Genomic DNA, 224,635 nt, shown 5'->3' with positions numbered 1-224,635 from the left:
TGGTCTTCGCTGGTGTTGTAGCGCAGCTGCAGCGCCAGTGGGTTGTCCGGGCCATAGCCGGCCTCTTCCATCAGGGCCTTGGCCCGCTCCAGGCGCGCGTCCTGGCTCATGTCGGCGAAGTCGGCCCTGGGCGCCTCGTAGTGGGCGACGTCCGGCGGCACGAAGCTGTAGGCGGGCTCCTCGCCGGTGCCGAGGATCTGGTCGGTGATCACCTCCCGGCGTACCGCCAGGCTCAGCGCTTCGCGGACCCGCTCGTCGGCGGTGGCATGGCCGTCGCGGACATTGAGCGCGTAGTAGTAGATGCCGAGATAGGGCGCTACCTGCACGGCGTCCGGGAGATTCTCCTGCAGCCAGTCGTACTGCTGGGTGGGGAATTCCCGGGCGATGTCGATCTCGCCGGCGCGGAAACGGTTGAGGGCGGTGTTGCGCTCCTCGATGGGGAAGTACACCACCTCGTCGAGGGCCACGTTCTCGGCGTCGTGGAAGTGCGGGTTGCGCGTGGCCTCGATGCGCGTCTGGGACTGCCAGTCCTGCAGGGCGAAGGCGCCGTTGGAGACCATGTGCTCGGGCTTGGACCAGTCGTCGCCGTATTCCTCCACCACGTGTTGCGGCACCGGGTAGGCGGTGTAGTGGGCCAGCTGGTCGAGGAAGTAGGGGGTGGAGCGTTCCAGGGTGATGCGCAGGGTGCGTTCGTCCAGGGCCTCGATGCCCAGCGCGCTGGGTTCGGCCTCGCCGTCGTAGACCGCCTCGGCGTTCTTCACCGGATACAGCAGGTAGGCATAGCTGGCAGCGGTGGCCGGGTCGAGGATGCGGCGGAAGGCGAACACGAAGTCGCCGGCGGTCACCGGGGAGCCGTCGGACCACTCGGCGTCCTCGCGCAGCGCGAAGGTGTAGGTGGTGCCGTCCTCGGACACCTCCCAGGACTCGGCGACGCCGGGGATGCGCTCCCCATCGGCGGCCTCGGTGACCAGCCCCTCGAAGAGGTCGCCGACCACGTCGTTCTCCCAGGTGCCGCTGATCTTGTGGGGGTCGAGGGAGGCGGGCTCGCCCATGATGGCGAGGCGCAGGGTGTCGGCCTGGAGGGGAGAGGCGGCCAGGCCGGAGGCCAGCAGCAGGCTGCCGGCGAAAAGGCGCGTCTTGCGCATGAGTCACTCCTTGGCTTGTGGTTGTTGGAGTCGTTCGAGTGCTAAACGGCTGTTCCTCACCTTCGCCGAGACCCCGAACGGGGTCCATTTGAAATTGCGCATGGGCTTATCCACGAATTCGATACCCCCGCGGTGGTGCCCGCGGCGGGATGGTCGGAGGCGGTGCATTTCGCTACAATGTGCGTCTTTTCTCCGCCGCCGACGCCATGCCGTCGGCGCGCGCCTCATCTCTCTTGGATTCAGGCGAACCCCATGCTGGAAACCAATCCGATCAACCACCTCATCAAGGACCTGTCTGAGCGGACAGATGTCCTGAGGGGGTATCTTTGACTATGCCGAGAAGAAGGATCGGCTAGAGGAAGTCACCCGCGAGCTCGAGGATCCCAACGTCTGGAGCGACCCGGACTATGCCCAGAAGCTGGGCAAGGAGCGGGCGACCCTCGAGGCGATCGTGTCCACCATCGACGAGCTGGACCAGGGCCTGGCCGACAGCGCCGACCTGCTGGAGCTGGCCGAGATGGAGGAGGACGAGGGCACCGTCGAGGAGGTCCAGCGCGAGCTTTCCGGGCTGCAGGCCAGCCTCGAGAAGCTCGAGTTCCGGCGCATGTTCTCCGGCGAGATGGACGAGAACAACGCCTATCTCGACATCCAGGCGGGCTCCGGCGGCACCGAGGCCCAGGACTGGGCCAACATGCTGCTGCGCATGTACCTGCGCTGGGCCGAGCATCACGGTTTCAAGGCCGAGATCACCGAGCTCTCCGCCGGCGAGGTGGCGGGCATCAAGTCGGCCTCGGTGCATGTTCAGGGCGAGTACGCCTTCGGCTGGCTGCGTACCGAGACCGGCGTCCACCGCCTGGTGCGCAAGAGCCCGTTCGACTCCGGCGGCCGTCGCCACACCTCGTTTGCCTCGGTGTTCCTGTCGCCGGAGGTGGACGACAGCTTCGAGATCGAGATCAATCCGGCGGACCTGCGCACCGATACCTATCGCTCCAGCGGCGCCGGCGGTCAGCACGTCAACACCACCGACTCGGCGGTGCGGATCACCCACGAGCCGACCGGCATCGTGGTGGCCTGCCAGAGCCAGCGCAGCCAGCACGCCAACCGCGACTTCGCCATGAAACAGCTCAAGGCGAAGCTGTGGGAGCACGAGATGGAGAAGCGCAACGCGGCCAAGCAGGCCGCCGAGGACTCCAAGGCCGACATCGGCTGGGGCAGCCAGATCCGCTCCTACGTGCTGGACGACCAGCGCATCAAGGATCTGCGCACCGGCGTGCAGTCCAGCAGCTGCGACAAGGTGCTGGATGGTGATCTGGACCAGTTCATCGAGGCGAGCCTCAAACAAGGCCTATAGCCCTTAGCGTCGGGTGACGGGTCGCGAGCGGCGGGCAACCAGCTTTCATCGCTCGCGGCCCGTTGCTCGTGGCCCGTAGCCCATTCTTCACAGGTAGCGACATGGCTAACCAGGACACTTCCCAGGACGAGAACCACCTGATCGCGGAGCGCCGCGGCAAGCTGGCCGAGCGCCGCGAGCGCGCCGCCACCGACGGCGGCAGTGCCTTCCCCAACGACTTCCGTCGTGACAGCACCGCCGCCGAACTGGCCGCCGAGCTGGGCGACAAGGACAAGCCCGAGCTCGAGGCGCTGGCGCGCCCCGCGGCCGTGGCCGGGCGCATCATGCGCAAGCGCGGGCCGTTCATCGTCATCCAGGACGCCAGCGGCCAGATCCAGCTCTACGTCGACAAGAAAGGCCTGCCGGCGGACGTGCTCGAGGACATCAAGGGCTGGGACATCGGCGATATCGTCGCCGGGCGTGGGCCGGTGCACAAGTCGGGCAAGGGCGATCTCTACGTGATGATGGAAGAGGCGCAGCTGCTGACCAAGAGCCTGCGCCCGCTGCCCGACAAGTTCCACGGCCTGACCGACATGGAAGCCCGCTATCGCCAGCGCTACGTGGACCTGATCATGAACCCCGATTCCCGCGAGGTCTTCCAGGCCCGCGCCGGGGTCATCAGCGCCATGCGCCGCTTCTTCGAGGACCAGGGCTTCATGGAGGTCGAGACGCCGATGCTCCAGCCGATCCCCGGCGGCGCCACGGCTCGGCCCTTCATCACCCACCACAATGCGCTGGACATCGACATGTACCTGCGCATCGCCCCCGAGCTCTATCTCAAGCGCCTGGTGGTGGGCGGCTTCGAGCGGGTCTTCGAGATCAACCGCAACTTCCGCAACGAGGGGCTGTCGACCCGGCACAACCCCGAGTTCACCATGATCGAGTTCTACCAGGCCTATGCCGACTACCAGGACCTGATGGATCTCACCGAGGCCATGCTGCGCGAGGTCACCCAGCGAGTGTTGGGCACCACCGTGGTCACCAACACCGTGCGTGACGCCGAGGGCGAGGTGCTGGAGACCTACGAATACGACTTCGGCCAGCCGCTGCGCCGGCTCAGCGTGTTCGACGCCATCCTCGAGTTCAATCCGGACATCCACGCCGAGTCGCTGGCCGACGAGAGCGCCGCGCGCCAGATCGCCGAGCGCCTGGACATCGACGTCAAGGATGGCTGGGGCCTGGGTAAGGTGCAGATCGAGATCTTCGAGAAGACCGTCGAGCATCGCCTCCAGCAGCCGACCTTCATCACCGACTACCCGACCGAGGTCAGCCCCTTGGCGCGTCGCAAGGACAGCGACCCCTTCGTTACCGAGCGCTTCGAGTTCTTCGTCGGCGGCCGCGAGATCGCCAACGGCTTCTCGGAGCTCAACGACGCGGAGGACCAGGCCGAGCGCTTCGCCGCCCAGGTGGCCGAGAAGGAGGCCGGCGACGACGAGGCCATGTACTACGACGCCGACTACGTGCGCGCCCTGGAATACGGCCTGCCGCCCACCGCCGGGGAGGGCATCGGCATCGACCGGCTGGTGATGCTGCTGACCGACAGCGCCTCGATCCGGGACGTGTTGCTGTTCCCGGCCATGCGCCCGCAGGTGGACTGAAGCAGCCTGAAGCGCTAAGGCTGGCGGAGGGATAAGCGAACCTCATTCTTCAGGGATGAAGAATGGAGCGCCCAGGGAAGGGTTCACAGCGTGTTCGCGTAGCCCTTCGCCAGTCGCTGCCGCCAGCCTGGTCCAGACAGAGGTCGCGCCACCATCGGTGCGAGTTAGTGTTGGTAACGAGCGCCCCTGGCGCCCATAATGGCAGCGTTTCGACGTCGAGGAGACCGCGATGAAACTGCTCAACCGTTCCGCCCTGAGCGTCAGGCCGACCCAGCACTTCGTCGACTGGATCAATGGCCTGGAGCCCACCCAGGGTGACGATGACCTCTCGCTCGGCGACGTCGAAAGGGAAAGCACCGTCTACCTGATCCCGGAGATGGATACCCCCGAGGCCCTCGAGGCCTTCGTCCGCGAGCGCTATCTCGAGATTCTCGAGACCGAGCTGCGCGCCTGGGAGGAGGACGAGCGCCAGTGGCCGGAGAGCCTCGACTGGGCACTCTTCCAGCGCTTCCTGCATTTCGAGTACAGCTACCTGGCCGTCGACCTCGACGACGAGGCGGCCCTCGAGGTGGCCGAGGTAGACGATAACCTGCTGCTGGAGACCGACCAGGACTGATGTTCCGCTCCTGGAAGGTTCCGAGAAACCGGCTGCGGCCGGTTTTCTTTTGACCGACGATCGACTATGAGCCGACTCTTCTCGACCCGCCCCGGCGACGATGGCCTGCCGGGGCCCGAACGCCGCCTGGCCGTGCTGGCGCTGATCCTCGGCACCACCATGGCGGTGGTGGACACCTCCATGGTCAACCTGGCCCTGCCGGCCATCGCCGCCGATCTCGGCGTGGCGCCGGCCGAGGCGGTGTGGGTGACCAACCTCTTCCAGGTGGCCTGCGCCGCCTTCCTGCTGGTGTTCGCCGCCCTCAGCGAGCTGTTCAGCCGCCGCCGCATCTATGTGGCCGGGCTGGTGCTGTTCGCGGTCGCGGCCCTGGGCAGCGCCCTGTCGCGCAGCCTGGAAGCGCTGCTGGTGTTCCGCGCCCTGCAGGGCGTGGGGGCGGCGGCGACGCTGTCGATCGGCCCCTCACTGTATCGCGCCATCTTCCCCTCGCGGCTGCTGGGCAGCGCGTTGGGCCTGAGCTCGCTGGTGGTGGCCGTGGGCTATGCTGCCGGGCCGGCCCTGGGCGGGGCGATCCTCTCGCTTGCCAGCTGGCCCTGGCTGTTCGCGCTGCCGGCGATCCCCGCCCTGGGCGCCGTCGGCCTGGCCTGGCGGGCGCTGCCCCGGGAGGCGGGGCGACCCGGTGGCTTCGACGGTTGGGGGGCGCTGCTCGCCATGGCCATGCTGGCCGGCTTCTTCGTCGCCCTGGACGGCGGCGGGACAATGCTCGCCACCCTCGGCTGGCTGGCCGTCAGCCTGGTCGCCGGCGCCGCCTTCGTGGCCCGCCAGCGTCGCGCTCCCTATCCGCTGCTGCCGCTGTCGCTGTTTCACGAGCGGCGCTTCAGCCTGGCCATCTCGGCCCAGGGGCTGGCCTTCGTCGGTCAGGGGCTGACCTTCGTGGCGCTGTCGTTCCTCTATCAGCAGGAGATGGGCTTCACGCCGCTGGAGACCGCCTGGCTGTTCACCCCCTGGCCGCTGACCATCATGGTGGCGGGGCCGCTGGCCGGGCGGCTGGCCGATCGCCTCAACCCCAGCCTGCTGAGCTCGGCGGGCCTGGTGCTGCTGATGGTCGGGCTTGCCAGCCTGGCGCTGATCGAGGCCGACGACGGGGTGGTCGACTGCCTGTGGCGCACCGCCCTGTGCGGCCTCGGCTTCGGTTTCTTCCAGCCGCCCAACAACCGCGAGCTGATGGCCAGCGTGCCCGCCGAGCGCAGCGCCAACGCCTCCGGGGTGATGAGCACCACGCGCACCGTGGGGCAGTCGCTGGGCGTGGCCCTGGTCGGCGCCTGCCTGGCCGCCGGTGCCCCGGTGCAGGCGACGCTGTGGGCGGGAATGGCCTCCACCGGGCTGTCGCTGCTGGCCAGCCTGGCCCGGGTCTCGCTGGCGGGCGAGGCGCTGCGTGCCCGTCGTCGAGCCGCCGCCGAACGCGTACAATGAACCTCGACACTCACCAGCGGAACGCCGAGATGAGCATCCAGTCGACCATCGAGCACAAGCTCCAGGCCCTCGAGCCCACCGCCCTCACGGTGGAGAACGAGAGCCACAAGCACAATGTGCCCGCCAATTCAGAGACCCACTTCAAGGTGACCCTGGTGTCGCCGCGCTTCGCCGGCATGATGCCGGTGAAGCGCCACCAGCAGATCTATGCCCTGCTGGCCGACGAGCTGGCCGGCCCCGTGCATGCCCTGGCCCTGCACCCCTATACCCCCGAGGAGTGGCAGGCCCGCGGCGAGGCCCGGCCGGATTCCCCGGACTGCCGGGGCGGCGGACACTCGTGACCACCGAGCCCCAGCGGCTGCAATACCTCGAGGCCATGGGCCTGACGGCCTGGACGGCCCGCTATCGGCTACCCAACGCCCGGCCCACCGAGGCCTGCGAGTGGGAGATGCCGGAGCCGGAGGCCGCGGCGCGCCAGGCGCCCGCCGAGCGCCTCCAGGCGCTGCTCGAGACGCCGGCGGAGCCCTCGCCGGTGCCCGCCGCCCCCCAGGCCGAGCCCCGCGACCGGCCCGTCGGGCCGCGCAAGGCGCGCGCGCTGCTCGGCGGTCTGGCACCCGAGGCGGTGCCGGGCGACGAGGCGCCGGAAGCGGTGCCCGGGCCCGAGACGGCCGAGGAGGCGCCGCCCCAGGAGGCGCTGCGTTTCACCCTTCAAGTCGCCTGCCTGGACGGCCGCTGGCTGGTGGTGCTGCCGGGCGAGGCGGCGCCGTCGCCGGTGGCCGCGCGGCTGCTGGTCAACCTGCTGCGCGCCGCCGGCGTCACCCCGGAGCGGTCGCCGGCCTTCGAGTCCTTCCACTGGCCGCAGATCGAGGGGCTGTCCGTTCAGGCACCGCTGGACGAGGCGCGCCAGGGGCTCGCGGCCTTCCTGGCCGGACGGGCGCGTCGTGGCTGGGCCCCGGAGCGGCTGCTGGTGTTCGGCGAAGATGCCACCCTGGCCCGGGTGCTGGCCATCGAGGAAGAGCGCTCGACGGCGCTGGAGCTGCCGGTCTGGCAGGCGCCGGCCCTCGGGGCCCTGGCGGCGAGCGCCGAGGCCAAGCGCGCGCTCTGGCCGCGGCTCGCCGGGTGGTGCGCCGCCTGGCAGGGCGACCGGGAGGAAGCGACCAGCAGTGAGGCCAGGGACGATGCCTGAGCCGCGCCTTCGCGAGCTCGGCCTCGCCGATCTGGCCGCGCTGGTCGAGCTGGAGGCCGGCGGCCAGGTGCATCCCTGGCCGGCATCGCGACTCGAGGCGGCACTGACGGCGGAGGGCATCGCCGTGCTGGGCCTGGAAGATGCGACCGGACTGATCGGCCATGCGGTGGTGGCGCGCCAGCCCTTCGATGCCGAACTCGAGGCCATGCTGGTGGCGCCGTCGCGACGCGGCGAGGGGCTGGCGGCAGGGCTGCTGGGCGCCGTGCTCCAGCGCGCCCGCGACTGGGGTGCCGAGCGGCTGCTGCTGGAGGTCAGGGCGGGCAATGCCCCGGCGATCGCCCTGTACCGGCGAGCGGGGCTCCAGGAGGATGGCCGCCGGCGGGGCTACTATCCGCCGCTGACCGGCAGCGGGCGGGAGGATGCGCTGCTGATGTCACGCCCGCTAGTCGGGGCGTAAGGGGCGTCAGCCGGCCTGCTGTTCGGCGGGGCTGTCGGTCTCGACGTCGTCGAACTTGCCCAGCAGCGCGGACAGGCGGCGCTCCCATTCCTCGCGCTCCTGCTTGAGGCGGGCGTTCTCCTCGCGCAGCTCCTCGGCTTCCATCTTCATCAATTCCAGGGCCTCCACGGCGCTGGCGACCTTCTGTTCGAGCTGATTGAAGAGTTCGATGCTCATCCGTTTCTCCTGACGATGTCCTTGGGGGCCCGTATTTGGCGTCCTGCAGCGGCAGACTAACGCCGTGGACGGGGCTCAGCAAGCGTCGCCATCGGGCGACTCCCCGGCCTCGCCGGAGCGATGATAGAGCCGTCCGGTGCTGTCGCCGGCGCGCACCTCGCGATGCAGCCGCCAGCCGGCCGGCACCTCGGGGACGAGTTCCGATTCCGTCTCCAGGTAGATCCAGGCGTCCGGCGCCAGCCAGCCGGCCTCGAGCGCCGCGCAGCAGGGGGCGGCCAGGCCCTGGCGGAAGGGCGGATCCAGGAACGCCAGCGAGAAGGGGGCTGACGACGTGCCGGGGCCGGCCTCGAGGTAGCCGAGGGCATCGGCGATGGCCACGTCGGCGCGGTCCATGCCGAGGGTCGCCAGGTTGTCGGTCAGCGCCCGGGCCACACGCGGGTCGCGTTCCACCAGCAATGCCTCGGCGGCGCCGCGAGACAGCGCCTCGAGGCCCAGCGCGCCGGTGCCGGCGAACAGGTCCAGTACCCGGGCGCCGGGCGTGGCCGGGCCGAGCCAGTTGAACAGCGTCTCGCGGACCCGGTCCGGGGTGGGGCGCAGCCCGGGACTGTCCAGCACCGGTAGCCGTCGGCGGCGGTGTTCGCCGCCGATGATGCGCAACTGCCCGGCAGGGCGGGCGGCCGCTGGCCTGCCGCGGCCGCGGGTCGGTGTCGAGGCGCGTTTCGAGGAGCGGGGGGAGGGGCGTCGTCGGCTCATGGCGCCGATTGTAGCGGGCGCCTTGTCCACAGTCATGGTGCGCGATGGTAGGATGTGGCGATTCGTTCATCCGCGAGGCTGAATCCCTACATGTTCGGTTTTCTCAAGCGCAAGAAGAAGCAGGAAGAGCAGCAGCAGGCCCCCGAGGCCACGCCGGAGGACTCCGGCGAGGCCGAGTCCGGGGAGGCGGCGCCCGATGCCGCGACGGCGGAGTCGCCGTGCGAGCCGGAGCCCGCCTCGGCGCCGGCGAGCGAGTCACGGCCCGCCCCCGAGGGCGATGAGGCGCCCGCCGCCGGGAGTGATGCCGAGCCCGTCACGGGCGCGGCGACCGCACCCGCCGACGAGCCCGAGCCGGAAGCGGAGGCGTCGGCATCAGATGCCGAGCCTGTCGCCGGGGCCGAGGCGGCGTCCGCGGTCGAGCCCGAACCCGAGCGGCCCGCCGCCGTGGAGCCTGAGCCGGCCGCCGAGCCCGCCCCGGTGGCGGCACAACCGCCCAAGGCCGAGCCTCGCGAGAAGCCAAAGAGCGAGAAGAAGGGCTGGCTCGCCCGCATGCGCGAGGGGCTGGGCAAGACCCGCTCCAATCTCACCGAGGGCCTCGCCGGCCTGTTCCTGGGCCGCAAGCAGATCGACGACGACCTGATGGAGGAGCTCGAGACCCAGCTGCTGATGGCGGACGTGGGCATCGAGGCCACCACCCAGATCATCGACCGGCTCACCGAGCGGGTCTCGCGCAAGGAGCTCAAGGACCCCGAGGCGCTCTACCGGGCCCTGCAGGACGAGCTCGCCACCCTGCTCGAGGGCGTCACCGCGCCCCTGGCCCTGCCGCCCAATGGCCAGGGGCCCTTCGTGATCCTGGTGGTCGGCGTCAATGGCGTCGGCAAGACCACCACCATCGGCAAGCTCACCCAGCGCTTCCAGCGCGAGGGCAAGAGCGTGATGCTGGCCGCCGGCGATACCTTCCGCGCTGCCGCCGTCGAGCAGCTCAAGGTCTGGGGCGAGCGCAACGACGTGCCGGTGGTGGCCCAGCACACCGGCGCCGACAGCGCCTCGGTGGTCTATGATGCCCTGGCGGCGGCCCGTGCCCGCGGGGTCGACGTGCTTATCGCCGACACCGCCGGCCGGTTGCACAACAAGGCGCACCTGATGGAAGAGCTCAAGAAGGTGCGCCGGGTGATGGGCAAGCTCGACGCCGAGGCGCCCCACGAGGTGATGCTGGTGCTCGACGCCGGCACCGGCCAGAACGCGCTCTCCCAGGCCGCCACCTTCAACGAGGCGGTGCCGGTCTCCGGCATCACCCTGACCAAGCTCGACGGCACCGCCAAGGGCGGCGTCATCTTCGCCCTGGCCCAGCAACTGGGCACGCCGATCCGCTTCATCGGCGTCGGCGAGACCCTGGATGACCTGCGGCCCTTCGACGCCCGGGAGTTCGTCGACGCCCTGTTCGACCGCGACGACGCCTCGGCATGATCGCCTTCGAGCACGTCGGCAAGCGCTACGGCGGGCGCTTCGATGCGCTCGCCCACCTCGATTTCCGCGTGCGCCGCGGCGAGATGGTGTTCCTCACCGGCCACTCCGGGGCGGGCAAGAGCTCGTTGCTGCGGCTGCTGATGCGCCTGGAGCGGCCCAGTCGCGGGCGCATCCTGGTGGCCGGCCACGACATCGATCGCCTGCACGCCAGCCAGGTGCCGTTCTACCGGCGCCAGATCGGCGTGGTCTTCCAGGATCACCAGCTATTGTTCGATCGCTCGATCTACCACAACGTGGCGCTGCCGCTGGAGATCCAGGGTGCCGAGCCCCGCGAGGCGGCGCGCCGGGTGCGCGCGGCGCTGGACAAGGTGGGGCTCTTGCATCGCGAGAAGGCCTTGCCCATCGAGCTGTCCGGGGGCGAGCAGCAGCGGGTGGGCATCGCCCGGGCGGTGGTCAACAAGCCGGCGCTGCTGCTCGCCGACGAGCCCACCGGCAACCTGGACCCCCAGCTCTCGGCGGACATCATGGCGCTGTTCGAGGATTTCCATCGCATCGGCACCACGGTGATGGTGGCCAGTCACGACCTGGCGCTGATCGCCCGCCTGCGCCACCGTACCCTGCGCCTCCAGGAGGGGCGCCTGGTGGCCGACGAGGAGGTCGCATGAGCCCTGAGCCCCCCGCTCGTCGTGGCGCGCGCACCCAGCGCGCCACCGCCGGCGGCCGCTGGCGCAGCTGGCTGCGCCACCACCGTGCCATGGCGCTGGACAGCGGCCGCCGTCTGCTGTGCTACCCCGTCGGCAGCCTGCTGACCATGCTGGCCATCGCCATCGCCCTGGTGCTGCCCGCCGGGCTGTGGCTGACCCTGGACGGCGCCCGCCTGCTCGATGCCGAGCTCGGCGAGAGCGCGACCCTCACCGCCTACCTGGAAGCCGAGGTCGGAGACGACGAGGCCGGGCGCATCGAGCAGGCGCTGGCGGCTCGGGAGGGCGTGGCCGGTACGCGGCTGGTCACCGCCGAGGCGGGCATGGCCGAGTTCCAGCAGGCCCTGGGGCTGGAGGATGCCCTGGCGCGGCTGCCGGGCAACCCGCTGCCGGCCAGCATCGTGATTCGTCCGCGGGATCCCTCGCCGGCGGCGGTGCAGGGGCTGGCGGATGGCCTGCAGGCGGTGGCCGGGGTCGAGGAGGTGCGCCTGGACCTGGCCTGGCTGGAACGCCTGCGCCACCTGGCGGAGCTGGGGCGCCGGGTCGGCCTGGGGCTCGCGGTGCTGTTTGGCCTGGGGGTGCTGCTGGTGGTGGGCAACACCATTCGCCTGGCGGTGGAGAACCGCCGCCAGGAGATCGAGGTAGTGACCCTGATCGGTGCCACCCATGCCTTCGTGCGACGCCCCTTCCTGTACAGCGGTGCCTGGTACGGGCTCGGCGGCGGCCTGCTGGCCTGGGGCCTGCTGACGCTCGGCGGCGACTGGCTGGCCACGCCGATCGCCGCGCTGGCGGCCAGCTACGGCGCCGGCTTCGCGCTGCCCGGCCTGGGATTCGCGGGCTCGGCAACCCTGCTCGGTTGTAGTACACTGTTGGGCTGGCTGGGGGCGTGGATCGCCGTGAGTCGACATCTGGCACAGATCCGCCCCCGCTAGCGAAGCGGTTTCGAACTCGGGAGACCGCCGGAACCAAATCGATAAACCGCTATCCAAAGCGGCGACTCAGGTTTCCGAGCGAAGGTTTTCACGCGAGGGATTCCACACACGGGCTTCAACGGAGACATTCTGCACATGAGCACCAGTCTTCTGCCGGTGGGCCACCTTTCCCCGGGCCACGACCTCAACGGCTATATCCAGGCGGTGAACGGCATCCCCATGCTGACCGTCGAGGAAGAGCGTGAGCTGGCCTATCGTCTGCACGACGAGGGCGACCTCGAGGCGGCACGCCGCCTGGTGCTGTCGCATCTGCGCTTCGTGGTGCACATCGCGCGCAGCTACGCCGGCTATGGCCTGGCCCAGGCCGACCTGATCCAGGAAGGCAACGTCGGCCTGATGAAGGCCGTCAAGCGCTTCGACCCCAACCAGGGGGTGCGCCTGGTGTCCTTCGCCGTGCACTGGATCAAGGCCGAGATCCACGAGTTCGTGCTGCGCAACTGGCGGATCGTCAAGATCGCCACCACCAAGGCTCAGCGCAAGCTGTTCTTCAACCTGCGCAGCGCCAAGAAGCGCCTGGCCTGGTTGAACACCGACGAGGTCGAGGCGATCGCCAAGGACCTCGACGTCAAGCCCGAGGTGGTGCGCGAGATGGAGGGGCGTCTCTCGGCCCATGACGCCGGCTACGACGCCTCACCGGGCGAGGACGAGGAGACCGCCTACCAGGCCCCGGTCCACTACCTCGACGACGCCAGCCAGGACCCCGCCGCCCAGCTCGAGGACAGCGACTGGGAGGCCGATGCCACCCGCCGCCTGCAGGTGGCCCTCGAAGGGCTGGACGAGCGTTCCCGTGACATCCTCCAGCAGCGCTGGCTGAGCGACGACAAGTCGACCCTGCACGAGCTGGCCGACGTCTACGGCGTGTCCGCCGAGCGCATCCGTCAGCTCGAGAAGAACGCCATGAAGAAGATCAAGCAGCAGCTCGGCGATACCCTGGCCGCCTGATACCCCGGGCGCCGGTGCCGCACGAAGAAAACCCCGAGGGCCAAGGCCTTCGGGGTTTTCTTTTGCTCGGCAGGCTCTAGCGTTGGTGGCTTCGAGCTTCGAGCTTCGAGCTTCGAGCTTCGAGCTTCGAGCTTCGAGCTTCGAGCTTCGAGCTTCGAGCTTCGAGCTTCGAGCTAGGCCGTCTGCACCGCCTCGCGCATCAACCTCGCCGATAACACGGGCCACTGGTCGTCCCAGTGCTCGGTGGGCAGGCGGCGGAAGTCGCTGCGCACGTACTGGGCGATGCGCCCCTCGGCCTGGGCGATCAGCAGGTTGGCGGCGGCCGGAATCGGCAGGGTGGGGCGCAGCCCCTCGCGCAGCTCGGCCTCGCGCAGCACCTGCTTGAGCTGGGTCTCCAGCCGCTCGAAGAGCTGGTGGATGCGTTGGCGCAGCCGGGCCGTCTCGCCGGTCAGGACGTCGCCGCCGAGCAGCCGCGACAGGCCCGGGTTCTTTTCGGCGAAGGCCAGCACTAGGGTCAGGATCTGACCGCAGCGGGGCACCGCCTCGGGGGTCTCCTCGAGGATGCGGGCGATGCGTTCGAACAGCGTCTGCTCGATGAACTCGATGAGCCCCTCGAACATGCGTGCCTTGCTGGGGAAGTGGCGGTAGAGGGCGGCCTCGGACACGCCGACCTGGCGGGCCAGGGCGGCGATGGTGATGCGCTTGCCGCTGTCTTCCTCCAGCATCAGGGCCAGCCCCTGGAGGATCTGCTCCCGGCGGCTGGGGGTGGGGGTTGCCTGCGTCATAGCGTTCTTTTCTTGTCGGTCCTTGAAGAGGGGCCGGTCTGGGCCGGCCTCGGCGTCAGCGTGTCGCGTTGGTGATCAGCGTGCCTACCCCGGCGTTGGTGAAGATTTCCAGCAGGGTGGCGTGGGGCACCCGGCCGTCGACAATGTGGGCGCTCGCCACGCCACCCTTGACGGCGTCCAGGGCGCAGCGGATCTTCGGCAGCATGCCGCCATGGATGGTGCCGTCGGCGATCAGGGCGTCGACCTGGGCGGTGGTCAGCCCGGTGAGCACCTCGCCCTCGGCATTCATCAGCCCGGCGACGTTGGTCAGCAGCATCAGCTTCTCGGCGTCCAGGGCCTCGGCCACCTTGCCCGCCACCAGGTCGGCGTTGATGTTGTAGCTGCGGCCGGCCTCGTCGACGCCGATCGGGGCGATCACCGGAATGAAGTCGCGCTCGGCGAGCATCTCGATCAGGTCGGTGGAGATGTGCTCCACCTCGCCGACGTGGCCGATGTCGATGATCTCGGAGGCGGCCATGTCCGGCGTCTGGTGCTCGACCTGGAGCTGGCGGGCGCGGATCTGGCCGCCGTCCTTGCCGGTCAGGCCGATCGCCTTGCCGCCGCTCTGGTTGATCAGGTTGACGATGCCCTTGTTGACCAGTCCGCCCAGCACCATCTCGACCACGTCCATGGTCTCGGCGTCGGTGACGCGCATGCCGTTGACGAAGCGCGACTCGATCTTGAGCTTGTCGAGCAGGTCGCCGATCTGCGGGCCGCCGCCGTGAACCACCACCGGATTGATGCCGACTTCCTTCATCAGCACCATATCGCGGGCGAAGGAGTCGATCAGGGTGTCCTCGGTCATGGCGTTGCCGCCGTACTTGACCACCACGGTCTTGCCGGAGAAGCGCTGGATATAGGGCAGGGCCTCGGAGAGCACCTCCACCACCTGGCGGGGGTCGCGTGTCTGTTCGGTCATCTCATTTGTCCTGATGGTGTCTGGTGGGGCGGCTCACAGTGCGATCTCGAGGTCCGGCGCCGCCTGGGCGAGGGCGGCGGCGAAGCGGTCACGGATGCGCGCCAGCGCCGCCTCGCTCTTGCCCTCGAAGCGCAGCACCAGCATCGGCGTGGTGTTGGAGGCGCGGCACAGCCCCCAGCCGTCCGGGTAGTCGACGCGAATGCCGTCCAGGGTGGTCTTGATGCCATCCTCGCCGAAGTCGCCCTCCCGGGCCAGTCGATCCACCAGCGCGAACTTGGTCTCGTCGGTGACGCCGACGTTGATCTCCGGGGTACCGATGTCCTGGGGATAGCGGGCGAAGAAGGCGTCGGCGTCCTTCGCCTGGCGCGACAGCACCTCCAGCAGCCGGGCGGCGGCGTAGAGGCCGTCGTCGAAGCCGTACCAGCGCTCCTTGAAGAAGATGTGCCCGCTCATCTCGCCGGCCAGCTGGGCGCCGGTCTCCTTCATGCGGGCCTTGATCAGCGAGTGACCGGTGCGCCACATCTCCGGGGTGCCGCCGGCCTCGTCGATGACGCGGGCCAGGTTGCCGGTGCACTTGACGTCGAAGATCACCCGGGCGCCGGGCTGGCGCGCGAGCATGTCCTCGGCGAAGGCCATCATCAGGTGGTCGGGGTAGATCAGCTCGCCCTGGGGCGTGATCACGCCCAGCCGGTCGCCGTCGCCGTCGAAGGCCAGGCCGATGTCGGCGTCGTGCTCGCGCACGGCGCGGATCAGGTCCTGGAGGTTCTCTGGCTTGCCCGGGTCCGGGTGGTGGTTGGGGAAGGTGCCGTCGATCTCGGCGAACAGCGGGACGGTCTCGGCGCCCAGGCGCTCGACCAGCCGCGGGCCGAGCTCGCCGGCCACGCCGTTGCCGCAGTCCACCACCGCCTTGAGCGGCCGGGCCAGGGTCACGTCGCCGAGGATGCGCTCGAGGTAGGCCTCACGCACGTCGTGTTCGGTCACGCGACCCTCGCCTTCGGCCAGGTCGCCCTCGATGATCCGGCGGTGCAGGTCGGTGATCGCCTCGCCGGCCAGGGTCTCGCCGCCGAGCACGATCTTGAAGCCGTTGTAGTCCGGCGGGTTGTGGCTGCCGGTGACCATCACCCCGGAGGCGGTGCCGTCCAGCTCATGGGCGGCGAAGTAGAGCACCGGCGTGGGCACCATGCCGATATCGATCACGTCGCAGCCGCTGGCGGTCAGGCCGCGGGTCAGGGCGTCCTTGAGCCGCGGGCCGGAGAGCCGTCCGTCGCGGGCGACCACCACCCGGGATTCGCCGCGGGCGCGGGCGGCGCTGCCGATGGCCCGGCCGATGCCCTCGACGCCGGGCTCGGTGAGGGTGTCATCGACGATGCCGCGGATATCGTAGGCGCGGAAGATGGAGGCGGGGGCGGGGCTGTCGCTGTCTCGATGCATGTCGTCGTCCTTGTCGCTGGGGCGGTGGGCGTCAGTGGCGCCCCGAGCTGCCGAAGCCGCCGTCGCCGCGGGCGCTGGCGTCGAAGTCGTCGACCAGTTCGAGGTCGGCCTGCACCACCGGCACCAGCACGTACTGGGCCAGCCGCTCGAAGGGCTCGAGGGTGAACGTGGTGCCGCCGCGATTCCACACCGAGACCATCAGCTCGCCCTGGTAGTCGGAGTCGATCAGCCCGACCAGGTTGCCGAGCACGATGCCGTGCTTGTGGCCGAGCCCGGAGCGGGGCAGGATCATGCCGGCCAGGCCCGGGTCGGCGATATGGATGGCCAGGCCGGTGCGCACCAGCTGGCAGTCGCCGGGTTCGAGCACCAGCGGCGCGTCGAGCAGGGCGCGCAGGTCCATGCCGGCGGAGCCGTGGGTGGCGTAGTGGGGCAGGTGGTCGCGCATCCGCTCGTCGAGCAGCTTGACGGCGAGGCGAGGACGGTCGGGAAAGGTCGGCATCGGGTGTCTTCCAGGAGTCGGTGGCGGCGAAATTCAGGGGCGGTCGGTCGCACCCAGGCGGCTCAGCGCCCGGCGCATCACGGCCTCGGCCAGCTCGGCCTTGGGCTGGGGCGGTAGGTCATCCTGGCCGGTGGCGTCGCCGTCGCGCCACAGCAGCAGGGCGGCGTTGTCGTCGGCGCCGAAGCCCAGTCCGGCGCGAGAGACGTCGTTGGCCACCACCATGTCGAGGCCCTTGCGCGCGAGCTTGTCCCGGGCGTAGGTCGCCAGGTCCCGGGTCTCGGCGGCGAAGCCCACCACATAGGGGCGGTCGGGGCGCGCGGCGACGGCGGCGATGATGTCGGGATTCTTGACCAGGCGCAGGGTGAGGGTGTCTTCGCCCTCGCGCTTCTTGAGCTTGTGCTCGGCCGGGGCCTCGGCGCGGTAGTCGGCCACCGCGGCGCAGCCGATGAACAGATCGCACTCGCCGGCCAGGCGCTGGGCGGCGTCATGCATCTCCCGGGCGCTCTCCACGTCGAGGCGCTCCACGCCGGCCGGGGTGGGCAGTGCCACCGGGCCGCTGATCAGTTGTACTTTGGCGCCGAGGGCGGCCGCGGCGGCGGCCAGGGCGAAGCCCATCTTGCCGGAGCTGTGGTTGGAGAGATAGCGCACCGGGTCCAGCGGCTCGCGGGTGGGACCGGCGGTGATCACCACGCTGAGCCCCTCGGCGGGGCGATCGGCGGGCGCCGTCAGGGCGGTCAGGATGGCCTCGGGCTCCAGCATGCGGCCGGGGCCCACGTCGCCGCAGGCCTGGTCGCCGCTGTCCGGGCCCAGCAGCCGCCAGCCGTCGTCGGCCAGTCGGCGGGCGTTGCGGGCGGTGGCCGGCTGGCGCCACATGGCCTGGTTCATGGCCGGCGCCATGACCTTCTCGGCGTCGCTGGCCAGGCACAGGGTGGTGAGCAGGTCGTCGGCATGGCCGTGGGCGAGCCGCGCCATCACATCGGCGGTGGCCGGGGCGATCAGGATCAGGTCGGCCCAGCGGGCCAGCTCGATGTGGCCCATGCCGGCCTCGGCCTCCGGGTCGAGCAGCGAGGTGCGCACCGGCTCGCCGGTCAAGGCCTGTAGCGTCAGGGGCGTGATGAAGGCCTGGGCGCCGTCGGTCATCACCACCCGCACCTCGCAGCCCGCCTGCTTGAGCAGCCGGGCGAGCTGGGCGCTCTTGTAGGCGGCGATGCCGGCGCTGATGCCGAGCAGGACGCGTCGCGGGGCGGTGTGTGTCGACATGGCGATATCCGAGGTGAATCCGACCGCCTACCTTACCACTCGGCCGCCACCTTGCGTAGCCGCGCCCCGGCGGGGGTGAGGCTACACTGGTGTCAGGGCGGAAGCATGGGCAAGGAGGCCGGGATGTCGATTCGGGACTGGCCGGAGGGCGAGCGCCCCCGGGAGAAGCTGCTGGCGCTGGGGGCCGAGGCGCTCTCCGACGCCGAGCTGCTGGCGATCTTCCTGCGCGTCGGCGTGACCGGACGCTCGGCGGTGGACCTGGCCCGCGACCTGCTCTCGGCGTTCGGCGGCCTGAGGCCCCTGCTCGAGGCCGATCGCACGCGTTTCTGCGCCGAGCGTGGCCTGGGCGAGGCCAAGTTCGTGCAGCTGCAGGCCACGCTGGAGCTGTCCCGGCGTCACCTGGCCTGCCGGCTGGAACGCGAGGGGGCGCTGACCTCGCCGTCCCTGGTGCGCGCCTATCTCTCGTCGCGGCTGCGCCATCTCGGCCATGAGGAGTTCGCGGCGCTGTTCCTCGACAGCCAGCACCGGGTGATCCGCTTCGAGTCGCTGTTCCGGGGCACCCTCGACAGTGCCTCCGTGTACCCGCGGGAGGTGGCGCGGCGCGCCCTGGCGCTGGGGGCCGGGGCGATCATCTTCGCCCACAACCATCCCTCCGGGGTGGCCGAGCCCAGCGATGCCGACCGGCGCATCACCGAGCGTCTCAAGGCGGCGCTTTCGCTGTTCGAGATCCGGGTGCTGGATCATTTCGTGGTCGGCGACGGCGAGGTGGTGTCCTTTGCCGAGCGTGGGCTGCTATAATCCGCCGCGATCAAAATCAGCAGACGCAGTCGCGCTCGCCCGAGACTGGCCCCGAGGCCACGTCGGCCGGCGATGCCACTGCATATGTCTGCACGTCGCTTGTCTGGCAGCCTTGACTCTGGTATAAAGTGCAGCCTTTGAATTCCCTTGGGTCAAATGACAGCGGGGTCGTCCCGGTTTTGCCCGACAGGTTTTGAACAATCAGGTATTCGTACCTGGCCAAGCGGTTGGAGGCTCTCATGTCCAAAGTATGTCAGGTTACCGGCAAGCGCCCGGTGACTGGTAACAACGTTTCACACTCCCAGCGCAAGACGCGTCGTCGTTTCGTGCCGAACCTGCACAGCCACCGTTTCTGGGTGGAGTCCGAGAAGCGCTTCGTCAAGCTGCGCGTCTCCTCCAAGGGCATGCGCATCATCGACAAGAAGGGCATCGAAGCGGTGCTCGGCGACATTCGCAAGCGCGGCGAAACCGTCTAAGCGTTTCCATCAGGGAGAAGACTCATGCGTGACAAGATTCGTCTGGTGTCCAGCGCCGGTACCGGCCACTTCTACACCACCGACAAGAACAAGCGGAACACTCCGGACAAGATGGAGATGAAGAAATTCGATCCGGTTGTTCGCAAGCACGTGATGTACAAGGAAGCCAAGATCAAGTAAGTCGGGATCCCCGCGGTTCCCGAGATCGCTTCCGCCGCAGGCCTCGGCCTGTCCTCAAGAACCCGGCCCGATGGTCGGGTTCTTGCGTGCTGATCGCCGACAGAAGGTCGCCCCATGCCCGAGTTGCCCGAAGTCGAGACCACCCGGCGCGGCATCGCCCCGCACGTGGAGGGCCGCGAGATCACCGAGGTGATCGTGCGCCACTCCCGCCTGCGCGTGCCGGTGCCGGAGGACCTGGTCGACCGCCTGGTGGGGGCCCGCATCGGCCCGCTGGAGCGTCGCGCCAAGTACCTGCTGGTTCCCCTCGAGGGGCGGGAGGCCACCCTGCTGTGGCACCTCGGCATGTCCGGCAGCCTGCGCATCGCCCGGCTCGGCGAGCTGCCCAAGAAACACGATCACCTCGACCTGGTGCTCGACGGCGGTGCGGTGCTGCGCTATCACGACCCGCGCCGCTTCGGTTTCGTCGACTGGCTGGCCGGAGACGCCGAGCAGGACAAGCGCCTCGCCCGGCTGGGCCCGGAGCCGCTCTCCGAGGCCTTCGACGGCGGGCGACTGTTCGAGATGTCGCGCCGGCGGCGCCTGGCCGTGAAGCCCTTCCTGATGGACAACGCCGTGGTCGTCGGCGTCGGCAACATCTACGCCGCCGAGGCGCTGTTCCTGGCCGGGATCGATCCCCGTCGCGCCGCCGGGCGCATCTCGCGCGAGCGCTACGATCGCCTGGCGGCCGCGGTCAGCGAGGTGCTGGCGGCCGCCATTACCCAGGGCGGCACCACCCTGCGCGACTTCGTCGGCGGCACCGGCGAGCCGGGCTACTTCGCCCAGCGGCTCAACGTCTACGGTCGCGACGGCGAGCCCTGCCGGCGCTGCGGCGCCGAGCTGCGCCTGGTGACCCTGGGCCAGCGGGCCAGTGTTTTCTGCGGCGAGTGCCAGACCTGAGCGCGCCGCCTCGATTCGATGCCCGGGTCCAGGGCCGGCATTCCCCGAACGTCCCCCACGACGCCCACGACTTCCATGATGAGAACCACGACATGACCGCCCTACGCCCCCTGCGCCTGAAGAAGAATGCCGATCGCCGCCTCAAGGCGGGGCATCTGTGGCTGTACTCCAACGAGATCGACACCCAGGCCACGCCGCTCAAGGCCTTCGCCCCCGGCGAGCAGGCTCGGGTCGAGGCCGCCAACGGCAAGGCGATGGGCGTGGCCTACGTCAACGCCCACTCGCTGATCTGCGCACGCCTGGTGTCCCGCGATCCTGAGATGCAGCTCGACCGCTCGCTGCTGGTGCATCGCCTGAACCAGGCCCTGGCCCTGCGCCAGCGCCTGTTCGACCGGCCCTTCTATCGCCTGGTGCACGGCGAGGGCGATCTGCTGCCGGGGCTGATCGTCGATCGTTACGGCGACGTGCTGGTAGTACAGATCAACACCGCCGGCATGGAGGCGCAGCTCGAGCCGCTGCTCGACGCCCTGGACAAGGTCGTCTCCCCGAGCGCCGTGGTGCTGCGCAACGACACCGCCGGGCGTCGCCTCGAGGGTCTCGAGAGCCAGATCGAGGTGGTCAAGGGCGAGCTGCCGGAGGCGGTGGAGCTCGAGGAGAACGGCGTGCGCTTCGTCGCCCCGGTGCTCGATGGCCAGAAGACCGGCTGGTTCTATGATCACCGCGTCAGCCGTGCCTGGCTCAACCAGCACGTGGCCGGCAAGCGCGTGCTCGACCTGTTCAGCTACGTCGGGGGCTGGGGCGTGCAGGCCGCCGCCAACGGCGCCAGCGAGGTGCTGTGCGTGGATGCCAGCGCGCCGGCCCTGGAGCGAGTCGCCGACAACGTCGCCCTCAATGGGCTTCACGAGCAGGTGGCGGTGGGCGAGGGCGATGCCTTCGAGGCCCTGGCCGCGCTCAAGGCCGACGGCGAGCAGTTCGACGTGGTGATCCTGGATCCGCCCGCCTTCATCAAGAAGCGCAAGGACACCGCCGCCGGCGAGCGCGCCTACGGCAAGCTCAACCGCGAGGCCATGCGCCTGCTGGGCCGTGACGGCCTGCTGCTGTCGGCCTCCTGCTCGATGCACCTGGCGCCGGAGCGCCTGGTGGACTGCGTGCGCGGTGCCGCCCGTCACCAGGATCGCCACGCCCAGATCCTGTTCCAGGGCCACCAGGGGCCGGATCACCCGGTGCATCCGGCGATCCCCGAGACGGCCTATCTCAAGGCGCTCGGCGTGCGCGTCTTCCGCGATTGAGCGCGGTGCTTTCCTCGCAGGGGCGCGCCGAGCGGCGGGCCCCGATAGGGTTCTCATGACTGATATTGCCTTCGTCCGCGTCTTCGCCCATTCGAACCCGCTGCTGGTCGGGCATGTGGCCAACCTGCTGGAGGTCGCCGGCATTCCCGTCGAGCGTCGCAACCTGACCCTGGGCGGCGGCGCCGGCGAGCTGCCGCCCGGGGAGTGCGAGCCGGAGGTGTGGGTGGCGCCCCACAACCGGACGCGGGCGGAGACGCTGATCCATGACGCCCTGTCCGACGGCGACGAGCGACCGGCCTGGACCTGTCCCGGCTGCGGCGAGCGCCTGGAGGGGGCGTTCGACGCCTGCTGGAACTGTGGCCGCAGCCGGCCCTGAGCGCCGCCGTGCGGGGTCGCGACGAGGAGTGCCTGCCATGCCCTGGGACCTGCCCGATCCCTTCGTGATCGATCTTGTGGTCGAGGCGTCGGCCATCGATGCCTTCGGCCACGCCAATAACGCCGAGTACCCGCGCTGGGTGGAGCAGGCGAGTTGGGCGCACTCGGCGTCCCTCGGCCTGACACTGGCGCGCTATCGCGAGCTCGACCGCGCCATGGCGGTACAGCGCCACGAGCTGGACTACCTGGCGCCGGCCTTCGAGGGGGATCGCCTGCAGCTGGCCACCTGGATCGTCGCCTGCGACGCTCGCCTGACCCTGACCCGGCGCTTCCAGCTCAAGCGCCCCACCGACGATCGGACCCTGCTGCGCGCACGCACGCGCTTCGCCTGCATCGCGCTGTCCAGCGGCCGCCCCCGCCGCCTGCCCGAGGCCTTCCTGGCCGGCTATGGGGGCGCGCTGGTGAAAGAGTGATCACTTCTGAAGCGATTTTCTGATATCTGTCTTGCTGTTGGGTATATGTTCTGAGCAAGGCCGGCTCTTCCTGGGTTTTTTGTCTTTTTCTTGCGTGATCTCTTCGTGATTGTCCTGCTGTGCTGTAATGAAGCGGTGAGTCACCCTCATCCAACAATATGTCGTTCAACGACTCGGCACCGGAGGACCTCCCATGCAGATCGCCGTCCCCAAGGAAATCAAGAACCATGAATATCGCGTCGCCCTGACCCCGAGCGGCGCCCGGGAACTGGTCGGCCGTGGCCACGCGGTGACCGTCCAGGCCGGTGCCGGCGAGGGCGCTGGCTTCCCCGACGCCGACTACGAGGCGGCCGGCGCGCGCCTGGAGGCCGACGTGGCCAAGGTCTGGGCCGAGGCCGAGCTGATCCTCAAGGTCAAGGAGCCCCAGTCCGAGGAGGTCGCGCGGCTATCACGCGGCCAGACCCTGTTCACCTACCTGCACCTGGCCGCCGAGGAGCCATTGACTCGCGGCCTGCTGGAGAGCGGCGCTACCTGCATCGCCTACGAGACCATCACCGCGCGGGAAGGCGGCCTGCCGCTGCTGGCGCCGATGAGCACCGTCGCCGGGCGCATGGCCGTGCAGGCGGGTGCCCACAGCCTCGAGAAGGCCCAGGGCGGCGCCGGCATCCTGCTGCCGGGCGTGCCGGGCGTGGCGCCGGCCAAGGTCACCGTGATCGGCGGTGGCGTGGTCGGCGAGAACGCCGCGCGCATGGCACTGGGGCTGGGCGCCGAGGTCACCGTGCTGGACAAGTCCATCCCGCGCCTGGAAACCCTGGACGACCGCTACCAGGGCCGCATGAAGACCGTCTTCTCCACCGCCGACAGCCTGGAAGAGGCGGTGCGCGAGTCCGACCTCATCATCGGTGCCGTGCTGGTGCCCGGCGCCGCCGCCCCCAAGCTGATCACCCGCGCGATGCTGGCCGACATGAAGCCGGGCAGCGTGCTGGTGGACGTGGCCATCGACCAGGGTGGCTGCTTCGAGACCAGCAGACCGACCACCCATGCCGAGCCGACCTACGTGGTCGACGGCGTGGTCCACTACTGCGTGGCCAACATGCCGGGCGCGGTGGCGCGGACCTCCACCCAGGCATTGACCAACGCCACCCTGCCGTACGTCGTCGCCCTGGCCGACAAGGGCTGGAAGCAGGCGCTGGCCGACGATGCCCACTTTGCCGAGGGCCTCAATGTCCACCAGGGCCAGCTGACCTACCGGGCCGTGGCCGAGGCCTTCGGCCTCGAGTATGTGGAGGCCGCGCGCCTGATCGGTTGATCGCTGAGAGGCGAGGGGAGTGAGGAGCGTAAGGCGTGAAGAGCCTGGGGTGAGGGGAAGACGTGTGAGGCGTAGGAGATGGCGAAGCATGAGCGATACTGTTCGCCTCGCCCCTCGCCCCTCGCCCCTCGCCCCTCGCCCCTCGCCCCTCGCCCCTCGCCCCTCGCCCACCTTCCTTGTGCCGGTCGCCTTGACCGAGGCGCCGCGTTACCATAGCGGGCATTCGAGAGTCAGCTGAGTCCCGCTTTCATGACCGCACCTTCCGACAAGACCCGTGTGCTGACGGGGATCACCACCACCGGCACCCCTCACCTCGGCAATTACATCGGGGCCATCAAGCCCGCCATCGCGGCGAGCCAGGACCCCAACGTCCAGTCCTACTACTTCCTTGCCGACCTGCATGCGCTGATCAAGTGCCAGGACCCCAAGCGGGTTCAGCAGTCTCGCCTGGAGATCGCCGCCACCTGGCTGGCGCTCGGCCTGGATACCGACAACGCCATCTTCTACCGGCAGTCGGACATTCCCGAGATTCCCGAACTGGCCTGGATGATGTCCTGCGTCTGTGCCAAGGGGCTGATGAACCGCGCCCACGCCTACAAGGCGGCGGTGGCCGACAACGAGGAGTCGGGCGTTCAGGATCCCGACCGCGGCATCACCATGGGGCTGTTCGGCTATCCGGTGCTGATGGCGGCGGACATCCTGATGTTCAACGCCAACAAGGTGCCGGTCGGCCGCGACCAGATCCAGCACATCGAGATGGCGCGCGACATGGGCGGGCGCTTCAACCACCTGTTCAAGGGCCAGTACTTCGCCCAGCCCGAGGCGGTGGTGGACGAGCGCGTCCAGGTGCTCAATGGCCTGGACGGCCGCAAGATGTCCAAGAGCTACGAGAACACCATCCCGCTGTTCGTCTCCGAGAAGAAGCTGCAGAAGCTGGTGCGCAAGATCAAGACCAACTCGCTGGAACCCGGCGAGCCCAAGGACCCGGATACCTGCACCCTGTTCCAGATCTACTCGGCCTTCGCCACCGCCGAGGAGAGCGCGGCCATGCGCACCGAGTACGAGAACGGCATCGGCTGGGGCGAGGCCAAGAACCGGGTCTTCGAGTACCTCAACGCCCACCTGCGTGAGCCGCGGGAGCGCTACCAGGCGCTGCTGGAGGATCCCGGCCATATCGAGGCGGTGCTGCGCCAGGGCGCCGAGCGCGCCCGCGCCGAGGCCGCGCCCTTCATGGACCGCCTGCGCCAGGCGGTCGGACTGGGCCGCTTCGTCTAGCCCGGCGTCGCCCTTTTTGCCGCGCCGGTGGCCTCGGTCCATGGCCGCGGCGCCGGCGTGATAGAGTAGCGAGCAAGACGCCGCAGCGTGGTGTTCGGAAAGTCGGCCAGCGCAGACACTTTCTCGGACATGGCCAGAGCGTCACGGCCCGCATTCCCGACACAGCATGAGACGAACTTGATGACCAGCGAAGCCAAGCGCCCCCTCTATGTGCCCTACGCCGGCCCGCCCTTGCTCGAGATGCCCCTGCTCAACAAGGGGAGTGCCTTCACCCGCGAGGAACGGTTCGAGTTCAACCTGATCGGGCTGCTGCCCCAGAACGTCGAGACCATCGAGGAGCAGGCCGAGCGCGCCTATCGTCAGTACCGCCAGTGCCAGACCAACCTGGACCGCCACATCTACCTGCGCGGCATCCAGGACGACAACGAGACCCTCTACTTCCGCCTGGTCTCCGAGCACCTCGAGGAGATGCTGCCGATCATCTATACGCCCACGGTGGGGCAGGCCTGCGAGGAATTCTCCAACATCTATCGCAACCACCGCGGGCTGTTCATCTCCTACCCCGACCGCGACCGCATGGACGACATCCTGCGCAGCGCCACCAAGGACAAGGTCAAGGTGATCGTGGTCACCGACGGCGAGCGCATCCTGGGGCTCGGCGACCAGGGCATCGGCGGCATGGGCATTCCCATCGGCAAGCTGTCGCTGTACACCGCCTGCGGCGGCATCAGCCCGGCCTACACCCTGCCGATCCAGCTCGACGTGGGCACCAACAACGAGGCGCTGCTGGCCGATCCCATGTACATGGGCTGGCGTCACCCGCGCATCGCCCAGGAGGACTACGACGCCTTCATGGCCGATTTCATCGCCGCCGTGAAGCGTCGCTGGCCGAACGTGCTGCTGCAGTTCGAGGACTTCGCCCAGACCAACGCCCTGCCGCTGCTCGAGCGCTATCGCGACGAACTGTGCTGCTTCAACGATGACATCCAGGGCACCGCCGCGGTCTGCGTGGGCACCCTGATGGCGGCCTGCCAGGCCCGCGATGAGGGCGTCGGCGATCAGCGGGTGGTGGTGGTCGGCGCCGGCTCGGCCGGCTGCGGCATCGCCGAGCAGGTGGTGGTGGCGATGCAGGCCGAGGGGCTCACCGAAGCCGAGGCGCGACGGCGCATCTTCATGGTCGACCGCGAGGGGCTGGTCACCGAGAACCAGGAATGGCTGCGCGGCTTCCAGCGTCGCCTGGCCCAGGATCCGGCGCTGGTCGCCGACTGGGACGGCCAGTCGCTGCTGGAGGTGGTCAAGCGGGTCAAGCCGACCGTGCTGCTCGGCGTCTGCGGCCAGCAGGGGCTGTTCACCGAGGAGGTGATTCGCACCATGCACGCCGGCTGCGCCTCGCCGCTGGTGATGCCGCTGTCCAACCCCACCTCGCGGGTCGAGGCGGTGCCCGAGGACGTGATCCGCTGGACCGACGGCCAGGCCATGGTGGCCACCGGCAGCCCCTTCCCGCCGGTGGAATACCAGGGCAAGCGCTATCCGATCGCCCAGTGCAACAACGCCTACATCTTCCCGGGCATCGGCCTCGGGGTGCTCGCCGCCAAGGCCGGCCGCATCACCGACGCCATGCTGATGTCGGCCTCCCGGGCCCTGGCCCGCGAGGCGCCGGTGGCCAAGACCGGGGAGGGCGCGGTGCTGCCGGCGCTCTCCGACATCCGCGAGCTGTCCAAGGCCATCGCCTTCGAGGTGGCGGCCCAGGCCCAGCACGAGGGCGTGGCGCTGCAGTCCGATGAACAGACCCTGCGCGACGCCATCGAGCGCAACTTCTGGACGCCGGCGTATCGTCGCTATCGTCGCCGCTCGTTCTGACGTCTGGCTGAGGGCTGCGAGTTAAGGGAGCTGCGGGCTAAGGGCCACGAGCTACGAGCGGTTGGTCGCCAGCCCGATGCGATGGAGACTGCCCGAGGCCCGAAGCCCGAGGCCCAAAACGAAACAGGCCCCGCCGGATAGCCGGCGGGGCCTGTCGCTTTCAGGGCACTGGGGGCCGTTCGATCAGGCCGACCCGATCATCTTGCGCAGCACATAGTGCAGGATGCCGCCGTGGCGGTAGTACTCCAGCTCGTTGGCGGTGTCGATGCGGCACAGCGCCTCGAGGCGCTGCTCGCCCTTGTCGCCCTCGATGGTCACCTCGACCTTGCCGCCCGGGGTCAGCTCGTCGAGCCCCTCGATGGAGACCCGCTCGTCGCCGGTCAGGCCCAGGGTCTGGCGGCTCTCGCCCTCGGGGAACTGCAGCGGCACCACGCCCATGCCGATCAGGTTGGAACGGTGGATGCGCTCGAAGGACTCGGCCAGCACCGCGCGCACGCCGAGCAGCCTCGTGCCCTTGGCGGCCCAGTCGCGGCTGGAGCCGGTGCCGTACTCCTTGCCGGCGATCACCACCAGCGGCGTGCCTTCCTGCTGGTAGCGCATGGCCGCATCGTAGATGGCCAGCTGTTCGCCGGACGGCACGTGGCGAGTCTCGCCGCCGACCACCCCGTCGAGCATCTCGTTTCGGATGCGTACGTTGGCGAAGGTGCCGCGCATCATGATCTCGTGGTTGCCGCGCCGCGAGCCGTAGGAGTTGAAGTCCACCGGCTTGACCCCGCGTTCCTGCAGGTAGCGGCCCGCCGGGCTGTCGGGCTTGATGGCGCCGGCCGGCGAGATATGGTCGGTGGTCACCGAGTCGCCGAGCAGGGCCAGCACGTGGGCGCGTTCGACGTCCTCGGTGGCGGCGGGCTCGCGGCCCATGCCGTCGAAGAACGGCGGGTGCTGGATGTAGGTCGAGGCCTCGTCCCACTGGTAGACCTGGCTCTCGGGCACGTCGATGGCCTGCCAGACTTCGTCGCCCTCGAAGACCTCGGCGTATTCCTTGCGGTACATCTCGGTGCGCACCTGCTCCACCGCCTCGGCGATCTCGGCCTGGGAGGGCCAGAGGTCCTTGAGGTAGACCGGCTTGCCGTGGGTGTCGACGCCGAGGGCGTCATTGACCAGGTCCATCTGGACGTTGCCGGCCAGGGCGTAGGCCACTACCAGGGGCGGCGAGGCCAGCCAGTTGGTCTTGACCAGCGGATGCACGCGGCCCTCGAAGTTGCGGTTGCCGGACAGCACCGAGGCCACCGCCAGGTCGCCGTCGGTGATCGCCTGCTCGATGGGCTCGGGCAGCGGGCCGGAGTTGCCGATGCAGGTGGTGCAGCCATAGCCCACCAGGTTGAAGCCCAGGGCGTCCAGGTCGTCCTGCACGCCGCCGGCGGCCAGGTAGTCGGTGACCACCTTGGAGCCGGGCGCCAGCGAGGTCTTGACCCAGGGCTTGGTGTCGAGCCCGCGCGCCCGGGCGTTGCGGGCCAGCAGGCCGGCGGCCATCATCACGCTGGGGTTGGAGGTGTTGGTACAGGAGGTGATGGCGGCGATCACCACCGCGCCGGGGTCGAGGCGGAAGGCCTCGCCGTCGAGGTCGACCTCCTGGCTGTCGTGGTGCTCGTAGCTTTTCTCGACGCCCACCGCGGTCTGGCCGCCTTCGGACATCAGCTTGCCGTTCTCGGTCGAGGACGCGGGCTGCTTGCCGTCGTCTTCCATGACCTTGGCGAAGGCGCGGGGCATGTTCTTGAGCTCGACCCGGTCCTGGGGCCGCTTGGGGCCAGCCAGGCTGGCCTCGACGTCGTTCATGTCCAGCGCCAGGGTGTCGCTGAAGATCGGCTCGGCGCCGGGCTCGCGCCACAGGCCCTGGGCCTTGCAGTAGGCCTCGACCAGGGCGACCTGTTCGTCGTCGCGGCCGGTCAGGCGCATGTAGTGCAGCGTCTCCTCGTCCACCGGGAAGAAGCCGCAGGTGGCGCCGTACTCGGGGGCCATGTTGGCGATGGTGGCGCGGTCGGCCAGCGGCAGGTCCTTGAGGCCGTCGCCGTAGAACTCGACGAACTTGCCCACCACGCCGCGCTCACGCAGCATCTGGGTCACCGTCAGCACCAGGTCGGTGGCGGTGATGCCCTCGCGCAGCTTGCCGGTGAGCTTGAAGCCGACCACCTCGGGAATCAGCATCGACACCGGCTGGCCGAGCATGGCGGCCTCGGCCTCGATGCCGCCGACGCCCCAGCCGAGCACGCCCAGGCCGTTGATCATGGTGGTGTGGGAGTCGGTGCCTACCAGGGTGTCGGGGTAGGCGAGCGTCTTGCCGTCTTCTTCCTTGGTCCACACCGTCTTGCCCAGGTACTCCAGGTTGACCTGGTGGCAGATGCCGGTGCCCGGCGGCACCACGCGGAAGTTGTCGAAGGCCTGCTGGCCCCAGCGCAGGAACTCGTAGCGCTCGCGGTTGCGCTCCATCTCGATGGCGACGTTGTCCTTGAAGGCGCTGGGATCGCCGAAGTGGTCGACCATCACCGAGTGGTCGATCACCAGATCCACCGGCGACAGCGGGTTGATGCGCGAGGGTTCCTCGCCGAGGGACTCGACCGCGGCGCGCATCGAGGCGAGATCCACCACGCCGGGCACGCCGGTGAAGTCCTGCATCAGCACCCGGGCCGGCCGATAGCCGATCTCGCGGTCGGACGAGGCGGTCTGCTGCCAGTCGACCAGCGCCTGCATGTCCTCGCGCTCGACGCCCTCCTGGTCGGCGAAGCGCAGCTGGTTCTCCAGCAGGATCTTCAGCGTCATCGGCAGGCGGCCGATGTCGCCCAGGGCCTCGGCGGCTTTCGGCAGGCTATGATAGTGATAGGTGGTGCCGGCGGCCTCGAGGGTCTGCAGGGTCTCCGATAGGGACGAGGTGCTCATGGTGTCCTCCAGTCACGGGGAAGTGATCGAACCATCCTGGTCCTTTCAGTATGACATGGTCATGATAGATGGCCTTTTCAAGCGCTGCGTCGAGGAGGGCCACCGGCCCTTGAAATGCCGACCCCGACCCCCATATACACGCCTGCGATACATGCCTGGGAGGTAATGTGCACGAGGACGCTCTCGATAGCCACGCCGTTCGCTGCCCCTACTGCGATACGGCCTTCGATCTGCAGGTCGACGCCTCCCAGGGCAGCCATGCGACCTGGGAAGACTGCCCGCGCTGCTGTGCGCCGATCCAGCTGCGCATCGAGGTCTCGCCGGTCAGCGGCGAGCTCGAATCCCTGACCCTGGGCCGCGACGACGACGTGCTGTGAGCTCGGGCGTCATGGCTGCGCGGGTCGCCGATGATATTCATAGCCGTTGGCTATCGGCGCCATTGATCTGACCTAATGGCGCCGCGAGCATGCCTGGCCTAGCGTAGGCATTCCGCTTTCACTCACCCCCGAGTGTCATTCACGACTGCAAGGAGTTTTGCATGAGCGTACTGGTTGGACGTCAAGCCCCCGAATTCGAAGCCGCGGCCGTGCTCGGCAATGGCGACATCGTCGAGAACTTCAAGCTGTCCGACAGCAACGGCAAGCTGCGCGTGCTGTTCTTCTGGCCGCTGGACTTCACCTTCGTGTGCCCGTCCGAGATCATCGCCCACGACAACCGCCTGGCCCAGTTCAAGGAGCTCGGCGTCGAGGTGATCGGCGTGTCCATCGATTCCCAGTTCACCCACCACGCCTGGCGCCTGACCGCGCCGGAGAAGGGCGGCATCGGTGAGGTCGGCTTCCCGATCGTGGCCGACGTCAAGCACGAGATCACCCAGGCCTACGGCATCGAGCATCCGGACGCCGGCGTCGCCATGCGCGGCTCCTTCCTGATCGACGAGGACGGTGTCGTCCAGCACCAGGTGGTCAACAACCTGCCGCTGGGCCGCAACGTCGACGAGATGCTGCGCATGGTCAAGGCCCTGCAGTTCCACCAGAAGAACGGCGAAGTCTGCCCGGCCGGCTGGGACGAAGGCCAGGAAGGCATGAAGGACACCGCCGAAGGTGTCGCGAGCTACCTGGGTAGCCACGCCGGCGCCCTCTAAGCCCGCGTGAGGTACTCTGGGGCGGCCTGCGGGCCGCCCCTTGCGTCCCCGACAGCGGCCTTGGCGATGCCGGCGGTTCGCCGCCATCGCCAAGCCCGTTGCTCCACCCCTTCGAGAATAGCGAGGTTCCCCCATGAGCGAAGCGCGCCACGAACGCCTGATCATCCTCGGGTCCGGCCCGGCCGGCTATACCGCCGCCGTCTACGCGGCCCGCGCCAACCTGAAGCCGCTGCTGATCACCGGCGTGCAGGCCGGCGGCCAGCTGACCACCACCACCGACGTGGACAACTGGCCGGGGGACGATACCGGCGTGCAGGGCCCCGAGCTGATGGAGCGCATGAAGCGCCACGCCGAGCGCTTCGACACCGAGGTGCTGTTCGACCATATCCATGAGGTCGAGCTGCGCGGCAAGCCCTATACCCTCAAGGGCGACAACGGTACCTACACCTGCGATGCGCTGATCATCGCCACCGGTGCCAGCGCCCGCTATCTGGGCCTGGAATCCGAACAGAAGTTCATGGGGCAGGGCGTGTCCGCCTGCGCGACCTGCGATGGCTTCTTCTACCGCAACCAGGAGGTCGTGGTGGTCGGCGGCGGCAACACCGCCGTGGAGGAAGCGCTGTATCTCTCCAACATCGCCTCCAAGGTGACCCTGGTGCATCGCCGCGACAGCCTGCGCGCCGAGAAGATCCTCCAGGACAAGTTGTTCGACAAGGCCGAGAACGGCAACGTCGAGCTGCTGTGGAACCACACCCTGGACGAGGTGCTGGGCGACAACACCGGGGTCACCGGGGCGCGGCTCAAGTCCACCGAGGACGGCAGCACCCGCGAGCTCGCGGCACCGGGCGTGTTCATCGCCATCGGCCACAGCCCCAACACCGGCATCTTCGAGGGTCAGCTGGACATGGCCGGCGGCTACATCAAGGTGCAGTCCGGCCTCGAGGGCAATGCCACCGCCACCAGCGTGCCCGGGGTGTTCGCCGCCGGCGACGTCATGGACCACGTCTACCGCCAGGCGGTGACCTCCGCCGGCACCGGCTGCATGGCGGCGCTGGACGCCGAGCGTTATCTGGACGAACTCTAAGCTTCGGGCTTCGGGCTTCGGGCTTCGGGCATAGACTGATAGCTCGTAGCTCGTAGCTCGTAGCTCGTAGCTCGTAGCTCGTAGCTCGTAGCTCGTAGCTAGTAATGCGGCGGCACCTCGTCTTCCGGGCGAGGTGTCGTCGTGTCGGCGTCCTGCAGGGCTCGCTGCTGGTCGCGGAGTTTCTGCTGCATCAGTGCGTTGAGGCGTTCCAGCTGCATCAGGCGTCGCTCCTGGGCGGCCACCGCCTGGTCCAGGGTGTCCAGCCAGTGCTCCTGGTGAGCCACCCGGCTCTCCAGGGCTTCGAGCCGCGCGTTGTGGTCCGAGGGCGCGTCTTCGTCGTGCATGATAGACTCCTTATGCCGTGTCAATGCTCGCCATGGCGCGGCTCGCCCTGGCCGTGATCGTGAAGGGTCGACGCCTGTCGACCCTTCGCCTCGCGCCGGGTGTCGCCGGGTCGGGGGCGGCCGGTTGGCCGTTCGGTGCCCCGACCCCATTATCACCGTTATCCACGATAAGAGAGCATCCGAGGTTTATGAATCGAAAGGTCATGTTTCGTTGCAGTATCGTCAGTCTGCTGCTGGCCGCGCCGGCGCCGCTGCTGATCGCCCTGTTCGTCCATCTCACCGGCGGCGAGCTGTCCCGCGAGCTGTTCGCCAGCCTCGAGGTCGGCGGCCTGGCGGTGGTCTATGTCGCCGCGGCCCTGGCGGTCCTGTTGCTGTTGCTGGTCGCCACCCTGGCGATCAACGCCCTGACGCCCCAGCTGTCCAATATCGCCGAGGTCGAGGACGACGGCCGAGAGGTCGGCGAGGTCAAGTGGTTCAACGTCAACAAGGGCTATGGCTTCATCACCCGCGACAGCGGCGAGGATGTCTTCGTCCACTTCCGGGCCATCCGCGGTCGCGGTCATCGCACCCTGGCCGAGGGCCAGAAGGTGAAGTATCACGTCTCGCGCAATGATCGGGGATTGCAGGCCGACGACGTCACCGTCATTACGTGAGAGGAAAGCGGCTGCGCTCGGCCATACGGCGTTAAAAATCGACTCAAAGTACTCATTTACTTCAGTAAACTCCGTCTTTTCGTCGTTTTTTGCCTTGTCTGGCCTTCGCTCGCCAGCTTTCTGATAGCTCTGTATCTCAGCACTTAACGACATCGCCCCGCATTCCTGCGGGGCGATGTCGTTTCGGGTCACTGCCCCGAGTCAGGCCAGTCGATGGTGGCCTCGGCGCCGTCCGGCAGCACCTGCAGGAAGCGGTCGGGGTCGTCGCCGGGCTGCCAGCCGCCCAGCGAGCAGCGTACCTCGCAGCCGAGCCGTGTGGCGGCCGCGCGGGCCAGCTCGGCGTCGGTGGGCCACGGCGACTCGGCGCTGTCGAGCCACAGGCTGGCGAAGCCGTCCGCCGCCTTCTCCACCAGCAGCACCGGGATCTCGGCTTGCCCGTGGCGACCCCGGGTGCGCCAGCGGTGCTTGCCGGCCGGCGTCAGCGGTGCGGCGTCGAGTGCCTCGCCGAGCCAGGCGTTCAGGGCCTCGGGTTCGACGCGGGCCAGGTAGATCTCGATGTCGGGATAGCGTTCCATGGCGTCCTCAGGAGCGTGACGTGCCGTCGACGAACAGTCGCGTCAGGATGGCTTCATAGACCCGGCTGAGGTCGTCCAGATCGGCGGCGCGCACCCGTTCGTTGACCTTGTGAATGGTGTCGTTGCGCGGACCGAGTTCGACCACCTGGCTGCCCAGGGTGGCGATGAAGCGGCCGTCGGAGGTGCCGCCGGCGGTGGACAGCTCGGGCCGGCTCCCGATGACGTCTTCGACCCCGGCGACCGCGGCGTCCACCAGTTCGCCCTCGGCGGTCAGGAAGGGCTCGCCGTTGAGGGTCCAGTCGATATGGAAGTCCAGGCCGTGATCCGCGAGGATCGCCTCGGTGCGCTGGCGTAGCGTCTCGTGGGTCAGGGCGGTGGAGTAGCGGAAGTTGAACACCACCTCCACGTCGCCGGGAATGACGTTGGTGGCGCCGGTGCCCGAGCGGATGTTGGAGATCTGGAAGCTGGTCGCCGGGAAGAACTCGCTGCCGCCGTCCCAGTGCTCGCGCACCAGGGCGTCCAGCGCCGGCGCCGCCTGGTGGATGGGGTTGCGCGCCAGGTGCGGGTAGGCCACATGGCCCTGCACGCCCTTGACGTGCAGCACGCCGCCCAGCGAGCCGCGACGGCCGTTCTTGATCACGTCACCGAGCCGTTCGGTGGAGGAGGGCTCGCCGACGATGCAGTAGTCGAGGCGGTCGTGGGCCTCGCGCAGGTGCTCGACCACCGCGCGGGTGCCGTCCACCGCCGGCCCCTCCTCGTCGGAGGTGATCAGGAAGGCCAGGCGCCCCGGATGATCGGGGTGGGCGGCCACGAAGCGTTCCACGGCGGTGATCATGGCGGCCAGGCTGCCCTTCATGTCGGCGGCACCGCGCCCGCACAGCATGCCGTCGTCATCGATGCGCGGCTCGAAAGGCGGATACTCCCAGTGCACGTCCGGGCCGCTGGGCACCACGTCGGTATGGCCGGCGAAGGCCAGCACCGGGCCGTGATGGCCGCGCACCGCCCAGAAGTTCTCGACGTCGCCGAACGGCAGGCGCTCGATGGCGAAGCCCAGGCGTTCCAGGCGTTCGATCATCATGTCCTGGCAGCCCAGGTCGTCGGGGGTCACGGAGGGGCGCCGCATCAGCGCCATGGCGAGTTCGAGGGTCGGGGAGAGCGAGGAGTCGGAGCTGGTCGAGGTCATTCAGGGTTCCGGCGGGCCGGGCCCCGGCGCCCGCGGGCGCCGGGGCGAGGCTCAGTTGTGGGCGTGCAGGGCTTCATTGAGGGCGATGGCGCTCTTGTTGGTCAGGCACTCGATGCGGCCGTTCTGGGAGTTGCGGCGCAGCAGCAGGTCGTCCTGGCCGGCCAGCTCGCGGGCCGCCACGATCTCGGCCTCCTGGCCTTGGTCGTCGAGCACGGCGACCTTGGCGCCGGCGGTGATGTAGAGGCCGGCCTCCACGGTGCAACGGTCGCCCAGCGGAATGCCGATGCCGGCGTTGGCGCCGATCAAACAGCCCTCGCCGACCTTGATCACGATGTTGCCGCCGCCGGACAGGGTGCCCATGGTGGAGCAGCCGCCGCCCAGGTCGGAGCCCTTGCCGACCACCACGCCGGCGGAGATGCGGCCCTCGATCATGCCCGGGCCCTCGGCGCCGGCGTTGAAGTTGACGAAGCCCTCGTGCATCACCGTGGTGCCCTCGCCGAGGTAGGCGCCCAGGCGCACCCGGGCGGTGTCGCCGATGCGCACGCCGGCGGGTACCACGTAGTCGGTCATCTTGGGGAACTTGTCGACGCAGTCCACCGAGAGGGTGCGGCCCTCCAGGCGGGCCTTGAGGCGGCGGGCCGGGAGCTCCTCGATGTCGATCGGGCCCTCGCTGGACCAGGCGATGTTGCGCAGCAGGCCGAACATGCCGGTGAGGTCGACGCCGTGGGGCTTGACCAGGCGGTGCGATAGCAGGTGCAGCTTGAGGTAGACCTCCGGCGCGCTCTGCGGCGGCAGATCCTCGGCGATGAAGGTCGCCACCAGCGGGCGCTGGCTGGCCGCCAGGGCCTCGGCGAGCTCGGCCTGGTCGGCGTGGCCGGCGGCCTTGAGCGCCGCGGCGAGCTCGGCGCACTGCTCCGGCAGGAAGCTGACGGCGGCGTTGCCGGCGGGGGCGTCGAGCGTCTTGGCGGCGGCCTCGACCAGGGCGGCGTCCGGATTCAGCAGCGGGGCCGGATAGTAGATCTCCAGCCAGTCGCCCTGGGTGTTCTGGGAGCCGATTCCGAGTGCAAAGCTGAGCATGGGGTGTCCTCGCGTCGTCGTAGGGGGCGGGTCGTGGCCCGTCTATAGGTCGTCGTAATCGCCGTCGCGGAAGCCGACGCGGATGTCGTCGCCGGTATCCAGCAGCGGGCGCTTGAGCAGGGTGGGGTGGGCCAGCATCAGTTCGCGGGCCTTGTTGGCGTCGATCTCCGCCTTGTCCTCGTCGGGCAGCTGTCGCCAGGTGGTGCTGCGCTTGTTGAGCAGGGTCAGCACCGGCACCTGCTCGAGAATGTGCTCAAGCAGGGCGGCGGACAGGCCGTCATCGCGCAGGTCGTGGAACTGGAAGGGTTGTCCCTTGCCGTCCAGGGCCTTGCGTGCCTTGCGGCAGGTGTCGCAGTTCTTGATGCCGAACAGCGTCATCATGGTGTCGATCTCCTGGGTCAGGCGTGGCGTTCGACGTGGCGGTACAGCCGGCGGGCGGCCTCGGCGGTGGCCTCCAGCTCGTCCACCAGCGCCAGGCGGATTCGCCCCGTACCGGGGTTCACGCCGTCGTCTCCCGGCCGGCCCATGTAGCTGCCGGGCAGTACGCTGACGTGCTGCTCGGCGAACAGTGAGCGGGCGAAGGCCTCGTCGTCGCCGCCGGGCACCGCCGGCCACAGGTAGAAACTGGCCTCGGGCGCGGGGAAATCCATCGCCGGGGCGAGGATCTCGGTCACCGTGGCGAACTTCTCGCGATAGGCGTCGCGGTTGTCGCGCACGTGGGCCTCGTCGTTCCAGGCGGCGATCGAGGCGTGCTGCAGGGGCAGCGACATGGCGCAGCCGTGGTAGGTGCGATAGCGGCGGAAGGCCGCGATCAGTTCGGCGTCGCCGGCCACGAAGCCCGAGCGCAGCCCCGGCAGGTTGGAACGCTTGGACAGCGAGTGGAACACCAGGCAGCGTCGATAGTCGTGGCGGCCGAGCTCGGTGCAGGCCTGAAGCAGCCCCGCCGGCGGCGCCGACTCGTCCAGATAGAGCTCGGAGTAGCACTCGTCGGCGGCGACGATGAAGTCGAATTCGTCGGCCAGGGCGATCAGCTTCTTGAGCTCGTCGAGCGGCGTCACCGCGCCGGTGGGGTTGCCCGGCGAGCAGGTGAAGACGATCTGCACGTCGCGCCAGGTCTCGGCGGGCACCGCGTCGAGGTCGGGGCGGAAGCCGTGCTCGGCGCGGCAGTCCAGATACAGCGGCGAGCCCCCGGCCAGCAGGGCGGCGCCCTCGTAGATCTGGTAGAAGGGATTCGGGACCGCGACCCGGGCCGGCCGGGTGCGGTCCAGGGCCGCCTGGACGAAGGCGAAGATTGCCTCCCGGGTGCCGTTGACCGGCAGTACCTGGCGCTCGGCGTCCAGGCCCGCCAGGCTGAAGCGCCGGCGTGCCCAATCGGCGATGGCGCCGCGCAGCTCGGGGATGCCGGCGGTGGCCGGGTAGCGGGCCAGGTCGCCGAGGTGGGCGCTCAGCGCCTCCAGGGCGCCGGAAAAGGGCGCGTGGCGCGGCTCCCCGATGGTCAGCGGGAGATGCGCTAGCCCCTCGGGCGGCGTCACGCCGGCCTTGAGCGCGGCGAGCTTCTCGAAGGGGTAGGGCTGCAGGGCGTCGAGATCGGGGTTCATGGGTGTCCAGTCGAGGCCGTGTCGGCGTCGTTGTGATGCGTCGAGCGCGGGGCAAGACGCCGATTATAGGGAACCCCCGGTGGGGCCTCAAACGCCAGACACTGCGCAGACTGATCCGTCGACAAGTCTTCGAGCGGGGCCGGCCCGCCGGGGCGCCATGAACCCGTCCCTGGGCGCTTCTTTGGCCCTGCTTCGCTCTCGCACCCTGCTCCGCTTGCAGAGCCGGCGCCTGGCGCCGTTCAGCCGCTGACGTCGAGCACCTCGATCAGCCGTTCGCGCAGGCGCTGCTGGCGTTCGGGGTCGAGGATCGGTTCTCCGCTCTTGTCGGTGATGAAGAACACGTCCTCGACCCGCTCGCCGAGGGTGGCGATCTTGGCCGCCGAGAGGGCGATGTCCTGCTCCATGAAGATGCGCCCGACCCGGGCCAGCAGGCCGGGGCGGTCCGGCGCGGTGAGCTCCAGCAGGGTGCGTCCGCCCGCTTCGTCCTGCTCGATGGCGACCTCGGTGGGCACCCGGAAGTGCTTGAGCTGGCGCGGGGTGTGGCGGGTGACGATCTGCGGGTAGTCGTCCGGGTCGTCGAGCTCCTCCACCAGGTGGTGACGGATCTCCTCCAGCCGCGCCGGCTCGCGGATGGCGCGATTGAGGTCGTCGAGGACGATGAAGGTGTTGAGGGTCCAGTCGTTGCCGGAGGTGGCGATGCGGGCATCGTGGATCGACAGCCCGAGCTGCTCCATGGCCGCCGAGGTGGCGGCGAACAGGTCGTCCACCGAGCGGGTATGGATGAACACCTTGGTGCCGCCCTCGGCCATGTCGTCGGTGGGGGCGCTGATCATCACCAGCGGCAGCTCGCTGCCCCGGTGGGCGAGAATGCCCTGGGTCTGCCAGGCGATCTCGCTGGGCGCGTACTGCAGGAAATACTCCTCGCCGAGCGATTCCCACAGGCGGTCGACGCGGGCCATGTCGGCGCCCACCGTGGCCAGCAGCGAGTGCGCCTCGTCGCGGGTCTCGCGGACCGAGTCGTCGCGCTCCAGCGGGTTCTCCAGGCCGCGACGCAGGGCGCGCTTGGTCTCGGCATGGAGCTGGCGCAGCAGCGAGGCGCGCCAGCCGTTCCACAGCGTGGGGTTGGTGGCGGTGATGTCGGCCACGGTCAGCACGTAGAGGTAGTCGAGGCGGGTCTCGTCGCCGACGCTGCGAGCGAAGTCGCTGATCACCTCCGGGTCGCTGATGTCGCGCTTCTGGGCGACCATCGACATCAGCAGGTGGTGTTCCACCAGCCAGGCCACCAGGCGGGTATCGCGGGTCGACAGGCCGTGGAGGTCGCCGAAGGCCTCGACGTCGCGGGCGCCGATCAGCGAGTGGTCGCCGCCGCGGCCCTTGCCGATGTCGTGGAACAGCCCGGCGATCCACAGCAGCTCCAGCTTGGGCAGCTGCTGCACGAGGTTGGCGGCCACCGGATAGGTCTCCCGGGCCTCGGCCTTGCGGAAGCCATGGATGCACTTCAGCAGCCGCAGGGTGTGGGCATCCACGGTGTAGATGTGGAAGAGGTCGTGCTGCATCAGCCCCACGGCCTGGCCGAAGGCCGGCAGGTACTTGCCCAGCACCCCGTAGCGGTTCATGCGCCTGAGCTGGCGGGCGACGTTGCCACTGGAGCGCAGCAGGGCCATGAACAGCCGCTGGTGGCGCGGGTCCTCGCGGTAGCGATCGTCGATCAGGTGGCGGTGGTCGCGGATCAGGCGGATGGTGTCGGCGCGCACGCCCTCGATCTCCGGGTGCTCGGCCATCAGCAGGAACAGCTCGAGCAGCGCCGAGGGCGAGTCGCGGAACACCGCCCGGGAGCGGGCCTGGATATAGCCGCCGGTGATCTCGAAGCGGGCGTTGAGCGGTACCGTCTCCAGGGTCTCGCTGGCGCGCAGGATGGCCTCGTCGAAGTGCTGCAGCAGCATGTCGTTGAGCCCGGCCAGGGCGGTGACGTGGCGGTAGTAGCGCTTCATGAACTGCTCGACGGCCAGGCGCTCGGGGGTGTCCTGGTAGCCGAACCGCTCGGCGATGGTGCGCTGGTGATCGAACAGCAGGCGATCCTCGGCCCGCCCGGTGAGCATGTGCAGCGCATAGCGTACCTGCCACAGGAAGGCCTGGCCCTGGCTGAGGATGCGCAGCTCGGCGTCGTTCATGAAGCCGATGTCGACGATGTCCTCGTAGCGCTGGGTGCCGAAGTGGCGCTTGGCCACCCAGCCGATCATCTGGATGTCGCGCAGCCCGCCCGGCGAGCTCTTGATGTTGGGCTCCAGGTGGTACTCGGAGTTGTTGAAGCGATAGTGGCGGGCGATCTGTTCCTGCCACTTGGCCTCGAAGAAATGCGCCGCCGGCCACAGCCGGTCGGTGGCGATGCGTGCCTGCATGGCCTCGCGCAGTCGCTCGGCGCCGGCCAGGGTGCGCGACTCGAGCAGATTGGTGATCACCGTGACGTCGGCGGCGGCCTCGCGCTCGCAGTCGCCGAGGGAGCGCACGCTGTGGCCGATCTCCAGGCCGATGTCCCACAGGAAGGTGATAAAGGCCGTGAGGGGCTCCCGGAACGGCTCGTCGTCCTCGTGCTCGAGCAGCAGCAGCAGGTCGATGTCCGAGTGGGGGTGCAGCTCGCCGCGGCCGTAGCCGCCCACGGCGAGCAGGGCGATGCCCTCTGGCCAGTCATGCTGCTCCCAGGCGAGTGCCAGCAGCCGGTCCAGGCACCAGGCGCGGCCGTGCACCAGGTCGCGAATGTCGCTGCCGGCATGGAAGCGCTCGTCCAGTCGCGCCTGGATCTCGGCCAGCGCCGCCTTGAAGGGGGCGATCGGCGAGCGGCTGCCGGTCAGCTCGGTGCGGAAGGCCTCGACGTCGAACAGGCTCTCGTCGGGGATGAAGGCATAATGGTGGAGCAGCATGGCGGCCGGCTCAGCGTGACAGGAAGGCGAGGTCTTCGTCGCGGCGCGCGGTGAGCACCTCCACCCCGTCGTCGGTGACCAGCAGGGTGTGCTCCCACTGGGCGCTGAGGCCCTTGTCCTTGGTCACCGCGGTCCAGCCGTCGCGCAGCACCTTGGTGCGATGGTCGCCGACGTTAATCATCGGTTCGATGGTGAAGCACATCCCGGCCTCGAGGGCGATGTCCGCCTCCGGGGCATAGCCGTCGTAGTGCAGCACCTGCGGGTCCTCGTGGAAGCCGGCGCCGATGCCGTGGCCGCAGAAGTCGCGTACCACCGCGTAGCCGCTGGCCTCGGCATGCTGCTGGATGGCGCGGGCCAGCTCGGACAGGCGAACGCCGGGGCGGACCAGGGCGATGCTCCTGTAGAGGCACTCCTGGGTGACGCGGCACAGGCGGCTGCCCTGGATGGTCTCGCCGACGATGAACATGACGCTGGAATCACCGTGATAGCCGTCGGCGGTCTTGACCGTGACGTCCAGGTTCATGATGTCGCCCTTCTTGAGCTTCTTGCCGTCGTCGGGGATGCCGTGACACACCACATGGTTGATCGAGGTGCACACCGACTTGGGAAAGCCGTGGTAGTTGAGCGGCGCGGGGGTGGAACCCAGCTCGTCGACGATGTAATCGTGGCAGCGCCGGTCGATCTCGCCGGTGGTGACGCCGGCCTCGACGTAGGGGGCGATCATCTCCAGCACGCTGGCGGCCTGGCGGCCCGCTTCGCGCATTTTCTCGATCTCGTCGGGCGTCTTGATGGGTACGTTCATGGAATCTCGGTATCAGGGGTGGTGTCGCCGGATCAACGGGGGGAGGAGCGTCGGGCGACTTCATCTCGAAGGTGATCCATGGTATAAAGCTGCGCGCCTTCCTGCAATCGCCGATCCTTGGTGCCGCTCGCGGTCCGTCGATGCCGTTGCCAGGACAGGTGCAATCAACGCAACGCCTTGAAAACACACATGCACCGGCACATGGTCCCGGGTGCCGTCGGCACGATCGACGGTCGGATCCATGGGGTGCATGGAGGCCTAACCCGATTTCCAGGAGTCATCCATGGCACACGTCAATATGCGTGACCTGCTGAAGGCAGGCGCTCACTTCGGTCACCAGACCCGTTACTGGAACCCGAAGATGAGCAAGTTCATCTTCGGTGCGCGTAACAAGATTCACATCATCAACCTCGAGCATACCCTCCCGGCCCTGAACGAGGCCATCGAGGTGGTCGAGAAGATGGCGGCCGCGAACAACAAGATCCTGTTCGTGGGCACCAAGCGCAGCGCCAGCAAGATCGTCAAGGAAGAGGCCAAGCGCGTCGGCCAGTCCTACGTGAACCACCGCTGGCTCGGCGGCATGCTGACCAACTTCAAGACGATCCGTCAGTCCATCAAGCGTCTGCGCGAACTCGAGACCATGCACGAGGATGGTACCTTCGAGAAGCTGACCAAGAAGGAAGTCCTGATGGCGACCCGCGAGCAGGACAAGCTCGAGCGGTCCATCGGTGGTATCAAGGACATGGGCGGCCTGCCGGACGCGCTGTTCGTGATCGACGTCGACCACGAGCGCATCGCCATCAACGAGGCGAACAAGCTGGGCATTCCGGTCATCGGCGTGGTGGATACCAACTCCAACCCGGACGGCATCGACTACGTGATCCCCGGCAACGATGACTCCATCCGCGCCATCCAGATCTACGTCAAGGCCATCGCCGACGCCTGCGCCCGCGCGAAGGAAGGTCGTCCCGACGAGTTCGTCGAGGTCACCGAAGAGAACGAAAGCGACGCCGCCGCCGAGTGATCGTCGGCCCGCCCGGAGGGTCCGCCTGCCGGCGGCCCTCTCCGGGGGCTGGTCCCTCGTGCAACCAGGGCGGGTAATGGACGCGCCGGGCCTAGGCCCGGCCTCTACATTCCAGTTCTAACCATTCAGAGGACACTACCATGGCAGCTATCAGCGCCTCCCAGGTCAAGGAACTGCGCGAGCGTACCGGGCTCGGCATGATGGAGTGCAAGAAGGCGCTCACCGAGGCCGGCGGTGACATCGAGACCGCCATCGAGAACCTGCGCAAGAACTCCGGGCTCAAGGCCGCCAAGAAGGCCGGCCGCACCGCCGCCGAGGGCGCCGTCGTGACTCGCATCGCCGAGGACGGCAGCTACGGCGTGATGGTCGAGATCAACTCCGAGACCGACTTCGTCGCCCGCGACGACAACTTCAAGGCCTTCGCCGACCAGGTCGCCGACGCCTTCTTCGCCGCCAAGAGCGAAGACGTCGCCGCCGTCATGGAAGGTGACCTGGAAGCCGCTCGCGAGCAGCTGGTGCAGAAGATCGGCGAGAACATCGGCGTGCGTCGTAGCGTCGTCGTCGAGGCGCCGGAAGGCGCTCGCGTGGGCGAATACGTCCACGGTGGTCGCATCGGCGTGCTGACCGTCATCCAGGGCGGCACCGCCGAGGCCGCCAAGGATGTCGCCATGCACGTGGCCGCCATCAACCCGGCCGTGGCCCTGCCGGAGAACATGCCGCAGGACAAGCTGGACGCCGAGAAGGCGATCATCCTGGCCCAGCCGGACATGGCCGGCAAGCCGGAGCAGATCGCCGAGAAGATGGTCCAGGGCCGCCTGAAGAAGTACCTGGCCGAGAACAGCCTGACCGAGCAGGCCTTCGTCAAGGACCCGAACCAGACCGTCGCCGAGTACGTCAAGGCCGCCGGCGGTGAGGTCCTGGGCTTCACCCGCTTCGAGGTCGGGGAAGGCATCGAGAAGGAAGAGGTCGACTTCGCCAAGGAAGTCATGGAACAGGCCGGCCGCAGCTAAGGCGGTGCCGGTTCCAGTGTGAAGATGGCGTGCGCGCGAGCGCACGCCTTCGCGTATCCGGCCGGTGGATCCGGCCATCCAGATTCCTCGAGTTCCCGGGAGACACGCCATGAGCAGTGCCGAGCACGCCCCTCTCAAGTCCGACAAGCCTCGCGCCGAGGTGTCGAAGTACAAGCGCATCCTGCTCAAGCTCTCCGGCGAGGCCCTGACCGGAGATGCCGAGTTCGGCATCGACCCCAAGGTGCTGGATCGCATGGCGCTGGAGATCGGGCAGCTGGTCGGCATCGGCGTCCAGGTCGGCATCGTGGTCGGCGGCGGCAACCTGTTTCGCGGCGCCGCCCTGCACGAGGCGGGCATGGAGCGGGTCACCGGTGACCACATGGGCATGCTGGCCACGGTGATGAACGCCCTGGCCATGCGCGATGCCCTGGAGCGTTCCAATATCCGCTCGCGGGTCATGTCGGCGATTCCGATGAGCGGCGTGGTCGAGCACTACGATCGCCGGACCGCGATTCGCTACCTGACCTCCGGCGACGTGGTGATCTTCTCCGCCGGTACCGGCAACCCCTTCTTTACCACCGATTCCGCGGCCTGCCTGCGCGGCATCGAGATCGACGCCGATGTGGTGGTCAAGGCCACCAAGGTGGACGGGGTCTACGACAAGGATCCGGTCAAGCACGCCGACGCGGTCAAGTACGAGCAGCTGTCCTATGACGACGCCCTCGACCAGAAGCTCGGGGTGATGGATTTGACCGCCATCTGCCTGGTGCGGGACCATGACATGCCGGTTAGGGTGTTCAACATGAACAAGCCGGGGGCGCTGCTGAACCTGGTGGTAGGCGGCCGGGAAGGCACGCTGATTGACAGAGGGTGACATCGTGATTGACGACATCAAGAAGGACGCAGAGAGTCGCATGAAGAAGAGCCTCGACGCTCTTCATCACAACTTCAACAAGATCCGTACCGGACGGGCGCACTCCAGCATCCTGGATGCGGTGACCGTCGACTATTACGGCGGCCAGGTGCCGATCAACCAGGTGGCCTCGGTCAACGTCGAGGACGCGCGCACCCTGACCGTGGTGCCCTGGGAGCAGCAGATGGTGCCCAAGGTCGAGAAGGCCATCATGACCGCCGAGCTGGGCCTCAACCCGGCCAGCGCCGGCAACGTCATCCGGGTGCCGATGCCGATGCTCACCGAGGAGACCCGCAAGGGCTACATCAAGCAGGCCCGCCAGGAGGCCGAGAACGCTCGGGTGGCGGTGCGTAACGTGCGGCGCGACGCCAACGGCGACATCAAGTCGCTGCTCAAGGACAAGGACATCAGCGAGGACGAGGCGCGTCAGGGTGAAGAGGCCATCCAGAAGCTCACCGACAAGATCGTCGGCGAGATCGACAAGATCCTGGAGTCCAAGGAGCACGACCTGATGCAGGTCTGAGGACGGACCGGCGGCACCGCCGGGTGCCGCCGTTCACGGAACGCCTCCGTCCCACCCGCCATGCGAGACACCATGACGTCACCCCAGTCTCACCAGCCCCGTGCCGACGGGGACGCCCTGCCGCGCCATGTGGCCATCATCATGGACGGCAACAATCGCTGGGCCAAGGCGCGCGGCATGTCCGGCGTCCGCGGCCACCATGCCGGCGTCGAGTCGGTGCGCGCCACCATTCGCCGCGCCGCCGAGCGTGGCGTCGAGACCCTGACGCTGTTCGCCTTCTCCAGCGAGAACTGGAAGCGGCCCGCCGTCGAGGTCAACGCCCTGATGGAGCTGTTCCTGATGGCGCTGAAGCGCGAGGTCAAGAAGCTCCACCAGCATGGCATCCGCCTCTCGGTGATCGGCGACCGCGATGGCTTCTCCGAGGCCATCCAGAAGCATATCGCCCAGGCCGAGGCACTGACCGCCGACAACCGGGGCCTGCACCTGGTGATCGCCGCCAACTACGGCGGCCAGTGGGACATCGCCCGGGCCGCCCGGCGGCTGGGCCAGCGGGTGGCCGACGGCGAGCTCGCCGCCGAGGAGGTCGACGAGGCGGCGCTCGAGGCGGAACTCTGCCTGCCCACCCCGGTGGACCTGTGCATCCGCACCAGCGGCGAGAAGCGCATCTCCAATTTCCTGCTCTGGCAGCTGGCCTATGCCGAGCTCTACTTCACGCCGGTGCTGTGGCCCGACTTCGGCGCCGAGGCCTTCGATGCGGCCCTGGACGACTTCGCCGGCCGCAAGCGGCGCTTCGGCATGACCGACGAGCAGGTCGAGGCCCAGGGTGCTTAAGCAGCGTATCGTCACCGCCGCCTGGCTCGCGCCGCTGGCGCTGGCCGGGCTGTTCGGCCTGTCCGGCGGCGCCTTCGCGGTCTTTACCGCGGCCATCGTGCTGCTGGCCGCCTGGGAGTGGGCCAACCTCGCGGGCCTGGAGGAGGGCGGCGCGCGCCTGGCGCCGGTGATCGGCCTGGGGGCGCTGATGGCGCTGTTCCACCTGGCCGACCTGCGCCTGGCCCACTGGCCGCTGTGGCTGGGAGCTCTGGGGTGGCTGGTCAACCTCACCTGGGTGGTCGGCTATCCGGATCGTCTCGCCCAGTGGCGCAGCACCGGCATGCGCCTGGCCATGGGGCTGTGGGTGTTGCTGCCCGCCTGGGTCGGCTTCAACGTGCTGCGCGAGGCCGGCGCGGCCTGGCTGCTGTTCGTGCTGCTGGTGGTGTGGGGCGCCGACATCGGCGCCTACTTCGTCGGCAAGTCCCTGGGGCGGCGCAAGCTGGCGCCCCGCGTCAGCCCGGGCAAGACCTGGGAGGGCGTGGCCGGCGGCATGGCGGTGACCGCACTGCTGGCACTGGGCTTCGCCGCCTGGCAGACGCTGTCGCTGGGCGCCACCCTGGGGCTGCTGGCCGCCACCGCGGTGATCACCCTGGCCTCGGTGGTCGGTGACCTGCTGGAGAGCATGCTCAAGCGCCATCGCGGCCTCAAGGACTCCAGCCAGCTGTTGCCTGGCCACGGCGGGGTGCTCGATCGTATCGACAGCCTCACCGCCGCCGTGCCGCTGTTCGCGCTCATCCAGGCGGGGAGCGCGTGGACATGAGTGCGCCCCAGGCCGTTACCGTGTTGGGCGCCACCGGCTCGATCGGCGCCAGCACCCTGGACGTGATCGCCCGTCACCCGGGGCGCTATCGGGTGCATGCGCTGACCGCGCATCGCTCCCGCGAGACGCTGCTGGCTCAGTGCCGTGTGCATGCCCCGGCGCTGGCGGTGCTCGAGCGCGAGGCGGATGCCGCCTGGCTGCGCGAGCGGCTCGACGAGGCGGGGCTTGCCACCGAGGTGCGGGCCGGGCGCGACGCCCTGGTGGAGGTCAGCGAGGCGCCCGAGGTCGCGGTCGTCATGGCGGCCATCGTCGGCGCCGCCGGCCTGCTGCCGACGCTGGCCGCGGTGCGCGCCGGCAAGCGCGTGCTGCTGGCCAACAAGGAGGCCCTGGTGATGTCCGGGGCGCTGTTCATGGAGGCCGTGGGCCGCAGCGGCGCCACCCTGCTACCCATCGACTCCGAACACAATGCCATCTACCAGTGTCTACCCGTCGAGCATCGTGGCGGCCTCTCGCGGGTCGGCGTGAGCCAGCTGCTGCTGACGGCCTCCGGCGGCCCCTTTCGGGGCTGGTCGCGGGAGGCCCTGGCCGGCGTCACGCCCGAGCAGGCCTGCGCCCACCCCAACTGGTCGATGGGCCGCAAGATCTCGGTGGACAGCGCCACCCTGATGAACAAGGGGCTCGAGCTGATCGAGGCCTGCTGGCTGTTCGACGCCGGCCCCGAACAGATCCAGGTGGTGGTGCACCCGCAGAGCGTGATCCACTCCATGGCCGCCTACCATGACGGCTCGGTGCTGGCGCAGCTGGGCAACCCCGACATGCGTACGCCGATCGCCTACGGCCTGGCCTGGCCCGAGCGCATCGAGGCCGGCGTGGAGCCCCTGGACCTGTTCCAGGTCGCCCGGCTCGACTTCGAGCCGGCGGACGAGGCCGCCTTCCCCTGCCTGCGCCTGGCCCGCGAGGCGATGGCCGATGGCGGCACGGCGCCGGCGGTGCTCAATGCTGCCAACGAGGTGGCGGTGTCGGCCTTCCTCGATGGTGCGCTGGGCTTCGCCGAGATCGGCGAGCTGGTGGCCCGGGTTCGCGAGGCCTGCCCGGTGGCGCCCGCCGATGAGCTGGCCGGCATTCTCGACGCCGATGAGCGGGCGAGGCGAGCGGCGCGGGCCTGGCTGACACGCCGCTAGCGGCCGCCACAGGGCCGTCGAATTGACGAGCGTGACATGAGGGCGTCGGGACCTTTCCCGGCGCCATTTGGTCGAGCGTCGGCAGGTGTCGGGCCGAGCCCGGTGCCGTCGTCGACCACCATCAGGAGACTGCCATGGGGCTGATCCAGAACGTGCTGGCCGTGATCGTGGTCCTCGGCCTGCTGATCACTTTCCACGAGTTCGGCCATTTCTGGGTCGCGCGTCGCTGTGGCGTCAAGGTGCTGCGCTTCTCGGTCGGCTTCGGCAAGCCGCTGTGGTCACGCGTCGATCGACATGGCACTGAGTTCGCCGTGGCGGCGATCCCGCTGGGCGGCTACGTCAAGATGCTCGACGAGCGCGAGGGGCCGGTGGCGGAGGAAGAGCGGCACCGGGCCTTCAACCGCAAGGGCGTCTGGTCCCGCATCGCCATCGTCGCCGCCGGCCCGTTGGCTAACTTCCTGCTGGCGCTGGTCGCCTACTGGTTGCTGTTCGTGGCCGGCACCACCACCGTGGTGCCGGTGATCGGCGAGGTCGCCCCTGATTCGCCCGCGGCCCGCGGCGGCCTGGTCGCCGGCCAGGAGATCACCGCCGTGCAGGGCGAGGCCGTGCACTCCTGGGAGGACATCAACCTCGAACTGGTGGCCGCCATCGGCGCCAGCGGCGAGCTGACGGTGGGCGCCCGCGGCGAGGGCGACGGCATGGCCCGCGAGCATCGCCTGCCGGTGCAGGACTGGCTGGTGCGCCAGGACCCGCCCCAGCCGCTGGCGAGCCTCGGCGTTACCCCGTGGCGCCCCAGGCTCCCGGCGGTGCTCGACCGGGTAGTCGACGGCGAGCCTGCGGCGGCAGCCGGGCTCGAGGCCGGCGACGAGATCCTGGCCGTGGACGGCGAGCCAGTGGCCGACTGGAATCGCTTCGTCGAACGGGTGCGGGGGCGCCCCGGGGAGACCCTCGCGCTGACGGTGCGGCGCGGCGACGCGCGGCTGTCGCTGTCGCTCACGCCCCGCCCCAACGTGCTCGAGAATGGCACCACCATCGGCTACGTGGGCGCCGGCGTCGCCTCCGTCGCCTGGCCCGATGAGTACCAGCGCGAGATTCGCTACGGGCCGCTGGCCGCGGTGGGCCAGGCCGTCTCGCGCACCGGCGAGATGACGGTGCTGACCCTCGATGCCATCCGCAAGATGCTGGTCGGGCTGATCTCGCCGTCCAATCTCTCCGGGCCGATCACCATCGCCCGCATCGCCGGCGATACGGCCCGCTCGGGGCTCGAGAGCTTCATCAGCTTCCTGGCCTACCTGTCGATCAGCTTGGGGGTGCTCAACCTGCTGCCGATCCCGGTGCTCGACGGCGGCCACCTGCTCTATTACCTGGTCGAGGTGGTGCGCGGCCGGCCGGTATCGGAACGGGTCCAGGCCGTGGGGCTGCGCATCGGGCTGGCGCTGGTCGGCACCCTGATGTTGATGGCGCTGTATTTCGACCTGATGCGGCTGTGATGGGCCGAGGCCTGGCTTGTCAGTTACCCATGCGAATGTATAAGGTGCCTGTCTGGACAGGTAGGCAGACCAACGCGAGCGAATCGACTGCATGAAGATCAAGACCATTGGACTGGCGGCGCTGCTGCTCGCCGGTGCCGCCAGCGGCACGGCACAAGCACAATCCTTCGACGTAACGGATATACGGGTGGAGGGCCTGCAGCGCGTCTCGGCGGCCTCCGTCTTCAATGCCTTCCCTGTCAATGCCCCCGACCGCGTCGATGAGCGCGAGCTGGCCGAGGCCGCCAAGGCGTTGTTTGCCACCGGCCTGTTCGAGGACGTACGCCTGGCCCGCGAGGGCGACGTGCTGATCATCGAGGTCGAGGAGCGGCCCACCATCACGCGCCTCAACCTCGAGGGCAACAGCCAGATTCCCGAGGAGGAACTGCGGCGCGGCTTGCGCGAGGCCGGCCTCGACGAGGGCCAGGTGCTGCAGCTCTCGACCCTGGAGGAGATCCAGCGCGAACTGTCAGGGGTCTATCAGGCCCAGGGCCGCTACAGCGCCAGCATCGACACCGAGGTCGAGCAGCTCGGCGAGGGCCGCGTCCAGGTCAACATCGACATCGATGAAGGCGCGGTGGCCAAGATCCGCCAGATCAACATCGTGGGCAACCAGGCCTTCGACGACGAGACCCTGCGCGACGTCTTCGAGCTGGAGGATCGCCCGAGCTGGTTCTTCGGCTGGTTCTCCAGCGACGAGTATTCCCGCCAGGCGCTGTCCGGCGACCTGGAACGGCTGCGCTCCTTCTACCTGGACCGCGGCTACGTCAACTTCACGATCGACTCTACCCAGGTCTCCATCGGCCCCGACAAGTCGAAGATCTTCGTCACCATCAACATCAACGAGGGCGAGCGCTATCGGGTTGGCGGCATCGGCTTCGCCGGCGACCTGCGGGTGCCCGAGCGCGAGGCTCGCGATCTGCTCGAGGTCGAGAGCGGTCAGATCTTCTCGCGCAGCGACGTCACCGCCTCGGCGGAAGCGCTGCGCTCGCGGCTCGGCGCCGAAGGCTTCGCCTTCGCCAACGTCGACGGCATCCCCGAGACCCGCGAGGACGGCACCGTCGACCTGACCTTCCGGGTCGAGCCGGGTCGCCGGGCCTATGTGCGGCGCATCGAGTTCGTCGGCAACACCACCACCCAGGACGAGGTGCTGCGCCGCGAGATGATCCAGATGGAGGGCGCGCCGGCCTCCACCGAGTCGATCAGCCAGTCGCGCCAGCGCCTGGAGCGGCTGGGCTTCTTCAAGCAGGTCGAGGTGCAGACCGAGCCGGTGGCCGGGGCCCAGGACCAGCTCGACGTCACCTACACCGTGGAAGAACAGCCGTCCGGCTCGATCTCGGCGAGCATCGGCTTCTCCCAGAGTGCCGGGATCATCTACGGCGCCTCGCTGTCCCAGAACAACTTCCTGGGCACCGGCAACCGGGTCAACATTGGCGCCCAGCGCAGCGATACCTACACCAACCTGAACTTCGGCTTCACCGATCCCTACTGGACCCTCGACGGCATCTCCCGGGGCTATAACCTCTTCTACCGGGAGACCGACTACGAGGACTCGGACATCTCGACCTACTCGACGGATGCCTACGGCGGCGGCATCAACTTCGGCTACCCGATCAACGAGTTGACCCGACTCAACTTCGGTGCCGACGTCGAGGACCTGACCATCGAGACCTACAGCGACACCGCCTCCGAGATCCAGCGCTACGTGCAGGAGCAGGGCGACAACGCCCAGACGCTGAAGTTGACCGCCAGCTGGACGCGCAACGATCTCAATCGCGGCATCATGCCCACCGCCGGCAACTACCAGCGCCTGTCGCTGGAGTCCACGGTGCCCGGCAGCGACGCCGAGTACTACAAGCTGCGCGCCCGGGCCCGGCACTTCTTCCCCTTCGACGAGGAGGAAACCTGGTCGCTCAAGCTGCGTGGCGAGGTCGGCTACGCCGACAGCATCGGTGACGACCCCTATCCGTTCTACGAGAACTTCTTCTCGGGTGGCCTCGGCTCGGTGCGCGGTTTCACCGGCAACACCCTGGGCCCGGCCACCACGCCGCCGTCGGGGGGCAATTCCGACGAGGACCGCACCTTGGGCGGCAACATCCTGGTCGAGGGCGGCCTCGAGTTGATCTTCCCGATGCCGTTCGTCGAGGACAAGCGCTCGGTGCAGCCGTCGCTGTTCGTCGATGCCGGTAATACCTTTCTCACCGACTGCTATGAGGTGCTCGAGGCGGATGCCGGCCAGGCCAGCTGCGAGTCCGGGGTCGACCTGGGCGAGCTGCGCTACAGCGCGGGTCTCGGGATCTCCTGGCTGACGCCGGTGGGGCCGCTGACCTTCAGCGTCGCCGAGCCGATCAACGCCAAGGACGGCGATGACACCCAGTTCTTCCAGTTCTCGCTGGGCCAGAGCTTCTGACCCGGTGTTAGACAGGGACATGTCGAACGGTCGCGCTGTCGCCGTGCCTGTGAGGCCCGGCGACCCGGCCGGCGAGGCGCCCGCGTGCCTCGCTTCGCTCGACCGAGCGAGCCCGGGCCCCTGCCGATGAGGGTCGATCACCGAACCGGGGTGGCGATCGATGGTCCATGGGGGGCCATGGGGGCGGATGGCCGCCCCCTATCGTACGTGGCGATCGCGGTCGGCCGGCAGGTCGGACGCCGTCATCGCAGAGTGATTACATAACCGATACCGGGTTCCCATGACTCAAGACTCTCCTTCCCTGATGCTGGCCGAGATCGCCACGCAGCTGGGGGCCGACCTCCGGGGCGACGGCGAACGCCGCGTGCGTGGCCTGGCCACGCTGCGGGATGCCGGGCCCGACCAGATCACCTTCCTGGCCAACCGCGCCTACCTCAAGGACCTGCCCGGCACCCGCGCCGCCGCGGTGCTGCTGCACCCCAGCCACGCCGCGGATTGCCCCGCCGCCTGCCTGACCCTGGAGAACCCCTACCTGGGCTATGCCCAGCTGTCGCGGCTGTTCGATCCCCTGGCGGGGCGCGATGCCCGCGGGGTCCACCCCTCGGCGGTGGTCGCCGAGGACGCGCGCCTCGGCGAGGGCGTCGCCGTCGGCCCCCAGGCGGTGATCGAGTCGGGCGTCGAGCTCGGCGAGGGGGTGGTCGTCGGGGCGGGCAGCGTGGTCGGCGCCGACAGCCGTATCGGGGCCCATTCGCGGCTGCATGCCAACGTGACCGTCTACCACGGGGTGACCATCGGCGCGCGGGCCATCCTGCACAGCGGCTGCGTGATCGGCGGCGACGGTTTCGGCTTCGCCCATGACGGTGCCGGCTGGCACAAGATCGCCCAGCTCGGCGGGGTGGTGCTGGGCGACGACGTCGAGGTGGGCAGCTGCTCGAGCATCGATCGCGGCGCCCTGGGCGACACCGTGATCGGCGAAGACGTCAAGATCGACAGTCAGGTCCAGATCGCCCACAACGTCCAGGTCGGGGCCCACAGCGCGCTGGCCGGTTGCGTGGGCATCGCCGGCTCCACCCGGGTCGGGCGGCATTGCATGCTGGGCGGTGGCGTGGGGCTTTCCGGCCACCTGACCATCTGCGATGGCGTGCAGGTCACCGGCATGAGCCTGGTCACCAACTCGATCCACGAGCCGGGGGTCTACTCCTCCGGCACCGGCGCCATGGAGAACGGCCAGTGGCGCCGCAGCGCGGTGCGCTTCAAGCAGCTCGACGACATCGCGCGTCGGCTGCAGCGCCTGGAAAAAGCCGAGCGCGACGCTTGAGGCCACCCCCCGGGGCGGTATAATCCCCCGCCCGTCGCCGCCTGGCGGCGACGGCCGTGCCCGCATCGCCGGGCGGGCATCCTGTCATTTCAGAGGTCGCTACGATGGTAATGGACATCAACGAGATTCGTGAATATCTGCCCCACCGCTATCCTTTCCTGCTGGTGGACAGGGTGACGGAACTCGCCCTTGGCGAATCCATCGTTGCCTACAAGAATGTCAGCATCAATGAGCCGTTCTTCAATGGCCACTTCCCGCACCATCCGATCATGCCCGGCGTGCTGGTCATCGAGGCGCTGGCCCAGGCCTGCGGCATCCTCGGCTTCAAGACCGTCAACAAGCTGCCCGCCGACGGCTATGTCTACTACCTGGTCGGCAGCGACAACGTGCGCTTCAAGCGCCCGGTGATGCCCGGCGACAAGCTGGAGCTGCGCGCCGACGTGGTCCGCGAGAAGCGCGGCATCTGGAAGTTCAGCTGCAAGGCCAGCGTGGCCGGCGAGGTGGCCTGCGAGGCCGAGATCATCTGTGCCGAGAGGAAGGTCGCTTGATTCATCCCACTGCCATCGTAGACCCCGCGGCGCGCCTGGCCGATGATGTCGAGGTCGGGCCCTTCAGCGTGATCGGGGCCGACGTCGAGATCGGCGCCGGCTCGCGGATCGGGCCGCACGTGGTGATCCAGGGCCCCACGGTGCTCGGCGCGCGCACGCGCATCTTCCAGTTCGCCTCGGTCGGCGAGGAGTGCCAGGACAAGAAGTACGCCGGCGAGCCCACCCGGCTGGTGATGGGCGACGACAACGTCGTCCGCGAGGGCGTGACCCTGCACCGCGGCACCGTCCAAGACCGCGGCGAGACCACCATCGGCTCGCGCAACCTGTTCATGGCCTACGTCCACGTCGGCCACGACTGCGTGATCGGCGACGACTGCATCCTGGCCAACCAGGTGACCCTGGCCGGCCACGTCACGCTGGGCGATTACGCCATCATCGGCGGCCTATCGGCCATCCATCAGTTCTGCCATTTCGGCGAGCATGCCATGGCCGGCGGCGGCTCGATCATCACCAAGGACACCCCGGCCTACGTGATGATCAACGGCAACCCCGTTCAGGCGCACGGTCTCAATCTGGTCGGCCTGCGGCGCCGCGGTTTCTCCAACGAGGCGATCCGCGCGCTCGGCGAGGCCTACAAGCTGGTCTATCGCCAGGGGCTGACCGTGGAGCAGGCGCTCACCGAGATCCGCGCCCGCTACGCGCTGCCCGAAACCGAGGCCTTTGCCGCGTCCATCGAGGTCTCGACCCGCGGCATCGTGCGCTGAACGGCATGGCGATCGCCCGCGTCTATCTGGTGGCCGGCGAGCTGTCCGGCGACATCCTCGGCGCCGGCCTGATGCGCGAGCTCAAGGCCCGCCACCCCGGCGTCGAGTTCCGCGGCATCGGCGGGCCGCGGATGCTCGAGCAGGGCATCGACAGCCGCTTCCCGCTGGAGACCCTCTCGGTCATGGGCCTGGTCGAGGTGCTCAAGCACCTTCCCGGTCTGGTGCGGGTGCGCCGCGCGCTGCGCCGCGACGCCCTGGCCTGGCAGCCCGACATCGTGATCGGCATCGATGCCCCGGACTTCAACCTGGGGCTCGAGCGTCAATTGCGCGAGGCCGGCCTGACCACCGCCCACTACGTCAGCCCCTCCGTATGGGCCTGGCGCCAGGGGCGGGTCAAGGGCATCGCCCGCTCGGTGGATGCCATGCTGACCTTCCTGCCCTTCGAGGCCGCCTTCTACGCCCGCCACCGGGTGCCGGTGGCCTTCGTCGGCCATCCGCTGGCCGACGAGCTGCCGCTGGTCAACGATCGCGTCGCCGCCCGCGAGGCACTGGGGCTGCCCGTCTCGGCAAGCGACGCTGAGGCGCCGCTGCTGGCGCTGCTGCCCGGCTCCCGGGCCAACGAGATCCGCTTTCTGGGCGCCACCTTCCTCGATGCCGCCGAGCGGCTGTGCCGAGAGCGCGAGGCGCTGCGGGTGGTGATTCCCGCCGCGACGCCGGCGCGGCGCGCCGAGCTCGAGACTCTGCTCGCGGACCGCGAGGCCCTGCGCGGGCGGGTGGTGCTGGTCGACGGCCAGTCCCGCGAGGCCATGGTGGCCGCCGACGCCGTGCTGCTGGCCTCCGGCACCGCGGCGCTGGAGGCCATGCTGTGCCATCGCGCCATGGTGGTGGCCTACCGCATGGCACCGATGACCCACTGGCTGGCCAGGCGGCTGGTCAAGACCGAATGGATCTCGCTGCCCAACCTGATCGCCCGGGAGCGCCTGGTGCCGGAGCTGATCCAGGACGACGCCAACCCTGAGGGCATCGCCGGGGAGCTCGCCGCGCTGCTCGACGACGCCGAGGCGCGCCGCGCCCTGGAGACACGCTTCGCGGCCATGCACGCTGGGCTGCAGCGCGACGCCAGCCGCCGGGCGGTGGATGCCGTCGAGGCGCTGGTGGCGCGCCGGGCGCTGCCGGCCTCGGTGGCCCCCGAGGCCGAGGAGGGCGCATGAGGGCCGAGGACTTCCCGCCGCTGGTCGTCGATTACCGCGGCACGCGGCTGGCCGGCGTCGACGAGGTGGGCCGCGGCCCGCTGGTGGGGCCGGTGGTGGCGGCGGCGGTGATCCTCGATCCGGCCGCGCCGATCGACGGACTCACCGACTCCAAGAAGCTGACCGCGAAGCGTCGCGAGGCGCTGGACGTCGAGATCCGCGCCCGGGCCCTGGCCTTCGCCGTGGCCGAGGCCGACCCCGACGAGATCGATGCCCTGAACATCTATCATGCGACCCATCTGGCCATGCGACGCGCCATCGATGCCCTGTCGCCGGCCGCGGAGTATCTGCTGGTGGACGGTAATCGCCTCCCCGGGCATCATGTGCCGGGGCAGGCGGTGGTCAAGGGCGATGCCCGCCACCCGGCGATCGCCGCGGCCTCGATACTGGCCAAGGTGGCCCGCGACGCCGGCATGCTGGCGCTGGATGCCCGCCATCCGGACTATGGCTTCGCCCGCCACAAGGGTTACCCGACGCCCGAGCACCTGGCCGCCCTGACGCGCCTCGGTGCGCTGCCGGAGCATCGACGCTCCTTCGGCCCGGTAAAACGCCAGTTGGCGCTGTTCTAGGCCGACGAGTCGCCCCTGATAGCGAGGGGCGCCGGGGATAGGCCGAAGGGGAGGTCCGATTCCAGGGGTGAGGCGGAAAAAGAAGAACATCCGGTGGATGTTCTTCCCGCCGAACGGGTTGGCCACGGATGGCCAACCCAGGCCCTGCAAGCGGCGCAGGATGCGAGAGCGCCGCAGGGAATCGGTAGCGTACATGGAGGTATTCACAGCGCCTCCCCGCAGGCCTATCGCCGGATCAGCCCCGAGCAGTGCAGGGCGCGGAGCCTAAGCCATTACGCCGTTCTTGTAGCCTGAATTCCGTACCGACCATTTACCGCCAAGCCCCGAGCCTTCTATGACCACGCCCTTCGTCCATCTCCGTGTGCACAGCGAATTCTCCCTGGTCGATGGCCTGGTGCGTCTCAAGCCGCTGATCAAGGCGGCGGGCAGCCAGGGGGTCCCGGCGGTGGCGCTCACCGACGAGGCCAACCTCTTCGCCCTGGTCAAGTTCTATACCGGCGCCCAGGGGGCCGGCCTAAAGCCGATCATCGGCGGCGACTTCTGGCTGGCCAATCCCCACGACGAGGCGCACCCCTACCGGTTGACGCTGCTGGCCATGAACGACGCCGGCTACCGCAACCTCACCGAGCTGATCTCACGGGGCTGGATGGAGGGTCAGCGGGATGGCCAGGCGCTGCTCGAGCGGCGCTGGGTGCTGGAGCAGAGCGAGGGGCTGATCGCCCTGTCCGGCGGCCGCGAGGGTGACGTCGGCCGCCATCTGGTCACCGAGCATCACGCCGAGGCGCGGACCCTGCTCGAGGAGTGGCAGGCCGCCTACCCGGGGCGCTACTACCTGGAGCTGACCCGCACCGGCCGGCCGCTGGAGGAGGAGTGCGTTCACCTCTCGGTGGACCTGGCGATGGAGACCGGTACCCCGGTGGTGGCCACCAACGACGTGCGCTTCCTCGAGCGCGAGGACTTCTGGGCCCACGAGACCCGCGTCTCGATCGGCGAGGGCAAGGCGCTGGACGACCCGCGCCGCGAGCGCCGCTACACCGAGGAGCAGTACCTCAAGAGCCCCGAGGAGATGGCCGAGCTGTTCGCGGACATTCCCGAGGCGCTCGAGAACAGCGTGATGATCGCCGCGCGCTGCAACGTCGACGTGCGCCTGGGCGAGATCTTCCTGCCGGAATACGGCATCCCCGAGGGCATGACCCAGGACGAGTTCTTCCGCAAGATCTCCCACGACGGCCTGACCGAGCGCCTGGACTTCCTCTACCCGGTCGAGCGCTATCCCCGCGACGGCGGCGAGTACGCCGAGATCGACGCCCGCTACCGCAAGCGGCTCGACTTCGAGCTCGACATCATCCTGCAGATGGGCTTCCCTGGCTACTTCCTGATCGTGATGGACTTCATCCAGTGGGCCAAGGACAACGATGTTCCCGTCGGCCCTGGCCGGGGCTCCGGCGCCGGCTCGCTGGTGGCCTATGCCCAGAAGATCACCGACCTGGACCCGCTCGAGTACGACCTGCTGTTCGAGCGCTTCCTCAACCCCGAGCGGGTCTCGATGCCCGACTTCGACGTCGACTTCTGCATGGAGAAGCGCGACCGGGTGATCGACTACGTGGCCGAGCGCTACGGTCGCGACGCCGTCTCGCAGATCGTCACCTTCGGCACCATGGCCGCCAAGGCGGTGGTGCGCGACGTGGCCCGCGCCCAGGGCAAGCCCTATTCGCTGGGCGACAAGCTCTCCAAGCTGATCCCCTTCGAGGTCGGCATGACGCTGGCCAAGGCCCTCGAGGACGAGCCCCAGCTCAAGGACTTCCTCGAGGCCGACGAGGAGGCCCAGGAGATCTGGGACATGGCGGTGAAGCTCGAGGGCATCACCCGCGGCACCGGCAAGCACGCCGGCGGCGTGGTGATCGCGCCGACCAAGCTCACCGACTTCTCGCCGCTGATCTGCGACGAGGACGGCAGCGGCCTGCGCGTGCAGTACGACAAGAACGACATCGAGGACGCCGGGCTGGTCAAGTTCGACTTCCTGGGGCTGCGTACCCTGACCATCATCGACTGGGCGCTGGAGATGGTCGACAAGGTGCGCGCCGCGGAGGGGCAGGGGCCGCTGAACATCGACGCCATCCCGCTGGACGATCGGCCGACCTTCGAGATGCTCAAGAAGGCCGAGACCACGGCGGTGTTCCAGCTCGAATCCCGCGGCATGAAGGAACTGATCAAGCGCCTGCTGCCGGACTCGCTGGAGGACATGATCGCCCTGGTGGCGCTGTTCCGCCCCGGGCCGCTGCAGTCGGGCATGGTCGACGACTTCATCAACCGCAAGCACGGCCGCGCCGAGATCTCCTACCCGCACCCGGACTATCAGCACGAGCTGCTCAAGCCGGTGCTCGAGCCCACCTACGGCATCATCCTCTACCAGGAGCAGGTGATGCAGATCGCCCAGGTGATGGCCGGCTACAGCCTGGGCCAGGCCGACATGCTGCGCCGCGCCATGGGCAAGAAGAAGCCCGAGGAGATGGCCAAGCAGCGGGTCGGCTTCATGGAAGGCTGTGCCGAGAACGGCATCGACAAGGACCTGGCGGGCAACATCTTCGACCTGGTGGAGAAGTTCGCCGGTTACGGCTTCAACAAGTCGCACTCGGCGGCCTATGGCCTGGTGTCGTATCAAACCGCCTGGCTGAAGGCGCACTATCCCGGGCCCTTTATGGCGGCGGTGATGTCCACCGAGATGGACAACCTCGACAAGGTGGTGCCGCTGATCGAGGAGTGTCGCCATCTCAAGCTCACGGTGACCCCGCCGGACGTCAACGTCGGCGGCTACAAGTTCACCGTCGACGTCGAGGGCCGCGTGGTCTACGGCCTGGGCGCCATCCGCGGGGTCGGCGAGGGCCCCATCGGCGCCATCGTCGAGGCCCGCGAGGAGGGTGGTGCCTTCCGCGACCTGTTCGACTTCTGCAAGCGGGTCGACCCCAAGCGCATGAACAAGCGCACCCTGGAGGCGCTGATCCGCTCCGGTGCGCTGGACAACCTGGGGCCGAGCCGCGCGGTGCTCACCGCGTCCCTGGATGCCGCCCTCAAGGCCGCGGCCCAGAACCAGACCAACCAGAACCTGGGCATGATGGACATGTTCGGCGAGGCCTTCGCCGCCTCGGACGAGGAGGACGACAGCGACGTCTACGCCGACTATCGCCGGGTGCGCGACTGGAGCGACAAGGAGCGCCTGGCCGGCGAGAAGGATACCCTCGGGCTCTACCTCACCGGCCACCCCATCGACGAGTACGAGAAGGAGCTCGAGCGCTTCGTCTCCACGCGCATCGCCGACTTGAAGCCCTCCCGGGAGCCCCAGCGGGTCGCCGGGCTGGTGGTGGGGCTGCGCACCATGAAGTCCAAGCGCGGCGATACCATGGCCTTCGTCACCCTGGACGACCGCACCGGACGCATCGAGGCCTCGCTGTTCGGTGAGCTGTTCGACGCGGTGCGCGGGCGGCTCGATACCGACCAGGTGCTGATCGTCGAGGGCGAGGTGCAGAGCGACGACTATTCCGGCGGGCTGCGACTGCGCGGCAAGGAGATCACGCCGATGGTCGATGCTCGCACCCGCTACGGCCAGGCGGTAGAGCTGGCCCTGGACGGCGCCAAGGTCAATGGCCGGCTGGTGGACAGCCTGCGTGACAGCCTCACGCCCTATCGCGACGGCGGCGGCCTGCCGGTGCGGCTGCGCTATCGCACCCCCGAGGCCAGCGGCTGGCTGGAGCTGGCCGAGGAGTGGCGGGTCGTGCCCTCCGACGAGCTGCTGATCGCCCTGCGCGAGGTCGAGGGCCAGGACGGCGTGCGGCTGCGCTACCGCTGAGCCGGCACGGACAATGTACACAACCCCTGGCCCGCCTTGCGTGGGCGTGTCAGGGTGCGATAATGCATGGCATTTGACGCTTCCCCCGGTCGCCTCTTCGGCCGACGAGACAAGGCTAGCCCATGAATCCCAACTACCTAGACTTCGAACAGCCCATCGCCGAGCTCCAGGCCAAGATCGAGGAGCTGCGCCTGGTCGGCAACGACAGCCAGGTCAACCTGAGTGACGAGATCGGCCGGCTCGAGGAGAAGAGTCGCAAGCTGACCGAGTCGATCTTCAAGGATCTGACCGCCTGGCAGGTGTCCCAGCTGTCGCGCCATCCCCAGCGCCCCTACACCCTGGACTACCTGGAGCACGTATTCACCGACTTCGACGAGCTGCACGGCGATCGCAACTTCGCCGACGACGCCGCCATCGTCGGCGGCGTGGCGCGGCTCGACGACAAGCCGGTGATGGTCATCGGCCACCAGAAGGGCCGCGACGTCAAGGAGAAGGTGCGCCGCAACTTCGGCATGCCGCGTCCCGAGGGCTACCGCAAGGCCTGCCGGCTGATGGAGATGGCCGAGCGCTTCAAGATGCCGGTGCTGACCTTCATCGACACCCCGGGCGCCTATCCGGGCATCGACGCCGAGGAGCGTGGCCAGAGCGAGGCCATCGCCTACAACCTGGCGGTGATGTCCCGGCTCAAGACGCCGATCGTCGCCACCGTGGTCGGCGAGGGCGGCTCCGGCGGGGCGCTGGCCATCGGCGTCTGCGACGAGCTGGCCATGCTGCAGTACTCCACCTACTCGGTGATCTCTCCCGAAGGCTGCGCCTCCATCCTGTGGAAGAGCGCCGAAAAGGCCTCCGACGCCGCCCAGGCCATGGGCATCACCGCCGAGCGGCTCAAGGAGCTGGGCTTCGTCGATACCCTGATCCCCGAGCCCCTGGGCGGCGCGCATCGCCAGCCGAGGGACACCGCCGAGCGCATCCGCACCGCGCTGACCGAGAGCCTCGACCGGCTGGGCGGCATGGACACCGATGAACTGCTCGAGCGGCGCTACCAGCGCCTCATGTCCTACGGCGCCCCCGTCTGATATCGGGCCTTTCTGCGCTCGATCTGGCGGTGTTGGAGAAGACCTCATCCTGCTCATTTAGCCGCAAGTAAACTCCGCGGCTTCGGTCTTCTCCGCCTAGCCAGATCGTCGCTCGAAGAGGCCTCTGGCTTGGGTGGTGACAGCGTTGCCATCGACATGCCTGAGATGGCTCTCTATTCATGACCCTCGAGCTTTCTTCCCTGCAAGCCGTGATCGACCGCGCCCTGGCACAGACCCCGCCGGGGCGTTGTGTCTGGGTGGCGTTGTCCGGCGGGCTCGATTCCGCGCTGCTGCTGACCCTGGCCGCCGAGGCCTGCCGGCGTCATCCGCGCCCGCTGCGGGCGCTGCACGTGCATCACGGCCTGCAGGCCGCCGGCGACGACTTCGAGCGTCACTGCCGGCGGCTGTGCTCGCGGTTCGGGGTGCCGCTCTTCGTGGAGCGTGCCGCGGTCGACGCCTCGGCGGGGCGGGGGCTCGAGGGCGAGGCGCGGGAGGCCCGCTACGGCGCCTTCGCCCGTCGCGTCGGCATCGATGAGACCCTGTGGCTGGCCCAGCATCGCGATGACCAGGCCGAGACCTTCCTGCTGGCGGCGCTGCGCGGTGCCGGCCCCCGTGGACTCGGCGCCATGCCGACGGTGCGCGATCTCGAGGGGTGTCGTCTCGTCCGTCCGCTGCTCGACGCGTCCCGCGCGGCGCTGGAGGCCGAGGCTACGAGGCTGGGGCTTTGCTGGGTCGAGGACCCGAGCAACGCCGACACCCGCCTGGATCGCAACTTCCTGCGCCATCGGGCGCTGCCGCTGCTGGCATCTCGCTGGCCGCAGTCTGGTGCGGCGCTGGCGCGCAGCGCGACACTCGCCGCCGAGGCCGACGGCCTGCTCGAGGAGTTTGCCGGGGAGGATCTGGCTCGGCTCTCCGGGAAGCCCGGCCGTCTCCCGGTCGAGGCGCTGCTGGCGCTCTCGCCGCCGCGTCGCCGGCTGTTGATCCGCCATTGCCTGGGGCGGCAGGGACTGCCGACGCCGCCCGCCGCTCGCCTGGGGGCGCTGCTCGAGCAGCTCGAGGCGCGTCGTGACGCCGAGGTGCGTGTGGCCTGGGCGGGCGCCGAGGCCCGTGTGTGGCGCGGCGCGCTGTATCTGCTGGCGCCGGTCGCGCCTCTGCCGGCCGACTGGCGTAGCGAGTGGGATGGGCGCACGTCGCTTCCCACGCCACTGGGAAGGCTCGTCTCCGGGCTGGTTCGCGAGGACGGGCGGCCGGCGGCGCTGGTGCTGGCGCCGCGCCTCGGCGGCGAGCGGCTGCGCCTGGCGGGCCGCGGACGCCGTGATCTCAAGCGGCTGCTGCAGGAATGGGGGCTGCCGCCCTGGGAGCGTGCCGGGCTGATCGTCGCCTGGCACGGCGGTGACATGGTCGCGGTGGGGCGGCCCTCGGGCTGGCTGGCCTGCGCCGAGGGCTGGCGCGCCGACTGAACTCAGTCGGCGGCGAGGGTCAGCGTCAGCTCCGCGGCTCGCTGGTAGGCGACCTCCTGCTCCAGGTCGGCGAGCAGCAGGCTCGGTTCCTCCTCGTCGAGGCACAGGCGCATGGCCTCGCCGTCGATGTGTAGCCGGGGCGGGTGGGGAGGCTGCTCGGGGCGGGAGTGGTTGAGCAGCACCGCCAGGCGCAGCAGCCGGGCCAGCCGCGCGTGGGGGCGCCGCTCGGCGCCGGGCAGGGCCTGCCACTCCTTGGTGGGGAACTTGCGCCGGTGGGCGCGCACCAGGAAGGCCAGCAGTCGTTGCTCCGGGCGCGAGAAGCCGGCCAGGTCGGAGTGTTCCAGCAGGTAGGCGCCGTGGCGGTGGAACTGGCTGTGGGAGATGGCCAGGCCGATCTCGTGGAGCCGGCTGGCCCACTCCAGGAAGCGCGCCTGGTCGTCGTCCAGTTGCCAGGCCTCGCGCGCCTGCTCGAGCAGTGCCAGGGCCGTGGCGGCGACGTTGTCGGCCTGGCGGACATCGACGCCGTAGATGCGCTCGAGGTTGGCCAGGGTCTTGAGCCGCGAGTCCTCGGGGCTGTTGCGTCCCACCATGTCGTAGAGCACGCCCTCGCGCAGGGCGCCGTCCGAATAGCGCATCGCCTCCAGCTCGAAGGCCTCGAAGATGGCGCCCAGGATGGCGATGCCGGCGGGGAAGACCCGGGCGCGGTCGGCCTTGAGGCCGTCCATCGAGACCTTGTCCAGGCGCTTGCACTTCAGCAGCCGCTTGCGCAGGTCCGCCAGGCCCGCGCGGGTGATCATGCCCTCGGGGGACTGGCCGGCGGCGGCGATCACCGCCGCGGCGGCCTTGATGGTCCCGCTGGAGCCCACCGGGTCGCTCCAGCCGAGCTTCTGGAAGGGGCGGCGGATATTGGCGAGCTCCGAGAGCGCGGCCAGCTCGGCGCGTCGCATGCGCTTCTCGGTGATCTCGCCGCCGTCGAAGAAGCGCCGGGTATAGGTCACGCAGCCCATGCTCAGGCTCTCCAGGGCCTGGGGCTCGAAGTCTTCGCCGATGATGAACTCGGTGGAACCGCCGCCGATGTCGACGATCAGCCGCCGACCCTCTTCGGCCACCGCCTGAGCGGCGCCCAGGTAGATCAGGCGGGCCTCCTCGCGGCCGGCGATGATCTCGATGCGGGTGCCCAGCAGCGCCTCGGCGCGGTCGATGAAGGCCTGGCTGTTGTCGGCATCGCGCAGGGCGTTGGTGCCCACCACCCGCGTGTCTCGAGAGGCGATGCCCTCCAGGAAGGGGGCAAAGCGGGCCAGGCAGTCCAGGGCGCGGGTCATGGCGTCTTCGCTGAGCTGGCCGTCCTCGTCGAGGCCGGCGGCCAGCTGGACCTTGTCGCCCTGGCGAGCGACCACCTGCAGGCGATCGTCCTGGTAGTTGGCGACCAGCAGGTGGAAGCTGTTGGAGCCGAGGTCGATGGCGGCGAGGCGGCGAGGGGCACTGTCAGGTGCGCCGGCGTCGGCGGCGAATCGGTCCTTGGGCGCTGTCATGGCGGGTCCTTCAGGGTGACTGGCCAAAGGTTGCGGGCGCCCATCGGGCTTGTCAATCGCCCCGGCGCCGGAAGCGAGGGGTATTGCGTTTCCCCTCGGCCTTGACTAGTATCGAGTCGTTCGCCTGTTCCGAATGCTTCCCGACCGCGCTTGGCGAACTCGCCCCGGTCATTTCCAAGTCGTCAGATAGCCCACTGCAATCAGCCCGTGACGTCGGCCTCAGGCCCGATGCGCTGATTCAGGCGAAAACGAATCTGCTCCCTCGCCTCCGAGACTGGCCCGGCTTCCCTTCGGTTGCCCGCCCGTGGCCATGCCCGCATTCGACGAGAAGCAGCCTGTCCGGGCTCTGAACGCATCCACGCGGCGTTAACGTCTCGCCTCTTTTCCCATACGGCGCACGACTGCCCGGCTTTCACGAGCAACTTCTGAACACACCGATGAATCTTACCGAACTCAAGCAAAAGCCCGTGCCGGAACTCCTGGAGATCGCCCGCGAGATGGGCATCGACAACCTGGCGCGTTCCCGCAAGCAGGACATCATCTTCGCCATCCTCAAGAAGCACGCCAAGAGCGGCGAGGCCATCTACGGCGACGGCGTGCTGGAGATCCTGCAGGACGGGTTCGGCTTCCTGCGCAGTGCCGACAGCTCCTACATGGCCGGCCCCGATGACATCTATGTGTCGCCCTCCCAGATCCGGCGCTTCAACCTGCGCAAGGGCGACTCCATCTCCGGCAAGATTCGTCCGCCCAAGGAAGGGGAGCGTTACTTCGCGCTGTTGAAGGTCAGCGAGATCAACCTCGACAAGCCGGAGAACGCCAAGCACAAGATCCTCTTCGAGAACCTCACGCCGCTGTTCCCCCAGGAACGGCTGCGCATGGAGATCGGCAACGGCTCCACCGAGGATCTCACGGCGCGGATCATCGATCTCACCGCGCCCATCGGCAAGGGCCAACGCGGCCTGCTCGTCTCGCCCCCCAAGGCGGGCAAGACGCTGATGCTGCAGAACATCGCCACCTCGATCACCCGTAACAATCCCGAGTGCCACCTGATCGTGCTGCTGATCGACGAGCGGCCCGAAGAGGTCACCGAGATGTCGCGGACGGTGCGTGGCGAGGTGGTGGCGTCCACCTTCGACGAGCCGCCGGCCCGCCACGTCCAGGTGGCCGAGATGGTGATCGAGAAGGCCAAGCGGCTGGTCGAGCACAAGAAGGACGTGGTGATCCTGCTCGATTCCATCACCCGCCTGGCGCGTGCCTACAACACCGTGGTGCCGTCCTCCGGCAAGGTGCTGACCGGCGGTGTCGATGCCCACGCCCTGGAGAAGCCCAAGCGCTTCTTCGGCGCGGCGCGCAACATCGAGGAAGGCGGCAGCCTGACCATCATCGCCACAGCGCTGGTCGATACCGGCTCCAAGATGGACGAGGTGATCTTCGAGGAGTTCAAGGGCACCGGCAACATGGAAGCCCACCTGGACCGCAAACTCGCCGAGAAGCGTGTCTACCCGGCCCTCAACATCCGCCGCTCCGGCACCCGCCGCGAGGATTTGATCGCCTCCGAGGACGAAATGCAGCGCATGTGGATCCTGCGCAAGCTGCTCAACCCGATGGACGATACCGCGGCCACCGAGTTCCTGATCGACCGCCTCAAGGATACCAAGACGAACCTCGAGTTCTTCGAGGCCATGAAGCGGCGTTGACCCTAAGGCGCCGCGCCCGGCGAGGTACGAGGATCGCCGCCGGCGCCACACCGAGCGAAACCCTGATGCCTCGCTCGCGGCCTGCGCGTCGCGGCACAACATAGTCCCTCACGAGTACCGCTCGCCCGCCATCCCTGGCGGGCGCCGCGCGCCGCTTCACTCTGTATCAGCGCTCGGCTAAGGGCTTGTGCGGCGGCCCTCGCCACGCTTCCTTATGTTCGAGTCGAGCGGTTCCTGGGGGATTTACCGGGCGCACCTGGAGTGGCCGAGTTAGGCGCAGCATCCCAAAGGGGCGGCATGGTATGCTGCCCCTTTTGCGTGAGTGTCGTTCGAGAAACGGGAAGGCCGCATGAAGTACAAGGATCTGCGCGAGTTCATCGCCGCGCTGGAGGCCCAGGGCGAGCTCAAGCGCGTCACCGCCGAGGTGGATCCCTACCTGGAAATCACCGAGATATGTGATCGTACCCTCCAGGCGGGGGGGCCGGCGCTGCTGTTCGAGAACGTCAAGGGCCATGACATGCCGCTGCTCGGCAACCTCTTCGGCACGCCGAAGCGGGTCGCCATGGGCATGGGCCAGGACTCGGTCGGCGCGCTGCGCGAGGTCGGCGAGCTGCTGGCCTTCCTCAAGGAGCCGGAGCCGCCCAAGGGCTTTCGCGATGCCCTGGACAAGTTGCCGGTCTACAAGCAGGTGATGAGCATGGGGCCCAAGCGGCTCAAGCGCGCCCCGGTTCAGGAGGTGGTGTTCGAGGGCGACGATGTCGACCTCGACCGGCTGCCCATCCAGCACTGCTGGCCCGGCGACGCCGCGCCGCTGGTCACCTGGCCGCTGGTGGTCACCAAGGGACCCCACAAGAAGCGCCAGAATCTGGGGATCTATCGCCAGCAGAAGCTGTCGCGCAATCGCCTGATCATGCGCTGGCTGTCCCATCGCGGCGGTGCCCTGGACTTCCAGGAGTGGTGCCAGGCGCATCCCGGCGAGCCCTTCCCGGTGGCGGTGGCGCTGGGCGCCGATCCGGCGACCATCCTCGGCGCGGTGACGCCGGTGCCGGACAGCCTCGCCGAGTACGCCTTCGCCGGGCTCTTGAGAGGCTCGCGCACCGAGCTGGTCCCGTGCGGCCACGCCGACCTGGAAGTGCCGGCCTCCGCCGAGATCATCCTCGAGGGCTTCCTGTACCCGGACGACACCGCCCCGGAGGGGCCTTACGGCGATCACACCGGCTACTACAACGAGGTGGAGACCTTCCCGGTGTTCACCGTGACGCGCATGACCATGCGCCGCGATGCCATCTATCACTCCACCTATACCGGCCGGCCGCCCGACGAGCCGGCGATCCTGGGCCTGGCGCTCAACGAGGTCTTCGTGCCCATCCTGCGCCGCCAGTTCCCCGAGATCACCGATTTCTATCTGCCCCCGGAGGGCTGCTCCTACCGCATGGCGGTGGTGACCATGAAGAAGCAGTATCCGGGCCACGCCAAGCGGGTGATGATGGGCGTGTGGAGCTTCCTCCGCCAGTTCATGTACACCAAGTTCGTGGTGGTGCTCGACGACGACGTCGACGCCCGCCGCTGGGAGGACGTGATCTGGGCCATCACCACCCGCATGGATCCCGCGCGGGACACGGTGATGGTGGAGAACACTCCCATCGACTATCTGGATTTCGCCTCCCCGGTGGCGGGGCTGGGCTCCAAGATGGGCCTGGACGCCACCGACAAGTGGCCCGGCGAGACCGATCGCGAGTGGGGCACGCCCATCGTCATGGACGCGGCCGTCAAGGCCCGCGTCAGCGAGCGCTGGGACGAGCTGGGCATCGATATCCCTGACAGCGACAAGAGGCATTCATGACGGCAAGGACCCTGACCTGCCAGGTCGTCGAGGTCGAGGACCTCACCCCCGACGTCTTCCGAGTGCACCTGGAAGGCCGTGCCGAGGCCATGGCCCATGCGCCCGGCCAGTACCTGGAGATGCAACTGGACCCCGAGACCTGGGTGCCGTTCTCCATCGCCAACGCCCACGGTGGCGACGGCCGCCTGGAGCTGCATATCCAGCATTGGCCCGAGCGTAGCAACTCGGCGCGGCTGCGCGAGCTGCTGGTGGAAGCCCAGCGCCTGACCCTGCGCCTGCCCGGCGGCGACTGCGTGCTCGACCCCGACAGCCGCCGCCCGCTGCTGCTGGTGGCCGCCGGCACCGGCTTCGCCCAGATGAAGGCCATCGTCGAGGCGGCACTGCACGCCGATCCCGAGCGCGAGATCGCCCTGTGGTGGGCGGCCAAGGAGCGCCGCGAGTTGTATCTGGAGAGCCTGGCCCGGGAGTGGGCCGCCGAGTACCCGAACCTGACCTTCCACGGCGTCAGCGAGCAGGGCATGGATTCGGCCTTCGCCGCCGAGCGCATCCAGGGTCATGTCGGCCGCATCGATGCCGCCCTGGGCGAGGCCCTCGACGACGTCGATGTCTCCGGCCATGACGTCTATCTCTCCGGCTCGCCCGGCATGGTCTACGCCTGCGTCGACGTCCTGGCGTCGCTGGGGCTCGAGCCGTCGCGGGTGTTCTCCGATGTCTTCGCCTATGCCCCGCGGGACCCGCTGGTACCCACCGTGGGCAGCCTGGTGCGGGAGCGCCGGGCATGAGCGCCTCGCCGATCTTGATCACCGGCGGCGCCCAGCGGCTGGGCCGCCACTGCGCCGAGCGGCTGCGTGACGAGGGGCACCCGGTGATCGTCAGCTATCGTCGCGAGCGCGAGGAACTCGAGGCGCTTCGCAGCCGAGGCATCGTCACCCTGCAGGCCGATTTCGCCAGCCAGGCCGGCATCGAGGACTTCCTGGAGCGACTGCGCGCCGAGACCACCTCGCTGCGCGCCATCGTCCACAACGCCAGCGACTGGGCGCCGGACGTCGAAGGGCCCGAGGCCGGCGACAACTTCGAACGCCTGTTCCGGGTGCACATGCTGGCGCCCTACCTGATCAACCTCGGCGCCCGGGAGCTGCTCGAGGCCTGCGCCGAGCCGATGCGCGACATCGTGCACATGACCGATTTCGTGGCGCAGAAAGGGTCGCGCAAGCATGCCGCCTACGCCGCCACCAAGGCCGGACTCGAGAACCTGACCCTGTCGTTCGCCGCCATGTACGCGCCGGCGATCCAGGTCAACGCCATCGCCCCGGCGATGATCATGCTCAACGAGGGCGATGACGAAGCCTACGCCGAGAAGGCCAGGGCCAAGTCGGCGATGGGGATGATCCCCGGGCCCGGCGTCATTCACCAGAGCCTGCGCTACCTGCTCGACAATCGCTACGTGACCGGAGTGACCCTGCCGGTCGATGGCGGGCGCCACCTTCGCTAGGCTGCGTCCGAAAAGTGCCTGCGCTCGGCCATACGGTGTTAAAAATCGGCTCGTGCGCGAGCCCGGTCAAAGTACTCATTTACAGCTTGTAAACTCGCACGCGAGCCCGGTCCGCCTTTTGACTCGCGACCTCCATGTCGCTCGTTCTTCGAGCAGCGGAGCTGCCCAAATCGGCATTCCCTGCCGATTTGTCGCCGATTTTTGCCGTGTCTGACCTTCGCTCGACGACTTTTCATACCGAACCTAGACTGCAAAAAAATTCCAACAGAGAGGAGCCTCCGATGACGACACACGACGAAAACTTCAAGGACGACAGCGGCCTGCTGGCCGTGGTTCTGGGCCTGGCGGTGCTGGTGGGCATGAGCTGCCTGCCGGCCACCATCGCCTGGGTTCAGCTCGCCACCGGCTGATAGCGCCCTTTAGGGCAATCGCAGTTGGACCAGGCAAGGGGCGCCGGGGACAGGTCGTCGAGGGGGTTTTTGGCCATGGGTGAGGCGATCTTCGCCGAACGCGCTGGCCATGGATGGCCAGCGCCGGCTCTGCAAGCGGAGCAGGATGCGAGAGCGAAGCAGGGCCAAAGTAGCGCCCAGGGAGGGGTTCATAGCGCCCCTCGACGACCTGTCGACGGATCAGCCCCAGACGAGGGGGATCTGCGATAGCCCAGTAGCGCCCTTGTCATCCCGTCCGCGAGAGGGCAGGATAAGACGAGTACACAGGAGAGACCGCCCATGACACCGAGCCCGCTCACCACCACGCGCCTTGCCTCGACCGCCGCTTCGGCGCCGATGGCCCGTGGTCACGAGAGCGTCTCCGGTGCCAGCTATTATTGGCCGGGCTACTGGTTTAGCGACGGCGTGCCGGCGGCCGGTTCCTGACAGCACAGGACGACGCTGCGAGGCACGCCCCGCCCAGGGTTGCCTCCGACATGCAGAACCCCCGGACGGCAACCCCGCCCGGGGGTTCTGCGTTTTCGACACCATCATTCCGAGGAGACGACCCATGACCGCATTCGACCGCCGCTACGCCGAGTTCCGCACCCAGGGCCGGGACTATTACGGCTATGGCTGGCGATTTATCGACATGCGGTCGGCTCAGTGCGCCACCTCCGACCGTGAGCCTGCCGGTGGCATGACCACACCCCGATGTTCCCGCTCACGGAGTTGATGCCCCTATGAACGCCCCCGTTTCCCTCGCTTCTCCCTCGGAGTCCGCTCCGACCTGCCGCGCCCACGCTGTTCTGCCCACGCCGGCGGAACTTCACCGGACCCTGCCGCTCGAGCCGGCGCTCGCCCGGCGCATCGCCGACCAGCGCCAGGCCATCCGCGACGTCCTCGCCGGCCACGACGACCGGCTGCTGGTGGTGGTCGGCCCCTGCTCGATCCATGACCCCGAGGCGGCCCTCGAGTACGCCCGCCGACTGGCCGCGCTGGCGCCTGCGGTCGAGGATCGGCTGCTGCCGGTGATGCGCGTCTACGTCGAGAAGCCGCGTACCACCGTCGGCTGGAAGGGACTGGCCTACGATCCGGACCTGGACGGCAGCGGCGACCTGTCCCGCGGCCTCGAGCTGTCGCGTTCGCTGATGCGCGAGATCGCTGGGCTTGGCCTGCCGGTGGCCACCGAGCTGCTGCAGCCGATGCTGGCCCCCTACCTCGACGACCTGCTGAGCTGGGTGGCGATCGGCGCCCGTACCACCGAATCCCAGCTGCATCGCGAGCTGGCCAGCGGCCTCGAGGCCGTGGTCGGCTTCAAGAACGCCACCAGCGGCGACCTGCAGGTGGCCGTGGATGCCATGCGCGCCGCGGCGCATCCCCACCAGCATTTCGCCATGGGGGCGGATGGCCGGCCGATGATGCGCGAGACCCCCGGCAACCCGCATACCCACGCGGTGCTGCGTGGCGGCCACGGCGAGCCCAACTTCCGGGCTCCTCAGGTAGCGGCGGCGCGTCGCACCCTGGAAGAGGCCGGCCAGTCGCCGCGACTGATGGTCGACTGCAGCCACGCCAACGCCCGCAAGGACCACCGCCGGCAGAGCGAGGTGATGCTCGACGTGCTGGGCCAACGGCTGGGGGGGGACGCCTCGCTGATGGGGCTGATGCTCGAGAGCCACCTCCACGAGGGCAAGCAGCCGCTGGCGCCCGGAAAGCTTCGCCACGGGGTCTCGGTCACCGATGCCTGCATCGGCTGGGAGACCACCGAGCACCTGCTGACGAGCGCCGCGGAGCGCCTGCGCCGGGGAATCTGATTCCCGATCGACGGGTCGTCATGCCCGTCGAACATGCTCGGTCACTCGACCGTCACCTTTCCTCGCTAATATTCGCGCCGGACGAGCGTGCGGTACCCCTCACCGCACGCGGTGTGACTAGCGAGGAAGATCATGAGCAAGGAAATCGAAGACCCGCGGATTCTCAATCGCAGCACCAACGAACCTTTCTCCTCGGTGCTCGAGCGCCATGTGTCCCGTCGGCGCGTCATGCAGGGCGGTCTCGGCATGGCCGCCATGACCCTGCTGGGCGGTTTCGGGCTCGCCGGCGGTCGCCTGGCGCATGCCGAGACGGCCGGTGCCGCCAGGACACCCCTTGCGCTGGCGTTCGAATCCATCGCCGGTTCGCGTCGCGATGCCATCGTGGTGCCCGAAGGCTATCGGGCCCAGGTGCTGCTGCCCTGGGGCACTCCGCTCAATGCCAAGGCACCGGCCTGGCGCGAGGACCTGGACCCCACCCCGGAGGGACAGGCCAACAGCGTCGGCATGCATCACGATGGCATGCATGCCTTCACCCTGGACGAGGCGAACGCCTCGCGCCGCTTCCTGCTGGCGATGAACAACGAGTACATCGACCAGGCCGCGCTGTGGGCCGCCCGCGGTGGCGCCACCAATGCCAGCGAGGGCGCGCGCCCGGCCGACGAGGCCCGCACCGAGATCAACGCCCATGGCGTGACCGTGGTGGAAGTCCGCAAGGACGAGCAGGGCCGCTGGTCCCACGTGGCCGACTCGCCCTACAACCGCCGCATCACCAGTGCCACCGAGATGGCACTGAGCGGCCCGGTGGCCGGCAGTGAATACGTCCGGACCCGATTCTCGCCGGACGGCACTCGCACCCGCGGCACCAACAACAACTGCGCCAACGGCTTCACGCCCTGGGGCACCTACCTGACCTGCGAGGAGAACTGGCCGGGCTACTTCATCAAGCGCGCCGATCGTCAGGTCGACGACGATCGCCTTGGCATCCCCGAGGAGCGCGGTCGCTATGGCTGGGAGACCGCCGCCGCAGACGGCGAGGCCGACGACGAGTTCTCCCGCTTCGACGCCACGCCGCGCGGCGATACGGCCGCTGACGACTATCGCAACGAGCCGCGAACCTTCGGCTACATCGTCGAAATCGATCCCTACAGCGGCGCGCGAGCGGTCAAGCGCACCGCCCTCGGTCGCTTCCGTCACGAGGGCTGCTGGCCCGGCAAGCTGGTCGCCGGCGAGCCGGTGGTGTTCTACTCCGGCCACGATTCGCGCAACGAGTACATCTACAAGTTCGTCTCCGATGCCCGCTGGGACCCGGCCGACGCCAACCGCCCCGGGCAGGAATACGATCGTCTGGCCCTGGGCGCCAAGTACATGGACCGGGGCACGCTCTACGTGGCGCGCTTCGATGCCGACGGGAGCGGCGAATGGCGGCCGCTGACCCCGGATGCCGTCATCGCCGATGGTCGCACCCTGGCCCAGGCGCTGGGCCTGGCCGCGGACGATCGGGCCGGCGTGATCATCCACACCTGCGACGCCGCCGACCTGCTGGGCGCCACCCCGATGGATCGGCCCGAGTGGGGCACCGTCGATCCGGCCTCCGGCGAGGTCTACATGACCCTGACCAACAATTCCCAGCGCACCGCGGACGGCACCGCGGCGACCTTTACTCACGACGGCTCGGGTATCGAACAGCGCGGCGTGGGCTATGCCACCGCGCCGACCAATGCGCCCAACCCGCGGGCCAACAATGAGGCCGGCCAGGTCATCCGCTGGCGCGAGGGCGAGGGCACCGCCTTCTCCTGGGAGGTGTTCGTGTTCGGGGCCGCCGCCGACGATGCCGGCAACCGCTCCGGCCTCACCGAGCGCAACCAGTTCGCCAGTCCCGACGGCCTGTGGTACGACGACCGCGGTGACGGGCAGGGCATCCTGTGGATCCAGACCGACAACGGCTACGCGGGGGTGGCCGAACACACCAACGACCAGCTGCTGGCGGTGGTGCCCCAGAGCGTTGCCTCCGGCGACGGCGAGGCCGCGGTGATCGGTGCGGCCAACCAGACCCAGCTCCGTCGCTTCGCCGTGGGCCCCAATGGCTGTGAGGTGACCGGGATCTTCGCCACTCCGGATCGCAGTGCGCTGTTCATCAATATCCAGCATCCCGGTAACTGGCCCGCCGCCGAGGACGCCACCGTCGCCGCCCAGGGCAGCGTTCGTCCCCGGGCCGCCACCGTGGTGATCGAGAAGGCCGACGGCGGCCCGGTCGGGGTCTAGGACCAACGGTCGCCGCAATGCCACGCCCCCTTCGCGGCCGTGCCTGGGAGGGGGCGTTTTCGTAACAGTGGGGTTACGCCCGGGCCGCGTAGGCGTAAAGCAGGGTTTCCTGGGCGCTGATCGGGGCGGCTTCGCCGGGTGCCTGCTTGACGTAGGTGCCGTCCGGGCGCAGCAGCCAGCTCTGGCAGTTGTCCACCAGATAGGTCTCCAGGTCCTTGCGTACCTGGGCCGCCAGCTTCTTGTCGAGCAGCGGGAAGCAGGTCTCGACCCGGTGGAACATGTTGCGGGCCATGAAGTCGGCGCTCGAGCCCCAGGTCTCCGACTTGCCGTCGTTGTGGAAGTGGAAGACCCGGGTGTGTTCCAGGAAGCGGCCGATGATCGAGCGCACCCGGATCGACTCGGAGATGCCGGGCAGGCCCGGGCGCAGGCAGCACATGCCGCGGATGATCAGGTCGCATTCCACGCCGGCCTGGGAGGCCCGGTACAGGGCCTGGATCAGCTTGGGCTCGGTGAGTGAGTTGCACTTGATGATCAGGTGGGCGCGCTTGCCCTTGCGGGCATGCTCGGCCTCGCGGTCGATCATCGCCACCAGTCGCTCGTGCAGGGTGAAGGGGGCGTGCAGCAGCTTCTCGATCCTGCGCGCCCGGCCCATGCCGGAGAGCTGCTGGAAGACCTTGTGCACGTCGGCGCACAGCACCGGGTCGGCGGTGAGCAGGCTGTAGTCGGTGTAGAGCTTGGCGGTCTTGGAGTGATAGTTGCCGGTGCCCAGGTGAGCGTAGTGGCGCAGCTGGCCCTTCTCGCGGCGCACGATGTGCATCATCTTGGCGTGGGTCTTGTAGGCCATCACCCCGTAGATGACGATGGCGCCGGCCTCCTGCAGCCGCGAGGCCAGGGCCAGGTTGTCGGCCTCGTCGAAGCGTGCCCTCAGCTCGATCACCACGGTGACTTCCTTGCCGTTGCCGGCGGCCTCCACCAACGCATTGACGATGGGCGAGTCGGCGCCGGTGCGGTAGAGGGTCTGCTTGATGGCGAGCACCTCGGGGTCGCGGGCGGCCTCGCGGAGCAGTTCCTCCACCGGCGAGAAGGCATGGAAGGGGTGATGGAGCAGGACATCGCCCTCGGCCATGGCCTGGAGCACGCTGTCGCGTTTCTTCAGGGCCTTGGGCAGGCCGGGCGTGAAGCCGCGATAGCAAAGCTCGGGGCGCTCCACGTCGCCCAGCACCGACATCATGCGGGTCAGGTTCACCGGGCCGTTGACCCGGTAGAGGTCGGACGCCTCGAGCTCGAACTGGCGGATCAGGAAGTCGGCCAGCTCGTCGGGGCAGTTGTCGGCCACCTCCAGGCGCACGCCGCTGCCGTAGCGGCGCGACAGCAGCTCGCCGCGCAGCGCCGAGGCCAGGTCGGAGACTTCCTCCGGGTCCACCGAGAGATCGGCGTTGCGGGTCAGGCGGAACTGGTAGCAGCCGCGCACCTTCATGCCCGGGAACACTTCCTCGGCATGGGCGTGGATCATCGACGACAGGAAGACGTATTCGGTGAAGCCGTCCTCGCAGAGCTCGCCGGGCAGGGCGATCACCCGCGGCAGCGAGCGCGGCGCCGGCAGGATCGCCAGGCCGCCCTCGCGGCCGAAGGCGTCCTTGCCCTCCAGCTCGACGATGAAGTTGAGGCTCTTGTTGACCAGCCGGGGGAAGGGGTGCGAGGGGTCGAGGCCGATGGGGCTGATCACCGGCATGATCTCGGTCTCGAAGTAGTCGCGCACCCAGGCGCGCTGGGCCTCGGTCCAGTCGCCGCGGCGACGGAAGCGCAGGCCCTGGGCCTCCAGGGCGGGAATCAGCGCCTCGTTGAGGATGCGGTACTGGCGTTCCACCTGCTCGTGGGCGATCTGGGCGATCTCGGCCAGCACCGAGCGTGGCGAACGGCCATCGGCCCCCGAGGTGGCGTCGCCGATCATGATCTGGTTCTTGAGGCCGGCCACGCGAATCTCGAAGAACTCGTCCATGTTCGACGAGAAGATCAGCAGGAACATCAGCCGGTTGAGCAGCGGGTGGGCCTCGTCCAGGGCCTGTTCCAGCACCCGCACATTGAACTGCAGGTGCGACAGCTCGCGGTTGAAGTAGAGCCCCGGGTCCGTGAGGTCGGCCTCGGGGTCCGGCAGCGCCTTGGGCTTGATGCCGGTACGGGTCTGGTTGAGGCGCGGGACCGGGATCTCGCTGGCGGCGTCGCCACCGAGCGGGGGCTCCACGGTGGCGGACGGGTCGGGGCGGCGTGAGTCGTCCATGGGGGTTCCCTGTCGTCGGCCGGAGGGGCGCCCCGTCCGGCGGTTACTCGGCGAGCAGCCGCGCCGCTCGCTTGGCGAAATAGGTCAGCACGCCGTCGGCGCCGGCGCGTTTGAAGCACATCAGCGATTCCAGCATCACGGCGTCGGCATCCAGCCAGCCGTTGTCGAAGGCGGCCATGTGCATGGCGTATTCGCCGCTCACCTGGTAGGCGAAGGTCGGGACCTTGAGCTCGTCCTTGACGCGTCTCACCACGTCCAGGTAGGGCATGCCCGGCTTGACCATCACCATGTCGGCGCCTTCGGCCAGGTCCAGGGCCACCTCGTGCAGCGCTTCCTCGCCGTTGGCCGGATCCATCTGATAGGTGGACTTGTCGGCGCGGCCGAGGTTCGTCGCCGAACCCACGGCGTCCCGGAAGGGGCCGTAGTAGCTCGAGGCGTACTTGGCGCTGTAGGCCATGATCCGGGTGTTGTGCAACTGTTCCTGCTCCAGCACCTGGCGGATGGCGCCGATGCGACCGTCCATCATGTCCGAGGGGGCGACGATGTCGGCGCCGGCCTCGGCATGGGAGAGCGCCTGCTTGAGCAGCGTCTCCACGGTGCGATCGTTCTGTACGTAGCCGCTATCGTCGAGGATGCCGTCCTGGCCGTGGCTGGTGTAGGGGTCCAGCGCCACGTCGGTCATGATGCCGAGCTCGGGCACGGCCTCCTTGAGGGCGCGCACGCTGCGCTGGATCAGCCCGTTGGCGCTGTAGGCCTCCTCGGCCAGCTCGCTCTTCAGTGCCGGATCCACCACCGGGAACAGCGCCAGTACCGGGATGCCCAGCGCGACGGCCTCCCGTGCCTCCTCGATCAGCAGGTCCAGCGACAGGCGCTCGACGCCCGGCATGGAGGGCACGGCCTCGCGACGATCCTCGCCGTCGAGCACGAACACCGGCCAGATCAGGTCGGCGGCGGTGAGGGTGTGCTCGCGCATCAGGCGGCGTGAAAAGTCGTCGCGGCGCATGCGACGCATGCGGGTCGCGGGGTATTGGCGTGCGGTCGTGAAGCTCAAGACATCCTCTCCGAAACGGTGACCGGGGCCGCCGGATCTCAGTCTGGCGGGCAGAGATGACGAAACGGTGACAGTCGCTCGAGTATATCAGGGTGAGTCGGCACCGACAGACGCGCCTTGTCGCACCCCCGACGACTCTCTAAAGTGATGGCTCCATGTTTATCGGCCCTGCCACCGTCCGGCAGGAGGCGCACGAGGAGACGCATATGAGCAAGCAGGTGGCGGTCATTCTGTCGGGATGCGGTGTCCAGGATGGCTCGGAGATCTACGAGACCACCCTGACGCTGTTGCGCCTGGACCAGCTGGGGATCGGCTACCGTTGCTTCGCCCCCGACATCGATCAGCACGACGTGGTCGACCACCGCAGCGGCGAGGTAGCTGGCGAGGAGCGGCGCAGCGTGCTGGCCGAGTCGGCGCGACTGGCCCGCGGCGAGATTGGGCCGCTGGACGAGCTGGAGGCCGACGACTTCGACGCCGTCATCCTGCCGGGCGGCTTCGGGGCGGCCAAGACCCTCTCCAACTTTGCCGAGGCCGGCGCCGACCTGGTGATCCACGACGGCCTGGTCGAGGCCATGACCGAGTTTCGCGAGGCGCGCAAGCCGATCGGCCTGATGTGCATCGCCCCGGTGATGGTGCCGCGCCTGCTGGGGCCGGGCATCGCCGTGACCATCGGGCACGACCCGGGCGTGGCCGGGGCGATCAGCAGCATGGGCGGCCTGCACCGTAGCTGCGGTGTGGAAGACATCGTGGTGGATTTCGAGAACCGCGTGGTCACCACCCCGGCCTACATGCTCGCCACCCGCATCGGCGAGGCGGCGACCGGGATCTTCAAGCTGGTGGATCGCATCGACGAGATGATGGACTTGTAAGCTGGAAGAGCGGCGCTTCGCGCCTGGAAGCTTGAAGCGGGAAGAAGAACGCCTCCATGGCCTTGCCATGGAGGCGTTCTGGTTCAGCTTGGCTTCGAGCTTCGAGCTTCGAGCTTCGAGCTTACGCCTCGCCGTCGGCGGCATCCTTCTCGCGCTTGCGGCGCACCAGCCGGCCGAACAGCAGGCCGACCTCGTAGAGCAGGTACATCGGCACCGCCAGCAGGCTCTGGGAGACCACGTCCGGCGGGGTCATCAGCATGCCCACCACGAAGCAGCCCAGTACCACGTAGGGGCGCTTCTTCGACAGGCTCTCCACCGTGGTGGCCCCGGTCAGGATCAGCAGGAAGGTGGCGATGGGTATCTCGAAGGCCACGCCGAAGGCGAAGAACAGTTTGAGGACGAAGTTGAGGTACTGGTTGATGTCGGTCATCACCGCCACGTCCTCCGGCCCGGTCTGGGTGAAGAACTGGAACAGCAGCGGGAAGACCACGTAATAGGCGAAGGCGGCCCCGGCGTAGAACAGCGCCACGCTGGAGGCCAGCAGCGGCAGCGCCAGGGCCTTCTCGTTGTCGTAGAGCCCCGGGGCGATGAACGCCCAGGCCTGGTGGAGCACGAAGGGCACGGCGATGAACACCGCCACCACCAAGGTCAGCTTGAAGGGCGCCAGGAACGGCGAGGCCACCTCGGTGGCGATCATCCGCGAGCCTTCCGGCAGCAGTGCCATCAGCGGCTGGGCGACGAAGGCATAGATGTCGTTGGCGAAGGCGTAGAGCCCGAGGAAGATCACGAGTATCGCGATCACCGCCCGCAACAGCCGCGAGCGCAGCTCGACCAGGTGCTCGATCAACGGGGCATGGGCCTGCCCGGGGTCGCGGGAATCGTCGGATTGGCTCATCGGGAAGAAGCGTCCTCGTGGGCGTCGGAGTCGGCGTCATCGGCCTGCCGGCGGGCCTGGCTCAGGGCGTCGTCGAGACGGGCCTCGGGCGAGGGCCGAGGGGAAGGGGCATCGCCAGTCCGCGCCGCATCCTTGCGATCCCGTGCCGTTCGCTCGGCGGCGGGCGCCTCGACCGAGTCCTCGACGCCGCGCTTGACCCGGTCGAGCCCCTCGTCGAGCTTCTTCTGCTGCTCGTCGAGTTTCTGGCGCAGCTCCTCGGCCTCGAGCTGGGCGTTGATCTCGCGCTGCATGCCGGAGACGGTACGCTTGATGCGGCCGACCCACAGTCCGGCGGTGCGGGCAGCCTTGGGCAGGCGTTCGGGGCCCAGCACCAGCAGGCCCACCACGCCGATGATCAGGAGTTCGAGAAAGCCGATGTCGAACATGGCGGCCTACTTGCGCTCTTCCCGTTCCTCGGCCTTGTGCTCGGCCCGGACGTCGTAGGTCTCGCCCTCGTCGTCGTGGCGCACCTGGGCCTGGGGCTTGTCGCTTTCCTCGGCCTGTTCCTTGTCATCTTCGTGCATGGCCTTCTTGAAGCCCTTGACCGCACCGCCCAGGTCGCCGCCGACGTTGCGCAGCTTCTTGGTGCCGAAGATCAGGATGATGATGCCGAGGACGATCAGGAGTTGCCAGATGCTGATGCCGCCTAACATAGGGTGTTCCTCAGGTTGTGGCGCCGGGAGCCCGGCGTCGGTGTCTAGGTTCTGTACGAAAACTGTCTGCGCTCGTCCATACGGTGTTAAAAATCGGCTCTAAGTACTCATTTACCGCGTAAACTCGCACGCGAGCCCGGTCCGTCTTCTCGTCGATTTTTGCCTTGTCTGGCCATCGCTCGCCGACTTTTCGTCCAAAACCTAACGTGGCCGCGAGGCCTTCTCGTCGTGGCCGGACAGGCCGAAGCGTCGGGACAGTTCGTCGAGCACCTCGCGATGGCTCAGCCCCAGGTGCGACAGCATCACCAGGCTGTGGAACCACAGGTCGGCCGTCTCGGCGACCAGCGCCCGACGCGAGGCCTCGTCATCCGGCTCGGCGTCCTTGGCCGCCAGCAGCGTCTCGGTGGCTTCCTCGCCGACTTTCTCGAGTATCTTGTTCAGGCCCTTGTGATGCAAGCTGGCCACATAGGAGTCCTGGGGGTCGGCCTGGCGGCGACTGGCCAGGACCTCGTCGAGGCGGTCGAGAATATCGCTCATATGAGACGTTTCCGTTGCAGTAAGTGAATCAGTTCCAGGCCAGCAGCAGGGCGCCGATGGCCGCCGCGCCGAGCACCGGCCAGGGCTGGCCATCTGCCCATTCGACCAGCGGTCGCCAGGCGAGTGCCGCGGCCACGATCAGAAGCCCCAGGCGAAGGCGCCGCTGGCGTCGTCCCTGGTGATCGAGCCGGCGGCGGATGGCGCCGATGGCCTCGCCCTGCCGGCGCTGCTGCTGGTGGCCGTGCTCGGCGCGGGCCAGGGCCTGGTGGGCCAGTACCGGCAGCTCGGGAAGCTGGCGCGAGAGCTCGGGGGCCTGGCGCTTCATGGAGTCCCAGAGCCCGCGGGGGCCGGCGCGCTCCTTCATCCACTGTTCCAGGAACGGCTTGGCGGTGGTCCAGAGATCGAGGTCCGGATACAGCTGGCGGCCCAGGCCCTCGACGTTGAGCAGCGTCTTCTGCAGCAGCACCAGCTGGGGCTGCACCTCCATGTTGAAGCGCCTGGCGGTCTGGAACAGCCCCAGCAGCACCTGGCCGAAGGAGATGTCCTTGAGCGGCTTCTCGAGGATCGGTTCGCACACGGTGCGCACCGCGGCGGCGAACTCGTTGGCCCGGGTGTCCTCGCCGACCCAGCCCGACTCGATGTGCAGCGCCGCCACCTCGTAGTAGTCCTGGTGGAAGAAAGCCAGCAGGTTGCGCGCCAGGTAGTCCTGGTCCTCGCGGGTCAGGCTGCCGACGATGCCGCAGTCGATGGCGATGTACTGGGGGTTCCAGGGCGCCTCCCGGGACACGAAGATGTTGCCCGGATGCATGTCCGCATGGAAGAAGTTGTCGCGGAACACCTGGGTGAAGAAGATCTCCACGCCGCGCTCGGCGAGTCTCCTGAGATCCGTGCCCTGGGCCTGGAGGGCGGCGGTGTCGGCCACCGGCACGCCGTGGATGCGCTCCTGGACCATCACTCGGTGGCGGGTCAGCCCCCAGTGGATGGCCGGCACGAACAGCAGCGGCGAGCCCTTGAAGTTGCGCTTGAGCTGGGAGGTGTTGGCGGCCTCCTTGGTCAGGTCGAGCTCGTCGAACAGCGTCGCTTCGTAGTCGCGCACCACCTCCACCGGGCGCAGCCGGCGCGCTTCCGGCACCCGGGCCAGCACGGCGGCCAGCCGATACATCAATGCCATGTCCTGGCGCATGACCCGCTCGATGCCCGGGCGGATGATCTTGACCACCACCTGGTCGCCGTCGGGTAGCCGGGCGGCGTGGACCTGGGCCACCGAGGCCGAGGCCAGCGGTTCCGTCGAGAACTCGGCGAAGGCCTCATCCAGCGACATGCCGAGCTCTTCCTCGACCAGCGCCTGGGCGAGATGGCCGGGGAAGGGTGGCACCTGGTCCTGGAGGCGCTTGAGCTCGTCGGCGATGTCCGGCGGGAAGAGGTCGCGGCGGGTCGACAGCACCTGGCCGAACTTGACGTAGATCGGCCCCAGGGTCTCCAGCGCCAGGCGCAGCCGCTCGCCTCGGGGGCGTGAGCCGACGGGCACCAGCCGCAGCGGCGACAGGGCGAGCAGGCCGCGTAGCCACCAGGGCAGTCGCTCCTGGGGGATCAGAGTGTCCAGGCGGTAGCGGGTCACCACCCAGGCGATGCGCGCCAGCCGCGGGATCATGGTGCCTGGCCCTCGGTCAGTCGGCGCCGCAGGCGCTCGAGGCGGGCCTCGAGGCGGTCGGTGGCGACCTCCAGCTCGGTGAGATGGTCGCGCAGGCCCTCGAACTGGTGGCGACCGGGCAACAGCCGGGCCTCCTCGAAGACATATTCCGAGACGTCGGCGCACAGTTCCTGGCGGGTGCGCAGCCCCCAGCGGCCGAGGCTGCGTACGCCCTCGGCCAGACTGTGGGCGGGTATGTCACCCAGCCAGCGGGCCAGCTCGCCTTCCCAGTCCAGATCCAGGTCGAGCAGCAGGTCGCGGGTCGCCTCGAGCAGCGGGATGCGGCCGCGCACGGCGAGCTTGCCCTGGAACATCAGCCGTTCCAGGGAGGCGCCGCCGAGCAGCTCGCCGAGGGTCTCGGCGTCGGCCTCGACGACCGCGTCGAAGGCCTCCTCGGGCTCGTCGTCGGGGCGCAGCAGGTCCAGTCCCCGGGGGTGGAAGGCCAGGGCCAGCGCCATCGGCGGCTGCTCCAGGCGCAGCAACAGGCGCTGACCCGCCAGGCGGGCCAGCCGGGCGGGCGCCGCGGGGTCCCGGGCGAGCAGGGCATTCAGGCTGCGTTCGAGGCCGCCCAGCAGCAGGGTCGGTGTCAGCGCCATCGGATTCTCACAGCTTGATGCCACGGTGCAGGGCCACGATGCCCCCGGTGAGGTTGGTGTACTCGACCCGCTCCAGGCCGGCATCCTCCATCATGCCCTTGAGGGTCTGCTGGTCCGGATGCATGCGGATCGACTCGGCCAGGTAGCGGTAGCTCTCGGCGTCGCCGGCCACCAGCTGGCCCATGCGCGGCAGCAGGTGGAAGGAGTAATCGTCGTAGGCGCGGGACAGCAGCGGATTGCCGGGCTTGGAGAATTCCAGCACCAGCAGCCGGCCGCCGGGCTTGAGCACCCGGGCCATGGAGCGCAGGGCGGCGTCCTTGTCGGTGACGTTGCGCAGGCCGAAGGCGATGGTGATGCAGTCGAAGCTGTTGTCCGGGAAGGGCAGGGTCTCGGCGTTGGCCTGGACGTACTCGACGTTGCCGCCGACGCCCTGGTCGAGCAGCTTGTCGCGCCCGACCCGCAGCATGGACGCATTGATGTCGGCCAGCACCACTCGCCCCCGGGGGCCGACCAGCCGCGAGAACTTCAGCGTCAGGTCGCCGGTGCCGCCGGCGATGTCGAGCACGCTGTGGCCCGGGCGGACCCCGGCGCGCTCGATGGTCAGGCGCTTCCACACGCGATGGATGCCGAACGACATCAGGTCGTTCATGACGTCGTAGCGGGTGGCCACCGAGTGGAAGACGTCGGCCACGCGGGAGGCCTTCTCGTCGACCGGGACTTCCTGATAGCCGAAGTGGGTGGTGCGCTTGTCGCTGGGGGTCATGCGAGGGAGGCTCCCGAGTCAGCTGCACAGGGTGAGGCGAGGCTCGGCGGCCCCGCACGATGGGCCGCATTGTAGCGCCCCCCGGGGGCGCTTGTCTTGACGCCCCCCTACAGCTGCTTGATCTCGATGCCCAATGGCTCCCGCGAGGCCCCGGCCTCTTCCAGGCGCCGCAGGTAGTCGGCCCAGTTGGCCTCCTGGTGCTCGATCAGCTCGTAGAGGTAGTCCCAGCTGTAGAGGCCGCTGTCGTGGCCGTCGTCGAAGTGCAGCTTGAGCGCGTAGCGGCCGGTCTGGGTGATGTTGGCCAGGCCGACGTGCTTCTTGCCGACCTGCAGGGTCTCCTGGCCCCGGCCGTGGCCGCGTACCTCGGCGGAGGGCGAGAACACCCGCAGATACTCCACCGACAGCCGGTGACGCTCGCCGCCTTGATAGGTCAGCTCCAGCTCGCGAGCCTGCTTGTGGTAGTGCACCTTGGTGGGAATCGGGGCGGGCATGGGCACCTCCGGTGAGCTTGAAGCTGGAAGAGCGCCGCTTCGCGGCTGGAAGCCGGAAGAAACGGCCCTGACTCAAGCCTTGGAAACGTTATGCTGATTTCGAGCTTCGAGCTTCGAGCTTCGAGCTTCGAGCTTCGAGCTTCGAGCTTCGAGCTTCGAGCTTCGAGCCGCTCGGGGCCCGAAGCCCGTCGCTCGTGGCTTACAGAATATACCGCGACAGATCCTCGTCCATCGCCAGCTCGCCGAGCTGGGAATCGACGTAGGCGGCGTCGATGGTCAGCGGCCCGCCCAGGTCGGAGCCCTGGTAGGAGGCCTCTTCGAGCAGGCGTTCCATCACCGTGTGCAGGCGGCGGGCGCCGATGTTCTCGGTGCCCTCGTTGACCTTCCAGGAGATCTCGGCGATGCGCGCGATGCCATCGTCGGTGAAGCTGATGTCCAGGCCTTCGGTGGCCATCAGCGCCTCGTACTGGCGAGTCAGCGACGCGGAGGGCTCGGTGAGGATGCGCTTGAAGTCGTCGGGGGTCAGGGCATTGAGCTCGACGCGGATCGGCAGGCGGCCCTGCAGCTCGGGGATCAGGTCCGAGGGGCGCGACAGGTGGAAGGCGCCGGAGGCGATGAACAGGATATGGTCGGTCTTCACCATGCCGTACTTGGTGGAGACGCTGGATCCCTCGATCAGCGGCAGCAGGTCGCGCTGCACGCCCTCGCGGGACACCTCGCCGCCGCTGGACTGGCCGCTGCCCTTGGCGACCTTGTCGAGCTCGTCGAGGAACACGATGCCGTGCTGCTCGACGGCCTCGATGGCGCGCTGCTTGATGTCATCCTCGTTGACCAGCTTGGCGGCCTCCTCGTCGCGCAGCAGCGCGAAGGCGTCCTTGACCGCCACCCGGCGGGTCTCGCTCTTCTGCTTGCCCATGCTGGAGAACAGGTTCTGCAGCTGGCTGGTCATCTCTTCCATGCCCGGCGGGGTCATGATGTCGACGCCCTGGCTCTGGGGCGTGACCTCGATGTCGATTTCCTTGTCATCGAGCTGACCCTCGCGCAGTTTCTTGCGGAACGACTGGCGGGTGGCGTTCTCGGTGCGCGGTTCGTTCTCCTGGCCGCGGGGTGGCGGCAGCAGGGCATCGAGGATGCGGTCCTCGGCGGCGTCCTCGGCGCGGTGGCCGACCTCTTCCTTGGCCTGTTCGCGGACCAGCTTGATGGCCGCCTCGGTGAGGTCGCGGATGATCGACTCGACGTCGCGACCCACGTAGCCCACCTCGGTGAACTTGGTCGCCTCGACCTTGATGAAGGGCGCGCGGGCCAGCTTGGCCAGGCGACGGGCGATCTCGGTCTTGCCGACGCCGGTGGGGCCGATCATCAGGATGTTCTTGGGGGTGACTTCCTGGCGCAGCTCCTCGTCGAGCTGCGTGCGGCGCCAGCGGTTGCGCAGTGCCACGGCCACGGCACGCTTGGCGTCCTGCTGGCCGACGATGTACTGGTCCAGGGCGTGGACGATCTCGCGGGGGGTCATCCGGGTCATGATCAGAGCTCTTCCAGCGTGACGTGGTGGTTGGTGAACACGCAGATGTCGCCGGCGATCTCCAGCGATTTCTCGGTGATCTCGCGGGCCGGCAGCTCGGTGTTCTCGAGCAGGGCGCGGGCCGCGGCCTCGGCGAAGTTGCCGCCGGAGCCGATGGCGAGGATGCCGCGCTCGGGCTCCACCACGTCGCCGTTGCCGGTGATGATCAGCGAGGTGTGTTTGTCGGCCACCGCCAGCAGTGCCTCGAGGCGGCGCAGGGCGCGGTCGGTGCGCCAGTCCTTGGCCAGCTCCACGGCGGCCTTGGCGAGGTGGCCCTGGTGCTTCTCTAGCTGGGCCTCGAAGCGCTCGAAGAGGGTGAAGGCGTCGGCGGTGCCGCCGGCGAAACCGGCCAGGACCTGGCCGCGATACAGGCGACGCACCTTGCTGGCGTTGCCCTTCATCACGGTGTTGCCCAGCGACACCTGGCCGTCGCCGGCCAGCGCCACCCGGTCGCCGCGACGCACGGAAACGATCGTGGTCATGGAGGGGACTCCTTGGGGGAGCGATGGGCTCCCGATGACTTTGGACCCTCGGCGCCACCTGTGCGGCGCCGTGCATAAGCTGGAAGGAGAGGTGTGGGCGGGGCGGCCGGAATTCAACCGGCCAGGCTCACTGCAGCTGGAGCAGCAGCGGCTCGATGCCCTGGGTCGCCATCAGGTCCTGGGCGCGGCTCAACTCGCGGCGATCTCGGTAGGGGCCGACCTGGACCCGGTGCCAGGTGGCGCCGTCGCCGGTCTGCACCTCGCTGATCTTGGCCAGCAGCCCGAAGTCCTGGAGCCGGCCGGCGAGTTGCCGGGCATCGCCGGACTCGCGGAAGGACGCGGCCTGCAGCATGTAGCGCTTGCCGTCCTCGGCGCGATTCGCCGAGGCTTCGACCGGCGCGCTGTTGGCGGCGATCACCTGGGCGATGGGGTCGTCGGCCGGTGGCTCGGCGGCGGTGTCCTGTTCGTCCTGCTCGGCGGGCCGCGGGGGCGGCGTCGCGGTGGAAGCCTGCTCCCCGGGGGCGATCACTTCGGACTCCGGCAGCAGGGTGTAGAACTCGAAGGTCGGCATCGGCGGCTCGTTCGACGCTGGCGCTTCGGCGGGCTCTCGACCGGCCGGGTCCGGCACCTCGCCGGCGGGCAGCGGCACCGCGGAGGGTGGGCCGTCCTGCCAGGGGGCGGTGCCGTGCTGGTGCTGGGAAAGCAGGAAGCCGGCCACCAGGCCGGTCAGGCCCCATAGCCAGCCCGGCACGCCGCGGCGCGGTGCGGCCTTGGCGGGGCGTCGCTTGCTGCTGGTGGCGCCCCGCTTGCGGTTGGCGGCGGGCTTGCGGCTGGCCATGGCTTACATCTCCTCGGGGGCACCGACGCCCATCAGGTCGAGGCCGTTGCGCAGTACCTGGCGCGCGGCCAGGAACAGCGCCATGCGGGCGTTGCGCAGGGCAGCGTCCTCGACCATCACCTTGACGGCGTTGTAGCAGGTATGGAACTCGGCGGCGAGGTCGAGCAGGTACTGGGCGATCTGCTGCGGTTCGCGGCTGGCGGCGGCGTGGGCGACGACTTCCGGGTAGCGGGCCAGGCGGTTCATCAGCGCCTTTTCCTGCTCGGCCTCGAGGCGCGACAGGTGCTCCATGGCCAGGCCATGGTCGAACGGCTGCTCCAGCGACTCGGCCTTGCGCAGCATGCTGCACACCCGGGCGTGGGCGTACTGCACGTAATAGACCGGGTTGTCGTTGGACTGGGAACGGGCCAGGTCGATGTCGAAGGTCAACTGGGAGTCGGCGCGGCGCGCGGCCAGGAAGAAGCGCGTGGCGTCGCGGCCGACCTCGTCGATCAGGTCGCGCACGGTGACGTAGCTCCCGGCGCGCTTGGAGAGCTTCACCTCGACGCCGGAGCGGGTGACCATCACCATCTGGTGCAGCACGTAGTCCGGGAAGCCCTGGGGAATGCCGGCCTCCAGGGCCTGCAGGCCGGCGCGGACGCGGGTCACGGTGGAGTGGTGGTCGGCGCCCTGCTCGTTGATCACGGTGGTGAAGCCGCGCTGCCACTTATCCAGGTGATAGGCGACGTCGGGCAGGAAGTAGGTGTAGTCGCCGTCGGACTTGCGCATCACCCTGTCCTTGTCGTCACCGAAGTCGGTGGTGCGCAGCCAGGTGGCGCCTTCGTGCTCGTAGGTGTGGCCCTTCTCGGCCAGCCGCTCGGCGGTGGCCTCGACCTTGCCGTCCTGATACAGCGAGGACTCGAGGAAGTAGACGTCGAACTCCACGCCGAAGGCGCGCAGGTCGAGGTCCTGCTCGCGGCGCAGGTAGGCCACGGCGAACTCGCGGATGGCGTCGAGGTCGCCCGGGTCGCCCGAGGCGGTCACGTGGCGGTCGTCGGCGTGGACCGTCTCGCCGGCCAGGTAGCTGTTGGCCACGTCGATGATGTAGCCGCCGCGATAGCCGTCGGCCGGCCAGCCGTCGTCCTCGGGGTCGATGCCCTTGACCCGGGCCTGGACCGAGAGCGCCAGGTTGCTGATCTGGGCGCCGGCATCGTTGTAGTAGAACTCGCGGGTGACGTCATAGCCCACGGCCTCGAGCAGCCGGCACAGGCAGTCGCCGATCGCCGCGCCGCGGCCGTGGCCGACGTGCAGGGGGCCGGTGGGGTTGGCGGAGACGAACTCCACCTGCACCTTCCGACCCTGGCCCTCGAGGCTGCGACCGAAGGTGTCGCCGGCGTCCAGCACCTGGCGCACGACCTGGGCCGCGGCGCCGGTGGCGGCGAAGAAATTGACGAAGCCGGGGCCGGCGATCTCGACCCGGGACACGGCGTCGCTTGCCGGCAGCGCCTCGACCAGTGCCTCGGCCAGCTCGCGGGGCTTCTTGCCGGCAGGCTTGGCGAGCATCAGCGCCAGATTGGTGGCGTAGTCGCCGTGGGCCTTGTCCTTGGTGGGGTCGACCTTGATGGTCGGGGCGACGTCGGCGGGCAGCACGCCCTGGCGCTTGAGTTCGACCAGGGCGCCTTCCAGCAGGGAAACGATGGTGTCTTTCATGGGGAGTCTGATGTCCTGTGGCACGGGCAGATGACACTCGCCCGTCGGCGGGCATTTGGTCGCACATTATCGACAATTGCGCGCGGGCTTTAAACCCTCGACGGGCTTCGGGCTTCGGGCTTCGGGCTTCGGGCTTCGGGGTTCGCAGCCCGCAGCCCGTGGCTCGCCGCTAAGCCAGCGTCTGCGGATCGATATCCAGTGACCAGCGCACCCGCCGCGCCGCCGGCTCGGCCTCCAGCCAGGCGACCAGCCAGGCGCCCGCCTCGTGGAGTCGGCTGCGTTTGTCGGCGCCGAGCATGACCTGCAGGTGGTAGCGGTTCTGGCGCCGTTCCATGGGCGCCGGTACGGGGCCCAGGCAGTCCACGTCCAGCTGGCGCGACTCGAGATGGGCACGCAGCGCCTCGGCGGCACGGCCGCCGAGGTCGGCGACGGCTCGCTCCTGGGGGCTCTCGAGACGCAGCAGGGCCAGGAAGCGGAAGGGGGGCAGGGCGGCGACGCGGCGCTCTTCCAGCAGCTGGGTGGCCAGGGCGTCGTAGCCTTGGGCGGCCAGCAGGCGCAGGTTGGGGTCGTCGACGTGCATGGTCTGGACCAGCACCCGGCCGGGATGGGCGGCGCGGCCGGCGCGCCCGGCCACCTGTTCCAGCAGCTGGGCGCTGTGTTCCAGGGCGCGGAAGTCGCTGGCGTAGAGCCCGGCGTCGGCGTTGACCACCACCACCAGGGTGACGTGGGGCAGGTGGTGGCCCTTGGCCAGCATCTGGGTGCCGACCAGCAGGCAGGGCTCGCCGCGGCGAACCTCGGCGAGGGTCTGTTCCAGGGCGTCGCGGCGCCGGGTGCTGTCGCGGTCGATGCGATGCACCGGGGTATCGGGGAAGTGTTCGGCCAGGGTCTCCTCGGTGCGCTCGGTGCCGCTGCCCAGCGGGCGCAGGTCGGCGCTGCCGCAGTCGGGGCAGGCATCGGGCAGGGCCTGGCGGTGGTCGCAGTGGTGGCAGGCCAGCAGTGGCGGCTGGCGGTGAAGGGTGAGTCGGGCGTCGCAGTGGGTGCACTCGGCGAGCCAGCCGCAGGCATGGCAGCTCAGGGTGGGCGCGAAGCCGCGGCGATTGATGAATACCAGCACCTGGTGGCCGGCGGCCAGCGTCGCCTCGATGGTCTCGAGCACCGGCGGGATCAGCCCGCCGCGCCGCGGGCGGCCGCGCAGGTCGACCAGCTCCAGGCGCGCCGGGGCGTGGCGGCTGGCGCGCTGGGTCAGGCGCAGGTGGCGATAGTCACCGTTCAGGCCGCGATGCAGGGTCTCCAGCGAGGGCGTGGCGCTGCCCAGCACCAGCGGAATGCCGTGGCGGTGGGCGCGGGCCACGGCCAGGTCCCGGGCGTGGTAGCGTAGCCCCTCCTGCTGCTTGAAGGAGCCGTCGTGCTCCTCGTCGACGATGATGGCCCCGGGGCGTGCCAGGGGCGTGAAGATCGCCGAGCGGGTGCCGATGACGATGGGCGCCCGGCCGCTGGCCGCGGCTTCCCAGGCGTCCAGGCGCTCGTGGTCGGTGAGCCCGGAGTGCAGCGCGACCACCGGCACCCGGAAGCGGCGCCGGAAGCGGGCCAGGGTCTGGGGGGTCAGGCCGATCTCGGGCACCAGCACCAGGGCCTGGCGCTCGCGGCTGACGACCGCCTCGATGAGCTGAAGGTAGACCTCGGTCTTGCCGCTGCCGGTCACGCCGTGCAGCAGGCAGGGGTGATAGGCGTCCAGCCGCTCGTGGAGCACGCCCAGGGCGGCGGCCTGTTCGCGGTTGAGCGGCAGCGCCGGCTCGGCCAGTAGCGGCCCGTCGGCCGCGGCGGCGGCGGTGCGTGGTTCCTCGCGTCGCGCGACCAGCCCCTTGTGCGCCAGGGCCTGCAGCTGTTCGCGGCCGAACGACTGGGCGAGGATGGCCTGGGTGACGAGCCCGTGAGGATGCTGGCGCAGCATGGCGAGCAGCTCGGCCTGGCGCGGGGCCCTGGCCAGCGAGGGGGGCGCATCGCCGCCGCCGGCCACGGTGACCTGCCAGCGCTCCCGGGTGCGGGCCTCCAGGGCGCGGCCCTGGCGCAGCAGCGCGGGCATGGCCTGGTGCAGGGTGTCCCCCGGGGCGTGCTGGTAATAGCGGGCGGTGAAACGGCACAGCCACAGCCAGTCCGCCGGCAGCGGCGTGGCGTCGAGGCAGGCGTCGATGGGCTTGAGCTTCTCCAGCGGCAGGTCGCTGGCGGCGCGACATTCCATGACCACGCCGACCACCTGGCGTCGTCCGAAGGGCACCTGCACCCTGATTCCCGGCCGCCAGCCGCCCGCCGGCGGCGAGCCGGCGGGGCGATAGTCGAACAGGCGGCGCAGCGGCGAGGGAATGGCGACGCCCAGCACCGAGGGCGGCGAAGGGGGAGCGGACAATTGGCCTCCGGGGACGGCTCTGCTAGAATGCTCGGCCGCCGCGTCACCCTGGGTGGGCGGCGCCCGGTTTGAACGTTCAGACAACCCGTATGCGGTGCCTGGCATGGGATCAGGTGGCGGCATACAGCGTAACGAGGCTCAAGATGAAACAAGGTATCCACCCGAATTACAAGACGGTCAGCGCAACCTGCTCCTGCGGCGCCACCTTCGAAGTGGGCTCCACTACCGACCAGGACCTGTACCTGGACGTCTGCTCCCAGTGCCACCCCTTCTACACCGGCAAGCAGAAGCAGGCGACCACCGGTGGCCGCGTCGAGCGCTTCAACAAGCGTTTCGGTGCCGCGCTCAAGCGCTGATGCGTTTGCCGGCGTCCCGCAACGCCGGCCGTCGACATCGTCGAAGAACCCGCCATCCGTGGCGGGTTCTTTTTTTGCGCTATTCTCAGGAGTGAACCGCCACGATAAGCAATCCTTTATGGCATGCGTCGAAAGTATAAGTTGTAGCAAATATCGTCGAACGTCTTCGAATGGGGTCGCTAGTTGGCGTAATTTTACTAAGTTGAGAAATGGAAGTTTTTTTTATATTCTCGTCGCCCACCACACCATCGAGACCGGATCCCGAGCATGACAGACGCGAAGAGACAGGCGGCACTGGACTATCACGCGAAGCCCATTCCCGGAAAGCTGTCGGTGGAGCTGACCAAGCCCACCGCTACCTCCCGGGACCTCTCCCTGGCCTACAGCCCGGGCGTGGCCGAGCCGGTTCGCGAGATCGCCCGTGACCCGGAGAATGCCTATCTCTACACCGGCAAGGGGAACCTGGTGGCCGTCATCTCCGACGGCAGCGCCATCCTCGGCCTCGGCAACCTGGGCGCCCTGGCCAGCAAACCGGTCATGGAGGGCAAGGGCGTGCTGTTCAAGCGCTTCGCCGGCATCAACTCCACCGACCTCGAGGTCAATGCCGAGAGTCCCCAGGCCTTCATCGATACCGTGGCCCGCATCGCCGACACCTGGGGCGGCATCAACCTCGAGGACATCAAGGCGCCGGAATGTTTCGAGATCGAGCGCGCCCTGGTCGAGCAGTGCAGCATCCCGGTGTTCCACGATGATCAGCACGGCACCGCCATCGTCACCGCGGCGGGCATGCTCAACGCCCTGGATATCGCCGGCAAGTCGCTGGAGAATGCCAAGATCGTCTGCCTGGGCGCCGGGGCGGCGGCCATCGCCTGCATGAAGCTGCTGGTCTCCTGCGGGGCCAAGGCCGAGAACCTGGTGATGCTGGACCGCAAGGGGGTGATCCACAGCGGTCGCGAGGACCTCAACCAGTACAAGGCGATGTTCGCGGTCGACACCGACAAGCGGACCCTGGACGACGCCATCGACGGTGCCGACGTGTTCGTGGGCCTCTCCGGCCCCGGCCTGATGACCGCCGACCACATCCGCAAGATGGCCGACAACCCGGTGGTCTTCGCCTGCACCAACCCGGACCCGGAGATCCAGCCGGACCTGGCCCGCGAGACCCGGCCCGACGTGATCATGGCCACCGGGCGCTCCGACTATCCCAACCAGGTCAACAACGTGCTGGGCTTCCCCTTCATCTTCCGTGGCGCCCTGGACGTGAGGGCGACCCGCATCAACGAGGAGATGAAGGTCGCGGCGGTCCACGCCCTGAAGGACCTGGCCCGGGAGCCGGTGCCCCAGGCGGTGCTGGATGCCTACGAGCGGGACAGCATGAGCTTCGGGCGCGACTACATCATTCCCACGCCGGTGGACGTGCGCCTGCTGGAGCGGGTGTCTTCGGCGGTGGCCCAGGCGGCGGTGGATTCCGGCGTGGCGCGCAAGCCCTATCCCTCCCACTACCCGCTGAAGACCGTGGACGACGTCTACGGCGGCTGACCGCCAGGCGCTCTTCGTCCTCGATAGCGACGCCGGCCCTCGGGCCGGCGTCGTCGTGTCGGGCCGATGCGCGTGGCGCTACCAGTCGTAGAGCAGCGAGACGCTGGTGATGTGGTCGGTGCGCGCCATGGCGGCGTCGGGCGGGTGGGAGTTGTGCTCGAGCTCGTAGGAGAGCTTGAGCGCCAGATGCGAGTTGAGGCGCGCGGTGAGGGTGGAAAGCGAGCGCGTGGTCAGGTTGGGGTCGGCGGCCTCCACCGACAGCTCCTGGCCGAGGCTGGCGGTATCGGAGAAGCGCCAGCGGTAGTCCAGGGCGCCGTACAGCACGGCGAGCTTCCGGTCGCGGCCGCGGGTCACCTTGTCGATGCGGTAGCCGGGGCCGGTCTCCAGCGACAGGAGGTGGCGTTCGTCGTCCACCAGCTGGCGGCCGTAGCCGCCGATCGCGGTGGCCTGGTAGTCGTAGCCGCCGAAGCGGTCCTTCTCCCAGCGGGCGAAGCCGAACAGGTAGTGGGGGCCCTCGATGTCGTAGCGCTCGCGGGCCGCCAGCAGATATTGCTCGGCGCTGGTCCGGTTGTCCTGGGTGACGTGGCGCACCTCGCCGCGCAGGCTGTGGGTCAGGTCGCCGGTCAGCCACATCAGCCGCCCCTTGGCGATCAGGGTCTGGCTGTTGGTGTTGCCCTGCAGGTGGGTGAAGCCGAGCTCGGCCTCGCCGCTCCAGGGCGGGGCGTCGGCCTGGGGCGGCGGCGGGGCGTAGAAGGGCGAGGCCTGGGCGGCGCCCGCCGTCGTCAGCAGGCCGACGCACAGGCCGAGGATCACCTTGAGACGCATGATGGCTTCTCGTGGTCGGTCCGGTGAATGGGCGCCGGCGAGGCGCTGTGGCGTCGCCGGCGGGTGTGGCGGGGAGCGCCGTGGCTAGAAGATGGCCTCGTAGGCGCCGGTGCCCTGGGAGCCGCTTTCCCGCTCCACCGCCTGGTCGACGCGACGCGGCTGGTAGCCGGGCAGGTGGTCGGCGCTGAACAGCTCCTCGATGCCGCCGGGCTGGTCGTCGTGCAGCAGGCGACCGGTATCGGGATCGATGCGGCGGGACACCACGCTTTCCGGGCGATCGGGCCAGTGCTCCGGGCGGTCCGCCAGGGCGGTATCCATGAAGTCGATCCAGATCGGCAGGGCGGCCTGGGAGCCGTATTCCGCGGTGGAGGTGTTGTCGTCCTTGCCGACCCAGACGGTGGTCGCCAGGTCGGTGTTGAAGCCGGCGAACCAGGCGTCGCGCTGCTCGTTGGTGGTGCCGGTCTTGCCGACGATGTCGCTGCGCTCCAGCGCCAGGGCGCGGCGCGCGGTGCCTTGCTCGACCACGTCGCGCAGCATGTCGCGCAGCAGGTAGACCGCCGCCGGGTCGGCCACCCGAGGGGCGACCCGGTAAGTCTGGCCGTCGCGCTCGACGGTCTCCTGGCCCTCGGCGCATTCCCGGCAGGCCACCATCGGATCGGCCTCGCCCACCACCGTCTGGCCTTCTCCGCGGGTCACCTTCTGGATCAGCCAGGGCTCGACGGCGAAGCCGCCGTTGGACAGCACGGCATAGCCGCGGGTCATCTCCAGTGGCGTCAGGCTGGTGGTGCCGAGCGCCAGCGACAGGCCGTGGGGCAGGCGCTCGGGGTCGAAGCCGAACGACTCGAGGAAGCCGATGGTGCGCTCCAGGCCCAGGGTCTGCATCAGGCGGATGGTGACCAGGTTGCGCGAGTGCGCCAGGCCCTCGCGCAGCCGGGTCGGGCCGCGGAAGTCGCCGCTGGAATTGTTGGGGCGCCACAGCTCGCTGCTGCCGTCCTGCATCACCACCGGCGCGTCGTTGATGACGGTGGCGGGGCTCACCTCGCCGCTGTCCAGGCCCGCCAGATAGACGAAGGGCTTGAAGATCGAGCCCGCCTGGCGGCGCGCCTGGAGGGCGCGGTTGAACTTGCTGGCATCGAAGTCGAAGCCGCCCTGCAGGGCCAGGATGGCCCCGGTCTGCGGGTCCATTACCACCAGCGACCCCTGGGCGTCGGGCTTCTGGGACAGTCGCCAGCTGCCGTCCTCGCGCTCGAGGATGCGCACCAGGTCGCCGGGGCTGGCGATCTCGGCGGCCGAGCTCGGCGCCGCGCCGCGATAGCGGGCGTTGCGGTAGGGCTGGGCCCAGTCGAGGCCGTTCCAGTCCAGGGTCCGGACCTCGCCGCCGCGGGCCAGGACGCGCATCTCGCGCCCCTCGCTCGCGACCACGATGGCCGGCTCCAGCGGGCCCAGCACCGGGGTGCGCTCGAGCACCTGGAGCCAGTTGCTGACATCGCCCTCGATGCCCTCGACCTCGGTCTGGCTGCGCTCGGCGGCGCGCCGTGCGGTGGCCATCACTTCGGGGGACTCGGCGAGCTCCTCCTCGAGCCCCTCCGGGTCGGTGCGCTCCTGGGCCTCCGCCAGGCTGCGCGGGATGTCGGACTGTTCGGCACCGCGCCAGCCGTGACGGGTGTCGTAGGCGATCAGGCCGTCGGCCAGGGCGCGCCGCGCCTCGGGCTGGAGCTCGCTGTCCAGGGTGGTGGTGATGTGGTAGCCGCCGGTGTAGGCGTCGTCGAAGTGGTCGACGGCGTACTGGCGCGCCATCTCGGCGACATAGTCGGCGGGGATCTCCGCCTTGGCCACGTGGCGGCTGGCGGTGATCGGCGCCTGGACCGCCTCGTCGTAGGCCGCCTGGTCGATGTAGCCCAGGTCGCGCATGCGGTACAGGATCCAGTTGCGGCGGATCAGGGCGCGCTCGGCGTTGGCCAGCGGATTGAAGGCCGACGGTGCCTTGGGCAGGCCGGCGATCATCGCCTGCTCGGCCAGGCTGAGCTCTGCCAGGGGGCGATCGTAGTAGACCTCGGCGGCGGCGGCGATGCCGTAGGCGCGGTGGCCGAGGAAGATCTTGTTGACGTAGAGCTCGAGGATCTGCTGCTTGCTGAGGATCTGCTCCATCTGCAGGGCCAGCAGGATCTCGCGAATCTTGCGGGTGAAGGTGCGGTCCAGGGTCAGCAGGTAGTTGCGGGCCACCTGCATGGTGATGGTGGAACCGCCGGACTGGATGTCGCCGCCGCTGGCGACCAGCTCGACGGCGGCCCGCAGCAGGCCCTTGGGATCGACGCCGTGGTGGTCGAAGTAGGCGGCGTCCTCGGCGGCCATCAGTGCCTGGATCATGCCCTCGGGGATCTCGTCGAACTCCACCGGCAGGCGGCGTTCCTCACCGAACTCGCCGATCAGCTTGCCGTCGCGGGTGAAGATGCGCAGCGGGGTCTGCAGCTCGAAATCCTGCAGCTGGCGGACGTCCGGCAGTCCCGGGGCGAAATAGAGCGCGGCTCCGACCACGGCCAGCACCGAAGCGGTACCGAGGGAGACCAGCAGCCAGAATGCCGAAAAGACCAGGATTCTGAAGAACTTCATGAAGTGGCGGTATCCATGCTGAAAACGGGAGCGAAGAGGCGGGGACGAACGGGTCCGGCGGCGCGACGGCCATTATAGGAACCCGCGGCCGCAACCACCAGCGTTGACGTCTGGCGACACCCCTTCTCGTGTGGGGTCAGTCAATATCATGTAACCTCGGTTTACGGGATTCGAATGACGTCGTCTGGTTCCTGAGCCTTAGATCCGGGGCAGATGGCGATGAGCGGTTCCATGCAGGATCAGTCGGGAGTATGGCCCAGATGCGACTAGGGGCATCCGGCAAGGGGTTGATCGGGGTCGATATCACCTCGGCCACCGTCAAGCTCCTCGAGCTCAAGCGGGCCGGTGGCGGCTTTCAGGTTGAGAGCTACGCCGTGCGACCGCTCCGCGAGGGCGCCGTGGTCGAGCGACGCATTCGCGACATGGGCGCGGTCGTCGATGCGCTCGGCCGCGCCGTCGAGCACGCCCGCCCCACCGGCCGGCGGGTATCGGTGGCGGTGCCAGCCAGTGCGGCGATCACCAAGACGCTGACGCTGCCGGCGACGCTTTCCGATGACGAGATCGAGACCCGCATTCAACTCGAGTCCGACAAGCATATTCCCTTTCCGTTCAGCGAGGTGGCGTTCGACTTCCAGCGCCTGGGGCTCAACGCGCGCTACGGCGACCAGCAGGACGTGCTGCTGGTCGCCTGTCGCCAGCAGGACGTCGGCCAGCTGACCGAGGCGGTGCGCCAGGCGGGGCTGACCCCGGCGATGGTGGACGTCGAGACCTTCGCCATGGAGCGTGCCTATACCGAGCTCGCCTCCCAGCTGCCGCCGCCGACCGCCCAGGGCGACGATGCGGCCCTGGTGGATATCGGCGCCACCATGAATGCCTTCCACGTGCTGCGCGACGGGCGCATCACCTTCAGCCGCGACACCGTGTTCGGCGGTCGCGCCCTGACCGACGAGATCCGCAGTCGCTACGGGCTGAGCCTCGAGGAGGCCGGCCTGGCCAAGAAGCGCGGCGGCCTGCCGGAAGACTACCGGCGCAGCGTCCTCGAGCCTTTCCTCGATACCCTGGTCCAGCAGGTCGGACGCTCGCTGCAGCTCTACTATACCGCGGGCCGCAAGCAGGAGGTGCGGCGCATGCTGCTGGCCGGCGGCACCAGCGTGCTGCCCGGCCTGGCGGACCGCCTCGCCGAGGAGAGCGGCATGGAGGTGGTGATCGCCAATCCCTTCCGCCGCATGAGGGTGAGCCCGCGGGTCGATGTCCAGACCCTGGCCGGTGACGCGCCGGCCATGCTCACCGCCTGCGGGCTGGCGATGAGGGGGCGCCCATGACCATCGAGATCAACCTGCTGCCCTGGCGCGAGGCGCAGCGCCAGCGGCGCAGCAAGCACTTCTACCTGGCCCTGGCGCTGGCCGCCCTGGTCGGCCTGGGCGGCGGCTATGCGGTGACCTGGCATCAGGAGCGACAGCTGGTCGTCCAGCAGCAGCGCCACGAGCTGATTCGCCAGCGTACCGCCCGGCTCGATCATGACATCCGCACGGTCAGCGAATACGAGGCCCGGGTCGAGGCACTCAACGGGCGCATCGGGGTCTTCCAGCGGCTGCAGGCCGAGCGGCCCCAGACCGTGCACGTCTTCAATGCCCTGGCGGCGAGCCTCGAGGAGGGCGTGCACTATGCGAGCCTGTCGCGACAGGGCGATCGGCTGCGCCTGGTCGGCATGGCCGAGGACAATCGCGACGTCTCCGACCAGCTGCGGGCGCTCGAGGCGTCCCCGGTGTTCGAGGTGCCGGTGCTCGCCGAGGTCGAGTCCGTCGACGGGCGACGGCGCTTCGATCTCAGCGTCGACCAGCGGATGCCCCATCGCGGAGCCAAGGAGGTGGCGCCGTGAGCCTGGCCGCCGAACTGCGCCGCCTGCGCGACCTGGACTGGGGCGAGCTGGACGTCAAGGAGGCCGGCAGCTGGCCCGTGTCGCTGCAGGGGTTCTGCTGTCTGCTGGTGCTGATGCTGAGCTTCGCCGGCCTGTACTGGTTTCTCGGTGCGCCCAGGGCGGAGGCCCTGGAGAGCGCTCGCCAGGAGGAGGCGCGACTGCTGCGTGACTATCGTGGCAAGGTGGCCCAGGTGGCCAATCTGCCCGGCCTGCGCGATCAGGTGACGGCCCTCGACACGCGCCTGGCGCGCCTGGTGACGATGCTGCCCAGCGGGCCCGAGATTCCGTCGCTGATCGACGACATCAGCGAGGCGGCGCGGGACAATCAGCTGGCCATCGAGACTATCCGTCTGGGCAGCCCCCTGGAGCGCGAGTTCTACGCGGAGCGCCCGTTCGATATCCGGGTGCGGGGCGACTATCACCGCATCGGTGCCTTCATCGCCGCTGTCGCCGATCTGCCACGCATCGTGACCCTGCACGATTTCGAGCTGACGCCCTCCGGCGAGGGCGAACTGGCGCTGGCGATGCTGGCGCGGACCTACAGCTATCGCTCGCCGACCGCCGCGGAGCGGGAGGAGGCGCCGTGAACCACCGGCGACGGCTGGCGGCCCTGCTGGCGCTGGTGCCGTGGCTCGGCGCCTGCGGCGAGGGGGATACCGGTGAGCTCGAGCGCCGGCTCGATGCGCTGCAGGCCAATCCGGGCGACGTGACCCTCGCGCCGCTGCCGCCGGTGCCGGTCTACCGCGCGGTGGACTATCGCTTCGCCGACCGGCGCAGCCCCTTCCAGGCCCGGCAGCCGGAGTCCCTGGAGTTGCCGGCGGGGGACGCCGACCTGGCGCCGGATGTGTCGCGGCCGCGGGAGCCGCTGGAGGCCTACGACCTCGAGCAGCTCGACCTGGTGGGCACCCTGACCGTGGGCGGACAGGCCTCGGCGCTGATCGAGGCGCCGGACGGCAACGTCCACCGGCTGCGTGTCGGGGATCGCCTGGGCACGGATCACGGTCGCATCATCGGCATCGGCGAGGCCGCCGTACAGCTGGTGGAGATCGTGCCCACTGGGCGGGGCGGTTGGATCGAGCGCAGCATCCGGCTGTCGCTGGATGGCTAGTGTCCTGTTTCGGAGGTTCGTTGAAGAGATGGCGAGCGCCGGCCCGTGTGGCGGCGCGTCGATGAGGGGCGCGCCTGCTCGAGCATCGCTTCCGCCGGCGCGCCGGGGCAACGCAGGGAGAGGAGCCAGCATGACATCGATGAGACAAACCCTCGCGGCCCTGGCCCTGCTGGTGGTGTCCAGCGTCGCCATGGCGGCCTCCACGCTGACCGATCTCGACGCTCGTCCCGGGCAGGGCGGGGCGCTGGAGGTCGATCTGGTCTTCGAGGGCGGGGTGCCCGAGGTGCGCGGATATCGCCTCGAGGCGCCGGCGCGCCTGGCCGTCGACCTGATGGAGACCCGCAGCGGGCTCGCGTGGCGGCGTCGGGCGCTGGGGATCGGCGGGGTCGAGCGCGTTACCGCCCTGGAGGCGGGATCCCGGACCCGGCTGGTGTTCGATCTCGCCGGACCGCTGCCCTACGATACCGTCCGGCAGGGCAATCGCCTGCGGCTGTCGATCGGCGGCAGTTCGTCGTCAATGCCGGGAGCCTCGACAGTCGCGACCGAGGCTCCGCCCGTCGATTCGTCGACGACAGGCGCCGGGCCGAGCGTCACCGATATCGATTTTCGCCGCGGCGACGAGGGCAGCGGCCGCCTGGTGGTGTCCTTCGACCGGCCCGGGGTCGAGGCGCGGGTCAGCGAGCGCGGACGCTCCGGCATCGTCGCCCGATTGGACGGCGTCAGCCTGCCGGCCTCGCTCGATCAGGTCTACGACGTCACCGACTTCGGCACCCCGCTCGAGCGCATCACGCCGCGGGTCGGGCCCGAGGGCGTCAGTCTCGAGATCCAGGGGCGCGGCGACTTCGCCATGCTCTCCACCCAGGCCGGACGCCAGTTGACCATCTCGGCCCAGCCGGTCGCCTCGCCGGAGCGCGAGGGGCAGGGCGAGCCGTTTGCCTATACCGGCGAGCGGATCACCCTCAACTTCCAGGACATCGAGGTGCGCTCGGTGCTGTCGGTCATCGCCGAGTTCACCGGACTGAACCTGGTGGCGAGCGACAGCGTCACCGGCCGGGTCACGCTCAATCTCGAGGACGTGCCCTGGGATCAGGCCCTCGACCTGGTGCTCAAGAGCCACGGCCTGGCCAGTCGCCAGGAGGGCAATGTCATCGTGGTGGCGCCTGCCTCCGAGCTGGCGGCCCGTGAGCAGCTCGAGCTGCAGGCTCGCGAACAGCTCGAGACCCTGGCCCCGCTGCAGACCGAATACATCCAGGTCAAGTACGCCAAGGCCGAGGACCTCGCCCTGTTGTTGCGCGGGGAGAGCGGCTTCGGGCTCTTGACCGAGCGGGGCCGCGTCGCCGTGGATCCACGCACCAATACCCTGCTGGTTCAGGATACCGGTGCCCAGATCGCCAGCATCCGGCGGACCCTCGATCGGCTCGACGTGGCCGTGCGCCAGGTGCAGATCGAGGCGCGGATCGTCATCGCCCGGGATAGCGCCACCCGGGAGCTGGGGGTCAACTGGGGGCTCTCGACCGATGGCGACGGACGGCTCGATCTGGGCGGCGCGTCCAGCGGTCAGGCGCTGAGTCAGGATGGGCAGCGCTATGCCGACGGCCAGTATACCGGCCGGTTCGAGGATCCCGGCGGCTCGGTGTTCGAGCGCGGCGGCCTGACGGTGGATCTGGGCAGCGAGAATCCCACCACCAGCTTTTCCTTCGGCTACCTGTCCGGGGACATCCTGCTCGATCTGGAGCTGCGGGCCCTGGAGAGCGAGGGCAAGAGCCAGACCATCTCCCAGCCGCGGGTGATCACGGCCAACCAGAGCACCGCGGTGATCAAGCAGGGCACCGAGATCCCCTACCAGGAATCGACCTCCAGCGGCGCGACCGATACCGAGTTCAAGGAGGCGGTGCTGTCGCTGGAGGTGACGCCGCAGATCACCCCCGACAATCGCATCATCATGGACCTGGCCATCAACAACGACACCGTGGGCGAACTGTTCAACGGGGTGCCCGCCATCGACACCAACGAGATCACCACCCAGGTGCTGGTGAACAACGGCGAGACCGTGGTGCTGGGCGGCATCCTGACCACCGAACAGGTGCGCAGCCTGTTCAAGACCCCTTGGCTTGGCGACCTGCCGGTGCTCGGAAACCTGTTCCGCTATACCGAGGACTCCAACGATAAGGTAGAGTTGCTGGTATTCATCACGCCCCGAATACTGGATGACAACCTGGCGATTCGCTGATGCCGGCATTACCCAACCTGATATTGATCGGTCCCATGGGGGCCGGAAAGAGCACCATCGGCCGCCTTCTGGCGGCCGAACTGTCGCGAGAATTCTTCGACAGCGACCACGAGATACAGGCGCGTTGCGGCGCCGACATCCCCTGGATCTTCGACGTCGAGGGCGAGGCGGGCTTCCGTGAGCGCGAGACCCAGATGATCCGCGAGCTGGCGGCCCGCGAGGGCGTCGTCATCGCCACCGGCGGCGGCGCGGTGCTGCGCGAGGAGAATCGCCGAGTGCTGCGCGATAGCGGCACGGTGATCTACCTCTATACCACCGTAGAGCAGCAGATTCGGCGCACCGCCAAGGATCGCAACCGCCCGCTATTGCAGCGTGGCGACCGCGAGCAGGTGCTCGAGGAGATGTTCCGGACCCGCGACCCCCTCTACCGGGCGACCGCCGACATGGTGGTGCGCACCGATCGCCGTGGGCCCCGGGCGGTGTCCAACGAGATCGTGCGTCGCGTCGAGAGGATGATCGACCCCCTTCACTGCAAGGCCTGAGCCATGACCGACCCCGTCGAGGCCCGGAGCACCCTGAGGGTGGCCCTGGGCGAACGTAGCTATCCCATCCACATCGGCCCCGGCCTGCTGGGGGATCCCCAGCGGTTGAGGCCCCACCTCGCCGGCCGCCAGGTGATGGTGGTGACCAACGAAAGCGTGGCGCCGCTCTATCTGGAGCGCCTCAAGGCCGGCCTGGGTGACGACCTGACGGTGCGCGAGCTGGTGCTGCCCGATGGCGAGGCCACCAAGACCCTGGCCAGCGTCGAGCGCATCTGGGATGCCCTGCTCGAGGCCGGTTTCAATCGCCGCTGCACCCTGGTGGCCCTCGGCGGCGGGGTGATCGGTGACATGGTCGGCTTCGCCGCCGCCTGCTACCAGCGCGGCGTGGCCTTCGTGCAGGTGCCCACCACCCTGCTGTCCCAGGTGGATTCCTCGGTGGGCGGCAAGACCGGCGTCAATCATCCCCGCGGCAAGAACATGATCGGCGCCTTCTGGCAGCCCCGGGCGGTGCTGATCGATACCGATACCCTGTCGACCCTGCCGGCGCGGGAACTGTCCGCCGGACTCGCCGAGGTGATCAAGTACGGCCTGATCCGCGATGCCGATTTCCTGGTCTGGCTGGAGGCCAACATGGCGGCGCTGCGCGACCTCGAGGCCGCCGCCCTGACCCGGGCCATCGAGCGCAGCTGCAGCCTCAAGGCCGAGGTCGTCGCCGAGGACGAGACCGAGCAGGGCGTGCGGGCGCTGCTCAATCTGGGGCATACCTTCGGTCATGCCATCGAGACCCATCAGGGCTACGGGCACTGGCTGCATGGCGAGGCGGTCGGCACCGGCATGTTGATGGCCGCCGAGCTGTCGCGGCGCCTGGGCTGGCTCGACGAGGCGGACGTGACGCGCACCCGGTCGATCCTGGCCGCCGCCGACCTGCCGCTGGCGGCGCCGGCCGAGATGGGCGTCGAGGACTTCCTGTCGATCATGCGTCTCGACAAGAAGAACCTCGACGACCGCCTGCGCCTGATCCTGCTCCGGCGCCCGGGCGAGGCCTGCGTCCACGACGAGACACCGCCCGAGGTCCTGGCCGCCCTGCTGGAAGCCTTCCCGAGACGCTGACGACGCGTTCTGGCTGTCGCTCTCTCGACGCCCGCTGCCCCTGGCAGCGGGCGTCGTCGTTCAGGGGGGGGGGCGATGGGCCTGTGGTCACCGCTCGGGGTGTCAAGAATTCTGGAATTCGCATGCCATATGCAGCATCGGTATGGGGTAAAAGCCAGTGGTTAGACTAAAGTCTAGTTCGCATGACGGGCGTGGAGGCGTTGTGGATTCGCTGCTGCAAGCCGTTGAGATGTGGTGGTTTTTTTCTTGAATGGTTAGCCAAGTTGCGGATTTGACAATGGTTTTTGGAAGGGTCGCGAAGGCGGGGCATTGCAGGGGCGAGGGGTGCTGGCTATGCTGTGAAACCTTTTGCCGCGCAGTTCCGATGCCTGAGATGGGGCGTCATATAAAAAGAAAAACATTAAACAATACCACAAAAAACTGCGAAGTAAACCCTTATCAACTCCTGAGGCACGCCCATGAACAGAGGTCTCCACCAACCCGGCGAGTTTCGTGACAACTGCGGGTTCGGCCTGATCGCCCACATGGAGGGCGAGGCCAGCCATGATCTGCTGCAGACCGCCATCGAATCGCTGACCTGCATGACCCACCGCGGCGGCATCGCCGCCGACGGCAAGACCGGCGACGGCTGTGGCCTGCTGCTGAAGATGCCCGAGGCCTTCATGCGCGAAGTGGCCCATGAGGCGCTGGGCGTGGCGCTCGGCGAGCGCTTCGCGGTGGGCTCCATCTTCCTGCCGGACGACGACGCCCGCGAGGCGCGGGGGCGCGAGACCCTCGAGCGCGAGCTCGAGGCCCGCGGCCTCAAGGTGCTGGGCTGGCGCGAGGTGCCGGTGGACCCCAGCGTCTGCGGCCCCATGGCGCTGGATTGCCTGCCGCGCATCCGTCAGCTGTTCGTCGAGCCCGGCGAGGCGGCCGCGGACGGCTTCGACGTCGAGCTGTTCATGGCCCGTCGCCGCGCCGAGCAGGCGATGCGCGACGACGAGGACTTCTACGTCAGCTCGCTGTCTCCCGAGGTCGTCTCCTACAAGGGGCTGGTGATGCCGGTGGACCTGCCGGCTTTCTACCGCGACCTCGGTGACGAGCGCCTCGAGACCGCGATCTGCGTCTTCCACCAGCGCTTCTCCACCAACACCGCGCCGCGCTGGCCGCTGGCCCAGCCGTTCCGCCTGCTGGCCCACAACGGCGAGATCAACACCATCCAGGCCAACCGCGGCTGGGCCAACTCGCGCAAGGAGAACTTCGCCAGCGAGCGCCTGCCCGACATCGCCGAGCTCGACGAGATCGTCAACACCACCGGCTCCGATTCCTCGAGCATGGACAACATGCTCGAGGTGCTGCTCACCGGCGGCATGGAACTGCATCGCGCGGTGCGCATGATGGTGCCGCCGGCCTGGCAGAACGTCGAGATCATGGATGGCGACCTGCGCGCCTTCTACGAATACAACTCCATGCACGTCGAGCCCTGGGACGGTCCCGCCGGGGTGGTGATGACCGACGGCCGCCAAGCGGTCTGCATGCTCGACCGCAACGGCCTGCGCCCGGCGCGCTGGGTGATCACCAAGAACGGCTACATCACCCTGGCCTCCGAGATCGGCACCTACGACTACAAGCCCGAGGACGTGGTGGCCAAGGGCCGCGTCGGTCCCGGCCAGATCCTGGCCGTGGACACCCAGACCGGCGAGGTGCTGCACACCGCCGACATCGATTCGCGCCTCAAGTCCGCCTATCCCTACAAGCGCTGGCTCAAGCAGGAGGCCAGCTACCTGGAGTCGGCGCTCACCGAGCTGGCGCGCTTCCAGAACATGGACGCCGATGCCCTGGCGGTGCAGCAGAAGATGTTCCAGGTCAGCTTCGAGGAGCGTGACCAGGTGCTGCGTCCGCTGGCCGAGAGCGGCCAGGAGGCGGTGGGCTCCATGGGCGACGATACGCCCATGGCGGTGCTGTCCGGCAAGCATCGCCTGCTGACCGACTACTTCCGCCAGAAGTTCGCCCAGGTCACCAACCCGGCCATCGACCCGCTGCGCGAAGCGATCGTGATGTCGCTGGAAAGCTGCATCGGCGCCGAGCGCAACGTCTTCGAGGCGACGCCGGAGCATGCCCACCGGCTGATCCTGACCACCCCGGTGCTGTCGCCGCGCAAGTTCACCGCCCTGGTCACCCACGAGGATCCGGCCTTCAACAGCCACACCCTGTCGCTGGCCTATGACCCCGAGACCACGGGCCTCCAGGGGGCGCTGCAGGCGCTTTGCCAGGAGGCCGAGCGGGCCGCTCGCGACGGCAAGGTGCTGCTGGTGCTCTCCGACGCCGAGCTCGAGCAGGGGCAGTTGCCGATCCATGCCGCCCTGGCGGTGGGCGCCGTGCATCATCACCTCGGTCGACTGGCGCTGCGCCCGCGGGTCAACCTGATCGTCGAGACCGGCTACGCCCGCGACGCCCACCAGATGGCGGTGCTGTTCGGCGTGGGGGCCACCGCGGTCTATCCCTGGCTGGCCTACCAGGTCATGGCCGACATGCATCGCACCGGCGAGCTGGTCGGCAACCCGGCCGACGCCCGGGAGAACTATCGCAAGGGCCTGCAGAAGGGGCTGTTCAAGATCCTCTCCAAGATGGGCATCTCGACCCTGGCCTCCTACCGCGGCTCCCAGCTGTTCGAGGCGGTGGGCCTGGCCTCCGAGGTCATGGAGCTGTGCTTCACCGGCATGGCCTCGCGCATCGAGGGCACCGGCTTCGCCGAGCTGCAGCTGCAGCAGGAACTGCTGGCCAAGGACGCCTGGAAGCCGCGCAAGGGCATCTCCCACGGCGGCCTGATGAAGTACGTGCACGGCCACGAGTACCACGCCTACAACCCGGACGTGGTCAAGGCCCTGCAGGAGGCGGTGCAGGAGGGCGACTACGCCAAGTGGAAGACCTTCGCGGCGCTGGTCAACGAGCGTGATCCGGCCACCATTCGTGACCTGCTCCGGCTCAAGCCGGCCGAGACGGCGCTTCCGCTGGAGGACGTCGAGCCGGTCGAGGACCTGCTGCCGCGCTTCGACAGCGCCGGCATGTCGCTGGGCGCACTCAGCCCGGAGGCCCACGAGGCCCTGGCCCAGGCCATGAACGAGGCCGGTGGTCGCTCCAATTCCGGCGAGGGCGGCGAGGATCCGGCCCGCTACGGCACCATTCGCTCCTCCAAGATCAAGCAGATCGCCTCGGGGCGCTTCGGCGTGACGCCGGCCTATCTGGCCAACGCCGAGGTGCTGCAGATCAAGGTGGCCCAGGGCGCCAAGCCCGGGGAGGGTGGCCAGCTGCCCGGCGGCAAGGTGAACGGCCTGATCGCCCGGCTGCGCTATGCGGTGCCCGGCGTGACGCTGATCTCGCCGCCGCCGCACCACGACATCTACTCCATCGAGGATCTGGCTCAGCTGATCTTCGACCTCAAGCAGGTCAATCCGAGCGCCCAGGTGTCGGTGAAGCTGGTCTCCGAGCCCGGCATCGGCACCATCGCCACCGGCGTGGCCAAGGCCTACGCCGATTTGATCACCGTCTCCGGCTATGACGGCGGCACCGCGGCGAGCCCGCTGACCTCGATCAAGCACGCCGGCAGCCCCTGGGAGCTGGGCCTGCCCGAGGTGCACCAGGCGCTGCGCATCAACGGCCTGCGCGACAAGATTCGCCTGCAGACCGACGGCGGCCTGAAGACCGGCCTCGACGTCATCAAGGCGGCGATCCTCGGCGCCGAGAGCTTCGGTTTCGGCACCGCGCCGATGGTCGCGCTGGGCTGCAAGTACCTGCGCATCTGCCATCTCAACAACTGTGCCACCGGGGTTGCCACCCAGCACCAGTATCTGCGCGACGAGCACTTCCGCGGCACCGTCGACATGGTCAAGCACTACTTCCGCTTCATCGCCGAGGAGGTGCGCGAGCTGATGGCGATGCTGGGCGTGGCCAAGCTCACCGACCTGATCGGCCGCACCGACCTGCTCGAGGCGATCGAGGGGGTGACCGACTCCCAGCGTCGCCTGGACCTGTCGCCGCTGATGACCAACGACTTCGTGCCCGCCGAGGCGCCGCAGTTCTGCCAGGTCAGCCGCAACGTGCCCCATGACCCGGGTGCCAAGAACCAGGAGATGCTCGAGGCGCTGAAGACGGCCATCGAGGACAAGTCCGGCGGCGAGTTCGAGTTCACGATCACCAACTGCGACCGCTCCGTCGGTGCCCTGGTCTCCGGCACCATCGCCAAGCGTCACGGCGAGGCGGGCCTCGAGGATGCCCCGGTGACCGCCCGCTTCACCGGCGTGGCCGGCCAGAGTTTCGGGGTGTGGAATGCTCGCGGCCTCAACCTCTACCTGGAAGGTGACGCCAACGACTATGTCGGCAAGGGCATGAACGGCGGCAAGGTGGTGATCGTGCCGCCGCGGGAGAGCCGCTTCGAGAGCCACAAGACGGCGATCATCGGCAACACCTGCCTGTACGGCGCCACCGGCGGCCTGCTGTACGCCGCGGGCACCGCCGGCGAGCGCTTCGGGGTGCGCAACTCCGGCGCCCACGCGGTGATCGAGGGCGCCGGCGACCACTGCTGCGAGTACATGACCGGCGGCCTGGTCGCGGTGCTCGGCGAGACCGGCGTCAACTTCGGCGCGGGGATGACCGGCGGCTTCGCCTACGTGCTCGACGAGGACCGCACCTTCGTCGACAAGTACAACCATGAACTGGTGGAGATCCACCGCGTCAACACCGAGGCCATGGAGGCCCATCGGCGACACCTGAGGGAAGTCATCGAGGCATTCGTCGCGGAAACCGGCTCGCAGCGCGGCCGTGACATCCTCGAGGACTTCAGCGACTTCATCCGCCACTTCTGGCTGGTGAAGCCCAAGGCGGCGAGCCTCGCCAGCCTGCTGGACGAATCCCGTCGGCGTCCCGAGTAAGCCTGCAGAGAGGAGAACACGACATGGCCAACCGTTTGAGCAACGACTTCCAGTTCATCGATGTGGGGCGTCAGGATCCGGAGAAGAAGCCGGCCACCACGCGGGCGAAGCAGTTCGCCGAGATCTACGAGCCCTTCAAGCCCCAGGATGCGGCGGCCCAGGCACATCGCTGCCTGCACTGCGGCAATCCCTACTGCGAATGGAAGTGCCCGGTCCACAACTATATTCCCAACTGGCTGCAGCTGGTCAGCGAGGGCAACATCCTGGAGGCCGCCGAGCTCTCCCACCGTACCAACTCGCTGCCCGAGGTGTGCGGTCGGGTCTGCCCTCAGGACCGCCTGTGCGAGGGTGACTGTACCCTCAACGACGGCTTCGGCGCGGTCACCATCGGCTCGGTGGAGAAGTACATCACCGATACCGCCTTCGCCATGGGCTGGCGACCGGACATGTCCCAAGTCACCTGGACCGACAAGAAGGTGGCCATCATCGGTGCCGGCCCGGCCGGGCTGGGCTGCGCCGACATCCTGGTGCGCAACGGCGTCAAGCCGGTGGTGTTCGACAAGTACCCCGAGATCGGCGGGCTGCTGACCTTCGGCATTCCCGAGTTCAAGCTCGAGAAGACCGTGATGGAGCGTCGCCGCGCCGTCTTCGAGGAGATGGGCGTCGAGTTCTGCCTGGGCGTCGAGATCGGCAAGGATATGCCTTTCGACCGCTTGCTCGAGGAGTACGATGCCGTCTTCCTGGGCATGGGCACCTACAAGTACATGGAGGGTGGCTTCCCCGGCGAGGACCTGCCCGGCGTGCACAAGGCGCTGGACTACCTGATCGCCAACGTGAATCACTGCCTGGGCTTCGAGAAGGACCCGGCGGACTACGTCTCCCTGGAAGGCCAGAAGGTCGTGGTCCTGGGTGGCGGCGATACCGCCATGGACTGCAACCGCACCGCCATCCGCCAGGGGGCCGAGGCGGTGACCTGCGCCTACCGCCGCGACGAGGACAACATGCCCGGGTCGCGCAAGGAGGTGGCCAACGCCCGCGAGGAGGGCGTGGAGTTCCTGTTCAACCGCCAGCCGGTGGCGGTGGTCGGTGAGGACAGGGTCGAGGGCGTCAAGGTGGTGCGCACCCGGCTCGGCGAGCCCGACGAAAACGGCCGCAGCCGCCCCGAGGTGGTGCCGGGCTCCGAGGAAGTGGTGCCGGCCGACGCCGTGGTTATCGCCTTCGGCTTCCAGCCGAGCCCGGCGCCCTGGTTCGAGACCGTGGGCATCGAGCTCGACGAGCGTGGCCGGGTCAAGGCCCCCGAGCACGGCGCCTACGCCTTCCAGACCACCAACGAGAAGATCTTCGCCGGCGGCGACATGGTGCGCGGGTCCGATCTGGTGGTCACCGCGGTGTTCGAAGGCCGTCAGGCCGGCGAGGGCATCCTCGACTACCTGGAGGTGTAAGGCGTGCGGCGGCTTCCCGGGCGATGCGTCGAGCCGGGAAGCCACCGTCTTCGCCCCGCCGAGCGAATTCCCGGGGCGTCGCTCGCGGCCTGCGTGTCGCGTGACAACATAGTCCCTCACGGGTCACGCTCGCTCGCCATCCATGGCGAGCGCCACGCGCCGCGTCGCTTCACCCCGGCGCTCGGCGAAGGGCGATGCGGCGGTTCCGGGCTCATGAGGCACTCAGCGGCGCCGGGCAGGCCGCGAGTCAGGGCCGGGCCAAATTGAGCCATTGGTCGTATTCTGCTACGCTGTCGTCCCATCCTGGCGCGGCTTCCTGCCGGGCCTACCGATCACGTTTCGACAGGTTCTCCATGACACGATATATCTTCGTGACCGGCGGCGTTGTGTCCTCTCTCGGCAAGGGCATCGCGTCGGCCTCGCTGGCGGCGATTCTCGAGGCACGGGGCCTCAAGGTCACCATGCTCAAGCTCGATCCCTATATCAACGTGGATCCGGGCACCATGAGCCCCTTCCAGCACGGCGAGGTGTTCGTCACCGAGGATGGGGCCGAGACCGACCTGGACCTCGGTCACTACGAGCGCTTCATCCGCACGAAGATGACCCAGGGCAACAACTTCACCACCGGGCGCGTCTACGAGCACGTGCTGCGCAAGGAGCGCCGCGGCGACTACCTGGGCGGCACCGTGCAGGTGATCCCGCACATCACCGACGAGATCAAGCGTCGGGTCTATGAGGGGGGCAAGGACGCCGACGTGGCGCTGGTCGAGATCGGCGGCACCGTGGGCGACATCGAGTCGCTGCCGTTCCTCGAGTCGATCCGCCAGATCCGAAGCGAGCTGGGCGCGAGCCGGGCGATCTTCATGCACCTGACCCTGGTGCCCTACATCAAGACCGCCGGCGAGACCAAGACCAAGCCGACCCAGCACAGCGTCAAGGAACTGCGCTCGATCGGTATCCAGCCGGATATCCTGATCTGCCGCAGCGAGGTCGAGCTGGAGGAAAGCGAGCGGCGCAAGATCGCGCTGTTCACCAACGTCGAGGAGCGGGCGGTCATCCCGCTGCAGGACGCCGACACCATCTATCGCATCCCGCTGATGCTCCACGAGCATGGCCTCGACGAGTTCGTCTGCGACAAGCTGCGCCTGGAGGCCGGCGAGGCCGACCTGACCGAGTGGATTCGCGTGCTCGACGCCAAGCTCAATCCGCTCAAGTCGATCAACATCGCCATGGTCGGCAAGTACATGGAGCTGCTCGATGCCTACAAGTCGCTCAACGAGGCGCTGGTGCATGCCGGCATCCAGAGCCGCGTGAAGGTCAACATCGACTACATCGACTCCGAGGATATCGAGCGTCATGGCCCGGAGCGCCTGGCCGGCAAGGACGCCATCCTGGTGCCCGGCGGCTTCGGCGAGCGCGGCGTGGAAGGCAAGATCGCCACCGCCCGCTTCGCCCGCGAGAACGACATCCCGTATCTCGGCATCTGCCTGGGCATGCAGGTGGCGGTCATCGAGTTCGCGCGCCACGTGGCGGGCTGGAAGGACGCCAACTCCACCGAGTTTACCCACGACACCCAGCACCCGGTGGTGGGCCTGATCACCGAATGGCTGAGCCCCGAGGGCCGGATCGAGCTGCGCGACGAGGCCTCCGACCTGGGCGGCACCATGCGCCTGGGCGGCCAGGTCTGTCGCCTGGCGGACGGCTCCCGCGCCCGCGAGGCCTACGGCAACGAGGAGATCGTCGAGCGCCATCGCCATCGCTACGAGGTCAACGACCAGTTCGTCGCCGACCTCGAGGAGGCCGGCCTGGTGGTGTCCGGCAGGAGCGTCGACAACTCCCTGGTGGAGATGGTCGAGCTGCCCGACCACCCCTGGTTCGTGGCCTGCCAGTTCCACCCGGAATTCACCTCCACGCCGCGTGACGGCCATCCGCTGTTCACCGGTTTCGTCAACGCGGCGCTGGAGCACAAGTCGGCCCGCATGCGCGCCCAGAGCGCCCCACAGGAGTGAGCGACATGTCCGTCCCGGAACGCCTGATCGACGTCGCCGGCCTCCGGGTCGGCAACCAGCGGCCGCTGACGCTGTTCGGCGGCATGAACGTGCTGGAGTCCCGCGAGCTGGCCCTCGAGGTGGCCGAGGCCTACGTCGAGGTCACCGGCCGGCTCGGCATGCCCTACGTGTTCAAGGCCAGCTTCGACAAGGCCAATCGCAGCTCTATCCACTCCTTCCGCGGCCCGGGTCTCGATCGGGGCCTGGCGATCCTCGCCGAGGTCAAGGAGCGCTTCGGGGTGCCGGTGATCACCGACGTGCATGAACCCTGGCAGGCGGCGCCCGCCGCCGAGGTGGCGGACGTCATCCAGCTGCCGGCCTTCCTGGCCCGCCAGACCGACCTGGTGGTGGCGATGGCCGAGACCGGGGCGGTGATCAACATCAAGAAGCCCCAGTTCCTGGCGCCCCACGAGATGCGCCACATCCTGCGCAAGTGCGAGGAGGCCGGCAACGATCGGCTGATCCTCTGCGAGCGCGGCACCAGCTTCGGCTACAACAACCTGGTGGTCGACATGCTGGGGTTCGGCGACATGAAGGACACCGGCTACCCGCTGCTGTTCGACGTGACCCATGCCCTGCAGCGCCCCGGTGGGCGCTCGGACAGCGCCGACGGGCGCCGCGCCCAGGTCGCCGAGCTGGCGCGGGCCGGCGTGGCCGTGGGGCTGGCCGGGGTGTTCCTGGAGTCCCACCCGGATCCGGACAATGCCAAGTGCGATGGCCCCTGCGCCCTGCCGCTCGACAAGCTCGAGCCCTTCCTCGCCCAGCTCAGGGCGCTGGACGACCTGGTCAAGGGCTTCGCGCCGCTCGAGATTGCCTGATTTTCCCTCAACGCTGACACGCTAAGGACGAGATAACATGACCAAGATCGTCGATATCCGCGCCCTCGAGGTGCTCGACTCCCGTGGCAACCCCACCGTTCAGGCCGAAGTGCGCCTGGAAAGCGGTGCCGTGGGCGTGGCCTGCGCCCCCAGCGGGGCCTCCACCGGCTCCCGTGAGGCCCTCGAGCTGCGCGACGGCGACAAGGCCCGCTATCTGGGCAAGGGCGTGCTGAAGGCCGTCGAGGCCGCCAACGGCGAGATCCGTGAGCGCCTGGTCGGCATGGATGCCCGCGACCAGCGTGGCCTGGACGAGGCCATGCTCGCCCTCGACGGCACCGACAACAAGGCCAAGCTCGGCGCCAACGCCATCCTCGCCGTGTCGCTGGCCGCCGCCAAGGCCGCCGCCAATGCCAAGGGCATGCCGCTCTACGCCCACATCGCCGAGCTCTATGGCCAGCCGAGCCAGTTCCGCATGCCGGTGCCGATGATGAACATCCTCAACGGCGGCGAACATGCCGACAACAACGTCGATATCCAGGAGTTCATGATCCAGCCGGTGGGCGCGCCGAACTTCCGCGAAGGGCTGCGCATGGGCGCCGAGATCTTCCACGCCCTGAAGAAGGTGCTCTCCGGCCGCGGCCTGTCCACCTCGGTGGGCGACGAGGGCGGCTTCGCGCCGAACCTGGCTTCCAACGCCGAGGCCCTGGCGGTGATCAAGCAGGCGGTGTCCGAGGCCGGCTACGAGCTGGGTCGCGACATCACCCTGGCGCTCGACTGCGCCTCCTCCGAGTTCTACAAGGACGGCGTCTACGATCTCGCCGGCGAGGGCAAGCAGTACGACGCCGCCGGCTTCGCCGACTACCTGGCCGAACTCTGCGACCAGTATCCGATCGTCTCCATCGAGGACGGCATGGACGAGTCCGACTGGGACGGCTGGAAGGCGCTGACCGACAAGATCGGCGACAAGGTCCAGCTGGTCGGCGACGACCTGTTCGTCACCAATACCCGGATCCTCAAGCGCGGCATCGACGAGTCGATCGGCAACTCCATCCTGATCAAGTTCAACCAGATCGGTTCGCTGTCCGAGACCCTGGACGCCATCAAGATGGCCCAGGATGCCGGCTTCACGGCGGTGATCTCCCATCGCTCCGGCGAGACCGAGGACACCACCATCGCCGATCTCGCCGTGGGCACCGCCGCCGGCCAGATCAAGACCGGCTCGCTGTGTCGCAGCGACCGCGTCGCCAAGTACAACCGCCTGCTGGTGATCGAGCAGGAGCTCGGCGAGCGTGTGGACTATCCGGGGCGTGGGGCCATCAAGGGGCAGTGATCGCCCCGGTCGCGATCGCCCTTTGTAGGAAATCACCTACACGGGGGCGGCGAGATTCGTGACTTTTCGCCTGCCCATACCGGCGCCACCCTGGCGCCGGTATTTTTTATAGCATTGATTTTAAAGGTTTTTCTTTCGAGTGGCTCGGACCGGCAGCGCTGTGAGTGCCGGGAGGGGCCGGTTGAGAAGTCGCGCAAGACTGCCAGAATGGGTAGCGGGACAAGGGAGAGAGGAGCTCTCCCGGCAGGATGCCACGGGATGCAGTCTCGAGCGGCCCGGTACCGCAGGACGCGGTTTCCGGGCAGGGAAATGCTCAAGGAGTTCGAGCGGAGGGAGCCGCTCAAGGACGGCTAGGAGCGGGCGGCCTGCGGGCCGCCTTCTTTGCCTCGGTGTTCTCCTTCATCGTAGCGTGAAACGACAACGCCGAATGTCGCGAGACATTCGGCGTTGTCGTGTGCGTGCGTGCTGCCCTGGGCTCAGCGCTCCAGCTGCTCCAGCTTGCCGGGCTTGCCGTCCCAGTCCTCGGCGTCGGCCGGCGGGTCCTTCTTCTCGGTGATGTTCGGCCACACCTCGGACAGCTCGGCGTTGATCTCGATGAATTGCTCCTGCCCGTCGGGCAATTCGTCCTCGGAGAAGATCGCTTCGGCCGGGCATTCGGGCTCGCACAGCGCGCAATCGATGCACTCGTCGGGATGAATCACCAGGAAGTTGGGGCCTTCGTAGAAGCAGTCCACCGGGCAGACCTCGACACAGTCGGTGTACTTGCACTTGATGCAGTTTTCGGTGACGACGAATGTCATGCCAGTCTCCCTTCCTCTGGCCGGGGCTCGCCGCGGCCGATAGGTCTTGAATGTCGAATTCGGTTATAAAAACTTTTGCTTTTATAATAAGTAGAACTTGATCGGACCATTCTAGTCGGCCCGCCACATGTCCCGCAAGCCGTGGGCGAGTCGCGGCGGGCAAACGCGCCTCGCGGGCCGCCCCGTGGCCATCGTCGTCAGCCTGTCTTACAGGCTTTCCTGCCAGTGATACAGCCACTCCAGCGCCTGGCGCGGCGACAGCTCGTCCAGCGACAGCCCCGAGAGGCTCTCCACGACCGGATGCGGCCCACTGGCGAAGAGGTCCGCCTGCTGGGGCGGCGGCGCCCCGTCGAGCGGCGCGGCGGCGGGGCGTTGCCCCTGGTCGACCTCCTGCTGTTCCAGGGTGGCGAGCTTCTCCCTGGCCCGCGCGATCACGCCCTGGGGCACGCCGGCGAGCTGGGCGACCTGGAGGCCGTAGCTCTGGCTGGCCGGGCCGTCCTCCACGCGGTGCATGAACACGATGCCGTCCCGGTGCTCGGCGGCGGTGAGGTGCACGTTGGCCACGCCGGCAGCCTGCTCGGCCAGCGCGGTCATCTCGAAGTAGTGGGTGGCGAACAGCGTGAAGGCGCGAGTCCGGGTCAGGTGCTCGGCACTGGCCCAGGCCAGCGACAGGCCGTCGAAGGTGCTGGTGCCGCGGCCGATCTCGTCCATCAGCACCAGGCTGTGGTCGGTGGCGTTGTGCAGGATGTTGGCGGTCTCGGTCATCTCCACCATGAAGGTGGAGCGCCCGCCCGCCAGGTCGTCCGAGGAGCCGATGCGGGTGAAGATGCGATCCACCGGGCCGATGCTCGCGGCATCGGCGGGCACGAAGCTGCCGGTGTGGGCGAGCAGGGTGATCAGCGCCGCCTGGCGCATGTAGGTGGACTTGCCGCCCATGTTGGGGCCCGTGATGACGAGCATCCGGCGCTCGTCGTCCATCACCAGGTCGTTGGGCACGAAGGGCGCCTCGCTGACCCGCTCGACTACGGGGTGCCGGCCGCCGCGGATGTCGACGCCCGGCGCCTCGGGCAGCGAGGGGCGCACGAAGTCCAGCGCCCGGGCGCGCTCGGCCAGGGTCGCCAGCACGTCCAGGGCGGCGAGCGACCGGCCGGTGGTCTGCAGCGGGGCGAGCTCGGCGTTGAGATCGTCGAGCAGGCTCTCGTAGAGTAGCTTCTCGCGGGCCAGGGCACGGGACTTGGCGGACAGCGCCTTGTCCTCGAATTCCTTGAGCTCGGGAATGATGAACCGCTCGGCGTTCTTCAGCGTCTGGCGGCGGATGTAGTCCGCCGGAGCGTCCCGGGCCTGGGCGCGGGGAATCTCGATGTAGTAGCCGTGGACCCGGTTGTAGCCGACCTTGAGGCCGGGCAGGCCGGTGCGCTCGCGCTCGCGGGCCTCCAGCTGCACCAGGTAGTCGCCGGCGTGCTCGGCCAGGCCGCGATGCTCGTCGAGCTCGGCATCGAAGCCCTCGGCGATCACCCCGCCATCGCGGATCACCACCGGCGGATTCTCCACCAACGCGCGGGCCAGCGTATCGGCGAGCTCGGGATAGGGGCGAATGTGACGCTTGAGTTCGTCCAGGGTGGTGCCGTCGTCGTAGTCGGCGAGCTCGGCCTCGAGTGCGGGCAGGGCGGCGAGGGCGTCGCGCAGCCGGGCCAGGTCGCGGGGGCGAGCACTGTAAAGCGCCACCCGGGCGAGGATGCGTTCCACGTCACCGATCGCCTTGAGGGTCTCGCCGAGCGGCACGAAGCCGTCGCGATCGAGCAGCGCGGCCACCGCCGCCTGGCGGGCGCCGACCCGGTCGCGATCGCGCAGCGGACGATTCAGCCAGCGCTTGAGCAGCCGCGAGCCCATGGCGGTGGCGGTGGTGTCGAGCACGCTGGCCAGGGTGTTGTCGGCGCCGCCGCCCAGGTTGATGTCGATCTCCAGGTTGCGGCGGCTGGCCGCGTCGATCACCACGGCGTCGTCGCGGCTCTCCACGCCGATGGCGGTGACGTGAGGCAGCCGCGAGCGCTGGGTGTCGCGGGCGTAGTCGGCCAGCACGCCGGCGGCGGTGAGGGCAGCCTCGAGGTGGGCACAGCCGAAGCCGCGCAGGTCCTGGACGGAAAACTGGTCGCACAGGGTGCGGGTGGCCGATTCCAGGTCGAAAAGCCAGTCGCTCTGGCGGCGCAGGCCGCGGCGATCCTCCAGCGCGGGGGGCAGGGCGAGGCTGTCGGCCACCAGCAGCTCGGCCGGGTCGAGGCGGGTCAGCTCGGCCAGCATCTCGGCCTCGCCCTCGACCTCGAGCACACTGAAACGCCCGCTGGAGAGCTCCAGCCAGGACAGCCCCCAGCGCTCGCCGGCCGGGTGGATCGCCACCACCAGGTTGTCGCGTCGGGCGTCGAGCAGGGCCTCGTCGTAGAGGGTGCCGGGGGTGACGATGCGTACCACCTGGCGCTCCACCGGGCCCTTGGCGGCGGCCGGGTCGCCCATCTGCTCGCAGATGGCCACCGATTCGCCGGCGGTGACCAGGCGCGCCAGGTAGCCCTCGGCGCTGTGATAAGGCACCCCGGCCATGGGGATCGGCTGGCCCGCCGACTGGCCGCGCTGGGTCAGGGTGATGTCGAGCAGGGCGGCGGCGCGCTTGGCATCCTCGAAGAACAGTTCGTAGAAGTCGCCCATGCGGTAGAAGAGCAGCACCTCGGGGTGTTCGCGCTTGATCTTCAGGTACTGTGCCATCATCGGCGTGTGCTGGGCGCTGACCTGTGACATGGGCTTCCTTGGACGTCCTGTGGTGTAGGTGGCGAATCGGGGGAGACCGGGCGTCGAGCACGCCATGCATGTCTCGGGCAAAGCCAGTATTCTACGCCCAAGGATGGCCGCCGTCAGGGTCATCGAGACGGTCCGGCGCCATCGTCGCTGGTGTTAGCGCGGGCTGATCCGTCGACGGGTCGTCACCTCACCTCTGCGACCTGTCCCCGGCGCCCGCGTATCGTGACCCGTGGCGACCGGCCGCATGCGAGAACCTGGAGGGAAGCCGATGTCCGTACCGCCCGAGACGCGCCGTCTCGCCGAACGCCTCGGCGCGCTGTGCCGATCGCGGGGGGTGAGCGTGACCACCGCCGAGTCCTGCACCGGCGGCGGAGTGGCCAGCGCCATCACCGAGATCGCCGGCAGCTCGGACTACTTCGAGACCGGCTACGTGACCTACGCCAACGGCGCCAAGACGCGCCTGCTGGGGGTGGCCGAGGCGCTGCTGGCTCGCCACGGTGCGGTCAGTCGCGAGGTGGTCGAGGCCATGGTGGCCGGGGCCTGCGAGGAGAGCGGGGCCGACCTGGCGGTGGCCGTCAGCGGCGTCGCCGGCCCCGGCGGCGGCAGCGCCGAGAAACCGGTCGGCACGGTGTGGCTGGCCTGGGGCGCGCCGGGTCGCATCCGCGCCGAGCGGCACCGCTTTCCCGGCGCGCGCGACACGGTGCGCGACTGGGCCGTGGAGGCCGCCCTTAAGGGGCTGATCGCCGAGCTGGAAAACGCCTAGCCCGGCATCGGCCGATCCGGTGAGATCGGGCTGGCCGAGCGCCAGGTTTTTCGTCATACTACTGTGCAGTCATACAGTGCTTTCGGCGGGCCCCGGGGTCCGCCGCCACGACCCACGTTTCGTCAGCGCCGTGCCCCACGGCGACCGTTTAGGAGACCCTCATGGCTCAGGACGACAATCGTTCCAAGGCGCTCGACGCCGCGCTTTCCCAGATCGATCGCCAGTTCGGCAAGGGCACCGTGATGCGCCTGGGCGATACCCCGCGCGTGGTGATGCCGTCGGTATCCACCGGCTCCCTGGGGCTGGACATCGCGCTGGGCATCGGCGGCCTGCCGCTGGGGCGCGTGGTCGAGATCTTCGGCCCGGAATCCTCGGGCAAGACCACCCTGACCCTGTCGGTGATCGCCCAGGCCCAGAAGCAGGGCAAGACCTGCGCCTTCATCGACGCCGAGCACGCCCTTGACCCGAGCTACGCCGAGAAGCTTGGCGTCAACCTCGACGACCTGCTGGTCTCCCAGCCGGACACCGGTGAGCAGGCCCTCGAGATCTGCGACATGCTGGTGCGCTCCGGCGGCGTCGACGTGATCATCATCGACTCGGTGGCGGCACTGACCCCGCGCGCCGAGATCGAGGGCGAGATGGGCGACTCCCACGTCGGCCTCCAGGCTCGCCTGATGTCCCAGGCGCTGCGCAAGATCACCGGCAACATCAAGAACGCCAACTGCATGGTGGTGTTCATCAACCAGATCCGCATGAAGATCGGGGTGATGTTCGGCAGCCCCGAGACCACCACCGGCGGCAACGCGCTCAAGTTCTATTCCAGCGTGCGCCTCGACATCCGCCGCACCGGTTCGGTCAAGCAGGGCGACGAGGTCACCGGCAACGAGACCCGGGTCAAGGTGGTCAAGAACAAGGTCTCGCCGCCGTTCCGTCAGGCCGAGTTCCAGATCCTCTACGGCAAGGGCATCTACCATGCCGGCGAGGTCATCGACCTGGGCGTGCAGTGCAAGCTGGTCGACAAGGCCGGCGCCTGGTACAGCTACCAGGGCAACAAGATCGGCCAGGGCAAGGCCAATGCCGCCCAGTTCCTCGAGGACAACCCGGCGATCATGGAAGAGATCGAGGGCGGGATTCGCGCCCAGCTGCTGGCCACGGCGGAGCCCAAGGAGGAAGAGGTCGCGGCCGAGGCGAGCCAGGACGAACGCGGCGACGAACTGCTGTAACCCATGCCCGGTCTTGCGCGTGAGTCCGACGCGACGCCCCGCGAGGATGCCATCCGGCTGCTGGCCCGGCGCGAGTATTCCCGGGCCGAGCTGGGCGACCGTCTCGCCGCCAAGGGCCATGACGCCGAGGCGGTCGAGGCCTGCCTGGTCGAGCTCGCCGAGCAAGGCCTGCAGTCCGATGAACGCTTCGCCGAGAGCTTCCTGCGTTCTCGCATCGCTCGTGGCCAGGGGCCGGTGCGCATCCGCGCCGAGCTCTCCCGGCGCGGCATCGACGAGGCCACCGTCAAGGCGGCCCTCCACGAGGCCGGCGGCGAGGTCGACTGGTTCGACCTCGCCGCCGAGGTCCTGTCTCGGCGCTTCTCCGGCCCCGGCGAGGGGCCTCGGGAGCGGGCCCGCCGCGAGCGTTTCCTGGCCGGCCGCGGCTTCGATTTCGACCAGCTCAGGCACGCCCTGGCGCATGCCTGGGACGACGCCTGATCCCCCTCACCCTTTAGTCGCTTGACGACTGCGCTATAATGGGTCCCTTTGCGAACGCCCCGGGTGGCAGTCCGACGACGGCTGCAACGACCGTCCTGCGGGCCACCACGCCTATCGCCACGGATATCCCATGAAAAGCGCAGACATCAGACAGGCCTTTCTGAGTTACTTCGAGGAGCAGGGGCATACCATCGTGCCGACCAGCTCCCTGGTGCCGGGCAACGACCCGACCCTGCTGTTCACCAACGCCGGGATGGTGCCGTTCAAGGACGTCTTCCTGGGCCGCGACCCGCGCCCCTACGTCCGTGCTACCTCGGCCCAGCGCTGCGTGCGTGCCGGCGGCAAGCACAACGACCTGGACAACGTCGGTTACACCGCCCGCCACCACACCTTCTTCGAGATGCTGGGCAACTTCAGCTTCGGCGACTACTTCAAGCGCGATGCCATCCGCTTCGCCTGGCGCTTCCTCACCGAGACGCTGGGCCTGCCGAAGGAGAAGCTGTGGGTCACCGTCCACGTTAGCGACGACGAGGCCGAGCGCATCTGGAAGGACGAGATCGGCGTCGACCCCGAGCGCTTCTCCAAGCTCGACGAGGACAACTTCTGGCAGATGGGCGACACCGGCCCCTGCGGGCCGAGCTCCGAGATCTTCTTCGACCACGGCCCCGAGGTCTGGGGCGGCCCTCCCGGCAGCCCCGAGGAGGACGGCGATCGCTACATCGAGATCTGGAACCTGGTGTTCATGCAGTTCGATCGCGACGCGGCCGGCGAGATGCATCCGCTGCCCAAGCCGTCCATCGACACCGGCATGGGCCTGGAGCGCATCGCCGCGGTGATGCAGGGCGTGCACTCCAACTACGAGATCGACCTGTTCCAGAACCTGCTCGAGGCGGCGGCCCGGGCCACCGGCCATGACGACACGTCCACGCCTTCGCTGCGGGTGATCGCCGACCACATCCGCTCCTGCGCCTTCCTGATCGCCGACGGCGTGCTGCCCTCCAACGAGGGTCGCGGCTACGTGCTGCGCCGGATCATCCGCCGCGCGGTGCGCCACGGCCACAAGCTGGGCGCCACCGGCCGCTTCTTCCATCAGCTGGTAGCGGCGCTGGACGCCGAGATGGGCGAGGCCTACCCGGAGCTGCGCGAGGCGCGTGCCCAGATCGAACGCGTGCTGCTCAAGGAGGAGGAGCAGTTCGCCCGCACCCTGGACCATGGCATGGGCCTGCTCGAGGAGGCCCTGGCCGGCCTCGAGGGCGATACGCTGCCCGGCGAAACGGTGTTCAAGCTCTACGACACCTACGGCTTCCCCTTCGACCTGACCGCCGACGTGTGCCGCGAGCGCGGCGTGAGCCTCGACGAGGCCGGCTTCGAGCGCGAGCTCGAGGCCCAGCGCGAGCGGGCCCGGGCGGCCAGCCAGTTCGGCGCCGACTACGCTGCGGCCCTGGAGCTCGAGGGCGAGACCGACTTCACCGGCTATGATCGCCTGGAGGATCGCGCCACTGTCACCGCCCTGGTCGATCGCGAGGGCAATGCCCTGGCCCGGCTCGCGCCGGAGCAGCGCGGCCTGGTGGTGCTCGACCGCACGCCCTTCTACGGCGAATCCGGCGGCCAGGTGGGCGACACCGGCTATCTGGCGTTCGACGGCGGGCGCTTCCTGGTCGAGGACACCCAGAAACAGGGCGGCCACCACCTGCACCACGGCGTGCTGCTCGAGGGCGAGCTGACGGTCGGCGCCGAGGTGATCCCGAGCGTCGATCCGGGCCTGCGTGCGGCCACCGTGCGCAACCACTCGGCCACCCACCTGCTGCACCAGGCGCTGCGCATGGTGCTCGGCGAGCACGTCGAGCAGAAGGGCTCGCTGGTGACCCCGGAGCGTCTGCGCTTCGACTTCAGCCACTTCGAGCCGATGAACGCCGAGCAACTGGCCGAGGTCGAGCGGCTGGTCAACCAGCAGGTGCTGGCCAACGCCGACACTCGCATCGAACACATGACCCTGGACCAGGCCAAGGAGAAGGGCGCCGCGGCGCTGTTCGAGGCCAAGTACGCCGACAGCGTGCGGGTGCTGACCATCGGCGCCGACGACTTTTCCGTCGAGCTGTGCGGCGGCACCCACGTGGCGCGCAGCGGCGACATCGGCTGCTGCCATATCGTCAGCGAGGCGGGGGTGGCCTCCGGCGTGCGCCGCATCGAGGCGATCACCGGCGAGGGCGCGCTGGCCTACTTCCGTGAGCAGGAAGCCCGGGTGGCGCGCATCGGCGAGCGCCTCAAGGCCAAGCCCGAGCAGGTCGAGGAGCGCGTCGAGTCGCTGGTCGAGCGTAACCGCGGCCTGGAGAAGGAGCTCGAGCGACTCAAGGCCAAGCTGGCCAGCGCCGCCGGCAACGACCTGCTCGACGAGGCGCGCGACGTCAAGGGCGTCAAGGTCCTGGCCAAGCGCCTGGAGGGCGTCTCCGGCAAGGAGCTGCGCGGCATGCTCGACCAGCTCAAGAACAAGCTGGGCTCCGGCATCGTGGTGCTCGGCGTGGGCGACGAATCGGCCGGGAAGGTCAGCCTGATCGCCGGGGTCACCGAGGACCTCACCGCCCGGGTCAAGGCCGGCGAACTGGTCAACCACGTGGCCGCCCAGGTCGGCGGCAAGGGCGGCGGCCGACCCGACATGGCCCAGGCCGGCGGCAGTGATGTCGCGGCCCTGCCGGCGGCGCTGGAGAGCGTCCCGGTCTGGGTCGAGGAGGCGCTCTAGTTCGTCATCAGGGGCCGAAGGCAGTGATGCCTTCGGCCCCTGGTCCATCCGGCTTCCATCACGCTTTTCTCAACTTCCAACGCTAACCGACACGAGGGACAACGACGCATGGCACTATACGTACAGAAGTTCGGCGGCACCTCGGTGGGCTCCGTGGAGCGCATCAAGGCCGTGGCCGAGAAGGTCAAGGGCTTCCGTGACGCCGGCCATCAGGTCGTGGTCGTGGTCTCCGCCATGAGCGGCGAGACCAACCGCCTGATCGGCCTGGCCAACGACATCAACGACGAGCCGACCCCGCGCGAAATGGACATGCTGGTCTCCACCGGCGAGCAGGTGACCATCTCGCTGCTGACCATGGCCCTGCACAAGCTCGGCGTGCCGGCCACCTCCTACACCGGCTCCCAGGTCGGCATCATGACCGACAGCGCCCACACCAAGGCGCGCATCCAGCGCATCGAGACCGACGACATGCGCCAGGACCTGGACGACGGCCAGGTGGCCGTGGTCGCCGGCTTCCAGGGCGTCGACGAGGAGGGCAACATCACCACCCTCGGTCGCGGCGGCTCCGACACCACCGGCGTGGCCCTGGCCGCGGCCCTGAACGCCGACGAGTGCCAGATCTACACCGACGTCGACGGCGTCTACACCACTGACCCCCGCGTCTGCTCCCGCGCCCAGCGCCTGGACTCCATCACCGTGGAGGAAATGCTGGAGCTGGCCAGCCTCGGCTCCAAGGTGCTGCAGATTCGCGCCGTCGAATTCGCCGGCAAGTACAACGTCCCGCTGCGCGTGCTGTCCAGTTTCCAGGACGGCCCCGGCACCCTGATCGTTGCAGACTCCGACAAAGACGAGGACTCCATGGAAGAACCGCTGATCTCCGGTATCGCCTTCACCGCCAACGAGGCCAAGCTGACCCTGCTCAACACCCCGGACGTGCCGGGCGTGGCCTCGAAGATCCTGGGCCCGATCGCCGATGCCAACATCGAGATCGACATGATCGTGCAGAACGTGGCGCCGGCCGGCGACTACACCGACTTCACCTTCACCGTCGCCAAAGGCGACTACAAGCAGACCCTGCGCATCCTCGAGGAGCAGGTGCTGCCCGCCCTGGGCGAGGGCGAGGTCAAGGGCGACGACAAGATCGCCAAGGTCTCCCTGGTGGGCGTCGGCATGCGTTCCCACGCCGGCGTGGCCTCCAAGATGTTCCGCGTGCTGTCCGAGGAAAACATTAACATTCGCATGGTCTCCACCTCCGAGATCAAGATCTCGGTGGTGGTCGACGAGAAGCACATGGAGCTCGCCGTGCGCGCTCTGCACCAGGCCTTCGGACTGGACAAGGACGACATCGAGAGCGAATAAGGCGTCGTAGACCGTCGTCAGCTTCTACGCTTGTAGGGAGTCCATGGCAGTCCCGTGCAACGGGCTTCCTTTCAACGAGCCCATGGAGTGTCATGGTCGACGCCAGCCGCCGGGGCCGGCGCAGACGAGCATCCCGCTGTCAGAAGTCTGAGAAGGAGATCAGTCATGCTAATTCTGACCCGCCGTGTCGGCGAGACCCTGATGATCGGTGACGACATCACCGTCACCGTGCTGGGCGTCAAGGGGAACCAGGTCCGTATCGGCGTCAACGCTCCCAAGGACGTTGCCGTGCATCGCGAGGAGATCTATCAGCGCATTCAGCGCGAGAAGACCGACGTGGATGCCGACGACGGCGAGACCGGAGCCTGAATCGCGATGTCCGTCGCCCGAGAAAAAATCCCGAAGGCGCTGGACATTGCCCTGCCAAATCGGTAGGATACGCACCTGTCGATGCGGGAGAGGTGGCCGAGTGGCTGAAGGCGCTCCCCTGCTAAGGGAGTAAGGGGTTTATAGCCTCTTCGAGGGTTCGAATCCCTCCCTCTCCGCCATCATCGACGCGCAAGAAGATCCGCGCCCGTAGCTCAGCTGGATAGAGTACCTGACTACGAATCAGGTGGTCGGAGGTTCGAATCCTCCCGGGCGCGCCATCTTCTCCGGACGGAGTCAGGCACGCTGCCATTAGACACGTCCTCACGGTGAATCGTCGCCGTCATCAGCGCCCGTAGCTCAGCTGGATAGAGTACCTGACTACGAATCAGGTGGTCGGAGGTTCGAATCCTCCCGGGCGCGCCAGATTTCGACCCGTCCTCCATGAGAGGGCGGGTCTTCTGTTTTCATTTCCCCTTTTCTCGCTAGCCGGAGCGGACGTGCCCACAGAGGGGCCCCGACTCCGCGATCGTTCGGGCGCCGTCGCATCGCGACGAGCGCCCTTTTTTTGTGTCGTCTCAGGCGGGCAGGACGATATCCCGGCGTTCGTCGGCGCACAGGCCGGCGAGGAAGGCGTCCAGCTCGGTGAGGCGGCGCAGGGCCTGGAAGCGCCGCGCCGCCTCGGCGTCTCGGCCGCGCATATGGTTCAACCATTGTTTAAGGAGCGAGACCACGATCTTGTCGGGAAGTATGCTACGCTGCATTGCAGCATAGTCGGCCAGCACCCGCGCTCTTGCGCCCCAGGTGGTGGCCGGCAGGCGCTCTCCGGTGGCCTGCCAGTGGCGGATCCGGGGCGCCAGGGCGGGGTCGGCGAGGGCGCCGCGGCCGAGCATGACGTCGCGGCAGCCCGAGAGGGTGCGGGCCTGCCAGTAATCCTCCAGGGTCCAGATGTCGCCGTTGGCGATCACCGGGATCGCCAGCCGGGCGCGGATGCGGCCGACCCATTCCCAGTGGGCCGGCGGCCGATAGCCCTCGTCGCGGGTGCGGGCGTGCACCACCAGCTGGCGGGCGCCGCCGTCTTCGGCGGCCTGGGCGCAGGCCAGTGCCAGCCTCCGGTCGGCGAAGCCCAGCCGCACCTTGGCGGTCACCGGGATGGCGTCGCCCACGGCGTCGTGCGCGGCGGCCACGGCGGCGCGCACCCGACGGGGATCGCGCAGCATGGAGGCGCCGCCGTCGTGGCGATTGACCAGCTTGGCCGGGCAGCCGAAGTTGAGGTCCAGGCTGGTGGCGCCGAGGCGCAGGGCCTGCCGGGCATTGGCCGCCAGCGCCGCCGGGTCCGAGCCCAGCAGCTGCAGGTGCACCGGCACCCCGGCAGGCGTGACGGGTCGCGCCTCGGCGAGTTCGGGGCAGTGCCGATGGAAGACCCGCGGCGGCAGCCGGGTGTCGACGACCCGCACGAACTCGGTGACCGTCCAGTCGAAGCCGGGCACGCGGGTCAGCAGGTCGCGGGTGATGGCGTCGATCACCCCTTCCATGGGGGCTAGGCCGATTCGCCCCGGATGTAGTAAATTAACAACGTCGACTTCCACCATGGCATCATCGCGATTCTTGGGAAGTGTGGCAGCTTATATCATCGTCATCGCGACGCAACTCGTCCGCAGGCGGACGAGACGTGAGGATGCCAGCGAGGAGAAAACCACATGCAGGATATGCAGCTGTTCAACGAGGGCTTCGCCCTGATGGGCCTCGGCATGGGGTTCGTGTTCGTCTTTCTGACCGTGCTGGTCATCGTCACCACCCTGATGTCGACGTTCATCGGCCGGGTCTTCCCCGAGCCCTCGGCCGACGCCGCCCCGTCGGCGCCTGCGCCCGCGCCGGCCTCCGCGGCTCGCGACGATGAGCTGATGGCCGTGCTCGGCGCGGCGATCCATCGCTATCGCCGCGAGCACCGCCGCTGAGTCGGCCGCCCCGCGCGCCAGCTTTCCCCCTGATCCCTGAATAACGATAAAGGACTCCCCATGAACGACACCGCCCGCCCGCTCGGCATCACCGACGTGGTGTTGCGCGACGCTCACCAGTCCCTGTTCGCCACCCGGCTGCGCCTGGACGACATGCTGCCGATCGCCGAGAAACTCGATCGGATCGGCTTCTGGTCCCTGGAATCCTGGGGCGGGGCCACCTTCGACGCCTGTATCCGCTACCTGGGCGAGGACCCCTGGGAGCGGATACGGGCGCTGAAGGCGGCCATGCCCAACACCCGCCAGCAGATGCTGCTGCGGGCCCAGAACCTGCTCGGCTATCGCCACTATGCCGACGACGTGGTCGACCGCTTCGTCGAGCGTGCCCGCACCAACGGCGTCGACGTCTTCCGCGTGTTCGACGCCATGAACGACCCGCGCAACCTGGAACGCGCCATCCAGGCGGTCAAGGCCAATGATGGCCATGCCCAGGGCACGCTCTCCTACACGGTGAGCCCGGTGCACACCCTGGACGGCTGGGTCGAACTCGGCCGCCGCATCGCCGACATGGGCGCCGACTCCCTGGCGATCAAGGACATGGCCGGCCTGCTCACCCCCTATACCGCCTATGAACTGGTCAGCCGGTTGAAGTCGACGCTGGATATGCGCATTCACCTGCATAGCCACGCCACCACCGGCCTGTCCACCGCCACCGCGCTGAAGGCCGCCGAGGCCGGCGTCGACAACGTCGACACCGCCATCTCCTCGATGTCGATGACCTACGGCCACAGCCCCACCGAATCCTTGGTGGCGATGCTCAAGGGCACCGAGCGCGACACCGGGCTCGACCTCGAGGCGCTCGAGGACATCGCCGCCTACTTCCGCGAGGTGCGCAAGAAGTACGCCGCCTTCGAGGGCTCTCTCAAGGGCATCGACTCGCGCATCCTGGTGGCCCAGGTGCCGGGCGGCATGCTCACCAACATGGAGAGCCAGCTCAAGGAGCAGGGCGCCGGCGACCGTCTCGACGAGGTGCTCGAGGAGATTCCGCGGGTACGCGAGGACCTCGGCTACATTCCGCTGGTCACGCCGACCTCGCAGATCGTCGGCACCCAGGCGGTGATGAACGTGATGATGGGCAGCCGATACAAGTCGATCTCCAAGGAGGTCCAGGCGCTGCTCAAGGGCGAGTACGGCGCCGCCCCGGCGTCCTACAACGCCGAGCTCCAGGCCCGGGTGCTGGAGGGGGGCGAGCCGATCACCTGCCGGCCCGCCGACAACCTCGCCCCGGAGATGGACCGGCTGTCCGACGAGCTCGGCGAGAAGGCCCGGGCCGAGGGCATTCGCCTGGCCGAGGGCGAGCGCGAGATCGACGATGTCCTGACCTATGCGCTGTTCCCGCAGATCGGGCTGAAGTTCCTCAAGCATCGCGACGACCCCGAGGCCTTCGAACCCGCCCCCCAGGCCCCCGACGCCCAGGTCGCCGCTCAGGGACCGGCCGCCGCGCCGGCCGGCGGTCCGGAGACCTATACCGTCACCGTCAACGGCAAGGCCTACGTGGTCGAGGTCGCCGAGGGCGGCGAGATCGAACGCGTCCAGGAGCAGGGCAGCGCCGCCGCCCCGGCGGCGCCGGCCGAGTCCTCCAGCGAAGCATCGCCCGGCGAGACCATCAGCGCGCCGCTCGCCGGTAACATCTTCAAGGTCTGCGTCAAGCCCGGTGACCGGGTGGTCGAGGGCGACGTGGTGATCATCCTCGAGGCCATGAAGATGGAGACCGAGGTGCGTGCGGCGAGCGCCGGCACCGTTTCCGCGGTCAAGGTCGGCGAAGGCGACAGCGTGGCCGTGGGCGACGCTCTGGTGGTGCTTTAAAGGACGGATGCATGATCGACAAGATTCTGACCCTGTGGACCGGCTCGGGGCTCTACAACCTGAGCCCGGGCCAGGCGGTGATGCTGGCGGTGGGCCTGCTGCTGCTGTGGCTGGCCATCGCCAAGAAGTTCGAGCCGCTGCTGCTGGTGCCGATCGGCTTCGGCGGCATCCTGGCCAACATTCCCGAGGCCGGGTTGGCGCTGTCGGCCGCCGAGCAGGCCGCTCACCTGGCCGGCGCGGAGCTGCTGCGCTCGCTGGCGGCCGCCCTGCAACTGGACCTGGCGCCCGGCGCCGGGGTCGAGGCCTGGCGCCATGCCGTCGGCGAGGCGCTGCACGGCGATACCGGCCCGGAGCTGATCCGCGCCGCCAATGACGTCGCCCTGGGGGCCGGCTTCGCCCACGGCATGCTGTACCAGTTCTACAGCGTGGCCATCGCCTCGGGCATCGCGCCGCTGGTGATCTTCATGGGCGTGGGGGCGATGACCGACTTCGGCCCGCTGCTGGCCAACCCGCGGACCCTGTTCCTGGGCGCCGCCGCCCAGTTCGGCATCTTCGCCACCCTGCTCGGGGCGGTGGGCATGACCACGCTGGGCTGGATGGACTTCTCGCTGAACCAGGCCGCCGCCATCGGCATCATCGGCGGCGCCGACGGCCCCACCTCGATCTACGTGTCGAGCATCCTGGCGCCGGAGCTGCTGGGGGCCATCGCCGTGGCGTCCTACTCGTACATGGCGCTGGTGCCGCTGATCCAGCCGCCGATCATGCGCGCCCTGACCACGCAGCGCGAGCGCGGCATCGCCATGACCCAGCTGCGCCCGGTGTCCAAGCGCGAGAAGATCGTCTTCCCGATCAGCCTGCTGGTGCTGGTGGTGCTGTTCCTGCCGGACGCCGCGCCGCTGCTGGGGATGTTCTGCTTCGGCAATCTGATGCGCGAGTGCGGGGTGGTGGAGCGGCTCTCCGACACCGCCCAGCACGCGCTGATCAACACCGTGACCATCTTCCTGGGGCTCTCGGTGGGCTCCAAGCTGATGGCCGACCGCTTCCTGGCCGTGGAGACCCTGGGGATCCTGGCGCTGGGCATGGTGGCCTTCGCCATCGGCACCGCCTGCGGGATCCTGATGGCCAAGCTGCTCAATGCCGTGAGCAAGATGCCGATCAACCCGCTGATCGGCTCCGCCGGGGTCTCGGCGGTGCCCATGGCGGCGCGGGTGTCGAACAAGGTGGGGCTGGAGTCCAATCCCCACAACTTCCTGCTGATGCACGCCATGGGGCCCAACGTGGCCGGGGTGATCGGCTCGGCGGTGGCCGCCGGGGTGATGATCAAGTACCTGGGCTGAGCCGGCCTCGTCGCGGCACGCGTAACGGCGCCCTTCGGGCGCCGTTCGTCCTTGCGGCCGCCATCTTCCTGTCACCTGCCGTCCCTAGCCTGAGCGCATCGGCGTCCCCGGGGCGTCTGGCCAGGAGGAGGCGGCATGATCGACATCGAGCGGGCCCTGCGCGACAAGGCCCCAAGGCTGGCGGTCCGGCCGCCCTGGCTGGTCGGGCCGCTGGTGGCGGGGCTGCGCCACCTGGTGCACGAGCGCGAGATCAACGACTTCCTGGAACGCCACGGCCGGCTCGGCTGGTGCGAGTTCATCGACCGGGTGTTCGAGCATCTCGACGTCGGCTATACCCTGTCGTCCCGTGATCGCGAGCAGATCCCCGAGACCGGGCGGATGGTGGTGGTCGCCAACCATCCGCTTGGGGCGCTGGACGGCCTGGCGCTGCTGCGCATGGTGGCCGAGGTGCGCCCGGACGTGAGTGTCCTGGCCAACGACCTGCTGCTGCAGCTGGCGCCGCTGTCGGACGTGATCGTGCCGGTGGATAACCTGTCGCGGCGCGGCCTGCGCCGCAGTCTCTCCCAGTTGGTCGAGGCCCTGGAGGCGGAGCGGGCGGTGATCGTCTTTCCGGCCGGCGAGGTGTCCCGTGCCGGCCTGCGCGGCGTGTGCGACGGCAGGTGGCGCTCCGGCTTCCTGCATGCCGCGCGGCGCACCGATGCGCCGCTGCTGCCGGTCCACGTCCGCGGGCGCAACTCCCCGCGCTTCTATGCCCTGACCTCGCTGCGCAGCGAGCTGGGGCCGCTGCTGTTGCCCGGCGAGATGTTTCGCCAGCGCGGCCGGCACATCGCGCTGCGGGTCGGCGGACCGATCCCGCTGGCGCGCTTCGACCGTGGCGACCTGGCCAATTCGGTCAAGCTCAAGCTGCTGCGCAAGCACGTCTACCGGCTGGGGCGCGGTCGCCGTGGCGTGTTCGTCGGCGAGACCGGCATCGCGCGGCCAGAGCCGCGCCAACGCCTGCGCGAGGAGCTGCGCGAGGCGGAGTCGCTGGGTGAAACCGCCGACGGCAAGCGTATCCTGCTGTTCGACAGCCGGCCTGACTCGGCGGTGATGCGCGAGATCGGCCGGCTGCGCGAGATCGCCTTCCGCCGGGTCGGCGAGGGCAGCGGGGGCAAGCGCGACCTGGACGCGTTCGATGACTACTATCGCCACCTGGTGCTGTGGGACGACCGCGACCTGGAAATCGCCGGCGCCTATCGCCTCGGCGAGGTGGGGCGCATCCTCGGCCGGCACGGCGTCGAAGGGCTCTATGGCGCCACGATCTTTCATCTCGAGAAGGCGCCCTGGGAAGACTGGCGCCACGGGCTCGAGCTCGGGCGCAGCTTCGTCCAGCCGCGCTACTGGGGGCGGCGCAGCCTGGATTACCTGTGGATCGGGCTCGGCGCCTACCTGCGCCGCCATCCCGACGTGCGTTGGCTGTTCGGGCCGGTCACGTTGCCCAATCACCTGCCGCCGCTGGCCAAGGAACTGCTGGTCAGCTATTACCGCCACTATCATGGCGATGCCGAGAGCCGCGTGCGCCCACGCACGCCCTGGCGGATCTCCCGGGCGGGCCAGCTGGAGGCGGAGCGGCTGTTTCGCGGCGACGATGCCCGGGAGGATTTCCGGCGCCTGCGCCATGGCCTGCAGGCGCTGGGGGCCAGCGTGCCGGCCCTCTACAAGCAGTACGTGGAGGTCACCGAACCCGGGGGCACCCGCTTCCTGGCCTTCGGCGTGGACACCGCCTTCGGCTACTGCACCGACGGCCTGGTGGCGGTGGACCTGGCGCGTCTCAGGCCGGAGAAACGGGCGCGCTATATCGGAGCGGCGTCAGGCGGCGTCGGGGTCGAGGGGCTCGAGGCGCCCCTTGAGCCGTGCGGTGAGCCCTGACAGGTCGCGGTCGAGATCCCGCGGCCAGCCCAGGGTCAGCACCACGCCGTCGGCGGCGTAGTCGGCGGCGGTCACGGGGATGTCGTGCTCGGCGGACCAGGCGCGGGCCTGGGCCTCGCCGGCGAAGTCGACCTTCAGCCGCAGCGGGTCTCGCTCGGTGACCTCGCGCCGCGGCAACGTCTCCAGCGCCTCGGCGACCGCCTGGCCATAGGCGCGGGCCAGGCCGCCGGTGCCGAGCTTGGTGCCGCCGAAGTAGCGGATCACCACGCAGCCGACCTGGCCGAGCCCCGCACCCTGCAGCACCTGGTACATCGGCCGCCCGGCGGTGCCGCCGGGCTCGCCGTCGTCGGAGAAGCCGATCGCCTGCTGCTCGCCGGGCGGGCCGGCGATGAAGGCGCTGCAATGGTGGCTGGCGCCGGGGTGGGCATGGCGTGCGGCGGCCAGCAGGGTCTCGAAGGCGGCGGCGTCCGGGGCATGGCAGACCCAGGCGAGGAAGCGGCTCTTCTCGACCTCGAGCTCGCTCTCCTGACGCTCGCCGGCGGGCAGGTCGGGCACCGGGTAGCGCATCAGGCGGCCAGGTCCGGCTGGCGCACCACGCCCATCACCAGGCCCAGCACCTGGATGTCGCTGTTCTTCAAGTAGATGGGCGGCATGGCCTCGTTGGCCGGCTGCAGGCGCACGCCGGACTTCTCGATGTAGAGCTTCTTCAGGGTGACCTCCTGGTCGTTGATCATCACCACGGCGGTCTCGCCGTTCTCGGCGCTCTCGCGTCGTTCGATGATGATCACATCCCCGTCGAAGATGTTGCAATCGATCATGGAGTCACCGCATACCCGCAGTGCATAGGTGTTGCGCTTGACCATCCGGCTCGGCACCTCGACGCTGCCGGCGTCGATGCAGGCATCGATGGGCATGCCCGCGGCGACGCTGCCGAGCAGCGGGACCTCGACCAGGTCGTCGGCATCGAGCGGCGCCCAGGCCTCGGCGATGGGCAGGTTGGGCTGGCGAAACAGGTACTGCGGGGCAAGGCGTGACATGGGGCGGCATTCCTCGTCGGCAATGACTGTCGATACATACAGTACATGGCCAGCATAGCAGGCAACGGGCATCTGGCAAGGGGCACGCACCCGAGGCGAGGGCGAAGGGCAAGCACCACGCGGCCTGCGGCCGCCCTCGACTGGCGATGAAAATCTTTTCCGTGTACAGTGCCGAGCCATATTCCCCATGCCCGGAGAGTGCCTTGAGCCTGCGCCTGCAAGCCCGACGGCTGGCCTGTGAGCGAGACGACCGCTGGCTGTTTCGGGATCTCGATCTGGAGATCCGGGCCGGCGAGATCCTGCGCGTCGAGGGCCCCAACGGCAGCGGCAAGACCACCCTGCTCAAGATACTCTCCGGCCAGTTGGCGGACTACGAGGGCGAGGTGCTGTGGAACGGCGCTTCGCTGCGCCGGGTGCGCCGCGATTTCCTCGCCAACCTTCTGTATCTGGGGCATGCCCCGGGAGTGAAGGCGGCGCTGACGCCGCTGGAGAATCTCGCCTGGTATCAGGCGCTGGCCGGCCAGCAGGGTGAGGGAAAGGGCGACGGCGAGGCCGCGCGACTGACGGCGCTCGAGGCGGCAGGCCTGGCCGGCTTCGAGGACCTGCCGGTGGCCCAGCTGTCCGCGGGGCAGCAGCGCCGCGTGGCCCTGGCCCGGCTGGAGCTGACGCCGCGCCCGCTGTGGGTGCTCGACGAGCCTTTCACGGCCATCGACCGCGACGGCGTCGCCGCCCTCGAGGCGCGCCTGGCGGCGCATGCCGAGCGTGGCGGCAGCGTGCTGGTGACCACCCATCACGCGCTGCGGGCCAGCGTGCCGCTGCGCCGCCTGCGGCTGGGCGAGGGAGGCCGCGATGTCGAGCGCTGATTCGCGGCCCGCCGCGGCGCCACTGCCCCTGGCCGGGGAACCGGAAGGCGGGCTCGCGGTCGCAGTTCGGGCGACCCTGCGCCGTGACCTGGTGCTGCGTCTGCGCGGGCGCGGCGAGGTGTGGAACCCGCTGGTGTTCTTCGCCCTGGTGATCACCCTGTTCCCGATCGGCATCTCCCCGGATCCGACGCTGCTGGCGACCATCGCGCCGGGTCTGCTGTGGGTGGCGGCATTGCTGGCGGCGCTGCTGTCCCTGGACGGGGTGTTCCGCGGCGATTTCGAGGATGGCAGCCTGGAACAGCTGCTGCTCTCGCCCCAGCCGCTGCCGGCGCTGGCGCTGGCCAAGGTGGCGGTGCACTGGCTGCTCACCGGCCTGCCGCTGGCGCTGATGGCGCCGGTACTGGGCGTCATGCTGTCGCTGCCGGCGGGCAGCTACGCGGTGCTGGCGCTGTCGCTGGCGCTGGGCAGCGCCAGCCTCAGCCTGATCGGCGCCATCGGCGCCGCGCTGACCGTGGGGCTGTCCCGGGGCGGGGTGCTGCTGTCGCTGCTGGTGCTGCCGCTCTATATTCCGGTGCTGATCTTCGGCGCCGGGGCCGTCCAGGCGGCGATCCAGGGCGGCGGCGTGGCGCCGCACCTGGCGATTCTCGGCGCCCTGCTGGCGGCGGCGCTGATCTTCGCGCCCCTCGCGATCGCGGCGGCGCTGCGCATCAGTCTCAACGGTTGAGGTGACGACACGGCATCATGTGGGCCTTCATTCACAATCTCGGTTCCCCCAAGGGGTTCTACGCCATCAGCGCGCGCTGGCTGCCGCCGTTCTGGGTGGCGGCGGTGGCGCTGATCCTGGTCGGCGGCGTCTGGGGGCTGGCCTTCGCCCCGGCCGACTACCAGCAGGGCAACAGCTTTCGCATCATCTACGTCCATGTGCCGGCGGCCTTCCTGGCCCAGTCGATCTTCGTCGCCATGGCCGCGGCCGCCCTGGTGTTCATGGTCTGGAAGATCAAGCTCGCCGACATGGCGGCGGCGATGATGGCCCCGCTGGGCGCCGGCATGACCTTCGTGGCGCTGCTCTCCGGGGCCGTGTGGGGCGTGCCCACCTGGGGCACCTGGTGGCAGTGGGATGCGCGCCTGACCTCGATGCTGATCCTGCTGTTCCTCTACCTCGGGGTGATCGCCCTGCGCGGCGCCTTCGCCAGCCGCGACGGCGGCGCCCGGGCGGCCTCGGTGCTGGCCATGGTGGGCGTGATCAACATTCCGATCATCAAGTACTCGGTGGAGTGGTGGTACACCCTCCATCAGCCGGCGAGCTTCTCGATCATCGAGAAGCCGGCCATGCCCGCGTCGATGTGGTGGCCGCTGCTGCTGATGGTGCTCGGCTTCTACTGCTTCTTCATCGCCGTGACCCTGATGCGCACGCGCAGCGAGATCCTGCGCCGCGAGTCGGCCAAGCGCTGGGTGCGCGAGCTGGTCGGGGAGGGCGGCTGATGGCCTTCGCGTCGCTGTCCGATTTCTTCGCCATGGGCGGCCACGCGCCCTACGTCTGGACCGCCTACGGCGCCACCGCCGCGCTGCTGCTGGGCGTGGGCTGGCATGCCCGGGCCGAGCGCCGGCGCGTGTTGCGCGACCTCCGCCGCCGGGTGCGCCGCGAACGGCGCCAGGCCGGCACCACCGGAGAGGAACATAACCGATGAGAGCCAAGCGCAAGCAGCGACTCTACGTGATCCTGGGGCTGGTGACCCTGGCGGCCATCGCCGTGGGGCTGACGCTCTACGCCCTGCGCAGCAACATCAACCTGTTCTTCAGCCCGGTGCAGATCGCCGAGGGCCAGGCCCCGCTGGAGCGCCAGATCCGCGCCGGCGGCATGGTCAAGGCGGGCAGCGTGGCCCGCGATCCGGACAGTCTCGACGTCGCCTTCATGGTCACCGACTACGTCGAAGAGCTCGAGGTGCGCTACAGCGGCATCCTGCCCGACCTGTTCCGCGAGGGGCAGGGCGTGGTGGTGGTGGGGCGGCTGCAGCCGGAGGGCTGGCTGCGCGCCGACCAGGTGCTGGCCAAGCACGACGAGAACTACATGCCCCCCGAGGTGGCCCAGGCCCTGGAAGACGCCGGCTACTCGCCGGAGGACTTCCAGGCCAAGGCCGCCGAGGTGGCCGAGCGGCTCGAGGCCGAGGACTGACCCGGAGGCACCATGCTGATCCCGCTGATCCCCGAAATCGGTCACTTCGCGCTGATCATCGCGCTGCTGATGGCGGTGGCGCAGGCGATCGTGCCGCTGGCCGGGGCGGCGACCCGGCGGCCGCTGTGGATGGCCTATGCGCGCCCCATGGCCGCCGGCCAGTTCCTGTTCCTGCTGGTCGCCTACGCCTGCCTGACCGCCAGCTACCTGCTGGACGACTTCAGCGTGGCCACCGTGGCCAACAACTCCAATTCGCTGCTGCCCTGGTACTACAAGGCCAGCGCGGTGTGGGGCAATCACGAGGGCTCGGTGCTGCTGTGGAGCCTGATTCTCGGCGCCTGGACCTTCGCCGTCAGCCGCTTCTCCCGGGAGCTGCCGCGGGACATGCTGGCCCGGGTGCTGGGGGTGATGGGCCTGGTGTCCGTCGGCTTCCTGGCCTTCGTGCTGGTGACCTCCAACCCCTTCGCACGGCTGCTGCCGAGCCCGCCCGCCGACGGCGCCGACCTCAATCCGCTGCTCCAGGACGTCGGCCTGATCATCCATCCGCCGATGCTCTACATGGGCTACGTCGGCTTCTCGGTGGTCTTCGCCTTCGCCATCGCCGCGCTGCTCGGCGGCCGGCTCGACGCCGCCTGGACCCGCTGGGCGCGGCCCTGGACCAACGTCGCCTGGGCCTTCCTCTCGGTGGGCATCGCCCTGGGCAGCTGGTGGGCCTACTACGAGCTGGGCTGGGGCGGCTGGTGGTTCTGGGACCCGGTCGAGAACGCCTCGCTGCTGCCCTGGCTGGCCGGCACTGCCCTGATCCACTCGCTGGCGGTGACCGAGAAGCGTGGCGCCTTCAAGAGCTGGACGGTGCTGCTGGCGATCTCGACCTTCTCGCTGTCGCTGATGGGCACCTTCCTGGTGCGCTCCGGGGTGCTGACCTCGGTGCACGCCTTCGCCAACGATCCCTCCCGGGGACTGTTCATCCTGGTGCTGCTGGGCATCACCGTGGGTGCCTCGCTGCTGCTGTTCGCCCTGCGCGCGCCCCGGGTCGGCCATCGGGTCGGCTTCACCTGGTCGTCCCGTGACGCCCTGCTGCTGGTCAACAATATCCTGCTGGTGATCATGACGGTCACCGTGCTGTTGGGCACCGTCTACCCGCTGCTGCTCGATGCCCTGGACCTGGGCAAGATCAGCGTCGGCCCGCCCTACTTCAATGCCCTGTTCGTGCCGCTGACGGTGATCCTGTGCGTATTCATGGGGCTCGGCCCGCTGGCCCACTGGAAGCGCACCCGCGCTCGGGAGCTGGCGCGACGGGTGTGGCTGGCCGGCGCCGCGGCCCTGGCCATCGGCCTGCTGGCGCCGCTGGTCTACGGCGGCGAGTGGAACCTCGCGGTCACTCTGGGCCTGGTGGCGGCGCTGTGGGTGGTGCTGCCGCTGGTCCGCGACCTGTGGGAGAAGAGCCGCGATGGTAAAGGGCGGCGCCTGGCCGGCCTGCGCCGTCTGTCGCTGGCCCACTGGGGCATGGTGCTCGGCCACCTGGGCCTGGCGGTGACCATCGTCGGCGTCACCGTGGTATCGAACTACGCCGTGGAGCGCAACGTGCGCATGGCGGTGGGCGACAGCGTCGAGGTGGCCGGCTACACCTTCTCCATGACCGAGTTGGGCAGCCGCCGCGGCCCCAACTATGTCGCCGACGCGGCGCGCATCGAGGTGCGCCGCGGCGAGGAGGCCCGCACCTTCGTGATGACCCCGGAGAAGCGCCTCTATCTCGCCCGCGGCATGCCGATGACCGACGTCGCCCTGCGTCCGGGCTTCCTGCGCGATCTCTACGTGGCCATGGGCGAGGACCTGGGCGACGGCAGCTGGGCGCTGCGCATCCAGTTCAAGCCGTTCGTGCGCTGGCTGTGGCTGGGCGGTCTGCTGATGGCCGCCGGCGGTATCCTGGCGGTGATCGATCGTCGCTACCGGCGAGCGGCCACCGCCCCGGACCCGGAGCGCACCCCGCGGGAGGTGGCCGCATGACGCGTCGCCTGTTGCTGCTGCTGCCGCTGGCCGGTTTCCTGGTGCTGGCGGTGTTCCTCTACCGCGGGCTATCGATCGATCCCGCCGAGCGCGACTCGGCGCTGATGGCCGAGCCCTTCCCGGCCTTCTCGCTGACGACCCTGGCCGACCCGTCGCGCACCCTCGACGAGACGCTGCTCCAGGGAGAGGTCACCCTGGTCAACGTCTGGGGCGAGTGGTGTCCGACCTGCAAGCAGGAGATGCCCCAGTTGCTGGCACTCGCCGATCGCGGCGTGCGCCTGGTGGGCGTCGACTACAAGGACACCCGCGAGAAGGGCCGCGCCTTCCTGGCAGAGTTCGGCAATCCCTTCGAGGTCAATCTGTTCGACCCCGAAGGCAGCCTGGGCTTCGATCTCGGCGTCTACGGCGCTCCGGAGACCTTCCTGGTCGACGCCGAGGGCGTGATCCGCTATCACCACACCGGTTACATCACGCCCCGGGACGTTCGCGAGGTGATCCTGCCGGAGGTGGAAAAATGGCGCGACTGATCCGCGTGTTGTTGATGCTGGCGTTGCTGGTGCCCTCGCTGGCCCAGGCCGCCATCGAGGTGCGCGAGTTCCACGACCCGGTGATGCGCGAGCGCTATGAATCGCTGACTGCCACCCTGCGTTGCCCCAAGTGCCAGAACCAGGCGATCGACGACTCCGACTCGCCGATCGCCGGCGACATGCGCGAGCGGGTCTACCAACTGCTCGAGGACGGCCGCTCGGACAAGGAGATCCTCGACTTCATGGTCAGCCGCTTCGGCGACTACGTGCTATACAACCCTCGCCTCGAGGGGCGCACCCTGCTGTTGTGGGGCCTGCCCGCGGCCCTGGTGCTGGGCGGTGCCCTGCTGGTGGTGCTGGTGGTGCGGGCGCGGCGCCGGGCCTCGTCCCGGCGGCTCTCCCCGGAGGAGCGTGCCCGCCTGGACGCCTTGATCGGCCGGGAGGACGAGCGATGACCGCGCTGTGGCTGGCCTTCGCCCTGCTGCTGGTGCCGGCGCTGTGGCTGCTGGTGCTGCCCCTGCGGCGCGCCGGCGCCGTGGCCCGCGCCCAGGCCGACTACGAGGCCCATGATCGCACCACCCGCCAGAACGTCGCCGTCTATCGGCGTCGCCTGGCCTCCCTGGAGGCCGCTCGCGAGCGCGGCGAGATCGACGCGGCGCGCTTCGCCGAGGATCGCCTCGAGCTCGAGCGCAGCCTGCTCGACGACACCGCCGCGTCGGCGCGCTCGCCGCTCAGGCCGGCCGCTGCGGGCAAGTGGCTGGTGCCGCTGACGATGGTCGCCCTGGTGGTGATCAGCGTGCTCTGGTATCGCGGCGAGGGCGCCGAGGGCGACCTGGCGCTGTACCGCATCCAGCAGCAGGCGATGACCGACCCCGAAGCCGCGTTGCCCCGGCTGATCGAGCGCCTGGAGGCCCAGGCCGAGCACCAGCCCGGCAATCCCAACGTCTGGCGCTCGCTGTTCCCGCTGTATCGCGACAGCGGGCGCATCGACGCGGCCGACCGGGCGCTGAACCGGCTGCTTGCGCTCGAGGGGCGAACCCCCTGGCTGCTCGCCGAGCTGGCCCAGCTGCGGTATTTTGCCGCCGGCCGCGAGCTGACCCCGAACGTCCAGGCGCTCGTCGACGAGACCCTGGCCGCCGACCCCGGCCAGCCCACGGTGCTCGGCCTGCTGGGCATCGAGGCCTTCGAGGGCGGCGACTACGAGGCCGCCATCGACCGCTGGCGCCGGGCCATCGCCGGGATGGACGATCCCCAGTCCGCCGAGGCCCTGCGCGAGGGCATCCGTGCCGCCCAGCGGCGCCTGGGCGAAGCGCCGGAGGCGGCCGCCGGCCCCGGCATCCGGGTGCGCCTGAGCCTGGCCCCCGAGCTGGCCGATCGCCTGGCGTCGGACACCGCGGTGTTCGTGGTGGCCCGTGACATGGCCGGCGAGCTGCCGCCGCTGGCGGTGGCACGCACCACCCTGGGCGCGCTGCCGACCACCCTGACCCTCGACGACGGCGACGCCATGGCCCCCGGGGCCCGACTGTCCGACGTCGAACAGGCGCGGCTGGTGGTGCGGGTCTCGTCCGACGGTCGGGCCGAACCCCGGCCCGGCGACCTGCTCGGGCGCCTCGAGGCGGTGGCGGTCGGGCCTCCCGACGGCGAGCCGGTGGAACTGATCATCGACAGGGTCGTGGAATAGCGCATGCGTCTAAAGTCGATTCGCCTGGTGGGCTTCAAGTCCTTCGTCGACCCCATCACCGTGCCCTTCGACGGCAACATGACCGCCATCGTCGGGCCCAACGGCTGCGGCAAGTCCAACATCATCGACGCGGTGCGCTGGGTCATGGGGGAGTCCTCCGCCAAGACCCTGCGCGGCGAGTCGATGACCGATGTCATCTTCAACGGCTCCACCGGGCGCAAGCCGGTGGGGCAGGCCTCCATCGAGCTGCTGTTCGACAACCGCGACGGCGCCATGGGCGGCCCCTATGCCCAGTACGCCGAGATCTCGGTCAAGCGCCTGGTCACCCGCGAGGCCCAGTCCAGCTACTTCTTCAACGGCCAGAAGTGCCGCCGCCGCGACATCTCGGACCTGTTCCTGGGCACCGGCCTGGGGCCGCGCTCCTACGCCATCATCGGCCAGGGCATGATCTCGCGGCTGATCGAATCGCGGCCCGAGGAGCTGCGCTCCACCCTCGAGGAGGCCGCCGGCATCTCCAAGTACAAGGAGCGCCGCCGCGAGACCGAGAACCGCATGCGCCGCACCCAGGAGAACCTGGAGCGCCTGGAGGACATCCGCGAGGAACTCGACAAGCAGCTCGAGCGCCTCAAGCGCCAGGCCGACGCCGCGCGTCGCTACCAGACCCTCAAGCAGGAGGAGTACCGGCTCAAGGGCGAACTGGCGCTGCTGCGCGGCCGCGCCCTGCGTGCCAGCCAGGGCGAGGAGGAAGGCCGGGTCCGCGAGCTCGAGACCTCGGTGGAGCGCGAGGTACTGGGGCTGCGCCAGTGCGAGACCCGCCTGGAGGAGGCCCGCGCCGAGCACGACCGGCTGGCCTCGGAACTCGAGGGCTACCAGACCCGCTTCCACGAGACCACCACCGCCATCGCCAGGCTCGAGCAGGACCTGGAACACACCCGCTCCCGGGACCAGCAGCTGGCCCGGGACCTGGAGGCCGCTCGCCAGGAGCTCGCCGACCTGGCGCGGCTCGGCGAGGACGACGGCGAGCGCCTGATGCGTCTCGACGAACGCCTCGAGACGCTGGGGCCCGAGCAGGAAGAGGTCGCCGAGCGTCTCGCCGAGCTGGAGGCGGCCCTGGAAGAGGCCGAACCCCAGGCCGAGGAGGCGGACGCCGACTGGGAGGCCTTCGGCGAGACCTGGCAGGCCGACAGCCGCGAGGCCGAGCGCGCCCAGGACCGGCTGCGCGAGCAGGAGGCGACCCTCGAACGCCTCGACGGCGATGCCCGCAAGCGTCGCCAGCAGCGCGAGGAGCTCCCCGACATCGCCGGCCTCGAGGCCCAGCGTGGCGAGGTGGCCGAGCGTCTCGCCGAACTGGAGGAGCGGCTGGCCGAGCGCGAGGCTCGGCGCGAGCAGGGCCAGGCCGACCGCGACGCCGCCCGGGAGGCGGTCCGCGCGGCCGAGGCGGCCCGCGAGGCCGACCGCCAGCGGCGCAGTACCCTGCAGGGCGAGCTGGCCTCGCTGGAGGCGCTGATCCAGGCCGCCCTGGCCGATCACGACGAGACCCTCGACGACCACCTGGCCGCCCAGGGCCTCGCCGAGGCGCCGCGCCTCGGCGAGCGCCTCACGGTGGAGTCCGGCTGGGAGGACGTGGTGTCCTGGGTGCTGGCGCCCTGGCTGCGGGCTCGCCTCGCCCCGTTGTCCGACGCTGCCAGCCTGCTTGCCCCGTCGCTGGCGCCGGAGCTGGGGCTGCTCGAGGCCGAGGAGCGCGAGGCCCCGGCCGGCAGCCTGGCCGCCCGGGTCAGCGGCGCCGGGGCGGCGGCCCAGTGGCTCGCCGGGGTGCGCTGCGCGGCGAGTCGCGAGCAGGCCTGGGCCGAGCGCGACGGCCTGGCGCCCGGCGAGAGCCTGATCACCGCCTGCGGCCTGTGGCTGGGCGACGGCTGGGCGCGCCACCGCGGCCAGGACGAGGGCCCCGATGCCCTGCTGGTCAGCCGCCGCCGCGAGGCCGAGGTCCGCGAGGAGCTCGCCGGGGTGGAGGAACGCCTCGAGGACCAGGAGCAGCGCCTGGCCGAAGCCACCGAGCGCGTCGAGCGGGCCGAGGAAGGGCTGGAGGCGCTACGCCTCGAGGAGCGCGACCTCGAGCAGCAGCGCCAGCAGCTGGCGGTCCAGGACAGCGGCCTGGCCAGCCGCCTCGAGCATCTCCAGGGTCGGGCCGGCGAGCTCGCCGATGAGCTCGAGGGCCTGGCCGAGTCCGCCGAGGAGACCCGGCTGGCCATCGAGGAGACCCGCGAGCACTGGCAGGCGGCCATGGCTCGCCTCGAGGAGGGCGCCGAGACCCGCGAACTCCTCGAGCGGGCCCGCCAGCAGGCGCGCGAGCGGCTGACCCAGCTGCGCAGCCAGCAGCGGCCGCTGGCCGAGCAGTCCCAGCGGCTGGCGTTGGAGCATCAGCGGTTGGCCACCGAGCGCGCCGGCCTGGCCGAGCAGCAGGGGCGGTCCGGCGAGGCGCGGGAGCGACTCGAACAGCGCTGCGCCGAGCTCGAGGAGGCCCGGGAGGGGCTCTTCGAGCCCGACGAGGAGCGCCGCGAGCGCCTGGAGGAGCTGCTGCACCGGCGCGAGCGTGAGGAGCGCGAGCTCAACGCGGCGCGTTCCCGGGCCGCCGGCCTGGTGGAACGGCTGCGCGAGGACGAACAGGCCCGCCAGGGGCATGAGCGCCAGCTCGAGGGCATTCGCGAGCGGCTGCAGGAATCACGCATGCAGGTCCAGGCGCTGGCCCTCAAGGCCGAGACCCAGGACGAACAGCTGCGCGAGCTCGATCACGACGCCGAGGCGCTGACCGAGGGGCTCGACCCCAATGCCACCGAGTCCGCCTGGCAGACCCGCCTCGAGGAGGTCGGCGAGCGCATCCGCCGGCTGGGGGCCATCAACCTGGCGGCCATCGAGGAGTACGACCAGCAGGCCGAGCGGCGCGACTACCTGGAGGCCCAGCACCGCGAGCTCAGCGAGGCGCTGGAGACCCTGGACCGGGCGATTCGTCGCATCGACCAGGAAACCCGCACCCGCTTCCGCGACACCTTCGAGCGGGTCAACGCCGGTCTGCAGACGCTTTTCCCCAAGGTCTTCGGTGGCGGGACCGCATGGTTGACCCTGACCGGCGAGGATTTGCTGGAGACCGGGGTGGCCATCATGGCGCGCCCCCCCGGCAAGAAGAACAGCACCATTCATTTGCTCTCGGGGGGAGAAAAGGCGCTCACCGCGTTGTCCATGGTATTCGCGATCTTCCAGCTCAATCCGGCGCCCTTCTGTATGCTCGATGAGGTGGATGCACCCCTCGATGATGCCAACGTGGGACGCTATGCCAAGCTGGTGAAGGAGATGTCGGACTCGGTCCAGTTCATCTATATCACCCACAACAAGATTGCGATGGAAGCCTCGGAAAGACTGATGGGGGTGACCATGCAGGAACCCGGGGTGTCGCGTCTGGTGGCGGTGGGCGTCGATGAGGCCGCGGCGCTGGCCGAGGCCTGATGGGCTTGAACGCTGGCGGCAAAAGGGTTAACAAGGAAGAAAGCGATGTTGCATTGCAGGTATACGAAGGGATTCTCGAAGGGCGATTGCGGAGGACCGGTGCGAGTTCCGTTAAAAAAAGGCGGACTTGACATCCAAAATAATTGGTCCTTTTTCGGGCAATCGCGCTATGCTGTTGACGGACAACCATCAGGCATGGCGCCTTAGCAAAAAGGCATGACGACCCATGGAACTAAGAGAGTGGCTGATCATTCTGGGGCTGGCACTGGTGACGTTGATCGTCATCGACGGCGTGCGTCGTCTGCAGCGCCAGCGCCGTGTCCCGCGTCTCGACCAGGCCGGACACGACGCCCTTGGCCCCGACGAAGACCCCGAAGCGGCGGCCCGCGAGGCCGAAATCAACTGGGAACTGCCCAATGGAGGGGCGCGAGTCGTCAGGCCCGCAGACGAGAGTGGCGTGCAACCCAAGCCCAAGCTCCAGCGCCAGGATCATCCTGGCCCGTCGCGCGTGCTGTCGGAGTTTCGTCGCCAGCAGGGCGAGCCGGCGCCGGCCGAGTCGACCCCGTCTCCCGCGGCCGAACCGTCGCCGAAGCATGATCGCGGGCGGCCGCTCGAGGCCGATACTCCTTCTTCTTCGCCCGCGCCTGCAAGCGCGGCGTCCGGTCGCGATGCGCTGAGCCCGTCGCCCGAGGCCGACCACGACGGCCCCGCGCCGGTGGCGGCCGAGCCGGAGCGTCGCGAGCCCGCCCTCGGCGATGCCGCCGAAGGCCGTGACGCCGAGGCGCCGGAGCCGCTGATGGCGGATCCGGCCGATCACGACGGCTACGACGAGGAACACTATCGGCTGGTCGACCTGGAAGGCATGGGCGACTCCCTGAAGAACGGCTCCAAGCGAGTCGGCTCCTCGGTGCAGCGCTTCGGTGCCACCCTGCAGAAGGGCCTCGCCGAGCGGCGCGACCAGAAGCGCGCCCGCCGAGAGCAGGAAAAGGCCGAGAAGGCGCGCCGCGAACAGGAGAAGGCGGAACAGGCGCGTCGCCAGCAGGCGGCGCGGGAGGCCGAGGAGGCCGCCCGGCGGCAGCGCGAGGACGAGGCCCGGGCGCTGGAGGCGGAGCGCCGACAGGCCGCGCCGCTCGAGGACGACGACCCGTTGTTCGCGCCGCGTCGCGCTGCGGCCCCCGAGCCGACGCCCGAGGCCGTCGCCGAGGCATCGGGCCTGCCGCCCCAGGAGGATGACGTGGTGCGCGCGCACCCGGTGCTCGAGAAGGCCCTGCGCCACGACGTCGAGGCCGATCACGCCCGGGACGCCCTGGGCGAGGCCGAGGAACTGATCGTGATCAGCGTCATGGCCCGCGGCGAGGAAGGCTTCTCCGGCACCGCGCTGCTCGACCTGATGCTGGCCTGCGGCCTGCGCTATGGTCGCGACATGGGCATCTTCCATCGTTTCGAGACCGAGGATCCGGGCAGCGCCCTGCAGTTCTCGATGGTCAACGTGGTCAAGCCGGGCACCTTCCCGATCGAGGCCATGGACGACTTCCGCACGCCGGGCATCACCCTGCTGATGCCGCTGCCGGGGGCCACCGATACCTCGGCGGCCTTCGAGGCGATGGTCGAGACCGCGATGGTCATCGTCCGCCACCTGGGCGGCGAGCTGAAGGACGAGAACATGAGCGTGATGACCGCCCAGACCGTCGAGTTCGCCCGCCAGCGCGTTCAGGAGTTCGAGCGCCGCCATCGTCTGCATCGCTATCAGGTAAACTAAAGCCGGAAGCGACAAGCCGTACAGTGGACGAGAAGAGCAACCCCCGTGAGGTCACCCCACGGGGGTTGCTGCTTTGGTAAGCTAGGCGACCATGCTGGCTTCGAGCTTCGAGCTTCGAGCTTCGAGCTTCGAGCTTCGAGCTTCGAGCTTCGAGCTTCGAGCTTCGAGCTTCGAGCTTCGAGCTTCGAGCTTCGAGGCTTTTGCTATTGATCGAGACACGGATGACATGACCCACCCCGACCCCACGATTGAGGACGAGGCGGCGCGCCTGCGCGCCGAGCTCGAGGACGCCAACTACCGCTACTACGTGCTCGACGAGCCGCGCATGACCGACGCCGACTACGACCGTCGGCTGCGCCGGCTGCAGGAGATCGAGGCCGAGCATCCCGCGCTGGAAACGCCCGATTCGCCCACCCAGCGGGTCGGTGCCGCGCCCGCGGAGGGCTTTCCCGAGATCCCGCACGCGGTGCCCATGCTGTCGTTGAACAATGCCTTCGACGAGGAGGAGCTGGCGGCCTTCGCCAAGCGGGTCGCCGACCGGCTGGAGACCGCCCCCGAAGGCCTGACCTTCTGCTGCGAACCGAAGCTCGACGGCGCCGCCGTGTCGCTGGTCTTCGAAAACGGCGAGCTGACCGCCGGCGTCACCCGGGGCGACGGGCGCACCGGCGAGGGCATCACCTCCAACCTCAAGACCCTGAAGTCGATCCCGCTGCGGTTGCGCGGCAAGGAATGGCCGGATCGGCTCGAGGTCCGCGGCGAGGTCACCATGCGCCACGCCGAGTTCGAGGCCATGAACGACAAGGCGCGCGCCGAGGACACCAAGGTGTTCGCCAACCCGCGCAACGCCGCCGCCGGCAGCCTGCGCCAGCTCGATCCGCGCATCACCGCCACCCGACCGCTGGAATTCACCGCCTACCAGCTGGTTCAAGACACGGCGAGCCTCGCCCATATCGATGCCTCGACACACAGCGAGCAGATGGCGCTGCTGCGGGAGTGGGGCCTTCGGGTCAATGCCGAGCTCGAAGTCGTCCACGGCGCCGAGGGCATCATCGACTACTGCCGCCGGCTCGGCGAGAAGCGCGACGGGCTCGGCTACGACATCGACGGCGCGGTGATCAAGATCGACGACCTGCGCCTGCAGCGCGAACTGGGCTTCGTGGCCCGGGCGCCGCGCTGGGCGATCGCCTTCAAATTTCCCGCCCAGGAGCAGGTCACGCGGCTCAACGATGTGGAGTTCCAGGTCGGTCGCACCGGTGCCATCACCCCGGTGGCGCGCCTCGAACCGGTCTCGGTGGCCGGCGTCACGGTCTCCAACGCCACCCTGCACAACGCCGACGAGATCGCGCGGCTCGGGGTGAGGATCGGCGATACCGTGGCCATTCGCCGGGCCGGCGACGTCATCCCCCAGGTGGTACGCGTCCAGCTCGACGAGCGCCCGGACGATGCCCGCGAGATCGTCTTCCCCGAGCGCTGCCCGGTCTGCGACTCGCAGATCGAACGCCTCGAGGACGAGGCCGTGGCCCGCTGCTCTGGCGGGCTCTATTGCGCCGCCCAGCGCAAGGAGGCGCTCAAGCATTTCGCCTCGCGCCGGGCGCTGGACATCGAGGGGCTGGGCGAGAAGCTGATCGACGGGCTCGTCGAGCGCGACTGGGTGAAGACGCCGGCGGACCTGTTCGCCCTCGAGGCCGAGCGCCTCGCCACCCTGCCGCGCATGGGCGAGAAGTCCTCCGAGAACCTGGTGGCGGCGCTGGACAAGGCCAGGGCGACCACGCTCTCGCGCTTCATCTATGCGCTCGGCATCCGCGAGGTGGGCGAGGCCACCGCCGCCAATCTGGCCCGCCACTTCGGCACGCTAGACGCATTGATGGAGGCCGATCGCGAGGCCCTGGAGGCGGTGGACGACGTGGGTCCCATCGTCGCCGCCCACGTGCATACCTTCTTCCAGCAGCCCCACAACCGCGAGACGATCCAGGCCCTGATCGACGCCGGGCTGCGCTGGGAGGAGGCCGAGGTCGAGGCCGGCCCCACGCCGCTGGACGGTCAGACCTGGGTGCTCACCGGCACCCTGGAGAGCATGACCCGCGACCAGGGCAAGACGCGGCTCCAGGCGCTGGGGGCCAAGGTCTCCGGCAGCGTATCGAAGAAGACCGCCTGCCTGGTGGCCGGGGAGGCCGCCGGCAGCAAGCTGACCAAGGCCGAGCAGCTCGGCGTCGAGGTGATCGACGAGGCGACCTTCATCGCGCGCCTGACGAGCTGGGAGAGCGGCCAGACGCCACAGGACACGCAGGAGGACGACGCATGAGTGGCGATCGCTTTATCGAGGTGCCCTACCGCATGCTGCCGGGGGAGACCCTGGACGGCCTGCTGGAGGCCTTCGTTACCCGGCAGGGCTACGACACCACCGACACCGGCGAGGGCATGGCCGGCTGGGTCGGCGAGCTCAAGCGCCAGCTGGAGCGCAGCGAGCTGATCATCGCCCACGACCTCGAGACAGAGACCACCGAGGTGATGACCCTGGCCCAGTGGCGGGCCTTCGGGCGCGACCTCGCCGACGACGAGGAAGAGGGGTGAAGCGCTCCCCTCGTTGATACGCCTCCCTGAGCCCCTGGCAGCCTGACGGCGCGCCGGGCCCGGGGCTCAGTGGCCCCGTATCAGCTCGCGAATCACCCGTCGCCCGGGATGCAGGTGATCGGCCAGCGGCGCCTCGAGCGGCAGCGGCTCGTCGCAGATCCGCGAGGCGATCAGCTCGGCGCACAGCGGCGCGCTGGCGAGCCCCCGGGAGCCGTGGGCGGCGCTTATCCACAGCCCCGCATGATGCCGACCGGGGCGGTCCGGCACTCGGGTGGCGTCCTTGGCCAGGGCGGCATAGTCCCGGTGCCAGGCCTCGGCGTCGGGCACCGGGCCGGCGTAGGGCGACTTGTCGGGGCTGGCGGCGCGCACCGCGGCGCGACCTTCCAGCGCCGCCGGCGAGAGGTCGGCGCCGGCCTCGGCCAGCGCGGCGGGATAGCCGGGCAGGGTGCGCTCCAGCTCCGCGAGGTTGGCGGCATGATCCGCCTCGCGCACAGTCGCGTCGGCGTCGTGGGGGGCGAAGCTGGCGCCGAAGGTCAGCTCGCCGTCCCGCGGGGGCATGGCGTAGCCGCCGGCGCAGATGACCCGCGCCGGCGCGGGGGCGCCGTCCGGCAGCGCGAGCCGTGAGATCTGGCCGCGCACTGGCTGCAGGGGCAGGGTGGCGGTCTGGGCGAAGCCGTTGGAGGCGGTGGCCGCGGCGATCACCACCTGATCGACCTCGAGCGTGCTCTCTGCGTGTTTCCCCCCGCCGCCGTCGCCGACCAGCGTCAGCCGCCAGCCCCCGTTCTCGTCTTCTCCCGCGATGGGCGAGAGCTGGCGCACCTCGCCCCGGTAAGCGCTCACTCCGTCGCTGGCCGCCAGGCGCTCGCAGAGGGCGGCCGGGCGCACCCAGCCGGCCAGGGGATAATCGAGCCCGCCGTAGGGAACGCCGAGCCCGCCGAGAGGCAGCGCGAGGCCGGCCAGCCGGCCGGCCTCGGCGGCGTCGACTGGGCGCACCACACCCGTCGGCAGCGGATGATTATCGACGAAGCGGGCCTGGCGGCGCGCCTCGCGCTCGGACGTGGCGAGCTGCAACACGCCGCAGGGCGACCACAGGGCCTGGTCGGGGTCGAGCGCCTCGAGCCAGCGCCGGGCGTGCAGCAGGCCGGCCAGGTAGCAGCGGCTCTGCGGGTTGGTCTCGGCGGCGAGCTTCACGTAGAGCGCGCCGAGGGCGTTGCCCGAGGCGCCGGCGCCGGGGCCCTCGCGGTCGATCAGCGTCACCGCCACGCCGCGGCGGGCCAGGGCGGCGGCCACGGTCGTGCCGGCGAGCCCGGCGCCGATCACCGCCACGCGGCGGGCTGCTTGCGGCGCGGGCGGTGAGAACCAGGGCGTGGACCGGCGGCGCATGGGATCGCCGAGAGCACGCGCCGGGGGCGTCTCGATCTCGCCGGCCAGCATCTCGCGCTTGCGGCCGAAGCCCGGCACCTTGCGCCAGGCGAAGCCGGCGGCCCTGAGGCCGCGCTTGACCACCCCGGCGCAGGTGAAGGTGGCGAAGGTGGCGCCCGGGCGCGAGCGCGCGGCCATGGCGGCGAACAGCGCCGGCTGCCACATCTCGGGGTTCTTCGAAGGTGCGAAGCCATCGAGGAACCAGGCGTCCACGGCGCCGTCGAGCAGCGCCAGGCGTTCGGTGGTGTCGCCGAAGTGCAGGTCCAGGGTCACCCGCTCGTCGAGCCACAGGCGGTGCACGCCGGCCACCGGTTCCGGCCATTGGGCGACCAGCGCGGCGGCGCGGTCGGCCAGGTCCGGCCAGGCGGCCAGCGCCCTGGCCAGGTCGTCGCGGGCCAGCGGAAACTTCTCGGTGGACACCAGGTGCAGCCGGGCGCCCGCCGGGGCGTGGGCGTCGAAGCAGGCCCAGGCGCAGAGCATGTTGAGCCCGGTGCCGAAGCCGGTCTCGCCGACCACGAAGGGGCGGGGCGCCTGCCAGCCCGCGAAGCGCTCGGGCAGGCGGTTGGCGGCCAGGAAGACGTGTTCGGTCTCGGCGCGACCGTCGTGGCGAGAGAAATAGACGTCGTCGAAGGCGCGGGAATGCGGGGCGCGCTCTCCGCTGGCGTCCTGGCGCCAGTCGAGTCGGGCGCATGCCAGGCCGGCCAGCGGCGGCAGGGGATCGGGGGCGGCGGTCAAGGTCGGCTCCGGGGTGGGGCGGCGGCTGGTCAAGGATTGATCGATCTCGCCGCGGCGCCTCCGTCACTGGGCTGGCGCAAGGGGTCCGCGGCGTTTTCACAATGTTATCCACAGAAGCTGTGGGAAAACCCGCTGTTGATAAGTTATCGACAGGGGCGGGTTGGCGACGCGAGAGGGGAGCGTCTCGAGGCGCCCGGCCACGAGAAACGGCCCGAGCCATCCGCTCGGGCCGGATCCGGCAGCGGCGGAGGCGTCCGTCAGGCCTTAGGCAGTGTCTGAAAACTGTCTGCGCTCGGCTATACCGCGTTAAAAATCAGCTCGTGCGCGAGCCCGGTCAAAGTCCTCATTTACACCCCGTAAACTCCGGCTTCTCGCTGATTTTTGCCTTGTCTAGCCTTCGCTCGCCGACTTTTCAGACAAAGCCTAGGGCAGCGCCTTCTTGAACGGCTTCACCGTCACCTCGGCATACACCCCGGCGATGATGTAGGGATCGGCATCGGCCCAGGCCTGGGCGCTTTCCAGGTCCTCGAACTCGGCGACCACCAGGCTGCCGCTGAAGCCGGCCTCGCCGGGGTCCTCGCTGTCGATGGCCGGGTGGGGGCCGGCCAGCACCAGGCGGCCCTCGTCGCGCAGTTGCTCGAGGCGGGCCAGGTGATCGGGGCGGGCGGCCAGGCGCCGTTCCAGGCTGTCGTTCACATCTTCGCTGATGATGGCGTAGAGCATCTCGGGATGTCCTCGGCTAAGCGGCTCGCGCCGCGTGGGCGAGTGGCTCGGTTGACCGGGGTGGGTCGGGCGAGCACCATGGCAGACATTCTCTCAGAGTCACCTGCCGCCGTCATGCCAATGCCTGCACTTCCCGTGCGCTTCGAGGGTCACGACCCTCTCACCGTCGACCTGCACATGCATTCCACCGCCTCGGATGGCGCCCTGTCGCCGACCGACCTGGTCGCGCTGTGCGCCGAGCGGGGCCTGACCCATATCGCCCTCACCGACCATGACACCGTGGACGGCGTGGCGGAGGCCCAGCGGGCCGGCGAGGCCGCGGGGGTACGCGTGCTGGCGGCCACCGAGCTTTCCACCCAGTGGCGAGGGGTCAACCTGCACGTGGTGGGGCTGTTGCCCGAGGGCGCCCGAGGGGCCCTGGCCGAGGGCCTGGTGGCCCAGGCCGAGGCTCGCGAGCGACGCGCGGCGACCATCGCCCAGCGCCTGGAGAAGATCGGCCTCGACGACGCCCTGGCCCGGGCCCGCGAGCAGGCCGGCTCGGACCGCCCGCTGGGGCGCCCGGACTTCGCCCGGGCGCTGGTGGCGGCGGGCCTGGTACCCGACATGGGCACCGCCTTCGCCAAGTACCTGGGCAACGGCAAGGCCGGAGACATCAAGGCCCACTGGCCCTATCTCCGCGAGGGAGTGGGCTGGATCCTCGACGCCGGCGGCGTGGCGGTGCTGGCGCACCCGATGCGCCACAAGCTGACGCGACGCAAGCGCGGCCTGCTGCTGGACGACTTCCGCGAGGCCGGCGGCCAGGCCGTCGAGCTGGTCAGCGGCTTCCAGAATCCCGACGCCACCCGCGACCTGGCCCGTCAGCTCCAGGAGCGGGAGCTCTCGGCTTCGCTGGGCAGCGACTTCCATTTCCCCGGCGGCCACCTGGCCCCGGGCAGCATGAGCCCGGTGCCCCGCACCGCGGTGGCGCCGGTCTGGACCCATCCGCGGCTGGCGGGGTGGGGCGGCCTGGCGCCGGCGGCCTGAGGCCCGAGGGCCGTCTTCGATCCACGAGCACAGGGAGGGCCCATGAGCCAGTTCTTCCAGATCCACCCGGACAATCCCCAGAAGCGCCTCATCGACCAGGCGGTACAGATCATCCGCGACGGCGGGGTGATCGCCTATCCCACCGATTCCGGCTATGCCCTGGGCTGCCACCTGGGCGACAAGAAGGCGGTCGAGCGCATCAAGTGGCTGCGCGACCTGGACGACAAGCACAACTTCACCCTGGTGTGCTCCGATCTCTCCGAGATCGGCACCTACGCCAAGGTCGACAACGCCGTCTTCCGGCTGCTCAAGGCCCACACGCCGGGCCCCTACACCTTCATCCTCCAGGCCACCAGCGAGGTGCCGCGGCTGCTGCTGCATCCCAAGCGGCGCTCGATCGGGGTGAGGGTGCCGGACCACCAGATCACCCGGGCGCTGCTCGATGCCCTGGGCGAGCCGCTGATGAGCGTGACCCTGATCCCCGACGGCGAGGAGCTGCCGATGACCGATGCCGAGGAGATCCGCGAGCGCTTCGGGGCCCACCTGGCGCTGGTGATCGATGGCGGTGCCTGTCACCTGGAGCCGACCAGCGTGGTCGACCTGCGTGAACTGCCCCCCAGGGTGGTCCGCGAGGGCCGCGGCGATCTCGCGCCCTTCCAGGCCTGAGGCGCCTAGGCATCGGCGTTTCCCGCACCGGCTCGACCCCTGGTCGAGCCGGTTTTTTTATGGCGGAGCGGGGAGGGAGGCGGCGCGGGGATGTTCCATTGTCGTTATTTGAATGGATAATAAAAATAAAATATGATCCAAGTGCCTTTCTTCGATAACAAGGTGTAATCGAAGGGCGCCCCCCCGCCCGTCGAGCGCCCCCACGACAAGGAGAATTCCCATGCCGATGTCCAGTTTCCGTCGCACCGGTGTCGCCGCTGCCCTCTCAGGCCTGGTGGCCCTGCCGCTGGCCGCGCCGGCCGTCGCCGACGACGGCGCCATGGTCTGCGCCCAGGCCGCCTACGCGATGGGGCTGCGCTACCAGCAGCAGTCCGCCGAGGTCGCCGCCCTGCAGCGTCAGGGCTTCGCCCTGGCCCGCTATCGCCTCGAGGATCGGCTCGAGGCCCTGGGCGAGGGGAGCTCCCCGGCGATCATCACCGATCTCGACGAGACGGTGCTGGACAACAGCGCCCTGCTGGCGCGGGACATGGCCGAGTGCCACGACTACACCACCTGGGATACCTGGAAGCACTGGGAACGCGAGGGTGAGCCGCGCCTGATCCCCGGCGCCAAGGCCTTCCTGGACTACGCCGACGCGCGGGGCGTGGCCGTGTACTACGTCTCCGACCGCTATCAGGAGAACGAGGCCGACACCATCGCCACCCTGGAGGCGCTGGGGCTGCCCCAGGTCTCCGCGGACAGCGTCATGCTGCTGGGGCCGCCCAAGGCGGAGCGCCGCGCCGCGGTGGTCGAGGACCACACCCTGGTGATGCAGCTCGGCGACTCCCTGCACGACTTCGCCGGCGACTTCGCCGACGCCGACCTGGCCGGTCAGCACGAGCTCGTCGAGGCCGAGGCCGAGCGCTTCGGCCGGGACTGGATCGTGTTCCCCAATGCCGGCTACGGCGACTGGAGCGAGGCCGAGCTCGAGGCCTGGGAGGCGCCGCTCGAGGTCGAGTGAGCCTCAGCCCGCGCCCTTGCGCCACGCGACGCCCCGGGGATCATTCCCGGGGCGTCTTTTCGTCTCCCGCTTCTTCCTCGCGTGGGTCGGGGGTGGTCTCGTCCAGCCAGGTGCCGCACTTGAGGCAATAGCGGGCGTGCTTCTCGTGGCGATCATGGCCACAGCCCGGGCAGGCCTCGTCGGAGTAGCGGTCGGCGCGGATCGAGCGGATCACCTCGGCGGAGAACACCCCGGTGGGCACGGCGATGATCGAATAGCCGATCAGCATCACCATCACCGAGATGGCCTGACCCAGCGGCGTCACCGGCGTGATATCGCCGTAGCCCACCGTGGTCAGGGTCACCACGGCCCAGTAGATGGCGGTGGGGATGCTGGTGAAGCCGGCCTCGGCGGGCTCGATCAGGTAGACCAGCGAGGCGAAGATGGTCACCAGCATCAGCACGGTGAACAGGAACAGGAAGATCTGGTGGCTGCTGCGCATCAGGGCGCCGATCAGCAGGCGGCCCTCGCCGACGAACTCCATCAGCCGCAAGACCCGGAAGATGCGCAGGGTGCGCAGCAGCCGTACCACCACCAGCGACTGGGCCCCCGGCAGCACCAGGGCCAGCCAGGTGGGCAGGATGGCGATCAGGTCGATGACGCCGTAGAAGCTCTTCAGGTACTGCCAGGGGCGCTCCAGGCAGTAGAGGCGGATCAGCAGTTCGGCGGTGAACAGCAGCGTGAAGCCCCACTCGAAGCGCCGGAACCAGGGCCCGTAGCTGGCCTGAAGGCCGGCGACGCTCTCCAGCATCACCACCAGCACGCTGGCCAGGATCACCCCGATCAGGGCGATATCGAAGCCCTTGGCCCAGGGAGTGTCGGACTCGAAGATGACCTGGAACAGGCGGGTGCGCAGGGCGCCGGCGGCGGGCTTGAAACGGTCGTGGTTCACGGTGGCTCCTCGCTCCCTCAACCCAGGGCCACCGAGTCCGGCAGGCGGCGCGCCAGGGCCAGCATCCGGCCGCCGGCATCCGCGCTCCATTCGCGCTCATCGCGCAGCGCCGTGGCCAGCCGGCGGGCGTCCTCGGCGCTTTCGCCATCGCCCTCGGCCAGCCGCAGGAAGGCCTCGCGGGCGGCCTCGCGCCAGGCGGCGTCGTCGGTGTCGGCCAGGGCATCGAGGGCCACCACGGCCCGATGCAGCCAGGCGGCCCCGGTGCCGCCCTCGGGCAGCGACCAGCGGCCGGCCAGCAGGGCGGCGCCCCGGGCGGCCTTGCTGGTGTCGGAGGGGCGCAGCGGCACCCGCTCGGCCAGAGCCTCGGCGAGGTCGATCAGGGCGGCGGGGTCGCCGGCCTTGAGCTCCAGTTCCAGCTCGCGGATGGGCGCGGCGTGATCGTCGGTGCGGATCTCGCCGAGGTCCAGGGCTACCTCGATGGTGGCGGTGTCGTCCTCCAGCCACCAGGTCTCGCGGACGAAGTCGGTGGCGAAGCGAGGCGTCAGGCGCCCCAGCACCCCTTCGCCGAGCGCGGCGATCGGCGGCAGGTCGATCAGCCGGCCGAGGTCGAGCCCGGGGCCCATCACCTCCCATTCCCACTCGCCTCGGGTCGACAGGCCGCCGCCGCCCTGGCCGCTGGTCTTCAGCGTCTGTACCAGGCGGGTGTCGTCATGGCGCAGCCGCAGCGCCATGCGCTCGGCCTCCAGGCGACCGTCGGGGGTGTCGAAGTAGGTGTTGCCCAGGCGTGTGGTGGCGGGCGTCAGGCCGGCGAGCCGGGAGTGGTGGCGAAGGGCCTCGGGGCCGGTGGGGCCCAGGGCCAGCTTGAGTTCGATCTCGTTTGCCATGAAGCGGCCGCCTTATCGGATGTTCGTGAAGATTAGATGATTTTTCCATGACGCCAGCGTAGGCAGTCTCTATACTGTCGCCGCCATTTCCAAGTGCCTAGATGCCCCATGGTGACATCCAATCCCTTCTCGGCGATGTTCGGTCGCTCGCCATTCCAGCCCCTGCTGGCTCATATCGTCAAGGTCAACGACTGCGCCGAGGCGCTGCTGCCGTTCTTCGAGGCGACCCTCGAAGGCGACTGGCAGGAAGCCGGCGAGCAGCGCGAGACCATCACCCGGCTCGAGCACGAGGCCGACGAGCTTAAGACCGAGCTGCGTCTCAACCTCCCCAACACCCTGTTCCTGCCGGTATCGCGCTCCGACCTGCTGGACCTGATCAGCGTGCAGGACAAGATCGCCAACAAGGCCCGCGACATCACCGGCATCATGCTGGGACGCAAGATGCAGGTGCCCGAGGAAATCGCCCAGCCGATGCGCGAGTACATGCGCACCTCGGTGGCCTGCGTCGGCCAGGCCCGCGAGGCCCTCGAGGAGCTCAAGGACCTGCTCGAGTCCGGCTTCGGCCGCAACGTCTCCGACGTGATGCAGAAGCTGATCCGCGAATTGCACACCCTGGAACAGCAGGCCGACCAGCAGCAGATCGCCATCCGTCGCCAGCTCTTCGAGCTGGAGGATCGCCTGCCGCCGGTGGAGGTGATGTTCCTCTACAAGATCATCGACTGGGTCGGTGAGCTGTCCGATCGCGCCGAACGCGTCGGCAGCCGCCTTCAGATCATGACGGCCAACTGAGCGGGCCTTCCCGCGCCACACAACCGCCACCTTCTGACCGCTACAAGGGACATCGTCCTATGTCGATCATCGCGCAATACGGCGACATCTTCATCCTTCTCGCCTGTGCCTTCGGGCTCTTCATGGCCTGGGGGGTGGGTGCCAACGACGTGGCCAACGCCATGGGCACCTCCGTGGGTTCCAAGGCCATCACCATCAAGCAGGCGATCATCATCGCCGTGATCTTCGAGTTCCTCGGCGCCTGGCTGGCCGGCGGCGAGGTGACCGACACCATCCGCAAGGGCATCATCGATCCGACCCTGTTGCAGGACGACCCGCAACTGCTGGTCTACGGCATGCTGGCCTCGCTGCTGGCCGCGGCCACCTGGCTGCTGATCGCCTCGATGCGCGGCTGGCCGGTCTCCACCACCCATTCCATCGTCGGCGCCATCGTCGGCTTCGCCATGGCCGGCCTGGGGCTCGAGGCCATCGGCTGGACCAAGGTCAGCCAGATCGCCGCCAGCTGGGTGGTCTCGCCGCTGATGTCCGGCACCATCGCCTTCATGCTGTTCAAGTCGGTCCAGCACCTGATCTTCGAGAACCGCGATCCCTTCGCCGCGGCCAAGCGCTACGTGCCGATGTACGTCTTCCTGGTCGGGTTCATCGTCGCCATGGTGACTTTCACCAAGGGGCTCAAGCACGTCGGCCTCGACCTGAGCTTCGGCGCCAGCCTGCTCTATTCCATCCTGCTCGGTCTCGGCGTCATGCTGCTCGGCGGCCTGCTCGAGCGCCGGGTGGGCGCCGAGAAGCGCAAGGACGATACCTTCGGCTACGGCGGCGTGGAGCGGGTGTTCGGCGTGCTGATGCTGTTCACCGCCTGTGCCATGGCCTTCGCCCACGGTTCCAACGACGTGGCCAACGCCGTCGGCCCGCTGGCCGCGGTGATCAGCGTGGTCCAGAGCGGCGGCAGCGTGGGCGGCGAGGCCCTGGTGCCCTGGTGGGTGCTGGTGCTGGGCGGCGGCGGCATCGTCGCCGGCCTGGTCACCTACGGTCACAAGGTGATCGCCACCGTGGGCACCGGCATCACCGAGCTGACCCCGAGCCGCGGCTTCGCCGCCACCCTGGCCGCCGCCACCACCGTGGTGCTGGCCTCGGGCACCGGGCTGCCGATCTCCACCACCCACACCCTGGTCGGCGCCGTGCTCGGCGTGGGCCTGGCCCGCGGCATGGCGGCGCTCAACCTGCGCGTGATCGGCACCATCGTGATGTCGTGGCTGATCACCCTGCCGGCCGGCGCCGGCCTGGCGATCATGTTCTTCTTCATGTTCAAGGGCATGTTCGGCTAAGTTCGGCCACGGGCCACGGGCCACGGGCCACGGGCGCTGAATCGGGAGATCCTGCGCGGCATCACGAAGGCTTATCATCCAGCCCGAAGCCCGAAGCCCGAAGCCCGAAGCCCGAAGCCCGAAGCCCGAAGCCCGAAGCCCGAAGCCCGAAACGGCGGCACCGCAGTGGTGCCGCCGTTTTCGCGTGTCTGATATAGTCAACACTCATCTTTCCCTTTCACCTGCTGCCGGAGCGCGGCCTTGGATACTCGTTTCCCCTTCGTCGACTGGTTTCGCAACTCCTCGCCGTATATCAATGCGCACCGAGGGCGAACCTTCGTCATCCTCATCGAGGGCGAGGCGGTGGCGCAGGGCCGTGGCGAGCAGCTCATCCAGGACCTGGCGCTGCTGCACACCCTGGGCGTGCGCCTGGTGGTGGTGCTGGGCATTCGCCCCCAGGTGCAGCGGGCGCTGGCCGAGGACGGCATCGTGCCCCGGCGCCACCAGGGACGCTGGGTGGCCGACGAGGCGATCATGGCCCGGGTCGAGCGAGTGGCCGCCGAGCAGCGCTTGTGGCTGGAGGCGCGGCTGTCGCTGGGACTGCCCAACACCCCGCTGCACGGGGTGGAGATGACGGCGGTCTCGGGCAACCTGGTGATGGCCAAGCCGTTGGGGGTCCGGGACGGCATCGACTTCCATCGCAGCGGTGAGGTGCGCCGGGTCCGGGAGGTCGCCATGCGTGGCCTGCTGGAGCAGGGCTCGCTGGTGCTGCTGCCGCCGCTGGGCTATTCCAGCACCGGCGAGGTCTTCGACCTGGACGCCGCCGAGGTGGCCCGTCATACCGCCACGGCGCTCGGTGCCGACAAGCTGATCCTGCTCGGCGAGGCCTGCGGGCTGTTCGACGAGGCGGGGCGGCTGCGCCGCCAGCTGGCGCCGGTCGAGGCCGAGCCGCACCTGGCCGCGGCCGAGGCCGGCAGCGAGCTGGCCCGCCACCTGGGCGCCGCCTGTGCCGCCGCCCGTCACGGCGTGGCACGCACCCACCTGCTGTCCTGGCAGGACCACGATGCCCTGCTCGGCGAGCTGTTCACCCGTGACGGGGTGGGCACCATGATCACCCAGCACCGCTACGAGCAGCTGCGGCGCGCCGAGATCGACGACATCGGCGGCCTGCTGGAGCTCCTCGAGCCGCTGGAGCGTCGCGGCATGCTGGTGCCGCGCTCCCGGGAGCGGCTGGAGTACGAGGTCGACGACTACGTGGTCATCGAGCGCGACGGCATGGTGATCGGCTGTGCCGCCCTGCATACCTTCGGCGAGGCGCGAATGGGCGAGCTGGCCTGCGTCGCGGTGCACGGCGACTACCGCGGCGGCGCCCGCGGCGACGTGCTGCTCGGCGAGGTGGAACGGCGCGCCCGCGGGCTCGGGCTCGAGGCGCTGTTCGCCCTGACCACCCATACCGCCCACTGGTTCTTCGAGCACGGCTTCCGGCTCGCCGAAATCGATGACCTGCCGCCGCTGCGTCGGGACACCTACAACCACGCCCGCCAGTCCAAGATCCTCGTCAAGGCGCTCGGCTGAGCGCTGTCGCCGCCCGACGCCACTCGGGGATCATGCTGTCTCCGGCTGGCGACGCTTTAACTCCTTGTATTTAAGGGTTTTTTTCTTTTTCCGCCTAATGGCGTCGCCATTCGGCGACGAAAATCGCCGTGTCGTGGGCGGTTTTGCAGCTTCGGGCCCGGCATGCCAATATCAGAACCTTCTCAAGTCATTGATTTATAATGTAATGGATAATTTATGGCACGTAACTGGCAATAGTCAGGGTGAGCAAACGGAAGCGGTTCAAACGGCTCGAACCGTCTTCCGGTCGCCGAGAGGCTCGCGACAACACTGCCCTGTGCCTCCGACCTCCCGGCGACCGACGTCTGCTCCAGCGATGTGTGACTTTAGGTTGCGATGAGACGGTACCGACGACGTCAAGGACGTGTACCGAAAGGGCAAGGATGCCCTGGCAAGGATGCCTCTCCCCCGAACGGGGGAACGAATCGCGCGGCCACGCCCCGGCGGGGCCGCCAGAGGAAGCGGGGCGATGTGTCGTCCCAGGAGTCTCACCCTAGCTGAGGCGGGACTCCGCTGCTTCACGGGCCGCATGGCCCCGGGAAATCGATCGAGCGATGGACCGAGTCTTCGGTCGAGCGGTTTTCCACCCCTTCAGTTCCCTGCGTATTGGGCCGGCTCTGCCGGCCTTTTTTTTGCCTGTTCGGCCGCGATGCGGCGCGGGACACAGGCCGAACTCTGGTATCCTCGGGCATAGACGATGGTGAATGCCGACTCATTCCTCTACCGAACGCTGGCCATGACTTCTGCCGTTTCTCGACGCTGGCGCCCCCGCTCGCTGCTGCAGCTGGTGTTGCTGGCCTTTCTGATGGTGATGCTGCCCCTCGCCGTGCTGATGCTCCAGGCCGGGCAGGCGCTGTCGGAACTCTCGCGGCTGGCCGACCAGAGTGCCCGACAGGCGGTGGAGGAGACCCGTCGTGCCCGTACCCTTGGGGCCCTGGCCCTGGAGATGGAGCGCGGCGCTCGGCAGTATGCGGTGGTCGAGCAGGAGAGCCTGCTCGACATCTTCGACGAGCGCCTGGCCGAGTACCGTCGCCTGCTGGCCCGGCAGCGCGAGCTGCTGCCCGATGACCCGGACGTTGCCGCCCTGTCCGGGCTGCTCGATCGGCTCGCCGAGTTGCCTGGGCTGCCGCTGGAGGAATTCCAGGATCGCCTGACCGAATTCCTGCCCTTCGCCGAGCACACCGAGGCGATGCGCCACGCCACCAATCGGCGCATCGACGACCGTCTCGACATCATCCGCACCCGTGCAGAAACGGTGCAACATCGGCTGTGGTGGCAGACGGCGGCCCTGGTATCGGCCAGTCTCATCCTGATGCTGCTGTTCACCCGCTTGATCGTGCGCCCGGTGCGACAGCTCGAACGCCGCATCCTGGGCATCGGCAGCGGCGGCCAGCGGGCCCGCGTGGCCCCGGTGCAGGGGCCCGCGGAGCTGGTCAGCCTCGATGAGCGGCTCGACTGGCTGGCCTCCCGGCTCGACGAGCTGGAGGAACAGAAGCAGCAGTTCCTGCGCCACATGTCCCACGAACTCAAGACCCCGCTGGCCAGCGTCCGCGAGGGATCGTCGCTGCTGGCCGACGGCGTGGCCGGGGAGCTCACCGGCCACCAGCGCGAGATCCTCGACCTGATCGACGCCAGCGGCAGCGAGCTCCAGCAGCTGATCGAGCAGCTGCTCGACTACAACCTCCTGCAGCACAACCAGCGCCTGGAGGCCGAGCGGCTGGATCTCGCCACCGTCGCCAAGGAGGTGCTGGCCAAGCATCACCTGGCACTGCAGCAGAAGGGCATGGCGGTGGCCTGTTTCGACGGGCCGCTGGTCTGGCGGGTCGACCGCACCGCGACCGGGCGGATCCTCGACAACCTGATCTCCAATGCCATCGCCTACGGCGAGGACGGCGGCGAACTGGAAATCCGCGCCCATACCCGCCATGACCGCCTGGTGGTCGAGGTGGCCAACAGCGGCGAGCCGATCCCCGAGGAGGACCGGCCGCGGTTGTTCGAGGCCTTCTACCAGGGGCGCATCCGCCGCAAGGGCGCGCTCAAGGGCTCGGGCATCGGGCTGTCGGTGGCCGCCGACTGCGCCCGCCTGCAGCACGGCAGCCTGGCGCTGGTCGACGACGCGCGACTGGCGGTGTGCTTCCGCCTGACGCTGCCGCGTCCGGCGCCGGGCAACGAACATCAAGCATCCGATTCCGCCGTTGCGGAACACCACGCAAGGAACGAGTGATATGACCCCACGCCCCCTGCTCCTGTGCCTGGCCACGGTCTGGCTGGCCGGGTGCCAGTGGATACCGACGCAGCTGCCGGGGCAGGAGCCCAGGGAGCCCGTGGTGCAGGAACCCGACATCGGCGCCTGCTTCTCGGAGATCCCCGGCTTCGACGATCCGGCCTGCATGTTCGAGGACTGGGTGGCCTTCGGCCTGGCCTCCCAGCGCGGCGACCGGGCCTGGCGCGAGGCCATGCTGCTGCGCCTGGAAGGCAACGACACCGACCGGCGCCTGGCTCGGGCCGTGGTCCTGGCCTGGGGCGACGAGCGCCAGTGGCACCAGGCCTCCGAGCTGTTCAAGGCCGACCTCAGCGCCGCGCCGGCGCGGCTGCAGCCGCTGCTGCGCTACTGGCTCAACGAGATCGAGGGCCGGCGCGGCCTGAGCCACCGATTGGGCGAGAGCCGCCAGGCCCAGGAGACGCTGGCCGAGGAGAAGGCCGCCCTGGAGGAGAAGCTGGACGCCCTCACCGATATCGAACGCAACATCAACTCGCGACAGCAGACCGAGTAATGCGGGAGACATGACATGATGCCAAGCGCAAGCCCCCAGGCCCAGAATCACGGGGCCCATATCCTGCTGGTGGACGACGATCCCAGCCTCCTCAAGTTGCTGGGCATGCGCCTCGAGAGCCGGGGCTACCGCGTGACCACGGCGGAAAGCGGGCGCGCGGCCCTCAAGCACCTGGATGCCGGCAACCCCGATCTGGTGCTTTCCGACATGCGCATGGACGAGATGGACGGCCTGGCGCTGTTCCAGGAGATCCAGCGGCGCCTGCCCGGCCTGCCGGTGATCATCCTCACCGCCCACGGCTCGATTCCCGATGCCGTGAGCGCCACCCGCCAGGGGGTGTTCGGCTTTCTCACCAAGCCGGTGGATCGCGAGGAGCTGTTCACCACCATCGAAGAGGCCCTGGCCCACACCAGCGCCGGCGGCAACGGCGACGGCGACGACCGCTGGCGCGAGGCGATCATCACCCGCAGCCCGGAGATGGAGCGCATCCTCGAGCAGGCGCGCATGGTCGCCACCTCGGACGTCAGCGTGCTGGTCACCGGCCCCTCGGGGTCGGGCAAGGAGCTGATGGCCGAGGCCATCCACCGGGCCAGCCGCCGCGCCGACAAGCCGTTCGTGGCCATCAACTGCGGCGCGCTGCCCGAGCAGCTGCTGGAGAGCGAGCTGTTCGGCCACGCCAAGGGCGCCTTCACCGGCGCGATCAGCGAGCACCGCGGGCTGTTCCAGGCCGCCGACGGCGGCACCCTGTTCCTCGACGAGATCGGCGACATGCCGCTGCCGCTGCAGGTCAAGCTGCTGCGCGCCCTGCAGGAACGCCAGATCCGCCCGCTCGGCTCCACCACCTCGGTGCCGGTGGACGTGCGGCTGATCTCGGCCACCCACCGCGACCTGAGCCAGGCGATGCACGACGGCGAGTTCCGCGAGGACCTCTTCTATCGCCTCAACGTGGTCAACCTCAAGCTGCCGCCGCTCAAGGAGCGCGCCGAGGACGTGCCGCTGCTGGCCAAGTACCTGGTCGCCCAGGCCGCCGAGCGCCACAAGCCCTTCGTCAAGGGCTTCTCGCGGGAGGCCCTCAATCTGCTGGCCTCCAGCGCCTGGCCCGGCAACGTGCGCCAGCTGGTCAACGTGGTGGAGCAGTGCGTGGCGCTGACCAGCGCGCCGATGATCCCCGAGGCGCTGGTCGCCCAGGCGCTGGCCGCCGAGGAGAACGCCCTGCCGACCTTCAACGACGCCCGGGCCGGCTTCGAGCGCAGCTACCTGATCAAGGTGCTCAAGATCACCGAGGGCAACGTGACCCAGGCGGCGCGCATCGCCGGGCGCAACCGCACCGACTTCTACAAGCTGCTGGCCCGCCACGAGCTCGAGCCCTCGACCTTCAAGCCGGGCACTCCCCACAGCGAGGCATCGTGACGCGAGCGCCTCGCGCGACCCGATGAGACGAGGTCAGTCGGCGGCGTCCTCGTCCGGCAATACCTCCAGGGCCAGCCGCCCCTCACCGAGCCGCGCCGCCAGGCGCTCCCCGGGCCGGGTGTCCGCCGCGCGGCGGATCACCCGGCCCTGGTCATTCTCGAGGATGGCGTAGCCCCGGCCCAGCACCGCCAGCGGGCTGACCGCCTGCAGCTCGCGGCTCACCGCGGCCAGGCGCTCGCGGTGGCGGGCCAGCGCCCGGGGCAGGGCGTGGCGCAGGCGTTGCCCGGCCAGCGTCAGCCGGCGTTCGGCCTGCTCGAGCTGGCGATCCGGCGCGCGCAGTGCCAGGCGCCGGCGCAGCTCGCCCTCCTGGCGGCGGGCCGATTCCAGCCGGGCGCGCATGGCCCGGTGCAGCCGGCCCTCCAGTTGCTCCAACTGCCGGCGGCGGAAGGCCAGTACCTCGCCGGGATGGCGCAGCCGCGCGCGCAGGTGATCGAGCCGCTGGGCCTCGGTGTCGAGCCGCGCGCGCTGGACGCGCAGCAGTCGGCTTTCCAGGGCCTGCAGGCGCTGCAGCAGCTCTCGGCGGTCGGGCACTAGCTGCTCGGCCGCCGCCGAGGGCGTGGGCGCGCGACGGTCGGCGGCGAAGTCGGACAGCGTCACGTCCACCTCGTGGCCCACCGCCGACATCACCGGCAGCCGGGAGTGGAAGATCGCCCGGGCCAGGTGCTCGTCGTTGAAGGCCCACAGGTCCTCCAGGCTGCCGCCGCCGCGAGTCACCAGGATGGCATCGCGCTCCGGATCCAGCGCCGCCTGGCGGTTGAGCAGGCCCAGCGCGGCGATCATCGCCGGCGCCGCCTCGCGGCCCTGCACCGGCACCGGGATCAGCGTCACCTGGGCCAGCGGCCAGCGTGCGGCCAGCACCGCCAGCACGTCGCGGATCGCCGCCCCGGTGGGCGAGGTCAGCACCAGCAGATGGCGGGGCGGGTAGGGCAGCGGCCGGGCGTTGGCGAACACCCCCTCGGCGTCGAGCCTGGCCTTGAGCCGCTCGAAGGCCGCCAGCAGCTCGCCTTCGCCCACCGCCTGCACCGCCTCGGCGATCAGCTGGTAGTCGCCGCGCGGCTCGAACAGCGACACCCGGCCGCGCACCTTGACGCGGTCGCCGTCGCGCATCGGCGCGGCGATGAAGCGCGCGCGGTTGCGGAACAGCGCGCAGCGCAGCTGGGCCCGCTCGTCCTTGAGCGTGAAGTAGACGTGGCCCGACGCCGGCCGCGACACCCCGGACAGCTCGCCCTCCACCCAGACGTCGCCGACGTCCTGCTCCAGCGCCTGGCGGGCGCGGCGGTTGAGCTCGCTGACGGAGAGGGCGGTATCGTCGGCAGGGGGCATGGGCATCCTCGGCGGGGGAAGGGCGGGGTCCGTACTGTAGCGGACCGGCCCCGCCCGCCGCTAGGCGACGACCTGTTTCACTGCAAGGCTTCGCCGAGAGTTTGTCCTTTCGGGTGGGTCGCTTCCCGAATGCTGTCGCGAAATGCTGAAGCCGCTGCCGATAGTGGATCACGCCGGCGCATCACCATGCCCAGCTCGCGCTTGATCGTCGGGACAACCAGGGGCCGCTTGTGGATACCGTCGTCTGTGATCTGGCGGAAACTCAGCGAGGGCAGCACGCTGATGCCCAACCCCGCCGCCACCATTCTACCCACCGTGGCGATCTGGCTGACGTCGCATAGCAGGTCCAGCGGCTTGCCCACCTTTTCCATGATGCGGTCAATATCCTGGCGCACGCTCGATAGTCGGTTGAAGCCGATAAAGGGGTAGTCGGCCAGCTGTTCCCATCTCACGTGTTTCTGCTCGAGGAGGGGATGTCCCATCGGGCAGACCACGACATAGCGGTCAATGATCAGCGTCTCGAAGGCCAGGTCTTCCGACGCCATCGGCGGCACCGAGAATCCCAGATCAGCACGGCCCTCGCGAACCTGCAGGTTGACCTCATCCGCGAGCACATCGTGCAGGCTCAGGTTGATCCTTGGATGGCGCTTGCGGAAGCCTGCGATGACATCGGGCAGCAGTCCGGCCGCCAGAGTGGGAAGCGCGGCCAGGGTGATCTTGCCGCGCTGCTTCGAGAATAGCTCGCCCAGGTCCGCGAATGCTTCCTCCCAGTCGTTGAGCAAACGCAATGCCGTTGGCAGAAAGGCCTCGCCTTCAGGCGTCAACGACAGCTGGCGCGTGGTTCGCGCGAACAGCGGACCGCCCACCGTCTCTTCGAGTTTGCGAATGGCGATGGACAGCGCCGGCTGCGACAGGTGCACGCGCTCGCTGGCTTCGGCCAGGCTGCTCGACCGTGCCACGGCGACGAAGGCCTTGAGCTGCTTGATGCTGGGATTCATTTATAAAATTTAAGGAATCTTAAAAACATTTCAATATACAAAATAGAGGAGCCGGCCGAAGCTGCCAAGCGAGGAGTATCCCCGAGGGTGCTCGATCACAACTACAACAGACCCAGAGTCGGGTCCTGGAGCCGCCATCATGAACAAGACGTTGATCTCTTCACTGACCGCCGGCCTCGCGCTGTTCGCTGGTGTCACGACAAGCCAGGCCGAAGAGCGCTTGCTGATCGGGTCGACCTCGAGTTCCTCGAGCCACTACAGCTACTTCGTCGCCGTCAACCAGATCATCAATAACCAGGTCGAGGGCGTCACCTCATCGGTCGTCGAAACCGGAGCCACGGTGGACAACCTGCGTCGCCTCAGTCGTGACCAGGTCGACCTGGGGCTGGTGACCACCAATACGGGGTTTCACGCCTATCAGGGACTCAACGATTTCGAGGGCCGTCCCGTCGATAGTCGGCTGCTGTGGGTCTACACGGTGGCGCCGCAGAATGTCGTCCTGCGCGAAGATGCAGGTATCACGTCCCTGGGGGAACTCGAGGGCGTTCAACTCAACCCCGGTATCACCGGCTCGGCCACCGAAAGTACCACCGAAGCGGTGATGCAGACCCTCGGCATCGAGCCCGACTATGTGCGGGGCTCCACCACCGATGTGGTCGGCTCGATCAAGGACGGACGCATCGCCGGCTATGTGAAATCCGGTGTCGGCGAACGCCTGGATGGCTCGACGCTGGATATCGCCACCTTCACCCCGATCGAGGTCCTGTCGCTCAGCGATCAACAGGTGGCGACGCTGCGTGAGCAGATGCCGGATGTCGCCGTGGTCGAGATTCCTGAAGGAGCGGCGGAGGGTGTCCCGGCTTTCCGCACCTGGGCCTTCGGCGTCGCCGTACACGCCAAGCCCGACCTCGACGAGGAGACCGCTTACCGGATCGTCAAGGCCATCATGGAGAACCCTGAGCCGCAGGCCAATGCCTTCTCCGCGTTGGAGGGAGCCGACATGGCGCAGATGACCCTCGAGGTGGGCAGCGTCCCGCTGCATCCCGGAGCGGCGCGCTATTTCGAGGAGCAAGGCCACGAACTTCCCGAAGCCCTGAAACCGGCCCAGTAAGGCGCACCGGGAGGAGAACCTCATGCGTACGCATCTGACCAAGGGGCTGGCCCTGGCGTTGGGAGGGCTGATCCTCTATACGTCGGCTACCGGGCCCTTCGAGAGCCTGGTCCAGCGCGGGGTTTTCCTCGCTCTGGTCCTGCTGCTGGGGCTGACCATCTACCCCCTGGCGGTCGGCACTCGCTGGCGGCCGTTGGGCCTGGCCGTGGACCTGGCCCTCGCCGCAGGCGTTGTAGCGGCCTGCGGCTCTGTGGTGATGAATCATCAGCGTATCCTCGTCGAGCTGCCCTGGGCCTCGCCCCAGGACATGGTGATGACCGGCGTTCTGCTGGTGGCGATCCTGGAACTGTCGCGGCGCGCCATCGGTGCCATCTTCCCGCTGCTGGTACTCGCCGGCCTGGCCTATGCCTACTTCGGGGCCCTGATCCCCGGCAGCCTGGGGCACCGCGGCTTCGACCTCGCCTTCATCACCGAGACCATCTACCTCGGCGACCTGGGGGTGTGGGGCATGCTGGTCGGGGTGGCCGCCACCACCATCGCCGCCTTCGTGCTGTTTGGCTGCCTGTTGCTGCACACCGGTGGCGGCCAGACCTTCATGGACCTGGCACTGCGCATCAGCGGGCGTTCGCCGGGCGGGGCCGCCAAGGTGGCCACCGTGGCCTCGGGACTGTTCGGCATGGTCAGCGGCAGTGCCGTGGCCAATGTCGCCACCACCGGCAACTTCACCATTCCCATGATGAAGCGCCTGGACTATCCGCGGCCCTTCGCCGCCGGGGTCGAGGCGGTGGCCTCCACCGGGGGACAGATCGCGCCGCCGATCCTCGGTGCGGCGGCCTTCATCATGGCCGAGATCCTCGGCGAGAGTTATGTGCGCATCGCCCTGGCGGCCTTGCTGCCGGCCATCCTCTTCTATCTGGGCGTATTCGTGACGATCCAGCTGGTGGCCCGGCGTCGTGGCCTGCGCGTGGTGCCGGACGACGAGCTGCCCGCGTGGCGCAACATCCTGCGTGCCGAGCGCCTGGTGCCGATCCTGGCCGCACTGGGTGGGCTCTTCTACGGCGTGCTCAGCGGCCGCTCGATCCAGACCTCGGCCTTCTTCGGCGTCCTGATGACCTTTCTCTCCTACACGCTGTTCGCCCTGCTGGCCGGAACGTCATGGAAGGATATCCTCGCCAAGCTGCTCGCCGGCCTGATGGATGCCGGCAAGGGCATGGTGATCATCGGCGTGCTGCTGGCCGGCGCCCAGATCCTGGTGGCGATGATCGGCATGACCGGTATCGGTGTGACGCTCGCCAGCCTGATCGTCGATCTCGGCGGCCAGTCGATGTTCCTGGTGGCGGCGATCGTCGGCGGCGTATGCCTGATCCTGGGCATGGGCATCCCCACCACGGCGGCCTATGTCCTGGTGGCCTCGGTACTGGCGCCGGCGTTGACCGACATCGGCGTCGAGCCGCTGATCGCCCACCTGTTCGTGTTCTATTTCGCCACGCTATCGGTGATCACGCCGCCGGTGTGCGTGGCGGTGTTCGTCGCTTCCGGCATCGCCCGGACCAACTGGTTGCCGGCGGCGGGGGAGGCCGTGCGGCTGGCCGCGGCGATCTACGTGATCCCCTTCCTGCTGTTGATCTATCCGTCGCTGGCGGGCTTCGGTGACTGGCTCGATATCGTGCTGGCCGCCGGTCAGGGAGTGGCCTTCGTGCTGGCATTCGCCGCCTTGATGTCACGGGCCGCCATCACCGGCGTGCGGTGGCTGGACGTCGCGGGGCTGCTGCTGGTCGTCGGCCTGGCCTTGACCCCGGGATGGCTGACGACCCTCGCCTCCCTCCTGTTACTGGGTGGGCTCTATGGTCGTCGCCTGATGTTGTCTCGACGAGACGTCACTGGCGCGGGCCCCGTTTCGCATCATGTGTCAGCCAAGGAGAGCCACTCATGACCTTTTTGATAGGAAGCGGTGCCGGCTTCTCTGGCGACCGTACCGATGCGGCGGTCCCGGTGGTTGCCGAGTTGATCCGACGGGGCCAGCCCGCCGCCCTGGTCTTCGAGACCCTGGGTGAGCGAACCCTCGCCGCGGCGCATCGTGTCATGCGCGACGACCCGGAGGCCGGCTACGAGCCGCTGCTGGGCGAATTGTTGGCGCCCGTGTTGCGGGACTGTCTCGACCACGGCATCGCTGTTCTCGGCAACTTCGGCGCCGCCAATCCGGCGGCGGCGTGCGAGGTGGTCAGGCGACTCGCCGAGCAGCAGGGGCGCCCATCGGTGCGGGTCGGCCGCGTTCATGGTGACGATATCCGTGCTGGTCTCGCCGGCCTGGACCTCGCCCCCTGGGAGGCCGAGACGCGCGCGCTGCCCGGTGACGAGCACTTGATCTCGGCCAACGTCTACCTGGGAGCCGTTCCGCTGGTGCAGGCCCTGGCGCTCGATGCCGAGGTGGTGGTGACGGGACGAGTGGCCGATCCCGCCTTGTTCCTGGCGCCGCTGGTGCACCACTTCGGCTGGGCCTGGGACGACTGGGACCGATTGGCTGCCGGCATGATGGCCGGGCACCTGGGCGAATGCGGTGCCCAGGTCAGCGGCGGTTATTTCGCCGATCCCGGCGTCAAGGACGTGTCCGGCCTGGCGACGCTGGGCTATCCGATCATCGAGGTGGAAGCCGATGGCCGCCTGGTGGTGACCAAGCCGGCGCAAACCGGTGGCTGCGTGACCGAGCGAACCGTCAAGGAGCAGTTGCTCTACGAGGTGCATGATCCGGCCAATTACCTGACGCCCGACGTGGTGGTGGATCTTACCCACGTCGTCGTGCGGCAACTCGGGCCCGATCGCGTCGAGGTCAGTGGCATCAAGGGAAAACCGGCGCCTGAGCGACTCAAGACCACGGTGTGCTACGAGGGAGGCTGGCAGGGCGAGGCCGAGATCTCCTATGCCGGGCCCAATGCCTTGGCGAGGGCGCGCCTGGCAGCCGATACCCTGCGCGAGCGTCTGGTCTTTCGGGCTCCGCCCGAGTTGCGTAAACGCCTGGACATCGTCGGCCATGCCAGTGTGTTCGATGATGACGATGGAGCGCTGCAGGATCGGGTGGCGGAGGTGGGCGATGGCGACTATCGCCTAAGGCTCGCCGTCGAGCACCCAGAGCGTCGCTGGGTCGAGCGTGCCACTCAAGAGTTGCTGGCTCTCTATTGTACGGGGCCTGCCGGTGGTGGCGGTGTACGCCGCCAGTTCCAGCGCCGCGTGTTTACCGCCTCCTATCTGGTCAAGCGTACCGACGTCGAAACCTATGCCACCCTGTTTGAGGACCATCTCCATGAGCAACTCGCCGGCTGAAGTTTGCGTCGATTCCCGCGTCGTCCCACTGCACCGCTTGGCCCATGCGCGGGCCGGCGACAAGGGGGACCGGCTCAATCTCGCGCTGTTCGCCTATGATCCGCGTCACTACGAAACACTCTTGGCGCAGGTGACCGAAGAGCGGGTGCTGGCCCTGTTCGCCCATCGTGGCGCCAGTCGGGTGCGCCGTTACCCGATGCCGGGCCTTGGAGGAATGAACCTGGTGATCGATGACGTGCTGCAGGGAGGCGTCAACGGGGCGCTGAACCTGGACGGGCATGGCAAGACGCTGTCTTTCCTGCTGTTGGGCATGGAGGTGACGGTTGAAGAGGCCGACCCGCGAGGCGAAGGCTGAGTCGTCCTTGCGGTCCGAGCTGGCTACCACACAGGCGTCTTGGCTCCTCAGCGAGGCCTCGCCCGCCGCTAGGCGACGGGCGGGGCCAAGCGCTTCAACAGCGCCGGCAGGATCAGCACCAGCACGCTGATGCGCAGCAGGTGGTGGGTGGTGACGAAGGCCGGGTCGATGCCCAGCGTCAGCGCCACCAGGCTCAGCTCCGGGGCGCCGCCGGGCATGTAGGCGAGCAGCGCCGCGGCCGCCGAGTAGCCGGTCAGCAGGTGGCCGAGCCAGGCGGCGAGCACGGCGATCGCCAGCAGCACCAGCGCCTGGGCGATGGCCATCACCAGCGTCTGGCCGAGCCGGGCCAGCGAGGTGCCGGCGAAGCGCACCCCCACCGAGACGCCGATGATCACCTGGGCCAGGGCCAGCAGCGCCGGCGGCACCGCGGCGTGGGTGACGCCGCTGAGGTGCAGCGCCGCCGAGGCCAGTGCCGGGCCGAACAGCAGGGCGTTGGGCAGGCGCAGCCGGCGTGCCAGCCAGATGCCGCCGAACCCGGCGGCGACGAGCCAGGCCGCATCCGCCGGGCCGGGCAGCGTCAGCCAGCCCGACGGGTCCGGCGTGGCATTGCCCAGGTCGACGTGGCCGATCGCCTGGAGCACCGGCGGGATCGCCACCAGCAGCACCAGGATGCGCACCGCATGGGTCATGCCGACCACCCGCAGGTCGGCCCCGGAGGCCATCGCCATCACCGTGACCGTGGAGACCCCGCCCGGCACGCCGGCATACAGCGCGGTCTCCCGGGAGTGGCCGGCGATACGCCGCGAGAACCACACCGAGAAGGCCATCATCACCGCCGTGGCCACCAGCATCACCGCCAGGCTCAGGCTCCACAGCCCCAGGTCGCCGGATAGCCCGGGGGTGAAGGCCGAGCCCAGCATCACCCCGATCACCACCAGCACGCCCTTGCGGCCGCGACCCGGCGAGCGCAGCGGCACGCCGCAGAGGCTCGCCACGGTGGTGGCGATCATGGCGCCGAGCAGCCACGGCAGCGGCAGGTTGACGGCGAAGGCCGCCGCGCCGCCGACGATGCCCAGCGCCAGGGTGGGCAGGAAACGCAGCAGGGAGGCGAGGGCGGAGGGCAAGGCGAGGTCTCCAGTCGAGCGGGTTCGGGCCCGCCGGGCGGGCCCGAGGAGTATATCAGCCTGCGCTGTTGTGGCGGGTGCGGCGGGCCAGCAGCTTGGGCACCAGCCAGGGCAACACCAGCAGCGCGGCGGCGGCCACCCACAGCCCCAGCGAGATGCCGGACTGCCACAGGATGCCCGTATCGCCGCCGCTGATCGACAGCGCCCGGCGCAGGTTCTGCTCCATCAGCCCGCCCAGCACGTAGCCGAGGATCACCGGCGCCAGCGAGAATCCGAGCTTGCGCAGCAGGTAGCCGAACACGCCGATGATCAGCATCAGGTAGATGGCGGTCAGGTCGGAGTGCAGCTGGTAGACGCCGACGAAGGCCAGGATGGCGATGGCCGGCACCAGCACCCAGCGCGGAATCGTCAGCACCCGGGCGAACACCCCGGCCAGCGGCAGGTTCAAGGCCAGCAGCACGATATTGCCGATATACAGCGAGGCGATCAGCCCGCCGGCCACCTCGGGGCGCTCGGTGAACATCATCGGGCCCGGGGTGATGTTGTAGAGCATCAGCGCGCCGAGCAGCACCGCGGTGGTGCCGGAGCCGGGGATGCCCAGGGTCAGCATCGGCACGAAGGAGCCCGCCGCCGAGGCGTTGTTGGCCGCCTCCGGCGCCGCCAGGCCGCGCATGTCGCCCTTGCCGAAGGTGCCGTTCTTGTCGGACAGGCGCTTCTCGGTGGTGTAGGACACCGCGCCGGCCACCGAGGCGCCGGTGCCCGGCAGCACACCGATCACGAAGCCGAGCAGGCCCGAGCGGCCCATGGCGCCCTTGCAGTGCAGCACCTCCTTGAGGCTGACGAACACGCGGCCCAGGGCCGGCAGCTCGCCGTCGCCGTCGCGGCGGTGGGCGTGCTCCAGCATCAGCAGGATCTCGCTGATCGCGAACAGGCCGATGATCATCACCACGAAGTCGATGCCGTCGTAGAGCTCGGGCAGGCCGAAGGTGAAGCGCATCACGCCGGTGCCGGAATCGACGCCCACGGTGGCGATCAGCACGCCCAGCACCGCGCCGAGGGCGGTCTTGATCGGGTCCTTGCCCATCATCACCGACATCGACGAGAAGGCGAACACCATCAGCGCGAAGAACTCGGCGGGGCCGAACATCACCGCCACCTCGGCCAGCAGCGGCGCGAACAGCGTCAGGCCGATGATGGCGATGGTGGCGCCGACGAAGGAGCTCACCGCGGACAGGCCCAGCGCCGGGCCGGCCAGGCCCTGCTTGGCCAGCGGGTGGCCGTCCAGGGTGGTCATCACCGCGCCGGCGTCGCCGGGCACGTTGAGCAGGATGCTCGACATGCGGCCGCCGTACTCGGCGCCGGTGTAGATGCCGGCCAGCAGGATCAGCGCCGACTCGGCGGGCAGGCCCAGGGTGTAGGCCAGCGGCATCAGGATGGCGATGCCGTTGATCGGCCCGATGCCAGGCAGCGCGCCGAACAGGGTGCCGAGCAGGGCGCCGAGGAAGGCCAGCCCCAGGTTCAGCGGGCTCAGCGCGACGCCGAAGCCCTCGATCAGGAAATCAAACATGGTGGCGCTCCTCTAGATGACGTCGGCCAGCCAGGTGCCGGTGGGCAGGGCGATGCCCAGCGCCTCGGTGAACAGGAAATAGCTGCCCGTGGCCATCAGCGCACCGGTGAGCAGCGCCTTGGGCCAGCTGGCGTCGAACAGCCGGGCCAGGGTCGCCACCACCAGCAAGGAGGCGGGAATGAAGCCCAGGCGGGTGAACAGCAGCGCATAGACCAGCAGCAGGCCCAGCACCACCAGCAGCCTCAGTGCCAGGGCGGGATGGGGCCATTCGCCGTCCTCGCCGGGCCGGATCACCAGCACCAGCGCCAGGCCGGCGAGCAGGGCCGCCAGGCCCAGCGGGAAGGCCTTCGGCCCCACGGGCTCGTAGCTGAACGGGACTTCCAGTTGCACGGCCTGGGCGGCGATGAACGCCGCCAGACCGATCAGGGCGAGTCCCAGCAGTCGGTCGGCGGCGATGCTCATTTCAGGCCCACTTCTTCGGCCAGTGACTGGAAGTCGGCGACCTGATCCTTCACGTAGGCGTCGAAGTCGTCACCGAAGCGTGACATCGGGAACAGGCCACGGGCCTCGCGCAGCTCGGCGAAGCGCTCGTCTGCGGCCAGGGTCTCCAGGCGCTCGACCCAGGCCTGGTAGGCCTCGTCGCTGACGTCCGGGCCCATGTAATAGCCGCGCCAGATCGGCCACTGGACGTCGTAGCCCTGTTCGGCGGCGGTGGGGATCTCGGCGTAGGGGCCGCCCATGCGCTCCTCGGAGAGCGCGGCCAGCACTCGCACCTTGCCGCTCTCGAGCTGGGACTGCAGCTCGGACAGGTCGCCGGTGAACACCTGGATGTGGTCGCCGAGCAGCGCCGCCAGCGCCTCGCCGCCGCCCTCGAAGGCCACGTAGCGCAGGGCGCGCGGGTCGATGTCGCCGGCCTTGGCGGTCAGCGCGGCCTTCATCCAGTCCTGGCTGCCCACGGTGCCGCCGGCGCCGAAGGCGATCTCGCCCGGACGCTCCTGGAGGTCGGCCATCAGCTCGTCGAGGCTCTGCCAGGGCGCGTCGGCGCTGACCACGATGGCGCCGTAGTCGACGCCCAGGGCGCCCAGCCAGCGCACCTCGCCGGCGTCGTACTGGCCGAACTTGCCCAGCGCCAGGTTGACCGCCGCGCCGGTGCTGGCGGCGACGATCAGGTCGTCGTCGTCGCTGCGCACGCCGTTGACGTGGTTGTAGGCCACCGCGCCGATGCCGCCGGGCATGTAGGTCACCAACATCGGCTCGTCGATCAGCTCGGCGGCCAGCAGGCCGTTGGCCGCCAGGCGGCAGGTCAGGTCGTAGCCGCCGCCGGGCTTGGCGGGAGCGATGCACTCGGACTCGCCGGCCGCCTGGGCCTGGCCGGCGAGCAGGGCGCCGCCCAGCAGGGCGATGCCGGAGGCGTGGCGTATGGCCGTGTTGATCTTCATGGCGAACTCCTGTTCTCTTGTTGTGAAAGGCGAGGGCGAGACGCGAGGCGCTGCCTCACCGCCATCACTGTCGATGGCCCGAGCGATGCTAGGTCCGCCACCTTTCATCAACCTGTCATCCTGCCCGCCACCCTCTGAGACATTGGTCGAATGCGCCTGCTGGTCATCGAGGACGATCCGCTGATCGCCCGCTCCCTGGAACACGCCCTGGCCCCGCTGGGCAACACCGTCGAGGCCTTCGCCACCCGCGCCGAGGCCCGGGCCGCGCTGGCCCACGACCGCTTCGACCTGATCCTGCTCGACCTGGGTCTGCCCGACGGCGACGGCCTGGAGCTGCTGGCGGCGCTGCGCGATCGCGGCGACACCACCCCGGTGCTGATCCTCACCGCTCGCGACGCCGTCGACGACCGGGTCTCCGGCCTCGACCTGGGCGCCGACGACTACCTGGCCAAGCCGTTCTCGATCGCCGAGCTCGAGGCCCGGGTGCGGGCCCTGCTGCGGCGCAGCCAGCAGCGCAGCGACAACCGCCTGCGCCATGGGCCGCTGGCCTTCGACCCGGCGACCGGCAGCGCCCACCTCGACGAGGCGCCGCTGGAGCTGCCGCGCCGCGAGCTGCTGCTGGTCGAGGGCCTGCTGCTGCACGCCGGCAGCATCGCCCCGCGGGAGGCCCTGGAGCGCCGACTGTTCGGCTTCGACGAGGTGGGCACCAACGCCCTTGAGGTCTACGTCAGCCGGCTGCGCAAGCGGCTCAAGGGCAGCGGGCTGCGCATCCGCACCTTCCGCGGGCTCGGCTACCGGCTGGAGGACGACGCCGGGTGATCGAGGTCGCGGGCTCGCTGAAGCGTCGCCTGGCGGTGTGGCTGCTGGTCACGGTGAGCGGGCTCGGCGCGCTGCTGATGGTCGAGGCCTGGTGGAGCGCCCACCGCGCCGCCCAGCGCGCCTACGACAGCCAGCTCGAGGCCGCCGCCCTCACCATCGCCGAGGCGGTGCAGTGGCAGCAGGGCGAGCCGGTGGTGGAGATTCCCGCCGCGGCGCTGCAGATACTCGCTACCCGCTACCAGGAGCGGGTCTTCTACGCGGTGCTCGACGCCGACGGCGAGGCGGTCTCCACCAACATGGCCTACGCCATCGCGCCGGCCTGGCGGGAACGCGCCGCCCACGCGCCCCGGGCGCTGACCGCCGACGTCGACGGCACCTCCTGGCGGCTCTACGGCCGCGAATATGACTCGGCGGGCTGGGTCTCCCAGGAACCGGTGCAGATCTGGGTGGGCCACACCCGCGAGGGGCGGGCGGCGCTGGCCGACGAACTGTTCGAGCGCACCGTCAGCCGTTTCGTGGCCATGGTGCTGCTGGCCGGGGCGCTGATGGCCATGGCGCTGCGGGTGGCGCTCGGCCCCATGCGCCGGCTGCGCCGCCAGCTCCGGGCGCGCGAGGCCGACGACATGCGCCCGCTGGACGCCCGGGTGCCCGAGGAGATGCGCGAGCTGGCCCAGACCCTCGACCACCTGTTCGCCCGTCAGCGCCACAGCCGCGAGGCGCTGCTGCGCTTCACCGCCGATGCCAGCCACCAGCTCAAGACGCCGCTGGCCGGGCTGCAGAGCACTAGCGAGCTGGCGCTGAAGAGCCCGGCGCCCGACGACTGGCATGCCGCCCTGGGCGCGGTGCACGAGGGGGCGGCGCGCACCAGCCGGCTGGCCGGCCAGCTGTTGAGCCTGGGGCGGCTGCGCCACGTGGAAGAGGCGGGGGAGGTCGCCCCGCTGGACCTGGCCGCGCTGCTGCGCGAGATGCTGCTCGACTGGGCCGGCCGCGAGGCGGCCCGCGACCACGACTTGGGGCTGGACGCACTGCCGGCCGGCCCGTGCCTCGTGCGCGCCGAGGCCTGGGCGCTGCGCGAGCTGCTCGGCAACCTGATCGACAACGCCCTGCGCTATACGCCGCCCGGCAGCACCATCACCCTGGGCCTCGCGGGGGACGCCGAGACGCTGACGCTCTACGTGGAGGACGACGGCCCCGGCGTGCCGGCCGAGGCCCGCGAGCGGCTGCTGCAGCCCTTCGAGCGCGGCGGCCGCCAGGACACTGACGGCTCCGGACTGGGGCTCGCCATCGTCGACTCCATCGCCCGGCGCTTCGATGGTCGGCTGAGCCTCGCCGAGCGCTCGCCCCACGGCCTGGTGGTGCGCCTGCATCTGCCGCGCTGCGCCGAGGAGGAGACGCCATGATCCGCCGCCGCCGTTCCCCGCTGGCTGGCCTGCTGATCGCGCTGCTGGGCCTCGCCGCCCCGGCGGGCGCCGCCACGCCGCTGGTGGTGGAGGCCGCCCTGGACCGCGAGGTGGTCACGCCGCTGCTCGACGCCTTCCGCGCCGCCCACCCCGATATCGCGCTGGAGTTCCGCGACCGCTCGACCCTGGAGGTCGACGAGCGGGTCGTCGATGACGGCCCGGCGCCGGATGTGGTGATCAGCTCGGCGATGCCCTGGCAGATGGCGCGAGTCAACGAGGGCCATGCGCGGCGCCTGGACTCCGCCGAGGCGCGCCAGTGGCCGGCCTGGGCCAAGTGGCGCGACGAGGTGTTCGGCTTCACCTTCGAGCCGATCGTCATGGCCTACCGGCTCGACCTGTCGCGGCGCATGCTGCCGCCGCAGACCCACGCAGACCTGCACACCCTGCTGACCACCGAGCGCGAGGCGCTCGCCGGCAAGGTGACCACCTACTCGCCGCTGGGCAGCGGCGTGGGCTACACGTTGTTCCAGCAGGACGCCCGCTACACGCCGCGCTTCTGGGACCTGGTGGCCGGCATGGGGCGGGTCGATGCCCATCTGGAGAACAACACCCGCGCGATGCTCAAAGGGATCAGCGACGGGCGCTACTGGCTCGGCTACAACCTGCTCGGCTCCTACGCCATGGTGTGGGCCCATGAGCATCCCGAGGTAATCGTCCAGGTGCCCCAGGACTACGCCCTGGTGCTGATGCGCATGGCCTTCGTGCATCGCGACGCCCCGCATCCCGCCGCCGCCGAGGCCTTCGTCGACTTCCTGCTCAGCCACGCCGGCCAGCGGGTGCTGGCCGGCGAGACGCCGCTGTTCAGCGTGCGCCCCGACGTGATCGGCCCCTACACCGCGGCGCGGCTGCGCGACCAGGTGGGCGAGCGGCTCTACCCGATCCCTCTCAACGCCTCGCTGCTGGCCTTCGTCGACCCCCAGCGCCGCGACGCCTTCCTGGCGCGCTGGCGCCGCGAGTTCCGGCGCGACGACTGAGGACGAATCGCTGGGATCATGGTCTTCGGTTCTGACTAGGGGCGCCGGGGACAAGCCGACGAGGAGCTCCTGCGCCATGGATGGCGTCGGGAGCTACAGGGACGTATCTATCGCGTTTCCTCGCAGGCTTGTCGACGGGGTCGCCCCGGGCAGCGCACCTCGTGTGGCATCGTCCCCCGGATTGCCGGAAAGCGGCCCGAGCCGTTATAATGGTCGATTAACTTCTCCCTCCTCCAGCGCACTGGGTGTTGCCGATTATGCTACGTATGGCCCAAGAAGCTCTTACGTTCGATGACGTATTACTCGTTCCCGGCTATTCGGAGGTCCTGCCCAAGGACGTCAGCCTCCGGACGCGCCTGACCCGCGACCTCTACCTCAACATCCCCCTCGCCTCCGCCGCCATGGATACCGTCACCGAAGCCCGCCTGGCCATCGCCATGGCCCAGGAAGGCGGCATCGGCATCATCCACAAGAGCATGACCATCGCCCAGCAGGCGGCCGAGGTGCGCAAGGTCAAGAAGCACGAGAGCGTGATCGTCAAGGATCCGATCACCGTCGGCCCCAAGGCCAAGCTCGCCGATCTGCTGGCGATGGCCAAGGAACACGGCTTCTCGGGCTTCCCGGTGGTGGAAGGGGAGAACCTGGTGGGCATCGTCACCGAGCGTGACATGCGCTTCCAGCCCAATCACGGCGACAGCGTGGCCGACATCATGACGCCCCGCGAGAAGCTGGTCACCGTGGCCGAGGGCACCGAGCTCGCCGTCATCAAGGGCAAGATGCAGGAGCACCGCGTCGAGAAGATGCTGGTGGTGGACGGTGACTTCCGCCTGCGCGGCCTGGTCACCTTCCAGGACATCGAGAAGGCCCGCACCTTCCCCCACGCCGCCAAGGACGAGGACGGCCGCCTGCTGGTCGGCGCCGCCGTGGGCACCGGCCCCGAAACGCCGGACCGCATCGCCGCCCTGGCCGAGGCCGGCGTGGATGCCGTGATCGTCGACACCGCCCACGGCCACTCCCGCGGCGTGATCGAGCGCGTGGCCTGGATCAAGGAACACTTCCCGCAGATCCAGGTGATCGGCGGCAATATCGCCACGGCGGAAGCCGCGAAAGCGCTCGCGGAAGCGGGTGCCGACGGCGTCAAGGTCGGCATCGGCCCCGGCTCCATCTGCACCACCCGCGTGGTGGCCGGCGTCGGCGTGCCGCAGATCACCGCCGTCTCCAACGTCGCCGCGGCCCTCAAGCCCTACAACATCCCGCTGATCGCCGACGGCGGCGTGCGCTACTCCGGCGACCTGGCCAAGGCCGTGGCGGCCGGCGCCAGCGCGGTGATGGTGGGCGGCCTGCTGGCCGGCACCGAGGAGGCCCCGGGCGAGGTCGAGCTCTACCAGGGCCGTACCTACAAGGCCTACCGCGGCATGGGCTCGATGGGCGCTATGTCCCAGACCCAGGGCTCCAGCGACCGCTACTTCCAGGACAAGGACGCCGGCGTCGAGAAGCTGGTGCCGGAAGGCATCGAAGGCCGCGTGCCCTACAAGGGCGTGATGGGCGCCATCGTCCACCAGCTGATGGGTGGCCTGCGTGCCTCCATGGGCTACACCGGCTGCCGCGACATCGAGGAGATGCGCACCAAGCCGGAGTTCGTGAAGATCACCGGCGCCGGCTTCAACGAGTCCCACGTTCACGACGTGCAGATCACCAAGGAAGCCCCCAACTATCGTGCCGGCTGATGCCAGCCTGACGCCGTAGAACGATGAGCTGGAAGCGCGCCGCCGGGCGGCTTCCAGCTTTTCGCTTCCGGCCCGCGAAATTTGCTCCCCGTTTTGCCCGCCTCGTATAGGAATGGCCAGATGACCGACATTCACGCCCACAAGATCCTGATTCTCGACTTCGGCTCCCAGTACACCCAGCTGATTGCCCGCCGGGTCCGCGAGATCGGCGTCTACTCCGAGATCCGCGCCTTCGACATCACCGAGGAAGAGATCCGCGAGTACGCCCCCAACGGCATCATCCTCGCCGGCGGCCCGGAGTCCGTCACCGAGCTGGGCTCGCCGCGCGCGCCGCAGTGCGTGTTCGAGCTGGGCCTGCCGGTGCTCGGCATCTGCTACGGCATGCAGACCATGGCCGAGCAGCTCGGCGGCGCCGTGGAAGGTTCGAACAAGCGCGAGTTCGGCTACGCCCAGGTGCGCCTCGACGTCGAGACCGCGCTGTTCAAGGACATCTCCGACCACATCGACCACGACACCGGCCGTAGCCTGCTCGACGTGTGGATGAGCCACGGCGACAAGGTCGCCCAGGTGCCGGCCGAGTTCAGCGTGACCGCCTCCACCCCGAGCTGCCCGATCGCCGCCATGGCCTGGGAAGAGAAGCGCTTCTTCGGCGTGCAGTTCCACCCCGAGGTGACCCACACCCTGCAGGGCCAGCGCATCCTCGAGCACTTCGTGCTGGATATCTGCCAGAGCGAGCGCAACTGGACCCCGGCCCAGATCATCGAGGACCAGATCGCCCGCGTGCGCGAGCAGGTCGGCGACCGCCACGTGCTGCTCGGCCTCTCCGGCGGCGTGGACTCCTCCGTGGTGGCGGCGCTGCTGCACAAGGCCATCGGCGACCAGCTGACCTGCGTGTTCGTTGACAACGGCCTGCTGCGCAAGGACGAAGGCAACCAGGTGATGGAGACCTTCTCCCAGCACATGGGCGTGCGCGTGATCCGCTCCGACGCCGAAGACCTGTTCCTCGGCAAGCTCGAGGGCGTGGCCGACCCGGAAGACAAGCGCAAGATCATCGGCAACACCTTCATCGACGTGTTCGACGAGCAGGCCGCCAAGATCGACGGCGTGGACTTCCTTGCCCAGGGCACCATCTACCCGGACGTGATCGAATCCGCCGCCGCCAAGACCGGCAAGGCCCACGTCATCAAGTCGCACCACAACGTCGGCGGCCTGCCCGAGACCATGAAGCTCAAGCTGGTCGAGCCGCTGCGCGAGCTGTTCAAGGACGAGGTGCGCAAGCTCGGCCTCGAGCTCGGCCTGCCCTACGACATGGTCTACCGCCACCCCTTCCCGGGGCCGGGCCTGGGCGTGCGTATCCTCGGCGAGGTGAAGAAGGAATACGCCGACATCCTGCGCGAGGCCGACGCCATCTTCATCGAGGAGCTGCACAACGCCGGCTGGTACCACAAGACCAGCCAGGCCTTCGCCGTCTTCCTGCCGGTCAAATCGGTCGGCGTGGTCGGCGACGGCCGCCGCTACGAGTGGGTCATCGCCCTGCGCGCCGTGGAGACGATCGACTTCATGACCGCCCGCTGGGCGCACCTGCCCTACGAGCTGCTGGAGAAGGTCTCCAACCGCATCATCAACGAGCTCTCCGGCGTCTCCCGCGTCACCTACGACGTGAGCAGCAAGCCGCCCGCCACTATCGAGTGGGAGTGATCGCCAGGGCAGGGCGGATGAGATCCGCCTAGCCCCACCGCATCACCCGCGTCATACGAAAGCCTGCCGTTATCGGCAGGCTTTTTTGTTGCCAAACGTAATCCGGCTAAGCTTAACTAGGCTTCAGACGCCAAGGCAGTGGCCGATAGAACGGAGCAGGAAAGCACAATGCGAAGGGAGTCGCAGGGAAAGGATGTTATCCCCGGGCGGTAGCGTGTCTTCCTGCCTCTCGTGTTATGCCGCAGGCACGATGATTGGTGTTATGACGCCTATGTATGATTAATTTTTAGTTAAATCAGCGGATTAGGCTTTCCTTGGCGGGCGGTATAACATGAATGAACGTGCCGGCGCGTTCAAGGGGATAATGCGCCGGCTATCCAATACCTGTTATAACCAGGAGATAGTATTGGAAGAATTATCCAAAATACTTACACCAGTGTTCATTGGATTTATTTCGGCCTACTTCGGTTCGCTTTTAGCCATTCGAAAATTTAAAAAGGAAAAGCTGTGGGAGCGCCAAGAGAAAGCTTATACGGAGATTATTAATGCTCTCTATGCCATGCTACAGCATTGCGAAATACACAAAGAAGACTATGGCCAAGGTACTGGTTATAGTGAAGAAAAAGAGCATGAATTTCGTGAAGCCTATAATGCTGCTCATTGGAGAATAAAGAAAGCTACAGATATTGGTGCATTTGTAATTTCAAAAAAAGCACATTCAGTCCTCTCCGAACTCAGAAATAGAGAGTACTTAAAATGGGAAGAAAACCCGAAATTTGATATCTACGAGCATGAATTTCAGCATTTTCAGAAGGCACTTAGTGAAATCGTGGCCATTGCAAATAAAGAGATCAATGCCGCAAAGGTATAACAAGGCCAGCCAGAGGGACAAAAAAACCGCCGCTTCGCTCTGGTTTTTCTTCCCCTGCTGGCGGCGTTAGGCCCACAGGGCAGAAGGGATTGAAGCATGGAATTTGATGATTTTATGAGAAGCACAAATGGGCAGGCCTACGAGAAAAGTGAAGAAAGAAACGGGCCTCCTCTGAGTTATGTCGGCGAGAAGCTTCGATACTCTCTCGAAAACTGCCATGAATTGCTGAAAGGAATTGGCGAATGTGTCCCCGATGATTTGCCTTTGCCTTCTCGTTACCAAGAAGGTGCGCCATTTTCAGCAAAGTCAGATTTTTTACAAAGTCCCGCTTCAGCTTCTTTCCATTATCAAATCACTGCGTTTGCAGCGCTTTTCAATATGTTGGGTGTAATTAAGTCGAATAAGGATATTGATCGGCTGGCACAGATGTCTGCTCAAGATTTCAAGAAATGGCTAGATTTCATCGAGCGTGAAGGCTCGGTAGTGGGGTAATATCCTAACAAGTAGTTGCAGTTCGTTCCGGCCCTGGCGGGCCTCTACCGGACCGGTTTTCCGTTGCACTCCAAACCGGCCGCTGAACATTGGCGTTAAGCCTAATGAATAATCATGGGGGTTATATGGAAGCTGACGAAAAGGTTAAAAGCCTCGAAGAATTTAAGGAGTTGGTTAAAAAGTTCTTTGAGTCCTATGACCCCGAAATTCGGAGCGAGATCAACAGGAACAAAACATGGGTGAAGCGAGAGGTGTTAGAAGCCAGGTGCTTCAAAACATTCACTGTATCGCCACCACCTGCTGTCGGCGGATTGGTAATGCGAAACGTTGACGCCTTCGAGGCCTTGTTCAACCCGCCTTATGGGATGAATGTAAGTTCTATTGTTTTCGACATGATAGATGAGGCTATCGGAGTAATAATGTCAGGCGGTCCGGAGCGGCCAGAGCCTGGGCCTGCTGTGGCCGAAGAGCCCGACTACGAGGAAGGGTATGCCTTCATAGCAATGGCAATCGATCCCCAGAATCCAGAATTAGAGGATGTTCGAGATTCCATCAAAGAGGCGGCAACCAAGTGTGGAATCCATGCCGAGCGCGTTGACGAAGTTCAGAACAATAATAGGATTACTGACAGGATTCTCGAGTCGATTCAAAAGGCACAGTTTGTAATTGTAGACCTTACGCATTCCAAGCCTAATGTGTTCTATGAAGCTGGGTACGCTCAGGGTCTTGGGAAAATACCAATATACATTGCTCGAGATGGCACCCGCCTAGAGTTTGATTTGAAAGATTATCCAGTCATCTTTTTTAGAAATATGAGGGCTTTAAAGGACGGTCTGCAAGAGCGTCTTAGGGCCCTTGCGTAATCGGCTTAACAAGTGCGTCAACGGGGCCGGTTTGTTCCGCTTCCGCTCCACAAACCGGCCCGTTACGCTGGCGTTAGCAATTTCATCTGGACATGGAGCTCATGCTCGAAATTATCAAGTTACTTGGCGGTGCCACGGTACTAATTGGCGCTGCCGGCTGGCTAGCCACCAAGTTTATTGAAAATCGCCTAAATCGTGAAATTGAGGCATATAAGGCAAAGCTAAAAGCCGAGTCTGACACTGAGATTGAGAATCTGAAGTCCCGCCTTCAGGTGGCAGCGAAGGAACGGGAAATTGCCGTCAGTTGGCTTCATCAAAAGCGCGCTACCGCAATTGAGAGTTTGTATTCATCACTCGTCGACCTACAGCATGCCGCGCGTGTCGTGCTCGATACATTGTCTCCGCGCAACCCAGAAGATATACGCAAGCTCAGTTCAGAGGCAGTGAAAAAACTTCATCAAACGTATGGGGCGTATCTCAAGGCAAAAATATTCTTGTCGCCGCTTACCTGCGAAAAGATCGAGAAGGTTCTTCAAGGAATTCAAGGTTCAGTGGTTATGTATGACCTCTACCTCGGAAACTACGACGACCATGAACTGAATACGCTAACGGACGTGAAGGACATCGCATGGAAGGATATTCAAGCGGTCGTTCCCGCAGCTCTCGAGGAACTGGAGTCCGAGTTCAGGTTGGTTCTCGGGGTCGAAAATAGCTAACCACTCATTCCACCGGGCCTGCGCGAAAAGCCACGCAGGCCTGTGAATTAAAACGTTAGGCTCACTGGCAGTTTAGGAAGGATTTATCTTGATACCTCAAGAAGTAAGTTCGCTATTACTTTCATTAGGTGGTAGCGCGGCAATATTGATCGCTTTCGCTAAGCTCTTTGAGAGAATCTTGATAGATCAAGTTTCAAAAAGAACCACGGCCAGCTTGAATCAAGACTTAGAAAACCTTAAGTCAAAACATGTGAATGCTTTAGAAGAATTCAAAGCAAAAGCTACCACGAACCTGAAAGAACGAGAAATATTCAGCACGATTTCAATAGATACCTATCAAGACTTTTTTAAGAAAAGAATCAAGGTGTATCAAGATCTTCTTGATTGGGAGAATGAATATATACAAGATATGCTAGAGGACTTTTTAGCTGAGCAGGCAGATGATTATGGGGGTAATTACTTTTTCGCATATAAGAGGTTGCGTGAGATTTTGATAAAAAATCAATTGTATATCTCAAATGATCTTGACAAAAAATTCCAGAAGTTAAGGCATGCAGCTGCTGAGTATACTAAAAAGTCTGATTATCACGAGGCTATGTCCGAGTCTCATGGCGTTGACCCTCAAAATTATTGGCAAGAAATTTCAGATATTTATAATGATTTGGCGGTAGGCACATCTGAAATGATGCAAGGTATTTTGGAGCAGATAGGGTTGGATGTTTCAAAAATACGTTCGCGTATTGAAATAGATAAGGCCTGAACCAATCGGGGACAGACCCCAATTAATGCCTTAGTCGCGGGCACGCTCTTAGGGGCTGACGGCCGCGCTGCTGCTGCCTGCCCCCGCCGTCAAACTAGCTGCTGATGAGCTGCTGACGAAATCTAGGAAGCCTCCGGGCCACCGGCGGCAGGCGAGTCGCCATGATCAGGGCAGACGCCACGGCGTACAGGGTCCATTCCCCGAGATCTGCGCGCACCATCCAGAGGAAGTGCAGGAGGATCAGCCCCAGGATGGGGTAGGAAAGCCTGTGCAGCGGCTTCCAGCGCTTGCCCAGCCGGCGCATCGCCCAGCGGTTCGAGGTCGCTCCCAGGGCCGCCAGGCCGATCAGGGCGAGCATGCCGACGATGATGTAGGGGCGCTTGACCAGCTCGCTGCCGAGCATCGCCCAGTCGAGCCCGAGGATGAACAGGGCGTAGCTGATAAGGTGCAGGCTGGCGTAGGCCAGCGTCCAGAGGCCGAGCTGCCGCCGGATCAGCGCGAAGCCCTTCCAGCGGGTGAGTTTGGTCAGCGGCGTCAGGCTCAGGGTGAGCAGCAGCATCCATAGCCCGCCGAGGCCGATATTCAGCAGCAGGTAGCGGCCCGGCTCGGGGCCGGCGGCGTTGTTGGCGACCTGCCAGCCCCACAGCAGCAGGGGCGTCAGCGCCGCCAGGAACACCCCACCGCGCCACAGCCGCCACTTGCCCTGCGCCGTCATCAGAAGTGCTCCCGCAGATCCATGCCCGCGTACAGCTCCGCCACCTCGTCGGCGTAGCCGTTGAACATCCGGGTATCGATGGTGTTGGGGCTGAACAGGCTGTTGGGCAGGCGCCGTTCGCTGGCCTGGCTCCAGCGGGGGTGGTCGACCCGCAGATTGACGTTGGCGTAGATGCCGTACTCCTCCGGGGCGATCCGCTGCCAGGAATTGACCGGTTGCTCCTCCACCAGCGAGATGCGCACGATCGACTTGATGCTCTTGAAGCCGTACTTCCACGGCACCACCAGCCGCAGAGGCGCGCCGTTCTGGTTGGGCAGCTCGCGGCCGTACATGCCGAGTGCCAGCAGCGTCAGCGGGTGCATGGCCTCGTCCAGGCGCAGCCCCTCCACGTAGGGCCAGTCGATCAGCGCGAACGAGGAGCGCTGCCCGGGCATCTGCTCGGGATCGACCAGGGTCTCGAAGCGCACGTAGCGGGCCTTGCCGGTGGGCTCGGCGCGCTTGATGACGTCGGCCAGGGAGATGCCCAGCCAGGGAATCACCATCGACCACGCCTCGACGCAGCGCAGGCGATAGATGCGCTCCTCGAAGCGGGAGGGGCGGGCGAGGTCTTCCAGGTCGAAGCGGCCGCCGTTGTTTACCTCACCGTCGATCACCACGCTCCACGGCTGGGTCTCGAGGTCGCCGGCGCGGCGGGCCGGGTCGGACTTGCCGGTGCCGAACTCGTAGAAGTTGTTGTAGCCGCTGGCGTCGTCGAACGGGGCGATCGCGTCCTGCTCGGGGTCGTCCGGCACGATGGCGCGCCGGCGGGCGGCCTCAAGCTTTTCCTTGAGCCAGGCGGGCGCATCGCCGCTGGGAACATCCGAATAGTCGGCGCTGGCCCGGGCCTGGCCGGACAGGGCGAGCCCCGCCCCCAGGCCGACCATGCCGCCCATGGAGCGGCGCCGCGAGAGATAGACGGATTCCGGTGTCACATCGGATTCGCGCAGATCGCTGGGCTTGGCGATGTTGATCAGCATGTGGTGCCTCCACTGGCGGTGGACGTTGACGCGACGCGTCCCGGCATCGTGACGCGAGCGCCTCGTCAAACCGCTGACGAGCAGATGACAGCTTTGTCATGTGGAACTAGGGGCAGGCCCCGATGATTCCTGGTCGATGGCTGACTGTCGGGCAACCATGAAAAGCACGGACGGTGTGTCTGCTAAGCTACGCATTCAGTGTGCTTTCGACGGTGGAGGAGACGATGGCCTTCCACAATCCAGATCCGAAGATGCGAGCGGTGGAGCAGCGCAATGCCCGACTGAGGGCCGACCTGTTTGCCAAGCTGTTTGGCGGTGCGTGGCGTGGGCTTCGCCAGGGTGCCCGGCGGCTGTCGAGGGGGCGATACCGCCGATGTCACCATCGGCCGCGGCGCTGACCAACGGCCAACCTTTGCCTCTGCGCATCGTGTGAAATGAGCGACAAACCCTGGTTATTTTCGGAACCCGCCCCACGGCGGGTTCTTTTTTGCCTCGCGCCTGATCGTCCGGCTACTCTGCTCAATCCGATTCTGCTGATCTTGCTCAGGAGCCCCGCCATGCCGACCCTCTCACGCCGCCAGGTCCTCGGAACCATGACCGCCGCCGGCACCATGCTCGTCGCGGGCCAGCCAGCGTTCGCCGCCACTTCCACCTCGGCCGCTTCCGCCGCCACTACCGATCTCGACCAGCCACTGGCGGAACTGGAGCGCACGGAGGACGATCGCGTGGGCGTGGCGCTGATGAACGTCGCCACCGGCGCGGTGGCGAGCCATCGCGGTAATGAGCGGTTCCTGTTCAACAGCACCGGCAAGTTCTTCATCGCCGCGGCGGTGCTGGCCCGGGTGGACGAGGGCAGCGAGTCGCTGGATCGCCGCATGGTGATCGAGGAGGGCGATCTCGTCGGCTGGACGCCGATCACCGAGAAGCGCCTGGGCGAGCCCGGCCTGACCGTCGCCGAACTGTGCCAGGCGGCGGTGGCCTGGAGCGACAACGCGGCGGCGAATGCGCTGATCGAGAGCGTCGGCGGGCCCGAGGCGGTCACCGCCTATCTGCGTTCCATCGGCGACGAGACCACCCGGCTGGACCGCATCGAGCCCGGCCTGAACACCCACGACCGCGAGGGCGACGAGCGCGACACCACCACCCCGCTGGCGATGATGGCGACGCTACGCACCCTGCTGCTGGGCGATGCCTTGACGCCGTCGTCGCGGCACCAGCTCGCGTCCTGGATGATCGAGGGCAAGGTCGGCGACGCCCGGCTGCGCGCCGGTATGCCATCGTCGTGGCTGGTCGGCGAGAAGACCGGCACCAACGGCGTGGGCAACGCCAGCGATATCGGCATCGGCTGGCCGGGCGATCGCGGCGCGGTCATCGCCGTCGCCTATACCTTCATGCCCAACGCGACCGGGGAGCAGCGCGACGAGACCATCGCCGCCGTCGGGAGGCTGGCCGCCCGCGTATAAGGTCGCCCTTCGATGCGGCATCGGGCAGGCTCAGGAACGGCGCGCTAGCCGAGCCTTCAGACGATAACACCCCAGAACCCGCCAATTGGCGGGTTCTGGGGTTTTGCCGGCAAGGTCGCGCCGCGGCGCCGGAGTGTCGGAAGGGCGGCTCGTGGCGCGAGGTCTCGTCGCCGGCGCTGCAGGCCATGACGGAAGGATCGCCTTACTCCGCGGTGGCGGCGGCGTATGCCTGGCCGGCGCTGGCCCAGGCGATCACGGCCAGGCCCAGGGCCACGAGCGAGAGGAGGGCGCCCGCCCAGTTCGGTGAGGCCAGGCCGAATCCGGCGGCAATCGTCGCGCCGCCGACCCAGGCACCGATGGCGTTCCCGAGGTTGAACATGCCGATGTTCACCGAGGCGGCCATCGTGGGCGCTCCCGCGCGGCTGGCACGGTCCATCACCAGTTTCTGGATCGGCGAGACCGTGGCGAAGCCGAAGGCCGCCATGAGGAACACGCAGACCGCCGCCACGGCAGCGTTCTCGACCCCGAACCAGAAGACGAACAGCACCGCCGCCTGCGCGGCCAGCGTCACGAACAGGGTGCCGAACAGGGAGCGGTCGGCGAAGCGGCCCCCCATCCAGTTGCCGACGGCCAGTCCGAGCCCGAACAGCACCATCAGCTGTGCCACGCCGGCCTCGGACACCCCGGCTTCCTCGACCATCATCGGCGCGATGTAGGTGATCGACGTGAAGAAGGCGGCGGGGCCGAACACCGTGATGCCCATGGACAGCAGTACCTGGGGATCCATGAAGGCGCGCAGTTCGGCTTTCAGGGCGATGGACTTGCCCGCCTCGATCCGCGGCACCAGCAGTGCGACGCTGAGCACCGTGACGAGACCGATCCCGGCGATCAGCCAGAAGACCAGCCGCCAATCGAAGGTCTGGGCGAGCCAGGTGCCGGCGGGTACCCCGAACAGGTTGGCCATCGTCAGGCCCGAGAACATGAAGGCGATGGCGCTTGCCTGACGGTCCTTGGCGACCAGCGAGGCGGCGATGATCGAGCCGATGCCGAAGAAGGTGCCGTGATTGAACGCCGTCAGGATGCGGCCCGCCAGCGCGACCGGCAGCGTCGGGGCCAGGGCGGTGATCACGTTGCCGAGGGTGAAGATGAGCGCGAGGCCGATCAGCATCGTCTTGCGCGGGACCCTCGCGCCCAGCACGGTGAGAATGGGCGCGCCGACGAACACGCCCAGCGCATAGGTGGTGGCCATCAGGCCGGCCGCCGGGATGTCGACGCCGAAATCACTGGCGATCTGCGGGAGGATGCCGGCGACGACGAATTCGGTCAGGCCGATACCGAAGGCGCCGATCGCCAGCGCGAAGAGGGCTATGGGCATGGGAAAGTCTCCATTCGCGATGTTTCAGGAAGAATATTGTTCGGCTATATTGATTCTATGAGACATGTTATTCAGAGATAAACGCGAAATGCCCGACTCGGATAAAGAAAAAGATATTGTTCGCCAGGTGAGGCATCGTCCGGCCGAACTCGACGCGATCGACCGAAAGATATTAGGTGCGCTCGCCGAAGATGCGTCGCGGAGCTACGCCGAACTCAGCAAGATCGTGAACCTGTCCGCTCCCGCCGTGCACGACCGGGTGAAGCGGCTCAAGCGCGATGAGGTCATCAAGGGCACCGTCGCCAGGCTCGATGGCTGCAAGCTTGGCCGCACCTTGCTGACCTTCCTGGTGGTCGATACCAGCAGCTACCACGCCACCCGCGAACTGCTCGCCTTCGCCGACAGGCCCGAGGTCGAGGAACTGCACACCGTGGCGGGCGACGGCTGTGTGCTGGTGAAGGTGCGTGCGGCCGACACCGAGTCGTTGGAGAGCTTCCTGATGGAGATCCAGAGCCTGGAAGGCGTGCGCTCGGTACGCAGCTACATCGCGCTCTCGACCTTCCTCGAGAGAGGTCCGTCGCCGGATTAGGTGGACTACCCAGAGGAGTCGAGGCAGCCGTCCCATCTGCCCACTCACGGCGTTCCGTCTGGGATAGCGACCTGATCTTGGAGTGGATCGAATCGCGGTTCGCATTTCCCCAATCGCAGAGCGGCACCAGGGCGTCGGCCAGCGTCCTGCCGAGCGCGACGAGACCATCGCCGCCGTCGGTCGGCTGGCCGCCCGCGTATAATGTCGCCTAGCGCGCGCCATCGGGCAGGGCCCGGTGGCGCGACCGTGAACACAGCAGCGGCACGAGAGCGTCATGAATCGCGTAACGAAGGCAGGAACGGAGGGGGATGGCCGCCCCATGAGCACCACATCATTCGAGGCGCTGGCCTGCCCGCTGGACGGCGACCCGCTTCAGCGTCGCGACGGCGCCTGGCGCTGCGCGGCCGGCCACAGCTTCGATATCGCCCGCCAGGGCTACGTGCACCTGCTGCCGGTGCAGAACAAGCGCTCCCGCGATCCCGGCGACAGCAAGACGATGGTGGCGGCGCGGCGGCGCTTCCTCGAGGCCGGCCACTATCGGCCCATCGCCGAGGCGGTGAGCCGCGTCGTGCTGGCCGAAGTGCCCGCCGGCGGCACGCTACACTGCCTGGATGCCGGCTGCGGCGAGGGCTTCTACCTGCGCGCTCTGGCCGAGATGGCGGAAGGGCAGGGCGAGGCGGCCAGGCTGTCGCTGCTGGGCGTGGACATCTCCAAGTGGGCGGTGCTGGCCGCCGCCAAGCGCGAGAAGGCCGCCACCTGGGTGGTCGGCACCAACGCCCACCTGCCGGTGCAGGAGCAGACCCTCGACCGCGTGCTTTGCCTGTTCGGCTTCCCCGTCTACCCGGAGTTCGCCCGGGTGCTGAAGCCGGGCGGCGAGCTGCTGATGGTCGAGGCCGGGCCGGACCACCTGCGCGAGCTGCGCGAGATCATCTACCCGAGCGTGAAGCCGCCCCGCGAGGACGACGAGGCCGCGCCCGAGGGCTTCACGCGGCACTCCGGCGAGACGCTGCGCTACGCCATCGAGCTCGAGGGCGCCGAGCCCATCGCCGACCTGATGGCGATGACGCCGCACCTGCACCGGGCCAGCGCCGAAGGGCGCGAGAAGGCCGCGGCGCTGACCTCGCTCGCCCTCACCGTGGACGTGCGGCTGACGCGGCTGGTGCGCGAATGACGATGCGAGCATCGAGCCTGGTGACCCGTACCGGAGCCATCGGCGCGTCGGTTTGGGGAGATCCCGCCTGAGAGGCACCGCAGGAGGAAAAAAGCGGTGGCCCCCGATGGCGATGGCTATCTTCAGCGCTATACGTCGATGGGGCGAAGTGGAGACCAGCGCGATGCAGATGTTGATCAATATCGACGTGCCCGAACTGGCATCGGCCATTGCCTTCTACTGCACCGCCTTCGGCTTGGTGCTCGGTCGCGAGCTCGATGACGATGTCGCCGAGCTGACGGGGGCAGAGGCGAGGATCTACCTGCTCAGGCACGACAGTGGCTCACCCTGCGCGAAGGGCAGCGGGCAGCACCGGGATTACGCGAGGCACTGGACGCCCGTGCATTTCGATGTCGTGGTGGACGATATCGACCGGGCCACCGCGCGGGTGCTTGGCTGTGGCGCGGTCCAGGAGAGCGAGCGCGTCCACTGGCGTGGCTCAACGTGCGTCACGTTTTCCGACCCCTTCGGCCACGGGTTCTGCCTGATCGAATTCAGCGGAGAGGGCTATCGCGACGACACCGAGTAGCCAGCCGCGCCAACCCCCACGCTTTCCCCTAGGTTCTGTACGAAAACTGTCTGCGCTCGCCCATACGGCGTTAAAAATCGGCTTAAAGTACTCATTTACACCACGTAAACTCCGTCTTTTCACCGATTTTTGCCTTGTCTGGCCATCGCTCGCCGACTTTTCGCACAAAACCTAGGCTGGGCGAACGTTCGCAACGATGTCGGGACATGGACCGCCGATGACCGCTTCTCAACGCCTCACGCTGACACCTGCCGACGCCCGCCGGCTGCTGGTGCGTTATCACTTCCGCCCGGCGCCGCTGGCGAGCGTCATCCGCCGCCTGGGCACCATCCAGTTCGATCCCCTGGCGCCGGTCGGCACCAACCCCGACCTGGTGCTGCAGGCCCGGGTGCCCGGCTATCACCAGGGCGACTGGCAGCAGGCGGCCTATGAGCAGCGGTGGCTGGTCGACGGCTGGGACAAGCAGGCGAGCCTGATCCGGCCCGCGGAGTGGTGGGCCCAGGCGCCGTTCCATCGCTGGTTCGCCCGGCGCTGGCAGCATCGGGGCGTGGACGTCGAGGCCCCGGAAGCTCGCGCCCTGGTGGCGCAGGTCGAGCGCCATGGCCCCTCGACCAGCCTCGAGCTCGGCGACCAGCGGGCCGATCCCGCCCTGCGCGGCAGCTGGTATGGCCCCAAGCGCTCGCGGCATCTGCTCAAGGCGCTGTGGGATTCGGGCCACCTGATGACCCACCATCGCGTCGGCGGCCGCCATGCCTACGACCTGCCCGAGCGGGTGCTGCCCCAGGGGGCGAGCGTGGCGGAGGCCAGCGACGACGAGGCCCTGCAGCGGCTGGTGGTGCGGCGCGTGCAGGCCGCCGGGCTGCTGCGCCCTGCGGCCGACGGTGCCGTCTGGTCGCTGCCGTGCCCCCGCGCGGAGCGCGATCGCATCGCCGCCCGTGCCATCGCCCGGGGTGAGCTGGTCGAGCTCGACGTCGACGGCACGGCCTACTGGACGACGCCCGAGGCCCTGGCGACGCTGGAGGACGCCGAGCCGCCGGTGCCCCCGTCGCGGGAGGTGCGCTTTCTCGCCCCGCTGGACCCGCTGATGTGGGACCGCGGCGGCGTCGCCCGGCTGTTCGCCTTCGACTACGTCTGGGAGGTCTACAAGCCCGAGGCCCAGCGTCGCTGGGGCTACTACGTGGTGCCGGTGCTGTGGGGCGAACGTTTCGTGGCCCGCTTCGATGCCCGGTGCCGGCAGGGCACCCTGACGATCCTCGCCTGGCACTGGGAGCCTGACGTGTTGCCGGCCCGGCTGCCCGAGGGCCTGGCCGAGGCGCTGGAGCCGGCCGCCCGGGCGTTTCTCGGCTACCTCGGCGCCACGCGCCTCGTGCTGCCCCGTGGGCTCGGTCGCGAGGCGCGCCGCGCCTGGCAGCGGGCGGTTCGCTGACGCGGCGAGGCCGGTTGGCGTCGACGAAGATGCGGATGTGTCCGGCGAGGCGATAGGGCCTGGTTATTGCGTCGATGGCTATCACTTCCCTCGCGAAGCAGGTGCCGATCGGCTAAGGTCAGTCGCAGGTTGATAGCTCGCTAACGTGCCCCCATATGACGGTACGAGCAATGCCCATCGCCATCGAGGAGATCGCATGAGCCAAGGCAACGATTACACACCACCGAAGGTCTGGAGCTGGGAGAAGGCCAGCGGCGGCACCTTCGCCAGCGTCAATCGCCCCATTGCCGGGCCGACCCACGACAAGCCGCTGCCGGTCGGCGAGCACCCCTTCCAGCTCTATTCCATGGGCACGCCCAACGGGGTGAAGGTCACGGTGATGCTCGAGGAGCTGCTGGCGCTCGGCTACCAGGACGCCGAGTACGACGCCTGGCTGATCCGCATCGGCGACGGCGACCAGTTCGGCAGCGGCTTCGTGGAGGCCAACCCCAACTCCAAGATCCCGGCGCTGGTCGATCATGGCCCCGACGAGCCGATCCGGGTGTTCGAGTCCGGTGCGATCCTGCTCTACCTGGCCGAGCGCTTCGAGGCGTTCCTGCCGGGCGATCCGGCCGGGCGTACCGAGACCCTGAACTGGCTGTTCTGGCAGATGGGCAGCGCGCCCTTCGTCGGCGGCGGCTTCGGCCACTTCTACGCCTACGCGCCGGAGAAGCTGGAGTACCCCATCGACCGTTACGCCATGGAGACCAAGCGCCAGCTCGACGTACTGGATCGCCGCCTGGCCGAAACGCGCTACCTGGCCGGCGACGACTACACCATCGCCGACATGGCCGCCTGGCCCTGGTACGGCCAGCTGGTGCTGGGCCGGCTGTATGATGCCGCCGAGTTCCTGAGCGTGCACGAGTACGAGCACGTGCTGCGCTGGGCCAGGGAGATCGACGCCCGCCCGGCGGTGCAGCGCGGCCGCATGGTCAACCGCACCTTCGGCGAGCCGGAGATGCAGCTCCACGAGCGCCACGACGCCAGCGACTTCGAGCACAGGACCCAGGACGTTATAAGTTCCTAACCATCCGGTCTTTGCACTTCGAGCGCCGCGGGCCTAGGGTCCGCGGCGCTTATCGTTTTCAAGAGGTCCTCATGTCCACTCCCCTGACATCCCTGTGGCGCGGCTATCGCGATGCCTCGCTGATCCTGCGGGTCACCGTTGCCCTGGTGCTGGGCGCCGCGGTCGGCTTGGTCGGCGGGCCGGCCGTCGGCGAGGCGCTGGCCCCGCTGGGCGAGCTGCTGATGCGGCTGCTCAAGTTCATCATCCTGCCCATCGTGCTGTTCACCCTGATGGCCGGCATCAACCAGGGCCGGGCCGGCAGCCTGGGGCGCATCGGCCGCAAGGTGTTCCTCTACTACCTGGCGACCTCGGCGCTGGCGATCGCCGTCGGCCTCGGCGTGGCGAGCCTGCTGTCGCCGGGCGAGGGCATGTCGCTGGAGGGCGCGGCCTCGGTGTCGGTGCCCGAGAACCCCGGCATCCTCTCGGTGGTGCTCGGCATCGTGCCGACCAACATCGTCGAGGCCTTCGCCGGCCAGGACCTGCTCGGCATCATCTTCACCGCCCTGGTGTTCGGCCTCGCCGTGGCCAAGCTGCGTCGCTCCGAGACCCACGGCGAGCTGGGCGAGCGCCTGGCCGGGCTGATCGAGGCGCTCAACGCCGTGACCCTCAAGGTGATGGGCGGCATCCTGCACGTGGTGCCGGTGGGCGTGTTCGCCATCGTCGCCGGCACCGTGGCCGAGCAGGGGCTCGATACCCTGCTGTCGCTCGGCGACATGGTGGTGGTGCTCTACGTGGCGCTGGGCGTGCAGCTGCTGGTCTACCTGGGCCTGCTCAAGGGCTTCGGCGTGCCGGTGCTGGCCTTCTTCCGTGAGGCGCGCACCCCCATGGCCACCGCCTTCGCCACCCAGAGCAGTTCCGGCACCCTGCCGCTGACCCTGGACGCGGCGCGCCGCCTGGGCCTGCCCCGCGGCCTCTACGGCTTCAGCCTGCCGCTGGGGGCGACCCTAAACATGGATGGCGCGGCGATCCGCATCGCCATCTCGGCGGTGTTCGCCGCCAACGTGGCGGGGGCGCCGCTGGACTGGATGAGCATGCTGCAGATCGTGGTGGTCGGCACCCTGATCTCGGTGGGCACCGCCGGGGTACCCGGCGCCGGCATCGTGATGATCGCCACGGTGTTCGCCCAGGTGGGCCTGCCCATCGAGGCGGTGGCGCTGCTCACCGCCATCGACGCCCTGGTGGGCATGGGCTGCACGGCGCTCAACGTCACCGGCGACCTGGTCGGCAGCGCGCTGATCGGCCGCAGCGAGGGCGAGCGCATTGCCGAGGCGGGGGGCGAGGACGCGTCCGCCGAGGGGCAGCGCGCCTGAACGAGCCGGCTCGCTTTCGCGACACGCTCGGACGTGTCACCTTCGCCGCCCCGTGCGATGTCGCACGGGGCGGCGGCGTTCGGGGCGTAGGGGGCGGAGAAACCTCATCGCCTGCGCGATCCCCGAGGCCGTCTAGGGGGACGATGTCCCGGCGTCGGCCCGTCGCCATTCCAATGGCGAGTGGCCGGTATGGCGGCGGAACACCTTGGCCAGGGCCGAGGGACCGCTATAGCCTACGCGACCGGCGATGGCGTCGAGCGACACGCCGTCGCGCAGCAGGGTCTTGGCCAGGCCGAGCCGGTACTGGGCCAGGTAGGCGGCCGGGGGCTGGCCGAGCGTGTCGCGGAAGACGCTGGCGAAGCGGGCGCGTGACATGCCGGCCTCGGTGGCGAGCCCCGTCAGCGACCAAGCGGTGGCCGGCCGGTCGTGGATGGCGATCAGCGCCTTGACCAGCTTGGGATGCGACATGCCCGCCAGCAGCCCGGCATCCACCTCGCCGGCATCCATCAGGTAGCGCAGCAGCTGGATCACCAGCAGCTCGCACAACCGATCCAGGGCCGCCTGCCGACCACAGCGCTCCTCTCTCATCTCCGCCAGCATCAGCGCCAGCAGGCCGGACAGGTCGGCCAGCCTGTCCAGGGGAATCGCCAGTAGCGCCGGCAGGGCGCGATAGATCGGGCAGGCATCGCCGGCACCGAAACGGAACGACCCGCACAGGGTCTCCGCGCCCGAGGGCGCCGGGCCGAGCCGATGCGCGTTGTCGCCTGCCAGCAGGATCAGGACCGGCCGATCGAATCGGCGCTGCGTGCCATCCGCCAGGGCCAGCTCCACCGTTCCCCGGGTCAGGATATGGATGAAGCCGGTGCCCGTCTGGGCAGGATGGTGGGTGCCGTGGCACAGCGGCCCGGCGTTGATCACGCTGGCCGTGAGATGGAAGCGGGCCAGCAGGGGAGCGAGTCGGTCCATCGTGAGACTCCTGGACGCACTTTTAAGACCTCTGGAGTCCAATCGTCTCGCCGCCATCCTAACCTGTCAAAAGGAATGATCGAAACGGCACCTGAACCGACAGGAGGAGCGAGGCGATGAAGACGATCACGACGCTTGGCATGGTGGCCTTGTGGACCCTGGCGGCGGCCCCGGCCTTGGCCAGCGATCTGGCGACGACGACCTTCCGGGACCACGTGGACGGCGAGGGCAATATCTCATTCCCGCAGGATGCCAGGGCCAGTTGGGTGCATCTGGGGTCTTGGGCGGTCGATGACGCCGAGGCGCCGGGGCCGGGGTTCCACGATGTCTATACGCAACCCGAGGCCGTCCAGGCCTACCGGGAAAGCGGTGAATTCGCCGATGGCACCGTGCTCATCAAGGAGATCCGCGGTATCGAATCCGGCGATAAGACCACCGGGCCGGCGCTCTGGGCCGGGGAGATGCAGGTCTGGTTCGTGATGGTCAAGGATACGCAGAAACGCTTCGACGGCCCCCATTGGAGCAAGGGCTGGGGGTGGGCGCTCTTCGAGGCCGGGGCCCCGGACGTGAACGTCTCCGAAGGCTTCGAAACTACCTGCCTGGGGTGTCATATCCCGGCCAAGTCGACCGACTGGGTGTTCATCGAGGGCTATCCGACCCTGAGAGAAGGCGAGTGAGCATCGGCCGGGCTGGTCCCCGGCGGTATTCGCATGGCCGGCTGGTGAGCGCCCTCGTCCCGCAAATGACCGTCTTGGCGACCCGCGAGGCCGTCCATGGCAGAGCTTCTACACTGGAAGTCACAGTCGTCGCGGGGAGGAACCGCCATGGGGAATCGCCTGGTGAGGGGCATGCTGGCCGGCTTCGTGGCTACCTTCGTCATTTCGATGATCCTGGTGCTGCGCCTGGCGGCGGGCATCATGCCCTGGTACGACCCCATCGAGGTCATGAACCTGGCCGCCCACGACCTGCTCGGCACGCCGGACAGCCGGATGGTGGCCTGGGCCATTCACTTCGTGGTGGGCACCCTGATCTGGGGCCTGCTGTTCGGGCTGCTGTCGCCCTACCTGCCGGGCCGCACCGACATGCGGCGCGGCCTGGAGTTCAGCCTGGCCGCCTGGCTGGTGGTGATGGTCACGGTCTTTCCGCTGGCGGGGTCCGGGCTGTTCGGCCTGGGCTTCGGGCTGATCGCGCCGCTGTCGATGCTGGTGGCCCATGTGGTGTTCGGGCTGTCGATCGGCATCGCCTACGGCTGGGCGGGCGGCGTGCTGGGCCCTGCCTGACCCGCGCCGGGCGGCGGCGGGTCGGGCAGGGAGGGGCGCGGGCCTGGCCATTCCCTTCAGGGCGAGGAGGCGTCGGCCGTCGTCTCGGTGGCGTCGTCGTTGAGAGCGCGTGCGGGCCGGCGCAGGATGCGCAGCGTGCCGCCATCGCCGCCGCCGCAGAACAGGCGCCCGGCCCCGTCGGACTCGAGCCCCGAGACGCCCGTGCCTGCGGGCATCTCGATGCGTTCCAGCACCTCGCCGGTGCGTGGGTCGAGTCGCCTCACATCGCTCTCGTCGTCCTGCCAGGTGCCGTGCCAGAGCTCGCCGTCGACCCAGCTGACCCCGGTGACGAAGCGGTCGGTGGCGATGCTGCGCAGCAGCTCGCCGGTGTCGGGATCGATCTGCTGGATCCGCCGGTCGCGATACTGGCCCACCCACAGCGAGCCCTCCGCCCAGGCGAGGCCCGAGTTGCAGTCCCCCGGAGGCGCGGGGATGGTGGCCAGCACCCGACCGCTGTCGGGGTCGATGCGCTGGATGCGGTCGCCGGCCATCTGGAACAGATGGCGGCCGTCGAAGGCCGTGCCGGCGTCGGCGGCGACTTCCAGCGTGCGCTGAATCTCGCCGCTGTCCGGGTCCAGGGCGGTGAGCCGCCCGTCGCTGGCGAACCATACCCGCTGGCCGTCGTAGGTGACCCCATGGATGCCGGCGATGTCGGGGAAGGGGCCGTATTCGGCGATGATCTCGGCGGTGGAACCTTTCATGGTGTGCTCCCGTGTGGTGGCTAGATGCCTCCAGCCTAGGCACTCGGCGGCGGGGCGGGGAGTAACAAGGTTGTCGGGAATCCCGGCACGGGCGGGGCGAGCCAGCGCCGCGACCGGCCGCGCCCCATGGCTGTCACCTTGCCGTCCGTCGAGAGGGCGTCCAGTGCCCGCTGTACCGAGCGCTGGCTGGTGCCCAGCGCCAGGGCGAGCGCCGAGCTCGACCAGGCCTCGCCGTCGGCGAGCAGGGCCAGCAGTCGCCCGTGCCGGCCCTCCACGAGCGGCGCCAGCACCGCCACGCCGTGGCCCGCGGCGGGGGCCAGCCGGTAGCCGCTCGGCGTCGCGACCACGCCGGCCAGCGGGCCGAGGGCCCGGCGCAGCCGGCCGATCTCGACCCGCAGCCGCGCCCGGTGGGAGGCCTCGGGATGGCGCTGCCGAAAGGCGCGGGCGATGAGCGCCTGTCGCGGCACGTCGTCGGGCCAGGCCTCGCCCAGCAGGCGCGCAAGGGCGAACAGCACCGGGCGCCGGCCGAGGGGCAGCAGCGTGCGCTCGGCGCGTACCAGGTGCCGGCAGGCGTCCACCACCAGCGTCGACGTGGCCAACAACGCCTCGACCTCCTCGAGCAGCAGCGGGCGGGTCTCGCTGGCGACGATCAGCCGCGCGGCGGGGCGCGTGAGCGCCTTCGAGGCCTGCTCGATTTCGGCCATCAGCGCCGGGCCCCCGGCCACCCGCGCCGCCTGTGTCGCACGGCGGAAGGCGGCGCGGGCCGGCGCCGTCTGCAGCCGGCGCAGGGCGATGCCGGCCTTCACCAGCTCGCAGGACGCCCGGGAGGCGGGGCTCAGGTCGTGAAAGGAGATGTCGGCGATGCGCTCGTCGGCCGCGTCCAGGCGGCCGAGCAGCAACAGGCGCCGGGCCTCGAGGTAGCGCGCATGGGCGGCATTCACCCGGTCGCCGTGCGCCTCGAGGGTGGCGCGCGCCGTGGCCAGGGCCTGGCCCGGCCAGCCGAGCTCGCGGGCGACCAGCGCGACCTCGGCCTCGGCCAGCACGCAGCGGGCCCAGGCCGCCGCCGCTCGGGGCCCGAAGGCCCGCGCGGCGTCTCGCAGCAGCGTTCGGGCGCGGGTGAAGTCGCCCAGCTGCGCCATGGCGATGCCGCGCAGGGCCAGTGCCGGGGCGTCGTCGCGCAGGGCGACCCGGTCGAGGGCGCCGAGCGGGTCGCCGGCGGCGAGGGCCCGGGCGGCGGTCGCGATCAGATCGTGCATGGGGGATCCGCCATGCGGGTCGCTCCCGGGGTCGTGGGTGTGTCATCCAGTCTATGCCACGGGCGCGGCCGCGAGGGGAATCGCCGGGGCGTCACGCCGCCCCGCGCGGCCGGATGAGCCTGGCCGCCACGGCGACCACGACGGCCAGCAGCGGTGGCCAGGCGGCCGGGGTGTCGAGCAGGGCGAGGGTCGCGGCGCTCGCCAGGCACCACAGGGCGGGTAGCGCCAGCAGCGCCCAGCCGAGCCGCGGCGAGCGCAGCATCGCCGCCACGCCCAGGGTGACGATGGCCAGCGGGTCGGGCGTCAGGCCGACCACCTCGGCGCCGGCCAGGCCGCGCCCGAGCGGCACCGCGACGAGCGGATGCAGGACGACGGCGTAGGCGACCAGCCCCAGCCCCGCGGTTCGCGTCGCCCTTCGCGCCGAGACGTCAGGCGGGCCGCCTCGCCACAGGCCCAGGGCCAGCAGCGCCATCGCCTGGAGCGCGAACGGCGGCACCAGGTAGCGGATGCCCCAGTGGATGGGGGCATAGCGCTGCCACAGGAAGGCCCAGGCGACGAAGGCCCAACCCGCGGCGAGCAGCACCAGCACGCCGCGCAGCTGCGCCGGTCGCGGCCGGCAGAGGGCCGCCAGGACGGCGAGACCCAGCGCCAGGGCCAGCCATTGGGCCGGCCACAGCGCTTGATTGTGCAGCACGAACAATCGCTCGTAGACGCGCAGCGAGAACATCAGCAGGTCCGCGGGCCGGTAGCTCCACCATTCGCTCATCGCTCGCTTTGCCTAGAGGTGGCGTACGTAATCGGCCATGCGCCGGCGCAGCGCGGCGTCGGGCAGCGGCTCGCGGGCCGCCGCCAGGTTCTCGCGCACGTGGTCGACCCGGGTGGTGGCCGGAATGGCGCAGCTCACCGCGGGGTGGGAGACGATGAACTTGAGGATGAACTGCGCCCAGCTGTGGGCGTCGATCTCGCCGGCCCAGTCGGGCAGCGGCTTGCTCGCCAGGCGGCGAATCAGGCGCTTGCGCTGGAAGGGGCGATTGGCGATCACCCCGATGCCGCGTTCCCGGGCCAGCGGCAGTAGGCGCGCCTCGGCCTCGCGGTCGACGATGTTGTAGGTGAGCTGCACGAAATCGAGGTCGGCCGCGCGCATGATGCGTTCCATGGCGTCGTGGCGACGGCCATGGGAGGTGGTGATGCCGATATGGCGCACCTCGCCGGCGGCCTTCATCGCCTGCAGCGTCTCCAGGTGCGCCTCCCAGGCCACCAGGTTGTGCACCTGCAGCAGGTCGAAGCGCGGCAGGCCCCAGGCGCGGCGCGAGGCGACGATCTGCGATGGCCCCTCGCCGGGGCTCGAGGTCCAGACCTTGTCGGCGGCGTAGACCCGCTCGGTGGCGTCGAGGGCGTCGAGGCCGTGGCCGATGGTCGCCTGGGAGGAGCCGTACATCGGCGAGGAATCGATCAGGCGGCCGCCGCCGGCGAAGAAGGCCGCCATCACCGCCGTGCATTCCTCGAGCAGCCGCGGGTCGTCGCCGACGTTGAAGGTGATCCAGCTGCCCAGCCCCACCAGCGGCAGGGCCTCGCCGCTGGCGGGCAGCGGGCGGGTCAGGATGTCGTCGGCCGCGCCGCGGGCCCCGAGCGGCGGCAGGGCGGCGCCGGCGGCCAGGGCCAGCAGGCCGCCGAGCAGCCGCCGGCGCGACGGGGAATCGGGCGTCGAGGTCATGGTCGCTCCCGAGGGGGTTGCTGTGGGCAGTGTAGCCGCGCCCCGGCGCTCCCGGCCCGGTGTGCGTCGGACGTTATCCCGCTATCGTGAGGCGCCCGCCGGCGATGCGCCCGGCGGCGCCGTAGCGCCAGGGGCGGTTGTGCAGGCCATGGCCGATGGGCAGGCCGGAGAACAATGGCAGGCCGAGCGGAGCCAGGGTCTCGGCGACGATCGCCTCCAGCGGCGTCTCGCCGTAGGGCGTGCAGCCCTCGAAGGTGCCCAGGCACACCGCGGCGGCGCGCTCCAGGGCGCCGCCGTGCACCAGCTGCCACAGGGCGCGTTCCAGGCGGTAGTAGGGTTCGCCGACGTCCTCGAGGATCACCAGCGCGCCGGGCGGGGCGCGGAAGCCCGCCGGGGTGCCCACCAGGCTGGCGAGGGTGGCCAGGTTGCCGCCCACCACCGGGCCCTCGAGCGTCGCCGGGGCATCCGCCCAGGCGACCAGCGGATAGTCGAGCGCGGTCGGCCCCTGGATCAGTGCCAGGGTCTCCTCGAACTGGCCGCGGACGATCTCGCGCGCCGCGGCGTCGCCGTCGTGCAGCCCGCCGGCGGCCTTGGCCACCGGGCCGTGGATGGCCGGCAGGCCGTGGCGATGGCAGTGGTCGAGCAGCACCGTGACGTCGGAATAGCCGATCAGCGGCTTGGGCCGGCGGGCCAGGCGCGCCCAGTCGATGCCGTCGACCAGCTGGGCGGCCCCGTAGCCGCCGCGCACCGCCCACACCGCCTGGGTGTCGGGATCGTCGAAGGCGGCATGCAGCCGGGCCAGGCGGTGCGCGCGGCTGCCGGCCAGGTAGCGGTCGGGGGCCTGCAGGGGCTCGTCGCAGTGTACCTCGACGCCCAGCGCCTCCAGCCCGTGGATGCCGGCGGCCACGGCCTCGGGAGCGGTGAAGGAGGAGGGGGCGATGAGGCTGACGGCAAGCGACATGGTGACGGATCCTCGGTGGCGAAGGGGGCGATGGGCATTGTCGGCGGGATGCGGGCGGCTGTCACGGTCCGCGCTCCGCCATCGCCAGGCGGGGGCACTGGTCGGTCTTGCGGAGGGCCGACAAGCGGGAGAGGCTAGGGCATTACGTTTCTCACGCCGGGACACCGCCATGACCGAGAAGGACAAGATGCTCGCCGGATTGCCCTACGTGGCCGCCGACGCCGCACTGCAAGCCGAGTCGCGACACGCCAAGGCGGTCTGCCACCGGTTCAATTTGATGGATCCCGGAGATCCCGCCGCGCGCATGGCGGTACTCGCCGAGCTGCTCGACCTCGAGGGCGAGGCGCATATCGAGCCGAGTTTCTACTGCGACTATGGCTACAACATCCGCCTGGGCGACGGCTTCTACGCCAATCATCACCTCACCATCCTCGACCCCTGTGCGGTGACCATTGGCCGGCGAGTGATGTTCGGTCCTCAGGTGCTGCTTACCACGGCCACCCATCCACTGGAGGCCAGGGCGCGTCGCGAGACCGAGCATGCCGCGCCGATCACCATCGGCGACGATGTCTGGCTGGGCGGCAGCGTGTCGGTGATGCCGGGAGTGACCATCGGCGACCGGGCGGTGATCGGTGCCGGCAGTGTGGTCACGCGGGATATCCCCGCCGACGTCGTGGCCGTGGGCAACCCCTGCCGTGTCGTCCGCGCGCTTGAGCCGTCCGGATGAGCGACCTGGGTGGCGGGGCTGAGGCCCTCGATCATGCCGCGACCGACTCGGGATCAGGTGGAGCCTCGAGCCGCGTTCGGCTTGACTGAGAAGGCAGCCAGTCGCGCTGCGGGCGAAGGTCGAGAGGGCTCGGGCCGGTGGCAGGGAGGCATGCACGACGAGGGAAGATCGCAGCCGGCCCAATGAACGGGAGGAGCGAGCGATGAATACCCGTATATCCCGCCATGCCTGGGTGGGACTGGCCATGGGAGGGCTGACGCTGGGGCTATCGGGCGTGGCGGTCGCCGAGGATGAGGCCCAGGCAGACAAGTTGCAGGATGCGCTGAGCGCCACCTGGCCGGGCATGGCCGAGGGGGCCACCGTGATCGACTGGCAGGGCAACGTATTGCAGGAGGGGGAAAACGGCTTTACCTGCCTGCCGTCGCCCCCGGACATGGCCGGCAATGCCCCGATGTGCCTGGACGAGGCCTGGATGGCCTGGGCCAAGGCCTGGCAGAACAAGGCACCCTTCACGGCCGAGCGCCTGGGCATCGCCTACATGCTGCAGGGCGATGAGGGGGCCAGCAACCTCGACCCCTTCGCCATGGGAGCCACCGAGGACAACCAGTGGGTGGTCGAGGGGCCGCACCTGATGATCATCGCTCCGCCGGCGCTGCTCGAGGCCTTCCCCACCGACCCGGACAACGGTGGGCCCTATGTGATGTGGAAGGGCACCGACTATCAGCACCTGATGGTGCCGGTGGCGACGCGGCCGATGGAGCAGGCCATGGAATAGCAGGAATGGATAGGCCCGGGTGTCGAGGACGACACCCGGGGCGGTGACGACGGCAACGGTCGTTACCATGCCAGCCCCGTCCCCGACTCGGAGTCCAGCCCATGACCGCTACTCTCTATCGCCTGTCCGCCTTCACGACCGATCCCAATGGCGGCAATCCCGCCGGGGTGTGGCTCGGCGAGGCGCTGCCCGACGCCTCCGCCATGCAGCGTATCGCCGCCGAGGTTGGCTACTCCGAGACGGCCTTCGTCGCCCCGCTGACCGGGGCGCGCCGCACCGTGCGCTACTACAGCCCCAGTGTCGAGATCGATTTCTGCGGCCACGCCACCATCGCCGCCGGCGTCATGCTGGGCCGCCTGGGCGGGGCGGGCACTTACACGCTGGCGACGGCGGTCGGCGAGGTGCCGGTCGTGGTGTCGCGGCGTCACGGCGAGTGGCAGGCTTCGCTGGTGTCGGTGACGCCCGAGCAGCGCCCCGCGGAACCGGCCCTGGTGGCCGAGGTCCTCGACCGTCTCGGCTGGGACGCCGCGGAGCTGGATGCCTCGCTGCCGCCGGCGCTGGCCTATGCCGGGGTCTGGCATCTGGTGCTGGCGGCGGCCGAGCCATCGCGTCTCGCGCGGCTGGATTACGACTTCGCCGCGCTCCAGGCGCTGATGGTCGAGCGAGGGCTCACCACGCTGCAGCTGGTATGGCGGGAGAGCCCGACGCTCTATCACGCCCGCGACCCGTTTCCGGTGGGCGGGGTGGTGGAGGATCCGGCCACCGGCGCCGCGGCGGCGGCCTTGGGCGGCTACCTGCGCGATGCCGGCCTGCTCGCGGCGCCCGCTCGCCTGACCATCCTGCAGGGCGAGGCCATGGGGCGCCCAAGTCGCCTCGAGGTGGCGATTCCCGCCGCCGGGGGCATCGAGGTGAGCGGCAGCGCCGTGGATCTCGCGCCGCCCTCACGGGCGGCATGAGCCGGTAACAGCGCGTCGTCGGGTCGGTGAGTGCTTACCGGGGCGCCCCGGGGCTCAGTCGAGGTAGGCCGCGATGGCCTCCATGGCGAGAGCCTGTTGCCTGGCGAATTCCGCCCAGCATGTCAGCACGTAGGCGTCGAAGATCGTGGCGGTGGACGGCATCTGGGTGTCCTCCCTGGATGGGACACCTGGAGTATAGTTCACCTTGCTGCGATGCAGCATGATGATTCGATGACGCCCGCCACCGCTTGTTCAGGCGACAGCCTCCGCTCGATGGCCGAGCGGAGGCGTCAGGCGCGAGGGTGTGGACCTCAGCGCCTGGGGGCGATGGTGGTGGCCTCGTCGAACAGTTCCGCCTTGGCGTCGCGCATGACGTCTTCGCAGGCGGCCTGCTGGGCAAGCTCGGTGATGAGCCCCTGGGCCACCACGAAGCCCTTGCCGAGGCAGTCGTCGATGTCCTGGCGGGACAGTTCCGGGGTCACCCGGCAGTCGAGCCTGATCGTTCTTCCTCCGCCGTCCAGGCGGTCGGCCAGCCGACGCAATCGCCAGGCGAGGCGGGTCAGCCAACGAGTCGAGGATTCCGCGCCTTCGGTCACGCTCAGCATGCAACGCCATTCGGGCTTGTATACCTTCATGCGAACCTCCTTATCGGCTGGGAACGAGTGATCGATCGTGGGGCGGGCTCCGTCGCGGGTGAGTGGGCCCGGCATGGCGCCGGGCGCCGGCCGGTTCAGGGGAAGACACCGTGAGTTCAGGTTAGTTGCACCTCGCCCAGGATGCTTGTCAGCCGCTCCAGCAGGGCGCCGCTGTGGCGCCAGAAGTGCCAGTAGAGCGGCACCTCGAGGCGGCGCTCGGGGGCGAGGCTGGCGAGCCGCCCCGCGGCCACCAGGTCGGCCACCTGGCGATGCGGCATCATGCCATAGCCGACCCCGGCGGCGGCCAGGCGCACGAAGCCCTCCGAGGAGGGGCACAGGTGGTAGGGGAAGGCGCCGTGATAGCCGCACTGGGCCAGGAAGCGATGCTGCAGCTGGTCGTGGGGGCCGTAGACGATCGCCGGGGCCCGACGGAAGGCCGCCTCGGTGGGGCCCTCCGGGAAGTGCCGGGCGATGTAGGCCGGGGTGGCGTAGGGGTGATAGACCATGATGCCCAGCGGGACGCAGCGCGCCCCGGCGATCGGCTGGTCGCTGGCGCACAGGCAGGCCGCCACCTCGCCGTCGCGCAGCCGCCGGAGCCCCACGTCCTGGTCCTCGATCACCAGGTCGAGCAGCAGCCCTTCGTCGCGGCAGAAGGGGCCCACCGTCTCGGCCCACCAGGTGGCGAGGCTGTCGGCATTGATGGCGATGCGCAGCCGCGGCGAGGCGGTCTCCAGGGTCGGCAGGGCGGTGCGCAGGTCGCGTTCGAGCAGCTGGACCTGCTGATAATGGTTGAGCAGCCGACGGCCCGCCGGGGTGGGCTCCAGGTGGGGGTGGCGGATCAGCACCGGCTGGCCGAGGCGCACCTCCAGGGCCTTGAGGCGCTGGGAGACCGCCGACTGCGACAGGCCGAGCGCCTCGCCGGCACGCTCGAAGCCGTTGCATTCGATCACCGTGGCCAGCGCCTCGAGCAGCTTGTAGTCGAGCATAAGAAAAATTGATGGAGTATTAGGAAGATGATTTTTCAGTATAGCGCTCCGCCGCTAGGCTGGCTCCCTCATTGTCGGGGAGCGAATCGATGCTGGAGAGTTATCTGACCGGGCTCGTGGTAAGCGGCGGGATCATCGTCGCCATCGGCGCCCAGAACGCCTACGTGCTGGGGCTCGCCGTGCGCCGCCAGCATCACTGGTGGTCCGCCGGGCTGTGCATGAGCACCGACCTGCTGCTGGTGGCGGCGGGAATGTTCGGCATGAGCGCCGTGCTGCTGACGGTGCCCGGCGCGCTGGAGGTGCTGCGTTGGCTGGGCGTGGCCTTCCTCGGCTGGCTGGCCGCCCAGGCGCTGTATCGGGCCACGGTCGGGCGCCAGGGGCTGGCGGTCGCGGCAGACGGCGAGCGCAGCGTCGCCAGGGTGCTGCTGGCGACACTGGCGGTCACGGTGCTCAATCCCCAGGTCTACCTCGACACCCTGCTGCTGATCCCCGCCGTGGGCGCCCAGCAGGACAGCGCCGCGGCCTTCGTGGCCGGGGCCGGCAGCGCCTCCGTGCTGTGGTTCAGCCTGCTGGCCTGGGGCGGGGCGCTGCTCTCGCCATGGCTGTCCCGGCCCGGGGCCTGGCGGCTGATCGACGGTGCCATCGGCATGATGATGGCGGGCATCGCCCTGCAGCTGGCGGGCGGCAGTCTGGGCGAACTGGCCTGAGAACCTGGCGTGGGTCGATGATTTTCCTCATCGGACTTTGCTTTTTCTATTCGTCTTAACTTAACTACTATCCGAGTGACCGGAAGATGGCATCGCCCACGCCGGGTACATCGGCAACCGCGGCGAGCATGCGGTACAGTGGGCCCAGGCGCTGCGGGCACGCCCGTGGGCGAGGGAGTCCCAAGACGAAAGGATCATCACATGGCCGGATGCCCACCGCTGCTCCGGGTCGCCAGGCGGGCGGCCCTCATGCTGATGGTCGCCCTCGCGGCGGCGCCGGCCGGGGCGTCAGACCACTACATTCCCATCGACGACTATCTCACGCGCCATCCCGAGCAGCAGGCGCTGATGGCGGACTTCTCCACTCGCGTCCAGTCGCCGGCCATCCCCCTCGCCGCGTCGCCCCGGCGGACGGTGCGTGTCGCGGTCATCTATCCAGGACTTCAGGCGTCGGACTACTGGCGGCGCAGCCTGTCCTCCTTCGAGGCGCGCCTCGAGGCGCTGCGGATCCCCTTCGAGCTCAGGACCTTCATGTCGCGACCGTCGGTGGACGTCGACCTCCAGGCCCGGCAGTTGACCCAGGCCCTGCAATGGCGGCCGGACTACCTGGTGTTCACCCTGGATGCGGTGCCCCATCTGCGCATGATCGAGCGGGTCCTGGCGCTGGGCAGCCCGCGGCTGATCCTGCAGAACATCACCACGCCGCTGGCCGACTGGGAAGCCGATCCCCCCTTCCTGTACGTGGGCTTCGACCATGCGCAGGGCACCCGCCTGATCGCCGACTGGATGCTCGAGCGGGCCGGACATCGCGGCAAGTACCTGATGCTCTACTTCTCGCCCGGCTACGTCAGCCGCATGCGCGGCGGCACTTTCGCCGCGGCCGCCGCCCGCCATCCAGAGGTAGAGGAGGTGGAGGCCTATTACACCGACGGCGACCCGGACAAGGCCTACCGCGCCACCCTCGAGACCCTGGAGGCGCACCCCGACCTGAAGATGATCTTCGCCAGTTCCACCGACGTGGCGCTGGGCGCGCTGCGGGCGCTGCGCGAGACCGACCGCCTCGACGTGCTGCTCAACGGCTGGGGGGGCGGCGAGTCGGAGCTCGAGGCACTCGGGGATGGCGGCATCGATGTGACCGCCATGCGCATCAACGACGAGAACGGCATCGCCATGGCCGAGGCGATTCGCATGGCGCTGATCGGCCAGGCGACGCGGGTTCCGGAGATCTTCGCCGGCGATATCGCCCTGATCACCCGGGACACGCCGTCGGAGGAGATCGCACGCCTCAAGCGACGGGCCTTCCGGCTGAGCGAGCAAAGTGGCGATGGCGAGGCAAGTGGCGACGGGGAGGCGCACTAAGATGCGCGCCTGGCGCTTCTCGCGGCTGATGCTGGCGCTGCTGCTGGTGCTGCTGGCGGCGCTGGCGCTGACCCTGCTGTCCACCGCCTACCTGAGCGCCCGCCAGGCCTTGCAGGAAGGCGCCGCCCAGGATCATGCCCAGTACCGGCGGATCCTGGAGCGGGTGGTCGCGACGCGCTTCGAGACCATACGCCGCTACAGCGAGGGCATCGCCGAGCGAGACACGCTGGTCGCGGCGCTGCGCGACGCGACCCCGGCAGGCGTCACCGACACCCTCGAGGGGCTGCTGGGCGACGCGCAGGCCACCCACATCGAGGCCCTGGTGGTGGAGCGTGGCGAGGAGCGATATCGGGTCGCCAGCGCCAGCCTGCAGGTGCCATCGCTGCCGCTGGAGGCGCTGAGCCGGGAGCCGGCGCCCCTGGACCGCTGGATCACCCAGGAGGCCCGCTGGCGTGGCGAGGCCTACAGCCTGTTGCGCCTGAGCCTGCCGATCGTCGAACCGTCCCTGGGGCGGGTGGTCGGCCGCCTGCACACCTTCGTGGTGCTCGACGACAGCTTCTGGTTGACCAACGAGCTGCAGGGGCTGTTCGGCGCCCGGGGCGTCGCCCTGGGGGTCGACGGGCGGCTGCTGGATGCCCGACAGGCCAGTGGAGGCGAGGCGAGGCCCGAGGCGCTGCTCGATGGGGACGAGTCGATCGCCTTCACCCCGGAGGGGATCCGGCATACCTATCCGCTACGGATCGGCGACAGCGACGCCTACCGGGTCGCCCTGCTGCTGCCCGACGACGACTTCCTGGCGCTGCGCGACACCTATTTCCGCAACCTGCTCTATGCCGCCCTGCTGGTGGTGGCGGTCGGTGTGGGGGTGATGCTGATCCTGCGCCGCCTGGCGTCTCGCTCCCTCGACGACCTGGTGCACTACGCCGAGACGGTGCCCGAGAGCGGCACGCCGACCCCGTTCCGCGGCGGTCGCTTCCAGGAGTTCAACCGGGTGGGGCGGGCCTTCGAGACCATGCTGCAGCGCATCCGGGAGCGCGACAAGTACCTGGACGGCATCATCCAGCACGCCCCGGACCTGATCTTCGTCAAGGATCGCGAGGAGCGCTATCGGCTGGTCAACGACCGCTATGCCTGGGCGGTGCACGGCACCCCCGCGGCGCTTGCCGGCTCCCCCGTGGCGGATTGGCTCGAGGGCGAACAGGTGACCCAGGCCCAGGCCACGGACCGGCGCCTGCTCGAGGGCGGCGTGCCGCTCCAGTACCACTCGCGCCTGCTCACGCCTGACGGGCCTCGCCAATACCTGGTCACCAAGTTCGCGATCCGCGACGACCGTGGCGAGGCCTACCTGATCGGCGGGGTGGCCACCGACGTCACCGACCTGCGCCAGACCCAGGAGCAGCTGCAGCTGACCCAGCAGGTGTTCGCCGAGACCGCCGAGGCGATCGTGGTGCTCGACGCCCGCCATCGGGCACTGCTCACCAACCGCGCCTTCGATGACATGAGCGGTCGGCCCGCCGCCCATGCCAGCGGCGTGGTGCGCGACTTCCTGCTCCATCATCCGGAGGTGGAGCGGGCACTGGGCGAGGGGCGGCGCTGGCAGGGCCAGTGCGAGTTCGAGACGGGAGGCGGCGAGAGCCTGCCGGTGCTGGTCTCGGCCTCGTCGCTGCCCCCCGGCGAGCAGGGACGTCGGCACATGCTGCTGTTCAGCGACCTGTCCTCGCTGAAGGTGGCCGAGCAGCGCCTGGAGCGCCTGGCCTGGTACGACGATCTGACCGGCCTGGCCAATCGCAGCCTGTTCACGCTGCGCCTCGAAGAGGCGCTGCAGAGTGGGGCCTCGGTCTCGGTGCTGTTCATCGACCTGGACCGCTTCAAGGACGTCAACGACCGCTACGGCCACTCGGTAGGCGACGAGCTGCTGCGCCAGGCGGCGGATCGCCTGCGCACCTGCGTCCAGGCACGCGACACCGTGGCGCGCTTCGGCGGCGACGAGTTCGCCGTGTTGCTGCAGGGCATCGGCCAGGAGGCGCCGGCCATGGCCATCGCCCGACGTATCCTCGGGGCCCTCGGCGAGCCCTATGAGCTGGGCGTGGCGCGCTGCTTCTCCACCGCCAGCCTGGGCATCGCCCTGGCCCCGGAGCGGGGCCCGTCCTCGGAGATGCTGATTCGCCAGGGCGATCAGGCCATGTACGAGGCCAAGGCCCAGGGCCGCCAGCGCGCGACGCTGTTCGAGCCGGCCATCGACGCGCGCCACCAGGATCGGCTGCGCATGGAGGCGGGGCTGCGTCAGGCCCTCGATGGCGACGAGCTGTTCGTGTGCTACCAGCCTCGCTTCGACATCGACGGGCGCCGGGTGGTGGGCGCCGAGGCGCTGCTGCGCTGGCAGAGCCCGGTCCACGGCCTGGTGCCACCGGCCACCTTCATTCCCCTGGCCGAGCATTCCGGGCTGATCGTCGAGCTCGGTCGCTTCGTGCTCGGCGAGGCCTGTCGGCAGGCGGCGGCCTGGGCCGCGGCGGGGTGCGAGGTGCCGGTGTCGGTCAATCTCTCGCCCCGCCAGCTGCATGCCGACGACCTGATCCGCGATATCCACGCCGCGATTCGCCGCGCCGAGCTGTCGCCGACCCTGCTGGAGCTGGAGATCACCGAGACCCACGTGATGGACAACGTCGACCGGGTGCTGCCGGTGCTCCACCAGATCCGTGCCATGGGCGTGGGCCTGGCCATCGACGACTTCGGCACCGGCTACTCGTCGCTGACCTATCTCAAGCGCCTGCCGGTCGAGCTGCTCAAGATCGATCGCGGCTTCCTCGCCGACGTGCCCGGCGACGCCGACGACGAGATCCTGCTGGCGGCGATCATCAACATGGCGCACAGCCTCGGCTTCCGGGTGCTGGCCGAGGGCGTCGAGACCGAACACCAGCGGCGCTTCCTGGCAGAACGCGGCTGCGACGAGCTGCAGGGCTTTTTGCTCGGCCGCCCCCAGTCCCCCGAGCAGCTGTTGGCGACCCTGAGGCGCGCCCTGGGCGTGTCGGGGCCGCAGGCCTGAGAACCGGCGTGGGACGGTCCCTCGAGGGCGGACGCCGCTGCTACACTGGCGTTGTCGTGTCCGGCGCCTCGCCGGCGGGGTGCCCGGTCGCGGCTCGATGTTCCACGGAGTCAGGAGGTAACACCATGCGACGCGTCATGTTAGGCATCTCGGGGCTGCTGCTCGGCAGCGCCCTGCTGGCGACCACCGCTCAGGCCCAGATGGAGCCCGCCGCGGCACCGGAGGGCGCCGCGGTCTACTTCATCTCGCCCGAGGACGGCGCGACCGTCAGCGGGCCCGTCACCGTCCGCATGGGACTCGAGGGCATGGGCGTGGCCCCGGCCGGGATCGAGGCCGAGAACACCGGCCACCATCATCTGTTGATCGACACGCCCCTGGAGGACGTGGATCTCTCGGCCCCCCTGCCCGCCACCGAGCAGACCCGCCATTACGGCGGCGGTCAGACCCAGGCCACCCTGGAGCTGCCGCCCGGGGAGCATACCCTGCGGCTGCTGTTCCTGGACTACCGTCACCTGAGCTTCGCGCCGACGGTGGCCTCGGAGCCGATCACCATCCGGGTAGAGTGAGCGCCGTCCGGTCGGGGCGCGTCGAACGTTCGGGCGCCCCTCCGGTCGAAGCGGTTCCATTCGGTCACCAAGGACGACTTGCATGAAACGGATCTTCCAGCTCGGCTATTTCCTGGTCGTGGCGCTGTGGCTCGCCGGCTGTGCCGCCCTGGAGCGCTCCCCGGACGCCGAGACGGCCCTCGGCGAACTGCCGGCCAGCTACCGCGGCGAGCTGCCCTGCGCCGACTGCGCCGGCATCCGCTACCATCTCTCGCTGTTCCCCGATGGGGTCTATACCCTGAAGACGGCCTACCTGGGCGCCGGCGAGGGGCGGCGCTTCCATGAACGAGGCGAGTGGGCGCTGGACGCGGAGGGACGCACCCTGACCCTGGCCGGCGGCGATCGCGGGCCGCGCCAGTGGCGGGTGCGCGATGCGGCCGGCAGCCTGGAGATGCTCGATCTAGAGGGCAATGAGATCGACTCGGCGCTGGACTACCGACTGGAGCGCACGCCGACATTCGTCACCGAGACCCTGGAGGACAGCTACTGGAAGCTGATCGAGCTGGCCGGCGAGCCGGTCGCCGTGGCCGAGGGCGTGCGCGAGCCGCACCTGGTCTTCCACGGCGAGCAGGAGCGGCTGACCGGCTTCAGCGGCTGCAACCGGCTGACCGGCGGCTACCAGCGCGAGGGCCAGGCGCTGAGCATCGGGCGCGTGGCGTCCACGCGCATGGCCTGCCGCTCGGGCGGCGAGCTCGAGCCGCGCTTCCTGGCCATGCTCGAGAGCGTCGCCGGCTATCGGCTGCGGGCCGACCGTCTGGAGCTCCTGGACGAATCGGGGGCGGTGATGGCACGGTTCGAGGTGCGTCACCTGACGTGAATCGCCCGACCCTGAGGTGCGCGCGACCGTCGGGCGAGGTGATGGCCCGCTCTTTACACGTTCTGGGTGCGTCACCTGACGTGAATCGCCAGACCCTGAGGTGCGCGCGACCGTCGGGCGAGGTGATGGCCCGCTCTTTACACGTTCGGGGTGCGTCACCCGACGTGAATCACCCGACCCTGAGGTGTTCGCGACCGTCGGGCGAGGTGATGGCCCGCTCTCTACACGTTCGGGTGCGTCACCCGACGTGAATCGCCCGACCCTGAGGTGTTCGCGACCGTCGGGCGAGGTGATGGCCCGCTCTCTACACGTTCGGGGTGCGTCACCCGACACGACGTCATCTCGTTGACGGCATGGCAACGACAAGCGGCCGGCTCCCGAAGGAGCCGGCCGCTTTCATTCTTGCCGTCAGCGCCGGCGCGTGGGACGTCGCCGGCTGCCGGGCTCAGGGCAGCTCGGCGCTGTGGTAGACGTTCTGAACGTCGTCCACCTCGTTGAGCATGTCCAGCAGCTTCTCGAACAGCGCCACGTCGTCGCCCTCCACCGGGGTGGTGGCCTGGGGCAGGAACTGGATCTCGTCGACCTCGAATTCCAGCTCGCCGAAGGCGTCGATCAGCGCCTGCTTGGCCTTGGCGTACTCGGTATGCGGGGCGAAGACGGTGATATGGCCGTCCTCGTTCTCGATGTCGGTGACGTCGACGTCGGCCTCCATCAGCGCCTCGAGCACCGCTTCCTCGTCGCTGCCCTCGAAGGCCAGGATGGCGCAGTGATCGAACATGTGGCTGACGCTGCCCGGCGTGCCCAGCTTGCTCTTGGTCTTGGTGAAGCAGGTGCGCACGTCGCCGATGGTGCGGTTGGGGTTGTCGGTCAGGCACTCGACGATGACCATGGCGTTGCCCGGGCCGAAGCCCTCGTAGCGCGCCGGCTCGAAGTCCTCGCCGCCGGCGCCGCTGGCCTTGTCCAGCGCCTTGTCGATCACGTGAGACGGCACCTGGTCCTTCTTGGCGCGCTCGATCAGCCCGCGCAGCGACAGGTTGCCGTTGGGGTCGACGCCGCCCTGCTTGGCGCAGACGTAGATCTCGCGACCGTACTTGCTGTAGACCTTGGTCTTGGCGGCGGCCGTCTTGGCCATGGATTCCTTGCGGTTCTGGAAGGCCCTGCCCATTGCGTTGTCCTGTAGCGACTATTCTCGGCTCTGGATTCTACGAGACAGCGGGCCCGGGTGACAGCCCCGATTTTCCGCCACCGTTTCCCCGGGGCCCGGCTACACTGGCCCCAGGCCAACCCGTGGAGTTTGCACATGGACCATCATGCCTATCGCCGTGCCCTCGCCGAGCGCCTTGCCGGCAGCGAGCTGCCCGTCCCCGAGGCCGAGCTCGACGGCCGTTGCCGACGGCTGCGCGAGGCCATGGCCGAGGCCGGCCTCGAGGCGCTGCTGCTCACCGATCCCGCCGACCTCTACTACCTCACCGGCTACCACACCTTCGAGGTCTCGGTGCACGCCTGCCTGGTGGTCGACGCGCGGCGCCTGGTGCTGCAGGTGCCGTCCATCGAGACCGGCCCGGCGGTGGTCACCGCACGGGTGGACGAGGTGCTCGGCTATCGCTGGGAGAACCTCGCGGAGGTGGTCGAGCCGCTGGCCGATGCCCTGGCGCCGCACCGCGCCATCGGCCTCGACCCGATGAGCGCCGGGCTGCGCCACGGGGTGCTGGCGCCGCTGCAGGCGCGGCTGGGGGCCGAGCGCTTCCGCGACGGCGGCGGGGCCCTGGTCGATGCGCTGCGCCTGGTCAAGAGCCCGCTGGAGCTGGACTGCCTGCGCGAAAGCGCGCGCATCACCGGGCTCGGCATCCGCGCCGCCCGCGAGGCGATCGCCCCCGGGGTGACCGACGGTGCGGTGGCGGCCGAGGGTGCCCGGGCGATGCTGGCGGCGGGCAGCGAGTTCATGAGCCTGCAGCCCATCGTCACCGTCGGGCCGCGCTCGGGCACCATCCACGTCAATCACAAGCGGCGGGTGATCGGCGAGGACGAGCCGGTGTTCCTGGAATTCGGTTCGGCCTGGGAGCGCTACACCGCGCCGATGATGAGCACCGCGGTGGCCGGCCGGGCGAGCGCCGAGATGCGCGAGCTGCGCGATGCCTGCCGGGCCACCTTCGAGGCGCTGTGTGCGGCCATGCGGCCGGGCCATACCTTCGACGACGCGGCCCGGGCCGGGGAGGCGGCGCTGGCCTCGGTGGCCGATCGGGCGTTCTTTTCCGGCGTCTTCGGCTACTCGGTGGGCGCCCAGTTCCCGCCCAGCTGGGTCGAGGGTACGGGCTTCATCGCCCGTGGCCAGGCGCGGGCCTTCGAGGCCGACATGGTCTTCCACCTGCCGCTGTGCCCGCGGCTGCCGGGGCGCTTCGGCATCGGCATCAGCGACACCGTGCGCGTCACTCCGCATGGCGGCGAGCCGCTCACCGACAACGACTGGCAACTGCACGAGGGGGCTTGAAGTCGCCGGGCGCGATCCCCATCGACTACCCTGTTAGTCGGCTATCAATATCCGCGAAGGAGACAGCATGAAGGTCGTGACACTCAAGGCCCCCGGCGGGCTCGAGCGCCTCGAACTCCAGCAGCACGAGGCGCCGGGAGAGCCCGGTCCCGGCGAGATCCGCGTGCGACTGCACGCCAGTTCGCTCAACTTCCACGACTACGGCGTGGTGGCCGGCAAGATGCCCACCGAGGACGGCCGCGTGCCGATGTCGGACGGCGCCGGCGTGGTGGAAGCGGTGGGCGAGGGCGTCGACGACTTCGCCGTCGGCGATGCCGTGGTCTCCACCTTCTTCCCCGACTGGCGGGAGGGGCCGGCCCGCATCGGCGACTTCACCAGCGTGCCGGGAGACGGCGTCGACGGCTATGCCCGCGAGCGGGTGGTGCGCCCCGCCCACTGGTTCACTCGCCAGCCTGAGGGCTGGTCCCACGCCGAGGCGGCGACCCTGACCACCGCGGGGTTGACCGCCTGGCGGGCGCTGGTGGTCGACGGCGGCCTCAAGGCCGGCGACACGGTGCTGGTGCTGGGCACCGGCGGGGTGTCGATCTTCGCCCTGCAGTTCGCGCGCCTGATGGGCGCCCGGGTGATCGCCACCTCGTCGTCCGACGCCAAGCTCGAGACGCTGCGCGAGCTGGGCGCCGAGCACGTCATCAACTACCGCGACGAGCCCGAGTGGGGGCGCAAGGTGAAGGAGCTGACCGGCGGCGCCGGCGTCGATCACGTGATCGAGGTGGGCGGCCCGGGCACCCTGCCGCAGTCCATCGAGGCGGTGCGCATCGGCGGGCACATCTCGCTGATCGGCGTGCTGACCGGCCGCGGCGGCGAGGTGCCCACCGCCAAGCTGATGGCCAAGCAGGCGCGCCTCCAGGGGCTGATCGTCGGCAGCCGGCGTCATCAGATGGAGATGATCCGCGCCATCGAGGCGAGCGACCTCCGCCCGGTGATCGACCGCGAGTTTCCGCTGGAGGAGATCGCCGAGGCCTTCCGCCACCAGGAAGCCGGCCGCCACTTCGGCAAGATCTGCCTGACCTGGTGACCGCCCCCGCCGTCATGAGCGGGTGACCGAGCGCGCCGCCGCGCCCTTGCCGGGTGTCGGCGGCGCGCGCATGCTGAGGGCCTTGGCCGATTCGCGCTGCAAGGGAGGTAGCCGATGTTCCGCTTCTTCGAGACCCTGGTCGACCCCTATCCCGAGCGCGAGCTGGGGGTGCCGCCGCGTGGATTGCTGCCGTTCATCCGCTTTTACTCGCGGCCGGTGGCGGGGCTGCTGGTGGCCATGTCGCTGGTCTCGGGGATGGTCTCGGCGGTGGAGCTGGTGTTCTTCCACAGCATGGGGCAACTGGTCGACTGGCTGACCGTCGCCGACCGGGAGAGCTTCTTCGCCGTCCACGGCTGGCGCCTGGCGGGGCTGGCGGCGCTGGTGCTGGTGGGCCTGCCGTTGCTGGTGCTGTTGCGTTCGCTGCTGACCCACCAGGGCATCTTCGGCAACTACCCGATGCTCGGCCGCTGGCTGTCGCATCGCCAGATGCTGGCCCAGAGCATGGCCTTCTTCCAGGACGAGTTTGCCGGGCGCGTGTCGCAGAAGGTGATGCAGACGGCGCTGGCGATCCGCGAAACGGTCATGAAGCTGATGGACCTGCTGGTCTACGTGGTCGTCTACCTGATCGGTGCGATGTGGCTGCTGGGCAGCGCCGAGCCCTGGCTGGTGGCGCCGCTGGTGCTGTGGCTGGCCGGCTACATCGGGCTGATGCGGATCTTCGTGCCGCGGCTGCGGGCGGTGTCCATGGCCCAGGCCGACGCCCGGGCACGCATGACCGGGCGCATCGTCGACAGCTACAGCAACATCCAGACCATCAAGCTGTTCGCCGACCGTCGCCGCGAGCAGGCCTATGCCCGGGATGCCATGGAGGGCTTCATGGCCACGGTGCACCGCCAGATGCGTCTGGCCACCTGGCTGTCGGTGTCGCTGACGGTGCTCAACTCGCTGCTGCTGGCCTCGGTGGCGACCCTGGCCATCGGCGCCTGGTACTTCGAGCTGGTGTCGCTGGGGGTGATCGCGGTGGCCATCGCCCTGGTGATGCGCATCCGCTTCATGTCCGACTGGATCCTGTGGGAGGTGGCGAGCCTGTTCGAGAACATCGGCACCGTGCAGGACGGCATCAACACCATCGCCCGGGAGCCGGCGGTGCAGGATGCCCCGGACGCCCGGGAGCTCGAGGTGCCGCGCGGCGAGATCCGCTTCGAGGCCTTGCGCTTTTGCTACGCGCGGCCCGAGGCGGCGCCCGCGCGGCCGGTCTTCGACGACTTCGACCTGACCATCGCCCCGGGCGAGAAGGTCGGGCTGATCGGACGCTCCGGGGCCGGCAAGTCGACGCTGGCCAACCTGCTGCTGCGCTTCTACGACTTGCAGGGCGGACGCATCGTCATCGACGGCCAGGACATCGCCGGGGTCACCCAGGAGTCGCTGCGCCGCCATATCGGCATGGTCACCCAGGACACCTCGCTGCTGCACCGCTCGGTGCGCGACAACATTCGCTACGGCAGCCCGGACGCCGACGATGAGGCGATCATGCGGGTGGTGCGCCAGGCCCATGCCGACAGCTTCCTCGACGAGCTGGTCGATCCCCAGGGCCGGCGTGGCCTGGACGCCCACGTCGGCGAGCGCGGCGTGAAGCTCTCCGGCGGCCAGCGCCAGCGCATCGCTATCGCCCGGGTGCTGCTCAAGAACGCGCCGATCCTGGTGCTCGACGAGGCCACCTCGGCGCTCGACTCCGAGGTCGAGGCCGCCATCCAGGAGCAGCTCTACGCGCTGATGGAGGGCAAGACGGTGATCGCCATCGCCCACCGACTGTCGACCATCGCCATGCTCGACCGGCTGGTGGTGGTCGACGAGGGGCGCATCGTCGAGGTCGGCAGCCACCGCGAGTTGCTGGCCCGCGACGGCTTGTACGCGGCGCTGTGGCGGCGCCAGTCCGGCGGTTTCCTGGGGCTCGAATGCGAAGACGAGGCGGGCGAACGCCAGGCCTCCGCCCGCGTCGAATAGCCCCGGCGGCATCGGGGCGGCCGGTCCCGGGCGTTGGCGTTTCGCGGTGCCCGGGGCCGGCACTCGCGGGTCAGGACGGCGTCTTGTCCTGGCGATGGCGAGCCTCGCCGCGGTGCAGGGCATCCAGGGCATCCTGGGTGCGCGGCAGGCGCAGCGCCCGGTGGATATCCCCGCGGCGGTAGCCGATATCCTTAAGGGTGGCATCGTCGCAGGCCAGCAGGCGGCGCAGGTTCTGACGCAAGTGCCGGCGTAGGCGCCGGGCCTGCCACCAGGCTTCGAGTGCGCGGATCGCGCCCAGCGGCGGCATGGCCGGCATGTACAGCGGCGGCCATGTTTCCGGAGCCGGCCGATCGGTCGTCTCTTTCAGGTGACGAAGTGGTTGGTACTGACTCATCTCTCACTCCCTTGGCAGGCATGGCGCCGGCGGGCTCGGTCGAGCCGTCGCGTGCGCCATCGCGCTGCGCTGATGGCTGGCCGGGGCGATGTCTTGGCGTCGTGACACAGGGCCTTGCTGCCTTTCCCTCTGGCCTTTTCCCCAGGTCCCTTTCCCTCCGGCCCTGTCGCGACGCCGATCGGCCCGTCCCACGGTGGTTGAGGAGCGCCGAGTCGGCGCGAGAGGCGATGTCGCCTTCTCTGGGCAACAGCATGGGGTGGGCAAATTGATCAATCCAACGAAAAGCACTACATTGATCGTTAAATTTATCTGAAAGGTTTGGCCATGAATCCTATGCCGGCCGAGGGACGAGCGCCCCTGCCGTTGCTCGATACCGACGTATTGCGCACCTTCGTGGCGATCGCCGAGAGCGGCAGTTTCACCCGCGCCGCTCGGCAGGTGTTTCGCACCCCCTCGGCGCTGAGCATGCAGATCAAGCGCCTCGAGGAGACCCTGGGGCAGTCGCTGTTCGTTCGCGAGGCGCGCCGGGTACGCCTCACGTCGGAAGGCGAGCTGCTGCTCGGCTATGGGCGGCGGTTGCTCAGTCTCAACGAGGAGGCGGTGACCCAGTTCCTGGCGCCTTCCCTGGAGGGGCGCGTCAGTCTCGGCACGACCGATGACGTCGGGGCGCGCACGCTGCCCGGCATCCTGGCGCAGTTCGCGCGCTCGCATCCGGCCGTGGAAGTCAACGTGGTGGTCGGCAGCAGCCGGGAGATGCTGGCGCGCCTCGACGCCGGCGAACTGGACCTGGTGGTGTGCACCGCCGGCACCCAGGACCCCTCGATGCCGGTCGAATGGGTGCACAGCGAACCCCTGGTGTGGGCCGGGCGCGAGGGGGGGATGGCCGCCCAGCGCTCGCCGTTGCCGGTGGCCCTGGCCCATCAGGGATGCCCGTGGCGCCAGGCGGCGCTGGATGCCCTGGACCATGCCGGTCTGAGCTATCGGATCGCCTATACCTGCGAGCACTGCGCGGGGCAGGAGGCCGCCATGCTGGCCGACCTGGCGGTCGCTCCTTTCCCGCTGGGGCTGGTGCGCCCGCCGCTGCGTCGGATCGACGGCGGTGCCCTGCCGCCGTTGGGGGATTACCAGCTGGCACTGGCGCGTCGGCAGGGGCTGGGCGATGCCGGGGAGGCCCTGGCGACGCGCGTGGTCGAGGCCTTCGGCGCCGCCCGCGGCTAGCGGCTGTGGTCAGTCCAAGGCGGACGGGCGGGCCGTCAGTGCCGCCAGCGAGCTTCGCTGGTGCCCCTCGGCATCGAAGTTGTCCGGCGACAGCCAGCGCCGGAGGATCGCTTCCAGCGCCGGCCATTCGCCGTCGAGCATCGAGAACCAGGCGGTATCCCGGTTGCGTCCGGCCACCACTCGATGCTGGCGGAAGACGCCCTCGAAGCGAAAGCCCAGCCGCTCGGCGGCCCGCCGTGACGGGGCGTTGAGGGCGTCGCACTTCCACTCGCAGCGGCGATAGCCCAGGGCGAAGGCGTGCCGCATCATCAGCGCCATGGCCTCGGTGGCGGCCGGGGTGCGCCGCAGGCGCGGCGAGAAATGCAGGTGGCCGACCTCGATGCTGCCGTGCTCGGGCACGATGTTCAGGTAGGCGGCCACGCCCAGCGCTCGGCCGCTGGCCCGCTCGACGATGGCGTGGAACCGCGGGTCGCGGCCGTCGGCCCGCTCGGCCAGCCAGGCGTCGAACTCGTGCCGGTTCCGGTAGGGGGCGCCGCCGAGGTAGGTCCAGCGCGCCTCGGGGCCGTCCAGGAGCGCCCGGCCCGGCTCGGCCAGGGCGGCATGGAGGCTGTCGCCGTGGCGGTCGGCGTCCAGCGGTTCGACGCGCACCCGGTGGCCGGTGAGGGTGACGTCCGGGAGCGGCGTCGCTCCCTGCCAGCCGGGCACCGGCTCGCCGATGGGCTGACCGCAGGGCGTCCGTGAACGCGTCGGGGCGCCTGGGGGTTCAGTGGCCATGCTCGCTCTCCGTCTCGTTCAGGGCCTGGGCATAGCGTTCGGTATAGCGCCCGAGCTCGCGGGCCAGCGGGTCGGCGCTGTCGGCCAGGCCGGCCAGCACGCCGGCCTGGTCCTCCCGCGAGCAGTTCAATCCCAGCTTGGCCTTGCCCTGCAGCTCGTCCAGGTGGATCCGGAAGCCGACGACGCCCTTGAGCAGACGCTGGCGATAGGCGGGACTCATGATGTCCGGTTCGTCGAGCAGCTCAGGCTCGTACTGGGCCACCAGCGCGTCGAGGGCCGCCAGGGTGGCGTCGTCGTCGAGCCGTTCGAGGGTACCGCCGGCATGCACGGTGGCATGGTTCCAGGTCGGCACCGCCGGCCTGGCGGCGTACCAGCGGGGGGAAACGTAGGCGTGGGGGCCCCGGAAGATGGCCAGCACGCGCCGGCCCTCCAGCGTCTGCCAGTGGGGGTTGGCGCGGGCGAAGTGGCCGTAGAGGGTGCCCAGCTCGCCTTCGTCGCGGGCCAGCACCAGCGGCAGGTGACTGGCCTGCAGGCGGTCGTCCACCAGGGTCGCGAAGCCGTGGGCATCGATCAGCGCCTGGGCCTGCGCCACGGGCATGCGGGTATCGCGGGGTCGGGTCATGGGAGGGCTCCGTGGGGGGTCCGGGTGGGCCTAGCCGAGGCTCAGGGCGTAGTGATGAAACGCCCGGTCGCGCTGCCAGCCCTCGGATTCGTACAGGGACTGGGCGGTCCGGTTGTCGATGCCGGTGGCCAGCTTCAGATGGTGGACCCCTTCGACCAGGGCCAGCTCGGCCGCGGCCTGCATCAGGGCCCGGCCGATGCCTCGGCCTCTGGCCTGGGGCGCCACGAACAGGTCGTTGAGCTGCCATTGCCGGGCGAGTCGCACGCTGCTGAAGGAGGGATAGAGCTGGACGAAGCCTTCCAGGGTGCGGTCGTTCTCGTGCACCAGCAGGTGGGAATCGCCCAGTCCCAGGCGCCGGGCAACGAAGCGGCGGGCGGCGTCAGGGTCGCTGGGCTGGCCGTAGAAGACCCGGTAGGCATCGAGCAGATCGCCGAGCGCTTCGACGTCGGCGAGACGGGCGTGACGGATGGCCATAATGATCTCCTCTCTGTCGGCGACGGTGACACCGTCTGAGTCTGGGGGCATAGTGGTTCCCTGGTAAGAACCAGTTATGGGGAAAATCATGGAACCGGTTGCCGCCGTGCATGCCGACTGGGTCGGCGAGGCGCTGGGCCTCGAGCTGACCCAAGCCTCTTCGCTGCCGCTGGCTCGCCGCCTGTATCGGGCGCTGCGGGGCTGGGTGCAGTCGGGGTGCCTGGCCAGCGGCTGTCGGCTGCCGTCGTCACGCCGGCTGGCCCGCGAGCTGGGCGTGGGACGCAACAGCGTGCTGGACGCCATCGACCAGCTGGTCGCCGAGGGCTTCCTGGAGACTCGCCCCGGTGCCGGCACCTTCGTCGCCGACCTGCCGTTCGGTCGCCTCGAGGCTCCGGCCGAGGAAGCCACGGGCCATGGCGCGCCGCGGGCGGCGCTGTCGCCCCGCGGCGAGCGCCTGCTGTGGTTCAGCGCGGCCTCGGGCGGCCATCACGAGGCCTTCCCGCCGGGCGTGCCGGCCCTCGATCGCTTTCCCCGCGAGGATTGGGAGCGGCTGCTCAGGCGCCACCAGCGGCGCGCCCCCGACGCATGGCTGGACTACCGCACCCAGGGCGGCGTGACGGCGCTGCGCGAGGTGCTGTGCGACTACTTGCGGCTGTCGCGCTCGGTGCGCTGTCGCCCGGAGCAGGTGCTGGTGGTGCAGGGGGCGCAGCAGGGCTTCGAGCTGATCGCGCGGATGCTGGCCGATGCCGGCGACACGGTGTGGATGGAGGAACCCGGCTACGGCGGCGCCCAGGCGTGCTTCGATGCCTCCGGCCTCGCGTTGACGCCGGTCCCGGTGGACGGCGAGGGCCTGGATCCCGCTCGGGTGCCCCCCGGCCATGCGGCGCCGCGGCTGATCTACGTGACGCCCTCCCATCAGTATCCCAGCGGCGTGACCATGAGCCTGGCGCGGCGCCTGGCGCTGCTCGAGGCGGCCGAGACACCCCGCGCCTGGATCGTGGAGGACGACTACGACAGCGAGTTCCGCTACGACCAGCGGCCCATCGCCGCCCTCCAGGGGCTCACCGAGTCGGCACGGGTGATCTATGTCGGCACGTTCAGCAAGGTGCTCTATCCGGGGCTGAGGCTCGGTTACCTGGTGGTGCCCGAGTCCTTGGTGGATCCCTTCCGGCGCGCCAATGCCCGCCTGCACCGGGAGGGGCAGTACGCGGTGCAGGCGGCGCTGGGCGAGTTCATCGCCGCCGGCCATTTCTCGCGCCACGTGCGCCGGATGCGCGACTGCTATCGCCAGCGCCAGGCGCTGTTGCGCCGGGCGTTGGCGCCGGCCGTGGCGCGGGGGCTCGCGCTGTCGCAGGGCCAGGCCGGCATGCACCTGGTGGCCTGGCTCGATGATCATGAGCTCGAGGCGGACCTGGTCGCGCGCGGTGCGGCGGCAGGCGTCACCCTGTCGCCGCTGTCGGGCTTCTATCTGGAGTCGCCGGGACGGCCTGGGCTGGTACTGGGCTACGCCGGCACCCGCGACGACGAGATACGCCGCGCCGGTCGCTGGCTTGCCGAGACCTGGTTGGCGCTGGTCGAGGAGCGAGCGGCATCGCCCGATGTGCCAGGCTGATGTCGCGGTCTGCCTCCATCGGACTCAGGGGCGCCAGGCCAGCGGATGGTCGGGGCGCAGCACGCCGTCCTCGTCCCAGTCGTCCCAGCCGCTGAAGGGAATCGGCGACTCGCCATCGAGCCGCGTCAGCCGCTCGGCCCAGGCGTCTTTTTCGTCCTCGAGCCGGGCGCGGAAGCCGGCCTCGTCCTGGTAGCGCAGCCCGCCGCCCTGGACGCCGTAGACCACCTGGGGTGGCAGTACCGTCATGCCCAGGTAGGCGAGCGAGCAGTGCAATGGCCACAGCAGGGTGGCCATGTCGCCGCCGCGGCCCCGCGGCGAGAAGGCCGCGGCCGGCGAGCCGGTGGTCACCGCGCACAGCGCCCGCACGCCGCCCAGGCGCCCGCGGTCGTAGCGCATGCTGCCGGAGTAGAGCCCGCCGTAGACGCAGACCCGGTCGAACCAGCCCTTGAGCATCGCCGGCGGGCCGTGCCACCACAGCGGAAACTGGAAGATCACCAGCTCGGCTTGCAGCAGCCGCGACAGCTCGCGCTGCACCGAGTCGGGGAGGGTACCGGCCTCGAAGTGGTGGCGCTGCTCGGTCAGCGCCGAGAAGCGTTCCGGCTCGGCCCGCGGGGTGAAGTGCGTCGCGCGCTCCACCGGGTCGAAGCCCTCGGCGTAGAGGTCGGCGACCTCCACCTCGTGGCCCAGGCGGCGCAGGGTGTCGGCGGCGGTATCCGTCATCGCGCCGTTGAAGGAGCGAGGCTCGGGATGGCTGTGGACGATCAGGACTCGCATGGCGGCCTCCGGGTCGCAGGGGATGTCCCGGCAGGCTAGTCTGTGCGTTGGCGTAAGAATATTGCCCATTCTTTAAAATGGAGTTTGCATGGATGAACAGTCGCTGGGCTGGGACGACCTGCGGGTGACCCTGGCGATCGCCGAGACGGGATCGCTGTCCGGAGCGGCGCGTCGGCTGGGCGTCAGCCATGCCACGGTGTTCCGGCGGCTGGGTGCCATCGAGCGGCGCCTGGGCGTACGCCTGTTCGAGCGCGGTCGGTCCGGCTATGCGCCCACCCCGGCCGGCGAGGAGCTGGCCGCCACGGCGTCACGGGTCGCCGCCGAGGTGGCCGCGGCCGAGCGCCGGCTGGCGGGGCGCGACCTGCGGCTGGCCGGCACCCTGCGGCTGACCACCACCGATACCCTGATGATGGGGCTGCTGTCGCCGATCCTGGCCGACTTTCGGCGACGGCATCCGGCGATCGAGCTGGAAGTCGCCGTCTCCAACCAGCTGTTCAATCTCTCGCGGCGCGATGCCGACCTGGCGTTGCGGCCGACCCGCTCGCCGCCGGAGCACCTGGTCGGCCGGCGGCTGGGAAGCATCGCCCAGGCGGTCTACGTGCGTCGCGGGGCGGCGACCGAGAGCGCCTGGGTGGGGCCCGACCGTCACCTGGGCGACGCCGCCCTGGAGGCCTGGATGGCGGCTCGCACGCCGGGCGCGACCTGTCGCCTCGATACCCTGCTCGGCATGTTCGCGGCGGTGCGCGACGGGCTGGGCCGGGCGGTGCTGCCCTGCTATCTCGCCGATGCCGAACCGGCCCTCGAGCGTCTCGGCGCGCCGATCCCCGAGCTCGATACCGGGCTGTGGCTGCTGACCCACCCCGACCTGCGCCGCGTGGCGCGGGTCCGAGCCTTCATGGCGCACCTCGCCGAGGCGCTCGAGGCCCGGGCCGCTCGATTGGCCGGCGAGGGCCTCGATTGAGTCGCCCGGGCGTTGGCCGCCGGGTCGGCTTCATGGCCACCAGGCCAGCCCCAGGCCGGCCAGCAGCGACATCGCCATGGGCAGGGCGACCCGTCGGCCCAGGCCTCGCGTGCCGAGCCCGGCGGCCATGCCCGCCTTGATGAGGTTGTTGACGGAGGCGGCGATGACGATGCCGAGGACCACCGTCTCCGGGGCGATGGTGCCGTGGGAGAGCCGGGCCAGCGACAGGGTGACGGCGCCGACATCGGCCATGCCGGAGGTGGCCGCCAGCAGGTAGACCCCGGCATCGCCCAGCCAGTCCTGGAGCCAGTGGCCGAGCAGCATGATCACCGCCAGCAGCACCCCGAACAGCAGTGCCATGCGCAGTTCCAGGGGGTTCTGGTGAAGCTCCGGCCGGTCGACCTTGGGCGCCCGGCGGTGGCCGTGCCAGATGACCAGCGCCGCCACG

203 protein-coding genes and 3 tRNA genes (2 of these 206 running past the window's edge) are annotated in these 224,635 nt (G+C 69.0%); 138 read left to right on the top strand and 68 right to left on the bottom strand.

Annotated features, from left to right (window positions below):
• Positions 1–1,145, bottom strand: the 5' portion of a protein-coding gene (locus ACXAFN_RS09210) for a peptide ABC transporter substrate-binding protein (protein WP_474988149.1). Its footprint begins 433 nt before the window's first position; the window shows 1,145 of its 1,578 coding nt (coding positions 1–1,145); its start codon is at positions 1,143–1,145; the stop codon falls past the left edge of the window.
• A gap of 252 nt (positions 1,146–1,397) precedes the next feature.
• Here ACXAFN_RS09210 and prfB point away from each other — a divergent pair.
• From prfB to ACXAFN_RS09175, 7 genes are all read left to right on the top strand, one after another.
• Positions 1,398–2,496, top strand: a protein-coding gene (prfB, locus tag ACXAFN_RS09205; protein WP_474988148.1) for a peptide chain release factor 2 whose coding sequence is annotated in 2 segments (ribosomal slippage) — positions 1,398–1,472 and positions 1,474–2,496 — 1,098 coding nt in all. Because the reading frame shifts where the segments join, the coding sequence is not laid out codon by codon here.
• Between the two features lie 101 nt (positions 2,497–2,597).
• Positions 2,598–4,133, top strand: a complete 1,536-nt coding sequence (gene lysS, locus ACXAFN_RS09200) for a lysine--tRNA ligase (RefSeq protein ID WP_474988146.1) — start codon at positions 2,598–2,600, stop codon at positions 4,131–4,133.
• Positions 4,134–4,362: 229 nt separating this feature from the next.
• On the top strand, positions 4,363–4,749 hold the full coding sequence (locus tag ACXAFN_RS09195) for a hypothetical protein (RefSeq protein WP_474988144.1): 387 nt from the start codon (positions 4,363–4,365) through the stop codon (positions 4,747–4,749).
• A 66-nt stretch (positions 4,750–4,815) separates the two neighbouring features.
• Positions 4,816–6,219 (top strand): MFS transporter, encoded by a 1,404-nt coding sequence (locus ACXAFN_RS09190; RefSeq protein ID WP_474988142.1) that lies wholly within the window; start codon positions 4,816–4,818, stop codon positions 6,217–6,219.
• A 29-nt stretch (positions 6,220–6,248) separates the two neighbouring features.
• Positions 6,249–6,560, top strand: coding sequence for a BolA family protein (locus ACXAFN_RS09185; protein WP_474988141.1), 312 nt, complete (start codon positions 6,249–6,251; stop codon positions 6,558–6,560).
• Positions 6,557–7,405: a hypothetical protein gene (locus tag ACXAFN_RS09180; RefSeq protein WP_474988139.1), complete on the top strand. Its 849-nt coding sequence runs from the start codon at positions 6,557–6,559 to the stop codon at positions 7,403–7,405. Before ACXAFN_RS09185 ends, ACXAFN_RS09180 begins: the two co-directional genes overlap by 4 nt.
• The gene (locus ACXAFN_RS09175; RefSeq protein ID WP_474988138.1) at positions 7,398–7,862 is read left to right on the top strand and encodes a GNAT family N-acetyltransferase; all 465 of its coding nucleotides are present in this window, start codon (positions 7,398–7,400) and stop codon (positions 7,860–7,862) included. The genes ACXAFN_RS09180 and ACXAFN_RS09175 overlap by 8 nt, the downstream gene beginning before the upstream one ends.
• A 6-nt stretch (positions 7,863–7,868) precedes the next feature.
• Here the strand turns inward: ACXAFN_RS09175 and ACXAFN_RS09170 are convergent, their stop codons facing one another.
• Together ACXAFN_RS09170 and rsmD are read right to left on the bottom strand one after the other, a co-directional pair.
• Complete coding sequence (locus tag ACXAFN_RS09170; protein ID WP_474988137.1) at positions 7,869–8,078, bottom strand: cell division protein ZapB; 210 nt, start codon at positions 8,076–8,078, stop codon at positions 7,869–7,871.
• Positions 8,079–8,153: 75 nt separating this feature from the next.
• Positions 8,154–8,831, bottom strand: coding sequence for a 16S rRNA (guanine(966)-N(2))-methyltransferase RsmD (gene rsmD, locus ACXAFN_RS09165; RefSeq protein WP_474988135.1), 678 nt, complete (start codon positions 8,829–8,831; stop codon positions 8,154–8,156).
• A 90-nt stretch (positions 8,832–8,921) separates the two neighbouring features.
• Here rsmD and ftsY point away from each other — a divergent pair, with 90 nt between their 5' ends.
• The 4 genes from ftsY (at position 8,922) to rpoH (ending at position 12,933) form a co-directional block, all read left to right on the top strand.
• Positions 8,922–10,298: a signal recognition particle-docking protein FtsY gene (gene ftsY, locus ACXAFN_RS09160; protein ID WP_474988133.1), complete on the top strand. Its 1,377-nt coding sequence runs from the start codon at positions 8,922–8,924 to the stop codon at positions 10,296–10,298.
• The gene (gene ftsE, locus ACXAFN_RS09155; protein WP_474988132.1) at positions 10,295–10,963 is read left to right on the top strand and encodes a cell division ATP-binding protein FtsE; all 669 of its coding nucleotides are present in this window, start codon (positions 10,295–10,297) and stop codon (positions 10,961–10,963) included. Before ftsY ends, ftsE begins: the two co-directional genes overlap by 4 nt.
• Entirely contained in the window at positions 10,960–11,931 is a 972-nt protein-coding gene (ftsX, locus tag ACXAFN_RS09150; RefSeq protein WP_474988130.1) for a permease-like cell division protein FtsX, read from the top strand. Before ftsE ends, ftsX begins: the two co-directional genes overlap by 4 nt.
• A gap of 135 nt (positions 11,932–12,066) precedes the next feature.
• Positions 12,067–12,933: an RNA polymerase sigma factor RpoH gene (gene rpoH / locus ACXAFN_RS09145; RefSeq protein ID WP_474988129.1), complete on the top strand. Its 867-nt coding sequence runs from the start codon at positions 12,067–12,069 to the stop codon at positions 12,931–12,933.
• Positions 12,934–13,106: 173 nt separating this feature from the next.
• On the opposite strand, the gene slmA is transcribed toward rpoH, so the two are convergent.
• The 5 genes from slmA to coaBC are packed head-to-tail and all read right to left on the bottom strand — an operon-like array spanning position 13,107 to position 17,866.
• Entirely contained in the window at positions 13,107–13,718 is a 612-nt protein-coding gene (gene slmA, locus ACXAFN_RS09140) for a nucleoid occlusion factor SlmA (protein ID WP_474988128.1), read from the bottom strand.
• 55 nt (positions 13,719–13,773) lie between these two features.
• Positions 13,774–14,676 carry an acetylglutamate kinase gene (gene argB / locus ACXAFN_RS09135; RefSeq protein WP_474988126.1) on the bottom strand — a complete coding sequence of 301 codons (903 nt, stop codon included), beginning with the start codon at positions 14,674–14,676 and terminating at the stop codon, positions 13,774–13,776.
• Between the two features lie 33 nt (positions 14,677–14,709).
• Complete coding sequence (locus ACXAFN_RS09130; protein WP_474988124.1) at positions 14,710–16,107, bottom strand: phosphomannomutase/phosphoglucomutase; 1,398 nt, start codon at positions 16,105–16,107, stop codon at positions 14,710–14,712.
• 31 nt (positions 16,108–16,138) lie between these two features.
• Positions 16,139–16,606, bottom strand: a complete 468-nt coding sequence (dut, locus tag ACXAFN_RS09125; RefSeq protein WP_474988123.1) for a dUTP diphosphatase — start codon at positions 16,604–16,606, stop codon at positions 16,139–16,141.
• Between the two features lie 33 nt (positions 16,607–16,639).
• Positions 16,640–17,866 (bottom strand): bifunctional phosphopantothenoylcysteine decarboxylase/phosphopantothenate--cysteine ligase CoaBC, encoded by a 1,227-nt coding sequence (coaBC, locus tag ACXAFN_RS09120; protein WP_474988121.1) that lies wholly within the window; start codon positions 17,864–17,866, stop codon positions 16,640–16,642.
• A 123-nt stretch (positions 17,867–17,989) separates the two neighbouring features.
• On the opposite strand from coaBC, the gene radC reads away from it, so the two are divergent.
• From radC to ACXAFN_RS09070, 10 genes are all read left to right on the top strand, one after another.
• On the top strand, positions 17,990–18,664 hold the full coding sequence (gene radC / locus ACXAFN_RS09115) for a RadC family protein (RefSeq protein ID WP_474988120.1): 675 nt from the start codon (positions 17,990–17,992) through the stop codon (positions 18,662–18,664).
• A gap of 239 nt (positions 18,665–18,903) precedes the next feature.
• Positions 18,904–19,140, top strand: coding sequence for a 50S ribosomal protein L28 (gene rpmB / locus ACXAFN_RS09110; protein WP_035592734.1), 237 nt, complete (start codon positions 18,904–18,906; stop codon positions 19,138–19,140).
• Positions 19,141–19,164: 24 nt separating this feature from the next.
• Positions 19,165–19,320 (top strand): 50S ribosomal protein L33, encoded by a 156-nt coding sequence (gene rpmG / locus ACXAFN_RS09105; RefSeq protein ID WP_016856547.1) that lies wholly within the window; start codon positions 19,165–19,167, stop codon positions 19,318–19,320.
• Positions 19,321–19,434: 114 nt separating this feature from the next.
• Entirely contained in the window at positions 19,435–20,256 is an 822-nt protein-coding gene (mutM, locus tag ACXAFN_RS09100; protein WP_474988118.1) for a bifunctional DNA-formamidopyrimidine glycosylase/DNA-(apurinic or apyrimidinic site) lyase, read from the top strand.
• 92 nt (positions 20,257–20,348) lie between these two features.
• Complete coding sequence (locus ACXAFN_RS09095; protein WP_474988117.1) at positions 20,349–21,545, top strand: class I SAM-dependent rRNA methyltransferase; 1,197 nt, start codon at positions 20,349–20,351, stop codon at positions 21,543–21,545.
• Between the two features lie 55 nt (positions 21,546–21,600).
• Positions 21,601–21,921: a putative signal transducing protein gene (locus ACXAFN_RS09090; RefSeq protein ID WP_474988116.1), complete on the top strand. Its 321-nt coding sequence runs from the start codon at positions 21,601–21,603 to the stop codon at positions 21,919–21,921.
• Positions 21,922–21,958: 37 nt separating this feature from the next.
• Positions 21,959–22,393 (top strand): acyl-CoA thioesterase, encoded by a 435-nt coding sequence (locus ACXAFN_RS09085; protein ID WP_474988114.1) that lies wholly within the window; start codon positions 21,959–21,961, stop codon positions 22,391–22,393.
• Positions 22,394–22,586: 193 nt separating this feature from the next.
• Complete coding sequence (gene ald / locus ACXAFN_RS09080; protein ID WP_474988112.1) at positions 22,587–23,702, top strand: alanine dehydrogenase; 1,116 nt, start codon at positions 22,587–22,589, stop codon at positions 23,700–23,702.
• Between the two features lie 249 nt (positions 23,703–23,951).
• Complete coding sequence (locus tag ACXAFN_RS09075; RefSeq protein ID WP_474988111.1) at positions 23,952–24,977, top strand: tryptophan--tRNA ligase; 1,026 nt, start codon at positions 23,952–23,954, stop codon at positions 24,975–24,977.
• Positions 24,978–25,157: 180 nt separating this feature from the next.
• Positions 25,158–26,837: an NAD-dependent malic enzyme gene (locus tag ACXAFN_RS09070; RefSeq protein WP_474988109.1), complete on the top strand. Its 1,680-nt coding sequence runs from the start codon at positions 25,158–25,160 to the stop codon at positions 26,835–26,837.
• A gap of 183 nt (positions 26,838–27,020) precedes the next feature.
• Here ACXAFN_RS09070 and acnA read toward each other — a convergent pair whose 3' ends face one another.
• Positions 27,021–29,768 carry an aconitate hydratase AcnA gene (gene acnA, locus ACXAFN_RS09065; protein WP_474988107.1) on the bottom strand — a complete coding sequence of 916 codons (2,748 nt, stop codon included), beginning with the start codon at positions 29,766–29,768 and terminating at the stop codon, positions 27,021–27,023.
• Between the two features lie 167 nt (positions 29,769–29,935).
• On the opposite strand from acnA, the gene ACXAFN_RS09060 reads away from it, so the two are divergent.
• The 3 genes from ACXAFN_RS09060 (at position 29,936) to trxB (ending at position 31,993) form a co-directional block, all read left to right on the top strand.
• Entirely contained in the window at positions 29,936–30,145 is a 210-nt protein-coding gene (locus tag ACXAFN_RS09060) for a zinc ribbon domain-containing protein (RefSeq protein WP_474988106.1), read from the top strand.
• 161 nt (positions 30,146–30,306) lie between these two features.
• Complete coding sequence (locus tag ACXAFN_RS09055) at positions 30,307–30,909, top strand: peroxiredoxin (protein WP_474988105.1); 603 nt, start codon at positions 30,307–30,309, stop codon at positions 30,907–30,909.
• Between the two features lie 133 nt (positions 30,910–31,042).
• A complete protein-coding gene (gene trxB / locus ACXAFN_RS09050) occupies positions 31,043–31,993 on the top strand; it encodes a thioredoxin-disulfide reductase (RefSeq protein WP_474988103.1) in 951 nt (316 codons plus the stop codon).
• A gap of 98 nt (positions 31,994–32,091) precedes the next feature.
• On the opposite strand, the gene ACXAFN_RS09045 is transcribed toward trxB, so the two are convergent.
• Positions 32,092–32,337 (bottom strand): SlyX family protein, encoded by a 246-nt coding sequence (locus tag ACXAFN_RS09045; protein WP_474988101.1) that lies wholly within the window; start codon positions 32,335–32,337, stop codon positions 32,092–32,094.
• 188 nt (positions 32,338–32,525) lie between these two features.
• Between ACXAFN_RS09045 and ACXAFN_RS09040 the strand changes: the two genes are divergently transcribed.
• Complete coding sequence (locus ACXAFN_RS09040; protein ID WP_474988099.1) at positions 32,526–32,990, top strand: cold-shock protein; 465 nt, start codon at positions 32,526–32,528, stop codon at positions 32,988–32,990.
• Between the two features lie 188 nt (positions 32,991–33,178).
• On the opposite strand, the gene ACXAFN_RS09035 is transcribed toward ACXAFN_RS09040, so the two are convergent.
• The 7 genes from ACXAFN_RS09035 to map all read right to left on the bottom strand — a co-directional run bounded on the left by ACXAFN_RS09035 (position 33,179) and on the right by map (position 41,143).
• Positions 33,179–33,565, bottom strand: coding sequence for a hypothetical protein (locus ACXAFN_RS09035; RefSeq protein WP_474988097.1), 387 nt, complete (start codon positions 33,563–33,565; stop codon positions 33,179–33,181).
• 7 nt (positions 33,566–33,572) lie between these two features.
• Entirely contained in the window at positions 33,573–34,748 is a 1,176-nt protein-coding gene (gene dapE, locus ACXAFN_RS09030; protein WP_474988095.1) for a succinyl-diaminopimelate desuccinylase, read from the bottom strand.
• Between the two features lie 51 nt (positions 34,749–34,799).
• Positions 34,800–35,825 carry a 2,3,4,5-tetrahydropyridine-2,6-dicarboxylate N-succinyltransferase gene (gene dapD, locus ACXAFN_RS09025; protein WP_474988094.1) on the bottom strand — a complete coding sequence of 342 codons (1,026 nt, stop codon included), beginning with the start codon at positions 35,823–35,825 and terminating at the stop codon, positions 34,800–34,802.
• Positions 35,826–35,867: 42 nt separating this feature from the next.
• Positions 35,868–36,206: an arsenate reductase gene (locus ACXAFN_RS09020; RefSeq protein WP_474988092.1), complete on the bottom strand. Its 339-nt coding sequence runs from the start codon at positions 36,204–36,206 to the stop codon at positions 35,868–35,870.
• A 17-nt stretch (positions 36,207–36,223) separates the two neighbouring features.
• The gene (dapC, locus tag ACXAFN_RS09015) at positions 36,224–37,423 is read right to left on the bottom strand and encodes a succinyldiaminopimelate transaminase (protein ID WP_474988091.1); all 1,200 of its coding nucleotides are present in this window, start codon (positions 37,421–37,423) and stop codon (positions 36,224–36,226) included.
• A gap of 239 nt (positions 37,424–37,662) precedes the next feature.
• On the bottom strand, positions 37,663–40,341 hold the full coding sequence (locus ACXAFN_RS09010) for a [protein-PII] uridylyltransferase (protein ID WP_474988089.1): 2,679 nt from the start codon (positions 40,339–40,341) through the stop codon (positions 37,663–37,665).
• A gap of 10 nt (positions 40,342–40,351) precedes the next feature.
• Positions 40,352–41,143: a type I methionyl aminopeptidase gene (gene map, locus ACXAFN_RS09005; protein ID WP_474988087.1), complete on the bottom strand. Its 792-nt coding sequence runs from the start codon at positions 41,141–41,143 to the stop codon at positions 40,352–40,354.
• Positions 41,144–41,426: 283 nt separating this feature from the next.
• Between map and rpsB the strand changes: the two genes are divergently transcribed.
• From rpsB to tilS, 17 genes are all read left to right on the top strand, one after another.
• A complete protein-coding gene (gene rpsB / locus ACXAFN_RS09000; protein ID WP_474988086.1) occupies positions 41,427–42,167 on the top strand; it encodes a 30S ribosomal protein S2 in 741 nt (246 codons plus the stop codon).
• Between the two features lie 140 nt (positions 42,168–42,307).
• Positions 42,308–43,177: a translation elongation factor Ts gene (gene tsf / locus ACXAFN_RS08995; protein ID WP_474988085.1), complete on the top strand. Its 870-nt coding sequence runs from the start codon at positions 42,308–42,310 to the stop codon at positions 43,175–43,177.
• 109 nt (positions 43,178–43,286) lie between these two features.
• The gene (pyrH, locus tag ACXAFN_RS08990; protein ID WP_474988083.1) at positions 43,287–44,051 is read left to right on the top strand and encodes a UMP kinase; all 765 of its coding nucleotides are present in this window, start codon (positions 43,287–43,289) and stop codon (positions 44,049–44,051) included.
• A gap of 4 nt (positions 44,052–44,055) precedes the next feature.
• A complete protein-coding gene (frr, locus tag ACXAFN_RS08985) occupies positions 44,056–44,613 on the top strand; it encodes a ribosome recycling factor (protein WP_474988082.1) in 558 nt (185 codons plus the stop codon).
• Positions 44,614–44,685: 72 nt separating this feature from the next.
• Positions 44,686–45,444 carry a polyprenyl diphosphate synthase gene (gene uppS, locus ACXAFN_RS08980; RefSeq protein ID WP_474988081.1) on the top strand — a complete coding sequence of 253 codons (759 nt, stop codon included), beginning with the start codon at positions 44,686–44,688 and terminating at the stop codon, positions 45,442–45,444.
• Entirely contained in the window at positions 45,437–46,243 is an 807-nt protein-coding gene (locus tag ACXAFN_RS08975) for a phosphatidate cytidylyltransferase (protein WP_474988079.1), read from the top strand. Before uppS ends, ACXAFN_RS08975 begins: the two co-directional genes overlap by 8 nt.
• Positions 46,240–47,424, top strand: coding sequence for a 1-deoxy-D-xylulose-5-phosphate reductoisomerase (gene ispC, locus ACXAFN_RS08970; protein ID WP_474988078.1), 1,185 nt, complete (start codon positions 46,240–46,242; stop codon positions 47,422–47,424). Before ACXAFN_RS08975 ends, ispC begins: the two co-directional genes overlap by 4 nt.
• Before the next feature lie 134 nt (positions 47,425–47,558).
• A complete protein-coding gene (gene rseP / locus ACXAFN_RS08965) occupies positions 47,559–48,914 on the top strand; it encodes a sigma E protease regulator RseP (protein ID WP_474988076.1) in 1,356 nt (451 codons plus the stop codon).
• A 91-nt stretch (positions 48,915–49,005) separates the two neighbouring features.
• Positions 49,006–51,363 carry an outer membrane protein assembly factor BamA gene (gene bamA / locus ACXAFN_RS08960; protein WP_474988074.1) on the top strand — a complete coding sequence of 786 codons (2,358 nt, stop codon included), beginning with the start codon at positions 49,006–49,008 and terminating at the stop codon, positions 51,361–51,363.
• A gap of 280 nt (positions 51,364–51,643) precedes the next feature.
• Entirely contained in the window at positions 51,644–52,681 is a 1,038-nt protein-coding gene (gene lpxD / locus ACXAFN_RS08955) for a UDP-3-O-(3-hydroxymyristoyl)glucosamine N-acyltransferase (protein WP_474988073.1), read from the top strand.
• A 104-nt stretch (positions 52,682–52,785) separates the two neighbouring features.
• Complete coding sequence (gene fabZ / locus ACXAFN_RS08950) at positions 52,786–53,229, top strand: 3-hydroxyacyl-ACP dehydratase FabZ (protein ID WP_474988071.1); 444 nt, start codon at positions 52,786–52,788, stop codon at positions 53,227–53,229.
• Positions 53,226–53,993, top strand: a complete 768-nt coding sequence (gene lpxA / locus ACXAFN_RS08945) for an acyl-ACP--UDP-N-acetylglucosamine O-acyltransferase (RefSeq protein ID WP_474988070.1) — start codon at positions 53,226–53,228, stop codon at positions 53,991–53,993. The genes fabZ and lpxA overlap by 4 nt, the downstream gene beginning before the upstream one ends.
• A 5-nt stretch (positions 53,994–53,998) precedes the next feature.
• Positions 53,999–55,204 (top strand): lipid-A-disaccharide synthase, encoded by a 1,206-nt coding sequence (gene lpxB, locus ACXAFN_RS08940; RefSeq protein ID WP_474988069.1) that lies wholly within the window; start codon positions 53,999–54,001, stop codon positions 55,202–55,204.
• Complete coding sequence (rnhB, locus tag ACXAFN_RS08935; protein WP_474988068.1) at positions 55,201–55,812, top strand: ribonuclease HII; 612 nt, start codon at positions 55,201–55,203, stop codon at positions 55,810–55,812. Before lpxB ends, rnhB begins: the two co-directional genes overlap by 4 nt.
• A 334-nt stretch (positions 55,813–56,146) precedes the next feature.
• On the top strand, positions 56,147–59,656 hold the full coding sequence (dnaE, locus tag ACXAFN_RS08930) for a DNA polymerase III subunit alpha (protein ID WP_474988067.1): 3,510 nt from the start codon (positions 56,147–56,149) through the stop codon (positions 59,654–59,656).
• Positions 59,657–59,778: 122 nt separating this feature from the next.
• Positions 59,779–60,732 carry an acetyl-CoA carboxylase carboxyltransferase subunit alpha gene (locus tag ACXAFN_RS08925; protein WP_474988065.1) on the top strand — a complete coding sequence of 318 codons (954 nt, stop codon included), beginning with the start codon at positions 59,779–59,781 and terminating at the stop codon, positions 60,730–60,732.
• A 179-nt stretch (positions 60,733–60,911) separates the two neighbouring features.
• Entirely contained in the window at positions 60,912–62,192 is a 1,281-nt protein-coding gene (gene tilS, locus ACXAFN_RS08920; protein WP_474988064.1) for a tRNA lysidine(34) synthetase TilS, read from the top strand.
• Between the two features lie 2 nt (positions 62,193–62,194).
• On the opposite strand, the gene ppx is transcribed toward tilS, so the two are convergent.
• Positions 62,195–63,724, bottom strand: coding sequence for an exopolyphosphatase (ppx, locus tag ACXAFN_RS08915; protein WP_474988063.1), 1,530 nt, complete (start codon positions 63,722–63,724; stop codon positions 62,195–62,197).
• A gap of 437 nt (positions 63,725–64,161) precedes the next feature.
• Here ppx and rho point away from each other — a divergent pair, with 437 nt between their 5' ends.
• The 9 genes from rho (at position 64,162) to ACXAFN_RS08870 (ending at position 73,260) form a co-directional block, all read left to right on the top strand.
• Positions 64,162–65,421 (top strand): transcription termination factor Rho, encoded by a 1,260-nt coding sequence (rho, locus tag ACXAFN_RS08910; RefSeq protein WP_474988062.1) that lies wholly within the window; start codon positions 64,162–64,164, stop codon positions 65,419–65,421.
• Between the two features lie 349 nt (positions 65,422–65,770).
• Positions 65,771–67,264, top strand: a complete 1,494-nt coding sequence (gene ubiD, locus ACXAFN_RS08905) for a 4-hydroxy-3-polyprenylbenzoate decarboxylase (RefSeq protein WP_474988061.1) — start codon at positions 65,771–65,773, stop codon at positions 67,262–67,264.
• Complete coding sequence (locus tag ACXAFN_RS08900; protein WP_474988059.1) at positions 67,261–68,046, top strand: NAD(P)H-flavin reductase; 786 nt, start codon at positions 67,261–67,263, stop codon at positions 68,044–68,046. The genes ubiD and ACXAFN_RS08900 overlap by 4 nt, the downstream gene beginning before the upstream one ends.
• A complete protein-coding gene (gene folM / locus ACXAFN_RS08895; protein ID WP_474988057.1) occupies positions 68,043–68,756 on the top strand; it encodes a dihydromonapterin reductase in 714 nt (237 codons plus the stop codon). The genes ACXAFN_RS08900 and folM overlap by 4 nt, the downstream gene beginning before the upstream one ends.
• 281 nt (positions 68,757–69,037) lie before the next feature.
• Complete coding sequence (locus tag ACXAFN_RS08890) at positions 69,038–69,166, top strand: hypothetical protein (protein ID WP_474988055.1); 129 nt, start codon at positions 69,038–69,040, stop codon at positions 69,164–69,166.
• A gap of 318 nt (positions 69,167–69,484) precedes the next feature.
• Positions 69,485–69,631, top strand: coding sequence for a hypothetical protein (locus tag ACXAFN_RS08885; RefSeq protein ID WP_474988053.1), 147 nt, complete (start codon positions 69,485–69,487; stop codon positions 69,629–69,631).
• Between the two features lie 124 nt (positions 69,632–69,755).
• Complete coding sequence (locus tag ACXAFN_RS08880) at positions 69,756–69,920, top strand: hypothetical protein (protein ID WP_474988051.1); 165 nt, start codon at positions 69,756–69,758, stop codon at positions 69,918–69,920.
• Positions 69,921–69,927: 7 nt separating this feature from the next.
• Positions 69,928–70,998 carry a 3-deoxy-7-phosphoheptulonate synthase gene (locus ACXAFN_RS08875; protein ID WP_474988049.1) on the top strand — a complete coding sequence of 357 codons (1,071 nt, stop codon included), beginning with the start codon at positions 69,928–69,930 and terminating at the stop codon, positions 70,996–70,998.
• Between the two features lie 132 nt (positions 70,999–71,130).
• A complete protein-coding gene (locus ACXAFN_RS08870; protein ID WP_474988047.1) occupies positions 71,131–73,260 on the top strand; it encodes a PhoX family protein in 2,130 nt (709 codons plus the stop codon).
• A gap of 73 nt (positions 73,261–73,333) precedes the next feature.
• Here the strand turns inward: ACXAFN_RS08870 and ppk1 are convergent, their stop codons facing one another.
• Both ppk1 and hemB read right to left on the bottom strand, forming a co-directional pair.
• On the bottom strand, positions 73,334–75,538 hold the full coding sequence (gene ppk1 / locus ACXAFN_RS08865; RefSeq protein WP_474988045.1) for a polyphosphate kinase 1: 2,205 nt from the start codon (positions 75,536–75,538) through the stop codon (positions 73,334–73,336).
• Positions 75,539–75,581: 43 nt separating this feature from the next.
• Positions 75,582–76,589 (bottom strand): porphobilinogen synthase, encoded by a 1,008-nt coding sequence (gene hemB, locus ACXAFN_RS08860; protein WP_474988044.1) that lies wholly within the window; start codon positions 76,587–76,589, stop codon positions 75,582–75,584.
• Between the two features lie 206 nt (positions 76,590–76,795).
• On the opposite strand from hemB, the gene elbB reads away from it, so the two are divergent.
• On the top strand, positions 76,796–77,458 hold the full coding sequence (gene elbB / locus ACXAFN_RS08855; protein ID WP_474988042.1) for an isoprenoid biosynthesis glyoxalase ElbB: 663 nt from the start codon (positions 76,796–76,798) through the stop codon (positions 77,456–77,458).
• A gap of 121 nt (positions 77,459–77,579) precedes the next feature.
• On the opposite strand, the gene tatC is transcribed toward elbB, so the two are convergent.
• The 13 genes from tatC to ACXAFN_RS08790 all read right to left on the bottom strand — a co-directional run bounded on the left by tatC (position 77,580) and on the right by ACXAFN_RS08790 (position 90,219).
• Entirely contained in the window at positions 77,580–78,353 is a 774-nt protein-coding gene (gene tatC, locus ACXAFN_RS08850) for a twin-arginine translocase subunit TatC (protein ID WP_474988040.1), read from the bottom strand.
• Positions 78,350–78,778, bottom strand: a complete 429-nt coding sequence (gene tatB / locus ACXAFN_RS08845) for a Sec-independent protein translocase protein TatB (RefSeq protein ID WP_474988039.1) — start codon at positions 78,776–78,778, stop codon at positions 78,350–78,352. Before tatB ends, tatC begins: the two co-directional genes overlap by 4 nt.
• Positions 78,779–78,784: 6 nt before the next feature.
• A complete protein-coding gene (gene tatA / locus ACXAFN_RS08840) occupies positions 78,785–79,045 on the bottom strand; it encodes a Sec-independent protein translocase subunit TatA (RefSeq protein ID WP_474988037.1) in 261 nt (86 codons plus the stop codon).
• A gap of 201 nt (positions 79,046–79,246) precedes the next feature.
• Positions 79,247–79,582 carry a phosphoribosyl-ATP diphosphatase gene (locus ACXAFN_RS08835; RefSeq protein ID WP_474988036.1) on the bottom strand — a complete coding sequence of 112 codons (336 nt, stop codon included), beginning with the start codon at positions 79,580–79,582 and terminating at the stop codon, positions 79,247–79,249.
• Positions 79,583–79,610: 28 nt separating this feature from the next.
• Positions 79,611–81,233, bottom strand: a complete 1,623-nt coding sequence (ubiB, locus tag ACXAFN_RS08830; RefSeq protein WP_474988034.1) for a ubiquinone biosynthesis regulatory protein kinase UbiB — start codon at positions 81,231–81,233, stop codon at positions 79,611–79,613.
• Entirely contained in the window at positions 81,230–81,868 is a 639-nt protein-coding gene (locus tag ACXAFN_RS08825) for a ubiquinone biosynthesis accessory factor UbiJ (RefSeq protein WP_474988032.1), read from the bottom strand. The genes ubiB and ACXAFN_RS08825 overlap by 4 nt, the downstream gene beginning before the upstream one ends.
• Before the next feature lie 7 nt (positions 81,869–81,875).
• Positions 81,876–82,631, bottom strand: coding sequence for a bifunctional demethylmenaquinone methyltransferase/2-methoxy-6-polyprenyl-1,4-benzoquinol methylase UbiE (gene ubiE, locus ACXAFN_RS08820; protein WP_474988030.1), 756 nt, complete (start codon positions 82,629–82,631; stop codon positions 81,876–81,878).
• A 107-nt stretch (positions 82,632–82,738) separates the two neighbouring features.
• Positions 82,739–83,122 (bottom strand): gamma-butyrobetaine hydroxylase family protein, encoded by a 384-nt coding sequence (locus tag ACXAFN_RS08815; protein ID WP_474988028.1) that lies wholly within the window; start codon positions 83,120–83,122, stop codon positions 82,739–82,741.
• Positions 83,123–83,321: 199 nt separating this feature from the next.
• The gene (hslU, locus tag ACXAFN_RS08810; protein WP_474988027.1) at positions 83,322–84,644 is read right to left on the bottom strand and encodes an ATP-dependent protease ATPase subunit HslU; all 1,323 of its coding nucleotides are present in this window, start codon (positions 84,642–84,644) and stop codon (positions 83,322–83,324) included.
• Positions 84,645–84,646: 2 nt separating this feature from the next.
• Entirely contained in the window at positions 84,647–85,165 is a 519-nt protein-coding gene (hslV, locus tag ACXAFN_RS08805) for an ATP-dependent protease subunit HslV (RefSeq protein ID WP_474988025.1), read from the bottom strand.
• A gap of 127 nt (positions 85,166–85,292) precedes the next feature.
• Positions 85,293–86,003, bottom strand: a complete 711-nt coding sequence (locus ACXAFN_RS08800) for an SPOR domain-containing protein (protein WP_474988024.1) — start codon at positions 86,001–86,003, stop codon at positions 85,293–85,295.
• A 3-nt stretch (positions 86,004–86,006) separates the two neighbouring features.
• Entirely contained in the window at positions 86,007–87,692 is a 1,686-nt protein-coding gene (argS, locus tag ACXAFN_RS08795) for an arginine--tRNA ligase (protein WP_474988022.1), read from the bottom strand.
• A gap of 169 nt (positions 87,693–87,861) precedes the next feature.
• A complete protein-coding gene (locus ACXAFN_RS08790; RefSeq protein WP_474988020.1) occupies positions 87,862–90,219 on the bottom strand; it encodes a primosomal protein N' in 2,358 nt (785 codons plus the stop codon).
• A 20-nt stretch (positions 90,220–90,239) separates the two neighbouring features.
• Between ACXAFN_RS08790 and rpmE the strand changes: the two genes are divergently transcribed.
• On the top strand, positions 90,240–90,452 hold the full coding sequence (rpmE, locus tag ACXAFN_RS08785) for a 50S ribosomal protein L31 (RefSeq protein WP_474988018.1): 213 nt from the start codon (positions 90,240–90,242) through the stop codon (positions 90,450–90,452).
• A 267-nt stretch (positions 90,453–90,719) separates the two neighbouring features.
• A complete protein-coding gene (locus ACXAFN_RS08780) occupies positions 90,720–91,991 on the top strand; it encodes a malic enzyme-like NAD(P)-binding protein (RefSeq protein WP_474988016.1) in 1,272 nt (423 codons plus the stop codon).
• A gap of 78 nt (positions 91,992–92,069) precedes the next feature.
• Here ACXAFN_RS08780 and ACXAFN_RS08775 read toward each other — a convergent pair whose 3' ends face one another.
• Together ACXAFN_RS08775 and ACXAFN_RS08770 are read right to left on the bottom strand one after the other, a co-directional pair.
• Positions 92,070–92,816 (bottom strand): DUF481 domain-containing protein, encoded by a 747-nt coding sequence (locus ACXAFN_RS08775; protein ID WP_474988014.1) that lies wholly within the window; start codon positions 92,814–92,816, stop codon positions 92,070–92,072.
• Positions 92,817–92,900: 84 nt separating this feature from the next.
• Positions 92,901–95,426: a penicillin-binding protein 1A gene (locus ACXAFN_RS08770; RefSeq protein ID WP_474988012.1), complete on the bottom strand. Its 2,526-nt coding sequence runs from the start codon at positions 95,424–95,426 to the stop codon at positions 92,901–92,903.
• A 260-nt stretch (positions 95,427–95,686) separates the two neighbouring features.
• On the opposite strand from ACXAFN_RS08770, the gene pilM reads away from it, so the two are divergent.
• The 12 genes from pilM to eno all read left to right on the top strand — a co-directional run bounded on the left by pilM (position 95,687) and on the right by eno (position 112,879).
• On the top strand, positions 95,687–96,748 hold the full coding sequence (gene pilM / locus ACXAFN_RS08765) for a type IV pilus assembly protein PilM (protein ID WP_474988010.1): 1,062 nt from the start codon (positions 95,687–95,689) through the stop codon (positions 96,746–96,748).
• The gene (locus ACXAFN_RS08760) at positions 96,745–97,305 is read left to right on the top strand and encodes a PilN domain-containing protein (RefSeq protein WP_474988008.1); all 561 of its coding nucleotides are present in this window, start codon (positions 96,745–96,747) and stop codon (positions 97,303–97,305) included. Before pilM ends, ACXAFN_RS08760 begins: the two co-directional genes overlap by 4 nt.
• Positions 97,302–97,931: a type IV pilus inner membrane component PilO gene (locus tag ACXAFN_RS08755; RefSeq protein WP_474988006.1), complete on the top strand. Its 630-nt coding sequence runs from the start codon at positions 97,302–97,304 to the stop codon at positions 97,929–97,931. Before ACXAFN_RS08760 ends, ACXAFN_RS08755 begins: the two co-directional genes overlap by 4 nt.
• Positions 97,928–98,452: a pilus assembly protein PilP gene (locus tag ACXAFN_RS08750; RefSeq protein WP_474988005.1), complete on the top strand. Its 525-nt coding sequence runs from the start codon at positions 97,928–97,930 to the stop codon at positions 98,450–98,452. The genes ACXAFN_RS08755 and ACXAFN_RS08750 overlap by 4 nt, the downstream gene beginning before the upstream one ends.
• Before the next feature lie 130 nt (positions 98,453–98,582).
• Positions 98,583–100,682, top strand: a complete 2,100-nt coding sequence (locus tag ACXAFN_RS08745; RefSeq protein ID WP_474988003.1) for a type IV pilus secretin PilQ — start codon at positions 98,583–98,585, stop codon at positions 100,680–100,682.
• On the top strand, positions 100,682–101,224 hold the full coding sequence (gene aroK / locus ACXAFN_RS08740; protein ID WP_474988001.1) for a shikimate kinase AroK: 543 nt from the start codon (positions 100,682–100,684) through the stop codon (positions 101,222–101,224). The genes ACXAFN_RS08745 and aroK overlap by 1 nt, the downstream gene beginning before the upstream one ends.
• A gap of 3 nt (positions 101,225–101,227) precedes the next feature.
• Positions 101,228–102,334, top strand: a complete 1,107-nt coding sequence (gene aroB / locus ACXAFN_RS08735; RefSeq protein WP_474987999.1) for a 3-dehydroquinate synthase — start codon at positions 101,228–101,230, stop codon at positions 102,332–102,334.
• Positions 102,335–102,792: 458 nt separating this feature from the next.
• A complete protein-coding gene (gene gltB, locus ACXAFN_RS08730; RefSeq protein WP_474987998.1) occupies positions 102,793–107,241 on the top strand; it encodes a glutamate synthase large subunit in 4,449 nt (1,482 codons plus the stop codon).
• A gap of 23 nt (positions 107,242–107,264) precedes the next feature.
• Entirely contained in the window at positions 107,265–108,683 is a 1,419-nt protein-coding gene (locus ACXAFN_RS08725) for an FAD-dependent oxidoreductase (protein WP_474987996.1), read from the top strand.
• 353 nt (positions 108,684–109,036) lie between these two features.
• Entirely contained in the window at positions 109,037–110,692 is a 1,656-nt protein-coding gene (locus ACXAFN_RS08720) for a CTP synthase (RefSeq protein ID WP_474987995.1), read from the top strand.
• Positions 110,693–110,697: 5 nt separating this feature from the next.
• Positions 110,698–111,549 carry a 3-deoxy-8-phosphooctulonate synthase gene (gene kdsA / locus ACXAFN_RS08715; RefSeq protein ID WP_474987993.1) on the top strand — a complete coding sequence of 284 codons (852 nt, stop codon included), beginning with the start codon at positions 110,698–110,700 and terminating at the stop codon, positions 111,547–111,549.
• Positions 111,550–111,586: 37 nt separating this feature from the next.
• Positions 111,587–112,879 carry a phosphopyruvate hydratase gene (gene eno / locus ACXAFN_RS08710; protein ID WP_474987991.1) on the top strand — a complete coding sequence of 431 codons (1,293 nt, stop codon included), beginning with the start codon at positions 111,587–111,589 and terminating at the stop codon, positions 112,877–112,879.
• Positions 112,880–113,355: 476 nt separating this feature from the next.
• Here eno and fdxA read toward each other — a convergent pair whose 3' ends face one another.
• Positions 113,356–113,679 (bottom strand): ferredoxin FdxA, encoded by a 324-nt coding sequence (gene fdxA, locus ACXAFN_RS08705; protein WP_474987990.1) that lies wholly within the window; start codon positions 113,677–113,679, stop codon positions 113,356–113,358.
• Between the two features lie 207 nt (positions 113,680–113,886).
• Positions 113,887–116,466 (bottom strand): DNA mismatch repair protein MutS, encoded by a 2,580-nt coding sequence (gene mutS, locus ACXAFN_RS08700; protein WP_474987988.1) that lies wholly within the window; start codon positions 116,464–116,466, stop codon positions 113,887–113,889.
• A gap of 268 nt (positions 116,467–116,734) precedes the next feature.
• Here mutS and ACXAFN_RS08695 point away from each other — a divergent pair, with 268 nt between their 5' ends.
• The 9 genes from ACXAFN_RS08695 to ACXAFN_RS08655 all read left to right on the top strand — a co-directional run bounded on the left by ACXAFN_RS08695 (position 116,735) and on the right by ACXAFN_RS08655 (position 123,817).
• Positions 116,735–117,229 carry a CinA family protein gene (locus ACXAFN_RS08695; RefSeq protein ID WP_474987987.1) on the top strand — a complete coding sequence of 165 codons (495 nt, stop codon included), beginning with the start codon at positions 116,735–116,737 and terminating at the stop codon, positions 117,227–117,229.
• A 161-nt stretch (positions 117,230–117,390) separates the two neighbouring features.
• Positions 117,391–118,452, top strand: a complete 1,062-nt coding sequence (gene recA / locus ACXAFN_RS08690; protein ID WP_474987985.1) for a recombinase RecA — start codon at positions 117,391–117,393, stop codon at positions 118,450–118,452.
• A gap of 3 nt (positions 118,453–118,455) precedes the next feature.
• Complete coding sequence (locus ACXAFN_RS08685) at positions 118,456–118,929, top strand: regulatory protein RecX (RefSeq protein WP_474987983.1); 474 nt, start codon at positions 118,456–118,458, stop codon at positions 118,927–118,929.
• A gap of 130 nt (positions 118,930–119,059) precedes the next feature.
• Positions 119,060–121,666: an alanine--tRNA ligase gene (gene alaS / locus ACXAFN_RS08680; RefSeq protein WP_474987981.1), complete on the top strand. Its 2,607-nt coding sequence runs from the start codon at positions 119,060–119,062 to the stop codon at positions 121,664–121,666.
• A gap of 108 nt (positions 121,667–121,774) precedes the next feature.
• A complete protein-coding gene (locus ACXAFN_RS08675; RefSeq protein WP_474987980.1) occupies positions 121,775–123,025 on the top strand; it encodes an aspartate kinase in 1,251 nt (416 codons plus the stop codon).
• A gap of 165 nt (positions 123,026–123,190) precedes the next feature.
• Positions 123,191–123,394, top strand: a complete 204-nt coding sequence (csrA, locus tag ACXAFN_RS08670; RefSeq protein WP_183388344.1) for a carbon storage regulator CsrA — start codon at positions 123,191–123,193, stop codon at positions 123,392–123,394.
• Positions 123,395–123,480: 86 nt separating this feature from the next.
• Positions 123,481–123,573, top strand: a tRNA-Ser gene (locus ACXAFN_RS08665).
• Positions 123,574–123,595: 22 nt separating this feature from the next.
• Positions 123,596–123,672, top strand: a tRNA-Arg gene (locus ACXAFN_RS08660).
• A 68-nt stretch (positions 123,673–123,740) separates the two neighbouring features.
• Positions 123,741–123,817 (top strand) — tRNA-Arg (locus tag ACXAFN_RS08655).
• Positions 123,818–123,969: 152 nt separating this feature from the next.
• On the opposite strand, the gene ACXAFN_RS08650 is transcribed toward ACXAFN_RS08655, so the two are convergent.
• Complete coding sequence (locus ACXAFN_RS08650) at positions 123,970–124,926, bottom strand: tRNA dihydrouridine synthase (protein WP_474987978.1); 957 nt, start codon at positions 124,924–124,926, stop codon at positions 123,970–123,972.
• A gap of 165 nt (positions 124,927–125,091) precedes the next feature.
• Between ACXAFN_RS08650 and ACXAFN_RS08645 the strand changes: the two genes are divergently transcribed.
• The 4 genes from ACXAFN_RS08645 to olsF all read left to right on the top strand — a co-directional run bounded on the left by ACXAFN_RS08645 (position 125,092) and on the right by olsF (position 130,460).
• Entirely contained in the window at positions 125,092–125,349 is a 258-nt protein-coding gene (locus ACXAFN_RS08645; protein ID WP_474987976.1) for an OadG family protein, read from the top strand.
• A gap of 60 nt (positions 125,350–125,409) precedes the next feature.
• Positions 125,410–127,215 carry a sodium-extruding oxaloacetate decarboxylase subunit alpha gene (gene oadA, locus ACXAFN_RS08640; protein WP_474987975.1) on the top strand — a complete coding sequence of 602 codons (1,806 nt, stop codon included), beginning with the start codon at positions 125,410–125,412 and terminating at the stop codon, positions 127,213–127,215.
• Positions 127,216–127,229: 14 nt separating this feature from the next.
• Positions 127,230–128,552, top strand: coding sequence for a sodium ion-translocating decarboxylase subunit beta (locus ACXAFN_RS08635; protein ID WP_474989093.1), 1,323 nt, complete (start codon positions 127,230–127,232; stop codon positions 128,550–128,552).
• Positions 128,553–128,687: 135 nt separating this feature from the next.
• Positions 128,688–130,460: a bifunctional ornithine lipid synthase OlsF gene (gene olsF, locus ACXAFN_RS08630; protein ID WP_474987973.1), complete on the top strand. Its 1,773-nt coding sequence runs from the start codon at positions 128,688–128,690 to the stop codon at positions 130,458–130,460.
• Here the strand turns inward: olsF and ACXAFN_RS08625 are convergent.
• Together ACXAFN_RS08625 and lexA are read right to left on the bottom strand one after the other, a co-directional pair.
• On the bottom strand, positions 130,401–131,027 hold the full coding sequence (locus ACXAFN_RS08625) for an IMPACT family protein (protein WP_474987971.1): 627 nt from the start codon (positions 131,025–131,027) through the stop codon (positions 130,401–130,403). The genes olsF and ACXAFN_RS08625 overlap by 60 nt on opposite strands.
• A complete protein-coding gene (gene lexA, locus ACXAFN_RS08620) occupies positions 131,027–131,497 on the bottom strand; it encodes a transcriptional repressor LexA (protein WP_474987969.1) in 471 nt (156 codons plus the stop codon). Before lexA ends, ACXAFN_RS08625 begins: the two co-directional genes overlap by 1 nt.
• Before the next feature lie 203 nt (positions 131,498–131,700).
• Here lexA and ccmA point away from each other — a divergent pair, with 203 nt between their 5' ends.
• The 13 genes from ccmA (at position 131,701) to ACXAFN_RS08555 (ending at position 146,576) form a co-directional block, all read left to right on the top strand.
• Positions 131,701–132,360, top strand: coding sequence for a cytochrome c biogenesis heme-transporting ATPase CcmA (ccmA, locus tag ACXAFN_RS08615; RefSeq protein WP_474987968.1), 660 nt, complete (start codon positions 131,701–131,703; stop codon positions 132,358–132,360).
• Entirely contained in the window at positions 132,347–133,084 is a 738-nt protein-coding gene (gene ccmB, locus ACXAFN_RS08610; protein ID WP_474987967.1) for a heme exporter protein CcmB, read from the top strand. The genes ccmA and ccmB overlap by 14 nt, the downstream gene beginning before the upstream one ends.
• 17 nt (positions 133,085–133,101) lie before the next feature.
• Positions 133,102–133,842 carry a heme ABC transporter permease gene (locus tag ACXAFN_RS08605; protein ID WP_474987965.1) on the top strand — a complete coding sequence of 247 codons (741 nt, stop codon included), beginning with the start codon at positions 133,102–133,104 and terminating at the stop codon, positions 133,840–133,842.
• Entirely contained in the window at positions 133,842–134,048 is a 207-nt protein-coding gene (gene ccmD, locus ACXAFN_RS08600; protein ID WP_474987963.1) for a heme exporter protein CcmD, read from the top strand. The genes ACXAFN_RS08605 and ccmD overlap by 1 nt, the downstream gene beginning before the upstream one ends.
• The gene (ccmE, locus tag ACXAFN_RS08595) at positions 134,045–134,533 is read left to right on the top strand and encodes a cytochrome c maturation protein CcmE (protein WP_474987961.1); all 489 of its coding nucleotides are present in this window, start codon (positions 134,045–134,047) and stop codon (positions 134,531–134,533) included. The genes ccmD and ccmE overlap by 4 nt, the downstream gene beginning before the upstream one ends.
• 12 nt (positions 134,534–134,545) lie before the next feature.
• Positions 134,546–136,540 carry a heme lyase CcmF/NrfE family subunit gene (locus ACXAFN_RS08590; protein WP_474987959.1) on the top strand — a complete coding sequence of 665 codons (1,995 nt, stop codon included), beginning with the start codon at positions 134,546–134,548 and terminating at the stop codon, positions 136,538–136,540.
• On the top strand, positions 136,537–137,067 hold the full coding sequence (locus ACXAFN_RS08585; RefSeq protein ID WP_474987957.1) for a DsbE family thiol:disulfide interchange protein: 531 nt from the start codon (positions 136,537–136,539) through the stop codon (positions 137,065–137,067). The genes ACXAFN_RS08590 and ACXAFN_RS08585 overlap by 4 nt, the downstream gene beginning before the upstream one ends.
• Complete coding sequence (locus tag ACXAFN_RS08580) at positions 137,055–137,522, top strand: cytochrome c-type biogenesis protein (RefSeq protein ID WP_474987955.1); 468 nt, start codon at positions 137,055–137,057, stop codon at positions 137,520–137,522. Before ACXAFN_RS08585 ends, ACXAFN_RS08580 begins: the two co-directional genes overlap by 13 nt.
• Entirely contained in the window at positions 137,519–138,748 is a 1,230-nt protein-coding gene (gene ccmI, locus ACXAFN_RS08575; protein WP_474987954.1) for a c-type cytochrome biogenesis protein CcmI, read from the top strand. The genes ACXAFN_RS08580 and ccmI overlap by 4 nt, the downstream gene beginning before the upstream one ends.
• A gap of 3 nt (positions 138,749–138,751) precedes the next feature.
• Positions 138,752–142,246: a chromosome segregation protein SMC gene (gene smc / locus ACXAFN_RS08570; RefSeq protein ID WP_474987952.1), complete on the top strand. Its 3,495-nt coding sequence runs from the start codon at positions 138,752–138,754 to the stop codon at positions 142,244–142,246.
• Between the two features lie 226 nt (positions 142,247–142,472).
• Positions 142,473–144,005, top strand: coding sequence for a cell division protein ZipA (gene zipA / locus ACXAFN_RS08565; RefSeq protein WP_474987950.1), 1,533 nt, complete (start codon positions 142,473–142,475; stop codon positions 144,003–144,005).
• A 226-nt stretch (positions 144,006–144,231) separates the two neighbouring features.
• Complete coding sequence (gene ligA / locus ACXAFN_RS08560; protein ID WP_474987948.1) at positions 144,232–146,307, top strand: NAD-dependent DNA ligase LigA; 2,076 nt, start codon at positions 144,232–144,234, stop codon at positions 146,305–146,307.
• Positions 146,304–146,576 carry a YheU family protein gene (locus ACXAFN_RS08555; RefSeq protein ID WP_474987946.1) on the top strand — a complete coding sequence of 91 codons (273 nt, stop codon included), beginning with the start codon at positions 146,304–146,306 and terminating at the stop codon, positions 146,574–146,576. The genes ligA and ACXAFN_RS08555 overlap by 4 nt, the downstream gene beginning before the upstream one ends.
• Before the next feature lie 66 nt (positions 146,577–146,642).
• Here ACXAFN_RS08555 and mnmC read toward each other — a convergent pair whose 3' ends face one another.
• Both mnmC and ACXAFN_RS08545 read right to left on the bottom strand, forming a co-directional pair.
• Positions 146,643–148,733: a bifunctional tRNA (5-methylaminomethyl-2-thiouridine)(34)-methyltransferase MnmC2/FAD-dependent 5-carboxymethylaminomethyl-2-thiouridine(34) oxidoreductase MnmC1 gene (gene mnmC, locus ACXAFN_RS08550; RefSeq protein WP_474987945.1), complete on the bottom strand. Its 2,091-nt coding sequence runs from the start codon at positions 148,731–148,733 to the stop codon at positions 146,643–146,645.
• 423 nt (positions 148,734–149,156) lie between these two features.
• Positions 149,157–149,456, bottom strand: coding sequence for a YciI family protein (locus ACXAFN_RS08545; RefSeq protein ID WP_474987943.1), 300 nt, complete (start codon positions 149,454–149,456; stop codon positions 149,157–149,159).
• A 114-nt stretch (positions 149,457–149,570) separates the two neighbouring features.
• Here ACXAFN_RS08545 and ACXAFN_RS08540 point away from each other — a divergent pair, with 114 nt between their 5' ends.
• From ACXAFN_RS08540 to ACXAFN_RS08530, 3 genes are all read left to right on the top strand, one after another.
• Positions 149,571–150,479: a PHP domain-containing protein gene (locus tag ACXAFN_RS08540; protein WP_474987941.1), complete on the top strand. Its 909-nt coding sequence runs from the start codon at positions 149,571–149,573 to the stop codon at positions 150,477–150,479.
• Between the two features lie 42 nt (positions 150,480–150,521).
• The gene (locus ACXAFN_RS08535) at positions 150,522–151,145 is read left to right on the top strand and encodes an L-threonylcarbamoyladenylate synthase (protein ID WP_474987939.1); all 624 of its coding nucleotides are present in this window, start codon (positions 150,522–150,524) and stop codon (positions 151,143–151,145) included.
• 220 nt (positions 151,146–151,365) lie between these two features.
• Complete coding sequence (locus tag ACXAFN_RS08530) at positions 151,366–152,145, top strand: 5'-nucleotidase, lipoprotein e(P4) family (protein WP_474987937.1); 780 nt, start codon at positions 151,366–151,368, stop codon at positions 152,143–152,145.
• A gap of 40 nt (positions 152,146–152,185) precedes the next feature.
• On the opposite strand, the gene ACXAFN_RS08525 is transcribed toward ACXAFN_RS08530, so the two are convergent.
• Together ACXAFN_RS08525 and ACXAFN_RS08520 are read right to left on the bottom strand one after the other, a co-directional pair.
• Positions 152,186–153,076 (bottom strand): ion transporter, encoded by an 891-nt coding sequence (locus ACXAFN_RS08525; protein WP_474987935.1) that lies wholly within the window; start codon positions 153,074–153,076, stop codon positions 152,186–152,188.
• A gap of 17 nt (positions 153,077–153,093) precedes the next feature.
• A complete protein-coding gene (locus ACXAFN_RS08520) occupies positions 153,094–153,960 on the bottom strand; it encodes a CYTH domain-containing protein (protein WP_474987934.1) in 867 nt (288 codons plus the stop codon).
• 108 nt (positions 153,961–154,068) lie between these two features.
• On the opposite strand from ACXAFN_RS08520, the gene ACXAFN_RS08515 reads away from it, so the two are divergent.
• From ACXAFN_RS08515 to glrR, 6 genes are all read left to right on the top strand, one after another.
• The gene (locus ACXAFN_RS08515) at positions 154,069–154,749 is read left to right on the top strand and encodes a TIGR00153 family protein (protein WP_474987932.1); all 681 of its coding nucleotides are present in this window, start codon (positions 154,069–154,071) and stop codon (positions 154,747–154,749) included.
• 59 nt (positions 154,750–154,808) lie between these two features.
• Positions 154,809–156,074, top strand: a complete 1,266-nt coding sequence (locus ACXAFN_RS08510; RefSeq protein WP_474987931.1) for an inorganic phosphate transporter — start codon at positions 154,809–154,811, stop codon at positions 156,072–156,074.
• A 240-nt stretch (positions 156,075–156,314) separates the two neighbouring features.
• Positions 156,315–157,628 carry an amino-acid N-acetyltransferase gene (gene argA, locus ACXAFN_RS08505; protein ID WP_474987929.1) on the top strand — a complete coding sequence of 438 codons (1,314 nt, stop codon included), beginning with the start codon at positions 156,315–156,317 and terminating at the stop codon, positions 157,626–157,628.
• Between the two features lie 775 nt (positions 157,629–158,403).
• A complete protein-coding gene (locus ACXAFN_RS08500; RefSeq protein ID WP_474987927.1) occupies positions 158,404–159,891 on the top strand; it encodes a HAMP domain-containing sensor histidine kinase in 1,488 nt (495 codons plus the stop codon).
• Position 159,892: 1 nt separating this feature from the next.
• Positions 159,893–160,441, top strand: coding sequence for a hypothetical protein (locus ACXAFN_RS08495; RefSeq protein ID WP_474987925.1), 549 nt, complete (start codon positions 159,893–159,895; stop codon positions 160,439–160,441).
• A gap of 15 nt (positions 160,442–160,456) precedes the next feature.
• The gene (gene glrR / locus ACXAFN_RS08490) at positions 160,457–161,851 is read left to right on the top strand and encodes a two-component system response regulator GlrR (RefSeq protein WP_474987923.1); all 1,395 of its coding nucleotides are present in this window, start codon (positions 160,457–160,459) and stop codon (positions 161,849–161,851) included.
• A 33-nt stretch (positions 161,852–161,884) separates the two neighbouring features.
• On the opposite strand, the gene xseA is transcribed toward glrR, so the two are convergent.
• Together xseA and ACXAFN_RS08480 are read right to left on the bottom strand one after the other, a co-directional pair.
• Entirely contained in the window at positions 161,885–163,234 is a 1,350-nt protein-coding gene (xseA, locus tag ACXAFN_RS08485) for an exodeoxyribonuclease VII large subunit (RefSeq protein WP_474987921.1), read from the bottom strand.
• Between the two features lie 77 nt (positions 163,235–163,311).
• A complete protein-coding gene (locus ACXAFN_RS08480; RefSeq protein WP_474987919.1) occupies positions 163,312–164,232 on the bottom strand; it encodes a LysR family transcriptional regulator in 921 nt (306 codons plus the stop codon).
• 139 nt (positions 164,233–164,371) lie between these two features.
• On the opposite strand from ACXAFN_RS08480, the gene ACXAFN_RS08475 reads away from it, so the two are divergent.
• The 4 genes from ACXAFN_RS08475 to ACXAFN_RS08460 are packed head-to-tail and all read left to right on the top strand — an operon-like array spanning position 164,372 to position 169,016.
• The gene (locus ACXAFN_RS08475; protein ID WP_474987917.1) at positions 164,372–165,343 is read left to right on the top strand and encodes a TAXI family TRAP transporter solute-binding subunit; all 972 of its coding nucleotides are present in this window, start codon (positions 164,372–164,374) and stop codon (positions 165,341–165,343) included.
• Positions 165,344–165,365: 22 nt separating this feature from the next.
• Positions 165,366–167,276 (top strand): TRAP transporter permease, encoded by a 1,911-nt coding sequence (locus ACXAFN_RS08470; protein ID WP_474987915.1) that lies wholly within the window; start codon positions 165,366–165,368, stop codon positions 167,274–167,276.
• Positions 167,273–168,661, top strand: coding sequence for an acyclic terpene utilization AtuA family protein (locus tag ACXAFN_RS08465; protein WP_474987913.1), 1,389 nt, complete (start codon positions 167,273–167,275; stop codon positions 168,659–168,661). The genes ACXAFN_RS08470 and ACXAFN_RS08465 overlap by 4 nt, the downstream gene beginning before the upstream one ends.
• Positions 168,642–169,016 (top strand): AtuA-related protein, encoded by a 375-nt coding sequence (locus ACXAFN_RS08460; protein ID WP_474987911.1) that lies wholly within the window; start codon positions 168,642–168,644, stop codon positions 169,014–169,016. Before ACXAFN_RS08465 ends, ACXAFN_RS08460 begins: the two co-directional genes overlap by 20 nt.
• A gap of 68 nt (positions 169,017–169,084) precedes the next feature.
• Here the strand turns inward: ACXAFN_RS08460 and ACXAFN_RS08455 are convergent, their stop codons facing one another.
• From ACXAFN_RS08455 to ACXAFN_RS08440, 4 genes are read right to left on the bottom strand one after another with little or no spacing between them, the layout of a single operon-like run.
• Positions 169,085–170,140 (bottom strand): AbrB family transcriptional regulator, encoded by a 1,056-nt coding sequence (locus ACXAFN_RS08455; RefSeq protein WP_474987909.1) that lies wholly within the window; start codon positions 170,138–170,140, stop codon positions 169,085–169,087.
• A gap of 55 nt (positions 170,141–170,195) precedes the next feature.
• A complete protein-coding gene (locus ACXAFN_RS08450) occupies positions 170,196–171,707 on the bottom strand; it encodes a tripartite tricarboxylate transporter permease (protein WP_474987907.1) in 1,512 nt (503 codons plus the stop codon).
• 12 nt (positions 171,708–171,719) lie between these two features.
• Positions 171,720–172,169, bottom strand: a complete 450-nt coding sequence (locus ACXAFN_RS08445) for a tripartite tricarboxylate transporter TctB family protein (protein WP_474987905.1) — start codon at positions 172,167–172,169, stop codon at positions 171,720–171,722.
• Positions 172,166–173,146 carry a Bug family tripartite tricarboxylate transporter substrate binding protein gene (locus ACXAFN_RS08440; protein ID WP_474987903.1) on the bottom strand — a complete coding sequence of 327 codons (981 nt, stop codon included), beginning with the start codon at positions 173,144–173,146 and terminating at the stop codon, positions 172,166–172,168. Before ACXAFN_RS08440 ends, ACXAFN_RS08445 begins: the two co-directional genes overlap by 4 nt.
• 150 nt (positions 173,147–173,296) lie before the next feature.
• On the opposite strand from ACXAFN_RS08440, the gene ACXAFN_RS08435 reads away from it, so the two are divergent.
• The 10 genes from ACXAFN_RS08435 (at position 173,297) to ACXAFN_RS08390 (ending at position 183,526) form a co-directional block, all read left to right on the top strand.
• On the top strand, positions 173,297–173,965 hold the full coding sequence (locus ACXAFN_RS08435; RefSeq protein WP_474987901.1) for a response regulator: 669 nt from the start codon (positions 173,297–173,299) through the stop codon (positions 173,963–173,965).
• Positions 173,962–175,365 carry a sensor histidine kinase gene (locus ACXAFN_RS08430; RefSeq protein ID WP_474987899.1) on the top strand — a complete coding sequence of 468 codons (1,404 nt, stop codon included), beginning with the start codon at positions 173,962–173,964 and terminating at the stop codon, positions 175,363–175,365. The genes ACXAFN_RS08435 and ACXAFN_RS08430 overlap by 4 nt, the downstream gene beginning before the upstream one ends.
• Entirely contained in the window at positions 175,362–176,399 is a 1,038-nt protein-coding gene (locus ACXAFN_RS08425; protein ID WP_474987897.1) for an ABC transporter substrate-binding protein, read from the top strand. The genes ACXAFN_RS08430 and ACXAFN_RS08425 overlap by 4 nt, the downstream gene beginning before the upstream one ends.
• 257 nt (positions 176,400–176,656) lie before the next feature.
• Positions 176,657–178,126 (top strand): IMP dehydrogenase, encoded by a 1,470-nt coding sequence (gene guaB, locus ACXAFN_RS08420; protein ID WP_474987895.1) that lies wholly within the window; start codon positions 176,657–176,659, stop codon positions 178,124–178,126.
• A gap of 120 nt (positions 178,127–178,246) precedes the next feature.
• Positions 178,247–179,824, top strand: a complete 1,578-nt coding sequence (gene guaA / locus ACXAFN_RS08415) for a glutamine-hydrolyzing GMP synthase (protein WP_474987893.1) — start codon at positions 178,247–178,249, stop codon at positions 179,822–179,824.
• 331 nt (positions 179,825–180,155) lie between these two features.
• A complete protein-coding gene (locus tag ACXAFN_RS08410; protein ID WP_474987891.1) occupies positions 180,156–180,695 on the top strand; it encodes a hypothetical protein in 540 nt (179 codons plus the stop codon).
• 96 nt (positions 180,696–180,791) lie between these two features.
• Positions 180,792–181,187 carry a hypothetical protein gene (locus tag ACXAFN_RS08405; protein ID WP_474987889.1) on the top strand — a complete coding sequence of 132 codons (396 nt, stop codon included), beginning with the start codon at positions 180,792–180,794 and terminating at the stop codon, positions 181,185–181,187.
• A gap of 125 nt (positions 181,188–181,312) precedes the next feature.
• Complete coding sequence (locus ACXAFN_RS08400) at positions 181,313–182,050, top strand: hypothetical protein (protein WP_474987888.1); 738 nt, start codon at positions 181,313–181,315, stop codon at positions 182,048–182,050.
• Positions 182,051–182,151: 101 nt separating this feature from the next.
• Complete coding sequence (locus ACXAFN_RS08395) at positions 182,152–182,766, top strand: hypothetical protein (protein ID WP_474987886.1); 615 nt, start codon at positions 182,152–182,154, stop codon at positions 182,764–182,766.
• A gap of 88 nt (positions 182,767–182,854) precedes the next feature.
• Positions 182,855–183,526, top strand: coding sequence for a hypothetical protein (locus ACXAFN_RS08390; RefSeq protein WP_474987884.1), 672 nt, complete (start codon positions 182,855–182,857; stop codon positions 183,524–183,526).
• Between the two features lie 94 nt (positions 183,527–183,620).
• On the opposite strand, the gene msrQ is transcribed toward ACXAFN_RS08390, so the two are convergent.
• Both msrQ and msrP read right to left on the bottom strand, forming a co-directional pair.
• Positions 183,621–184,241: a protein-methionine-sulfoxide reductase heme-binding subunit MsrQ gene (msrQ, locus tag ACXAFN_RS08385; protein WP_474987882.1), complete on the bottom strand. Its 621-nt coding sequence runs from the start codon at positions 184,239–184,241 to the stop codon at positions 183,621–183,623.
• Positions 184,241–185,257 carry a protein-methionine-sulfoxide reductase catalytic subunit MsrP gene (msrP, locus tag ACXAFN_RS08380; protein WP_474987880.1) on the bottom strand — a complete coding sequence of 339 codons (1,017 nt, stop codon included), beginning with the start codon at positions 185,255–185,257 and terminating at the stop codon, positions 184,241–184,243. Before msrP ends, msrQ begins: the two co-directional genes overlap by 1 nt.
• Before the next feature lie 557 nt (positions 185,258–185,814).
• Between msrP and bla the strand changes: the two genes are divergently transcribed.
• Positions 185,815–186,720, top strand: a complete 906-nt coding sequence (bla, locus tag ACXAFN_RS08375) for a class A beta-lactamase (protein WP_474987878.1) — start codon at positions 185,815–185,817, stop codon at positions 186,718–186,720.
• Between the two features lie 202 nt (positions 186,721–186,922).
• Here bla and ACXAFN_RS08370 read toward each other — a convergent pair whose 3' ends face one another.
• On the bottom strand, positions 186,923–188,095 hold the full coding sequence (locus ACXAFN_RS08370) for an MFS transporter (protein WP_474987876.1): 1,173 nt from the start codon (positions 188,093–188,095) through the stop codon (positions 186,923–186,925).
• Between the two features lie 88 nt (positions 188,096–188,183).
• Here ACXAFN_RS08370 and ACXAFN_RS08365 point away from each other — a divergent pair, with 88 nt between their 5' ends.
• From ACXAFN_RS08365 to ACXAFN_RS08340, 6 genes are all read left to right on the top strand, one after another.
• Complete coding sequence (locus ACXAFN_RS08365; RefSeq protein ID WP_474987874.1) at positions 188,184–188,684, top strand: Lrp/AsnC family transcriptional regulator; 501 nt, start codon at positions 188,184–188,186, stop codon at positions 188,682–188,684.
• Positions 188,685–189,003: 319 nt separating this feature from the next.
• A complete protein-coding gene (locus ACXAFN_RS08360; protein ID WP_474987872.1) occupies positions 189,004–189,855 on the top strand; it encodes a putative RNA methyltransferase in 852 nt (283 codons plus the stop codon).
• A gap of 163 nt (positions 189,856–190,018) precedes the next feature.
• The gene (locus ACXAFN_RS08355) at positions 190,019–190,423 is read left to right on the top strand and encodes a VOC family protein (protein ID WP_474987870.1); all 405 of its coding nucleotides are present in this window, start codon (positions 190,019–190,021) and stop codon (positions 190,421–190,423) included.
• Positions 190,424–190,640: 217 nt separating this feature from the next.
• Entirely contained in the window at positions 190,641–191,849 is a 1,209-nt protein-coding gene (locus ACXAFN_RS08350) for a DNA glycosylase AlkZ-like family protein (RefSeq protein WP_474987868.1), read from the top strand.
• A gap of 196 nt (positions 191,850–192,045) precedes the next feature.
• Positions 192,046–192,915: a glutathione-dependent disulfide-bond oxidoreductase gene (gene yghU, locus ACXAFN_RS08345; protein ID WP_474987866.1), complete on the top strand. Its 870-nt coding sequence runs from the start codon at positions 192,046–192,048 to the stop codon at positions 192,913–192,915.
• Between the two features lie 71 nt (positions 192,916–192,986).
• Positions 192,987–194,264 (top strand): dicarboxylate/amino acid:cation symporter, encoded by a 1,278-nt coding sequence (locus tag ACXAFN_RS08340; protein WP_474987864.1) that lies wholly within the window; start codon positions 192,987–192,989, stop codon positions 194,262–194,264.
• Between the two features lie 132 nt (positions 194,265–194,396).
• On the opposite strand, the gene ACXAFN_RS08335 is transcribed toward ACXAFN_RS08340, so the two are convergent.
• Positions 194,397–195,230, bottom strand: a complete 834-nt coding sequence (locus ACXAFN_RS08335) for an AraC family transcriptional regulator (protein ID WP_474987862.1) — start codon at positions 195,228–195,230, stop codon at positions 194,397–194,399.
• Positions 195,231–195,346: 116 nt separating this feature from the next.
• On the opposite strand from ACXAFN_RS08335, the gene ACXAFN_RS08330 reads away from it, so the two are divergent.
• Together ACXAFN_RS08330 and ACXAFN_RS08325 are read left to right on the top strand one after the other, a co-directional pair.
• Positions 195,347–195,907 (top strand): cytochrome P460 family protein, encoded by a 561-nt coding sequence (locus ACXAFN_RS08330; protein WP_474987860.1) that lies wholly within the window; start codon positions 195,347–195,349, stop codon positions 195,905–195,907.
• 147 nt (positions 195,908–196,054) lie between these two features.
• Positions 196,055–196,510, top strand: a complete 456-nt coding sequence (locus ACXAFN_RS08325) for a DUF6789 family protein (protein ID WP_474987858.1) — start codon at positions 196,055–196,057, stop codon at positions 196,508–196,510.
• A 56-nt stretch (positions 196,511–196,566) separates the two neighbouring features.
• On the opposite strand, the gene ACXAFN_RS08320 is transcribed toward ACXAFN_RS08325, so the two are convergent.
• The 5 genes from ACXAFN_RS08320 to ACXAFN_RS08300 form a co-directional block, all read right to left on the bottom strand.
• Positions 196,567–197,250 (bottom strand): Vgb family protein, encoded by a 684-nt coding sequence (locus tag ACXAFN_RS08320; protein ID WP_474987857.1) that lies wholly within the window; start codon positions 197,248–197,250, stop codon positions 196,567–196,569.
• A 35-nt stretch (positions 197,251–197,285) separates the two neighbouring features.
• Complete coding sequence (locus tag ACXAFN_RS08315; protein ID WP_474987855.1) at positions 197,286–198,506, bottom strand: helix-turn-helix domain-containing protein; 1,221 nt, start codon at positions 198,504–198,506, stop codon at positions 197,286–197,288.
• 91 nt (positions 198,507–198,597) lie between these two features.
• A complete protein-coding gene (locus tag ACXAFN_RS08310) occupies positions 198,598–199,272 on the bottom strand; it encodes a DUF6064 family protein (RefSeq protein WP_474987853.1) in 675 nt (224 codons plus the stop codon).
• Between the two features lie 12 nt (positions 199,273–199,284).
• Positions 199,285–200,220: an aldo/keto reductase gene (locus ACXAFN_RS08305; RefSeq protein ID WP_474987851.1), complete on the bottom strand. Its 936-nt coding sequence runs from the start codon at positions 200,218–200,220 to the stop codon at positions 199,285–199,287.
• Positions 200,221–200,293: 73 nt separating this feature from the next.
• The gene (locus ACXAFN_RS08300; protein ID WP_474987849.1) at positions 200,294–201,181 is read right to left on the bottom strand and encodes a S66 peptidase family protein; all 888 of its coding nucleotides are present in this window, start codon (positions 201,179–201,181) and stop codon (positions 200,294–200,296) included.
• Between the two features lie 169 nt (positions 201,182–201,350).
• Here ACXAFN_RS08300 and ACXAFN_RS08295 point away from each other — a divergent pair, with 169 nt between their 5' ends.
• The 3 genes from ACXAFN_RS08295 (at position 201,351) to ACXAFN_RS08285 (ending at position 203,639) form a co-directional block, all read left to right on the top strand.
• Positions 201,351–201,908 carry a sugar O-acetyltransferase gene (locus ACXAFN_RS08295; RefSeq protein ID WP_474987847.1) on the top strand — a complete coding sequence of 186 codons (558 nt, stop codon included), beginning with the start codon at positions 201,351–201,353 and terminating at the stop codon, positions 201,906–201,908.
• A gap of 202 nt (positions 201,909–202,110) precedes the next feature.
• Positions 202,111–202,683, top strand: coding sequence for a hypothetical protein (locus ACXAFN_RS08290; RefSeq protein WP_474987846.1), 573 nt, complete (start codon positions 202,111–202,113; stop codon positions 202,681–202,683).
• Positions 202,684–202,784: 101 nt separating this feature from the next.
• Positions 202,785–203,639: a PhzF family phenazine biosynthesis protein gene (locus tag ACXAFN_RS08285; RefSeq protein WP_474987845.1), complete on the top strand. Its 855-nt coding sequence runs from the start codon at positions 202,785–202,787 to the stop codon at positions 203,637–203,639.
• Between the two features lie 311 nt (positions 203,640–203,950).
• Here ACXAFN_RS08285 and ACXAFN_RS08280 read toward each other — a convergent pair whose 3' ends face one another.
• On the bottom strand, positions 203,951–204,274 hold the full coding sequence (locus ACXAFN_RS08280; protein ID WP_474987844.1) for a hypothetical protein: 324 nt from the start codon (positions 204,272–204,274) through the stop codon (positions 203,951–203,953).
• Between the two features lie 116 nt (positions 204,275–204,390).
• On the bottom strand, positions 204,391–205,260 hold the full coding sequence (locus ACXAFN_RS08275) for a LysR family transcriptional regulator ArgP (RefSeq protein WP_474987843.1): 870 nt from the start codon (positions 205,258–205,260) through the stop codon (positions 204,391–204,393).
• 89 nt (positions 205,261–205,349) lie between these two features.
• On the opposite strand from ACXAFN_RS08275, the gene ACXAFN_RS08270 reads away from it, so the two are divergent.
• The 5 genes from ACXAFN_RS08270 to ACXAFN_RS08250 all read left to right on the top strand — a co-directional run bounded on the left by ACXAFN_RS08270 (position 205,350) and on the right by ACXAFN_RS08250 (position 211,791).
• Positions 205,350–205,967 (top strand): LysE/ArgO family amino acid transporter, encoded by a 618-nt coding sequence (locus ACXAFN_RS08270; RefSeq protein WP_474987841.1) that lies wholly within the window; start codon positions 205,350–205,352, stop codon positions 205,965–205,967.
• Positions 205,968–206,168: 201 nt separating this feature from the next.
• Positions 206,169–207,326 carry a substrate-binding domain-containing protein gene (locus tag ACXAFN_RS08265; RefSeq protein WP_474987839.1) on the top strand — a complete coding sequence of 386 codons (1,158 nt, stop codon included), beginning with the start codon at positions 206,169–206,171 and terminating at the stop codon, positions 207,324–207,326.
• A 1-nt stretch (position 207,327) separates the two neighbouring features.
• On the top strand, positions 207,328–210,369 hold the full coding sequence (locus ACXAFN_RS08260; RefSeq protein WP_474987837.1) for a putative bifunctional diguanylate cyclase/phosphodiesterase: 3,042 nt from the start codon (positions 207,328–207,330) through the stop codon (positions 210,367–210,369).
• Between the two features lie 125 nt (positions 210,370–210,494).
• Positions 210,495–210,935 carry a DUF4399 domain-containing protein gene (locus ACXAFN_RS08255; RefSeq protein ID WP_474987835.1) on the top strand — a complete coding sequence of 147 codons (441 nt, stop codon included), beginning with the start codon at positions 210,495–210,497 and terminating at the stop codon, positions 210,933–210,935.
• A gap of 82 nt (positions 210,936–211,017) precedes the next feature.
• A complete protein-coding gene (locus ACXAFN_RS08250) occupies positions 211,018–211,791 on the top strand; it encodes an META domain-containing protein (protein WP_474987834.1) in 774 nt (257 codons plus the stop codon).
• A gap of 445 nt (positions 211,792–212,236) precedes the next feature.
• Here the strand turns inward: ACXAFN_RS08250 and ACXAFN_RS08245 are convergent, their stop codons facing one another.
• Positions 212,237–212,956, bottom strand: a complete 720-nt coding sequence (locus ACXAFN_RS08245; protein ID WP_474987832.1) for a YebC/PmpR family DNA-binding transcriptional regulator — start codon at positions 212,954–212,956, stop codon at positions 212,237–212,239.
• Positions 212,957–213,091: 135 nt separating this feature from the next.
• Between ACXAFN_RS08245 and ACXAFN_RS08240 the strand changes: the two genes are divergently transcribed.
• From ACXAFN_RS08240 to ACXAFN_RS08230, 3 genes are all read left to right on the top strand, one after another.
• A complete protein-coding gene (locus ACXAFN_RS08240) occupies positions 213,092–214,279 on the top strand; it encodes a M24 family metallopeptidase (protein ID WP_474987830.1) in 1,188 nt (395 codons plus the stop codon).
• A 67-nt stretch (positions 214,280–214,346) separates the two neighbouring features.
• Positions 214,347–215,354, top strand: a complete 1,008-nt coding sequence (locus tag ACXAFN_RS08235; RefSeq protein WP_474987828.1) for a zinc-dependent alcohol dehydrogenase family protein — start codon at positions 214,347–214,349, stop codon at positions 215,352–215,354.
• A gap of 114 nt (positions 215,355–215,468) precedes the next feature.
• The gene (locus ACXAFN_RS08230; RefSeq protein ID WP_474987827.1) at positions 215,469–217,358 is read left to right on the top strand and encodes an ABC transporter ATP-binding protein; all 1,890 of its coding nucleotides are present in this window, start codon (positions 215,469–215,471) and stop codon (positions 217,356–217,358) included.
• Positions 217,359–217,428: 70 nt separating this feature from the next.
• Here the strand turns inward: ACXAFN_RS08230 and ACXAFN_RS08225 are convergent, their stop codons facing one another.
• Positions 217,429–217,752 (bottom strand): DUF1127 domain-containing protein, encoded by a 324-nt coding sequence (locus ACXAFN_RS08225; RefSeq protein WP_474987825.1) that lies wholly within the window; start codon positions 217,750–217,752, stop codon positions 217,429–217,431.
• A gap of 324 nt (positions 217,753–218,076) precedes the next feature.
• On the opposite strand from ACXAFN_RS08225, the gene ACXAFN_RS08220 reads away from it, so the two are divergent.
• Positions 218,077–218,970 carry a LysR substrate-binding domain-containing protein gene (locus tag ACXAFN_RS08220; RefSeq protein ID WP_474987824.1) on the top strand — a complete coding sequence of 298 codons (894 nt, stop codon included), beginning with the start codon at positions 218,077–218,079 and terminating at the stop codon, positions 218,968–218,970.
• Between the two features lie 9 nt (positions 218,971–218,979).
• On the opposite strand, the gene ACXAFN_RS08215 is transcribed toward ACXAFN_RS08220, so the two are convergent.
• Genes ACXAFN_RS08215 through ACXAFN_RS08205 form a run of 3 tightly spaced genes read right to left on the bottom strand, consistent with a single transcriptional unit; the run spans position 218,980 to position 220,840 of the window.
• Complete coding sequence (locus ACXAFN_RS08215; protein WP_474987822.1) at positions 218,980–219,744, bottom strand: GNAT family N-acetyltransferase; 765 nt, start codon at positions 219,742–219,744, stop codon at positions 218,980–218,982.
• Positions 219,734–220,366 (bottom strand): FMN-binding negative transcriptional regulator, encoded by a 633-nt coding sequence (locus ACXAFN_RS08210; RefSeq protein ID WP_474987820.1) that lies wholly within the window; start codon positions 220,364–220,366, stop codon positions 219,734–219,736. The genes ACXAFN_RS08215 and ACXAFN_RS08210 overlap by 11 nt, the downstream gene beginning before the upstream one ends.
• Before the next feature lie 30 nt (positions 220,367–220,396).
• Positions 220,397–220,840, bottom strand: coding sequence for an N-acetyltransferase family protein (locus ACXAFN_RS08205; RefSeq protein WP_474987819.1), 444 nt, complete (start codon positions 220,838–220,840; stop codon positions 220,397–220,399).
• Between the two features lie 88 nt (positions 220,841–220,928).
• Between ACXAFN_RS08205 and pdxR the strand changes: the two genes are divergently transcribed.
• Positions 220,929–222,452 (top strand): MocR-like pyridoxine biosynthesis transcription factor PdxR, encoded by a 1,524-nt coding sequence (pdxR, locus tag ACXAFN_RS08200; RefSeq protein WP_474987817.1) that lies wholly within the window; start codon positions 220,929–220,931, stop codon positions 222,450–222,452.
• Between the two features lie 24 nt (positions 222,453–222,476).
• On the opposite strand, the gene ACXAFN_RS08195 is transcribed toward pdxR, so the two are convergent.
• Complete coding sequence (locus tag ACXAFN_RS08195) at positions 222,477–223,226, bottom strand: NAD(P)H-dependent oxidoreductase (RefSeq protein ID WP_474987816.1); 750 nt, start codon at positions 223,224–223,226, stop codon at positions 222,477–222,479.
• 88 nt (positions 223,227–223,314) lie between these two features.
• Here ACXAFN_RS08195 and ACXAFN_RS08190 point away from each other — a divergent pair, with 88 nt between their 5' ends.
• Positions 223,315–224,187, top strand: coding sequence for a LysR family transcriptional regulator (locus tag ACXAFN_RS08190; protein WP_474987814.1), 873 nt, complete (start codon positions 223,315–223,317; stop codon positions 224,185–224,187).
• Between the two features lie 30 nt (positions 224,188–224,217).
• Here ACXAFN_RS08190 and ACXAFN_RS08185 read toward each other — a convergent pair whose 3' ends face one another.
• A protein-coding gene (locus ACXAFN_RS08185) for an MgtC/SapB family protein (RefSeq protein WP_474987812.1) crosses the window boundary here: on the bottom strand, positions 224,218–224,635 show its 3' portion. Its footprint extends 863 nt past the window's final position; only the last 418 of its 1,281 coding nucleotides appear in the window; its start codon lies off the right edge, out of view — the gene reads right to left on this strand; its stop codon occupies positions 224,218–224,220.

The organism is Halomonas sp. ABH4_019 (assembly GCF_056159885.1).
The sequence above is the reverse complement of the archived record's forward strand: the minus strand, read 5'-3'. Positions and strand labels throughout refer to the sequence as shown.

Excerpts from the sequence above, each read along its gene's own strand:
- guaA (WP_474987893.1), top strand. The coding sequence starts at position 178,247 with ATGACCGACATTCACGCCCACAAGATCCTGATTCTCGACTTCGGCTCC.
- ACXAFN_RS08645 (WP_474987976.1), top strand. The coding sequence starts at position 125,092 with ATGCAGGATATGCAGCTGTTCAACGAGGGCTTCGCCCTGATGGGCCTC.
- ACXAFN_RS09130 (WP_474988124.1), bottom strand. The coding sequence starts at position 16,107 with ATGCATCGAGACAGCGACAGCCCCGCCCCCGCCTCCATCTTCCGCGCC.
- ACXAFN_RS08725 (WP_474987996.1), top strand. The coding sequence starts at position 107,265 with ATGGCCAACCGTTTGAGCAACGACTTCCAGTTCATCGATGTGGGGCGT.
- ACXAFN_RS09190 (WP_474988142.1), top strand. The coding sequence starts at position 4,816 with ATGAGCCGACTCTTCTCGACCCGCCCCGGCGACGATGGCCTGCCGGGG.
- ACXAFN_RS09095 (WP_474988117.1), top strand. The coding sequence starts at position 20,349 with ATGACCGCCCTACGCCCCCTGCGCCTGAAGAAGAATGCCGATCGCCGC.
- ACXAFN_RS08395 (WP_474987886.1), top strand. The coding sequence starts at position 182,152 with ATGCTCGAAATTATCAAGTTACTTGGCGGTGCCACGGTACTAATTGGC.
- mutS (WP_474987988.1), bottom strand. The coding sequence starts at position 116,466 with ATGTCACAGGTCAGCGCCCAGCACACGCCGATGATGGCACAGTACCTG.
- ACXAFN_RS08760 (WP_474988008.1), top strand. The coding sequence starts at position 96,745 with ATGACCATCGAGATCAACCTGCTGCCCTGGCGCGAGGCGCAGCGCCAG.
- rsmD (WP_474988135.1), bottom strand. The coding sequence starts at position 8,831 with ATGAGCCGACGACGCCCCTCCCCCCGCTCCTCGAAACGCGCCTCGACA.
- ACXAFN_RS08350 (WP_474987868.1), top strand. The coding sequence starts at position 190,641 with ATGACCGCTTCTCAACGCCTCACGCTGACACCTGCCGACGCCCGCCGG.
- ACXAFN_RS08235 (WP_474987828.1), top strand. The coding sequence starts at position 214,347 with ATGAAGGTCGTGACACTCAAGGCCCCCGGCGGGCTCGAGCGCCTCGAA.
- ACXAFN_RS08445 (WP_474987905.1), bottom strand. The coding sequence starts at position 172,169 with ATGAGCATCGCCGCCGACCGACTGCTGGGACTCGCCCTGATCGGTCTG.
- yghU (WP_474987866.1), top strand. The coding sequence starts at position 192,046 with ATGAGCCAAGGCAACGATTACACACCACCGAAGGTCTGGAGCTGGGAG.
- ACXAFN_RS08230 (WP_474987827.1), top strand. The coding sequence starts at position 215,469 with ATGTTCCGCTTCTTCGAGACCCTGGTCGACCCCTATCCCGAGCGCGAG.
- pyrH (WP_474988083.1), top strand. The coding sequence starts at position 43,287 with ATGAGCAGTGCCGAGCACGCCCCTCTCAAGTCCGACAAGCCTCGCGCC.
- ACXAFN_RS08215 (WP_474987822.1), bottom strand. The coding sequence starts at position 219,744 with ATGGCCACTGAACCCCCAGGCGCCCCGACGCGTTCACGGACGCCCTGC.
- lexA (WP_474987969.1), bottom strand. The coding sequence starts at position 131,497 with ATGTCACGCCTTGCCCCGCAGTACCTGTTTCGCCAGCCCAACCTGCCC.
- kdsA (WP_474987993.1), top strand. The coding sequence starts at position 110,698 with ATGTCCGTCCCGGAACGCCTGATCGACGTCGCCGGCCTCCGGGTCGGC.
- ACXAFN_RS08685 (WP_474987983.1), top strand. The coding sequence starts at position 118,456 with ATGCCCGGTCTTGCGCGTGAGTCCGACGCGACGCCCCGCGAGGATGCC.
- ACXAFN_RS08520 (WP_474987934.1), bottom strand. The coding sequence starts at position 153,960 with ATGGCAAACGAGATCGAACTCAAGCTGGCCCTGGGCCCCACCGGCCCC.
- ACXAFN_RS08265 (WP_474987839.1), top strand. The coding sequence starts at position 206,169 with ATGGCCGGATGCCCACCGCTGCTCCGGGTCGCCAGGCGGGCGGCCCTC.
- ACXAFN_RS09040 (WP_474988099.1), top strand. The coding sequence starts at position 32,526 with ATGAATCGAAAGGTCATGTTTCGTTGCAGTATCGTCAGTCTGCTGCTG.
- ccmI (WP_474987954.1), top strand. The coding sequence starts at position 137,519 with ATGACCGCGCTGTGGCTGGCCTTCGCCCTGCTGCTGGTGCCGGCGCTG.
- csrA (WP_183388344.1), top strand. The coding sequence starts at position 123,191 with ATGCTAATTCTGACCCGCCGTGTCGGCGAGACCCTGATGATCGGTGAC.
- ACXAFN_RS08460 (WP_474987911.1), top strand. The coding sequence starts at position 168,642 with ATGAGCAACTCGCCGGCTGAAGTTTGCGTCGATTCCCGCGTCGTCCCA.
- ACXAFN_RS09175 (WP_474988138.1), top strand. The coding sequence starts at position 7,398 with ATGCCTGAGCCGCGCCTTCGCGAGCTCGGCCTCGCCGATCTGGCCGCG.
- recA (WP_474987985.1), top strand. The coding sequence starts at position 117,391 with ATGGCTCAGGACGACAATCGTTCCAAGGCGCTCGACGCCGCGCTTTCC.
- ACXAFN_RS08585 (WP_474987957.1), top strand. The coding sequence starts at position 136,537 with ATGACGCGTCGCCTGTTGCTGCTGCTGCCGCTGGCCGGTTTCCTGGTG.
- ACXAFN_RS08335 (WP_474987862.1), bottom strand. The coding sequence starts at position 195,230 with ATGGACCGACTCGCTCCCCTGCTGGCCCGCTTCCATCTCACGGCCAGC.
- ACXAFN_RS08720 (WP_474987995.1), top strand. The coding sequence starts at position 109,037 with ATGACACGATATATCTTCGTGACCGGCGGCGTTGTGTCCTCTCTCGGC.
- glrR (WP_474987923.1), top strand. The coding sequence starts at position 160,457 with ATGATGCCAAGCGCAAGCCCCCAGGCCCAGAATCACGGGGCCCATATC.
- ACXAFN_RS08245 (WP_474987832.1), bottom strand. The coding sequence starts at position 212,956 with ATGGGCAGGGCCTTCCAGAACCGCAAGGAATCCATGGCCAAGACGGCC.
- ACXAFN_RS08255 (WP_474987835.1), top strand. The coding sequence starts at position 210,495 with ATGCGACGCGTCATGTTAGGCATCTCGGGGCTGCTGCTCGGCAGCGCC.
- rnhB (WP_474988068.1), top strand. The coding sequence starts at position 55,201 with ATGAGGGCCGAGGACTTCCCGCCGCTGGTCGTCGATTACCGCGGCACG.
- ACXAFN_RS08815 (WP_474988028.1), bottom strand. The coding sequence starts at position 83,122 with ATGCCCGCCCCGATTCCCACCAAGGTGCACTACCACAAGCAGGCTCGC.
- trxB (WP_474988103.1), top strand. The coding sequence starts at position 31,043 with ATGAGCGAAGCGCGCCACGAACGCCTGATCATCCTCGGGTCCGGCCCG.
- ACXAFN_RS08495 (WP_474987925.1), top strand. The coding sequence starts at position 159,893 with ATGACCCCACGCCCCCTGCTCCTGTGCCTGGCCACGGTCTGGCTGGCC.
- ACXAFN_RS08535 (WP_474987939.1), top strand. The coding sequence starts at position 150,522 with ATGAGCCAGTTCTTCCAGATCCACCCGGACAATCCCCAGAAGCGCCTC.
- aroB (WP_474987999.1), top strand. The coding sequence starts at position 101,228 with ATGACCGACCCCGTCGAGGCCCGGAGCACCCTGAGGGTGGCCCTGGGC.
- uppS (WP_474988081.1), top strand. The coding sequence starts at position 44,686 with ATGACGTCACCCCAGTCTCACCAGCCCCGTGCCGACGGGGACGCCCTG.
- ccmD (WP_474987963.1), top strand. The coding sequence starts at position 133,842 with ATGGCCTTCGCGTCGCTGTCCGATTTCTTCGCCATGGGCGGCCACGCG.
- ACXAFN_RS08310 (WP_474987853.1), bottom strand. The coding sequence starts at position 199,272 with ATGAGCGAATGGTGGAGCTACCGGCCCGCGGACCTGCTGATGTTCTCG.
- dapC (WP_474988091.1), bottom strand. The coding sequence starts at position 37,423 with ATGAACCCCGATCTCGACGCCCTGCAGCCCTACCCCTTCGAGAAGCTC.
- dut (WP_474988123.1), bottom strand. The coding sequence starts at position 16,606 with ATGCCGACCTTTCCCGACCGTCCTCGCCTCGCCGTCAAGCTGCTCGAC.
- ACXAFN_RS08295 (WP_474987847.1), top strand. The coding sequence starts at position 201,351 with ATGACCGAGAAGGACAAGATGCTCGCCGGATTGCCCTACGTGGCCGCC.
- gltB (WP_474987998.1), top strand. The coding sequence starts at position 102,793 with ATGAACAGAGGTCTCCACCAACCCGGCGAGTTTCGTGACAACTGCGGG.
- ACXAFN_RS08515 (WP_474987932.1), top strand. The coding sequence starts at position 154,069 with ATGGTGACATCCAATCCCTTCTCGGCGATGTTCGGTCGCTCGCCATTC.
- ACXAFN_RS08870 (WP_474988047.1), top strand. The coding sequence starts at position 71,131 with ATGAGCAAGGAAATCGAAGACCCGCGGATTCTCAATCGCAGCACCAAC.
- rpmG (WP_016856547.1), top strand. The coding sequence starts at position 19,165 with ATGCGTGACAAGATTCGTCTGGTGTCCAGCGCCGGTACCGGCCACTTC.
- ACXAFN_RS08470 (WP_474987915.1), top strand. The coding sequence starts at position 165,366 with ATGCGTACGCATCTGACCAAGGGGCTGGCCCTGGCGTTGGGAGGGCTG.
- ACXAFN_RS08580 (WP_474987955.1), top strand. The coding sequence starts at position 137,055 with ATGGCGCGACTGATCCGCGTGTTGTTGATGCTGGCGTTGCTGGTGCCC.
- ppx (WP_474988063.1), bottom strand. The coding sequence starts at position 63,724 with ATGACAGCGCCCAAGGACCGATTCGCCGCCGACGCCGGCGCACCTGAC.
- dapE (WP_474988095.1), bottom strand. The coding sequence starts at position 34,748 with ATGACCTCGACCAGCTCCGACTCCTCGCTCTCCCCGACCCTCGAACTC.
- mutM (WP_474988118.1), top strand. The coding sequence starts at position 19,435 with ATGCCCGAGTTGCCCGAAGTCGAGACCACCCGGCGCGGCATCGCCCCG.
- ACXAFN_RS08365 (WP_474987874.1), top strand. The coding sequence starts at position 188,184 with ATGCCCGACTCGGATAAAGAAAAAGATATTGTTCGCCAGGTGAGGCAT.
- ACXAFN_RS08425 (WP_474987897.1), top strand. The coding sequence starts at position 175,362 with ATGATCCGCCGCCGCCGTTCCCCGCTGGCTGGCCTGCTGATCGCGCTG.
- ACXAFN_RS08435 (WP_474987901.1), top strand. The coding sequence starts at position 173,297 with ATGCGCCTGCTGGTCATCGAGGACGATCCGCTGATCGCCCGCTCCCTG.
- ACXAFN_RS08900 (WP_474988059.1), top strand. The coding sequence starts at position 67,261 with ATGACGGCAAGGACCCTGACCTGCCAGGTCGTCGAGGTCGAGGACCTC.
- ACXAFN_RS08875 (WP_474988049.1), top strand. The coding sequence starts at position 69,928 with ATGAACGCCCCCGTTTCCCTCGCTTCTCCCTCGGAGTCCGCTCCGACC.
- ACXAFN_RS08250 (WP_474987834.1), top strand. The coding sequence starts at position 211,018 with ATGAAACGGATCTTCCAGCTCGGCTATTTCCTGGTCGTGGCGCTGTGG.
- ACXAFN_RS08405 (WP_474987889.1), top strand. The coding sequence starts at position 180,792 with ATGGAATTTGATGATTTTATGAGAAGCACAAATGGGCAGGCCTACGAG.
- ACXAFN_RS08780 (WP_474988016.1), top strand. The coding sequence starts at position 90,720 with ATGACAGACGCGAAGAGACAGGCGGCACTGGACTATCACGCGAAGCCC.
- ACXAFN_RS08370 (WP_474987876.1), bottom strand. The coding sequence starts at position 188,095 with ATGCCCATAGCCCTCTTCGCGCTGGCGATCGGCGCCTTCGGTATCGGC.
- ACXAFN_RS08650 (WP_474987978.1), bottom strand. The coding sequence starts at position 124,926 with ATGGAAGGGGTGATCGACGCCATCACCCGCGACCTGCTGACCCGCGTG.
- msrQ (WP_474987882.1), bottom strand. The coding sequence starts at position 184,241 with ATGACGGCGCAGGGCAAGTGGCGGCTGTGGCGCGGTGGGGTGTTCCTG.
- argB (WP_474988126.1), bottom strand. The coding sequence starts at position 14,676 with ATGACCGAACAGACACGCGACCCCCGCCAGGTGGTGGAGGTGCTCTCC.
- ACXAFN_RS08890 (WP_474988055.1), top strand. The coding sequence starts at position 69,038 with ATGACGACACACGACGAAAACTTCAAGGACGACAGCGGCCTGCTGGCC.
- ACXAFN_RS08275 (WP_474987843.1), bottom strand. The coding sequence starts at position 205,260 with ATGCTCGACTACAAGCTGCTCGAGGCGCTGGCCACGGTGATCGAATGC.
- ACXAFN_RS09185 (WP_474988141.1), top strand. The coding sequence starts at position 6,249 with ATGAGCATCCAGTCGACCATCGAGCACAAGCTCCAGGCCCTCGAGCCC.
- ftsE (WP_474988132.1), top strand. The coding sequence starts at position 10,295 with ATGATCGCCTTCGAGCACGTCGGCAAGCGCTACGGCGGGCGCTTCGAT.
- ccmB (WP_474987967.1), top strand. The coding sequence starts at position 132,347 with ATGTCGAGCGCTGATTCGCGGCCCGCCGCGGCGCCACTGCCCCTGGCC.
- ACXAFN_RS08530 (WP_474987937.1), top strand. The coding sequence starts at position 151,366 with ATGCCGATGTCCAGTTTCCGTCGCACCGGTGTCGCCGCTGCCCTCTCA.
- lpxB (WP_474988069.1), top strand. The coding sequence starts at position 53,999 with ATGGCGATCGCCCGCGTCTATCTGGTGGCCGGCGAGCTGTCCGGCGAC.
- hslU (WP_474988027.1), bottom strand. The coding sequence starts at position 84,644 with ATGACCCGGATGACCCCCCGCGAGATCGTCCACGCCCTGGACCAGTAC.
- coaBC (WP_474988121.1), bottom strand. The coding sequence starts at position 17,866 with ATGTCGACACACACCGCCCCGCGACGCGTCCTGCTCGGCATCAGCGCC.
- ACXAFN_RS08480 (WP_474987919.1), bottom strand. The coding sequence starts at position 164,232 with ATGAATCCCAGCATCAAGCAGCTCAAGGCCTTCGTCGCCGTGGCACGG.
- ACXAFN_RS08320 (WP_474987857.1), bottom strand. The coding sequence starts at position 197,250 with ATGAAAGGTTCCACCGCCGAGATCATCGCCGAATACGGCCCCTTCCCC.
- rpmE (WP_474988018.1), top strand. The coding sequence starts at position 90,240 with ATGAAACAAGGTATCCACCCGAATTACAAGACGGTCAGCGCAACCTGC.
- ACXAFN_RS08305 (WP_474987851.1), bottom strand. The coding sequence starts at position 200,220 with ATGACCTCGACGCCCGATTCCCCGTCGCGCCGGCGGCTGCTCGGCGGC.
- ald (WP_474988112.1), top strand. The coding sequence starts at position 22,587 with ATGCAGATCGCCGTCCCCAAGGAAATCAAGAACCATGAATATCGCGTC.
- ACXAFN_RS08325 (WP_474987858.1), top strand. The coding sequence starts at position 196,055 with ATGGGGAATCGCCTGGTGAGGGGCATGCTGGCCGGCTTCGTGGCTACC.
- ACXAFN_RS08210 (WP_474987820.1), bottom strand. The coding sequence starts at position 220,366 with ATGACCCGACCCCGCGATACCCGCATGCCCGTGGCGCAGGCCCAGGCG.
- ACXAFN_RS09020 (WP_474988092.1), bottom strand. The coding sequence starts at position 36,206 with ATGATGACGCTGTTCGGCATCAAGAACTGCGACACCTGCCGCAAGGCA.
- ACXAFN_RS08605 (WP_474987965.1), top strand. The coding sequence starts at position 133,102 with ATGTGGGCCTTCATTCACAATCTCGGTTCCCCCAAGGGGTTCTACGCC.
- ACXAFN_RS08240 (WP_474987830.1), top strand. The coding sequence starts at position 213,092 with ATGGACCATCATGCCTATCGCCGTGCCCTCGCCGAGCGCCTTGCCGGC.
- oadA (WP_474987975.1), top strand. The coding sequence starts at position 125,410 with ATGAACGACACCGCCCGCCCGCTCGGCATCACCGACGTGGTGTTGCGC.
- ACXAFN_RS08775 (WP_474988014.1), bottom strand. The coding sequence starts at position 92,816 with ATGCGTCTCAAGGTGATCCTCGGCCTGTGCGTCGGCCTGCTGACGACG.
- ftsY (WP_474988133.1), top strand. The coding sequence starts at position 8,922 with ATGTTCGGTTTTCTCAAGCGCAAGAAGAAGCAGGAAGAGCAGCAGCAG.
- ACXAFN_RS08440 (WP_474987903.1), bottom strand. The coding sequence starts at position 173,146 with ATGAAGATCAACACGGCCATACGCCACGCCTCCGGCATCGCCCTGCTG.
- ACXAFN_RS08540 (WP_474987941.1), top strand. The coding sequence starts at position 149,571 with ATGCCAATGCCTGCACTTCCCGTGCGCTTCGAGGGTCACGACCCTCTC.
- ACXAFN_RS09010 (WP_474988089.1), bottom strand. The coding sequence starts at position 40,341 with ATGCTGCTCCACCATTATGCCTTCATCCCCGACGAGAGCCTGTTCGAC.
- ACXAFN_RS08285 (WP_474987845.1), top strand. The coding sequence starts at position 202,785 with ATGACCGCTACTCTCTATCGCCTGTCCGCCTTCACGACCGATCCCAAT.
- tatB (WP_474988039.1), bottom strand. The coding sequence starts at position 78,778 with ATGTTCGACATCGGCTTTCTCGAACTCCTGATCATCGGCGTGGTGGGC.
- bla (WP_474987878.1), top strand. The coding sequence starts at position 185,815 with ATGCCGACCCTCTCACGCCGCCAGGTCCTCGGAACCATGACCGCCGCC.
- ACXAFN_RS08825 (WP_474988032.1), bottom strand. The coding sequence starts at position 81,868 with ATGGCGCTGACACCGACCCTGCTGCTGGGCGGCCTCGAACGCAGCCTG.
- ACXAFN_RS08675 (WP_474987980.1), top strand. The coding sequence starts at position 121,775 with ATGGCACTATACGTACAGAAGTTCGGCGGCACCTCGGTGGGCTCCGTG.
- ACXAFN_RS08745 (WP_474988003.1), top strand. The coding sequence starts at position 98,583 with ATGACATCGATGAGACAAACCCTCGCGGCCCTGGCCCTGCTGGTGGTG.
- ACXAFN_RS08300 (WP_474987849.1), bottom strand. The coding sequence starts at position 201,181 with ATGTCGCTTGCCGTCAGCCTCATCGCCCCCTCCTCCTTCACCGCTCCC.
- ACXAFN_RS08510 (WP_474987931.1), top strand. The coding sequence starts at position 154,809 with ATGTCGATCATCGCGCAATACGGCGACATCTTCATCCTTCTCGCCTGT.
- bamA (WP_474988074.1), top strand. The coding sequence starts at position 49,006 with ATGAAGATCAAGACCATTGGACTGGCGGCGCTGCTGCTCGCCGGTGCC.
- rpmB (WP_035592734.1), top strand. The coding sequence starts at position 18,904 with ATGTCCAAAGTATGTCAGGTTACCGGCAAGCGCCCGGTGACTGGTAAC.
- ACXAFN_RS09055 (WP_474988105.1), top strand. The coding sequence starts at position 30,307 with ATGAGCGTACTGGTTGGACGTCAAGCCCCCGAATTCGAAGCCGCGGCC.
- guaB (WP_474987895.1), top strand. The coding sequence starts at position 176,657 with ATGCTACGTATGGCCCAAGAAGCTCTTACGTTCGATGACGTATTACTC.
- rpsB (WP_474988086.1), top strand. The coding sequence starts at position 41,427 with ATGGCACACGTCAATATGCGTGACCTGCTGAAGGCAGGCGCTCACTTC.
- fdxA (WP_474987990.1), bottom strand. The coding sequence starts at position 113,679 with ATGACATTCGTCGTCACCGAAAACTGCATCAAGTGCAAGTACACCGAC.
- ACXAFN_RS08260 (WP_474987837.1), top strand. The coding sequence starts at position 207,328 with ATGCGCGCCTGGCGCTTCTCGCGGCTGATGCTGGCGCTGCTGCTGGTG.
- ftsX (WP_474988130.1), top strand. The coding sequence starts at position 10,960 with ATGAGCCCTGAGCCCCCCGCTCGTCGTGGCGCGCGCACCCAGCGCGCC.
- msrP (WP_474987880.1), bottom strand. The coding sequence starts at position 185,257 with ATGCTGATCAACATCGCCAAGCCCAGCGATCTGCGCGAATCCGATGTG.
- tilS (WP_474988064.1), top strand. The coding sequence starts at position 60,912 with ATGACCCTCGAGCTTTCTTCCCTGCAAGCCGTGATCGACCGCGCCCTG.
- ACXAFN_RS09195 (WP_474988144.1), top strand. The coding sequence starts at position 4,363 with ATGAAACTGCTCAACCGTTCCGCCCTGAGCGTCAGGCCGACCCAGCAC.
- lpxD (WP_474988073.1), top strand. The coding sequence starts at position 51,644 with ATGACTCAAGACTCTCCTTCCCTGATGCTGGCCGAGATCGCCACGCAG.
- rho (WP_474988062.1), top strand. The coding sequence starts at position 64,162 with ATGAATCTTACCGAACTCAAGCAAAAGCCCGTGCCGGAACTCCTGGAG.
- ispC (WP_474988078.1), top strand. The coding sequence starts at position 46,240 with ATGAGTGCGCCCCAGGCCGTTACCGTGTTGGGCGCCACCGGCTCGATC.
- dnaE (WP_474988067.1), top strand. The coding sequence starts at position 56,147 with ATGACCACGCCCTTCGTCCATCTCCGTGTGCACAGCGAATTCTCCCTG.
- ACXAFN_RS08885 (WP_474988053.1), top strand. The coding sequence starts at position 69,485 with ATGACACCGAGCCCGCTCACCACCACGCGCCTTGCCTCGACCGCCGCT.
- alaS (WP_474987981.1), top strand. The coding sequence starts at position 119,060 with ATGAAAAGCGCAGACATCAGACAGGCCTTTCTGAGTTACTTCGAGGAG.
- ACXAFN_RS08545 (WP_474987943.1), bottom strand. The coding sequence starts at position 149,456 with ATGCTCTACGCCATCATCAGCGAAGATGTGAACGACAGCCTGGAACGG.
- ACXAFN_RS08360 (WP_474987872.1), top strand. The coding sequence starts at position 189,004 with ATGAGCACCACATCATTCGAGGCGCTGGCCTGCCCGCTGGACGGCGAC.
- ACXAFN_RS08220 (WP_474987824.1), top strand. The coding sequence starts at position 218,077 with ATGAATCCTATGCCGGCCGAGGGACGAGCGCCCCTGCCGTTGCTCGAT.
- ubiD (WP_474988061.1), top strand. The coding sequence starts at position 65,771 with ATGAAGTACAAGGATCTGCGCGAGTTCATCGCCGCGCTGGAGGCCCAG.
- ACXAFN_RS08790 (WP_474988020.1), bottom strand. The coding sequence starts at position 90,219 with ATGCCGCCACCTGATCCCATGCCAGGCACCGCATACGGGTTGTCTGAA.
- ACXAFN_RS08555 (WP_474987946.1), top strand. The coding sequence starts at position 146,304 with ATGAGTGGCGATCGCTTTATCGAGGTGCCCTACCGCATGCTGCCGGGG.
- ACXAFN_RS08695 (WP_474987987.1), top strand. The coding sequence starts at position 116,735 with ATGTCCGTACCGCCCGAGACGCGCCGTCTCGCCGAACGCCTCGGCGCG.
- ACXAFN_RS08225 (WP_474987825.1), bottom strand. The coding sequence starts at position 217,752 with ATGAGTCAGTACCAACCACTTCGTCACCTGAAAGAGACGACCGATCGG.
- ACXAFN_RS08205 (WP_474987819.1), bottom strand. The coding sequence starts at position 220,840 with ATGGCCATCCGTCACGCCCGTCTCGCCGACGTCGAAGCGCTCGGCGAT.
- ACXAFN_RS09170 (WP_474988137.1), bottom strand. The coding sequence starts at position 8,078 with ATGAGCATCGAACTCTTCAATCAGCTCGAACAGAAGGTCGCCAGCGCC.
- ACXAFN_RS08190 (WP_474987814.1), top strand. The coding sequence starts at position 223,315 with ATGGATGAACAGTCGCTGGGCTGGGACGACCTGCGGGTGACCCTGGCG.
- olsF (WP_474987973.1), top strand. The coding sequence starts at position 128,688 with ATGATCGACATCGAGCGGGCCCTGCGCGACAAGGCCCCAAGGCTGGCG.
- ACXAFN_RS08290 (WP_474987846.1), top strand. The coding sequence starts at position 202,111 with ATGAATACCCGTATATCCCGCCATGCCTGGGTGGGACTGGCCATGGGA.
- aroK (WP_474988001.1), top strand. The coding sequence starts at position 100,682 with ATGCCGGCATTACCCAACCTGATATTGATCGGTCCCATGGGGGCCGGA.
- ACXAFN_RS08410 (WP_474987891.1), top strand. The coding sequence starts at position 180,156 with ATGAATGAACGTGCCGGCGCGTTCAAGGGGATAATGCGCCGGCTATCC.
- dapD (WP_474988094.1), bottom strand. The coding sequence starts at position 35,825 with ATGCTCAGCTTTGCACTCGGAATCGGCTCCCAGAACACCCAGGGCGAC.
- ACXAFN_RS08340 (WP_474987864.1), top strand. The coding sequence starts at position 192,987 with ATGTCCACTCCCCTGACATCCCTGTGGCGCGGCTATCGCGATGCCTCG.
- tatA (WP_474988037.1), bottom strand. The coding sequence starts at position 79,045 with ATGTTAGGCGGCATCAGCATCTGGCAACTCCTGATCGTCCTCGGCATC.
- ACXAFN_RS09035 (WP_474988097.1), bottom strand. The coding sequence starts at position 33,565 with ATGGAACGCTATCCCGACATCGAGATCTACCTGGCCCGCGTCGAACCC.
- zipA (WP_474987950.1), top strand. The coding sequence starts at position 142,473 with ATGGAACTAAGAGAGTGGCTGATCATTCTGGGGCTGGCACTGGTGACG.
- ACXAFN_RS08880 (WP_474988051.1), top strand. The coding sequence starts at position 69,756 with ATGACCGCATTCGACCGCCGCTACGCCGAGTTCCGCACCCAGGGCCGG.
- ligA (WP_474987948.1), top strand. The coding sequence starts at position 144,232 with ATGACCCACCCCGACCCCACGATTGAGGACGAGGCGGCGCGCCTGCGC.
- ACXAFN_RS09070 (WP_474988109.1), top strand. The coding sequence starts at position 25,158 with ATGACCAGCGAAGCCAAGCGCCCCCTCTATGTGCCCTACGCCGGCCCG.
- slmA (WP_474988128.1), bottom strand. The coding sequence starts at position 13,718 with ATGACGCAGGCAACCCCCACCCCCAGCCGCCGGGAGCAGATCCTCCAG.
- ACXAFN_RS09085 (WP_474988114.1), top strand. The coding sequence starts at position 21,959 with ATGCCCTGGGACCTGCCCGATCCCTTCGTGATCGATCTTGTGGTCGAG.
- eno (WP_474987991.1), top strand. The coding sequence starts at position 111,587 with ATGACCAAGATCGTCGATATCCGCGCCCTCGAGGTGCTCGACTCCCGT.
- ACXAFN_RS08195 (WP_474987816.1), bottom strand. The coding sequence starts at position 223,226 with ATGCGAGTCCTGATCGTCCACAGCCATCCCGAGCCTCGCTCCTTCAAC.
- hslV (WP_474988025.1), bottom strand. The coding sequence starts at position 85,165 with ATGACCACGATCGTTTCCGTGCGTCGCGGCGACCGGGTGGCGCTGGCC.
- smc (WP_474987952.1), top strand. The coding sequence starts at position 138,752 with ATGCGTCTAAAGTCGATTCGCCTGGTGGGCTTCAAGTCCTTCGTCGAC.
- map (WP_474988087.1), bottom strand. The coding sequence starts at position 41,143 with ATGAACGTACCCATCAAGACGCCCGACGAGATCGAGAAAATGCGCGAA.
- rpoH (WP_474988129.1), top strand. The coding sequence starts at position 12,067 with ATGAGCACCAGTCTTCTGCCGGTGGGCCACCTTTCCCCGGGCCACGAC.
- ACXAFN_RS08465 (WP_474987913.1), top strand. The coding sequence starts at position 167,273 with ATGACCTTTTTGATAGGAAGCGGTGCCGGCTTCTCTGGCGACCGTACC.
- ACXAFN_RS08330 (WP_474987860.1), top strand. The coding sequence starts at position 195,347 with ATGAAGACGATCACGACGCTTGGCATGGTGGCCTTGTGGACCCTGGCG.
- tsf (WP_474988085.1), top strand. The coding sequence starts at position 42,308 with ATGGCAGCTATCAGCGCCTCCCAGGTCAAGGAACTGCGCGAGCGTACC.
- fabZ (WP_474988071.1), top strand. The coding sequence starts at position 52,786 with ATGGTAATGGACATCAACGAGATTCGTGAATATCTGCCCCACCGCTAT.
- ACXAFN_RS08625 (WP_474987971.1), bottom strand. The coding sequence starts at position 131,027 with ATGCGCTACCCGGTGCCCGACCTGCCCGCCGGCGAGCGTCAGGAGAGC.
- ACXAFN_RS08590 (WP_474987959.1), top strand. The coding sequence starts at position 134,546 with ATGCTGATCCCGCTGATCCCCGAAATCGGTCACTTCGCGCTGATCATC.
- ACXAFN_RS08315 (WP_474987855.1), bottom strand. The coding sequence starts at position 198,506 with ATGCACGATCTGATCGCGACCGCCGCCCGGGCCCTCGCCGCCGGCGAC.
- ACXAFN_RS08475 (WP_474987917.1), top strand. The coding sequence starts at position 164,372 with ATGAACAAGACGTTGATCTCTTCACTGACCGCCGGCCTCGCGCTGTTC.
- folM (WP_474988057.1), top strand. The coding sequence starts at position 68,043 with ATGAGCGCCTCGCCGATCTTGATCACCGGCGGCGCCCAGCGGCTGGGC.
- ACXAFN_RS08280 (WP_474987844.1), bottom strand. The coding sequence starts at position 204,274 with ATGAAGGTATACAAGCCCGAATGGCGTTGCATGCTGAGCGTGACCGAA.
- xseA (WP_474987921.1), bottom strand. The coding sequence starts at position 163,234 with ATGCCCCCTGCCGACGATACCGCCCTCTCCGTCAGCGAGCTCAACCGC.
- ACXAFN_RS09075 (WP_474988111.1), top strand. The coding sequence starts at position 23,952 with ATGACCGCACCTTCCGACAAGACCCGTGTGCTGACGGGGATCACCACC.
- ACXAFN_RS09090 (WP_474988116.1), top strand. The coding sequence starts at position 21,601 with ATGACTGATATTGCCTTCGTCCGCGTCTTCGCCCATTCGAACCCGCTG.
- ACXAFN_RS08355 (WP_474987870.1), top strand. The coding sequence starts at position 190,019 with ATGCAGATGTTGATCAATATCGACGTGCCCGAACTGGCATCGGCCATT.
- ubiE (WP_474988030.1), bottom strand. The coding sequence starts at position 82,631 with ATGACCCCCAGCGACAAGCGCACCACCCACTTCGGCTATCAGGAAGTC.
- ACXAFN_RS08800 (WP_474988024.1), bottom strand. The coding sequence starts at position 86,003 with ATGGCCAGCCGCAAGCCCGCCGCCAACCGCAAGCGGGGCGCCACCAGC.
- ppk1 (WP_474988045.1), bottom strand. The coding sequence starts at position 75,538 with ATGGACGACTCACGCCGCCCCGACCCGTCCGCCACCGTGGAGCCCCCG.
- pdxR (WP_474987817.1), top strand. The coding sequence starts at position 220,929 with ATGGAACCGGTTGCCGCCGTGCATGCCGACTGGGTCGGCGAGGCGCTG.
- elbB (WP_474988042.1), top strand. The coding sequence starts at position 76,796 with ATGAGCAAGCAGGTGGCGGTCATTCTGTCGGGATGCGGTGTCCAGGAT.
- ccmE (WP_474987961.1), top strand. The coding sequence starts at position 134,045 with ATGAGAGCCAAGCGCAAGCAGCGACTCTACGTGATCCTGGGGCTGGTG.
- ACXAFN_RS08400 (WP_474987888.1), top strand. The coding sequence starts at position 181,313 with ATGGAAGCTGACGAAAAGGTTAAAAGCCTCGAAGAATTTAAGGAGTTG.
- ubiB (WP_474988034.1), bottom strand. The coding sequence starts at position 81,233 with ATGATCCCGCGGCTGGCGCGCATCGCCTGGGTGGTGACCCGCTACCGC.
- rseP (WP_474988076.1), top strand. The coding sequence starts at position 47,559 with ATGGGGCTGATCCAGAACGTGCTGGCCGTGATCGTGGTCCTCGGCCTG.
- ACXAFN_RS09045 (WP_474988101.1), bottom strand. The coding sequence starts at position 32,337 with ATGCACGACGAAGACGCGCCCTCGGACCACAACGCGCGGCTCGAAGCC.
- acnA (WP_474988107.1), bottom strand. The coding sequence starts at position 29,768 with ATGAGCACCTCGTCCCTATCGGAGACCCTGCAGACCCTCGAGGCCGCC.
- argS (WP_474988022.1), bottom strand. The coding sequence starts at position 87,692 with ATGAAAGACACCATCGTTTCCCTGCTGGAAGGCGCCCTGGTCGAACTC.
- tatC (WP_474988040.1), bottom strand. The coding sequence starts at position 78,353 with ATGAGCCAATCCGACGATTCCCGCGACCCCGGGCAGGCCCATGCCCCG.
- radC (WP_474988120.1), top strand. The coding sequence starts at position 17,990 with ATGTCGATTCGGGACTGGCCGGAGGGCGAGCGCCCCCGGGAGAAGCTG.
- ACXAFN_RS08270 (WP_474987841.1), top strand. The coding sequence starts at position 205,350 with ATGCTGGAGAGTTATCTGACCGGGCTCGTGGTAAGCGGCGGGATCATC.
- lysS (WP_474988146.1), top strand. The coding sequence starts at position 2,598 with ATGGCTAACCAGGACACTTCCCAGGACGAGAACCACCTGATCGCGGAG.
- ACXAFN_RS08835 (WP_474988036.1), bottom strand. The coding sequence starts at position 79,582 with ATGAGCGATATTCTCGACCGCCTCGACGAGGTCCTGGCCAGTCGCCGC.
- ACXAFN_RS08500 (WP_474987927.1), top strand. The coding sequence starts at position 158,404 with ATGACTTCTGCCGTTTCTCGACGCTGGCGCCCCCGCTCGCTGCTGCAG.
- ACXAFN_RS08450 (WP_474987907.1), bottom strand. The coding sequence starts at position 171,707 with ATGTTTGATTTCCTGATCGAGGGCTTCGGCGTCGCGCTGAGCCCGCTG.
- ACXAFN_RS08925 (WP_474988065.1), top strand. The coding sequence starts at position 59,779 with ATGAATCCCAACTACCTAGACTTCGAACAGCCCATCGCCGAGCTCCAG.
- ACXAFN_RS08770 (WP_474988012.1), bottom strand. The coding sequence starts at position 95,426 with ATGAAGTTCTTCAGAATCCTGGTCTTTTCGGCATTCTGGCTGCTGGTC.
- pilM (WP_474988010.1), top strand. The coding sequence starts at position 95,687 with ATGCGACTAGGGGCATCCGGCAAGGGGTTGATCGGGGTCGATATCACC.